The organism is Agromyces sp. Y782 (assembly GCF_059445405.1).
This window is the reverse complement of sequence record NZ_JCAIUG010000001.1, coordinates 225,780-455,494: the sequence shown is the minus strand read 5'-3', so window position 1 is coordinate 455,494 and position 229,715 is coordinate 225,780. Positions and strand designations below refer to the sequence as shown.

Below are 229,715 nucleotides of genomic sequence, written 5' to 3'. Positions count from 1 at the left end.
GCCTGCCACAGGGCGACCGCGATGAACGGGGCGACGGCCGCACCGAGGATCGACGACACGTTGTACGAGATACCGGAACCGGTGTAGCGCACGTTCGTCGGGAACAGTTCGGGCAGGAGCGCCCCCATCGGTCCGAAGGTCATGCCCATGAGCGAGAAGCCCACGACGAGCCAGGCCATGACGCCCCAGAACCCCGCGCCGAGGAGCGGAACCCAGAGGAGCCCGAACACGATGATGCCGAGCGTGACCCAGATGAGCGTCTTGCGACGGCCCCACTTGTCGGCCCACGGCCCTGAGAGCAGCGTGAAGACACCGAAGAACAGCACACCGCCGATGAGCATCAGCACGAAGGTGTTGTACGAGTAGCCGAGGCCGGGCAGTGCGCCATCGACCGGTTCGACCGCTGCGCGGCCGTAGCTCAGTGAGAACGTGGTCATCAGATAGAAGAGCACGTACGTCGCCAACATGAAGAAGGTTCCGAGAATGAGCTGGCACCAGTGGTCCTTGAAGACGGTCGCAAGGGGGAGCTTTTTGAGCTTGCCGGCCTTCGAGGCATTCGAGAACGCTGCGGACTCGACGAGCCGCAGCCGCACCCAGAGGCCGACGATGACCATCACGACCGAGAACAGGAACGGGATGCGCCAGCCCCAGTCGAGGAAGGCCTGCGAGGGCATCGTCGGGTCATCCGACGGCAGCACCGCGGCGATGACGAGGAACAAGCCGTTCGCGATGATGAAACCGATCGGCGCGCCGAGCTGCGGGAAGGTGCCGTACCAGGCGCGCTTGCCCTTCGGTGCGTTCTCGGTCGCCACGAGGGCGGCGCCCGACCACTCGCCGCCGAGGGCGAAGCCCTGGGCGATGCGGAGGATCACGAGCAGGAGCGGCGCGAGCCAGCCCACCATCGCGTACGTCGGCAGCAGGCCGATGAGGAAGGTCGCGACGCCCATGGTGAGGAGCGCGCCGACGAGGGTCGCCTTACGGCCGTGCTTGTCGCCGAGGTGCCCGAAGATGACCGCGCCGAGCGGCCGGGCGACCATCGCGGCGCCGAAGACGGCGAACGACGCGAGCAGCGCCGTCGTGGCGTCGCCGGTCGGGAAGAAGAGGTGCGGGAAGACGAGCACCGCGGCCGTCGCGTAGACGTAGAAGTCGTAGAACTCGATCGTCGTGCCGATGAGGCTCGCGAGCACGACTCGGCTGCGCGGATTTGCGGGGGTTGCGGGGGTTGCGGGGGTTGCGGGTGCGGCAGCGGCCGCGGCGGATGTGGACATCGCTTGCGAGGACTCCAAGGAGGTGGGCGTAGCGCCGGTCTCCGGGCGTGTCGGTCTGGCGTCGGGCGGAGTCGGTGAGTGGAACCGTCGCTTGTGGCAACCGCACTAGCCTACGCCTCGTTCGTTGAGGATCCCCCAGCGGGGGCGTCATCGTGCGCCGAGCGACGGGATCGAAGCGTCGAACGGGCCGCGCAGCTCGAGACGGGATGCATCGAATGGCGGATGCCGCGGCATCCGCCCCTCATTAGGCTGGCCCCATGGATACCCTGATCAGCATTCTGCATGTCGCCGGTGCCGTCTTCATCATCGGCCCGATGGCAATCCTTCCTATGACCGCGATGCGGGCTGTGCGCGCCGGAAATGGGGCGCAGGTCGCGGTCCTCGCGAAATCCACGACGATCTTCTCGTGGCTCTCGCTCCTCGTGTTCGTGTTCGGGTTCGGTGCGATGAGCATGGCACCCGCGGAGTTCGACCTCTCGATCACGACGCCCTGGATCCTCTGGTCGATCATCCTCTACGTCATCGCCTTCGCCCTGACGCTCTTCGTCGTCGTGCCCTCGATGAAGAAGGCCGCCGAAGCGCTCGGAGGGAGCGCGGCCGGTGACGGTACCGCGCCGAAGGCCGGCTATCCCGCGATCGCTGCGGGCAGCGGCGTCGCCTCGCTGCTGCTTCTCGCGGTCGTCGTGCTCATGGTCTGGAAGCCCTAAGCGCTCCGCACCCGCGCTCACAGCTCGCTCCGGGGGTGCAATTCCGGCGCCGGATGGCCTTTCAGGGCCCGAATCTGACGGGAATGCACCCCCGGAGCGATGGCAGGGTGAGCGAGGGGAACTAGCCGAGGGAGCGCAGCGCGCGGACGGTCAAAATGGCGGCTTCGGCGGCCTCGCGGCCCTTGTCTTCCTTCGAGCCGGGCAGGCCCGCCCGATCGAGCCCCTGCTGCTCGTCGTCGAGGGTGAGCAGGCCGAACCCGACGGGCTTGCCGGTGTCGAGTGCGACCCGCGTGAGCCCGTCGGTCGCCGCCGCCGAGACGTACTCGAAGTGCGGCGTGCCGCCGCGGATGATCACTCCGAGGGCGACGACCGCGTCGGCGCCCGCCTCGAGCGCCGCCTTCGCGACGACCGGCAGTTCGAAGCTGCCCGGCACGCGAATGAGCGAGAATTCGGCACCGGATGCCTCGAGCGTGCGGGTCGCCCCGGCGATCAGGCCGTTCGTGATCTCCTCGTGCCAGCTGCCGGCAACGATGGTGATCGTCAGGCCGCGGCCGTCGGCGTTCGCCGAGGCATCGCTGCCAGTGGGGGATCCTGTTCCGCTCATGATGGGTGTCCTTCCAGGAGGGTCTCGGCAGCGCCGTCGGTCAATTGCTGGTCGTCGATGGTGTGCCCCATGCGGTGTCGCTTCGTGTCGAGGTAGCCGGTGTTGCCGACGCCGACGCCGACGACGAGGGGCAGCCGCTCACTCACGGCGATGCCGTGCGCCTCGAGCTGTCGAACCTTCTCAGGGTTGTTCGTGAGCAGCCGCACCCGGTCGATGCCGAGGTCGGTGAGGATCGCGGTCGCGGCGCTGTAGTCGCGGGCGTCGATCGGCAGCCCGAGTGCGAGGTTCGCGTCGAGGGTGTCGAGGCCGTCCTCCTGCAGCCGGTAGGCGCGCAGCTTGTTGATGAGCCCGATGCCGCGCCCTTCGTGGCCGCGCAGGTAGATGACGACGCCACCGTCCTGCTGGATCGTCTCGAGCGCCGCGTCGAGTTGCGGCCCGCACTCGCATTTGAGCGAACCGAACGCCTCGCCCGTGAGGCACTCCGAGTGCACCCGAACGATGGCGCCGCCCGGCACGGAGGCCGGATCGCCAGCGATGATCGCCACGTGGTCGGCGCCGGTCGCACGGTCTCGATAGGCGCGAACGCGGAACTGCCCGTGCTCCGTCGGCAGGGCGGTCTCGACCTCGAAGTCGACGGAGGAGGATTCGGGCACGGAGGCCGCGGGCAGCGTCGCCGCGAGATCGTAGCCGGGGTGGTGCCGCTCGAGCCAGTCGATGAGCGCCGCGACGGTGGTGACCGGCAGACCTTCGCGCTCGCCGAGATCGATGAGTCCCGGTAGCCGCATCATCTCGCCGTCGTCGGCGACGATCTCGCCGATGACACCGACGGGCGTGAGACCCGCGAGACGCATGAGGTCGACGGCCGCCTCGGTATGACCGGCACGCTCGCGCACACCGCCGTCGACCGCCCGCAGCGGGATGACGTGCCCCGGCCGGATCAGCCGGTCGGGCGTGGATGCGGGGTCGGCGAGCACGCGCAGCGTGTGCGCCCGGTCGGAGGCCGAGATACCGGTGGAGGAGCGGTCGGCGGCGTCGACGGTGATCGTGTACGCGGTGCCGCGCGCATCTTCGCTGCGCTCGGTCATGAGCGGCAGCGCGAGCCGGTCGGCGAGTTCGTTGGGCATCGGCGCGCAGAGGTAGCCGCTCGTATGGCGCACCATCCACGCGATCCACTCCTGCGTCGCGAACTCGGCCGCCATGATCGCGTCGCCTTCGTTCTCACGCGCTTCGTCGTCGGCGACGATCACGGGCTTGCCGGCGCGGAGCGCGTCGAGCACCTCGGGAATCGTGGCGAGGCTCATGCGGCACCCCCTGTCGACTGCGCACCGAGCCCGAGCCCGAGCCCGGGCGCCGAGAGCGGCGCTGCCTGGAACCCGATGACCGAGGAGCGCGGCTGTACCTCGTCGGCTCGCGATCGAGCGTCGAATCGCAGCATCCGCTCGACCTGCCTGGCGAGGATGTCGGTCTCGATGTTCACGCGATCGCCGACGACGCGGCTGCCGAGTGTCGTCGCCGTGAGCGTCTCGGGGATGAGCGACACCTCGAACCAGGAACCGTCGGGCTCGTCGCCGACGGCGCTGACCGTGAGTGAGACGCCGTCGATCGCGATCGATCCCTTGTCGACGACGAGCGGCGCGTGCGCGAGATCGAGCGAGAAGCGGATGACCCGCCACGCCTCGCCCGGTCGCACCTCGAGCACTTCGGCGGTGCCGTCGATGTGGCCCTGCACGATGTGGCCGCCGATGCGATCACCGACGCGGGCAGCGCGCTCGAGGTTCACCGCGAGCCCGTCTTCGGCGTCGGCGAGCGTCGACATCACGAGGGTCTGCGCCATCACATCCGCGGTGAATCCCTCGGTGTCGAAGTCGACGACCGTGAGGCACACGCCCGATACGGCGATCGAGTCGCCGTGCTTCGCGCCTTCTACGGCGAGCGGGCCGCGCACCGTGAGGCGCGCGGCGTCGGCCGTGCGCTCGATGCGCGTGATGGTGCCGAGTTCCTCGATGATTCCGGTGAACATGTCAGTTCCCTTCCGTAGGTATGGGGCGCGCGACGAGCAGGAGGTCGTCGCCGAGCCGTTCGATGGCGGCGAAGTCGAAGCGGAGCGCGGCGTCGATCGACGCGACGCCGAGCTCGCCGAGGGCGAGGCGCGGGCCGCCGATGAGTGCAGGCGCGAGGTAGACGAGCAGTTCGTCGACGAGCCCGGCGGCGATGAACGCGCTCGCGAGCGTCGGGCCGCCTTCGATGAAGAGCGAGCGGATGCCGCGGCGCGCGAGCTCCGCGAGGTCGGCGGGCAGGTCGGTGCCCTCGAAGAACAGGGGCGCTTGCGGGTGGCGGGTGATCGCGGCATCCGACGGCACTTCGCGCCGGCCGAAGACGACGGGCACCGGCTGCGCCTCGAAGAACCGGCCGCCAGGATCCCGCGCGGTGAGCGAGGGGTCGTCGGCGAGCACGGTGCCCGTGCCGACCGCGATCGCGTCGGCGGCGGCGCGCCGTCGGTGCACGTCGGCTCGCGCCTGGGGGCCGGTGATCCACTGGCTGGTGCCGTCAGCGGCGGCGGCGCGGCCGTCGAGGCTCGACGCCCACTTCACAGTGACGTGCGGGCGGTGGTGACGGGCGGCGAAGAGCCAGTCGTCGAGCATCGCCTCGACCTCGTCGACGAGCACGCCCGAGTCAACCTCGACCCCGGCCGAGCGCAGACGTTCGGCGCCGCCGGAGGAGTGGTCGCCCGGGTCCGCGACGGCATAGACGACGCGGGCGACGCCCGCTTCGATGAGCGCCACGGCGCAGGGGCCAGTGTGTCCCGTGTGGTTGCAGGGCTCGAGAGTGACGACCGCCGTGGCCCCCCGGGCTGCTCCGGGTGCGAGTTTCGAGAGGGCGTCGACCTCGGCGTGCGCCGTGCCGACTCCGCGATGCCATCCTTCGGCGATGACATCCCCGCCGGGAGAGAGGATGACGCAGCCGACGCGCGGGTTCACCCCGCGAGCCGGGCCGAGGGCGGCGAGTTCGAGCGCGCGACGCATCGCCGCAACATCCACTGCCGTAGGTTCGCCTGCACTCATCCGTGATCCTGTCTCAAGGCTCCGGGGTGCTGGGCGTTGCCGACCGTGTCGTCGACTTCGTGCGCCGACGGGGCACAGCTCCGCCGACACGTGCGCCTCCCATCCGGACTTTCACCGTCGGTACCGGAATTCCACCGGTTCGACCGCGGGTGCGGGGCCTCTCGGCCTCGCGCTCGCAGTTCGCGGACTGTCACCGCCGGTTCGGACTTACACCGACCCCGGAGCACGTTTCTGTCATCGATTCTAGATCAACGCTTGCGGCGCCCAGCTATTCCCCGTCACTCGGAGTCTCGACGAGCGCACGCGCGGTGCCCTCGTCGACGATGAGGTCGGTGATGAGCCCGGCGGCGAGTGCGCCGCGCAGGCTCGGGAGCTTCGCGCGCCCCGAGACGACGCAGATTCGGCGGGGCGCCCGCCGCAGCACCGCGAAGTCGGGGCCCGTCGCACGTTCGTTCAGGGCGATGCCGTCGGTCGAGCCGTCGGCGCGATAGAAGACGGTCGCGACGTCGCCGACCGCACCGTCGCGGGAGAGCGATTGGTAGTCGGCGCGCTCGAGATAGCCGCCCTGGTAGACGTGGCTCGGCACCTCGGCGAAGGGGGATCCGACGCCGAAGAGCGCGACGTCCATGCGTTCCTGCAGCTCGAGGAGGCGACGTGTGCTGCGCTCACGCCAGAAGGCGCGGCGGGTCTCGGGGTCGTCGAAGAAGGCGGGCACGGGGAACTGCTGCACCCGTGCACCGAACGCGTCGCCGAAGCGGCGCAGCAGTTCGCTCGCGTAGACGATGCCCGTCGTACGGCCGTTGCCGGCGCCGTTCAGCTGCACGACTTCGGAGTTGTGCACGGCCTTCGGCACGAGGTGGCGGCTCATCGCGCTCATCGTCGAGCCCCATGCGATGCCGATGGTCTGGTTCGAGTCGACGAACCGGCCGAGAATTCGTGCAGCCGAGAGTGCGACGCGGTCGAGCCGATCGACGTCGCTCGCATGGTCGGGCACGGGGATCACATGCGCGCCGACCTCGAATCGCTCGAGGATCTCCTGCTCGATGTGGCTCGGCAGATCGAGCGGTGAGTGGATGGAGATCTCGACCAGGCCGCTGGCGCGCGCATGGCTGAGCAGGCGCGATACCGATGATCTCGACGTGTGCAGCTCGTGTGCGATGGCATCCATCGTGAGGTCCTGCATGTAGTAGAGGTGCGCCGCCCGAAGCGCGTCGCGCGTCTTGCCCGGCACCGATTCGGTGCCCTCGACGTCGGGGGTGGTGTGCTGCTCGCTCATCCCTCTCATCCTTGCACGTTTGTTCACTCGGCTTGCAAATGCGTTCCGACGTGTTCACGATGTATTCATCCACACCAGGCATGCTCGTGCAAGCCGCCGTTCCACACCCGAGGAGGACAACTTGTCTCCGCAGCAGACGACCCCGACCCAGCCCCGCCCGTACTCGAGCGGCGAGCGAACGGATGTCGCGGCCATCCGCACCCGGCCGCGGGCCTCCGTGCTCGTGATCGGCGCCGGCATCAACGGCATCGCGACGTTCCGCGACCTCGCCCTGCAGGGTGTCGACGTCGTGCTCGTCGAACGGGGCGACTTCGTCTCGGGGGCATCCGCTGCGTCGTCGCACATGATCCACGGAGGCATCCGCTACCTCGAGAACGGCGAGTTCCGGCTCGTGCAGGAGTCGGTGACCGAGCGCAACGCGCTCATTCGCATCGCGCCGCACTACGTGAAGCCGCTCGAGACGACCGTGCCCATTTTCTCGACCTTCTCGGGCATCCTCTCGGCGCCGCTGCGTTTCCTCACGCACAAGGCCGGCAAGCCCACCGAGCGCGGCGCTGCGCTCATCAAGACGGGCCTCGTGATCTACGACTCCTTCTCGCGGGGCGGTGGCCAGGTGCCACGGCACCGCTTCCACGGGCGCAAGCGCTCGCTCGCCGAGCTGCCCGCCCTGAACCCTGACCTCAAGTACACCGCGACCTACTACGACGCGAGCATGCACGACCCCGAGCGGCTCGCGCTCGACGTGCTGTTCGACGGCGTCGCGGCGGGCGTGCACGCCCGCGCCGCGAACTACCTCGAAGCCGTCGGTATGGGCGAGCGGGGCGTGCGCCTCCGCGACACGCTCACCGGCGCGGAGTTCGACGTCGCCGCCGACGTCGTCGTGAACACCTCGGGCCCCTGGACCGACCTCACCAACGAGGAGCTCGGACGCCCGACCGCGTTCATGGGCGGCACCAAGGGTTCGCACATCGTGCTCGACAACGATGAGCTGCTCGCGGCGACCGGCGGCCGTGAGATCTTCTTCGAGCACGAAGACGGTCGCATCGTGCTGATCTATCCGCTGAAGGGCAAGGTCATGGTCGGCACGACCGATCTCGAACACGACATGCGAGAGCCCGCCGTGTGCACCGAGGCCGAGGTCGACTACTTCTTCGAACTCATCGCGCACGTTTTCCCAGCGGTGCACGTCGACCGCTCGCAGATCGTCTTCCGCTTCGCGGGCGTGCGCCCGCTGCCGCGTCACGACGATGAGGCGCCGGGCTTCGTCTCCCGCGACTACCGCATCGAGCGAGCGGATGTCCCGGAGCGCCGCGGCACGACCCTGCTGAGCCTCGTCGGCGGAAAGTGGACGACCTTCCGCGCTCTCGCCGAACACCTCTCGAACGAGGTGCTCCAATTGCTCGGCCATGAACGCACTCGCTCGACCGCCGGCCTCGCGATCGGCGGCGGCGCCGGGTATCCGACGACCGACGACGCCCGTCGCGTCTGGGCGGTCACCCACGGCGACGAGGTCGGGCGCCTCCGCGCCGAGGAGCTGCTCGAGCGCTACGGCACCCGCGCAGAGGCCTTCATCGCTTCGATCGAGGGCGAGCAGGACGAACCCCTCGAGCACCACTCGGGCTACAGCCGGCGCGAGATCGCCTGGCTCGCCGGCACCGAGCGGGTCGTTCACCTCGCCGACGTCGTGCTGCGCCGCACGAGCATCGCCTTCACCGGCGGGCTGACGGCACCGCTGCTCGAGGAACTCGCCGAAATCGTCGGCACCGAGCTCGGCTGGGACTTCGAGCGTCGCGCCGTCGAGACGGCCGGCACGCAGGAGCTGCTCGCCGAGCGCCACGGGGTCGAGCTCGAGGCATCCGTACTCCGTTGATCGAGGAGCGAGCGCCGCGAGCGTCTGCCCGTTGATCGAGTAGCGAACACGGCGAACGTCTCGAGATCCCGTTGCAAAGGCTCGCGCCTTTCTCGTCGCGCTCGATCGCCGGCGCCGCAATCTGCACGGATGTGCACCGGAATCGGCACGTTCAGGGCCGAATCGCCAGATAGCTTCGACGGAGCCTCCGGATGCCGGTCGTCTCGGAGGCCGGCACCACACCCCAAGAAAGAAGGTCAATGTGGACAATCTCGGAATCGTCTTCCTGTCCGAACTCGTCGGCACGGCGATGCTCGTGCTCCTCGGCTGCGGCGTCGTCGCGAACGTCATCCTCGCGAAGACGAAGGGCTTCGGCGGCGGCACACTCATGATCAACATCGGCTGGGGTCTCGCGGTCTTCGCCGGCGTCATCGTGTCGTACGCCTCGGGTGCCCACCTCAACCCCGCCGTCACGGTCGGTCTCGTCGCCAATGGCGCGACCGAGTTCGGATCCGGCGTTCCGGTGAACCCCTTGTCCGTGGCCACCTACATCACCGCACAGATGATCGGCGCGATCATCGGAGCGGTCTTCGTCTGGCTCGCATACAAGCAGCACTTCGACGCCGAACCCGAGGCAGGCAACAAGCTCGGCGTCTTCTCGACCGGCCCCGCCATCCGCTCGTACGGCTGGAACCTCGTCACCGAATTCATCGGCACCTTCGTACTCGTCTTCGTCGTGATCGGCTTCGGCGGCGGTCGCCAGGGCGACGGCGGGCTCGCGGCGCTCGGTGCGCTGCCCGTCGCACTGATCGTGATCGTCATCGGCACGTCGCTCGGTGGCCCGACCGGCTACGCGATCAACCCGGCACGTGACCTCGGCCCGCGCATCGCGCACGCCCTGCTGCCGATCAGGGGCAAGGGCGGCAGCGACTGGTCGTACTCGTGGGTGCCGGTCGTCGGCCCTTTGCTCGGCGGCCTGGTCGCCGGCTGGGCGGCGATCCCGCTGCTACCGCTCATCGGCTGAGCTGCGGCATCCGCTTCCCCTTCACCGTTCACCCCGCTTCACTGACAGCAACGGAGTTCTCAGATGGCTGACTACATTCTCGCGATCGATCAGGGCACGACCTCGTCGCGCGCGATCATCTTCGACAAGGCCGGGTCGATCGTCTCGACCGGGCAGCTCGAGCACGAGCAGATCTTCCCGAGGGCAGGCTGGGTCGAGCACGACCCCGCCGAGATCTGGCGCAATACGGGCGAGGTGATCGGCAAAGCCCTCGGCAAGGCCAACCTGACCCGTCACGACATCGCGGCGGTGGGCATCACGAACCAGCGCGAGACCGCCGTCGTGTGGGACAAGAACACCGGCGAGCCGGTTTACAACGCGATCGTCTGGCAAGATACGCGTACGCAGGCGATCGTCGACCGGCTCGCGGCCGACGGCGGGGTCGAGCGCTTCAAGGCGAAGGTGGGATTGCCGCTGGCGACGTACTTCTCGGGTACGAAGATCGTGTGGATTCTCGAGAACGTGCCGGGTGCGCGTGAGAAGGCCGAAGCCGGTGACCTGCTGTTCGGTACGACCGACTCCTGGGTGCTCTGGAACCTGACCGGCGGCGTCGAGGGGGGTGTGCACGCGACGGATGTCACGAACGCGAGCCGCACGATGTTCATGGATCTCGAGACCCTCGCGTGGGATGACGAGATCCTCGCCGCCTTCGGTGTGCCCCGCTCGATGCTGCCCGAGATCAAGTCGTCCTCCGAGGTTTACGGCATGGCCAATGAGCACTCGTTGCTGCGCGAGACGCCGATCGCCGGCATCCTCGGCGACCAGCAGGCTGCGACGTTCGGTCAGGCCGCGTTCGAGACGGGCGAGGCGAAGAACACCTACGGCACCGGCAACTTCCTGATCTTCAACACCGGCGAAGAGATCGTCCACTCCAAGAACGGGCTGCTGACGACCGTCGGTTACAAGCTCGGCGACCAGCCGGTGCACTACGCGCTCGAGGGTTCGATCGCCGTCACCGGTTCGCTCATCCAGTGGCTGCGCGACAACCTCGGCCTCATCTCCTCTGCCGCCGAGATCGAAGAGCTCGCGAAGTCGGTCGACGACAACGGCGGTGCGTACTTCGTGCCGGCATTCTCAGGCCTGTTCGCACCGTACTGGCGCCCCGACGCCCGCGGCGCACTCCTCGGCCTGACCCGCTTCGTGAACAAGGGCCACATCGCCCGTGCTGCACTCGAGGCGATCGCGTTCCAGACGCGGGACGTCATCGAGGCCGTGAACGCCGATGCCGGCGTCGACCTCACCGAGCTCCGCGTCGACGGCGGTGCGACCGCGAACGACACGCTGCTCCAGTTCCAGGCCGACATCCTCGGCGTGCCGGTCGTTCGTCCGGTCGTGGCCGAGACGACGGCCCTCGGCGCCGCCTACGCTGCGGGCCTCGCGGTCGGCTTCTGGTCGAGCCTCGACGAGCTTCGCGCCAACTGGCAGGAGGATAAGCGCTGGACTCCGTCGATGGATGACGCGGAGCGTGCCCGCCTCGACCGCAACTGGAAGAAGGCCGTCTCGAAGACCCTCGACTGGGTCGACGCCGACGTCGTCTGACTTCTGGTCAGGCCCGATCCGGGGGCAGTCTCAGTACCGCGATGAGGCCGCCCCCGGCCCTCGGTCGGAGCTCGAGCGAACCTCCGTGCGCCGCCGCGACGGCGCGCACGATCGACAAGCCGAGCCCGAAGCCCGCCCGGTCGGCGCGACGAGAGTCCTCACCGCGGAAGAAGGGCTCGCCGAGCGCCGCCACCTCCCCATCATCGAGCTCGCGCCCGGTGCTCTCGACGACGACACCGCTCCCGTCTGCATCCGGCCGCACCTGCACGAGCCCCCGCTCGTCGTTGTAGCGCACGGCGTTGTCGAGGATGTTCCGCACTGCGAGACGCACGAGCTCCTGGTCGCCGATGGCCGTCCAATCGAGCGGCGCATCCAGTTCGACGTGCACACCGCGAGCGGCCGCCTCGGATGCCAGCACGGCCGTCTCGGACGACACCAGTGCCGCGACGTCGAGGTGATCGTGCTCGGCCGCCCGCAGCCGCCCTCTCGCGAGCAGCAGCAGTGCTGCGATGAGCCGCTCGCTGTGGGCGTTGGCCGACAACGCTCGCCGCACCGCCGGCTGGAGCTCCGTGGGCACGCGCCCCTGCTCGAGCGGGATCTCCAACGCCGCCCGCGTCACCGTGAGAGGGGTGCGGAGTTCATGCGACGCATTCTGGATGAACCGGTCCTGGGCTTCGAACGCCGTGTGCAGCCGGTCGAGCATGCCGTCGATCGTGTCGCCGAGCTCCTTGATCTCGTCATCGGGCCCGGTGAGGTCGAGTCGGCGATCCAGATCGTCGGTGGTGATGCGCCGCGTCAGCGCTGTGACCTCTGAAATGCGGCTGAGCGAGCGCCGCGCGAGCCATCCGGCGAGCAGAGTGGCGATCACGGCGAAGACGGCGAGCACGGCAAGCGATCCGATGAGCAGACTGCCGAGCACCTCCTCCGACAGGGCGACCGAGAACCGGTCGAGCGTCGCCTCGAGCCTCTCGGGCGAGATCGACTCTCCGCCTTCGGTCACCATGTCCCGTGAACCTGTGAACGGACCCTCGCCGTCCTCGAGCACGACGCAGTTGCCCTGGGTTCCGGTGCCGCCCGCGGCATCCGTCGTCTGCACGCTCGTGCACATCGCGCCCGTCGATGCAGAGTCGAAGAAGCCCTGTACGAGCAGGAACTGTACGGTGAGCAGTACGACGCCGCCCGCCACGAAGATCGACGCGATCGTGAGCGTGAGCCGGGTGCGAAAACTCCACCGCCGTGGCGAGGCGCGGCCGGTCCTCGACGGGCGAATGCCGACGGTGGGGTCCTGACGGGACATGTTCACTCGATCCGATAGCCCAGACCGGGCACGTTGTCGATCAGCCACGGGTGGCCGAGCTTCTTGCGCAAGGTGTGCACCGCGAGCCGCACGGTCGCCGCGGTGTGATCGCCGCGTTCGTCCCAGGCGAGATCGAGCAGCCGACTCGCCGTGAGGTAGCCTCCGTCGGCGACGAGCAGCGCCTCGAGCACGGCGAGCTCCCGACGGGTCAGCCGGATCGGCCGGCCCTCGCGTTCGGCGAGTCGACGCACCGGGTCAAGTCGCACGCCGCCGCGCTCGAGCAGCACGTCGGCTGCGGCATCCGCTCGCCGTCGACCGAGGGCGCGGATGCGCGCGAGCAGCTCGACGTAGGCGAACGGCTTCGCCAGATAGTCGTCGGCTCCGAGATCGAGGCCCCGTACGCGATCGGAGACGGCGCCGGCGGCGGTGAGCATCAGAATGCGTGCCGGATGCCGCTGCGCGACGAGTGTGCGGCAGACCGCGTCACCCGACAGCACCGGCAGGTCGCGGTCGAGGAGCACGACATCGAAGTCGCCGTCGGCGAGCCGGCGGAGCGCTTCTGCGCCGTCGGGTGCGACGCCGACTCCGAAGCCGTCGAGCCGGAGACCCTCGGCGAGCGTCGCCGCGAGTTCGGCCTCGTCCTCGACGATCAGCACGCGCATCGATTCTCCCGCCTCGATTCCGTTCCTCGTGTCGATTCTGGACCCCGGGGCGTTTGTCGAGCGTTTGCCGGGCCATGACGGAGAGCGAACACCTTCGAGCCTAGAACTGGTTGTAGTCCACCGATGAGGAGACCGCCATGTACCGAACAACACACCGACCGGCGTTCACGAGACTCGCCGCGGTCGCCGTCGCCGCGAGCTTCCTGCTCACGGCGTGCGCGGGCGGTTCGCCCGAACCCGAAGCGACCCCCGGCGTCGACGCCGCGACGGAGCGCTTCGTCGCGTGCCTCCAGGCGGGCGGCCTCGACGCGCGCACCGATGAACACGACGGGCGAGTGCTCGTCAAGGTGCCGATCGAGGTCGACGCCGAGGGAAAGCTCGAGGCGCAGGGGGCACCGCCGAAAGGCGGGTCGGGATCGTCGTCGCTGATCGTCATCGACGACGCCGTCTACCAGGGTGTCGACTCGGCGGAGGGCTTCCCCGAGGAGTACGGCATCGCGCCCGTCTACGCCGATTGCGAGGCCGAGGTGCCCGAGTTCGAGCAGCCCACCTCCGACATGGGACCAGGCGGGCCCGAGGCGGACCCCGAGGTGCTCGCCGCCCAGACCGAACTGCAACTCGCCTTCTCGGCATGCGCCCGCGAGAACGGCGTCGCGGACTTCCCCGACCCCGCCGACGGTGCGATGGTCATTCCGGCGAGTCTCGACGCAGCGACCCTCCGCGAGCTGCTCACGACGTGCTCGACGGAACTCGCCGACGGCGATGCGCCGCTCGCGATCAGGCTCGAGGCTGGTGCGCAGGAAGACCTCGGGGCTGTGTTCGAAGAGTTCCCCGAGCTCACCGACAACGGCCTCAGCATGTCGATGCAAGCGAGCGAGTGATGAACACGTCGAAGCGCCGCCGCACGGTCACGGCCGCCGCGAGCGCCTCCGTACTGGCGCTCGCCGGGGCCGGTCTCGTCGGCTGGATGTGGTCCGCGGACCCCGGTGGGTCGCCGCCATCGGCAACGAGTGATCTCATCACTCGACCTGCCGAACGCGTCTCGCTCACGAGCGGGCTGCTGCTGTCGGGAGTGCTGAGCTACGGCGACGCCGTCGAACTCGAGGGCACCGGGGCCGGCGTCGTGACCGCCCTGCCGGCTGCCGGCGAGGTGATCGCCATCGGGCAGCGTCTCTACGAGGCGAGCGGCGCGCCGGTGGTGCTGTTTCGCGGTGAGCGACCGTTCTGGCGGCCGCTGCAACTCGGCATGACCGACGGCGCCGATGTGCGCCAACTCGAGCAGAACCTCGCCGACCTCGGCTTCGCCGCAGGCATCGACCTCGACATCGACGAGGAGTTCACCGCGAACACGGCTGCAGCAGTGAAGGCATGGCAGGCCGCACTCGGCGTCGAGAAAACCGGCGAAGTCGCCCAGGGTGCGATCGTCGCGGCCGACGCACCGTCGATCCGCGTCGACTCGCTCGTGAAGCGGCTCGCCGAAGGCGACGGGGGCGTCGTGCTCGAGTACACCGCGACGACGCTCCGCGGCTACGCCGACCTCACCGACGCGCAGGAGCGTGAGATCGCGGCCGGCACGCCGGTGATGCTCACCCTCAAAGACGGCGCGGAAGTGGCCGGCACCGTGCAGTCGATCGAGCCCGCGGTGCCCGCGACCGACGAGCAGTCCGAGGACGAGCCTGCGCGTGCGGTCGTCGACGCCGAGTCGCAGGAGCCGCTCACCTCGGTCGGCCCATCGAGCGTGCGGATGAAACTCGGCGAGGAGACCGTCGATGACGCCCTCGTCGTGCCGGTGACGGCGTTGCTCGCCGCAGGTGACGACGGCTACGCGCTCGACGTGGTGCGCGGCGGCGAGACCGTGCGCATCCCGGTGGAGATCGGCCTCATCGCCGACGCCCGGGTGCAGATCGTCTCGAGCGGCGGCGACGACCTGGACCCGCTCGAGGCCGGCGAGGAAGTCGTGGTCGGCACATGAGCGCCGCGGTGATCGAGCTGCGCTCGGTGAGCAAGACGTACCCGGGGCATCCGCCCGTCGAAGTGCTGCACGAGGTGTCGATGCAGGTGCACCCGGCGGAGCTCACAGCCGTCGTCGGTGCATCGGGTTCGGGCAAGACCACGATGCTCTCGATCATGGGCACGCTCGATCGGCCGAGCTCGGGGGAGGTCGTCGTCGCCGGCATCGCGACGGGGCAACTCGACGAATCGGCGCGAGCAGCACTGCGCGCCGAGCGGTTCGGATTCGTGTTCCAGCAGTTCTTCCTGCTGCCTGCGGTCAACGCGCTCGACAACGTGGCGACCGGCCTCCTGTATGCCGGGGGCGGCATCGTCGAGCGGCGAAGCCGGGCGAGGGATGCCCTCGAGCGCGTGGGACTCGGCCACCGGTTGCGTCACAGGCCCGGCGAACTCTCCGGTGGGGAACAACAGCGCGTCGCGATCGCCCGGGCACTCGTCGGCGGGCCCGATGTGCTCTTCGCCGATGAACCGACCGGCGCGCTCGACTCCACCACGGGAGCGGGCATCGTCGAACTTCTCCGCGAAGCGGCAGCAGACGGCGCCGCCGTCGTCGTGATCACGCACGACGAATCGATCGCCCGGTCTCTCGACCACCGAGTCGGGCTCCACGACGGGCGCATCGTGACAACCGAGGCCCTCCGATGACGCGCGCGACCAAGCCACGGCGGCTGAGCGCCCTCGAACTCCTGCGCACCGCGGTCGCCGGGCCTCGCAGCCGCCCGTTGCGCACCGCCCTGTCGGCCCTCGGCATTGCGATCGGCATCGCCTCGCTCACTGCGATCACGGGCATCGCGGCATCCGACCGAGCGCAGCTGCTCGCGGAACTCGACCGTCAGGGCGCCAATCTCCTCGTGATCCAGCCCGATACGGATCCCGCGGGGGACCCCGTCGCGATCCCGTCGACGGCCGCCGAGATGGTCGACCGGGTCGACGGTGTCGACGCCGTCGGAGTCATCGAGAAGGTAGCGGATGCCGCTGCCGTGTATCGCACCTCGATCGTGCCGGCCGCACAGACCGGCGGACTCGGCGTGCGCGCCGTGAACCTCGACCTGCTCGACGCGCTCGGCGGGCGGGTTGCCGACGGCGTCTGGTTCGACGCGGCGAGCGCCTCGCTGCCGACGACGGTGCTCGGCGCGACCGCGGCGGCCCGCCTCGGTGTGGAGGAGTTCGGCCAACGCGTATGGATCGGTGGCGAGTGGCACGTCGTCATCGGCGTGCTCGAGCCGGTCGGACTCGCGAGTGAACTCGACTCGATGGCCTTCGTCGGCCAGGAGTGGGCGGCGCAGCGATGGCCACAGCCCTCGATCGATCCGGCCGCCCTCATCGACGCAGAGCAGGCCTCGCGGATCGAGAGCGTCTTCGTACGGAGCCTGCCGGGCGAAGTCGAGTCCGTTCGCCCCTCGCTCGCCCGTACGGCGAACCCCTACTCGCCGTACCTCAGCGTCTCGAGCCTCTCCGAGCTGGTCGGTGCTCGAGCGAGTGCCGACGCGACGCTCTCGTCGCTTGCGGTCGGCCTCGCAGCGATCGCCCTCCTCGTCGGCGGCATCGGCATCGCCAACACGATGGTCGTGGCAGCGCTCGAACGGCGTGGCGAGATCGGGCTCCGCCGTGCCCTCGGCGCCCGACCGGGTCAGATCGCGAGCCAGTTCCTCACCGAGGCGGCGATCCTCGCGCTGCTCGGCGGGCTCGCCGGTGCCGCGATCGGCGGGCTCGCGGTGGTCGGCTACGCGGCGACGAAGCAGAGCGTCGTCGTGCTGCCGATCGAGGTGCTCGTCGGCGGACCTGCCGCGGCACTCATCGTCGGCGTCGTCGCCGGACTCTACCCGGCGTTGCGAGCGGCCAGGCTTTCGCCGACGGAAGCGCTCCGAGCGGTCTGACCGGCTGAATGACGACCGGAGGATGTCGATCGGGTGATGACGCGATACCGCGTCATACAACCGGCTGCAGGTTACGGTGGGAGGACGGGTCGGGCGCATGGGGGTGCGCCCGGCCCATTCCCCCGTGTTCGGGCAGCGATGGCACCCGTTCGCAGAGCGGCATCGCCGCTCGCGCGAAACGGGCCTGCGTGCGCCTCAGTCGAGCAGGCGCGGAGCAAGCAGGGCCGGCAGTTCGGCGAGCGAGGCGATCTCGAGCACCGCGGATGCCGCGGCATCCGTCGTCGGAATCGCGGCTGCCGCCTCGATGCCGTGCCGATTCAGCCACACGCCGATGAGCCCCGCTTCGCTCGCGCCCACGGCATCAGTGACGAGCCGGTCGCCGACGTATGCCGCGCGACCGACGGGTGCCTCGGCAGCGAAGCGCTCGAGCGCGATGCGGAAGATCTCGGCATCGGGCTTCGTCACGCCGACGTCGCCTGACGCGATGACGTGCTCGAATCGGTTGCGGATGCCGAGTCGTTCGAGCTTGGCGAGCTGGAAGTCGAGCTCGCCGTTCGTGATCACGCCGAATCGCACCCGGGGAACAACCGCGGCGATCGCATCGAGTGCCGGAAGTGCGTCGTCGTGCAGCGCCCAGGACTCGCGATAACGCTCGAAGTACCGGTCGAACCAGGCGCCCGCCGCGAGCTCGTCGAGTTCGTCGCCGTGCGCGATCGCGAAGTCGCGGGCTCGAGCGCGACGTTGTCCCTCGAACGTCAGCCGGCCCGCGAGGTAGGAGTGGTAGTGCTGCTCTTCGAGCTCATGCCAGAAGGTCGAAGCCGCGGCCAGGTCGCCGTCGTATGCCCGCTCCCGCATGTGCAGTGCGATGCCGGTGCTGACCGCCTCACGGTGCGCCATGAGGGTGTCGTCGAGGTCGAAGAGCACGACCGGCGACCCGGCGCGGGGCTCGGATCGCTCGATCACGTGCCACTCCGGAGGATCGGCTCCCAGCTCGCGAACGCGTCGGAGTCGACGACGGCTCTGCGTTCGGCATGCCAGGCCGGCAGGATTCGGCCGTCACGCCCGGGCACGGTGGCGATTCTCGGGGTCGTGCGCCGAAAGCCCGAGGCACGCGCGACGTGAGCCGAGGCCAGATTGCCTTCGTTCGCACGCCAGAGCACCGACTCGGCGCCGAGCGATGCGGTCGCGAGCGTCCACTCGCAGACCGCGGCCACCGCTTCGGCCATGAGAGCGGTACCACGGTGCTCGGCGCCGAGCCAGAAGCCGATCTCGTTGCCGCGACGCAACCCGACGATTCCGAGAATCGGCTCGGTGACGCCACGCCGAAGCGCCCACGTGAGCTCATCGCCCGAAGCCCAGGCCTCGGGTACATACTCCACGAGAAATGCCCTGGCGTGGTCGGTCGTGTACGGCCACGGGGTCGTGAGATACCGGAGGAACAACGGATCGGTGCAGTACCGCGCCACGAGTTCGATGTCGCCCTCGGCCGGGAGGTCGAGCACGAGTCGCTCGGTACTGAGCACGACGGGCAGCATGTTCAGCGCACGCGCCGGAGGAACCCGACGCGGTCGTACACCGTCGCGAGAGTGGTCTCGGCGACCTCGCTCGCTCGGTCGGCGTTGACGGCGAGCAGGCGGTCGAGCTCGGCGGGATCGTCGAGCAGCTCGAGAACGCGGGAGCGGATCGGCTCGAACTCGCCCACGACGACCTCGGCGAGCGCCTTCTTGAAGTCGCCGTACCCGCGACCGGCGAACTCCTGCTCGATGTCGCCGATCGTGCGGCCCGAGAGCACGGAGAAGATCGTGAGGAGGTTCGAGACGCCCGGCTTGTGCTCACGGTCGAAGCGCACTTCGCCATCGGTATCGGTCACGGCGCGCATGATCTTCTTCGCAGTGGCGGAAGGCTCGTCGAGCAGCCAGAGGATGCCGGCCGGCGTCTCACCCGATTTCGACATCTTCGACGTCGGATTCTGCAGGTCGTAGATGCGCGCCGTCTCGCGCTGGATGACGGGCTCGGGCAAGACGAAGGTGTCGGCGCCGAAGCGCGTGTTGAACCGCGCAGCGAGATCGCGCGTGAGCTCCACATGCTGCTTCTGGTCGTCACCAACGGGCACGATCTCGGTCTGGTAGAGCAGGATGTCGGCGGCCATGAGCACGGGGTAGGCGAAGAGGCCGACGCTCGTGGCATCCGCCCCCTGCCGCTGCGACTTGTCTTTGAACTGCGTCATGCGTCCGGCTTCGCCGAAGCCGGTGATCGTGTTGAGCACCCAGGCGAGCTGGGCATGCGCGGGCACGTGCGACTGCACGTAGAGCGTCGAGCTCGAGGGGTCGATGCCCGCTGCGATGTACTGCGCGGCCGTGCGCCGGGTCTTCTCACGGAGTTCGGCGGGGTCTTGAGCCACGGTGATGGCGTGCATGTCGACGACGGAGAAGAAGGCGTCGTGCGTCGACTGGAGCTCTTTCCACTGCAACAGGGCGCCGATGTAGTTGCCGGCGTGCAGCGAGTCGGCGGAGGGTTGCATGCCCGAGTAGAGGCGGGGTTTGGCAGTCATGGGGTTCCTTCGAGAGTGCGGCCGCGGTGCGGCAGGTCAGATGGCGTAGTCGACGACCACGGGGGCGTGGTCGGACCATCGCTTGTCCCAGGCGTCGGCACGATCGATGACGTACGAGACCGCGGTCTCGGCGAGCGCCGGGGTCGCGAGCTGGTAGTCGATACGCCAGCCCGTGTCGGTGTCGAAGGCCTTGCCGCGCTGCGACCACCAGGTGTAGGGGCCGTCGACCTCGCCGGCGAATCGGCGGCCGAGGTCGACCCAGCCGAGCCCGGCGCCCGCGTTGTATGACTCGTCGTCTTCGGCGCCGACGAAACGGTCGAAGTAGGCGCGCTCTTCGGGCAGGAAGCCTGCGTGCTTGACGTTGCCCTTCCAGTTCTTGATGTCGAGGGTGCGGTGCCCGACATTCAGGTCGCCCACGATCACGGCGAGCGCCGAGTGCTCGGCGAGCCGCGGCATCCGCTCGACCATCGCGTCGAGGAATTTGTACTTCTCGACCTGTTTCGGGGTGTCGACCACACCGGAGTGCACGTAGGCCGAGACCACGGTGACGATGCGGTCACCGACCTCGTAGTCGGCCTCGAGCCAGCGGCCGGCGCTGTCGAAATCGGTCGCGCCGAGTTCGACGCGATGGATGCTCGCCCGGTTGCGGCTCGCGATCGCGACACCGGCACGGCCCTTGGCGGTCGCGGGGTCGTGCAGGATGTCCCACTCTTCGCCGAGGAGCCCCTGCAGATCTTCGGTCGAGGCGCGAACTTCTTGCATCGCGAGGATGTCGACGTCGCGCGCGGCGAGCCACTCGCCCATGCCCTTTCGGAACGCGGCACGCACTCCGTTGACGTTGACGTTGGCGAGACGGAGGGGCTTCGCAGAAGGCATGGATCGATCCTACGGGAGGCCTCCGACGTCGGATCGCGGGCCGATCGGTGCAGCGGATGCCTCGAGCTCGGAAAGCTCCTGCTCGGCATTCGCGAGACGACGTCGTGCGGAGAAACGCCCGATCCAGTTGGCGGTGTCGAGTTCCCGTTGCGCCTCGCGCACCCGCACTCGCGCGGCGGTGACGAGGGCCCGGTGCTCCTGTGCGAGCTGTTCCGCCGCGAGTTGCTCGGGTGTCACCTTGCGCAGGGACTCGTGCGCGTCGGAGGCCTCGACCGCGATCCAGCTCGCGGCGACGAGGATCACGATGCTCGTCAGCCTGAACCAGAGGAGAAGTCCGATGAACACCGTGAACGTGGCGAGGAGCGGGTTGGTCGTCACGCTCGAGACGAGCCAGCCGCCGAGGATCTGCAGCACCGACAGCGCGGCGGAGCCGAGCAGCGAACCGACCCACATGCGCCGCCACGGCATGGCCGCGCCCGAGAGGAAGCGGAACATGACCGCGAGGGCGAGCGTGTCGATCACGAAGACGACGACGATCGCGCCGAACTGCACGAAGAAGCCCGACCAACCGGCCTCGCTCGGCAGGCCCAGGAGGCCGAACAGCCAGCCGAACAACGACGTCGCCACCACTGAGAGCACCGCCGCGAGCATGAGGATCGCGCCGAAGGCGAACCCCGCGAGGAAATCGCGGGCCTTCAGCAGCGCGTAGGCGCGGGTGTCCTTCGGTAGCCCGAAGATGCTGCGCACAGCCATGCGCGCGTAGGTGATCCACCCGATGGCCGTCCAGATCAGGCCCGCGAGGGCGACCGCGCCCGTCCAGCCGAAGAGGCTCGTGCTCGAGGAGGCGATCTTGGTGAGTTCGTCGGGGTGGATGACGCCCTCGTCACCGATGAGTCCGGGGGCATACGTGTTCAACAGGCTCACGAAGGCGTCGAGTGTCTCCTTGCTTCCCGTCAGCCAGATGCCGGCGACGGCGAAGACGACGTACGTCGCCGCGAAGATCGCGAAGAGCGCCTGGTAGCTCATGCCCGACGAGAGGATGAAGCCGTTTCGGCTGAGGAAGTGGCGCCAGACCCGAACCGGGAAGAGCTCCATCGTCTTCTGGGTGATCGTGCTGACCTTGCTGATCGGCTCTTCGAGGCGCTCGCGGATCGGCTGGCTGAACTCGTCGAACCGTTCCTTCGCCGATCGAGACGTGCCGTTCAGATCGAGCGGATCCTCTGCGAGAGGCGCCTCACGCCCGCCGTCGTCGTTGCGTCCGCCGCGCAGGCGGTCGGTGGCATCACGCTCGCTCACGCTCCAACCCTAGCGACGGGCATCCGGATTCCAGTGCCAGCACTGACCGCGTCTCAGCGCTCGCCCCGTGGGCGAGCCCGTTCGCGTGCCGCAGACTCGAGCCAAGCAAGATGACAAGCCCGGCAAAGCCTGCGAAAGCCGGACCAACCAGCGCACCACCCGCACCCGGGCATTTCGCCGATCGGCGACATCATCCCGAGCGGCGCTGGACACGAGGAGCGGGCCGGGTGCATCAGCACCGGCCCGTTTCGTCGTCTCTGCGTCGGACTACGGCTTGCCGCGCATGATGGCCTGCTTGACCTCTGCGATCGCCTTCGTCACCTCGATGCCGCGAGGGCATGCCTCGGTGCAGTTGAAGGTCGTGCGGCAGCGCCACACGCCCTCTTTGTCGTTGAGGATATCGAGGCGGGTCTGGGAGCCTTCATCGCGCGAGTCGAAGATGAAGCGGTGTGCGTTCACGATCGCAGCGGGGCCGAAGTACTGGCCGTCGGTCCAGAAGACGGGGCACGACGAGGTGCACGCCGCACAGAGGATGCACTTCGTGGTGTCGTCGAAGATGGCTCTCTCGGCGACCGATTGCACGCGCTCCTTGCCCGCTACGGGTGCTGGGCCCGCGATCAGGAACGGCGCCACCTCACGGTAGCTCGCGAAGAACGGCTCCATGTCGACGATGAGGTCCTTCTCCAGCGGCAGGCCCTTGATGGCCTCGACGTAGATGGGCTTGGAGATGTCGAGGTCTTTGATGAGCGTCTTGCACGCGAGTCGGTTGCGGCCGTTGATGCGCATCGCGTCGGAGCCGCAGATGCCGTGCGCGCAGGAGCGGCGGAATGTCAGCGAGCCGTCTTGCTCCCACTTGATCTTGTGGAGGGCGTCGAGCACGCGGTCGGTCGCGAACATCTCGACGTCGAAGTCCTGCCAGCGCGGTTCGGTGTCGACCTCGGGGTCGAAGCGTCGGATCAGGAAGGTGACGGTGAACGACTGGATCGCATCCGCCGGCGGCTTCTCGAGCGTTGCAGTGCTCATCAGTACTTCCTCTCCATGGGCTGGTAACGGGTGATCGTGACCGGTTTCCAGTCGAGCCGGATGTGGTCGGCCGCGTCGGACGAATGCGCGTCGCCCGACAGGTACGCCATCGTGTGCTGCATGTAGTTCTCGTCGTCGCGCTTCGGGAAGTCGTCGCGCATGTGGCCGCCGCGGCTCTCTTTGCGGTTGCGCGCGGAGTAGACGACGACTTCGGCCAGGTCGAGCAGGAAGCCGAGTTCGACGGCCTCGAGCAGGTCGGTGTTGAAGCGCCGGCCCTTGTCGTGCACCGCGACGTTCTTGTACCGCTCGCGGAGCGCGGCGATGACCGTCGTCACGTGCTCGAGCGACTCGTCGGTGCGGAACACCTGGGCGTTCTTGTCCATCTCGTCTTGCAGATCTTTGCGGATCGCGGCGATGCGCTCGGTGCCATTCGAGTCGCGGAGCTGTTCGAGCATGCCGCGCACCGCGGCGGCCGGGTCATCCGGGAGCGGGGTGAAGTCGACGTTCGCCACGTAGGCGACGGCGTTGTTGCCTGCCCTCTTTCCGAACACGTTGATGTCGAGCAGGGAGTTCGTACCGAGGCGGTTCGAACCGTGCACCGAGACGCACGCGCACTCGCCGGCGGCGTAGAGCCCCGGCACAACGGTGTCGTTGTCGGAGAGCACCTCTGCGGCCACGTTCGTCGGGATGCCGCCCATCGCGTAGTGCGCGGTCGGCATCACGGGCACGGGCTCGTACACGGGGTCGACGCCGAGGTACGTACGGGCGAACTCGGTGATGTCGGGCAGCTTCGTCTCGAGCACCTCTGCACCGAGGTGGGTGCAGTCGAGCAGTACATAGTCCTTGTGGGGGCCGGCGCCGCGCCCCTCTGCGACCTCCTGCACCATGCAGCGCGCGACGATGTCACGGGGTGCGAGGTCTTTGATGGTCGGGGCGTAGCGCTCCATGAAGCGCTCACCGCTCGCGTTGCGGAGGATTGCACCCTCACCGCGGGCACCCTCGGTGAGCAGGATTCCGAGACCGGCGAGGCCGGTCGGGTGGAATTGGAAGAACTCCATGTCTTCGAGCGGCAGGCCCTTGCGCCAGATGATGCCGACGCCGTCGCCCGTGAGGGTGTGGGCGTTCGACGTGGTCTTGTAGATCTTGCCGAACCCGCCGGTCGCGAAGATCACGGCCTTGGCCTGGAAGACGTGCAGCTCACCCGAGGCGAGGTCGTAGGCGACCACGCCCGACGGCTGCTTCGTCTTCGATCCATCGGGCCCGTCGACCTCGGTCATGACGAGGTCGAGCACGTAGTACTCGTTGAAGAAGTTGATGCCCAGCCGCACGCAGTTCTGGAAGAGCGTCTGCAGGATCATGTGACCCGTGCGGTCTGCCGCGTAACAGGCGCGACGCACGGGCGCTTTGCCGTGATCGCGAGTGTGGCCGCCGAAGCGTCGCTGGTCGATCTTGCCCTCGGGCGTGCGGTTGAACGGCAAGCCCATGTTCTCGAGGTCGATGACCGCGTCGATCGCCTCTTTCGCGAGGATCTCGGCCGCGTCTTGGTCGACGAGGTAGTCGCCGCCCTTGACGGTGTCGAAGGTGTGCCACTCCCAGTTGTCTTCTTCAACGTTCGCGAGCGCCGCGGCCATGCCGCCCTGCGCAGCGCCCGTGTGCGAACGGGTGGGGTAGAGCTTGGAGATGACCGCGGTCTTGGCGCCCGGGCCGGCCTCGATCGCCGCACGCATGCCGGCGCCGCCGGCGCCCACGATGACGATGTCGAACTGGTGGTAGTGGACGCCGTCGATGACCTGGGTCTCGGCGTCGGCGTTCTGGGTGTTCACGGATCTCCTATGCAGCGCAGAACGAGGGAAGCAGGTCGGCGGGCGCGCCCACCGGGCACGGCTCGAAGGTGAAGACGACGAGGGTGCCGAGGATGATGAGCACGGCGGCGGCAGCGAACAGGGCGCCCTTCAGCACCTTCTGCACGGTGCCCGGGCTCGTGTAGTCGTTGACGATCGTTCGCATGCCGTTGGCGCCGTGGATGAGCGCGAGCCAGAGCATCAGCACGTCCCACCACTGCCAGAACGGGTCTGCCCACTTGCCGCCGACGAAGCCGAAGTCGATGGCCTTCACGCCGTCGCCGACCATGAGGTTCACGAAGAGGTGGCCGAAGATGAGCACGATCAGCACGACGCCCGACGCGCGCATGTAGATCCAGCCCCACTTCTCCAGGTTGACGCCGCGGCGGCGCGGGCGATCGGAGAATTCCATGGCAGTCATGTCCGCGGCTCCCTAGTGGCTGAAGACGTTGATGAGGTGGCGCGGCGCGAAAGCCAGCATCGTCACGACCCAGAGGGCGATGACGACGTAGAACAGCAGCTTCTGATGCCGGGTCGCCCACGACCAGAAGTCGACGAGGATGATGCGCAGGCCGTTGAAGGCGTGGAAGACGATCGCGCCGACGAGGGCGACCTCGCCGAGGCCCATGATGGGCGTCTGGTAGGTGCCGATGACCGCGTTGTAGGCCTCGGGGCTCACTCGCACGAGCGCCGTGTCGAGCACGTGCACGAGGAGGAAGAAGAAGATCGCGACACCGGTGATGCGGTGCAGCACCCACGACCACATGCCCTCGTTTCCGCGGTACAGGGTGCCTCCGGGCCTCTGTCTCGCGGGCTTCGCGGGTGCGGTCAGGGTTCCCGCCGAAGTCTCTGGCATGAACAACCCTCCTTGGCTGTGTGCATCGCCCCGAACGCGGGCGGATTCGGGCACACGACCCGGTTCGAGTGTAGACCCGCACCCAGTCGAGCCGCCGCCAAGGCGCGCCTAACTCTCTCGACATCGAGATAACGGATGCCGCGGCACTCGTCTCTCCTGGCTGTCACGCACTCCGGTTACGCTGTGCTGATGGACGCAACCCCCATCGACGGCTTCTACAGCGTCATCCCCGCCGGCGGTGTCGGATCGCGGCTCTGGCCGCTCTCCCGCGCCGACGCGCCGAAGTTCCTGCACGATCTCACCGGCTCGGGCCAGACGCTCCTCAAAGACACCTGGGATCGCCTCGCCCCGCTCTCCGGCGCCGACCGCATCATGGTCGTGACGGGTCGCGCGCATCGCGCCGCGGTCGAAGCTCAGCTGCCGGGCCTCGCCGACCACAATGTGGTGCTCGAGAGCGAGCCCCGGGACTCCACGGCCGCGATCGGGCTCGCCGCAGCGATCCTCGAGCGCCGCGAGCCCGGCGTCATCGTCGGCTCCTTCGCGGCCGACCATGTGATCTCGGGTACCGCGCTCTACCGCGCGGCCGTCGTCGACGCTGTCGCTGCCGCTCGGGCCGGGTACATCGCGACGATCGGCATCACGCCGACCGAGCCGGCGGTCGGCTTCGGTTACATCGAATGCGGGGCGTCCATCGAGGTCGAGGGCGCCGCTCATGTCGAAGCGGTCGCGAGCTTCGTCGAGAAGCCCGACCTCGCAACGGCCAAGCGCTACCTGGCGGGCGGCAAGCACCTTTGGAACGCGGGCATGTTCATCGCCCGGGCCGACGCGCTCCTCGCCGAGATCGCGCACAACAAGCCCGAGCTGCACGCGGGTCTCGTCGAACTCGCGGCGGCGTGGGACGACTCCGACACGCGCGGCCCCGCCGTCGATCGCATCTGGCCGCGGCTCGAGAAGATCGCGATCGACTACTCGGTCGCAGAGCCGGCCGCTGCCGCGGGTCGCCTCGCGGTCATCCGCGGTCACTTCGCGTGGGACGACGTGGGCGACTTCGCCTCGCTCGCCAAGCTCAACACCGCGGGCCGCTCCGGCGAGCTCGCGATCCTCGGCGAGAACGCCCGCGTGCTCTCCGACGCGTCCAGCGGCATCGTCATCAGCCGCTCGAAGCGGGTCATCAGCTTGATCGGCGTGCACGATATCGTCGTCGTTGACACGCCGGATGCGCTCCTCGTCACCACGAGCGAGCACGCGCAGCGAGTCAAAGCGGTCGTCGATGCCCTTCGGCTCGGCGGTTCGAGCGACGTGCTCTAGCGAGCGCGAGAGAGCGGGGTTCCGGATGTCTCTGGGTCGAAGCATCATCGCGGGTGCGACGTTGGTCGCGGCATCCGTCGCCCTCGTCTCGTGCGCTCCTGCGCCCGACGGCGGTGAGGGCGGCGAGGCGAGTGAATCGTGCGTGCGGATGGTCACGAACTCGGGCGGCCTCGAAGACCGCTCCTTCAACCAGTCGAGCTGGGAGGGGCTGCAGGCGGCCGAAGACGAGTACGACGTCGCCGCCGAGGCGATCGTCTCCACGGGTGAGACCGACCTGGCGCCGAATGTGCAGCAGGCGGTCGACTCGGGCTGCGAGCTCATCGTCACCGTCGGATGGGAACTGGCCGAGTCGACGCTCGACCAGGCGGGCAAGAACCCCGACCTCGCGTTCGCGATCGTCGATGAGACGGTCGACGCCGAGAACGTGAAGCCGGTCGTCTTCGACACCGCGCAAGCGGCGTATCTCGCCGGCTATCTCGCAGCGGGCGTCTCGAAGACGGGCGTCGTCGCGACGTTCGGCGGCGGCAACCAGCCGCCGGTCACCCTCTTCATGGACGGCTTCGTCGACGGCGTCGCGAAGTACAACGAGGTGCACGGCGCACAGGTGCGCGCGCTCGGCTGGGACAAGGATGCGCAAGACGGCGCGTTCACGGGAGACTTCGAAGACGTCAACAAGGGCAAGACCCTGACCGAGAGTTTCATCGACCAGGGCGCCGACGTGATCCTGCCGGTCGCAGGCCAGGTCGGCGAAGGCGCGGCGGCCGCGGCACTCGAACGCGGCGGCGTCTCGATCATCTGGGTCGACAGCGACGGCTACGAATCGCTCGGGGCCGAGCTGCGCCCGGTAATCCTCACGAGCGTGCTGAAGAACACTCAGGATGCGATGGTCCAGATCGTCGGCGCGGTGCTCGATGGGGCGTTCGACAATGAGCCGTTCATCGGCACGCTCGAGAACGGCGGGGTCGAGATCGCGCCGTACCACGATCTCGCCACCCTCGTGCCGCCGGCGCTCGACGGCGAGATCGAGGGGCTGCGTCAGGCGATCATTGCCGGCGAGATCATCGTGGAGTCGCCGAGCGCTCCTGAACGTCGCTGATCACTCCCGTTCTCGGGGGTCTCCGTACTGCTCATATGAGCAGAACATCGCGTCTTGATAACCATTGGATGTCGTGACCCCTCGGGCCGTGGCGCTCGCCGCAACATTCGGTAACGTGACTGCACGAGCCTCGGAACGGTCGGGGCGACAGTCTTTGGAGGACACAGTGAAGGTCACGACCAAGAAGGCCGCGCTCGGCGGCCTCGCGTTGTTCGGTGCAGCCGTACTGCTCGCCGGTTGCGCATCCGCACCCGAAGAAACGGACGGCGGTGGCGAAGCCATCGACTTCCAGCCCTGCATGGTGTCCGACTCGGGCGGTTTCGACGACAAGTCCTTCAACCAGCTCGGCTTCGAGGGCGCCACGAAGGCGGCCGACGAGCTCGGCGTCGAACTCAAGAGCGTCCAGTCCGACTCCGAAACCGACTACGCGCCCAACCTGACGAACCTCGTAGACCAGGGCTGCGACCTCATCGTCACGGTCGGGTTCGCGCTCTCGGCGGCCACCGTGGAGTCCGCTCTGGCCAACCCCGACATCGAGTACGTCATCATCGACGACGCGGCCGACAACGACTTCGATGGCGAGGTCGACGCGCCGAACATCAAGCCGATCCTCTTCGACACCGCCCAGGCCGCCTTCCTCGGCGGCTACGCGGCGGCCGACTACACCACGACCAACGTCGTCGGCACCTTCGGCGGCCAGAACTTCCCGACCGTCTCGATCTTCATGGACGGCTTCAAGCAGGGCGTCGACTACTACAACGAGCAGAAGAACAAGGGCGTCACAGTGCTCGGCTGGGACGGCACCGACGGCCTCTTCACCGGTGGCTTCGAAGCCAACGACATCGCGCGCCAGACCGCGCAGGGCCTCCTCGACCAGAACGTCGACGTGCTGCTGCCCGTCGGTGGCCCGATCTACCAGTCGGCTGCTGCGGCGATCCGCGACTCCGGGGCCGACGTCGCGCTCATGGGCGTCGACGCAGACTTCACCGAGACCGACCCGTCGGTCGCAGACCTCGTGCTGACCTCGATCCTCAAGGGCATCGACGTCGGTACCTACGAGGCCGTGCTCGCTGCAGGCAACGGTGAATTCGATCCCACGGCGTTCATCGGCACCCTCGAGAACGAGGGCGTCGGCCTCGCGCCGTTCCACGACTTCGAGTCGAAGGTCTCGCCGACGCTCCAGGGTGAGCTCGACGACCTGAAGGCTGCGATCATCGCGGGCGACGTGACGGTCAACTCCTACCTCGTCGGCTGAGTCGAGAGCGGCACGCATCGGGGAGGTCGGCTTGCCGGCCTCCCCGATCCTCGTTCGATTCCGCGCGTTCGCGCACGTCTCGCAACATCTGAGCGGTCCCGATTCGGGTCCCACAACATCCGTGCAGCATCTCCGACAGATGCGGCACCGTCACTAGGATCGGGAGCATGAAGCTCGAACTTCGCGGCATCACGAAGCGATTCGGCAGCTTGGTCGCCAACGACCACATCGACCTCACCGTGGAGGCCGGAGAAATCCATGCGCTCCTCGGCGAGAACGGCGCAGGCAAGTCGACGCTCATGAACGTGCTCTACGGCCTGTATCAAGCAGACGAGGGCGAGGTGCTCCTCAACGACGAGGTCGCACATTTCGCCGGTCCGGGCGACGCGATGGCAGCCGGCATCGGCATGGTCCACCAGCACTTCATGCTCATCCCGGTCTTCACCGTGGCCGAGAACGTGATGCTCGGCCACGAGTCGACGAAGGCGGGTGGCATCCTCGACTTGGCCACTGCGCGCGCCAAGGTCAACGAGCTCTCCGCACGCTTCGGCTTCCATGTCGACCCCGACGCCCTCGTCGAAGACCTCCCGGTCGGCGTGCAGCAACGCATCGAGATCATCAAGGCTCTCTCACGAGACGCGAAGCTGCTCGTGTTCGATGAGCCGACGGCGGTGCTCACGCCGCAAGAGACCGACGAGTTGATGGGCATCATGCGCCAGCTCAAAGAGGCTGGCACCTCGATCGTCTTCATCACGCACAAGCTGCGAGAGGTGCGTGAGGTCGCCGATCGGATCACCGTCATCCGGCTGGGCAAGGTCGTCGGCGAAGCGTCGCCCACGGCGACGAACGCTGAGCTCGCGTCGCTCATGGTCGGCCGTGCAGTCGAGTTGACGGTGCACAAAGAGGAACCGAAACTCGGCGATTCGGCGCTCGTCATCGAGGGACTCACCGTGATCGACCCGATCGGGCAACTCGTCGTCAACGACGTGAGCTTCACGGTACGGCGGGGCGAGATCCTCGCCGTCGCGGGCGTACAGGGCAACGGGCAGACCGAACTCACCGAGGCGCTCCTCGGGCTGCAACCGCGCGTGCAGGGGTCGATCACGCTCGACGGCATCGACCTTACGGGCGCCGGCGTGCGCAAGATCCTCGAATCAGGCGTCGGCTTCGTGCCCGAAGATCGCAACGAAGACGGACTCGTCGGCGAGTTCACGATCGCCGAGAACCTCATGCTCGACCGCAGCGAGAGCCCGCCTTTCGTGCGGGCCGGCAACTTGCAGCGGAGTGCGCTCGCCGAGTTCGCGCGCGAGAAGATCCAAGAGTTCGACATTCGGGCGCAGGGCATCGACGAGCTCGTGCAGCAGCTCTCCGGTGGAAACCAGCAGAAGGTCGTGCTCGCCCGAGAGCTCAGCCGTGAGCTTCGGCTGCTCGTCGCCGCGCAGCCGACGCGCGGCGTCGACGTGGGCTCGATCGAGTTCATCCACAAGCGCATCGTCGCTGCCCGCGACGCCGGCGTGCCCGTCGTCGTCGTCTCGACCGAGCTCGATGAGGTCGGGGCACTTGCCGATCGAATCATGGTCATGTACCGCGGACGCATCGTCGGCATCGTCCCGGGAGACACGCCTCGTGACGTGCTCGGACTGATGATGGCCGGCGAACATCCCGCAGAAGGAGCCGCCGCGTGAGCGATCCCCACCCGCCCCGGGCCGACGGCGTCGGCGCGAGCTCGCTCGACGCCGACGCCGACGCCGCGCTCGAGGAGCCTGGCGCCATCGAACCCGAGGCTGCCGCCGTCCGGGTTCCCGACGGCGGCGACGTGCCGCCGCCCTCGAAGTGGCACAAGATGCTGAACCAGATCGCGACGGGCAACGCCATCATCTCGGTGCTCGCGGTGGTTCTCGCGCTCGTCGTCGGGGCGATCATGATCGCGTTCACCGACGAGCGAGTCCAAGAGACGGCCGGCTACTTCTTCTCGCGCCCGAGCGATCTTTTCCTCGCCGTGTGGCAGTCGGTATCGGGGGCCTACTCCGCGCTCTTCCAGGGCTCGATCTACAACTTCCGCCGAGACACGTTCATCGACGGCATCCGCCCGCTCACCGAGACACTGACGTTCGCGACGCCGCTCATCGCCGGTGGCCTCGGCGTGGCCCTCGCGTTCCGCGTCGGCATGTTCAACATCGGTGGTCGCGGCCAGATGCTCATCGCGGCATCCGTTGCCGGCTGGATCGGCTTCGGCTTCGACCTGCCGTGGGGCGTGCACATGCTGGTCGCCCTCGTCGGCGGGCTCGTCGGCGGCGCACTCTGGGCGGGCATCGCCGGATTCCTGAAAGCCCGCACCGGTGCGCACGAGGTGATCGTCACGATCATGCTCAACTACGTCGCGTTCTACCTCGTGTCGTGGATGCTGCGCACTCCTGGTCTGCTCCAGGCGCCCGGCTCGTCGAATCCGAAGACCCCGGGCATGAAAGAGACCGCGATCTTCCCTGCGATCCCCGGGTTCAACCTGCACTTCGGATTCGTTCTCGCGATCATCGCGACGATCGTGGTGTGGTGGATCCTCAGCCGGTCGAGCCTCGGCTTCAAGTTCCGCGCCGTCGGCCTCAACCCGAACGCCGCACGCGTCGCCGGCATCAACGTGAAGGGCATGTACGTCTACGCGATGCTCATCAGCGGCGCGTTGCTGGGACTGGCTGGTGTGAGCCAGGTGCTCGGCACCGTCACGACCGGCTTCACCGCCGGCATCGACGCGGGCATCGGCTTCGACGCGATCACGGTCGCGCTGCTCGGGCGTTCCACCCCGTGGGGTACGTTCGTCGCCGGAATCCTCTTCGGCGCGTTCAAGGCCGGAGGGTTCTCGATGCAGGCCGCCGAAGGCGTTCCGATCGAGATCGTGCTCGTCGTGCAGTCGCTCATCGTGCTCTTCATCGCCGCGCCGCCGCTGGTCCGCACGATCTTCGGCCTGCCCGACCCCGACGCCAAGCCGAGACGATCCCGCAAGAACCGCACGAAGGGGGAGGTGAAGGCGAAGTGAGCCGAACCGTGGAACATCAGCGCGTCGCGCCTCAGCCGGAATCGCTCGACACGACGGTCGTGATGAGCTGGAAGGCACCCATCGCCTTCGGCATCTTCACGCTCGTCGCCCTCGCCCTCGCGGTGTTCGCGCCGCGAGAGGGGGTCACGACCTACCGGTGGTCGCGTGAAGCCGACACCATCCAAGTGCCCGACCTCGTCGTGCCGGCGATGGCGACGATCTGGACGGTCGTCGCCCTGCTCGCCGTGGCGACGTTGTACTCGGCGCTGCTCGTGCGATCGAAGCGCCGAGTGCCGCTCTGGCTCATCGTCGTGTTCGCGATCCTGTTCATGTTCGCCTTCCTCACCTGGGCCGGCGCCGGAGCATCGCTGCCCATGATCGGCCTCCTGTTCGGTTCGCTGAGCCTCGCGGTGCCGCTCATCTTCGGTTCGCTCGCGGGCGTGATCGGCGAACGCGCCGGCGTCGTGAACATCGCCATCGAGGGGCAGCTGCTGGCCGGCGCTTTCACCGCGGCGGTCGTCGCCTCGATCGTTTCGTCGAGCACCGGCCAGGGCTGGCTCGGGCTCACCGCCGGAGTGATCGCGGCGATGGTCGCGGGAATGCTGGTCGGCATGGTGCTCGCCGCATTCTCGATCAAGTACTTCGTCGACCAGGTCATCGTCGGTGTCGTGCTCAACGTTCTCGTCGTCGGCCTCACGAGCTTCTTTTTCTCGCAAGTGCTCGCCCCGAACTCGGCTCTGCTCAACAGCACCGCCCAGCGCTTCGAGCGACTGCCGATCCCCGTGCTCAGCGAGATCCCGATCATCGGGCCGGTGCTGTTCCGGCAGACCCTCATCGTGTACCTCATGTACGTCGCCGTCGCGCTCGTCTACGTCGGGCTCTTCCACACGAAATGGGGTCTGCGTGTCCGCGCGGTCGGAGAGCACCCGCAGGCGGCCGACACGGTGGGCATCAAGGTCAATCGCACCCGCTTCTGGAATGTCGCGCTCGCCGGCGCGCTCGCCGGCCTCGGCGGGACGTTCTTCACGATCGGGTCCGGCATCGCGTTCAACAAGGAGATGACCGCCGGAGCCGGATTCATTGCCCTCGCCGCCGTCATCTTCGGCAACTGGGATCCGATTCGGGCGACGCTTGCCGCCCTCTTGTTCGGCTTCGCATCGAACCTGCAGAACACCCTCTCGGTCATCGGCTCGCCGGTTCCGAGCGAGTTCATGCTCATGTTGCCGTACGTCGTGACGATCTTCGCCGTTGCCGGGTTCGTCGGAAAGTCCCGCGCACCCGCTGCAGACGGCAAGCCGTACATCAAGTCCTGACCGATCCGATCGCGACGCGATCCGATCCACCTCGAACCGAACGATCCTGAACGGGGGAGCACCATGACCGCAACGGATGCGATCGACTGGAACGAGCTCCGCGGGCGTGCCCGCGAGGCGATGGCGAAGGCGTACGCGCCGTACTCGGGATTTCCGGTCGGCGCTGCCGCGATCGTCGACGACGGCCGCATCGTGAGCGGATGCAACGTCGAGAACGCCTCCTACGGCGTCACTCTCTGCGCCGAGTGCTCGCTCGTCTCGGCGCTCGTCATGTCGGGCGGCGGAAAGCTCGTCGCGTTCGCCTGCGTCGACGGGCACGGCGGCGTGCTGATGCCGTGCGGGCGTTGCCGGCAGCTGCTCTACGAGCACTCCGCCGAAGGCATGCTGCTCGACACGGTCTCGGGCATCAAGACGATCGACGAGGTGCTGCCCGACGCGTTCGGCCCGCGGCAACTCGCCGAATTCAAGGGAACACACGCATGAGCGCGGTCGAACCGTTCGATGCCGTCGACCTGATTCGCGCCAAGCGCGACGGCCACGAACTCGAGACCCCCGAGATCGACTGGCTCATCGACGCGTACACGAGGGGCTACGTCGCAGACGAGCAGATGTCGGCGATGACCATGGCGATCTTCCTGAACGGCATGACTCGCCGCGAGATCCGTGACCTGACGATGGCCATGATCGCCAGCGGTGAGCGCATGGACTTCTCGGGGCTCGGTAAGCCCACGAGCGACAAGCACTCCACCGGGGGCGTCGGCGACAAGATCACTCTGCCGCTCATGCCGCTCGTCGCGACGTTCGGCGTCGCGGTGCCGCAGCTCTCGGGTCGCGGGCTCGGTCACACCGGCGGCACGCTCGACAAGCTCGAGTCGATTCCCGGCTGGCGGGCCGAGATCACGAATGACGAGATGTTCGCACAATTGCGCGACGTCGGCGGCGTGATCTGCGCGGCGGGTGCGGGCCTCGCCCCAGCCGACAAGAAGCTCTACGCGTTGCGTGACATCACGGGCACGGTCGAGGCGATTCCGCTCATCGCCTCCTCGATCATGTCGAAGAAGATCGCCGAGGGCACGGGCGCACTCGTGCTCGACGTGAAGTTCGGTTCGGGTGCGTTCCTCACCGACATCGACCGTTCGCGCGAGCTCGCCCGCACGATGGTCGAACTCGGCGAAGACGCGGGTGTCGCGACCTCCGCCCTGATCACGAACATGAACGTGCCGCTCGGCCTCACGATCGGCAACGCCAACGAGGTGCGCGAATCGGTCGAGGTGCTCGCCGGTGGCGGACCAGCGGATGTCCGTACGCTCACCGTCGCCCTCGCACGCGAGATGCTCGCGCTCGCCGGGCGGCCCGACGTCGATGTCGAGGCGGCGCTCGACGACGGCCGTGCGATGGACACGTGGCGCCGCGCCATCCGGGCCCAGGGCGGCGACCCCGACGCCGCGCTTCCTGTGGCGCGCGAGCAGCACGTCGTGACGGCCGAGCGTGACGGTGTGCTCGTCGCGCAGCAGGCGCTGCCGTTCGGCATCGCTGCGTGGCGTCTCGGCGCCGGCCGGGCTCGCAAGCAGGACCCCGTGCAGCATGCCGCCGGTATCGAACTGCACGCCAAGCCCGGCGACGCCGTGCGAAAGGGCGAGCCGCTCTTCACGCTGCACGCCGACGAGCCGGCTCGCTTCGCGCGGGCGCTCGCGGCCGTCGAGGGGGCGTGGCGCATCGGCGATGCCGGCGACCCCATCGACGACGGCGGCCCGCTCATCGCCGACCGCATCGGTCGCTGATCGCTCGTCCCGCACGATCCTTCGTCGCCGCGAGTCGCTCTTCTCCTCACGCCTCACGCTCCGCACTTCGCGTCCCGACGTTCCGCGTCTCTCGACCGTCTTCACCGTCTTGCTTCGAGAATGCCGAGACTTCGCGGGCGGCCTGTCGCTATCGTTGACTCGTGAACACGATTCCGACGGAGTACCGCCTCGAAGGCGACGGCACGAACATCCAGTCCCTGCCGAAGATCTCGCTGCACGATCATCTCGATGGCGGAGTGCGCCCGCAGACCCTCATCGAACTCGCCGACGAGATCGGGCTCGACACGCCGGCCGCCGACGCTGAGGCGCTCGGTCGATGGTTCACCGATCAGTCGAACTCGGGTTCGCTCGTCGAATACCTGAAGACGTTCGACCTCACGACGGCCGTCATGCAGACGCGGGCGGGCCTCAGCCGCGTCGCGCGCGAGTTCGTGCAAGATCTCGCGGCCGACGGCGTGATCTACGGCGAGATCCGCTGGGCGCCTGAGCAGCACCTGACGCGCGGCCTCAGTCTCGACGAGACCGTCGAGGCCGTGCAGGCGGGCATCGAGCAGGGCATCGACGACGCCCGGAGCCAGGGCCACGGCATTCTCGCCGGCCAGCTCGTCACCGCCATGCGGCACGCCGAGCGCGGCCTCGAGATCGCCGAGCTCGCCGTGCGTCACCGCGACCGGGGCGTGGTGGGCTTCGACATCGCCGGCGCCGAGGCGGGGTTCCTGCCGAGTCGCCACCGCACGGCGTTCGACTACCTCGCGAGCCAGTACCTGCCGGTCACCGTGCACGCCGGCGAGGCCGATGGGCTCGAGTCCATTCGCAGCGCGCTGTTCGACGGTCGTGCCCTGCGTCTCGGCCACGGTGTGCGCATCGCCGAAGACCTCCTCATCGATCGTCAAGACGACGAGAACACCTACGTGTCGCTCGGTCCGATCGCCCAGTGGGTGCGAGACCGTGAGATCGCGCTCGAGCTGAGCCCGTCGTCGAACCTGCAGACCGGCGCGATCGCCGCGTGGGGCGACGAACTCATCGACCACCCGTTCGACCTGCTGTACCAGCTGGGCTTCCGTGTGACGGTCAACACCGACAACCGCCTGCAGTCGGGCACGAGCCTCACTCGTGAGCTCTCGCTCCTCAGCGATGCCTTCGGCTACGACCTCGACGACTTCGAGACGTTCCAGTTGAACGCGGCGGCATCGGCATTCCTGCCGCTCGACGATCGCGAGCAGCTCATCGAACAGATTCAAGACGGCTTCGACGAAGCCTGACGCGCGTTTGCCCCGATCCACCGCGCGCCCGCCTGCATCACCCTGAACGGACCCACATGACCCTCCCGCCGCTTCCCGACGACGCGATCGTGCTCGGTGCGCACGTCGACGACTGGCGCGCCGCGGTCCGCGAGGCGGGCCGCGCACTCGTGCGCTCCGGGTCGACCCGTTCGGAGTACGCCGAGCGCATGATCGCGGTGATCGAGGAGTTCGGCGCCTACGTGGTCATCGCCCCGGGCCTTGCGCTCGCGCATGCGCGACCCGGCTCCGATGTGCGCCGCGAGGGGCTCGCAGTCGTGACGCTCGCCGAGCCGGTGCCGTTCGGTCACCCGCACAACGATCCGGTGCGAGTGGTCGTCGGACTCGCAGTGTCGAACGCCGAAGAGCACGTGGCATCCGTCGCCAAGCTCGCCAACGCATTCAACGACAGTGGCATCGTCGGGCGCATCGCGAGGGCGACCACGGCCGACGAGGTGCGTGCGCTGCTCGGCTACGCCGGCGAGGCGGGCGCATGAAGATCATCGCTGTCTGCGGGCTGGGCATCGGCACCTCCGCGATCCTGAAGGTCAACGCCGAGCGCGCACTCGACCGCCTGGGGCTCTCGGCCGATGTCGATGCGAGCGACCTCGCTGGCATCGCGGCAGCGGCTGCGGATGCACAGGTGATCCTGACCTCGACCGAGCTGGCCGGGGCGGTGCGCACCGCGATCGGTCGCAGCTTCGCCGAGATCATCGAGGTCTCGAATTACTTCGACGTCGACGAGATCGGCGCGAAGCTCGCGACCTCCCTCGGCTGACGGCCCAGGCGTGCCTACGCCACCAGCTCCCGCATACCGTTTTCAAGCGCTGCGACAGCGGCGGATGCCGCGGCGCGACGCTCGGCTACCGATCCGGTCTCGCTGACGGCGTCGATGTAGACCTTGAGCTTCGGCTCGGTTCCGCTCGGGCGCACCATCACTCGGGCGCCGCCGTCGAGCACGATGCGCAGCACGTCTGAGGGCGGCAGCTCGCCGAATCCGTCGGCGAGGTCTTCGATGCGTTCGACCCGGATGCCGCCGACGGAGGCGGGCGGCTTGGCCCGCAGCCGAGACATGATCTCGCCGATGTGGGCGAGTTCGGTGACCCGGATCGAGATCTGGGCCGAGTCGTGGCATCCGAACCGCTCGACGAACGCGTCGAGATGATCGGCGACCGTGCGGCCCTCGGCTTTGAGTGCCGCCGCGAGGGAGAGGAAGGCGATGCCGGCCGAGATGCCGTCTTTGTCGCGCACCGTGCCGGGATTCACGAGGTAGCCGAGTGCCTCTTCGAATCCGAAGACGAGGGCGGGCGCCCGGGAGATCCACTTGAATCCCGTGAGCGTCGCCTCGAAGTCGAGGTCGTATGCGCGGGCGATGGCCTCGAGGCCGGGGGAGGAGACTATCGAGCAGGCGAGGGCACCGTTCGGGCCCGAGTCGCCCGAGACGTCGGCGGCGCGTTCGGCGGCCTGCCAGCCGAGGATGAGCCCGACCTCGTTGCCCGTGAGGCGCCGGTAGCCCGCCTCGACGGAGCCGTCGGGAATCGCGAGGGCGAGACGGTCGGCATCGGGGTCGTTGGCGACGACGAGCTCGGCCCCGACCTCGCGGGCGCGCGCGAAGGACAGGTCCATTGCGCCGGGTTCCTCGGGGTTCGGGAACGCCACAGTCGGGAAGGCGGGGTCGGGTGCGATCTGCTCTTCGACGAGTGCGGGCGCATCGAAGCCGGCGGCCTCGAGCACGCTCGACATGGTCTGCCAGCCGACGCCGTGCATGGCCGTGTAGACGACTCGCGGTTGCGCCGTCGGCGTGGCTGCGACCGCGGCCGTCTGCCGCACGTACTCATCGATCACCGACTCTGCGGCGGTCTCGACGACGCCGCGGGGCAGCTCGAGCACGTTGACCGTGTCGGCGACCCCGAGGATGTGCCGGGCGATTTCGGCGTCGGCGGGCGGCACGATCTGCGAGCCCCGATCTTCGCCACCGAGGTATACCTTGTAGCCGTTGTCGTTCGGCGGGTTGTGCGAGGCCGTCACCATCACGCCGGCTGAAACATCGAGGTGACGTACCGCGAAGGCGAGCACCGGGGTCGGCAGCAGACGCGGCATGAGTATGGCGCGTACGCCGGCGCCCGCGATGATCTCGGCCGTGTCGCGCGCGAACACGGCGGAGTTCTTCCGACCGTCGTAACCGATGACGACCGACGGCGTCTGGCCGAGCTCGGCATGATCGATCACGTACGCCGCGAGCCCTGCAGCCGCCTGGGAGACGAGCACGCGGTTCATGCGGTTCGGGCCCGCGGCGATCTCACCGCGCAATCCGGCCGTGCCGAATGCGAGCCGCTCGTCGAAGCGATCGGCGAGGTCCGCGGATGCCGCGGGGTCGCCGCCCCGCACCGCGTCGATGATCGCGGCGAGCTCGGCCCGCGTCTCGGGGTCCGGATCTTGACGGAGCCACGCTTCGGCACGGGTGATCCGCTGCTGGTCGGCGTCGGTCTGCGACATCCGTTGCTCCTTAGTGAGTCGCTCGCTCGCTCAGTCTGTCGAGGCGAGCTGTTGGTGCTCCCTTCGACAGGCTCAGGGAACGAGTTGCCTAGAGTTCGGCGACGATCTTGGCGAGCAGGCTGGAGATCACCGGTTCGGCCGAGCGGCCGGCTTCGAGGACCTCTTCATGGCTCAGCGGCGACTGCTGGATGCCGGCGGCGAGGTTGGTGATGAGCGACATGCCGAGCACCTCCATACCCGACTGGCGGGCGGCGATCGCCTCGAGCGCCGTCGACATGCCGACGATGTGGCCGCCGATGATCTTCGCCATCTGCACTTCGGCCGGTGTCTCGTAATGCGGCCCGCGGAACTGGCAGTACACGCCCTCGTCGAGTTCGGGCGAGACGGTGCGCGCGAGGTCGCGGAGCCGCTTCGAGTAGAGGTCGGTGAGGTCGACGAAGGTCGCGCCCTCGAGCGGCGAGTCGGCCGTGAGGTTGATGTGGTCGCTGATCAGCACAGGGGTGCCGGGCGTCCAATGCTCGGTGATGCCGCCGGCGCCGTTCGTGAGGATCATCGTCTTCGCGCCGGTCGCAGCGGCCGTGCGCACCGAGTGCACGACGCGGCGCACCCCGTGGTCTTCGTAGTAGTGGGTGCGGGCGCCGATGACGAGGGCGCGCTTGCCGCTCGGCAGCAGCACCGAGCGCAGCGTGCCGACGTGCCCTTCGAGCGCGGGCTTGGAGAACCCGGGCACCTCGGTTGCGGCGATCGTGTGCGTCGTCTCGCCGATGAGCTCGGCGGCCCGGCCCCAACCGCTGCCGAGGGTGAGGGCGATGTCGTGGCGTTCGACGCCCGTGAGCTCCGCGATGCGGTCGGCCGCGAGGGCGGCGATCGCGAAGGGGTCGGCAGTCGGGTCGTCGAGCGGGTTGGCGGCGTGCATCATCCCACTCTAAATGAGCCACGGATGCCGCGGCATCCGCTGCTCGTTTGCTGGCCGGGCGGCCGCAGCTGACAGAATGTGAGCATGGCCTACGAGTTCGAGCGCACGCAACGCATTGCCATCCTCGGAGGAGGACCCGGGGGATATGAGGCGGCCCTCGCGGGCGCACAGCTCGGGGCGGAGGTCACCCTCATCGAGCGGGCCGGCGTCGGCGGCTCCGCCGTGCTCACCGATGTCGTGCCGTCGAAGTCGCTCATCGCCACTGCAGAGGCGTCGAACGCCGTGAAAGAGGCGGCCGACCTCGGCGTGCAGTTCTATGCGAAGGGGTCCTCCGACAAGGCGGTCAAACCCGAGGTGGCGATCAACCTCGCGGCCGTCAACAAGCGGCTGCTCGGTCTCGCCGCCCAGCAGTCCGAAGACATGCGCGGCAACCTCATCGAGGCCGGTGTGAAGCTCGTTCAGGGCGAGGGTCGCCTCGACGGGCCGAACGCGGTCATCGTCTCGACGGCGAAGGGCGGCACCGATTTCGACCGCATCGAGTCTGACACGCTCGTCATCTCGGTCGGCGCTTCACCCCGCGTGCTGCCGACGGCGGTGCCCGACGGCGAGCGGATCCTCACGTGGACGCAGCTCTACCACCTGCAGCAGGTTCCCGAGCACCTCATCGTCGTCGGCTCGGGCGTCACGGGCGCGGAGTTCGCTTCCGCGTACCTGGCGCTCGGCGCGAAGGTGACGCTCATCTCGAGCCGCGACCAGGTGCTGCCGGGCGAAGATGCCGACGCGGCATCCGTCATCGAGAAGGTCTTCAAGCGCAACGGCATGAAGGTCATGAACAAGTCGCGTGCCGAGTCGGTGGTGCGTGACGGCGACAGCGTCGTGGCGACCCTGACCGACGGGCGCGAAGTGCGGGGCAGTCACTGCCTGATGGCGGTCGGCTCGGTACCGAACACGACCGATATCGGGCTCGAAGAGGCCGGCGTGCAGTTGTCCGAGAGTGGTCACATCCGCGTCAACCGGGTGGCCCGCACCTCCATGCCCAACATCTACGCCGCGGGCGACTGCACGACGTTCCTGCCGCTCGCCTCGGTCGCCTCGATGCAGGGTCGCACGGCGGTGTTCCACGCCATGGGCGACATCGTGAACCCGCCCGAGCTGCGCAACATCACCTCGAACATCTTCACGCAGCCTGAGATCGCCACGGTCGGCTGGACTGAGAAGGAGATCGAAGAGGGCGTCGTACCCGGAGTGGTCTACAAGCTGCCGCTCTCGTCGAACCCGCGCGCCAAGATGATGGGCATCCGCGACGGCTTCGTGAAGCTCTTCGCCTCGAGCGGGTCGGGCGCCATCATCGGCGGCGTCATCGTCGCGCCGAAGGCCTCGGAGCTCGTGTTCCCGATGGCGCTCGCCGTGGAGCACCGGCTCACGGTCGACCAGTTCGCCGAGGCGTTCCCGGTCTACCCGTCGCTCAGCGGTTCGCTGACGGATGCGGCGAGGGCGATGCACATCGTACGCTGAGGTGACTCGGTGCCGCGGTGGCGGCGCCGACCCCAGGGGTGGCGATGAAGCTGGGCAACCATGACCGGTCGCGTCGTACGCGCGGTGACGATCCTGATCGCAGCAGGTCTGCTACTGACGGGGTGCGTCGTGGCGCCACTCGATCCCACTCCGTTGCCGACCGCGACAGCCGAGCCCGCACCCTCGTTCGCGCCGAGGTGAGCGCATGTACGAGTCGTGGACGGACACGTACTGAAGTACGCGAACGCGAACGCGGTCTCGGTCAACCAATGGGGCGGTCCGAGCAACCCAACGGTCGAAAGTGTGATCTCTGCGCCGTGGAATTTCGGGATCGGTCACGTCTGATCCCGCGTGTCGCTCGCTGAAGTTCCGAAGAGTGCTCAGGCGGCCGCGGGGGGGTCGATGATCGCGAGCAGCAGGTGACCGCTCGAGACGGTGGCTCCGGCCTCGGCGTTCACGAGGCCGACGACACCGTCTTTGTGGGCGAGGATCGGCTGCTCCATCTTCATGGCCTCGAGCACGAGCACGAGGTCGCCCTTGACGACGTGGTCGCCTTCGACGACCGCGACCTTCACGATGGTCGCCTGCATCGGCGCCTTCACGGCGTCGCCGGTCGCGGTGGCGACCGAGTGGGCGGCGGTGCGGCGGCGAGGCGCGGGGCCGGCGGTGCGCGAAGCGGATGTCCCGCCTGCGAGTCGCTTCGGCAGGGTGACCTCGACCCGGCGACCCGCGACCTCGACGATGACGCTCGTGCGTGCGTCGGGGCCGCTCGTCTCGGCGAGTTCGCCCGACCATGGCTCCAGCTGGTTGTCGTACTCGGTCTCGATCCAGCGCGTGTGGATCGAGAACGGCTCGTCGCCCTCGGGCGCGAACGCCGGGTCGTTCACGATGTCGCGGTGGAAGGGCAGCACGGTCGGCAGCCCGGCGACCTCGAACTCGTCGAGGGCGCGGCGGGCCCGCTCGAGCGCATCGCGGCGGCTCGAGCCCGTGACGATGAGCTTGGCCAATAGGGAATCGAACGCACCCGAGATCTCGTCGCCGGTCGTCACGCCCGAGTCGACGCGCACGCCGGGGCCGCCCGGGAAGCGCAGCACGTGCACCGGGCCCGGGGCGGGCAGGAAGCCGCGACCAGGGTCTTCGCCGTTGATGCGGAACTCGATCGAGTGACCGGTCGTGACGGGGTCGGCGTAGTCGAGCACACCGCCCTCAGCGAGGCGGAACTGTTCGCGGACGAGGTCGATGCCGGTGACCTCTTCGGAGACCGGGTGCTCGACCTGGAGGCGGGTGTTCACCTCGAGGAACGAGACCGTGCCGTCTTGGCCGATGAGGAACTCGCAGGTGCCTGCGCCCACGTAGCCCACCTCGCGGAGGATCGCCTTCGAGGACTCGTAGAGCAGCGTGGTCTGGGCCTCGGTGAGGAAGGGCGCCGGTGCCTCTTCGACGAGCTTCTGGTGGCGACGCTGCAGCGAGCAGTCGCGGGTCGAGACGACCACGACGTTGCCGTGTGCGTCGGCGAGGCACTGGGTCTCGACGTGGCGCGGCTTGTCGAGGTACTTCTCGACGAAGCACTCGCCGCGGCCGAACGCCGCGACGGCTTCGCGGGTGGCCGACTCGAAGAGCTCGGGCACCTCTTCGCGGGTGCGGGCGACCTTGAGGCCGCGCCCGCCGCCGCCGAACGCGGCCTTGATCGCGACGGGCAGGCCGTGCACGTCGACGAAGTCCAGCACCTCGGAGGCATCCGCCACCGGGTTCAGGGTGCCGGGCGCGAGCGGCGCACCGACCTTTTCGGCCACGTGCCGTGCGGAGACCTTGTCGCCGAGGCGTTCGATCGCCTCGGGCGACGGCCCGATCCAGACGATGCCGGCGTCGATGACGGCGCGGGCGAAGTCGGGGTTCTCGGCCAGGAAGCCGTAGCCGGGGTGCACGGCGTCGGCACCTGAACGGCGGGCGACCGAGAGGATCTTCTCGATCACGAGGTAGGTGTCGGCGCTCGTGCTGCCGTCGAGTGCGTAGGCCTCGTCGGCGAGTTTCACGTGTCGCGCGTCGCGGTCTTGATCGGCGTAGACGGCGACGGAGCGGAGGCCGGCGTCACGGGCGGCCCGGATGACGCGGACGGCGATCTCGCCACGGTTGGCGATGAGGACCTTGGTGATTCGCGGCATAATGCTCAAGCCTATTGCGCGGGGCGGGTCGCCCTTTGGGTGCCTTCCACAAAAAGAGCGGATGTCTCTTGCGGACCTCGACAATCGCGTCTGAACGTCAACCTGTCGCGCCCGTGCGGTTCCAGAGCGAAGGCCAGGCGACGCCGAGTTCCCGCACGAGGTCGCGCAGCGTCGACAGGGAGAGGCCGACGACGGTCGACGGGTCGCCTTCGACGCGCCGGATGAATGGGCCGCCGAGACTGTCGATCGTGAACGCGCCGGCCACGAGCAACGGCTCGCCCGAGGCGATATACGCGTCGATCTCGGCCTCGTCGAGCGCCGCGAAGCGCACCGTCGCGACATCCGCTCGCCCGACCGCACCGTGCACCCGGCCGCCGCGGTGGTCGATCAGCCAATGCCCCGACCACAGCTCGCCGTGTCCGCCGTTCTGGGCGAGCCAGCGCTGCTTCGCCACCTCGGGCCGATGCGGCTTGCCGTGGATGGCGCCGCCGGTGAGGAACGCCGAGTCGCCGCCGAGGATGAGCCCGTCGATCGGCACGCCGTCGGGCTCGGCGCCGACGAGCGCCTCGGCCTTCGCTCGAGCCAGGAGCTGCACCATCTCGCGCGCTGCCAACGGCCCCGCCTCGGCTTCGCGCGCGGCGACGACGGCCTCCTCGTCGACGCCGGGCGGCGCCGCGATCGGCTCGATGCCGGCGGCACGGAGGGTCTGCAACCTGGCGGGCGAGGTCGAGGCGAGGTAGAGGCGCATGTGTCCATCCTGCCTCGGGGCGCCGGCGCTGTGGAATGCTCGTTGCATGGCAGAGAACCGACGTCCCCGTCGTCCAGGCGCGCGCAGGCAGACGCGGTCGCCCCGCCCGGCGCCGAAACCGCCCGCCACCGACGGCCCGGTGATCGAGGTCGAGATCGAGCGGGTCGCGCACGGGGGAGTGTTCGTCGCCCACCACGAGGGTCGCGTGGTGTTCGTCGCCGATGCGATTCCCGGTGAGCGCGTCGCGGCACGGGTCAGCGACCAGGGGCGTGAGCGGTTCTGGCGCGCCGAGACCGTGTCGGTGCTCGATGCGTCGCCCGATCGTCGCGAGCACGTCTGGGCCGAGGCATCCGTCGACCGCGCGCCCGAGCTGCGGGCAGGGGGCGCCGAGTTCGGCCACATCCTGATGCCGCGGCAGCGTGCGCTGAAGGGCGAGGTGCTGCGCGAGGCGCTCTCGCGAATGGCGGGCGTCGACACCGACGTCGAGGTTCGACCCGTCGACCCGCTGCTCGCGCCAGGGGCCTCTGTCGAGACCGGAACGGGCTGGCGCACCAGGATGCGCCTCCACGTCGGCCCAGACGGTCGTGTGGGGCCGTACGCCGCCCGAAGCCACTCGGTCGTGCCCGTGGCATCCGTGCCCCTCGCAGTACCCGAGCTCGAGGCGCTGGCGCCGCTCGACGACCGATTCCCGGGTGCGAGCGCGATCGACCTCGTCGCGCCGAGCGCCGGCGACCCGGCGATCGTCCTGGTCGAGGGCGAGCGGATGTCTCGTGGCCCGCGCACCACGATCGAGGAGCGTGTGGGCGATCGCGCCTTCCAGCTCGATCGCGACGGCTTCTGGCAGGTGCACCGAGGTGCCGCGGCGACCCTCACTCGCGCGGTGCAGGAACTCATCGACGGTGACCTGTTCGACCCGCGTGCGGCCAACCACGACCTCTACGGCGGTGTCGGGCTGCTCGCGGCCGCCGTCGGCGACCGTTTCGGTGAGACGGTGCGCATCACGACCGTCGAGTCCGATGCGCGCGCGACCGAGCACGCCGGGGCGAACCTCGCCGAGTGGATCGGTGCCCGCGCGGTGACCGCGCGCGTCGACCGCTACCTCGACGAGCTCGCGGCGAGCTCCGGCGCAACCGAACGCGGGCGCTTGCGCGACGCCACGATCGTGCTCGACCCGCCGCGCTCCGGCGCGGGCCGCGCAGTCGTCGAGCGGCTCGCCGAACTTCGCCCGCGCCAACTCGTCTACGTGGCATGCGACCCGGTGGCCTTCGCCCGCGACGTCGGACTCTTCCGCGGGCTGGGCTACGAACTCGACGAGCTGCGCGCGTACGACCTGTTCCCGAATACCCACCATGTCGAAGCGGTCGCACGGCTCCGCGCTATCGTGTGAACGTGGAACAGGGGAAGTCGTGACCGCAGCAACGGCCGGAACAACAGGGGCTGCGGCGACCGTCGCGATCGTCGACGACCATGAGGCCGTTCGGCTCGGCCTTCGGGCCGCGTGCCGTGACGCCGGATACGACGTCGTGATCGATGCGGCGAGCGTGCCCGAACTGCTCGCCGGACTCGCGGGTCGAGGCTGCGACGTCGTGGTCCTCGATCTCTCGCTCGGCGACGGGTCATCGGTGACCGAGAACGTGCGTGCCGTTCTGGCGACCGGCAGTGCGGTGCTCGTGCACAGCATCGCCGACCGGGTCGCTGCGGTGCGGGAGTCGCTCGCCGCGGGCGCTGCCGGCGTGATTCCGAAAGCCTCTCCGATGTCGGCCGTGATCGGTGCGATCGCCACGGTCGCCCGCGGCGAGGTGCTCAACAACGTCGAGTGGGCCAGCGCGATCGAGGCCGACCGCGACTTCGCGAAGGCGCAGCTCGGGCGCCGTGAGCACGACGTGCTGCATCTCTACGCGTCCGGTCTGCCGTTGAAGCTCGTTGCAGCGCAGCTCGGCATCGCGCACTCTACGGCGCGCGAGTACCTCGACCGGATCCGCGCGAAGTACATCGAAGTCGGCCGCCCTGCCCCGACCAAGGTCGACCTGCTCCGCCGGGCTGTGGAGGACGGAATCCTCCCCGGGCTCGACGATGGCGGAGATGCCCGCCGTTGATTGGCGGGTGACGCGCCTCGCGCGTCGCCGGTCCACGGTGACCCGCGCACAGGTCGAAACGGTCGCCGGTCGCGCCCTCGGACTCTTCGGGCTCGTATTCGGAGCGCAGACGGTGCCCGTGGCCCTCGAGCAGGCCGCCGCGCTCATCGATGGTGCGGGTGCTGCCCTCATGGCCGTGATGTATGGTGCGATCGTCGCGCTCACCGTCGCAACGGTGACGAAGGTCGCGGTGCGCGCCGCCTGTCTCGGCTTCGCAGCCCTGTACGCGCTGGCGCTCGCGGTGTGGCCGTTCCTTGTCGCCGATCCTGCGGCACTCGACGGCAGCGCCCCCTGGCTCTACTACCTCTGCACGGTCGCGACGACGGCCGCGGTGATCGGGGTACTGCCGATCTGGGCCGCTGCCTACACGCTCGTCATCCCGGCCGTGTACGGCGTCATCCGGCTGTCACCGGCCGGCGGTGACGCCGGTCCGCTGCTGGCGGTGCTCGACGCGCTCTACGCGGTCGTGCTGGGTGTCGTCGTGCTCGTGATCATCACGATGCTGCGTCAGGCCGCCGAATCGGTCGACTCCGCGCAAGAGGCGGCACTGCAACGGTACGACGTCGCCGCCCGGCAGCACGCCAACGAGATCGAGCGCGTGAAGATCGACGCCCTGGTGCACGACAGTGTGTTGACGACGCTGCTCTCCGCCGCGGTGGCCACATCGCCCGAGCAGCAGTTGCTCGCGGCCCGGATGGCACGTGACGCCGTGCACCGCCTCGACGAAGCGGGCGCAACCGGCCCGCGTGCGCTCGACCGCGTCGGACTGCCGGTGCTGGTGCGTCGGCTGCGCGCCGCGCTCACCACGTTCAACACGCCGTTCACCGTGCGAGTCGTCAACGCTGGTGGGGTCGAACTGCCGGTGGAGGCGATGGAGGCGCTGTACGCGGCGGCGGTGCAGGCGATGGTCAACAGTCTGCAGCACGCCGACGAGCCCGGACTCTCGACGAGACGCGAGTTGCGCATCCGCGGGGTGCGGGCCGGCGGTTGCGTCATCGAGATCGCCGACAACGGGCGGGGGTTCGAGATCGATCGAGTGCCCGCGGAGCGGCTCGGCTTGCGCGTGTCGATCGAGGAACGCATGGTGAACGCCGGGGGCGCCGCCGAGATCGAATCGCAGATCGGACACGGCACGACCGTGACGATCGCCTGGCCGGTCGGGGCACGGGGCGGCTCATGATCTCCATTCCCCGCTGGCTCCTCCTCGTGCTCGGGGCGCTGTTCTCCACCTATCACGTCGTGCTCGGCATCTATTCGCTCGATGTGCCCGCGTCACCGTGGCCGGCGATCGGGGCGCTCCTGCTGTATTCGACGGCCACCGCCCTGAGCCTGTGGCCGACGAGGCGCGTGCGGATGCCCGACTGGCTCGCGGCCTTCTGCCTCGCGGTCTCGATCGTGCTGCCGCTGCTCGTGACGAGTCAACTCGATCCCGACGCCGAGAACGGCTACGCCACCTGGTACGTCGCCGCGGTCGGCACGCTCATGACGATCACCGCTGCCCGCCGCCAGCAGACTGCAGCATGGCTCGGCGTCATCGTTCTCGCCGTGCAGACCGTGGTGTGGGCGGGGCCGCTGGCACTCGGCAGCCTGGGCGTGATCGGCAGCGTCGTGTGGGTCGGCATCGCGCACATGCTGACCAAGGCGTTGACGGTGGCGGCACGGGAGACGAGGCGGTATGCGCAGGCCGAACGCGAGGCGGCGGCGTGGCAGGCCGCACAAGACGCGCACCTGTTCGAGGGGCGCATGCGACTCGCGCACACCAACCGACTCGCGGCGCCGATGCTGCGGCGCATCGCCGACCGCAATGGTCGGCTGACCGAGGCGCAGCGTGCCGAGTGCCGCATGCTCGAGGCGGCGATCCGCGATGAGATCCGCGGCCGGATGCTGCTCACCGATGCCGTTCGCGTCGAAGTGCAACGCGCTCGCTCTCGGGGCATCACCGTCACGTTGCTCGACGAGGGCGGCATCGACGACCTCGACGAAGCGATGCGCGATCGCGTGCTGTCCCGCTTGGCCGAAGCGGTTGCCGGTTCGAGGGCCGACCGCATCATCGCCCGTACCGCAGCGGAGGGATCACCCGTGGCGGTCACCGTCGTGGGCCTACGCGAGGCCGAAGGCGGCGACTCGGACTCGGATTCGGACTCGGACTCGGACGAGGCCGAGGTCGAGCTGTGGCTGGAGATCCCGCGGCATTCGTGAACGCTTCGCCCGCGGCATCCGTGGTTCGGCGCGAATGCGCCCAGACGAGGAATTTGCCCGGACAAGAAGGTGGGGGACCGATCTGAGATCGGCCCCCCATCAAGCCCGAGTCACGGCGACAACCCGAATATCGCCCTGACTCGCCCCCAACTGTCATCGGTTACCCGACCGATGACGATGGCGACTCCTATGGAGCCTGCACGATCAATACTGGTACACGGGTGGGCGGGGGCAAAGTCGTCATTTCGGGGGACACGATGAGGACACGGCGTTCAGCGAGATGCGCGCACCCAACGGCCGGCGCCGACGTCGAGCGGTCGGCGCATGGCCCCGCCGCTGCGCACCCAGGCGCTGCGCCCGTCGTCGGCGACGGATGCCGCGGATGACGCCTCCCCGTCGAGTGCGGCGAGGAGCACGGCGGTGACGGCCGCGGCGTCGCCCGGGGTGACGTCGTGGCTCGTGAATCGCAGCGCGGGGGCGCGGTCGTCGATGTCGTCGTCCATGTCGCTCCCTAGAGGGGGATGTTCCCGTGCTTCTTCGAGGGCAGGCTGGCACGCTTGGTTCGGAGCGCACGGAGCGCCTTCACGACCGAGACCCGGGTGGCCGCCGGCTCGATGACACCGTCGAGCTCGCCGCGCTCGGCGGCGAGGAAGGGTGAGGCCACGTTGTAGGTGTACTCGTTCGCGAGTTTCGTGCGCACGGCCGCGACGTCTTCACCGGCACTCTCCGCCGCCTTGATCTCAGCGCGGTAGAGGATGTTGACGGCGCCCTGCCCGCCCATGACGGCGATCTCGGCGGTCGGCCAGGCGAGGTTGATATCGGCACCGAGCTGCTTGGAGCCCATGACGATGTAGGCGCCGCCGTAGGCCTTTCGGGTGATGACGGTGATGAGCGGCACCGTCGCCTCGGCGTAGGCGTAGAGCAGCTTCGCCCCGCGGCGGATGACTCCGGTCCACTCCTGCTCGGTGCCGGGGAGGTAGCCCGGCACATCGACGAGCGTGAGGATCGGGATTGAGAACGCGTCGCAGAAACGCACGAAGCGGGAGGCCTTCTCGCCGGCGGCGATGTTCAGGGTGCCGGCCATCTGGCTCGGCTGGTTCGCGATGATGCCGACCGAGCGGCCCTCGACCCGGGCGAAGCCGATCAGGATGTTCGGAGCGAACAGCGGCTGCACCTCGAGGAAGTCCCCGTGGTCGACGATGCCGTCGATGACCGCGTGCATGTCATAGGGCTGGTTGGGCGAGTCGGGGATGACGGTGTTCAGCCGACGGTCTTGGTCGGTGATCTCGAGTTCGGCTTCGGCGTCGTAGACGGGGGCATCCGTCATATTGTTGTCGGGCAGGAACGAGATGAGCGTGCGCGCGTAATCGAGCGCATCGGATTCGTCGCTCGCGAGGTAGTGCGCGACGCCCGACACCGCGTTGTGCGTGAGCGCGCCGCCGAGCTCCTCCATGCCGACGTCTTCGCCCGTGACGGTCTTGATCACGTCGGGGCCGGTGACGAACATCTGGCTCGTCTTGTCGACCATGATGACGAAGTCGGTGAGGGCGGGGGAGTAGACCGCGCCGCCCGCCGCTGGGCCGCACACGATCGAGATCTGCGGGATGACGCCGGATGCTTGCGTGTTGCGGCGGAAGATCTCGCCGTACTTGCCGAGCGCGACGACGCCCTCTTGGATGCGCGCGCCGCCCGAATCGAGGATGCCGATGATGGGCACACCGGTCTTCAGGGCGAGCTCCATGACCTTGATGATCTTCTCACCAGCGACCTCACCGAGGGAGCCGCCGAAGATGGTGAAGTCCTGCGAGTACACCGCGACCTGCCGGCCGTGGATGGTGCCGGTGCCCGTGACGACGGCGTCGCCGTAGGGGCGCTTGGCCTCCATGCCGAACGAGTGCGTGCGGTGCCGTACGAACTCGTCGAGCTCGACGAACGAACCGGGATCGAGCAGCTCGGAGATGCGCTCGCGCGCCGTCATCTTGCCCTTGGCGTGCTGCTTCTCGATGGCAGCTTCACCCGAGGCCGTCACAGCCTCGTGGTAGCGCAGCTTGAGGTCGGCGAGCTTGCCGGCGGTCGTGGAGAGGTCGGGGCCGTCAGTCGCTTCGGTCACGCCGTTCACTCTACCGGCGAACATCCGGCCGACTTCCTTGACGGAATCCTACAAATACCGCCCCGACGCTGGTGGCTATCGCCAGCCGCCAGTCCCCGCCCAGCCGCCCCTCCCGGCCGAGTTGCCGCGATATGGCGATATTCGGGCAACTCGGCGGTGGGTAGGGTGATGCCATGGATTGGGAGCGATCGCGCGCGGCGGTGTCACGGTTCGAGTTCCTCGCCGAGGCGGGGTCGACCAATGATGAGTTGCGCGAGGCTGCGAGCGGGGCGCATGCCGCGCAGTGGGGTCACGGCGCAGTGCTCGTCACCGACAACCAGACGCGCGGCCGAGGCCGCCTCGGGCGTGTGTGGCTCGCGCCGACGGGGAAGACGCTGGCGATCTCGGTGCTGCTTCGGCCCGAGCTCGAGGGCGGCGCGCCATTCCCGGCCGATGCCTACGGCTGGATCCCGCTCATCGCGGGGGCGGCGATGACCGAAGCGGTGCGCCGGGCCGTGCCCGTCTCGCTCCCTGAGCCCGGTTCGCTCCCTGAGCCCGTCGAAGGGAGCGCTCCCGCGTCACCCGCTCGCTTCGACAAGCACAGCGAGCACGCAGCCGAAGGCCGCACTGGAGGTGTCGAGGTCGAGCTCAAATGGCCCAACGACGTTCTCGTCTCGGGCTACAAGATCTGCGGCATCCTCTCGGAACTGCTGCCCCCTTCGACGGTCTCAGGAACCGCGGGAGCCGTGATCGTCGGCGCCGGCCTCAACCTGACGCTCGACGAGCACGACCTGCCGACGCTCACCTCGACGTCCCTGTTGCTCGTCACCGGTGAGCAGCCCGATGCCGACGCCGTATTGGCCGATTACCTGGCGACGTTGCTCGAGATGTTCGCCGCATTCGCCGCCTCGGGAGCGGATGCCTCGGCGAGCGGCATCGCCGGCAGGGTCAGCGCCCTCTGCGGCACGCTCGGCACCGAAGTCCGGGTCGAACTTCCCGGCGGCCGCGAGCTGCTCGGCCGCGCCGAGCGCCTCGACGACGACGGCCGACTCGTCGTGATCGACCGTGAGAACGGCGAGCCGTGGTCTGTCGCCGCCGGAGACGTGACCCACCTGCGGTATTAATGGCGTATGAGGCAAGCCGCGACACCCGACGCCGCTGCTGCCGCGCCGGCGCAGCCGCCCGAGCGCGTCGTCGCACGGGTGCGGCGACACGCACGGGTGTTGACGATTCCCGCGATACTTCTCGTCGCGGTCGCCGGTGCCACCGCCTTCGGTCTCAGCCTCGCCCCCGAGCTCTGGCAGGATCTCGCGATCGTGGGCGGGGCGGTACTCGTCGTGTTGCTCGGCTCGTTCCTGCCGTACATCGGCTGGCTGACGAGACGCACGACGATCACCACCCGGCGCATCATCGTGCGCAGCGGCATCTTCGTGCGCGTGCGACAGGAGTTGCTGCACAGCAGGGGATACGACGTGTCGGTGCGCCGCAACTGGGTGCAGAGCGCGTTCGGCTCGGGCGACGTGCGCATCAACACGGGTCATGAGCAGCCCTTCGTCCTGAAAGATCTGCCGAAACCCGAGCTCGTGCTCGGCGCGCTGCAGGAACTCATGGGCGAGGAACACTCCCGGATCGCCGACCGACGGCGTGCCGAACAGTCGACGATCGACGGCGATACGGTCGCCTGGGGCGGCCGCTGACGACGCTCGTTGTCGCGGGCCGTCGAACGCGATGCAGCAGGACCTCTCCAAAGGACGTAACGTTGACAGGTGGTCTCGTGCGCCCCCGAGTGCGAGCCACACGATGAAGGGTTCCTCTTGGCCGACGAATGCAAACACGGTTTCGATGACGGCCTCTGCGCCATCTGCTTCCCGCCGCCGGAGCCGGAGCCCAAGCCTGCGCCCGCGCCGGTGGCTCGATCCGCACGCTCCTCGACGACCAGGAACGGCCGCCCGCCGGCTCGCGTACCCGGCGCCTCGCGCCCCGCGATCGCCTCCGACGCGCCGCGCCTCGACCTGAAGGCGATGCGCATCTACCACGTGACGCACATCGACAATCTCCCGCCGATCCTCGACGCGGGGGCACTGCTGGCGGATGCCGCAGGCGCGGTGCCGGTCATCGACCTCGCCGCGCCCGATGCTCGTGAGTACCGACGCGGCGCGGCGATCGGCGACACCGACACGGTGGTCGCCGACTACGTTCCGTTCCTGCTCACGACCGATGCTCACGTGTGGAACGCGGTGCGAACCGCCACTCCAGACCCGCGGCTTCGCGCAGAGGCCGTGAAGCGCGCTCCCGCAGACTTCGTCATCTTCGTGAGCTCACTGGCGAGCGTGCAGGCCGGCAACGCAGACGTGCCCGGTGCGATCGTCGTGAGCGAAGCGGATGCCGCGGTTGCAGGTGCGGCCGTCGCATCCGAGTGGTCCGACGTGCAGCGCCTCCTGCAACGACTGCACCGCGACGAAGAGGGTGCCGGTCTCGACGGCGCCGAACTGCTCGTGCGCGAGTGCCTGCCGCTCGACAGTGTCGCGCTCATCGCAGTGGCCAACGACCCGGTGCGCGACCGGGTGCGTGCAGCGCTCGCCGGCGCAGGCGTGCGCGCGCGGGTCGCGGTGTATCCGCCGTGGTTCCAGCCGACCGTCGAGGCGGCGGAGTAGCAGAAACGGTGCACGCTGCCGGTCGAAGCGGGGTCGGCTTCCTTCCACGTGCTCAGGGAGCGGCTGCACTGTCGGGCTCCTCGAAGAGTGTGCGCTGCGCCTCCTCGACGCGGGCGAGGTTCGAGAGTCCGTCGGAGCGGTGGTGTCCGAACACCCAGTAGCGGTAGAGCACGAACCGGAACGCGGTGCCGAGCGCGAGGCCGACGACGTTCGTAGCGATGTTGTCTGCCACGAGACTCGTGTAGCCGAGCCAATAGTGACTGACCCAGAGGCATCCGAGCGCGATGGCCATGCCGCCGAGGGAGACGATGACGTACTCGGCGAACTCGCGAACGTAGTTGCGGCGGCGGTGGTTGCGGAACGTCCAGTAGCGGTTGCCCAGCCAGTTGAAGATGATGGCGACGCTCGTGGAGATCGTCTTCGCGCCGATCGCCGATTGCGCCCAGTGGTCGTCACCGAAGACGCCGAGGCGCAGCAGGTTGAAGAGTGTGACGTCGATCACGAGGCCGATCAGCCCGACGACGCCGAACTTCACCGCATAGGCGAGCAGGCCGTTCCAGAGGCGTGCGAGGGCGCTCGCGAGGCGGGTGGACACCGGCACATCCTATGCCGTCGGCCGCGGCCTAGACTGAACAGGGCGCCCGCGCGGGCGCCGTTGACGGCGGCGAACGGAGTGCAAGGCGTGCGAGTCGGAGTGATCGGTGGGGGGCAGCTGGCCCGGATGATGATTCCCGCGGCGATCGAGCTCGGCGTCGATATTCGGGTGTTCGCCGAGGCCGACGGCATGTCCGCGGCGATCGCGGCCGATCGCGTCGGCGACTACACCGATGCCGCAGCAGTGCTCGCGTTCGCGCGCGACGTCGACGTCGTGACGTTCGACCACGAACACGTGCCGCAAGACGTGCTGCACGCCCTCGTCGACGCGGGGGTGCCGGTGCATCCCGGCCCCGATGCGCTGCGCTTCGCTCAAGACAAGCTGCTCATGCGCGAGCGCCTGTCCGAACTCGGTCTGCCGGTGCCCGACTGGGCCCGTGTCGAGACCGTCGCCGAGCTCGACGACTTCATCGCAGCCCATGACGGCATCGCCGTGGTGAAGACCCCCCGCGGCGGATACGACGGCAAGGGCGTGCGTGTCGTGCGCAGCGCAGCCGAGGTCGCCGAGTGGTTCGTCACGATCGCCGAAGACGGGCGCGACGGGGCGCTCCTCGTCGAGGAACTCGTCGACTTCCGCCGCGAGCTCGCGCAGCTCGTGGCCCGCCGACCCTCCGGCGACGTCGCGGCGTGGCCGCTCGTCGAGACCCTGCAGGTGGGCGGCGTCTGCAGCGAGGTCATCGCGCCTGCGCCCCACTCGGCCGGCAGGCTCGCGGATGTCGCGGCCGACGTCGCGATCACGATCGCCGAAGGGCTCGGGGTCACGGGCGTGCTGGCAGTGGAGCTCTTCGAGACCACCGACGACCGTATTCTCGTCAACGAGCTCGCGATGCGCCCCCACAACAGCGGGCACTGGTCGATGGACGGCTCAACCACCGGGCAGTTCGAGCAGCATCTGCGGGCCGTGCTCGATCTGCCGCTCGGCGCCACCGGCAGCCACGACGAGTGGTCGGTCATGGTGAACGTGCTCGGCGGCCCGGCCGAGGGGTCGCTCGCCGACCGGTACCCCGAGGCGCTCGCCGGGCATCCGACCGTGAAGATCCACAACTACGGCAAGGCGCCGCGGCCGGGCCGCAAGATCGGTCACGTCACGGCGATCGGCGACGATCTCGACGAGGTCGTCTACGAGGCGCGGGCGGCCGCAGCGATCTTCCAGGACTGACAACGAGTACGGGGCGTGCCCTGCGGTCATCTCCCAGCACCCGCCCGTACACTCGATCAAGTGACTGAGACGAACACGCCCGCCCCGCTCGTCGGCGTCGTGATGGGATCCGACTCCGACTGGAACGTGATGCGCGAGGCATCCGCCCTGCTCGACGAGTTCGGCGTCGCGCACGAGGTCGAGGTCGTCTCCGCGCACCGTACGCCCGAGAAGATGATCGCCTATGGCAAGCAGGCGGCTGCTCGCGGCCTCAAGGTCATCATCGCCGGTGCCGGGGGAGCGGCTCACCTGCCCGGCATGCTCGCCTCGGTCACCACATTGCCCGTCGTCGGAGTGCCGGTGCCGCTCTCGCGACTCGACGGTCTCGACTCGCTGCTCTCCATCGTGCAGATGCCCGCCGGTGTGCCGGTCGCGACCGTCTCCATCGGGGGCGCGAAGAACGCTGGCCTCATCGCGGTGAAGATCCTCGCGACCGCCGACCCCGCTCTCTCGACCGCACTCGCCGACTACGCCACCGACCTCGCAGCGCTCGTCGAGGAGAAGAACGAACGGCTCAAGCAGAACCGATGACGCTCGCCGCCAGCCCGATCCGCTACCCGGACATCGCCTCGCGCACGGTCATGACCCGCCGCGCGTGGTGGCTCGTCGTGCTCAATTTCCTGATCCCCGGCGCGCCGCAGGTGCTCGCCGGCAGCCGCCGGCTCGGCCGGTTCGGGCTCGGTACCACGCTGACGCTCTGGACCCTCGCGATCGTGGCGCTCGTCGTGTGGTTGATCTGGCCAGCGACGCTGTACACGATCTTCTCGATGTCGATCACACTCTGGGTCGTCGCCGCGGTGCTCGCCTTCTACGCGGTGCTCTGGGTGATCTTGACCTTCGATACGCTGCGGCTCGTACGGCTCGTGAAGACCGCGCCGTCGGCGCGCGCCTGGGTGGCCGCGTTCTCGGTGCTCCTCATGGCGGGCGTCTCGGGCACAGCCGCCTATGGTGCCTATTTCGCGACGACGGCGAGCGGATTCATCTCCTCGGTCTTCGTGGCCGGCCCGTCGAAGGAACCCGTCGACGGCAAGTACAACTTCCTCCTGCTCGGTGGCGACGCCGGGCCCGACCGTGACGGGCTCCGGCCCGACAGCATCACCGTCGTCAGCGTCGACGCCGAGACCGGTCAGGCCGTGACGATCGGCCTGCCGCGCAACATGGTGGACGTGCCGTTCCCCGAGGGCAGCCCGCTCGCCGAGCTCTACCCAGAGGGGTACGGTTCGATCGACGGCTGCGAGGTCGACGTCTGCATGCTGAACTCGATCTACACCGAGGTCGAGCTCGTGAGCCCCGAGATGTACCCCGACGCAGTCGCACAGGGCAGCGAGCCCGGCATCGAGGCGATGCGCGATGCCGCCGAGGCGATCACCGGGCTCGAGATCCAGTACTACGCGCTCATCGACATGGCCGGGTTCCAGCAGATGATCGACGCCCTCGGCGGCGTCACGGTGAACGTGCCTGAAGACGTGCCGATCCACGCCGACGAGACGTTCACGACCGTCGCCGAGTGGATTCCGGCGGGGGAGCAGCACCTCGACGGCTACCATGCACTCTGGTACGCACGTTCTCGCCACGGCACGAGCGACTACGACCGGATGGCACGCCAGCGGCAGATCCAAGAGGCCGTGCTCGCCCAGTTCAATCCCGCGAACGTGCTGTCGAAGTTCCAGGAGATCGCGGCGGCGGGCTCGCAGGTCGTGAAGACGGATGTCCCGCAGGGCAGCCTGGGCTACTTCGTCAACCTCGCGGGCAAGGCGAAGCAGCTGCCGATCATCGATGTCGAACTCGTGCCCGCGAACGACGTGGACCCCGAAGAGCCCGACTACGAGTACATCCGGCAGCTCGTGCAGCAGGCGGTACATCCCCCGACGGCCGAGCCGCCCGAGGGGTAGCCTCTTCGGCTACAGGTCGGCGTGCAGCTGCCAGACACGTTCGGCCGAGTCCCGCCAGCTGAACGCTCGGCTGCGGTCGCTCCCAGCGATGGCCAGGCGTTCGGCGAGGGCCGGATCGGTGACGACCGAGGTGATGGCGGCTGCGAGCCGGTCGCCGTACCCGTCGCCGACGCCGACCGGCACGGCGAGTCCCGCGCCTGCCGAGACTTCGAGGTACGCCGGAGCATCCGAGTGGATGACCGGGGTCGCGAGACTGAACGCCTCGATCAGTGCAGTGCCGGAGCCGTCATCGTGACTCGGCGCGATGAAGGCGGTTGCGCCGGCGAGCACGATGGCGAGGTCGCCGGCATCGAGTTCGTCGAGCTGCGTGATGCGTGCCGGCGAGATGCCCTCCTCCTCGGCGACGGCGATCAGATGCTGGTCACCCCAGCTCTCCGGCCCGAGCACGACGATCGGAATCTGGGGCACGCCGCGTCGCCCGAGCGCGGCGAGCACATCGACGAGGCCCTTGCGCGGCTCGAGCGTGCCGGGCACGACGATGTACTCGGACGGAAGTCCCATCCGTGCCGCGCGAACGGGGGCGTCGGCGCCGATCGTCAGGCCGGTGCGTGGTGCCGTGCCGATGACCCGGATGCGGTCGCCGAAATCGGCGATCTCACCGAGCCGCTCGGCGAGTGCGTGCGTGGGCACGACGACCGCGTCGGCGTGACGGCGGGCACGCTTGAGCATGCCCTTCTGCCAGGTCACGGAGGTCGCGCTGAGGGCCTCGGGGTGCGTCCACGGGAGCACGTCATGAACGGTGACGACCACTTGACCGCCGTCGCGATGGTCGTGCTTGCGCAGTGGCGCGAACAGGCTCGGAGCGTGAATCATGCCCGGCCCGGGCGATGTCGTCAGCCCGAGCTGCCAGGCGCCCGCGAGTTCACGCCGAGCGAGGGTCGTCTTGTACAGTCCGGCGAGGCCGGGGATCTCGGAAAGCACGCGGTCGTAGTCGTCGGGCGGCGATGACGAGATGATGCCCTCGACCGTGCAGTCGCGCGGCGTCGCCGCGACGATCGCGCGCGCGAGGTCGTGGGTGTACCTGCCGAGCGCGCCGGGTACCGGTGCGACGATCTGGTCGACGATGACGCGGAGGGTGGTCGTCACGAATCTCCTCTTCGGCTCTGCTGATGGTGGGACTCGCAGATCACCTTCGGTTCGGGTGCGGTGGTTGTCGGCGCAGTCACTAGGCTGCCTCAGCCGCGGGTGAGATACCTCTTGAGACCGGTGGGAATCGGACCTCGGATGCGGAAGAAGCCGTGCACGGCACCCACGATGATCGCGACCGTGTGCTTCGTACGTTTCGGCCCACTGATGATCGCATCGAAGCTCGGCCCGATCTGACGCTTGATGACGGAGAGCGACCAGCGGCGGCGCTTCAAGAAGTTGCGATACACGAGGTCGATGTTGTTTCGAGTGATGTAGTACTGGCGGAACGGCGAGTGGTACTGGTACTCGAAATCGCCGCTGCGATTCCTCACCTGAACACCGAATGGGCGGAATGGGACCATCTCGCCGAGGGCATGCTTGATGTCGGTATCGGCCGCGACAGCGATGCGGAACCCGTGATCACGAGCCCGAAGGCAATACTCCGTGTCGACGCAATCGATGACCAGGCGCTCATCGAACAGGCCGGCGTGCTCGAGGCATCGCCGAGAGATGACGAAGCCCGATTGGATCGCTTCCGGTACGAGTCCGAGGCCTTCAGGCGAATACCAGGTCGGGATCGACGGTTCCCCGTTCACGCGATCGGTGCACACGATGCCGAGATTGGTGACGGAGTTGGCCCGAGCGAACGTATCGAGACATGCCGTGACGTAACCGTCGGGCAGCTCAGTGTCTTGATCGGTGTTGACGACGTAGTCGGCGCCATCGGCGAGTGCTGCGCTCACGCCGACGTTGAGCGCACGGGCGATGCCACTGTTCTGCTCGAGGCGGATGACACGGATCGATGCGTTGGCGAGACGGGCCAGGACCTCGTCGGCCGCGATACCCGTGCCATCGTCGACGACGATCACCTCGTCGACCTGGCGTGCCAGCGCGCGCATATGCGCTTCAACATCGGAATCAGGATGATACGTCGGCACCACGGCGATGACATACGGCCGCGCGGCTGCCTCGGCGGTGATCGAGCCGGTGTACTCACGCTTTAGGGCGGCTCTCGACTGGGGCATTAGGCTAGTTTAGGTCCGGCGCCGAAAGGAAGAGTTCACGTGAGTGCTGCCCTGAACCCGAGTTGGTCGGAAGGCCGGCCCGAATCTCTCCTCACGCCGGAAGAGCGGGAGGCTGAGGGGCGTCTCGAGTTGCTCGATCGGGTCATCGGACTCGAGCAGCAATTGAAGGAACTGCAGGCCGCGAATCTTCTCGTTCCCGCCGAGACGGTTGCTGTCGAGCGGAATCTCGCGAGTATGCGCTCTTCCCTGACGTGGCGTGCGGGCCGCGTAGTGACGCTGCCGGTGCGCGCTGCCCGCTATGTCAAGCGGCGGGTGCTTGGATGAGCGTCGATGCGGCACTTGCAGCCCGTGTGGAAGCTTGGATCGATTCCGCCGGCCACACGCCCGATGAGGTGGCTCGCACCGTGGCAGCGGTGCTCTCCGCCGGGTTCGCGCGTGAGAACGTCCGACTCGTCGTTGATCCTGTCGCGCATGAGGACACCGCCGAGCTCTTGACGCAGGCGAGTGCGATCGAGGTTGCGATCATCGCAGCCGATGCGGAGACGCTCAACCTGCGTCTCACCGAGACCCGAGCGGAGTTCGTCTTCGTCGTGCGGTGGGGCGCGGTGGTCAGGGACGTGGTTGCCAAAGTCGTCGGGTTCTTCGACCGGTTCCCAGAGACCGATGTCGTGTACGGCGACTCGGTGACCAATGCCGATCTCCCCCTTCTCCGACCCCAGTTTTCGCCTATTCGTCTGCGGAGCAACGACTATCTCGGTCCGGTCGTCGTCGCTCGCGTGCGCCTTCTTCAGGCGCTGAACGGATTCCGGCCGGAAGCGCGAAGGGCCCAGGTACTTGATGTCGCCCTGCGCGCGCATCGTGGCGGGCGGGTCATGTCGTTGCTTCCCGATGTGCTCGCGATCGAGGACATCGCACCCGACGATTTTGCCGGAACATCGGCTGCGCAGAGCGATGTCGTCCTCGCGCACCTCGCCAGCTCTGGTGTCTCGGCCCGGGTGGAGGAGATCGAGCCCTTCGTCCGCCGCGTGCACTATGACATCGTCGATGAGCCGCTCGTCTCGATTGTCATCCCGACGCGCGGGAGTGCCGTCGAGATCGCCGGTGACGAACGGGTGCTCGTCGTCGAAGCTGTTCGAGGTATCGTCGCTCGCTCGACGTACACCAACCTCGAGTTCGTCGTGGTCGCCGACGCAGAGACGCCCCCGACGGTGATCGCGGAACTCGAAGAGCTGTGTGGTGACGCGCTTCGGCTCGTGGCGTGGAACGCTCCGTTCAATTTCAGCGCGAAGATGAATCGAGGCGCGGCTGCTGCGAGCGGCGACTATCTTCTGCTGTTGAATGATGATGTCGAGGTCGTGACCGACGACTGGATCGAGACGTTGCTCGGTCTCGCGCAGCAAGAGGGCGTCGGTATCGTCGGCGCGAAGCTCTACTTTGAAGACAGCACCGTACAGCACGCCGGCCAGATCTATACCGGCGGCATCGCCGGCCACGCGGCCTTCGGATGGACCGGTGGGCGAGATGACTCGATCAAGTCCATGCTCGTCGACCATGAAGTCTCCGGAGTCACCGCCGCATGCGCGATGATCAGCCGTGACCTCTACTTGGAGGTCGGGGGCTTTACCCTTGCGTTGCCGGGCAACTACAACGATGTCGACCTCAATATGAAGGTTCGCGCGACGGGACGGACGGCGGTGTTCTCTCCATGGGCGCGGCTCTATCACTTCGAGTCGAAGTCGCGGGATCCGAGGATCCTCCACTCGGACCTGCAAACCCTGCAGGGCCGCTGGTCCCGTCGCATGCAGGTCGAGCTGTACTCCCGCATGCTCTGATCACACCGAGTGGCGTAGTCCCCTCAGACGGGGTCGATCGCACCTTGGTCTGCCGCGTCGGCAAGTGCCTCTCGCCAGTCTCGGATAACCGGCAGGCCGACTCGTGCCCAAGCGTCGTGGCCGAGCACAGAGTATGACGGCCGAGGCGCGGGAAGTGCGAATGCCGCACTGTTCGTGCGCGTGATCCGATCCGGGTCGATTCCACGCTCTTCGAGCACTGCTCGCGCCAAGTCGTACCACGTGGCTTGGCCTGAACTCGTGCCGTGGTAGATGCCCGCTGGCGCCTCGGCGTCGAGCAGGAGCACGATCTGCGCGGCCAGATCGGAAGTCCACGTCGGCTGGCCGACTTGGTCGTCGACGACCGCCCAGGTGTCTTTCGCAGCTGCGAGCTTCAGCATGGTCTTCGCGAAGTTGGGTCCGTGTGCGCCGTAGAGCCACGCAGTGCGCACGATGAAAGCGCCGTCAGGGTGCAATGCGAGCGCGAGCTCCTCGCCTGCGGCCTTGGTGCGACCGTAGGCGGAGATCGGATCTCGTGTGCCTGTCTCGAGGTAGGGTGACGTCGCGCTTCCATTGAAGACGTAGTCGGTGGAGATCGAGACGAATCGGGCACCGGTATCCGCTGCGGCAGCCGCGAGGATGGCCACGCCGCTCGCGTTGATTGCATAGGCAGCGATCTCGTCCGACTCGGCGGCGTCGACTTTCGTGTACGCGGCGCAGTTGATGACGACATTGTGTCCGCTGATCGCGGATCGCACTGCCGCGGCATCTGTCACGTCCAGATCGGAGCGCGAGAGGGCGGTGACCTGACGTCCGGAGAGAGTGGTCTGCAGGTCGCGCCCAAGCATACCGGCGGCGCCCGTGATCAGATAACGCATGGCGCTACTGCCCCTGGGCCTGATAACGGGCCTCAGTCGCGTCCTTCTGCGGCGCCCACCACGTTTCATGGTCGCGGTACCAGTCGATCGTGTCCTTGAGGCCCGCCTCGAAGTCGGAGTACTCCGGGCTCCAGCCCAGCTCGGAGCGCAGGCGGGTGGAGTCGATCGCGTATCGCAGATCGTGGCCGGGGCGGTCGACGACGTGGTCGTAGGCGTCGGCCGCATGCCCGAGCTGGGTGAGGATGAGCTCTACGACCTCTTTGTTGTTCTTCTCGCCGTCAGCGCCGATGAGGTAAGTCTCGCCGATCACGCCCTTCTCGAGGATCGTCAGCACGGCCGAGGAATGGTCGTTCGCGTGGATCCAGTCGCGCACGTTCTCGCCCGCGCCGTACAGCTTCGGGCGTTCGTCGCGGAGGACGTTCGTGATCTGGCGGGGGATGAACTTCTCGACGTGCTGGTACGGGCCGTAGTTGTTCGAACAGTTCGAGATCGTTGCCTGCAACCCGAACGATCGTACCCAGGCGCGAACGAGCAGGTCGCTGCCGGCTTTCGTCGAGGAGTACGGACTCGAGGGGTTGTACGGGGTCTGCTCGGTGAACTTGGCGGGATCGTCGAGCTCGAGGTCGCCGTAGACCTCATCCGTCGAGATGTGGTGGAAGCGGATCGAGTGCTTCCGAGCTGCCTCGAGAAGGGTGTAGGTGCCGATGATGTTCGTCTCGAGGAAGGGGCGCGGGTCATCGAGAGAGTTGTCGTTGTGGCTCTCCGCTGCGTAGTGGACCACCGCGTCGTGCACTGCGAAAAGCGTGTCGACGAGTGCCGCGTCGGCGATATCGCCCTGTACGAATCGGAACCGATCTTCAGGCAGTCCGTCGAGCGACGCGAGATTGCCCGCGTACGTGAGCTTGTCGAGCACGGTCACCGTGTGATCGGTGTTCGCGAGCAGGTAGTGGACGAAGTTCGAGCCGATGAAGCCGGCGCCGCCGGTCACGAGGATTCTCATGGGTTTGGATATCTCCTGACGATGAGTGAGGCCGACCGAGTCTATCCGGACGAAGCTGTGCACGGCCGGCGAGGTCGGGGCCCCAACACTTAGGCTGTTCCGAAACACGACCATGAACGAGGATGCCCATGACGATGCTCGACGGTGAAGCCGCCCATCGATCCGCTGCGACGCCGACGCCCGCGTGGCTCAGCCCGGCCTCGTACTGGCAGCCGGCGCACATCGTGACATCCGCTTGGCTCGAGCACGCACCCTTCGCATTCTGGCTCGTCGACGTCATCCGACCGAATCGCATCGTCGAGCTCGGCACGCATTTCGGATTCTCCTTCTTCGTATTCGCCGAGGCGGTACGCAGGCTCGGGCTCGACACCGAGATACTCGCGCTCGACACGTGGCGCGGCGATGATCACGCCGGGTTCTACGGCGACGAGGTCTACGCCTCTCTCAAGAGCATCGCCGAAGCCGAGTACGGTGATTCAGCGCGTCTGCTGCGCGGGTACTTTTCGGAATCACGCGCTCAGGTCGCCGATGACTCGGTCGACCTCCTCCACATCGACGGTCGACACGGTTACGAGGACGTGAAGGAGGATTTCGAGTCCTGGGCGGGAACCGTACGGAGCGGGGGTATCGTGCTCTTCCACGACATCGCGGAGCATGATCGCGAGTTCGGTGTGTGGAGGCTCTGGGGCGAACTCTCCTCGACCCATCCGTCGTTCGCATTCACACATGAACACGGCCTCGGCGTGCTCGCGATCGGTTCGAACGCCCACCGGGCATTGCAGCCCCTTTTCGAGGCCGATGCCGACGAGACGGCACGTATCCGCGCGACGTACGAGCGTCTCGGTGCGCGGGTGACACGGCAGGCGGAGTTCGAGGCGATGCCCGCGGAGATCAGTTCGCTGCACGACGTGGTCAGATCGCTCGAGGAGGAGATCTCGCGCCTCACGTCGGCCGTCGAGCAACGGGATCAGGCGATAGAGGAGTACCGCGGGAGCACCAGCTGGCGACTCACTCAGCCCCTCCGCGCCCTTGGCGGTGTCCTGGGGCGACGGTCGCGCTGACGGGTCGAGAGGTCGAGATGACTCCCGCTCGGCGACGGTCGAGTAGGCTTGTGTCCCGTGCAGATCCGCGAACTCAGCATTCCCGACAGCTACGAGATCACGCCCACTCAGTTCCCTGATGACCGTGGTGTGTTCTTCGAGTGGTATCGCTTCGATCGACTCGCCGAGACGATCGGTCACCCGCTCGACCTTGCGCAGGGTAACAGCTCTGTGTCGAACCGAGGAGTCGTACGCGGCATCCACTTTGCTGATGTCCCGCCGAGCCAGGCGAAGTACGTCACCGCCAACCGGGGTGCCGTACTGGACTTCGTGATCGATATCCGCGTCGGTTCGCCGACGTTCGGCGAATGGGACTCGGTACTGCTCGATGACGTCGACCGACGGGCGATCTATATCGCTGAAGGTCTCGGGCACTGCTTCGTCTCGCTTACCGATGACGCGACCGTGAGCTACCTCGTCACTTCGACCTTCAACGCTGAGCGTGAGCACGGGATCGATCCGACCGATCCCGATGTTGGGCTCGTGTTCCCCGAAGCAGCCGGTGACTTGCTGCTGTCACCGAAAGACACCGCGGCGCCGGGTCTGCAGGAGGCTGCCGCATCGGGTCTGTTGCCGACGTGGGAAGCGGCCCGTGAGTACTACGCCTCACTGAACGCAAAGGACTGATATGCGCGGCATCATTCTCGCCGGCGGCTCCGGTACTCGACTGTGGCCGATCACCAAGGGCATCTCGAAGCAACTGATGCCGATCTATGACAAGCCGATGATCTACTACCCGCTGTCGACTCTGATGATGGCCGGGATCAACGAGATATTGATCATCACCACACCCGAGTACAACACGCAGTTCCGTGCCCTGCTCGGGGATGGTTCCGACCTCGGAATCACCATCGAGTACGCCGTGCAACCGAACCCCGACGGGCTCGCTCAGGCCTTCATCATCGGTGAGGAGTTCATCGGTGACGATTCGGTGGCGCTCGTCCTCGGTGACAACATCTTCCACGGAACCGGACTCGGCTCCGCACTGCGCGGAAACGCGAACATCGACGGCGCCGTGATCTTCGCGTATCAGGTGAGCAACCCGACCGCATATGGCGTGGTCGAGTTCGCGGCCGACAACACCGCCATTTCCATCGAGGAGAAGCCGGCAGCGCCGAGGAGTAATTTCGCGGTTCCCGGACTGTACTTCTACGACAACTCCGTCATCGAGATTGCGAAGACGATCGAGCCGAGCGACCGCGGCGAATTAGAGATCAGCACGGTCAACGACCGGTACCTGCAACAGGGCAAGCTGCGCGTGCAGGTCCTGGATCGTGGCACGGCCTGGCTCGACACCGGCACATTCGAGTCCATGATGCAGGCGTCGGAGTACGTTCGTGTGATCGAAGACCGGCAAGGCTTCAAGATCGGCTGCATCGAGGAGATCGCCTGGCGAGCCGGGTGGATCGATGACGACCAGCTCGATGCGCTCGCCGCGCCGCTGGTGAAGAGCGGCTACGGCGCCTATCTGCGGCGGCTTGTCGCCCGTTGAGACTCGCGGGAGCGACGTTCCTCGATACTCGACCTCATCCGGAGGCCGGTCAACAGTAGAATCCTCAGCGGGAGGAGCAGCCGATGGGCGTACTTCTTCTCGACGAATCGGGCGGCGCTCCTGTGATGGGCGCGGATCATCGCCGCCGATGACGACCCGGTAGTCGAATGCCCGCCGGTGTGCGTGACTTCTGCCGACGGTTCGAAGCGATTGCGCCATCCGTGCTTCGCGAATCGGTGGCCGAGATCGACGTCCTCGAAGTACATGAAGAAGTCCTCGTCGAACCCCGAGATCTCCTCGAAGGCGCTGCGCCGAACGAGGACGCACGAGCCGGACAGCCATCCGGCATCCCGGGCCTCGTCCATCCCCTCGGACGTGTGGTACCGCCGCGTCCAGGGGTTGGCCGGCCAGATGTTGGCGAGGAGGGCGTGGCCGACCCCCGTGCGGAGACTCGGGACCGCTCGGGCCGACGGATAGACCGAGCCATCGTCGTTGCGGATCAGGGGGCCGACGGACGCGACGTCATTGTTGGCCAGGCCGACGTCGAGCATGGTATCGATCGCCCCGGCATGGAAGACCACGTCGGGGTTGGTGATCATGATCCACTCTACCGATGGTGGGAGCTTCGGCACGAGGGCGTTGATTGCGCCCCCGTAGCCCGGGTTCGACGGCAGCGGGGTGTAGCCGCCGCCGGCGCTGAGAACGGCGTCCTCGGTACCGACTGCCGACGGGAGGTTGTCAGCGACCGCCAGCAGAGTCGGATGCGTCGTCGCGTGCCGGACGCTGTCCAGCATCGTGGCGATCTCGCCGGCGGAGCCGTAGCTGACCGAGAGCACGGCGATGATCGGCTTGGAGGCCGACGTCAAGTTCATCGGGTCGCGGCCGGCGTGACCGAACCGCGCGCGTCGAACTGGACGACCCCCGCGCCCATCGGGTCGTCCTCGAAGTCGAGGAAGCCGGCAGCGTCGAGGAGGGCGAGGGGCTCGCCTCCCTCGGTCGTGGCCCCGGCGCTGATGATCAGTCGTTTCGTTCCGAAATTCGTGGCCGGGACATCGAACCGCACGTCATAGTCACCGGGCACGTTGGGCAGCGCGATACCTAGCCCCTCTGTATTCAGTCGGTAGACGGCTTGACCGAGCGGCGTCTGCAGCGTGAAGCCGGTAATCCAGTCCAGGGGCGTGTTCACCCGAGCATGCACAGTGACAGCGATGTCAGTTCCCCGGGGGAGCGGGGCGCCCCCGAGCGCGGCCCCGTCGGATCGCGTCGTCGAGACGGCGATGATCTCCACGGCGGGATGCGAGGACTCCTCCTCGGTCTCCGCCGCGAGGCGGTCGCGCTCGTACCCCTCTCGCAGGATACGAATCCCAGCACCGACGTCGCCGTCGTGCACGACGACGCCACTGTCGAGTACGACCGTCCGGGTGCAGACATCGGCCACCTGCTCGGCGGAGTGGCTGACGAGGACGATGGTGCGCCCCTCTTTCTGGAACTGCCGGATCTTGTTCATGCACTTCAGTTGGAAGGGCTCGTCGCCGACAGCGAGCACCTCGTCGACGAGCAGCAGGTCGGGGTCTGAGTGCACGGCCACTGCGAACGCGAGCCGCACGTACATCCCCGACGAGTAGAACTTGACCTGCGAGTCGATGAACTCGCCGATGCCGGCGAACTCCACGATCTCGTCGAACACGGCATCGGTCTGCGCGGTTGTCATCCCGAGGATCGCCGCGTTGAGGTAGACATTGTCGCGCCCGGAGAGATCCGGGTGGAATCCTGCCCCGAGCTCGAGGAGCGCAGCGACGCGCCCGCGCCGGAAAACGGCGCCGGATGACGCTTCGATGATGCCGCCTATGACCTTCAGCAGCGTGCTCTTGCCCGACCCGTTGTGTCCGATCAGTCCAACGGTCTCGCCGAGCGCGATTTCGAGAGTGACATCGTCGAGTGCGAGGAACTCGGTGCGCGACTTCGACCGCGACCCCCAATACAGGACGCGGTCCTTGAGCGACTTGTCCTTGTGCAGGACGAAGCGTTTCGAGACGTTCTCAGCGCGGACGAGCGGCTGGGCGGTGGTTGTTGTCATAGCTCCTGCGCGAAGTTGGCCTGGAGGCGAGAGAAGATCCGCTGAGCGATCCAGAGCAGTATCAGGCAGATACCCGTCGCGACTAGCATGCGCAGCGCGAGGTCGTCGGGCCAGTACTGAGCGGTGTCGGTCGTGCCGGCCATCCACATCGCCTTCTGCATGCCGAGAACGGCAAGCGTGACCGGGTTGGCGAGATACACCTGCTCCCAAATAGTGCCGCCGATCGCGGTGTGGACGAATCCCACGGAATACACGATGGGCGAAGCCCAGAACAGCACGAGCAGCAGGATCTCGACGAGGTGCTGCACATCGCGAAGGTACACGTTGAGCGCGGACAGAACGAGGGCGAGCGCAGTGGCGAACACGAGGATCAGTGCGACCGAGAGTGGGAGATAGGCCAGGTCGGCGTGGATCGGTGGTCGACCGAGTGCCAGGGTCGCGACGATCAGGATGCCGAACTGCACCGCGAAGTTGAACAGCGATGCGCCGACGGCGGCGAGCGGGAAGATCTCGCGCGGGAGGTAGACCTTTTTGACCAGCCCTGAGTTGTTGACCACTGAGTTGGTCCCGGCGGTGATGATCTCGGAGTACAGCGCCCACGCGGTGAGGCCCGTGAAGACGAAAATGGCGAAATCGGGAATCGAACGTGCAGCACCGAGGAACTGGCCGATGGCGACGTAGTAGATGAGAAGTTGAGCGAGTGGACGCATCAGCGACCAGATAATGCCCAAGCTGCTGTTCTTGTACTTCGCCCGGATCTCACGACTGATGAGACGGCCGAGCAGCTCACGTCGCCCGAAAACCTCGATGAACGAGGACCACGTGCCCCGAGCGAACGAGGCGTCCCGCCCAAGTCGCTGCAGAGGCTCTGGCACCGTTCGTACGGAGCCGGCCGTGCTCTCTTCGCTCATCTGTCCTTCGCATTCAGTCAGTTGGGATCTCAACGATCCTACCCAGTCATCCCTGATGAGGTGCCGCGCGGGACTCAATGCTCCCCGGGCGTAGCATGCGAGGAGTGTCGCTCGCGGCGATTCATGCGTTCGTGTCCTATTCTGAACGTGCTTCGCGGGGGCTGCGCGGCACTTCTTGGGAGGCGGGGGCCGTTGACGTTCAGGACCAGATTCGCGTGGGCGTTCTTCATCGCGCTGGCTGTTATCGGTGGGGCGATGGTGCCGGTGGCCGTCTCACCCGAACCTGCCGCAGCCGTGACCGGTGCGGAGTTCGACCCCGGGTACATCATCAGTGACGCCAACTTCTACAACGGCGCTGCGATGTCGGAGGCGGAGATCCAGCGCTTCTTGGAGCAGGCGGTCGGAACCTGCGCCAATTCGAACTGTCTTCCTCGGTACACCGAGAACACCCCGACGAGGACCTGGAGCTTCGGCACCTGTGCGACCTATCACGGAGCGGCTGGAGAGTCTGCGGCACGAATCATCTTCAAGGTGCAGCAGGCGTGCGGCCTGAGTGCCAAGGTGATTCTGGTGACGCTTCAGAAGGAGCAGGGTCTGGTTACAGATTCCGCGCCCTCCGATGGGGTGATGCGAAAGGCTATGGGGTACGGATGTCCCGATACATCCTCCTGTGATTCCACCTACTACGGCTTCTTCAACCAGGTGTTTGCCGCCGGACGTCAGCTGACCTGGTACAACAACCCCGGAGGTTCGTTCACCTCGATTCGCATCGGCGCGGTGAACGCTCTGCGCTACCACCCGAACGCCGCGTGCGGTACGAAGGATGTGCGAGTGCAGAACAACGCGACGGCTGCGCTCTATTACTACACCCCGTACACTCCGAATGCAGCAGCGCTCAACAATCTCTACGGTACCGGTGATGCATGCAGTGCCTACGGCAACCGAAATTTCTGGCGCATGTACAACGACTGGTTCGGCTCGCCGACCGACACGGCTCGCAACAACCCCATCGGGAACGTCGAACTCGTTGAGCCGCAGCCGGGCGTGTTCCGAGTGGCCGGCTGGGCGATGGACCCCGATACATCGGGATCCCTGTCGATCCACGTGTACGTCGGATCGGTCAGCTCGGCGCACCCGGCGAACCTCCCGCGTGACGACGTTGCCGCAGCGTACGGCAACGGCAGGCTGCACGGCTTCGACGTGTCCGTCCCGGCGCAGGGCGAGGCTGGGACGCCGATCTGCGTGTACGCGATCAACGCGGGGCCGGGCGGCAACGTCCTCCTCGGCTGCTTCCCCCGCACTGCGAAGAGCGGATCGCCGGTGGGCGCCCTGACCGATGTCAAGACGACGGCCTCGGGCATCCAGGCGATCGGATGGTCGCTCGACCCCGACACTGTCCAACCGTCGACGATCCACATCTACGTCGACTCGGTCAGCGCCGCCTACACCGCGAACGCGACGTCCACAGCCATCCCCAGTCAGTACAGCGAGTATGGGACCAAGCACGGCTTCAGCCAGGCGGTCCCGGCGGCTCCGGGAGCGCACACCGTCTGCGTCTACGGCATCAACTCCGGACCTGGCGGGCACGTCCAATTGGGCTGCAAGCAGGTAGTGGTCCCCGACTCGTCCGGACTGAGTGAGAGGGGCCGTCCGCCCGTCGGCAACCTCGAGGTGGTCAAGGGCGGCATCGGCCAGGTTGAGGTGTCCGGCTGGGCCATCGACCCCGACACGGCCACATCCATTCAGGTGCACGTCTACGTCGATTCCTTCAGTGTGGCCGTCGTTGCGAACGGCGAGCGTCCAGACCTGGCGGCCAACTATCCCGCGAACGGGACGAAGCACGGATTCGGGACGGTCATGGCGGCGTCGCCGGGAACGCATTCCGTGTGCGCCTACGGCATCAACACGGCGGCCGGCGGGAATTCCCTTCTCGGCTGTCGGAGTGTCCAGGTCACGGCTGCCATTACCGAGAAGGGCCGCGTTCCCTTCGGCTACCTCGAGGGCGTGAGCGTGGACGCGACCGGAGTGACGGCATCCGGTTGGGCCATCGACCCCGACACCGCCTCCTCCATCCAGGTGCACGTCTACGTCGACTCGTTCAGTGTCGCGACCGCCGCGTCGCTCGACCGGGGGGACGTCGGGGCGGCCTACCCCGGCTACGGATCCGCGCACGGATACTCCCAGAAGGTTCCTGCAACCCCCGGGCCCCACAGCGTGTGCGCATACGGCATCAACACGGGACCCGGAGGTCCAGCGCTCCTCGGCTGTACGACGGTAACCGTGCCGGGGACCTACACCAACGATCTCGGACGTGCTCCGTTCGGCAGCCTGGAAGCCGCGATCGCCAACCCCGGAGCGATCGACGTCGGCGGATGGGCCATCGACCCGGATACGTCGGCGCCGATCGCGGTCCACGTCTACGTCGACTCGTTCAGCGTCGGTATCACCGCGAACCTCGCTCGAACCGACGTCGGCAACGTCTATCCGGCGTACGGGCCGACCCACGGCTTCTGGACGACGGTGACGGCGACATCTGGAACGCACGACGTGTGCGCGTACGCGATCAACAACGGTGCAGGCGGGAACGCCCTCTTGGGTTGTACGACGGTCACGGTTCCCTGACCGGTTTCGCCCTCGCACTGCCGGCCAGGTGCGACCCGCCGTGGCGCGGAAACGTCCAGGATTCGTTCGTGTCGATGTGGTGGAGACCGTCGTTCGGGGCGCCACAACGACGGTGTCACCTCGGAAGGGTCGACTGGTCGCCTCGCCGCTACCAGTCAGAACTGGACTCGCACGCGTCGCGTCCAGAAATGCGGCATGATGTTGAGGCACCCAAGCCTTTTGCTCGATCGCAGGATTGTGTGCGATCGAAACGAATGGACATATGACGAACCCAGGGTCACCACAGTCGCCGAACCGGCTTTGGCCACGCTCGACAAGTCTGCTCCTTCTCCTCGTGGGCATCGTGCTCAGCGCGACGGCGTTTGCCGTTGTCGTGAATATCCCCGACCTCACCTGGCACCCCGCCCGAGACGCCGAGCTCAGGGTCACGTACGACACCTACCGAGACACGGGAACTCTCCTGATCAAGCCGACGGGCTCAGGCTCATACGGCGTTCAGGCGTCGGCTCCCGGGCCCTTGACGTCAGCGACCTGGGACGACGACCCCGGCTCGTACATCATCGCTAGCCTCATGAGCCACATCAGCAGATCGGATTCGCCCTACCCAGGGTTGGCACTTGCGCAGGCGCTTCTGGTGGCTCTTCCCCTGCTGTGGCTGCCCACTGCCGTCGCTCGGACTCTCAAGAGAGCCAGAGCGGGCTATGCGCTCATTCTCCTCCCTGTTGTGGTGTGGGTTCTCAACCACGGCACTGTGCTGCTGGGAACCGAGTACGGGCTGGCCGATGCGAATAGCACTCTCCGCGTCTATGCACTGTATGGCATCGCTGCGTCCTTCGCTTTCCTCTCGTTGTCGTTCCTCCTTCTTATCAGCACCTATCGACTTCGGACGAGTGTGCTGATCGGCGCGACTCTGGCCGTTGGTGCTCTCGCAGGCTTCGGGAACCTCTCGCGGTCGCTTTCCGGTATTGGGGTCGCGGCATCCGTCGGCGTTCTGTGGTGGATTCACACGAGAGGCCGATGGCGTTGGGCGGCGGCAGCCCTAGGAAGCATCGTTGCCATCACGCTGGCTGTGACCGTACAGAACGGCGTGATGAGCATAATCAACACGGCGCGGGTGGAAACGACGGGCCAGTCGATGGAGGAAGTCCCGGACGCGCACACCGCATGGCACTCCCTGTACTTGGGTCTATCGTATCCTCAACCGATTACCGGCGTGGAGTCCAAGTTCGGTGTCACCTGGTCCGATGAGTTCGCGTGGGCGAAGGCGCGTGAAGTGGACCCGGATGTTCTCGTCGCCAGCGACCAGTACGACGAGATCCTCAAAGGCCTTTACCTGGAGCGGGTCTCGACCGATCCTGTAGGCGTGCTGAAGCTCTACTTGCTCAAGGGTATCTTCGTGGCGAAACACTTCGGCGCCATGATCGCGTTCATCCTGGCTGGTTTCATCGTCGGGTTCCTTCGAAATGCCCGGATGCGAAGACCGCTGGGAATAGTCTTGGCGATCAGCTTGCCAACGCTGATGCTCGGGCTCGCGCCGCCCGTGCTGGTAATGCCGCTGCTCTATTATTTCTCTGAGCTGTCCGCCGTACTCGGACTTCTGACCGCCGTTTCACTCGGTGTCATCGCTTGGGCGCTGACATCGCTGCCGTCCCGGGTGCGTGCACGAGAGCGGGGGCGTCTGTGCCAGCGGCTCACCGCCAATTCGGTTGCGGTCGCCGTGCCAGCAGGAGTGAGTGTGATATTGCCGTGCCGGGACGATGAGGACACGATCGTCTCCACCGTCGACCGTATGGCTGAGCAGTTGTCACCGAACGACGAACTCATCGTCATTCATTCGATGGGGCCAGGTCCGGATCGCGCTTTATCGTTGTCGGCGGATTGGTCGCATGAATGCCGCCTCATCGAACGGCGGAGTTCATTGCCCGGCCTCGGAGACGCGCTACGAACCGGTGTGCTTGCCAGCTCGGGACGCAAGGTTCTGATCGTCGGAGAGGATCTTCCCCCCGAGGTATCCGACATAGGAGAGCTTGTGGATCGGCCCGACATCCTCGTGGCCGTGGTGTCGGAGTCCAGCGTGCGATCGAACGATCAGCCGAACTGGCGACGTACACCTCACACCAGAGTCTCGGCGTTCATCGGGGAGGCGATGCTCGAATCCCGCGGTGCCGACGGATATCGCACAATCCTGGTGGACGGAGATTGGGCTCGCGCATTCGCTGCGCTGTCGAGGGAGAGTGGGCCCCGGTGGATAGATGAACTCGCCCTTGCGGCTCAACTCCAGGGGGCAGGCGTTTTCGAGGAGCGATCAGGGACGCACACCGGCCAGGATGCGTACGCACCGTGGTTTCGTTTCCGAGAGGGTTGGCGGTCGTTCGCAGGATCCTTCAGATTGGCGGTTCATAAGGACGACTACGTCGATGAGTCTTGGGCTCCCGCCACGACCAGTAGCGTGCCGCCGGAGCACTGATCGGTCACGTGAGCGTCATCGATGTCAGCGTGGGGCTGGCGTATTGCCGTTCCCGAGCTTGGCAGCGACGACGTCACCAGAGGCGTCCGGGGAAGCTGCCAGATGGAGGAAGGCGCTTCGGATGTCCTGCAGAGTCCGTGCGATGCCATCAGCGAGATTCGTAGCGGTGCGCCGGTCGAGTTCCGGCCAGTACAGGGACCGGAGACGGAGGTCGGTGCTCTGCAGTGCAGAGTGAGGCGACGAACCCATGATGATGTCCGGTCGTCGGCCGGCTACGCGTCCGAATTCGCTGAGAAGGGCACCGATGCTCACAGAGCGACCTGACGCGATCACCTTCACGTGAAACGGAGTGCGAGTCATGCTCCGCAGGTACAGGCCGCCAGCGATGATCCGATCGGCGCCGTCATCGACGTACAGATAGTCGCGCAGTGTGTCCAAGGGGACAAAAACGGACAGCGGTTTCCGTGTGAAGCTCGACAGGCACAGATGAGATATGAGTCCCTGTGGTTTTGTCAAGCTCTGACCCGGTCCGTACAGATTAGACACTCGACCGACGAGACACTGAACGCCGGTGGATTCGGAGAATCCCCGCGCTATCCCTTCGATCGCGAGCTTCGAACGCCCGTAGTTTCCGAGAGCGGACGTCTCCGAGAGTTCGTCGAATGGCGCGCCATGGGATCCGCCATAGACCCCACCCGCAGATGATGCGACGAACAGGCTGCCTCGCTCCAGCACATTCGCAGGGAGCAATCGGACAAGATCGAGAAAGGACTGGAAGATCTTCACCTCTGCGACAAACTTCTCCGCCGTCGAACCGGTCACTCCGGCCCCGGCGCACCAGTACAGCTGCCACTGGCTGCCTGAGACCGTTTCCACGAAACTGCCGAGACCAACGATGAGATCGGCAATGCACTCGGATGTGTCCCACCTGATGCGGGGACCATCGAACACGGATTCCCCGGATGCGCGGAGTCGGCGCGTGACACCCGAACCCAGTAGGCCGCCGGCGCCGATCACCCAGCTGACGGTGGTCATCAAGTCTGACGGCCGCGCCCCAGCGGACCATCACCGGGATCGCTCGCGATCAGGTACGGGGGCTTGCCCATCGCCATGTTGACCGCCAATCCAAGGTATTCGGCGACCATTCCCACAGAAAAGAGCACGGCGCCCGATACCAGCAGGAGTACGGTCATAGTCGAAGTCCATCCGACAGGCAGATCGACGCCTAACAATCGTTGGACGATGAACACGATCGCCAGGATCATGCCGACTCCTGCGAAAACAGCTCCCGTCGCCGCAACAATCCGCAGTGGCCGAGTGCCGCTGGAGAGAACCAATCGCCAGAAGTGGCTGATGAGTTTTCGCAGAGAGTATCCAGACACTCGCTGGCCCTCGTCACGGAACTCGACGTCGGCGGTCGCGGTGCGAGAGGCGACCCAACCGAGTGCAACGTCGAGATAGACGCCTGACCCGGAATATGCCGCCACGCTCCTTCCGACCTCTCCGAGCACAAGTCGGAAACTCTGGAAGTCAGTCGTGGCCTGACCGGGTGCCAGACGCGAGGTGATCGTCTTGGCTGCTCGGGAAGCTGCGTTGCGCGCCGCACCATGGGGTGGCGCGTTGGTCGGTTTAGCGTACACCACTGGCGATGAGTTCAAGAGGGCGGAATCGATCAGTAGACCGATGGCTGCGGGATCGTGTTGGCCGTCCTCGTCGAGGGTGGCGATCCATTCGGATCCGCTCGAAGCCATTCCCGCAAGAGTGGCCGAGTGCTGGCCGAAGTTGCGGCTCAACCAGACTCCACGGACGAAGTCGTACTGGCGTGCCAGTTCGCGGATGACCTGCGCCGATCCGTCAGGGCCGTTGTCGAAGACGAGGAGAACTTCCGTAACCCGCCATTCTGCGCCGCCAGCGGATGTGGAGGTGTCTGTGAAGAGCGCTATTTCAGCCACGAGATCGGCCAGTGTCATCTCTCCCTTGTAAACCGGGATCACCACGGAGACGAGGTGCGGTTCGTAGGGGGCGTCTGTGTGCATGTGCGCTTTCTGGTCGAGCAGCGAGCAGATCTCGCCTGACTAGACTATCGATTCAGAGACAGCGAGACTATTGCTGCAGAAACTGTAGGGAGCGTCGATGATTCGCCTGATGTCGAGGTTGATCGCCGACCAACGAATCCGCTTCCTGATGGTCGGCGCCACCAATACCGTTGTGGGGTATGTCATCTTCGCGGCGCTCGCTCACTGGGTGTTCGCAGACGTCCCACTCGGCTATTTGATCAGCCTGGCCATCTCCTACGCGTTGGCCATCGGGCTCGCATTCATCCTGTATCGGCGGTTCGTCTTCGCCGTCAAAGGACGAGTGTTCGGTGACCTGGTCAGGTTCGTCAGCGTCTACATCGTCGCGATCGGGGCGAATGCGCTGACGCTACCGCTGCTCGTGGAGGTGGTTGGGGTCCCTCCTCTGCTCGCTCAGGCGATTATTCTCGTCGTCACCACCGTGCTGAGTTTCGTGGGTCACAAGAACTTCTCATTCCGTCGCCGCCCGGACTACGGCGACTCCGCGAGAGAAGCTTCGTAGACACCGCACCGGCTGGTGTCCGTCGTTCCAGCCCAGCACGAAGCACACGCGTCAGGAGGCCCAGTCGACGACGTCGGTGAGGTGGGATCCGCCACCCTCGAGCGCCTTCACGTCGTGGTCGACCATGAGCTCAGCGAGTTGGGGAGCAGTGACGGAGGGAGTCCAGCCGAGTTCGCGCTGGGCGAGGCCGTAGTCGCCCACAAGGGCGTCCACCTCCGTCGGCCGGATGTAGCGCTCGTCGAAACGCACGTACTTCTCCCATTCGAGCCCGACCCGGGAGAACGCGAAGGAGAGGAAATCGCGCACGGTGTACGCCGCGTTGGTGGCGACGACGTAATCCTGCGGGGTGTCGTGCTGGAGCATCCTCCACATCGCCTCGACGTACTCCGGCGCGTAGCCCCAGTCGCGTACGGCATCGAGGTTGCCCATGTAAAGCTCGCTCTGCTCTCCGGCGGCGATCCGTGCAGCCGCGCGCGTGATCTTCCGAGTCACGAAGGTCTCACCGCGGCGCGGCGACTCGTGGTTGAAGAGGATGCCGTTCACGGCGAACAGCCCGAAGGCCTCCCGGTAGTTCTTGGTCATCCAGTAGGAGTAGACCTTTGCGGCGCCGTAAGGGGAACGCGGATAGAACGGCGTCGACTCGTTCTGCGGCGGCGGGGTGGCACCGAACATCTCCGAGCTGCTCGCCTGGTAGTACCGGCTCTCCAGCCCTGCGAGCCGCATCGCCTCCAGGAGGCGGGTCGTCCCGAGGCCCGTGGTGTCGCCCGTGTACTCAGGCTCGTCGAAGCTGACCCGCACGTGAGACTGCGCCGCGAGGTTGTAGATCTCCTGGGGGCGGATGCTGTCCATCAGCGTCACCAGGCGCGAACCGTCGGTCAGGTCGCCGTAGTGGAGCGTGAGGCGGTGGCCGGGCGCGTGCGGGTCCTCGAAGAGGTGATCGAGGCGGACCGTGTTGAAGGTCGAGGCGCGACGGATGAGGCCGTGCACCTCGTAGCCCTTCGACAGCAGCAGTTCGGCCAGGTAGCTGCCGTCCTGCCCGGTGATTCCGGTGATGAATGCTCTCTTGGGTTCCATGTCAGATCGAATGGCTTTCTGTCCGGGGCTGTCGCCCACCGCAGGCGACATAGCGCGCGCTGAGCGACCACCGTCATAGGTTGTCGAAGACCTCTGCGAGGATACCGATCTCGTCGTCGATGGGGAAGTGGTGATTTCCGACAAACAGGCCGTCGTCGTGGATGCGATCGGCCGCCGGGAGTGCGTCCGGCACGATCGCGTCGAGGTGGCGCATGACGGGATTGCGGGTGAAGTTGCCCGCGACGATCGGCCTGCTCTCGATCCCGGCCGTGGTCAGCGCCTGGACGACATCCGAGCGGCGACCGGACAGCGTACCCTCGAGCACGAGGGCGAACCCGAACCAGCTGCTCGCGCCGTTCTCCTGTTGGATGCGCACATTCTCCCTGCCGGCGAACGCCTCCGTGAAGCGAGCCGCGTTGCGGCGCCGCTCCTCGACGATGCCCGGCAGCTTGCGGATCTGCTGGCGCCCGATGGCACCCGACATCTCGAGCGGCCGCACGTTGTATCCGGGCAGCACGAACCGGAAGAGGTCGTCGAAGCTGTCGCCGGTCTTCGCGTGGACGAGGTTGTCGAACGGGAGTTCGCGGGTCCACCCATGCGCACGCAGCGAGACGGCGGCCTGGTGCACGTAGTCGTCATCCGTCGTGATCAGCCCGCCCTCCATGGTGGAGATGTGATGTGAGAAGAACGAACTGAACGTGCCGGCGATGCCGAAAGTACCCGCCTGCTTGCCATCGATGGATGCACCCAGGGACTCGCAGTTGTCCTCGATCAGAATCAGCCCGTGCTGCGCGCACAGCGCGCTCAGGCCGATCAGGTCCGCCGGGTTGCCGAGCAGGTTGACGGCGAGCACGGCCTTGGTCGCCGGCGTGATCGCGGCTTCGACGGCCGCGAGGTCGATGTTGAGCGTGTCAAGGTCGACGTCCACGAAGCGCAGCCGGAGGCCCAACTGGCGGACGGGGTAGTACGTGGTCGCCCAGGAGACGGCGGGGACGATGACCTCGTCGCCTGGATTCAGGTCGATGTGCGGAGCCGTCACGAGCGCGGTGATGGCGATGAGATTGGCGCTGCTCCCCGAGTTGACCATCACCGCGTGCCGGCTGCCGACCGAGGCCGCGAACTCGTCCTCGAAGGCCTTGACCTCGGGCCCCATCGTGAATCGGCCGCTCTCGACGACGCGCTGGATGGCGTCGTACTCCTGGGAGTCCCACGTCGTCGTCGCCAGGGGGAAGCGGATGGATGACATCGTTCAGCCTGCGTTTCCGGTAGTTGCGAGCGTATTCAGGTACGCGTCGTAGGACGCCGTCATGCCGTCCTCGAGGGACGTGCTCGCGGTCCAGCCGAACTGCGCCGCGACAGACGAGTCCATGAGCTTCTGGTGCATGCCGGCCGGCTTCGAGGGGTCCGTCACCAGCTCGCACTCGTAGTCGACCGCTGCGAGCGCTGCGCGGTAGTAGTCGAGGATGCTGTGGTCCTCGCCCTTGCCGACGTTCATCAGGGTGGGCCAGTCCGCCAGCCGGTCGAGGTTCTCCACCAGCCATCCGGCCAGGTCGCCGACGTAGGTGAATTCGCGCCGTGCTGTTCCGTCTCCCCAGACATCGATGGACGAGGCGCCGCTGGTCTTGGCCGCATGAGCCTTGGCGATGCTTGCCGCGACGAGGTGACCCTTCCCGAGGTCGAAGTCGTCGTTGGGGCCGTAGAGGTTCGACGGGATGATCACGCGATAGGCGTGTCCGAACTGGCCGGCCACGTACTCGCAGAATCGCGCGGCGGCGATCTTGGAAATGGCGTAGCCCTCGTTCGTCGGCTCGAGAGGGGCAGCCAAGACGTCGGATTCGACCAGCGGCTGGCGGTAGTCCTTCGGGTACATGCACGAGCTGCCGAAGTAGACGAACCGCTCGACCGATGACTCGAGCGAGGCGCTCAGCACGTTCGAATCCAGGCGGAGGTTGTCCATCAGGAACCCGGCCGGGTCGGCGATGTTCGCCGCGATACCGCCGACACGAGCGGCCGCATGGATGACCGCGTCTGGCCGGACGTCCGCCATGATGCGGCGCACCGCGTCGGCCTCCCTGAGGTCGCCGTCGGCGCGGGTGACCGGTATCAGTTCGGCCGGCCGGCCGGTTCTGGTCCAGGCATCGGCTATGGACCGGGCGAGCATGCCATTGCCGCCGGTGAGAAGTACGCGCATTCCGTCGAGAATAGTCGATGAGTCAACGGCGCGGGGCAGGCGGCCTCCCGGCGCTCACGCCGCAACGGCCTGTAGTGTGTGGATCTGCACATCGCGAGACGCATCGGCCTCCCAATGCGTCCGTTCCATGTCCCAGATCCCCGTGAGGATACCCACACCACGATGACCGACGGACCAGAGCAGGACCATACCGCCGGCGATGCTGGCAGAGGGGGCCACCTCAGGACGCACGCCAAGGGCCTGTCGGCGATCGCGATAGCGACGATCGTCGGAGTGCTCGCCTCGTTCGTCTTCCAGATCGCCAGCGCGAGGTACCTCGCGCCTGCGGACTTCGGCCTGCTCGCCGCCTTCTTCGTCGTCGTCAACGTGGCGGCCATCGGGAGCTCCTCGCTGCAGAACCTGGTGACGGTGCACACGGCCTCCGCCCTGACGGCGGACGGCGCTCAGAAGCGACGGCATCGGTGGCCCGTCGACGCGCTCGTCCTCGGCGGGTTCGGCCTCGTCGTCGTCGCGGTGTTGTCGCCGGTGCTGGCGCGATCGCTCGACACGCAGGTCTGGGTCATCCTCGCGGCGGCGGCGTGCATCCCGCTGAGCTTCCTCTTCGCGCAGTACCTCGGGCTGCTCCAGGGATCGGGACGGGTGGCTTCTGCCGTGTGGTGGTCGACACAGTCCCTGGTCATCCGAGTCGCCATGACCATCCTCGTCGTCCTCATCGGACTGGGGTTGTCCGGTGTCATCGGGGCCGTTGTCGCGGCGACGCTGGTCGCCCTGATCGGGGCATGGTGGGCGGCCAGGAGCATCCCCCGACCGGTCCAGGGCGCTTTCTCGGTCGCCGGCCTGACCATTATCGTCCTGACCGTCTCGTTCGCCTGGCTGACCAGTTCCGACGTCCTACTCCTGAGAGCCGGCGCGTCCCAGACGCTCGCCGGCCAGTATGCCGCCGTGGCGGTGCTGGTGAAGGCGGCGTTCCTCCTCCCGTCCACCCTCTCGCTCTACCTGCTGCCGCGCTTCGTCCGCAACCGCGACAACCCGCGCCTGATGCGACTCGGCGTCCTCGCGACGGCGGGCCTGGCAGCGGTGACCGGCGTCGCCCTCGTGTTCTTCTTCCTGTTGTTCGGACCGTTGGTCATCTCCCTGCTCTACGGGTCTGCGTACGATCAGGCGGCCGAGCTCCTGATACCCGTCTCGCTCGCCTACCTGCCGTGGATCGTCGCACAGGGCATGCTCATCCGCATGACGGCGTCCGCTTCCAAGGTGGCCGCGACGGTGTTGGTACTATCGGTTGCCGGTCAGTGGATCGCGTTCACGTCGGTGATTCCCGATGTCGGAGCGCTACTGGTCTGGCAGGCGGTGATCGGCTCGATCGTCCTGATCGCCTTCATCGCGGTCGAGTTCGCTCACGCACGGGCAGCTTCACAGGGAGAGAATAGATGAGTCGTGTTGGTGCCGACGGTGTCTGTGGCTACGTCATGGGCGGGCTGGGCAACCAGCTCTTCATCCTCGCGGCGGCATGGGAGCAGGCGAATCGGCTCGGCTGTCCGCTGTATCTCGACGTCTCGCACTTCTCCGTGCAGGGGACGCACGGCCTCGGCCTGCAGGCCATCGAGCATCCCGGTCACGTCCTGATTCCGCCGGAGAGCTCCTGGCGCGCCGTCCGGCTGAACGCGGAGCGTGTGTTGCCCGTGCCGAAGCGACCGTGGGGGCGCACGTTCTTCGAGCGCGACGGCGATGCCTACCAGCCCGCCATCCACGCGATCCGCCCCGGCACCACGCTCTTCGGCTACTTCCAGTCGCCGAAGTACTTCGAGAGCATCGAGTCCGACATCCTGTCTAGGATGCTGGCTGTCTATGAGTCGACCCGCGAGACCGAGGTGATCAAGGAGATGGCGCGGCGCGACGTGATCACGCTGCACCTCCGCCGGGGCGACTATCTCAACGTCTCGCCCGACCGGCAGTTCGTCGCGACGGTGGCCTATGCTCAGCGCGCCATCCGTCAGCTGCGCAGGCAGGGCGTCGACCTGCCCGTGCGCGTGTTTTCCGATTCGGTCGACCTCGTCAAGACCGAGCTGTCCGGCACTGACGGCGAATTCGAGTTCGTGGAGGACGACGTCCTCGGGACCTGGGCGACCCTCAAGGCCATGGCCCTCGGCAAGGCGATGATCATGAGCAATTCGAGCTTCAGCTGGTGGGCGGCCGCCCTCATGCAGTACCAGGACGGACGCGACGTGCCCGTCGTCGTGCCGCGCCCCTGGAATCAGACCGGTACGGCCAAGTCCGACCTGCTCAAGCCGGAGTGGATCGCGCTGGACGCCCGCTAGGGCGACGACGTCAGTCGGCTCGGCTCACCGCGATGCCGCGGGCGAAGAGGTCGTCCACAATGATGTCGGAGGGAGACGCCCCGGCATCCGGGTCCGCGACGCGGTGTGACTCGTAGCCGGACAGGAACTCCTGCAGGACGCTGAGGTCCCAGCCCGATAAGACGACATTGGTGCCGATGCCCTCGGCGCTCTCCGTGGTCTTCCGGTGGACGAGAGTCGGCGTTCCGACGACCGCGGACTCCTGCTGGATTCCGCCGGAATCCGTCACGATCAATGCGGCTGAGCGGAGCGCGGCCACGAAACGGCCGTGCTCCAGTTTCGGCATGACGACGAACTTCTCGAGCCCGAGCTCCTCGATGGCCTGGACGACGGCGTCCTGCGAATAAGAATCCACAATGACGCGCAGCTCGACCGGGCTGTGTGCGTCGAGCGTCTCAAGTGTCTCCCGCACGAGGGCACGGTTCGAGATGAACTCGAAACGGTGCAGAAGGACTAGGCCGTATGGCGCCTCGGTCTCCTGATCCCCCGCCCGCGTGTCGAGGACCGCGTCCTTGGCCGTGTTCCCGTGCGTGTTAACCACGTTCTTCCGGCCCGCTAGATTATGCGCTGCCTCCGCTGACGGCACGTAGTGGATGTCGGCCAGCCGGCCGACGATGCGACGATCGAGTTCCTCCGGGAAAGGGTGGCGCCAGTTGCCGGACCGGAGGCCCGCCTCCACGTGGGCGACCGGTACCTTGAGTCGATGTCCGATCAGCGTTCCCAGGACCGTGGTGACGGTGTCGCCGTGGACGATGACCGCCGAGCCCTTGGGCAGGTCCTTGCGGATGCCGCGGATGTTGGCCAGGCCCCAGCGGAACACGGTCATGACCCAGCCCACCATCTGGAGAGGCGAGGTCAGCGGTTCTCCCTTGTTCCCGTTCGCGATGATCCGGTCGGGTGCGGGAAGACCGAGCTGGGGGATGACCTTCCGCAGGGACTCGGTGTGCTGCTGCGTGATCCACTGCTGGTAGGGCACCCCGCGGTCGCCGAGGCGCCGGGCGACCGGGGCGATTTTGATCGCCTCCGCCGTGGTTCCGTAGATGAAGATGATCATGCGGTCTCCTGTTCGCTGCCATCGGGCTGGGATGACGAACCATGGCGGGTGAACTTTGCTCGATGCACGACAATCCCGCGTACCAACCCCGCCCAGAACGGTACGACGAACACGGGCAGATAGCGCGCATAGGCGAGCAGGCTCCGCCCCGGGCATCGGTTCACCGCCGCCGGGATTAGGGGGAGCAGGGCGAGCGCGACGATGATGCCGAGAACCCAGAGCACCCCGGTACCGTGCCCGCCGAGCGCGAGCGTCGCCACGGTCACCACCGCGACAGGCGGGAGCAGCGCGAGTCCGATGAGCATCGCGGAACGAGCGATGCTCGTACCTGCGTAGCTGTCCACGAAGAGCGTCCCTCGCAGGAAGGAGTGCGAGGCGAATCCGCGGACCGTCGTGCGGGGTCGGTACGTTGCCGAGAAGCCCGGGTCGATTCTGATCGGGTGAGCTTCGGCGATCCAGCGCAGCACCGTGGTGTCGTCTGACATCAGGGAGGCGTCGCCGGACGGCCAGGATGCGCGAAAGGCCTCGCGCAGCACGCGGGTCGGCGCGAGGAACATCGTCGTCCCCTTCGGCACGGAATCGAACGTCTCATTCGTGATGTCCATGGGGCGCGGAGCGCGCAGATAGCTCCCCCAGAAGATGTGGGTGGGGACGTCCCAGAACAGTCCGACGAGCGGGGCGCCCGGGGCCATTCGCACGTGCGCATTCCACGGCCGGGGCACATCGGCTCCGGCCAGGCTGTCGAAGACGTGGGACAGGGCGGACGGATCGACGAGCACGCGCGAATCGAGGAGCAGGGTCAGCTCCGCGGTCGCTCGGTCGATTCCCTCCCACCGGGCCAGGAATCGTCCACGGTTGGGCTGCTGCACCAGTTCCACGGCCCCGGGGAAGTTGACGGCCGAGCGCTGCACCACATCTGCGGTGTCATCCGTGGAGCCATCATCGACGATGATCACCTGGACCGTGACCCGCGCGTCTTCGATGGCCGCGGCCAAGGCGGCGAGGGTGCTCGGAAGCCACGGTGCCGAGTTGTACGAGGGGATGACGACACTCAGCGCGGGCCGGTTGTCATCGCCGTTCGCAGGGCTCACCGGCCGGCCACGCGTGCCGCGACGGAGCACCCGGCCGCCGCGCGAATCTGGCTGTCGGGTCGCGGCCGATAGCATATGTGGTTGTGGGAGATCACCCGTCCAGCTTAACCGCGTCGCGCGGGCGCTCGGTCGCAGCTCCCCTGACCATGCACAGTGCGGCGAATGGATGAACGAGGCGTGACAACGACGATGACGAGGACCGGCTCGCGACTCCGTGTGGTGGCGGCGATCCTCGCCCCGCTCGCTCTCCTGGGCGCCCTGCTGAGTTGGGCCATCGCCTCGCCGCCCGGCTCCAGTCCCGATGAGGACTACCACATGGCGAGCATCTGGTGCGCAGGCAGTCCGAGCGCCGGGGTCTGCGAGGAGACCGGATCGGAGTCGAAGCGCACACTGCCGACCGATCTGGTTAACGCGGCCGCCTGCTTCCGGTTCTACTCCGAGCAGGCCGCGTCGTGCGCACTCGGTGAGGGGATGGAGACCACCGACCGCGGCAATTGGAACGGCCATGCGTACCCGCCGGTCTTCTTTCAGGCCATGCACCCCTTCGTGGGTGATGACCTGTCCACGTCGATCGTTGCCATGCGTGTCGTCAACTCAACGCTCTTCGTCGCCGTGCTGACGGGGCTGTTCCTGCTCCTCCCACGACGGCAGCGACATATCCTCGGATGGGGCACGGCGATCTCGCTCGTTCCCCTTGGCATGTTTCTCATCGCCAGCGTCAATCCGAGCGGGTGGTCGGTGCTCTCCGCCGCCGGCCTCTGGCTGGCAATCTGGGGCTTCTTCGAGCAGACCGGCGCGAAGAAGTGGATGCTCGCGGGCATGAGCGCCGCCCTCGTCGTGATCGGAGCGGGCGCGCGCAGCGATTCGGCGATCTACGCTGTGGTCGCGATGGCGGCGGGAACAGTGCTCGCCTTCCGCGCGGACCGTCGTTTTGCGCTCTACTCCCTCCTCCCCGTCGCATTATCCGTGCTCTCGGTCGTGCTGTTCTTCAGTACTGGCCAATCGGCGATCGTCTCGTCCGACGCCGTGGATGGCGAGTATCCGTTGAGCACCCTCGCGTTCATGGATGCCAAACTCTTGCCTCAGCTGTGGGCGGGCGTCTTCGGGTTGTGGGGCCTGGGCTGGCTCGACACCTTCATGCCCGGAATTGTCTGGATCACCACACTCGGCCTGTTCTGCGCCGTGGTCTTCTGGGGATTGCGCACCGGCGGGATCCGGAAGTGGCTCAGCCTCGGCGGCGTGGCATTCAGCCTCATCGTGGTGCCGATGTACATCCTCCTGCACGACAACGTTGTCATCGGCGAGTACGTCCAGCCGCGTTACATCTACCCATTGATCATCATTTTCGGCGGTGTTGCACTCGCCGGGATGCGCCGTCCGAACCTTGGCCTATCGCGATTCCAGATCGCGATCGTCGCACTGGGGCTCTCGGTCGCGAACTCGGTGGCCCTGCATGTCAACATCCGTCGCTACGTAACCGGCCTTGATGTGCAGGGTTTCAATCTCGACCTTCAGCGCGAGTGGTGGTGGGGCGGACCGATCACCCCGATGATGGTGTGGTTCGCCGGCAGCGTCGCGTTCACCGTGGCGACAGCCGCCCTCGCCTTTCTGGTGTGGCGGCGAATCGACGGGCAGCAGCTCGGTCTCGACGAAGGTCAGCCGCTCGATTTCGAGAACCGTGAGACCGTCCGTCGCGACAGCGGTCAAGCCGTCGCGTCGCCGTCCTCCGGAGCGTCGGTGGACTGACGGCGGTCCGTCGGCTGTTCACGCTGGGACACGAGCTCGAGTTCGAGTAGCGCGACGCGTTCCGCGAGGACGCGAGTCTCGGATTCGAGGTCGGTCAGTTCGGCACTGTGCTGGATGCACACCATGACGAGCACGGCGATGCTGACGAAGAACACCAGGTTGGACGGAAGCATGACTCCGAGCGCCTGTGACGCCCATACCAGCATGTTGGGGAAAATGCCGGCGACGACTGCCAATGCGGTGGCCAGGAGCCACCAGACGGCGTGTCGCTCCCGCAGGCGACGCCTGCGCAAGAGTTCGATGACGACGACGAACGTGGCGAGCGCGGCGACCACGCCGAGCGCGTACGCGGTGGGGTTCATGCTGTCGTGCTCCTGGCAGCCACCGGCGGCGCCGGTCGTATGTACGCGAAGCTCAGCGCCACGAAGGCGCGGAGGAGGTACGCGGCCGCCTTGAATGGGTTGTGCGATGGGCGGCCGCCGGACCGCGGACGCATCGCGACCGGGACCTGGCGGATGATGCAGCCGGCGCGGGCCGCGATAACGAGGGCTTCGATCGTGTCGCCCAGATACTCGGCCGGATAGTTCTGAGAGAACAACTTCACCGCGCGTGGTCCACACGCCTTGAATCCGGATGTCGTGTCGGTGAGCTTCTGCCGCGCTGTCCGGCTCAGCACCTTGGCAGTCACCCCCATGGCCATCCGCCGTAACAGGCTCGCATCGTACTGGCCGACTCCGGCGAAGCGCGCGCCGATCACGATGTCGGCTTCCGGCAGTATCTCCAACAGCTGGGGCACCGATCGCGGGTCGTGCTGGCCGTCGGCGTCGATTTGGACGACCACGTCGTAGCCGTTCTCCACCGCGTACTTGAAACCGAGGCGCATAGCGCCGCCGACGCCCAGATTGAACGGCAGCTGCGCGACCATGGCTCCGGCCGCACGCGCCCGTTCCGTCGTCCGGTCGCTCGAGCCGTCGTTGACGACGAGGCAGTCGACCCCGGGAAGAGCCATCTCGATCTCGCGGATGACCTCGGCGATCGACTCTTCCTCGTTGTAGGCGGGCAGCACGATGAGTACGTGATCGAGCGAGGATTGCACGCCCCGAGCGTAACATCACCCGGTCGTCGCGCCCGGAAGCTGCGGACATGCATCCGGCGGCCGCTAAACTCGTCTCCGCGAGCGCCCGATCGAATCTTCGGTGCAAGCGCCAGATTGGAAGCAATGAACCTCCTCGACCGCGCCTCTCGGTTTCTCTCCCGGCCCCTCGCGGCCTTCTTCGCGATCTGGCTCGGCCTGTTCTTCGCCGCCACGGCGTGGGCGTTCGCCACCCCACTGTCCGGCAGTCCCGACGAGCCGGCGCACATCGTGAAAGCAGCGTCCGTCGTCCGCGGCCAGTTCCTCGGAGATCCGACGGATCAGGGCGCTGTGCGCATGGTGACCGTTCCGGAGAGCATCGCGCTTTCCTATGCATGGCCGTGCTTCGCCTTCCACCCGGAGGTGCCGGCGAGTTGTATGACCAGCGATTACGTCGGCACGGGGAAGTCCGTCGAGGCGCCGACATCCGCTGGTCTCTACAACCCCGCCTATTACCTCCTGGTGGGGTGGCCCTCTTTGCTCGTTCCCGACAATGGTGCAGTGGCCGTCTACGGGATGCGGCTGGTCAGCGCGCTCATGACCACCGGATTCCTCGCGGTCGGCATCCTCGCGCTGACGCGTCTTCGCGCCTCGAAATTCGTCGCGCTCGGCGCCGCGGCCGCGGTCACGCCTATGGTGCTCTTCCTCACAGCAGCCGTCAACCCGAACGCCCTTGAGGTCGCCGCGGCACTCGCGCTCATCAGCAGCCTCTTCCACCTGTTATCGCCTGCGCCCTTGGCGCGCCGCTGGCCGTGGCTGCTCGCCGTGGGTGTAGCGGGTGCTCTCCTTCCGCAGGCACGGGGGCTCTCGCCGCTCTGGGTCGTCCTGATCTCCGCCATCGTGCTGACGGTCGTACCCTGGGCGACGATCATCCGCGAGATGCGACGCCCCGCAGGGGCCGTAACGGTCGCCGTCATCGCGCTCGCCAGCGTGTGCGGCGTCGGGTGGACACTGTTGACCGGTTCCCTCGGCAGCCTCGGGTCGTTCCCCGGTGCCGACAACACCCCGGTCCGAGCATTTGTGAACATGCTCTCCGACTACATCTTCAGCGAAGGCATCATCGGGAACTTCGGCTGGCTCGACACGCCGGCGCCGGGCTTCGTCTACCTGACTTGGTCGTTCCTGATCGGTGCCGTCATCGTCACCGGCTTCAGCTCGGCACACGGACGCGCCCTGGCCGGGCAACTTGTGGCGGCGGCCGGCGTGATCCTATTGCCGGCCATCGTGCAGGCGGCCTCGATCTCCACGAGCGGCTACATCTGGCAGGGTCGATACGCCCTCGCTGCCTACGTGTGCCTCATCGCCACGGTCGTCGCCGTCACTCGGATCCCGGCGCTGGACGGCGCGCTGCGGAACTGGGCGAACCGGGCGGTGTGGATCGTCGGCTCAGCCGTCGTGATCGGCCACGTCTGGTCGCTCGTCGAAACGTTGCGGCGCAACCAGGGCGGCGTTTCGGTGATCGACTTGCTCCTGCGGCCCGAATGGACGCCACCCGGCGGAGTCGTCATCTGGATCATCCTCGAGGCGATCGGCGTCGCCTTCGCCGCGTTCGTGCTGATCCGCGCGACGGAACGCCCGGGTTCGCCCTACCGGCCGGTGCCGTCGGCCGCGACGAACGGCGGATAGCTCGGCTCGCTCGGGCTCGCCTGGATGTCGAGTTGGAGCGCACTGATGAGCATCTGGGTGCCCAGCATGAGCGGCAGTGCCGCAAGCATGACAGTCGCCGCCGTTGCAATCACGGAACCGGCGATCTGGAAGCACACCCAGACTGCGACGGCCAACCCGAAGAGGAACATGGCGAGACCGAGGAAGAGCAGCAGGGCGATCGGGGAGAACGACCAGAGCACGTAGCGGTACCAGATACGCCGCCAGAAGCCGCGGACCAACAGGTCGAGCAGTTCCGGCACGACCTTGCGCAGCCTGATGCTCGACACCTCGTCGCCGTACACGGCGGGGACGGGGACGTCGACGGCCGACACTTGAAGGATGTTGAGGTGCACGAGCAGATCGTTCTCGAAGCTGTACCGCTGCGAGACGTGCGAGAGCGGCATGCGCTTGAGGACCTCGGTGCGCACCGCCGTGTAGCCGTTCTGAGGATCGAAGAGGTGCCAATATCCCGACGAGAGCTTCGTCATGAATGAGAGCATGATGTTCCCGAACACCCGATATTTGGGCATGCCGTGGAAGGACTCCGGTGCGAAGAATCGATTGGCTTTCGCGAAGCCGTAGCCGTTGTCGGTGACCTCGTCGAGGAGGGGTGGCAAGAAGTCGGGGTCCATCTGCGCGTCGCCGGCCATGACGACGTTCACATCCGCTCCCGCTTCCATCGCCGCCCGGTGACCAGTGATGATCGCAGCGCCGACGCCGCCGTTCACCTCATGGCGGATGAGCGTGACGCGGGAGTCGTCGGTCTCTCGCACGACCTCGCTCGTATTGTCGGGGCTCTTGTCGTCGACGATGACGATCATGTCGACGTAGTCGGGCATCGTCTCGATGACCCGTCCGATCAGGAGCGCCTCATTGTATGCGGGGACGATGGCTGCGATGCGCGCGTTCTTGTACACGGTCAGTCTTCCGATCGAGTGGGTTGTGCGACCTTCGGCTCGGCGAAGACCCAGTAGCGGTAAATGAAGTAGTTCCAGACCGTCGTCACGATCGTCGCTGCGACCTTGCCGATGCCCCACCCGGCATCGGTGAGGTCGACGAGTGCGACGATGCCCGCCGTCGCCGCTGTATTGAAGACGACGAGCGTGGTGTAGCGCAGGAGCGACCGACCATGCGGTGTGTCGGATTCGAAGGAGAAGATGCGTTGCACGGTGTACGTGAAGGCGAAGCTCAGGACGAACGCGGTGCCCGCGGCGATCCAGGTGGGCCAGTCGAACACCTGGCGGAACAGCGCGAGCAACGCGAAGTCGACTACGAATGCCGCCCCGCCGGCGATGAGATATCGGACCGCACTGCTTTCGAATATGCCGGGCATTCGGCGGCGGGACGGTTGCCGCTTCGCGTCCGTCACACCGCGGCCTTCTGGGCAATGACGTGGTCGACGACGACATGCGGCGGCAGGATGGACGCGCGCTCGTCCGCAGCGTCCGCACGTCCGTCGATCACGTCCATGAATCGTGCGAATTGGGCCGTGAGCGGCTCCTGCGACGTCGCGATCTCCGGAATCTCGATGATCGTCTGCTGACGGTAGCTCGGGCCGTCACCGACCGAGTTCTCCGAAACGTGCCGGTAGATCGTCACATCCCGGCGCAGCAGGTCGACCTCGATCAAGCGGTCGAGCTCTGCGATCGAAAGTGTGCGGATCTTGTGCTGTCCGACGCGGCTGGCGGAGATGCGTGCGATGGCGCCACGCTCGAAGCTCATGAGCGTCTCGGCCACGTCCTCGGCCCCTCCCGCGCTTCCCGGGTGGAAGAAACCGAGCTGGGAGGCGACGTCTGTCGGGGCTGATCCGATGATGTTGATGGCAAGGTCCACGTCGTGGACGAGAAGGTCCCAGGCGACACCGGTGCGGATGCGTGGTGCGTACGGCGAGTGCCTAGTCGCAGTGACGTGGATCGGCTCGTTCAAAGCAGCCTTCGCGGTGATGACGGCGGGATTGAACCTCTCGAGGAGACCGCACATCATGGGGATGTCTCTGGCATCGGCGAGGGCGAGGATCTCTTTCGTCCTGAGCAGGTCATCAGCGACCGGCTTCTCGATGAGGAGGGGACGGTTCTGCCCGAGCACCTGCATCGCGAGGGGGAAATGCGCCTCAGTCGCCGCAGCGACCACCACGGCGTCGATCTCCGCGAGGTCGGGCAGTTCCGGCACCCAAGTCGCGCCAAACCGAGCTGCCAGGGCCGATCCGACGTCTTTGCGTGGGTCGACGAGCACGCTCAACGTCGCGACGCCGGACTGGGCGATCACTCGAGCGTGATGTGAGCCCATGTTTCCCGCACCGACGAGCACGATTCGTTTGGGTGCGGTCATCTCATGCCCCCGCGATGCTGCGCACGGCGCCGATGATCTCGTCGAGGTCGCCTTCGCTGAGTCCGGCATGAACCGGCAGCGACACGACCTCAGAGACGATCTGCTGCGCGACGGGGACATCGCTGACGCGCACATTAGGGTGCGCTCGATAGGCGTCGTAATCGAAAACCAGCTTCGGGTAGTAGACGCCGGAACCGATGCCGAGTTCACCGAGGCGCGTGACGAACTCGTCGCGAACGACGGGGGAGTCGGCGGTGATCCTGACCGTGAACTGGTGCCAGACGTGCTCACGGCCGGGGAGTACCTGGGGGACCACGACGCCGTCCACGCCGGATAAGCCGTCGATGAGGCGACGTGCATGGTGTTGGCGGCGGGCGACTGTCTGGTCATAGCGAGCGAGCTGGGGTATCCCGAGCGCCGCCTGGAGATCGGTGAGACGGTAGTTGTTCCCCGCCATCTCGTAGACGTATCGCGCGCGCATGCCCTGGTTGCGGAGGAGGCGGAGACGGTCGGCGAGTCCATCGTCGTCGGTGGTGATGATCCCTCCTTCTCCGGTGGTCATGTTCTTCGTGGCGTACAGGGAGAACGTGCCCAATCCAAAGGTTCCCGCGAACCGGCCGTTGTACGTGGCACCCTGAGATTGAGCGGCATCCTCGAGGAGGCGCAGTCCTCGCTCCCGGGTCAGCTGGACCAACGAGTCCATGTCGGCCATCTGGCCGTAGAGGTGAACGGGGAGGATCACCTTGGTGCGATCCGTCACCTGCGCGGCGACCGAGGCGGGGTCCACGTTGAAGTCCTCGGCGCGGATGTCGGCGAAGACGGCGGTGGCACCGGCTTCGAGGATCGCGTTCAGGGTGGCGACGAAGGTGAACGGCGAGGTGATGACCTCATCGCCCGGCTCCAGGTCGAGGACCTGCATCGCTGCGACCAAGGCGGTCGTGCCGTTGTTGACGGCGATGGCGTGCTTCGAGCCGAATGCGCTGGCGAAGCCCTCTTCGAGTTGCGCGACCTTGGGGCCTTGGGCGATCGCACCCGAGCGCAGGACCTCGAGGACGAGCGCCTCCTCTTCGGCGCCGAACTGCACGGTCGTAATGGGAATCATGTGGCCTCGTGGGATAGGTTTCTGTGGTGCCGTACACATGGCACATTCGACTAATCTACCCGCAAGCATCCTCCGAGGTAGTCCCGCCAGCGACATCGAGGACCGATTGAATAACATCCATCCCACCGCCATCATTGCAGGCGACGTGGTTCTCGGAGCGGGCAACACCGTCGGGCCGAACGTCGTCATCCACGGACCGGCCCAGATCGGCGACGAGAACTGGATCGGGGCCGGAGTGGTGATCGGTGCCCCACCCGAGGTCCGATCCTTCGTCCATCCTCGTGACGATGCCGACCCTTCCGGTCGTGGTGTCACGATCGGCGATCGCAATGTGATCCGCGAGTACGCGCAGATCCACCAGGGCTGGAAGTCGACGACGGTCGTCGGCGACGACGCCTTCGTCATGAACCAGGTGTACGTAGCGCATGACTGCACGCTCGGCGACGGTGTCACCCTCGCGTCGAGCGTTCTCCTCGCCGGCCACGTCAGCATCGGGTCCGGAGCGAACCTCGGTCTCGGTACGAGCGTCCACCAAGGGCGGTACATCGGGGCTGGGGCGATGCTCGGGATGAGCTCCGTCGTCACGCACGACATCCCGCCGTTCGCCAAGGCCTACGGGAGCCCGGCCAGGGTCGTGGGCGCGAACGTCGTGGGCATGCGGCGCGGGGGGATTTCCGAGGACGCGGTTGCGGGCCTCGCAGCGCTCTATGAGTCCGACGAAGACCCCGACGGCCTGGCCCGGTTCTCGCAAGCCGACGGCCTCGAGGCGGCCGTGGTCGCGTGGCGGGATCGGCACGCACCGGTGGAATCAACCGGTGCCTGACACCGTCGGCGTCTCCGTCGCCCTGTGTACATTCAACGGATCCCGCTTCATCCGCGAGCAGATCCGGTCGATCCTTGCCCAGAGCGTCCTTCCCGACGAGATCGTCGTATCTGACGACGGCTCGGTCGACGACACGATCGAGATCATCGTCGATGAGCACGCGCAGCGCTCCCGTGAAGTGGCGACGCCCGTTCGGCTCGACATCCAGCGGAACGACGCACCTCTCGGAGTGACAGCGAACTTCGCCTCAGCGATGAAACGCTGCTCGGGGGACCTCATCGCGCTCTGCGATCAGGACGACGTCTGGCACGTCGACCGGCTGGAGAGGGGCGTCGCCCAGTTCTCGGCGCGTCCCGAGGTGCTGCTGGTGCACTCGGATGCGCGGATGGTCGACCAGGACGGGTTCCCTCTTGGTGTGGGCCTCTTCTCGACCCTCGGCCTGAGCGCTGGAGAACGGGATGCTGTGTCCTCAGGCCGCGGCTTCGAGGCGCTCATGCGAAGGAACTTCGTGACCGGTGCCACGACGGTGGTGCGTCGGGAACTGGTCGATCGCGCGTTTCCGTTCCCGACATCCTGGGTGCACGACGAGTGGCTGGCCGTCGTGGCCGCGGCGACGGGGACGTTTGTCCTGTTGGACGAACAGCTCATCGACTACCGCCAGCACGGCGGAAATCAGATCGGGGCGTCCAGCCTGACGGCATCCGGTCGGCGAGCGCGGCTCACGACGCCGAGAACGGCGCGCAATGCCCGCCTGCTCGACCGGGCCATCGACCTCGAGGCGCGCCTGCCGGAGCTGTCACCGCGTCCGTCCGCCCATTCCATCGCCCTGGCCGTTGACAAGGCGGTGCACGAGCGAGTCCGGGATGCCCTGCCCGCACACCGCCTGCGCCGGATCGCTCCGGTCTGGCGGGAGTGGCGCACGGGGCGCTACCGGTCGTGCGGCCTCGGCCTGCAGGACGTCCTGCGCGACCTGGTCCAGCCTGTATGAGGCGACTCTCCGGATTCACTCTCGTGCTCATGGCGACCGCCGTCGCCGGAGTCAGCGGCTACCTCATCACCTGGCTCGTACCCCGTTCCATTGGGTTCGCGGCTTACGCGGACTTCGCCGTCTTCTGGTCCCTGCTCTTCCTCATCGTGAGTGCGTTGTCGGGGATACAGCAGGAGGTCACCCGGGCGACGAGCGCGCCGATCGAGTCGGATGTCTCCCGGCCGTACCAGGCTACGATCCTCGCGAGCGTCGGCGCCATCGGCGTGTTCGCCGTCGTCGCGCTCTCGTCGCCGTTGTGGGGCTCAGCTTTCAACCGCTCTGCCGGCGCTCTGGTCTGGCCGTTGTCGATCGGCGCGGCGACCAGCGTGCTGGTCGCCGTCCTGACGGGCACCGTCTACGGCTCGAGGCGGTGGGTAATCGTCTTCATCGTCGTGCTCGTCGAGGCCGTGGTCCGGCTGGTCGGGATCGCCGTCGGCCTCGTCTGGACCTCGTCGATCGTCGACCTTGCGTGGCTTGTCGCCATACCGTTCACGGTGGCGTTCCTCGTGGCGCTGCCGATCGCCGTGCGAACCAGTACGGCTCCGGTGCGGTTCGACGTCGGCTATCGGAGGTTGTCATGGAACGTCGCGCGCACGATCGCGGCCGCAGCCTCGATGGGCCTTCTCGTGAGTGGGTTCCCGTTCGTCCTGGCGGCGACGTCGCGAGGGGTATCCGACGACGAGCTCGGGCTCCTCGTCCTCGTCGCGACGCTCGTGCGCGCGCCGTTGATCGTGACGGCGATTTCGCTCCAGAGTTACCTGATCGTCTTCTTCCGAGACCGCATGGTGACCTTCGCGCGATCGCTTCTCCGGGTGGAGGCGCTCGTGCTCGTCACGAGCATCGTGGTCGGCGCCGCCGGTTGGCTCCTGGGGCCGGGGGTCTTCGCGTTCCTGTTCCCCGATGAGCCCGTGCCGTCGGGGTGGCTCGTCGGGGTGCTCGTGCTGTCGTCCGGCCTCGTCGCAGCCCTCTGCGTGAGTGCCCCCGCCATCCTGTCGTTGTCGAAGCATGCGGTCTACACCGCCGGCTGGCTGGTCGCGGCGTTCAGCACGATCGGATGCCTCCTGCTGCCGATCGGATTTCTCGATCGCACGGTCCTGGCGCTTCTCGTTGGCCCGCTGGCCGGGCTCCTCGTCCACGGCTGCTATCTCGTGGCCATCCGCCCGGTGCGCAGGAGCCTGCCGGATACCGCCGGCTGAATTCCGGATCCCCGCCAAGCCCGGCTATCCTCGAGTGGGCGATCGACGTCCGCAGGCGGATAGGGAGATGCAGTGCCACGGACCGGGATCGATGACTCGCCCGAGCGCCGTCGCACCCTGTTCCGCCGGTTGAGGATCGCGTACCGACGCCGGATCGCCCCCGGGCCCGACGGACTGCCCCGGGTGCAGGTCGCGCTGGCCTTCCCCGCGCTGCTCGTGCTCCTCAGCATCGTGCTGGTGGTCCTCGGGATCAACGGCTCGTCGTCCGGAGTCTTCTACAAGGACATCGCCTACGGCTCCGATCCGGCCCTGATCGCGGGAGAGCCGCAGTTCACGAGATCCGACGAGTGGAACGTGCAAACGGTCTGGGCGATCGCACAGATCGAGCAGGGGCTTCCCCTCGAGAATCAGACCTTTCCAGGCGGCATGGACGCGACCGTGCCGCAGGATCTCCCGCGAGTCGACTGGTCGGTGATCTTCCGGCCGCATCTCTGGGGCTTCCTATTCCTCGACGCGGGTCACGCGATCGCCTTCAAATGGTGGCTCCCGGGAATCGCCCTCGCCGCAGCAGCGTACGTGTTCCTCGTCACGGTCATGCCGCGTCGTCCCGGCGTCTCGGCCATGCTCGCGGTCGGGTTCTTCTACAGCCCGTTGTTCCAGTGGTGGTACCTCGCCACGACGCTCTGGCCTGCCGCGTGGGCACTGGCGACGATGACGGCGCTCATCTGGGCGTTTCAGAGCCGTTCCCGGGTCTCGCGCTGGATCTGGGCGGCAATCATCGCGTATCTCACCGTCGTCATGGCCATGGGGATCTACGTGCCGTTCATCGTCCCCGCCGTGATCGTGACCGCCTTCTTCGCCGTCGGGCTCGTCATCGGCCAGGCGCGTAGGAGGGTGGCCTTCCGGCAGATCGCCGCAAAGCTCGCGCCGGTGGTGGTCGGCGGCGTCGTGGCATCGGCGATCACAATCGTCTGGCTCTACGAGAAGCGCTCCACCATCGACGCCTTCCTGGGCACCGCCTACCCCGGAGCCCGGACCACACCGACCGGCGGCAGCGACGCGCTCACGTTCGCATCCGCCGTCGGGTCATCGTTCACGCAGGCCCTCAACGCGGCGCTACCCGGTCTCCTCGGGGCGAACTCGTCCGAAGCATCGACATTCTTCTACGTCGGCATCTTCCTGCTGCCCGTCATCGTGTGGATCATCGCGAGGCAGGCGCGGGCACACCGACGGCTGCCGTGGGAGCTCATCGGACTATCGGCCGCCGTCGTCCTGCTCCTCGCCTACCTGTACATCCCGGGCTGGGATGCGCTGGCCAGGCTTTTCCTGCTCGATAAGACGATCGCGGCCCGGGTTCGTCTCGGTCTGGGGATCGCCTCGCTCGGCATGCTTGCTTACACGATCCGTTACCTGGACGCCCGTCGAGTGAAGGTGGGTGTCTGGCTATCGGCGATCCCGGCTGCGCTCTTCTTCCTGTCGCAACTGGCGATCGGCCTCGTGGCTTGGCGCCAGCTCCCCTACATGCTCGATCCGGTTCGGCTGTGGTGGCTGTGGGCACTCCTCTCGGCCGCTGTCATCTTCCTGGTACCGCGGCGCCGCATCCGCCTCGCCGCGACCGTGTACCTCGTGGTCACAGTTGCCGGATCGGGTCTGAGCAATCCGCTCTACATCGGCGTGCTCGACCTACGCACGACCAGCCTGTCGCAGGAGATCCAGCGGATCGACGACGCCGACTCGAAGACTTGGGTCGGGGTCGGGAACCGCCTCACCACGGCGATGCTCCTCGAGTCGGGAGTCGAGGCGTATAACGGCTTCCAAGGGGCGCCGTCGCGTGGGATTTGGGGCGTGATCGATCCGACTGCGCAATACGAGTATCACTGGAATCGTCTGGCCGGCGTGAACTGGGTGGCTGCAGCCGGGGAGCCGGTGGTGACGAACCCAGTCGCCGACCAGATCGAGGTGACCTTCGACGCCTGCTCCGACTTCGCGCAGGAGAACGTGGGGTATGTGCTCTCGAGTGACAAGCGCCTCGACACGACTTGCCTCTCGGAGATGGACTCGTTCGAGTTGCCGAGGTCGACCCAGACCATCTACGACGTTGTACCGCGGGCTTAGCGGCCCGGATGCGCCTCAGGTGCGATGGTCATCCCGAGTGCGTGCTTCACGAGCACCGCTGGCGCGCCGGACGAGCCCGACCGGGCCGCACCGGGCAACTGGGTGAGTGCGTTGATCCTGGATGAGAGGTGCGTCCGCGCCGCGCGCTCGGCCCGCTTCCAGCCGCGCGCCCGGAACTCGGCGGCGAGACTGCGGAAGAAGCGCTGCTCCTCGACGAACCGGCTGCCGTCGATCGCCCGCCTGGACGACACGCTGGAGGCGTGGCGACGATACTCGAACGCGACGGCGTCGTCCAGCACGAGGGTTCCGCCGCGGTACAGCAGGTCGATGGCGAGCGCGAGGTCCTGGACAATCCGGTAGCCAGGTCGGAAGCCGACGGCCTGCACCTCGGTACGGCGCCAGGCGATCGCCGGGAAGTTCATCCAGTTACCACGAGTGAGGCTCGTGGCGAGCTCCTGGCCGCCGAGTTCCGCCGTACCAGTCACCCTCGGCCGGTAGAGCGCCTTGACACGATCGACGAGTGGGACGGCCACGCCTCCGGCCTCGTCGATCACTTGTGTTCCCGGGTGGATGAGCGCGGCCCGCGGATGACGGGCGGCCAGCTGGGCGACGCGTTCCACGTAATTCGGGAGAAGCACGTCGTCGCATCCGAAGATCGTGAGCCACTCGTTCTCCGACCGGTCGATGGCCGACTGGAACGTAGCGTTGATCCCTTGGTTCTCAGAATTGCGGTGGTACTGGATGCGAGGGTCGCCGATATGGAGCAATCGCCGTCCCGGTTCCTCATCGGGATTGTGGTCGTCGATGACGAACAGCCGCCAGTCCGGATCCGACTGGGCCAGCACACTCTCGACCGCCGCCAGGAAATGGTCGGTGCGCCCGTAGAAGGGCATCATGATGTCGAGTGTCACGCGGCTCCGCTCCTGGTCCGGCTGGGCGATGGGTGGTGGTCCATCGTCACCATCCTTGCATCCGGTTCCGGCGGCACGCTACCGCGGTGCAGCTGGTGCGATGGCCGCCGCGCGCCCTCCATTAGGATGACGGGGACTGTGCCTTCTCCTCATTAGGAACCCATGACCTCCCCAGCTGAAATCGAACTCTCCATCGTGATGCCGTGCCTTAATGAGGCAGAGACGCTCGCCGTCTGCATCGATAAGGCACAGGGATACCTCCAGCGCTCCGGCGTCGTGGGCGAAGTTCTCATCGCTGACAACGGTTCAACCGACGGCTCGCAGCAGATCGCGGTCGACCACGGCGCTCGCGTCGTGAATGTGGAGCAGAAGGGCTACGGCAACGCCCTCATGGGCGGCATCGTCGCCGCACGTGGCAGCTACGTCATCATGGGTGACGCCGATGACAGCTACGACTTCAGCAAGCTCAGCCCGTTCGTCGAGCGGCTGCGGGCCGGCGATGAACTCGTGATGGGCAACCGGTTCAAGGGCGGTGTCGCTCCCGGTGCCATGCCGCCGTTGCACAAGTATCTCGGCAATCCGGTGCTCTCCACGATCGGGCGGGTGCTGTTCCGCTCTGAGATCCGCGACTTCCACTGCGGGCTCCGCGGCTTCAATCGCGAATCGATCCTCGGGCTCGGGCTCATCACGACCGGCATGGAGTTCGCGAGCGAGGTCGTTGTGAAGTCGACCCTGAATGGGCTCAGGATCAGTGAGGTGCCCACCACGCTCGACAAGGACGGCCGCAGCCGCCCTCCGCACCTGCGGAGTTGGCGAGACGGATGGCGCCATCTCAGGTTCCTCATGCTGTTCAGCCCGCGGTGGCTCTTCTTCATCCCGGGCCTTGTTGCATTCTTTATCGGGCTCATCGGCACCGTCGCGCTCGCGTTCGGGCCGATGGTGCTCGGCTCCGTCGGCTTCGACGTGTCGAGCCAGGTATACCTCGGCGCGCTCACCGTCATCGGCTGGCAGGCCGTGTTGTTCGCAGTGCTGACGAAGTTGTACGCACGTCACGAGGGTTTCTATCTGCCACGCACCAAGACGTTCGAGCGGTTCGCTGAGCGTGCAACGCTCGAGAGTGGCGCGCTGATCGGGCTCGGGCTCGTGCTCGTGGGCATCATCGTCGGCATCGTTCAGTTCACTGCATGGGGCAACACCGGGTTCGGCGAGCAGGACCCCGTGGACACGATGCGGCTTGCAGTGCCGGCGGCCCTCGCGCTCATGCTCGGTGCCCAGACGTTCATGGCGAGCCTGTTCCTCGGCATTCTCTCGATCGACGTGCGACGCGCTTGAGCCGGATCCGCCCGGCTCCGCCGAGCAGCCACCCCCATATGAGGCCTAGTCGAGCTTCTCGTGGGCAAGCGCGCCGCTCGGCGGCCGCCCCGCCGCCAGCGCATCCCGCCAGCTCATGTCCCGCGCCGCTTTCACAGCGCAGACCACGAGCAGCATCCAGCCGCCCTCGACGAGCGCGAAGCTCTCGGCGAACGAGGTCACCGCGATCGCGACGAGCATGAGCGCCGGCCAGACGTAGACGACGCTCCGGCGGGTCGAGGCGAGCAGCCATGCCCGCACGAGCGCGACGCCGAGGAGCGCGATGAAGAGCAGCGCCCCGATGACTCCGACTTGGAAGTACACATCGATGTAGGCGTTGAGCGCCGACGATTGCGCCCGTCCGGTGGCCTGTTCGATCCACGTGTAGGGAGGCGAGTCCGGCCAGGAACCGACCCAACCCCAGCCCTGCAGGGCGTTGAGGTTCAGGTAGCGGGAGAGCTCCCGCCATACATCGAGACGCACGTCGAACTCGCCGCGCGCGTCGAGCAACTCGATGATGCGGATGCGGAAGATCCACGCCGTCACCAGCGCCACCACGCCGGTGACGAGCAGGGTGATCTGCCACCGCCACCTCGTCGGCGCCGAGGCGCGCCGGAGCCCGTACAGGGCGGCGAGAGCCAGCAGGGCTGCACCGAGCGCGAACCAGGTCGTCGGCGAACCCGAGAAAATGAGGCACACCGCCGCGAGCGACAGCGAGGCGATCGCACGCCCGCGCAGCACGATCTTCGTGCGCCACTCCACGACGAAGGTGAGCAGCGCGATGAGCGCGACGAAACCGAGCAGGTTGCGCGACCCGAAGATGCCCTGGATCGGGCCGAACGACGCGATGTGGCCCTGGATGCCGAGCACCTTGATCGGCAGGTCGATGATGATGCCCGACACCACCTCGAGGGCGAGCGACACCCCCAGCAGCACGCGCATGACGTCACCGAAGGCGCGCACGATCTGGATCGTGTCGCGCATGAGTGCGATGTAGACGCCGACGAACGCGAAGGCGATCAGGTAGGCGACGCGGGCGATCGAGTCGAGCGCGGGCAGATTGCTCCAGATCATGGATGCCGCGCACCAGCCGATGAAGACGAGGATCGTGAGCGGGAGGATGCCGTACCACTCGACCGCTCGCCAGCGCGCGACGAATGACGCGGCGCAGAGGATCAGCAGCCCGGCAAGCGCCGTCAGGAGCCCGGGGGTGCCGATGAGGCTGCGCACGGCGTGCGTCGACAAGGCGAGGCCGACTGCGAGCAGCGTGAGGGCCTGTGCGAAACGCGCCGAGCCGGTGAACTCGCGCACGGCGACAGCAGCTCGGGCAGCCCGGTCGCTCCGTTCACGGCCGCCGCCTGGCGCGCTCATCGGCGGTCGCCGGCCTCACGGCGGGAGAGCGACCGCCTCATCGAGCGACCTCGGACGGCGGCATCCGGGATGCCGGAACAGGAAGGGGTTCGGCCGGGAGGGGCTCATGTTCCCACTGTCGGCGTTTGGTCGACCAGGCGATCGCGATGAGCAGTACCCAGCCGCTCTCGATGAGGATTCGACTCTCTGCGAGGCTCTGGCCGATGAGGGCGACCAGCACGAGCAGCGGCACGAGGGCGGCGGCCGAGTGGGGAAGCAATCGCCCCGCGGCATCCATCGGCCGATCGACGGCGAGGAACCATGAGCGCCACAGGGCACCGATGACGATGGATGCGAATGCGAGCAGGCCGATGATGCCGAGTTGCATCCACACGTCGAGCCAGGCATTGTGCGCCTGCAGATAGGTGACGCCGTTCCGGACGGCGAGGCCTTCGAACGGTTCGACCCACGGCACCCAGTAGCCGACCCACCCCCAACCGAACCACGGGCGCTCGTTCGCGAGGCCGATGACCGCGTTCCAGATGTCGAACCTGCCGGTGAGGTCTTCGCTCTTGCCGAAGAACTCGAGCAGTCGACCCCAGAACACGATGAGCAGGCCGACGGATGCCGCGACTGCGCCCCCGGCCGCCCAGTAGACGCCTGTTCGGCGATCGGGGCCGACTCGCCGGGCCCACAGGGCGAACGCCAGTGCGACGACGACGACGAGCACGCCGACGAGCAATACGGTCGCCGAACGGGTGAGGAGCAAGATCGCGCTGGCGACGACGAGCCAGCAGATACCCGAAGCGCGCCGAACGCTGCCGGCGGCGAGCATCGCCCCGAACACGATGAGGCCGAGGAGCGCAATCATGCCGAGGAGGTTGCGGTTCGCAACGATGCCCTCGATCGGTCCGCCCGAGAAGAGCAGGCCGCGCGACCAGTAGAACGCCATCGGGATCTTGTCGCCGGCTTCACCGGTGAAGTCGGGGAAGTTCGGCAGCAGTGGCCCGCCGACGAAGATCGCGACCCAGAGCTCGAACGCCAGCGAGAGGGCGAGCACCCACTTGAGCGCCCCGCCGAGACTGCGCACGAACTGCGTCCAGTTCAGGCACAGCACGAGCGCGACGGCGGTGACGGTCGTCGCAAGGGTGATGCCCACCCCGAGCGCCGACGCGCCCGGGTAGAAGGACCAGGCGATCGACAGTGCTGCCAGCAGCAGGAACACGAGCGTCGACTTCGGCACCCGGCGCCAGATCCACGCAGGGCGCACCCGCACGATGAGCGCGACCGCGCCGATGAGCACGAGGGTGGCCACGACGCCGAAGCCCCACCACCCGAGGAGGTTGCGCCAGAACTGGCCGGCGAGCAACGTGAACAGCGCGAATGTCGCGAACGCACCGATCCAGCGTCGTCGGGCCGTGTTCATGGGGTACAGGCTATCGCGGGGATGGTTGCGAACAGATTTGGATGCCGCGAGGGAACGATCCCGCCGGGGCATCCGTCAATCTGCGCCGGTGAACTCAGACGAACGCGGCCTTGCCGGTGATCTTGCGGCCGACGATGAGGGTGTTCATCTCACGAGTGCCCTCGTAGGAATAGAGCGCCTCGGCGTCGGCGAAGAAGCGGGCGACGTCGTACTCGAGGGTGATGCCGTTGCCGCCGACGACCTCGCGTGCCCATGCGACGGTCTCGCGCATGCGTGCCGTCGTATACGCCTTGGCGAGCGCCGAGTGCTCGTCGCGCTGCTCGCCGCGGTCGAGCATCTCGGAGACACGGACGACCATGCCGAGCGAGGCGGTGATGTTGCCGAGGCACTTGACGAGCAGGTCTTGGATCAGCTGGTGCGAGCCGATGGTCTTGCCGAACTGCACGCGTTCGCCGGCGTACTTCACGGCGGCCTCGTACGCGCCGACGGCCGTGCCGACCGCGGCCCACGCGACCTCGGCGCGGGTGAGGCGCAAGACACTCGCGGTGTCGCGGAACGAGTTCGCGTTCGCGAGCCGCAGCGACTCGGGCACGACGACGTTCACGAGCGTGATGTCGGCGTTCTGCACGGCGCGGAGGCTGATCTTGCCCTCGATCTTGGTAGCGGTGTACCCGGGCGTCGAGGTCGGCACGATGAAGCCCTTGACCTGGTCGTCGGCGACGTCTTTCGCCCAGATGATCGTGATGTCCGAGAAGGTGGCGTTGCCGATCCAGCGCTTGGAGCCGTTGAGCACCCAGGTGTCGCCCTCGCGCCGCGCGGTCGTGCGCAGGCCCTGCGCAGAGTCGGAACCCGAGAGTGGCTCGGTGAGTCCGAAGGCGCCGATGACCTCGCCGCTCGCGAGCTTCGGGATCCACTCGTCGCGTTGCTCCTTCGACCCGCAGACGCTGATGGTGCCCGTCGCGAGACCGTTCTGCACGCCGACGAAGGTCGCGACCGATGGGTCGACGCGTGCGAGCTCGAATGCGACGAAGCCGCGGAAGACGGCGGAGTTCTCGAACGGCTTCGTCTCCTCCCAGTTGTAGGAGAGCGTGCCGAGGTCGGCGAGCGGCTTCACGATCTGCATGGGGAACTCGGCGCGGTCCCAGTAGCCGCCGATGATGGGCTTCACGTCGGCCTCGAGCCAGGCGCGGAGGTTGCCGAGCGCCTCCTTCTCCTGGTCGCTGAGGAGGGACTCGTAGGCGTAGAAATCGCTCGCGAGAGGCTCGAAAGTCATGACAGCTCCAATACATCGTCGGATGTCTCGAGCCTATGCTGCGCTGTCGACAGGCCCGCGGCGTTGGTAGTTTTGACCCAAACGACCGAGAGGAACTCCCGAGCATGTTTGTGGCGATCGGCAACACCCCGCGGGACTACGCATGGGGCTCGACGACGGCGATCGCGGGCTTCCGTGGCACCGAGCCTTCGGGCGGGCCCGAGGCCGAGCTCTGGCTCGGGGCGCACCCGGGCTCGCCGTCGAGGGTGCTCGACGCGGCGCCTGGAGGTCATGAGGACCTCGCCGCATGGATCGCCGCCGACCCCGAGACGGCCCTCGGTGCGCGGCTCGCGAGGCAGGGGGCGCGGCTGCCGTTCCTCTTGAAGCTCCTCGCCGCGGCCGAGCCGCTGTCATTGCAGGCGCACCCGACCCCCGAGCAGGCCCGCGCCGGCTTCGCGCTCGAAGAGGCCGACGGCGTGCCGATCACGGCCTACGACCGCAACTACAAAGACGAGTTCCACAAGCCAGAGCTCATCGTCGCGGTGAGTGACACGTTCGACGCCCTCTCGGGGTTCCGCCCGCTGGGCGAAGTGCACGGCATCCTCGAAGTGCTGCGGGCAGCGGATGCCGCGGCGCCCGCGCCCGAACCGGGCGCACTCGACCTGCTCGAAGCTCATCTGGCCGGCGGGCACCCGCTGCGAGACACGGTCGAGTGGCTGCTGCGCGACGGGCGCGGCGGCGACACGGGCGAGGCGTCGTGGGTGATCGAACGGGTCACGGCGCTCGCCGCGTCCGAGCTTGCGCTCAGTTCTCCGTATGCGCTCTCGTTCGCGACGGTCGGCGCGCTCGCCGAAGCGTACCCGGGCGACCCCGGCGTCGTCATCTCGTTGCTGCTGAACCGCGTGCGGCTGGTGCGGGGTGAGGCGCTGTACCTGGCGGCGGGCAACATCCACGCCTACCTCGACGGGCTCGGCATCGAGCTCATGGCAGCGAGTGACAACGTGCTGCGCGGCGGACTCACGCCGAAGCACATCGACGTGACCGAGCTGATCGACGTGCTCGACTTCACGCCCATCGCACCTCCGCGGCTCGCGCCCGTCGAGGTGTCGCCCGGGGTTGTCGAGTTCCGGCCCGAGGTGCCCGATTTCGTGCTCTACCGGGTCGAGCCGGGCGCGGATGTCGCACGGGTGACGATCGACGGCCCGGCGATCGCCCTCGTCGAGGGCGAGGGCGTGGTACTTCGCGGCACGACCGGTGCCACGGCCCGACTCGCTCGCGGCGAATCGGTCTACGTCACGCCCGATGAGCGCGACCTCGAGGTCACCGGCCCCGGCATCGCCTGGATCGCGACGACGGGCTCGCCCGCGGCATCCGAGGCCTAAGAGGCGACGCGCACGCCGAAGAGCCGGCGGTAGGCCGTCGGCGTCGTCTGCAGCACCTTCACGAAGTGGTGGCGCATGACGGCGGCGGCGCCGAAGCCGGTGTCGCGCGCGATCTCCTCGAGGGTGAACGAGGTCTCTTCGAGCAACTGCTGGGCGCGCAGCAGCCGCTGACGGTTGAGCCATGCGTTGGGCGTGGTGCCGGTCTCGGCACGGAACCGGCGCGCGAAGGTACGCGGTGACATGAGCGCCTTGCGGGCGAGCAGGTCGACGGTCAGGTCTTCGTCGAGGTGCTCGACCATCCACTCGGTGATCTTGGCGAACGAATCGGTGCGGCACTCGGCGACCGGCGTCTGGATGAACTGCGACTGCCCCCCGTCGCGTTGCGGCGGCACGACCATGCGCCGGGCGATCATGTTGGCCGCGCTCGCGCCGAGCTCGGTACGCACGATGTGCAGGGCGGCGTCGATTCCGGCCGCCGTGCCGGCACCGGTGACGACCTTGTCGTCTTGCACGAAGAGCACATCGGCGTCGACCTCGGTGCGGGGGAACATCGCAGCCATCTGGTCGGTGTACATCCAGTGGGTGGTGGCGCGTCGGCCGTCGAGCACGCCGGCACGGCCGAGGGTGAACGCGCCCGAGCAGACCGAGAGCACCCAGGCGCCCCGCTCGACGGCGTCGCGCAGCAGTTCGGAGATGCGCTCGTCGACCGGAGCGTCGATGAGCGCGGCCGGCACGGCGATGAGGTCGGCATGCCGGGCGAAGTCGAGGCCTTCGTGCACGACGACGTCGAATCCGAGCTTCGTCGGGATGGGGCCGGGGTCTGCGGCCACGACATGGAAGTCGAAGGTCGGCCCGGCGGTATCGCTGCGATCGATGCCGAACACCTCGCAGATCACGCCGAACTCGAACGGGGCCATCTGCGGGATGGCGATGCAGGCGATGGTCTGAAGCAACGGATGCCTCCGGGTTGGCAGAAATCGAACGTTTGATGGCTACTCTGCCACTGTCGGCAGGATCTCGCAAGACATACATTTACTGCCATGACCACGATCATCCTCCTCCTTCTTGCGGGACTCGCCATCTGGGGTGTTCTCGCCACCGTGCTCCGACTCGACACCGATGGCTACGGTCGCCCCGAGATCCGCGACCGCACCCGCCACATCGAACACCAGCCGACGCGCCAGGCCTGACCCACAGGCCTGACCCGCCGGGCCTGGCCCGCCGGATACGATCGTTCCGGCGCGGAGGTTCCGTCGCCGGAAGGCGGGAACATGAGCTGGCTGGTCACCGGGGGCGCGGGATATATCGGAGCGCACGTCGTGCGCGCATTCGAGGCCCAGGGCATCGGAGCCGTCGTGTTCGACGACCTCTCGTCGGGAAAGCACGAGTTCATCCCGGCCGACACCCCGTTCGTGCACGGCAGCATCCTCGACGGCGGCGCGGTGGAGCGTGCGATCGACCGCTACAACGTGCAGGGCGTCGTGCACCTCGCAGGATTCAAGTACGCCGGCGTCTCGGTCGATCGCCCGCTGCACACCTACCAGCAGAACGTCGTCGGCACCGCGACACTGCTCGGCGCGATGGAGTCCAAGGGCATCGACCGCATCGTCTTCTCGTCGAGTGCTGCCGTCTACGGCACCCCCGACGTCGACCTCGTGACCGAGACGACCCCGAAGCAGCCGCAGTCTCCATACGGTGAGTCGAAACTCATCGGCGAATGGCTGCTCGCCGACCAGGCCAAGGCCCGCGGTCTCGCGCACACGAGTCTGCGCTACTTCAACGTCGTCGGCTCGGGCGCACCCGAGGTCTTCGACGTGAGCCCGCACAATCTCTTCCCGCTCGTGTTCGATGCCCTGCTCGACGGCCGCACCCCGCGCATCAACGGAGACGACTACCCGACTCCCGACGGCACGTGCGTGCGCGACTACATCCACGTCGCCGATCTCGCCGAAGCCCATGTCGTGGCCGCCCGTCGACTCGACGCGGGGGAGCCGCTCGAGACCGTCTACAACCTCGGCTCCGGCGACGGAGTGTCGGTCGGCGAGATCATGCGGGCGGTCGCAGAGGTGACGGGCATCGACTTCACGCCCGAGGTCGCGCCACGCCGTGCGGGCGACCCCGCCCGAATCGTCGCATCGGGTGAACTCGCCGCTCGCGACCTCGATTGGCGCATGCGCCACACGCTCGCCGAGATGGTCGAGAGTGCGTGGCAGGCCCGCCGCGCGGCATCCGATTCATAACGTATGACCAACACCCGGCGTGTCGAGCGAGCGATGAAGGCTCGACGGCTGCATGAGGGTTTACCCTCTGCGACTTGACTCTCGCGAATTACACCGGTGTAATTGGTCCTGACACACCTTCTGGGTGGTCGGTACAACTGGGTGGGAGACGATATGGGCAATCCTGAATATCGTTCTGGAGTACCTGACGATTGGTTCGTCGATCCGGTCAGGCTGGGCGTTCCGGGGGTTCGTTCGGTCACAGACGATGACAATCAGCTGGCATGGCAGAGCGACGCGCTGTGCGCGCAAACCGATCCTGAGGCGTTCTTCCCTGAAAAGGGCGGATCGACGAGGGACGCGAAGAAGATCTGCACCGGATGCGAGGTACGAAACCAGTGCCTCGAGTACGCGCTCGGCAACGACGAGCGGTTCGGCATCTGGGGCGGGCTCTCTGAGCGAGAGCGTCGCAAACTCCGTAAGAGAGCGGTCTGAGTCGCGGAGTCTGCTTCGGCAGGCTCCGCGCTCGTGGCGTCTCCAGACGGCGCCGGCGCGTCTCGGTGCTTCGAGACGGCGCGCGTCCCCCTCTCTCAACCCGCTCGACATTCGGTTCGCGTTTTCAAGGCACGCCCGGTGCGGTGACGGATGCCGCGGCGCGAGCCGCTTAGGCTGACCTCGATGTTCCCCAGAGTCACCGCCGTCCTCGTCGCACATCTCGGCGGCGACCACCTCGCACGCACGCTCGAAGCGATTCGATCCCAGCGCCGCACGCCCGACGCATTCGTCGTCGTGCTCACCGAGGCGGATGCCGAGGCGCGTGAACTCGTCGACGCGGCGTCGCCCACCCACGTCATCGAGTTCTCACAGCACCTCTCATTCGGTGAGGCGGTCCGCGCCGCCGAACGGGTGCTGGAGGCGCCGACATCGGATGCCGATGCGCTCTGGCTCCTCGCCGAGGACACGGCGCCCGCGCCAGACGCGCTCGAACGGCTCGTCGCCACCCTCGAGACGGCGAAGTCCGTCGCGATCGCGGGGCCGAAGCTGCGCGAATGGGACGATCCGGATCGCATCGCGACATTCGGTCGTACGATCACGCGGTTCGGGCGAAGCGTATCGCTCGTCTCCGACGAGCTCGACCAGGGGCAGCACGACGGCCTCAGCGACGTGCTCGGGCTCGACCCGGCGGCGCTCCTCGTACGTCACTCGGTCTGGCGTTCGCTCGACGGCTTCGATCCGGCGCTGCCGACCGTCGACGATGCGCTCGACTTCTCGATCCGCGCACGACTGGCCGGACATCGTGTCTCGGTGGTTCCCGAAGCACTCGTGCTGTTCGCAGGCGACGGCGTCGCTGGGCCGCCCGCCGACCCGCGCGCCCGTGCGACCCGGCGACGCACCCGGGCCGCACGAGCGGCAGCCCTGCATCGTCGACTCGTGTACGCGCCCGCGGCGGCGGTGCCGCTGCACTGGCTGAGCTTCCTGCCGATGGCGATCATCCGCTCGATCAGGCTGCTCCTCGTGAAGTCGCCCGGCGCGATTCCGGGGGAGTTCTCGGCGGCGCTCGGCACGATGTTCTCCGGCATGCGCGTGGCACGCGCCCGTCGCCGGCTCAAGGCGGCACGCACCGTCGGCTGGTCGGCGATCGCCCCCTTGCGCATGCAGCCCGACGAGGTGCGGCGGCGGCGCCAGCATGCCGCCGAGGCGCGACGAGCGCGTGCGCGCGGACGAAAGCACGAACTGCAGTTCCTCGGCACGGGCGGCGGCTGGGTGCTGCTGGCGTCGGTCGCGGCATCCGTCGCCCTGTTCACCTGGTTGCTCGGTGCGCGCGGTCTCAGCGGCGGCGGAATCCTCCCGCTGTCGAGCGGTCTCGGCGAGCTGTGGCGCAATGCGGCCTACGGATGGCGCGACATCGGCGCCGGCTTCGTCGGCGCCGCCGACCCCTTCGCGGGCGTGCTCGCCGTGCTGGGTTCGCTCGCGTTCTGGGCGCCATCGTTCGGGCTCGTGCTGCTCTGGCTGCTCGCCGTGCCTGCCGCGACCCTCGGCGCGTGGTTCGCCGCATCGAGGCTGACCGAACGCGGCTCGGTGCGTGCCGTCGCCGCGCTCGTGTGGGGACTCGCCCCGCCGCTGCTCGTCGCGCTCGGCGACGGCCGTCCGGGTGCGGTGCTCGCGCACGTGCTGCTGGGCTGGCTCGCGTTCGCCGTGTTCGGCGCGGCCACGTCGTGGGCGGCGGCCGCCACGGCCTCCCTCCTGTTCGCCGCAGTGGTCGCGGCCGCGCCGAGTCTCGCACCGGCACTGCTCGTCGCATGGCTCGTGAGCCTCGCGGTGAGCGGGCGTGCCGCGGTACGGCTCGCGGCACTCCCGCTGCCGGCCGCCGTACTCGCCGCGCCGCTCGTCATCGCGCAGCTCGGGCGAGGAACGCCGCTCGCCCTGCTCGCCGATCCTGGTGTGCCGGTCGGCAGCACGGCGCCCTCCGTGTGGCAGCTCGCGCTCGGCTTCCCCGGTGAGCCGTGGGGCGGTTGGGGTGGGTTCCTCGGCGACGCGGCATCCGTCGACCCGAAGCTGCTCGTCACGCTCCTCGTGCTCCCGCTGCTCGTCGCCGCGCTGGCAGCAGTGCTCGCGCCCGGCATCCGCGGCGCCGTGCTCAGCCTCGGAACCGCTCTCCTGGGGTTCGCGACCGCCGTCGTCGCCGCTCATCTCGCGCTTGCGGTCGCCGGCCCCGAAGCCGTGCAGCTCTGGACCGGAGCCGGCCTCAGCCTCTCCTGGCTCGGGTTCATCCTGGCGGCCGTCATCGCCCTCAGCGCCGTGCGCCGCGGCGGGGCGCTGCTCGGTTGGCTCGTCGCCGCGTGCGCCATCGTCGCGGTGCTGCCGGCGGGACTCGGCATCGCCACGGCGTCGACGGCGATCGAGCCTGCCGCCGAGCGCACGCTGCCTGCATTCGTCGGAGCCGAGGCCGAGAGCGACCCTCGCGTCACCACCTTGCGCATCCAGCCCGAAGACGACGGCAGCATCAGGGCGACGCTCGAACACGGCGCGGGTACGACGCTCGACGAGCAGTCGACGCTCGAACAGACTCGTGAGGGGATGAGCGAAAAGGAGCGTGAGCTGGCGACGATCGCGGGCAACCTCGCCTCCCGCAGCGGGTTCGACTCCGATGCCGCGATCCGCGAGTTCGGGGTGTCGTTCGTGCTACTGACCCCGCCAGTCGGCGACGACCGCGACGCCGAAGCGACCGCCGACAGGGCGCGCACCGCCCTCGACGGCAACGCGGCGCTGGTCGCGGTGGGGGAGACCGACTTCGGCACGCTCTGGCGATTCAGCGCGGCAGAGCCGGATGCCCCGGCGGCCCAGATTCCGCCCGGTGCGGGCGGCGCGCTCGCCGGCGTGATCACCGCGGTGCAACTCATCGTGCTCGGCGCGACCCTGCTGCTGTCGATTCCGACCGGCGTCGGCCGTGAAGCAGACCGGAGGCCCGTGCGCCGACGCAGGCGGAAACCGCGATCGGCGGCGCCGGACGGGGCGGATGTGGCGGATGGACCGGACGACTCCGAAGGCGCGGACGCGGAGGCCGCTGCGGCCGCCGGCGATGCGGATGACGGCGTCGGCGCTGCGGAGGAAGCCGATTCCGACAACGCGGAACAGGGCGAGGCGGCCGACGTCCCGGCGGAATCCGCGCCGACGGAATCGCTCGTACCGACCGACGAGCCAACCGAAGCTGTGGTCTCCACCGCGCCCGCCGATTCGGCGGAATCGGGCGACTCGGGCGACTCCGACGAACCCACTGAATCCACCGAGCCGAAGGGGGACGACGATGCCCGTTAGTCGCACCATCGCCCGCATCGGCGGCCGAGCCGTTGCATTCGTCGCGGCCGCAGCGATCGCCGCGGCCGCACTCGCCGCCGCAGCCGTGGTGCCGTGGCCCGACCACAGGATCGATCCGCCGTCGCTCATCGTGCAGCCCGCAGAGAGCCGGCAGCAGCGGGTCTGCCCGGGCCCGTTGCTCACCCTCGCCGACGACGCGGCCGCCGCGACGACCGCATCGTCGATCGGCTCGGCCGAGCTGACCTCGGGCGCCGACCCCGAAGACGCCGAGATCACCGAGACCCCGCTCGCCGCGCCGGGCAACCCGCGGGCCGCCCGGGACGGCACGCCGGTGGAGATCGCCGTCGAACCGGGAACCGTCGACGCCGGCATGCTGGCGGGGGCCCAATCGCAGTCCGCCGGCACTGAGACCGTCGCCGGGTTCGCGGCGGCCGCATGCGCCGAGGCGAGCGCCGAGTCATGGCTCGTCGCCGGGGCCACGACGCTCGGACGGACGAGCCTCGTGTCGCTGGCCAATCCAACCGACGTCGCCGCGACCGTGGATGTGCGAGTGATCGGTGAGACCGGTGCCGTCGAAGCAGGCTCGGCGCTCGGCATCATCGTTCCCGCAGGCACCCAGCGTGTGGTCTCACTCGCCGGGATCGCGCCCAACCTGACCTCGCCGGTCGTGCATGTCACGACCACGGGCGGCATGATCGCCGCGGCCCTCGAACAATCCGCCGTCGACGGCCTGGCGCCGGCGGGCGTCGAGTTCACGGGCTCCGTCGCGACGCCGGCGAACAGCCAGGTCATCCCCGGCTTCGTCGTGGCAGAAGCCGGCGGCGTCGATCCGGCGGACGATCACGCGGAAGGCGACGACCACCCCGCCGTGCGGCTCCTCGCCACCGGTGACGAACCCGCCGACGTGTCGATCGGCATCATGCCCGAGTCCGGCGCCGTCGGCTCCACGATCGAGGTGACGCTGCAGCCAGGTCGCTCGCTCGATGTGCCGCTCGGCGTACTCGACTCGGGGTCGTACACGATCAGGCTCGACGCCGACGGGCCGATCGTGGCTGCAGCACGCGCGACGACCGGCAGCCCGGCCGCAGTGACCCTGCCGGACGAGACGGATGCCCCGGCATCGGTCGACCTCGCCTGGACCGTCGCGACGACGCCGCTCCTGGAGGACGCGGTCATCGCGGTGCCCGAGGGGCCGGCGCCGACGCTGCACTTGGCCAACGCGAGCGGCAAGGTCTCCGAGGTGCAGTACACGATCGACGGGGAGACCCTGGCGGTCACGATCGACCAGGGGTCGGCGGCATCCGTCGACGTCGAAGCCGGTGCGATCGTCACACTGACCGGTGTGCAGGGCGTGCACGCCTCGGTGTCGTTCTTGGGCGAAGGGGAACTCGCCTCGTTCGGTGTGCAGCCGCCTGGGCCGTTGGACTCGCCGATCCGCGTGTTCCCCCGGTAGGAAGCGCTCGCTGAGCTTGTCGAAGTTCGCTGAGCAGTCGGAGCGGGTCCCCCTCGACGGGCTCAGGGAGCGAAGTCTTCAGAGGTGCCGGTAACGACCCGGAGCAAGCTCCCACGGGTCTTTGCCGAGCAGATCGGCGATCGCACGGAAGACGCAACTCTCGATGAGGAGCTTCTCCTCGCGCTCCTCACCCTCTTGGAGGCGCAGGAAACGCACGATCGGCAGCCGGTAGAACACGATGCGGCGTTCGTCGTGGAAGACCTTCCACCGATCGACGTGATCTTCGTGGATCGCCTCAGCGGGGCCCTGCGCCACCTCGAAGACGACGCCCTCGAGCTCGGGCCAGAGGCCGCGCAGATACGCTGCAGTCGTGCCGACGGTGAGCTCGAACTCATCGAGCCGGTTGTGCAGCATCGGCAGGTGCGGTCCGGTGACGGCCGACCGGAGCCCGCGCCCATGTCGATCTCGAGCGAGCCGTCGGGGTGAGCGCGGCTCGGAGGCGACACGACGGGATCGGGGCATACCCTCCATCGTACTGAGTCGTTGGCAGCGATCGGCCGTGGCGCTCGCTACTCTGGTGGAGCCATGAGACGTTGTTCGCGCACCGCATGCGCCGCAGAAGCGGTCGCCACGATGACCTTCGACTACGCCGATTCCATGGCCGTACTCGGCCCGCTCGCCCTTACCAGAGAGCCGCACGGTTACGACCTCTGCGCGCGTCACACCGCACGCACCTCGGCGCCTGTGGGATGGCAGATCGTGCGGCACGTCAGCCTCGGTGAGGTAGGTTTCAAGGCATGAATCCCGCTGCATCATCCGACGCTCGCGCGCGTCTCGACGCGATCGTGAAGGCCTACGACGTTCGCGGAATCGTCGGCGACGGGCTCACCGAAGAGACCGTCGAGGCGCTCGCTGCTGCTTTCGTCGACGAGGTCGGCGCAGGCGGCGGCCGAGTCGTCGTCGGCCACGACATGCGAGACTCCTCGCCGGGGTTCGCTGAAGCCTTCGCTCGCGGCGCGGTCGCCCGCGGCGCCGACGTCGTCTCGATCGGGCTGTGCTCGACCGACGAGAGCTACTTCGCGTCGGGCTCGCTCGATGCGCCGGCCGCGATGTTCACGGCGAGCCACAACCCCGCCGCATACAACGGCATCAAATTCTCACGGGCGGGTGCCCAGGGTATTTCGCTCGACACGGGTCTCGCGGCCATCCGCGACCGTGCGGCCGACTACCTCGAGCAGGGCGTCTCCTCGGTCGAGTCGCCCGGCTCGGCCACGACCGTCGACGTGCTCGCCGACTACGCGGCGTACCTGCGCTCGCTCGTCAACCTCAGCGGCATCCGGCCGTTGAAGATCGTCGTCGACGCCGGCAACGGCATGGGCGGGCTCACCGTGCCCGCCGTGCTCGGCACAGCTGCCGGGCTCCCCGAGCTGCCCCTCGAGATCGTGCCGCTCTTCTTCGAACTCGACGGCACCTTCCCGAACCACGAGGCGAACCCGCTCGAGCCGGCCAACCTCGTCGACCTGCAGCGCGCCGTCGTCGAGCACGGCGCCGACCTCGGCCTCGCCTTCGACGGCGACGCCGACCGCTGCTTCGTCGTCGACGAGCAGGGCGGTGCCGTGAACCCGTCGGCGGTGGCAGCGATCGTCGCGCTCCGCGAGATCACACGCGCGCGCGCCGCAGGCGAGACGGATGTCGCGGTCATCCACAACCTCATCACCTCCCAGTTCGTGCCCGAGGTGATCGAGCAGGCCGGGGGGATTCCGGTGCGCACCCGCGTCGGGCATTCGCTCATCAAAGACCAGATGAGGCTGACCGGCGCCGTGTTCGGCGGCGAGCACTCGGCGCACTACTATTTCCGCGATTTCTGGGGCGCCGACAACGGCATGCTGGCGGCGATGCACGTGCTCGCCGAGTTCGGTTCGCAGCAGGCACCGCTCTCCGAGATGTCGACGCGCTTCACGCCCTACTCACTGTCGGGCGAGATCAACTCGGTCGTCGACGACGTACCCTCCGCCTATACGCGCATCGTCGAGGCGTTCACCGGTCGGGCCGAGTTCGACGAGCTCGACGGGCTCACCGTCACCGGCACGACGGGCGGCGACGAGTCGTTCTGGTGGTTCAACGTGCGGCCGTCGAACACCGAGCCATTGCTGCGCCTGAACGTCGAGGGTGCGGATGCCGCGACGATGGAGTCCATCCGCGACGAGGTGCTCGCGCTCATTCGCGACGTCTGACCGGGTGCTCGCTTCGACAGGCTCAGTGAGCGAACCCCGGGCGAACTGGCAGAATGGGCTCATGACGACGCTGCCCGCGACCACCGCCCTCCCGTTCAAGGTCGCCGACCTCTCACTCGCCGAAGCCGGGCGCCATCAGATTCGACTCGCCGAGAACGAGATGCCCGGCCTGATGGCCCTTCGAACCGAGTTCGGCGCGTCGAAGCCGCTCGCCGGTGCCCGTATCGCCGGCAGCCTGCACATGACGGTGCAGACCGCGGTGCTGATCGAGACCCTCGTCGCGCTCGGCGCGCACGTGCGCTGGGCGAGCTGCAACATCTTCTCAACGCAAGACGAGGCCGCCGCGGCGGTCGTCGTCGGCCCCGACGGCACTGTCGACGCGCCCGCGGGCGTGCCCGTCTACGCCTGGAAGGGCGAGTCGCTCGAGGAGTACTGGTGGTGCTCCGACCGCATCTTCGACTGGTCGGCGGAAGCCGCGGCATCCGGTGCGGACTGGATCGGCCCGAACATGATCCTCGACGACGGCGGCGACGCGACGATGCTCGTGCACCACGGCCGTGATTTCGAGGCCGCAGGCGTCGTGCCTGCGGCGGCGGATGACGCGAGTCACGAGTTCCGTGTCGTGCTCGACACGCTGCGCCGCTCGCTCGAGCTCAGCACGGACCGCTGGACCCGCATCGCGGCAGAGCTCCAGGGCGTCACCGAAGAGACCACGACCGGCGTGCATCGCCTCTACGAACTGCACGCGAAGGGGGAGCTGCTCTTCCCGGCGATCAACGTCAACGACTCCGTCACGAAGTCGAAGTTCGACAACAAGTACGGCATCCGTCACTCGCTGCCCGACGGGCTGAATCGAGCCACCGACGTGCTCATGGGCGGCAAGGTCGCGTTCGTCGTCGGCTACGGCGACGTGGGCAAGGGCGCCGCAGAGGCGCTGCGCGGCCAGGGCGCCCGGGTCATCGTCGCCGAGGTCGACCCGATCTGCGCGCTGCAGGCCGCGATGGACGGCTACCAGGTCGCCCGCCTCGCCGACGTCATCGGCGAGGTCGACATCTTCGTCACCTGCACCGGCAACAAAGACGTGATCCGGGTCGAGCACATGCTCGGCATGAAGCACCTCGCGATCGTCGCGAACGTCGGACACTTCGACAACGAGATCGACATGGCCGGCCTCGAGTCGCTCACCGGCGCCGAGCGCATCGAGATCAAGCCGCAGGTGCACGAGTGGCGGCTGCCGAGCGGGCGTTCGATTCTCGTGCTCTCCGAGGGGCGGCTCATGAACCTCGGCAATGCGACGGGGCATCCCTCGTTCGTCATGTCGAACTCGTTCACCAACCAGGTGCTCGCTCAGATCGAGCTCTGGGCTCGCCCCGAGCAGTACCCCGTGGGTGTGTACGTGCTGCCGAAGCACCTCGACGAGAAGGTCGCGCGACTGCACCTCGACTCGCTCGGCGTGGAGCTCACCGAGCTCTCGCCTGAGCAGGCCGCGTACATCGGCGTGCCCGTCGAGGGTCCGTACAAAGTCGACCAGTACCGCTACTGAGCCCCCACCCGCTGGTCGAGTGGCGACGAAGGAGCGTATCGAGACCTGGTACCCGGCACGCCTACTCGACCGACGAGGTGCGAGCCACCCGCTGGTCGAGTAGCGACGAAGGAGCGTATCGAGACCTGGTACCCGGCCCGCCTCCTCGGCCGACGACCTCGTCAGCGCTCGGGAAACCCGGGCGGGGTCGCCGTGAGCACGGGGGCGAGCGACGCCATGCGCGCATCCTCGAGCGCGATGGCCGTCGCGTCGCGCTCGCGCCGGAGGGCGGCGACGCCCGCGAGGAACAGCTCGGGCGCGGCATCCGGCACGGGGGAGACCAACGGAGCGACCTCGATCGCGAGGGATGCCGCGACGCGCGCGCGGCTCTCGGGAACGAGGTGCCCGGCGTTCGTGAAGAACGCGGCGACGCGGCGCGCGAGCGGGTCTGGCAGGCGCCCGACGTCGGCGATCGCCGCCCAGCCGACGAGCTCGGCGGGCACGCCGAAGGCGGTCGAGGGGAGCTTCGGCACCCGCTCGACCTGCGCATGGGTGCCGGCCAGCAGGTCGCCGAGCCGCTTCGATGAAGAGTTCAGGAATCCGACGAGCACCGCAAGGCCGCCGAATGTCATATAGATCTCGACCACACCGGTGAGGGCGCGGATGAACGCGTGCCGGAACCCGATCGACCCGCCGTCGTCGCGCACCACTCGAAGGCCCAGCGCGAGCTTGCCGAGAGAGCGGCCCCGTGTCGCGGTCTCGACAGCGGTCGGCACGATGACGATGCAGATCACGATGCCCGCGATCAGGATGGCTTGGAACCCGGTCTCATCGATACCGAGCCCCGCCAGTGCGAGCAGCAGGCCGAGGAAGAGCAACACAGAGACGAGCACATCGATCGCCGCTCCGCCGGCACGGATCAGCGCGCTCGCGGGGCGCACATCGAGTGCGACGGCCTCACCCGTGAGCACGCCCTCGTCGTCGAATCGGGCGACGCGGTGTGCGACGGCGGGGGCTTGGGGCATGGGTAGTATTCAAGCAGATGGACCTCGACGCACTCGCCTCCGCTCGTCACGACGACTGGCAGCGCCTCGACGCGCTCGCACGCCGCAGCCGCCTCGCCGGCCCCGAGACCGATGAGGTCATCGAACGCTATCAGGGCGCGGCATCCGACCTCTCGCTCGTACAGACGACGGCCGGCTCGACGGCGCTCGGCGACCGATTGTCGGTCTCGCTCGCGCGGGCCCGCCTGGCGTTCACCGGCGCACCCGAGAACCCCCTGCGCCAGTTCACGCGCTTCGTCGTCGTGAGCCTGCCTGCAGCCCTGTACCGGTTGCGCTGGCTGACCCTGGCCGTGGCACTCGTGACGGTCGCCGTCGCGGCCCTCTACGCCTGGTGGATCGGCGCAGACCCGCGCGTGCTGGCGTCCCTCGGCAGTGAGTCCGAATTCCGTCAGCTCGCCGAAGAGGGGTTCGTCGCCTACTACTCCGAGAATCCGGCTGCGTCGTTCGCCGGCGCCGTGTGGACGAACAACGCATGGATCGCCGCGCAATGCGTCGCCTTTGGCATCCTCGGTGTCTGGGTGCCGTGGGTCGTGCTGCAGAACGCGCAGAACCTCGGCATCACTGCGGCGATCATGTTCGCCTACGACGAGGCAGATACCTTCTTCCTCTACATCGCACCGCACGGGCTGCTCGAGCTCACGTGCGTCTTCGTCGCAGCAGCGGCCGGGCTCCGCATCTTCTGGGCCTGGGTCGCGCCCGGGGCGCGCCCGCGTGGCGTTGCACTCGCCGAAGATGCGCGGTCGTTGTTCAGCGTCGCGATCGGGCTCGTGTTCTTCCTCTTCGTCTCTGGGCTCATCGAGGGGTTCGTGACTCCCGCCCCGTGGCCGTGGCCGGTGAAGATCGGCATCGGGGTGGCGGCCCTCGGCGGCTTCCTCGCGTACATGCTGGTGCTCGGACGGCGTGCCTGGCTCGCGGGCGAGACCGGTGATCTCGTCGAGTTCGACGCGGGCGCGCGGCGCATCGTCGCCGGCTGATCGAGCGGATGCCGCGGCATCCGCTTCGTCGCGCCCTGCAGGCTGCCTGCCCACCTGTGCACGTGAACCGGCGGTGGCGTCGTGCGCGCGGTCGTGGTCGTGGTTGTCGTGACGAGTCGCTTGAGATGACGAATGGCGGATGCCCCGTGGGACATCCGCCATCGCGAGTGCGGACTATGCGCGGGCTGCGCGCGGACTACGCCGTTAGTCGCTTCGTTCGGTCGAAGACGACCTTGTAGATCGCGCCGGCGATGATCGCGCCGAGGATCGGTGCGACGATCGAGACCCACAGCTGGTTCCAGGCGATGCCGCCGCCGTAGAGTGCGGTGGCGATCGAACGCGCCGGGTTGAATGAGGCGTTCGAGACGGGGATCGCGACGAGGGCGAGCAGCGTCAGAGTGAGCCCGATCGCGAGCGGCGCGAAGCCGGCGGCGGCGCGCGCTCCGGTGACGCCGAGGATCACGAAGAGGAAGACGGCCGTGGCGATCGTCTCGATGAGGAAGACCGACCACAGACCGTAGCCGCCGGGCGAGAGCTCGTCGTAGCCGGTCGATGCGCCGGTGAAGACGATGATGTCGAACTTCGGGCCCGCCGACAGGATCGCGAGCAGCAGGCTCGACGCGAGGATGCCGCCGACGATCTGCACTGCGATGTACGGTCCGACCTCGCGCCACGAGAATCGGCCGGCTACCGCGAGGCCGATACTCACCGCGGGGTTGAAGTGCCCGCCCGAGAACGGACCGAACGCGTACGCGCCGACGACCACCGTGAGGCCGAGGGCGAGGGAGACACCGAGGAATCCGATGTTCAGGCCCCCGTCGCCGCCCGCGAATCCCGCGGCGAAGATCACCGCGCCGACCACGCCGAAGACGAGGATGAAGGTGCCGAGGAGTTCGGCCGTGAGCTTCTGCGCGGTCGAAGGGGCTTCGACGACAACTGCGGTGTCAGACACGGGGATTCCTTTCCTGGAACGAGAACGCATGGTGGCGCGACCCCCTGGCCGCACCTGATGCGAAGATAGCGACCCCGACCGTCGCCGTCGGTGAACCGGGCGCGAATGTTGGGAATCAGCTGAGCGTGGGGAAAACATCGCGACGCGCGACGAAACGCGGCGGCATTCGGTGACGCGCGACGTCACCCAGGCCTCAGAGCCGCCCTGACGCCTTCAGATCGAGGTAGAGGTCGGCAAGGGCCGGCGGCAGCTCATGCGGGGCAGCTGCGATGGTGAGCGCGCCGAGTCGGCGGATGGCGGCGCCCACGCGCTCGCCGTCGAGGAGGCCGCGTTCGGCCGCCGCGGCGACATATACCTGCTCGAGGTCGTCGCGTGTGCGGCTCGCGTCGATGAGGGCAGGGTCGGCGACGGATGCCACGACCACCGTGTGCCGCCCGGTCAACTGCGGCAACACCGAGAGCAGCCCGCGGGCGCTGCCCGGTGAGTCCGCCGCGGTGAGCAGCACGACGAGGGCGTGCTGGCTCGTGATGCGTCGCACCTGACCCGGGACGGAAGCCCAGTCGGCCTCGATCAGCTCGGCGTCGATGCCGGCCATCGTGTCGACCATTCGGGCGAGCAGCTCTGGTCCGCTCGCCCCGTGCACGCGTCCGCGAAGCCGGCGGTCCCATGCGAGGAAGTCGACCCGGTCGCCGGCGTGCGAGGCGAGGGCGGCGAGCAGCAGCGACGCCTCGAACGCGGTGTCGAGTCGCGGCTCGTCGGCGATGCGTGCCGCGGCGGTGCGCGAGGTGTCGGCGACGATGACGATGCGGCGGTCGCGCTCGGGTCGCCAGGTGCGGACCATGAGCCGCATGTTGCCCGGCACCTCGGGGTCGGCGTGCCTGGCGGTCGCGCGCCAGTCGATCGAGCGCACGTCGTCGCCGCGCACGTACTCGCGGATCGAGTCGAACTCGGTGCCCTGCCCGCGGATGAGGAGTGGCGTGCGCCCGTCGAGTTCGCGCAGGCGAGTGAGCCGCGATGGCAGGTGCACGCGCGAATGGAACGGCGGCAGTACCCGCACACGCCCCGGAGCGGCGAGCGTGGCCTGCCGTGACCACAGGCCGAGGGGACCGGCCGAGCGGATCGTGACCTGCTCGGTGCGCCGGTCGCCGCGACGCCACGGCGTGAGTTCGAGGGAGACGCTCCGACGTTCGCCTGGCGGCACTCGCAGTGGCGCACGATTGGAGCCGGTGACCCCGGCCGATGGCTCCCATCCGTCGCGCACCGTCGCCCGGAGCATCCGTTGCCCCAGATTCTCGACGCTGAGCGACGCGGTGATCCGCTCGCCCAGCCGCACCCGATCGGGCAGATCACGGTGCAGCGCCACCCGTCGAGGCGATGCAGCGAGCGACAGGTCGAGCACGCCGGCGCCGATGACGAGTGCGAGCCAACCGAGCAGCGCGATCCACGCCTCGGGCGCGCCGACGACACCCGCGACGACGACGGGCACGACGCCGAGCGCCACGAGCAGGGCGAACCGACCGGTCAGTGTCATATCAGATCCGTGTCATATCAGAGCGGCACCTGCACTTGTTGCACGATCGATGCCAGCACGGCGTCGACCGAGACGCCCTCGAGCTCCGCCTCGGGCCGCAGTTGCACGCGATGACGCCACACGGGCAGCAGCATCGCCTGCACGTGGTCGGGCGTGAGTGACTCGTAGCCGGTGAGCCACGCCCACGCCTTCGAGGCGGCGAGCAGGCCCGTCGTGCCTCGCGGGCTCACACCGAGCCGCATCGACGGGCTTCGGCGAGTGGCTCGCGCCAGGTCGACGAGGTAACCGAGCACGTCGTCTTCGACGCGAACAGCGGATGCCGCGGCGCGAGCCGCCGCGAGTTCGGCCGCGCCCAGCACCGGGGTGACGCCCGCCGCGGCGAGGTCATGCGGATCGAAGCCGTCGGCGTGGCGGCGCAGGAGCGACAGCTCGTCGACTCGTTCGGGCACGTCGAGCACGAGCTTCAGCAGGAACCGGTCGAGCTGCGCCTCGGGCAGCGAGTAGGTGCCTTCGTACTCGATCGGGTTCTGGGTCGCGGCGACCATGAACGGGTCGGGGAGAGGCCGGGTCACGCCATCGGCGGAGACCTGGCGCTCCTCCATCGCCTCGAGCAGGGCCGACTGGGTCTTCGGCGGCGTGCGGTTGATCTCGTCGGCGAGCAGGATGTTCGTGAACACGGGCCCCTCGCGGAACGCGAACTCTCCGGAGCGGGGGTCGTATGCGAGTGAGCCGGTGACGTCGCCCGGCATGAGGTCGGGGGTGAACTGCAGGCGTCTCGTGTCGAGTTGCAGGGTGCGGCTCAGGGTGCGCACGAGCAACGTCTTGGCGACGCCCGGCACGCCCTCGAGCAGCACGTGGCCGCGCGTGAGCAGGGCGATGATGAGGCCCGTGACTGCGCCGTCTTGGCCGACGACGGCCTTGCCGACCTCGGTGCGCACGCGGTTGAGCGCGGCACGGAGTTCCTCGTCGGTCGCTGCGCCGGTCGAAGCGAAGATGGGGTCGGTCATGGGAGCCTTCCTGTGGGGTCGGTTGTCTGAGCATCGCTCGCTGAGCTTGTTTCGCGCGCTGAGCTTGCGTCGTTCACTGAGCTTGTCGAAGCGTGCGCGCCCCCTTCGACGGGCTCAGGGCGCGAAGCATGCGGGTCGAGGGAGCGGTGCACGTCGGACTCCAGCCGGGCGAGTTCGCCGGCGAGGTCGACGAGCTCGCGGTCGTGCATCGGATCGGCATCGACGAGCAGTCGCCGCACGGACGCCTCGTCACGGCCGGTCGCCCGCGCCGCGGCATCCGTCACCTGGGCGACGTCGGCCGAGCGCGGAAGCCGGAGCGCACGCCCGATGCGCCGGATCGTGCCGATTCGCAACTGGTCGAGCGCGTGGATGCGTGCACCGGTGCGTGCGTAGAGACGCGCCCGACCGGCGCTCGTCTCGCCCGCGGGCACGTGCACGGGAAGGTTCTCGACGACGAGCGGGCCGAAGCGGCGACCGCGCCAGATGCCGGCGACGATCACCACGACGATGGCGAGCACCATGATGGGACTCACCCATCCGGGCGTCAGTTCACCGATCGTGGGGGCGTCGGCCGCATCGGCGTCACCGGGGCCGGGCAGATACCAGACGAGGTCATCGGATGCCCCGGCGAGCCCGATCGCGAGTGCCGCGTTGCCCGCCTGGGCGATCGTCTCGTTCGCGAAGACCGTTGTGGCGCCGACGATCGCGATCTCGCCGCCGCTCGGCCCGGGACCGGTTGCGACGGCGAAACCGAACTCGCCGTCGCGGAAGCAGCCCTTCCACCCGGCGTCGGCCGCTTCATCGTCGATCGTGAGCAGCCGTTGCCCGTCTGAAAGCGACTCGGCGCGCGCGGCAGGGCCGAGATCGCAGTCGACGTCGTCGATGGGACCGCTCGCCGCACCGGCGAGGCGCACACCCGGTGCGAGCGCCTCGAGCGCCGTGAACCCGGGCTCGACGACGACGAGACGGTCGGCCGCCTCGGCGAGTTCGGCAAGTCGTCGATCGTCGAGGATGCCGTATTCGTCGTACAACATCACCGTCGCACCGGCGGTGGCTGCGTCGAGGGCGGGCTCGAGCGACCGCGCCTCGAGCACCGTGACGCCGTGGCCGCGCAATACCTGGACGAGCGCCTTAGCGCCCGCCGGGGCCGGGTTGTCGGCGGCGAGCGGCGAGCCAGGCTGGCGGGCACCGCCCTGGATCGCAATCACGAGCAGCGCGCCGAGCACGAGCACGGCGGCGATCACGATCCAGGCCCGACGATGCCGCACGAAGGCACGAACCGTGGGGGTCACGGCGGGCGCCGTGCTCGTCGGCACTGTGCTTGTTGGCGCAGACGTGGGCTCAGACGGGGGCACAGGCGCGTCAGCGACGGAGGCCCTCATCGAGAGACCCCGGCGGCTTCGCGGTCACCGGTGCCGGTCTCTGTGCCGTCGTCGGTGCCGGATGCCACGTGGTCGGTGCTGCCCGCCGGACGGGCGACCGAGATGCCTCGCTCGAGCGCGCTCAGCCGCTCGTAGTTTTCGGCCGAGCCGGCGCGACCGAGATAGCGCACGCCATCGAAGTCTGCGGCGGCTGCACGCAGCTGCGTTCCGAACTCGGGGAAGGGGCGGGCCGCGGCATCCACGAACCCTCTCGCCGTCGTGCCGGGATGCACCGTGACGACCTCGCGCTCGACGAGACCCCGCACGAGCGCGCGGAATCGCTCTTCGATGGCGAGGGGCCAGTCGCCTGTCGAGGCCGCTGCGGCGGCCGCCCGCCGCAACGTCTCGAGGTCGCGCAGATCGTGGTCGTCGAAGAGCGGCACCTCGCTGCGGCGCCGACGTCGCAGCCGCGGCAGCCCGAACACGAGGATGCCGACCACCACCACCGCGATCACCAGCACCACGATCAGCAGCGTGAGGATCGGCGCGGGCAACCCGGTGGCGCCGTCGAAGAGCCCGAGGAACCAGTCGCGGATCGTCTGCATCAAGAGATCGAAGGGACTCGGCTTCGCCGCTTGGTACTCGGGCTTGGCGAGTTCGTCTTCGAGCCACCGGCGCGCCTCGGGCGCGTCGGGGTCGAGGGGCGTGCCGCGAAACCGGGTCAAGACCACGTCGGAGCGGGTGCGGTGCCCGCTGGCGCCGTCGGCGCAGGCGCGCGATAGGGATCGGTCACGGGCGACCCGGCGTCACGCTGTTCGACGTACCGCACGAGTTCGAGGTCGAGGGCTTCTGTGCGCATGCGCAGGTCGATGTAGATGACGGCGACGAGCGAGGCCTGCACGACCGCGGTGATGGCGCCGATCAACAGCGAGAGGATGACGGTCACGACCGTCGTCACGATCGTGATCGCGACGGCTGCGCCGCTGCCGGTCGGATCGATCACTGCGGCGAGGATCGTGCCGACGAGCGACACCGGCTGCACGACGACTTGGGAGGCGAGGTTCAGGATGAACCCGACGAGCAGCAGTGTGCCGAAGGTGCGCCAGAAGTAGCCGTCGGTCAGGCGCCAGGAACGACGCATGGCGGTGCCGATGCCGGCGCCCTCGAGCACGATGACGCTCGGCACCAGCGAGAGCTTCGTGCCGAGCCAAGCGGCGAGGACGACGAGGCCGAGTGCGGCGAACAGCACGACGAGGATCGCCATGATCAGGGTGAACGGGTCGGTGAGCGCCGCGACCACGATGACCACGACGAACACTGCGACCACGAGGAGAACCGCGCCCGTCACGATCGCCGTCCAGCCGAGCAACGGCCAGATGCGCTTCGCCGCCCGCTTCCAGAGTGCACCGAAGCCGAGTCGTTCGCCGAGCGTGCCGCTGGCGACCTCGACGACCATCACGCCCTGTAGGAAGGCGCTCGCGATGAGCGACAGCACGACCGGCACGAGCATCAGCAGGATGAAGCCGCCTACGGCGCCCGAGAGTACGGCGTCGACGTCTTCGGACGACGCCCCCTCGATGCGGGTGAATCCGAGCACCGCGAACGGCAGTACGACCGCGAGCGTCGCGACGACCGAGACCAGCTGAACGACGAGACCCGTGCCGAACGTCGCGGCCGGGTTGCGTCGCAGCACTCGGAACGGCGCCCAGAGCAGGGTGCCGAAACCGAGCGGGCGCAGGGGGAGGAGCCCGGGTTTCGGTGGCGGCGTCCAGCCGAGCGGGGCTCCGTACGGCGCTTGCGGCGAGGGCGGCGCGCCTGGATATGGTCCGGCGGATGCCGCGGGCGGCTGTGGCGGCGGGAACGCGGGCCCTTGCCCGTACGACGGGTTCTGGGCATTTGGCACCGGGGGCTGCGCGGAAGCGCCGCCGGGCGCCTGCCAGTCGTGGTCTGACACCAAGTGCGGCTCCTTCCGGCGGATTCCCCAATGCTCGCACATTCCACGGGCGCGGCGATGACTCTCCACAGGGCTTCGGATACCCTCCCAGCCGCGACCGACTACGCTTGACGCACTGGTTTCGGCCGTGACCCGGCGGTGCTGACAGGAATGAACGGATGACTCCACGCGTACTCGTCGTCGACGACGACACGGCCCTCGCCGAGATGATCGGCATCGTGCTGCGCACCGAGGGCTTCGAGCCCTTCTTCTGCGCCGACGGCACGGGCGCGCTTGCCGCGTTCCGCGAGACGAAGCCCGACCTCGTGCTGCTCGACCTCATGCTGCCGGGCATCGACGGCATCGAGGTGTGCGGGCGCATCCGCGCCGAGTCGGGCACACCCATCATCATGCTGACCGCGAAGACCGACACCGCCGATGTGGTGAAGGGACTCGAGTCGGGCGCCGACGATTACATGGTCAAGCCCTTCAACCCGAAAGAACTCGTCGCCCGCATCCGCACGCGCCTGCGCCCTTCGCCCGAACCGGCGGCCGCGACGCTCCGCATCGGCGATCTCACGATCGATGCGGCCGGGCATGAGGTGCGCCGCGGCGAGACCCGTATCAATCTCACGCCGTTGGAGTTCGACCTGCTCCTCACGCTCGCCTCGAAGCCGCAGCAGGTGTTCACCCGCGAAATGCTGCTCGAGCAGGTGTGGGGTTACCACTACAAAGCCGACACACGCCTCGTGAACGTGCACGTGCAGCGCCTTCGCGCGAAGGTCGAGCATGACCCCGACAACCCGCGCATCGTGATGACCGTGCGCGGCGTCGGCTATCGAGCCGGCGCGACCACCTAGGCGAGCGGATGTCGCAGGCAGAGGCCCCGGCGCTCCTCAGCGCCGGCTCGTGGCGTGACGCGGGGCGTCGCGTCGCAGCTCTGCCCCGCCAGGTGACCGAGCTCTGGCGTCGCTCGCTGCAGTTCCGCACGGTCATCATCACGCTCGCCCTCTCGTCGCTCGCGATCTTCGTGATCGGCATCTACATCTCGTTCAGCATCGCCTCGAACCTCTTCCAGACGCAGCTCGACGTGGCAACCGGCGACGCGAACAACGCGACGGTCGCGGCCCAGCAGATCCTCGAAGGATCGGAAGCCACCGATCTGGATCCGGCAACGTTGCAGGCCGTGATGGGAGACGTCGTACGCACGGTGAGGAGCGTCTCGGGCAGCGCGTCGATCGCCTACTTCCGTCATCCAGACGAGGTGCCGAATTCGAGCGCCCCGCCCACCCGAATCGCGCCGAGGCTCGCGGGCGTCATCACACCCGAGTTGCGCGAACGGGTGCAGGGCGATGAAGGCGGTCAGTACTGGCAGTCGGTTGCGCTCGAGGGCGACGACGGCGCCGACGATCCTGGCGTCGTCGTCGGCAGTACGATCGTGGTGCCCGCCGCCGGAGCGTACGAGCTCTACATCGGGTACAACTTCGCCGCAGCACAAGAGACGCTCGCGTTCATGCAGCTCGTCGGCCTCATCGGCGCCGCAGCGCTGCTCCTGCTCCTCAGCGTGATCACCCTGCTCGTCGTGCGCTGGGTGATCGAGCCGATCCGTTCGACGGCGGCGACGAGCCGGCGCCTCGCGGCCGGCGATCTCGGTGTGCGCATGCCCGAGAAGGGCGAAGACGAGTTGGCGACGCTCGCGGCCTCGTTCAACGGTATGGCCGACAGCCTGCAGGCCCGCATTCGCGAGCTTGCGGAACTCTCCGTGATGCAGCAGCGATTCGTCTCGGATGTCTCTCACGAGCTGCGCACGCCGCTCACGACGATCCGGCTCGCGGGCGACGTGCTCTACGGTCAGCGCGACGATTTTCCCGGCCCGACCTCGCGCACCGTCGAGCTGCTGCACACGCAGACCGAACGGTTCGAGACGCTCCTCGCCGACCTGCTCGAGATCAGTCGCTACGACGCGGGTTCGGTCGAACTCGAGACCGAGCCGACGAACCTCGTGCATCTCTCGGGCGACGCGATCGAGTCGATGCACGAACTCGCGTCCAGTCGCGGCAGCGAGCTGCGGCTGGACGCCCCCGGCGGCCATCTCGATGCCCGCGTCGACCCGCGCCGCATCCGCCGTATCGTGCGCAACCTCCTCGGCAACGCCATCGAGCACGGCGAGGGGCGGCCGATCGTCGTCGCCGTTGACAGCAACGAGTCGGCGATCGCCCTCTCGGTGCGCGATTACGGTCACGGCATGACCGCCGATGATGCCGCGCGGGTGTTCGACCGGTTCTGGCGGGCCGACCCGAGTCGCACTCGCACGATCGGCGGCACCGGTCTCGGGCTCGCCATCGCCCTCGAAGACGCCGTCGCTCATGGCGGCTCACTCGAAGTCTGGTCGAAGCGCGGCTCGGGCACCGTGTTCCGGCTGACGCTGCCTCGCACGGCCGACGCTGATCTCGAGGCCGTCGACTCCCCGCTGCCGCTCGAACCCGATGACATCGATGCGACGGGGCCGCCGGCAACCGGTGTCGTACGTGCCGTCGCCCCCGATGCCGCGGTCGAGACCGAGACGGATGTCGCAGAGCAGGAGGTGCGCGATGCATAGACACGTGTTCGCGGTACCCGCGACCCTCCTCGCCGTGGCGGTGCTGCTCGCCGGGTGCGTCTCGATTCCGAGTTCCGGCGGCGTGAATGCGGGCGATCCGGCACCCGTCGAGGAGTCGCTCGAGCTCGACACGATTGCACTGCCGCCGACGAAGGATGCGACGCAGCAGCAGATCCTCGATGGGTTCCTTGCGGCTGCGGCGAGCCCCACCAACAACTACCAGGTGGCGCGTCAGTTCCTCACGACCGCCTTCGCGGACGAATGGCGGGCCGCCGGGGCCACGATCGACGTCCTCGCCGATCGTGAATTCGTGGTCACCGGCGAGACGTCGATTGTCGTTGAAGCCACTCCCGCGGCATCGCTCTCCGCGTCCGGGCAGTACGTCGTGTCGGAGTCGACGTCGCCGATTCCGCTGCCGTACAACTTCGAACAGATCGACGGGCAGTGGCGAATCTCGTCGGCACCGCAGGGCCTGCTTCTCGACGAGACGACCTTCACCCAGGTCTTCGGCGACTACGCGCTCTACTTCTTCGACCCGCAGTACGACTACCTCGTGCCCGACGTGCGGTGGTTCGCGGGGCGCGATTCGGCGCAGACGAGCATCGTGCGCGCGCTGCTTGCCGGGCCGTCCGACTGGCTCGAGCCGGGCGTCGTCTCGGCGTTCCCTGAAGGGGTGCGGCTCGATCCGGCGTCGGTACCGGTCAGCGGGCGCGTGGCGAGCGTCGACCTCGCCGGAGCGACGTTCGACGACCTCGTCACCGTGCAACGCATGCGCCTGCAACTCGAAGCGAGCCTCGACGGTGTGCGGAACGTCGACTCTGTCACTCTCTCGCTGAACGGCGCCGAACAAGACGTGCCAAAGCTCTCACCCGCTCCGATCACGAACCCATCGGTGGCCACTCGGCCGGCGGTCTCCGACGGCACGACGTTCGGCCATCTCGCGACGTCGGGGGAGGGTATCGAACAGATTCCGGGCATCTCACCGCAGGTCGACCTGCTTCTGCCCACCGGAGTCTCGCTCGGCGTCGGCGGCGAGGCGGCCGCAGTGCGCAACGCCGAGGGCGTCTGGATCGTGCGCGCAGACGAGGAGCCTGTGCGCCTCGATCCGCGTGAGGGGCTCGTGGTGCCCTCGATCGACGGCGAAGGCATCGTCTGGTCGGTGCCGACGGCATCCCCCGACCAGCTCATCTGGTACCCAGCGGACGGGCCGAGCGATGGCGTGCAGATGCCGGTGCCGTGGAGCGGTTCCTCGATCGCCGCGATCGAGGTGTCGCGCGACTCCACCCGGCTCATCGCGCTCCTCGGCGACGGGGCGAGTACGCACTTCGTGGCCGTCGCGATCCAGCGCGACGCCTCGGGCACGCCGATCGCGCTCGGCCCGGTCCTCGGCCTTGCGGATGTCGAGGGCACCCCTCTCGACGTCGCCTGGCTCGACGACCGCACGGTCGCCTCCCTCACGGAACTGCCGGGCGGTGGCACACAGATAGTGATCCAAGAGCTCGGAGGCTTCGCAGCGATCAGCGAGGGGCCCGAGGGTGGTCGCTCGATCGTCGGCGGCAACAGCGAATCCGAGCTGCGAGTGCTGACCACCGATGATGTGCTCGTTGCGCGCAGCGGCGTCGGCTGGCAGCCGAGGGCGACCGGCATCCGCCTCGTCGCACCGCAGCAGCCCGATTGAGCCGACCCGTCCTCCACAGCGACCGTACGCACGATCATCGCCCGAACTCCCGGGCGGCCTCTGCCACCGTCAGTCGGCACCTGTCAGTGTGGCGCGATGCACGATGAGCCCGCGCCGCACCTCGCCGGGTCGCGCATCGGCGGGCTCGTGGAGGCCGCGGTGCGCGACGCGATCGCGGTGCTGCTCCCGGTGACGTGCTCGGGCTGCGGCGCGCCCGACCGCAGCGTGTGCGCCGTGTGCGCCCTCGCGCTCGCGCCTGCGCCTCGGCCCATCGAGCGAGACGCGCTGAGAGCGTGGGCGGGTCTCGAGTACGAGGGAGTCGCTGCCGCAGTGCTCGGGGCGTTCAAAGACGGTGCGCGAACGGATGCCGCGTGGGCGCTCGCCCCCGCCCTGCGCGGCGCGATCCTCGCCGCCCTCGCCAACGTTCCCGCCGGCTCGCCGGTCGAGGTGTGCACGATCCCGTCGACGCCTGCTGCGCGCCGAGCGCGCGGGTACGCGCCCGTCGACGTGCTCCTCGGGCGATGCGGCATCCGCTCGTCGCGTGTACTGAAGCTCGCCCGGGAACGCGCCGATCAGGCCGGCCTCGACGCCGAGTCCCGGCGCCGGAATGCGGCGGGCGGGCTCGTGGCCCGCGGTCGCCGACCCTCGATCCTCGCCGCGGCGACGGACGTTGACGGCGCCGAGGCCGACCTCGCCGGACGCCGATTCCTGCTCGTCGACGACATCGTCACGACCGGTTCCACCCTCGCCGAAGCGGTGCGCGCGCTCGCCGCGGCGGGAGGCGAGACCGTCGCGATCGCGGTGCTCGCCGAGACGCCGCGGAGGTTCCCGCGGCGTGGAGGATTCTCACGGGAAACACGCCGTGACATTGCCGCACAAGGGGGCTACGGTGGCAGGACAGGCGTGGTCGATCCACCCTTCAGAACCGGGTGACACGTCGGTGAACGGAGGTCGTCATGGAACTGAACATCGTCGGACGAAACCTGGGGATCACGGACCGATTCCGCGCCTATGCGGCGGAGAAGGCCGAGAAGGTGACGCACCTGGCCGAGCGCGCGATCTCACTTGAGGTCAAGCTCAGCCGTCACAACGAGAAGAACGGCAACCCGGGCCCCGACCGCGTCGAGCTCACTCTGATCGGCAAAGGGCCAGTGGTCCGGGCCGAGGCAGATGGCTCCGACAAGTACGCGGCGTTCGACGTCGCACTCGGGCGGTTGCTCGAGCGCATCCGGCGGGCGAAGGATCGCCGCAAAGTGCACCGCGGCGGGTCCCGACGGCCGACCTCGCTTCGTGAAGCCACCGATCTCGGATTCTCCGACGTCGGCGTGCAGGCTGCGGCTTCGGAAGTGCTCGAACAGGTTCGTACGGGCAGCATTCCCGTCATCGACGAGAACGAGCCGCATGTCGAGGAAGACGAGGTGTACTGCCCCGTCGTGATCCGTCGCAAGGTATTCGCCTCCACGCCGATGACCGTCGACGACGCGCTCTACTTCATGGAGCTCGTCGGTCACGACTTCTACCTGTTCGTCGATGCGGAATCGGGGCGTCCCAGCGTCGTCTACCGTCGCAAGGGATGGGATTACGGACTCATCGGGCTCGACGAACGCGCCGAGGAGCGGGCGCCGTCGAGCTCGCAGATCGAATTGGAGCGCGCGAGCGCGTGACATCCGCTCGCTGAGCGGTCTTGCTCGCTGAGCTTGCCGAAGCGAGCCGGCCGGCGCGGTCGCGATCACTTCGACGAGATCGGTGAACGTGGCGGGCGGGGCTTCGGCAGCTCAGTGAGCCCCGGCCCGTTCACCGCTAGCATGGCTATGATGGCCGTCTGCACGGCGGCAACGGGCGTGCCCGGGGCTCATCCCGAGGCCCTGCGCCCAACAACAACAGGAGAACATTCGTGGCTTCGATTCTGGAAAGGGTCCTCCGCGTCGGTGAGGGCCGCACCCTCAAGCGGCTGGAGAACTACGCAGCGGCGATCAACGCCCTCGAAGACGGATTCCAGGCGCTCAGTGACGACGAGTTGCGGAGCGAGACGGTCGAGCTCCGCGAGCGCTACTCGAACGGCGAGTCGCTCGACGATCTGCTGCCCGAGGCGTTCGCAGCGGTGCGCGAAGCGAGTCGGCGCACCCTCGGCCTCCGCCACTTCGATGTGCAGCTCATGGGCGGGGCGGCCCTGCACCTCGGCAACATCGCCGAGATGAAGACCGGTGAGGGCAAGACCCTCGTCGCGACCACCGCCGCCTACCTCAACGCGCTCACCAGCCGCGGCGTGCACATCGTCACGGTCAACGACTTCCTCGCGAGCTATCAGTCCGAACTCATGGGCCGTGTGTTCCGCGCCCTCGGCATGACCACCGGGTGCATCGTGGCCGGCCAGAACCCGCAGGTGCGCCGCGAGCAGTACGCGGCCGACATCACCTACGGCACGAACAACGAGTTCGGCTTCGACTACCTGCGCGACAACATGGCCTGGCAGTCGAGCGACATGGTGCAGCGCGGCCACTACTTCGCGATCGTCGACGAGGTCGACTCGATCCTCATCGACGAGGCGCGCACGCCGCTCATCATCTCGGGCCCTGCGTCGGGTGAGGCGAACCGGTGGTTCACCGAGTTCGCGAATCTCGCGAAGCGACTCGTGGCGGGTGAAGACTACGAGGTCGACGAGAAGAAGCGCACCGTCGGCGTGCTCGAGCCCGGCATCGAGAAGGTCGAAGACTATCTCGGCATCGACAACCTCTACGAGTCGGCGAACACGCCCCTGATCTCGTTCCTGAACAACTCCATCAAGGCAAACGCCCTGTTCAAGCGCGACAAGGACTACGTCGTGATGAACGGCGAGGTGTTGATCGTCGACGAGCACACCGGCCGAATCCTCGTCGGCCGTCGCTACAACGAAGGCATCCACCAGGCGATCGAGGCGAAAGAGGGAGTGCAGGTCAAGGCCGAGAACCAGACCCTCGCCACTGTCACGCTGCAGAACTACTTCCGCCTCTACGGCAAGCTTTCGGGCATGACCGGTACCGCCGAGACCGAGGCATCCGAGTTCATGGCGACCTACAAGCTCGGCGTCGTGCCGATCCCCACCAACAAGCCGATGGTGCGTCTCGACCAGCCGGACCTCGTCTATAAGAACGAGGAGGCGAAATTCGCGCAGGTCGTCGAGGACATCGTCGAACGCCACAAGCAGGGCCAGCCCGTGCTCGTCGGCACGACGAGCGTCGAGAAGAGCGAATACCTCTCCCGACTCCTCGCCAAGAAGGGCGTGCGGCACGAGGTGCTGAACGCGAAGAACCACGCGCGCGAGGCCGCGATCGTCGCGCAGGCGGGCCGGCACAGCGCCGTCACGGTTGCGACGAACATGGCCGGTCGCGGCACCGACGTCATGCTGGGCGGCAACGCCGAGTTCATCGCCGTGCAGCTCATGCACGAGCGCGGCCTCAGCCCGGTCGACACTCCCGAAGAATACGAAGCCGCTTGGGACGAGGTCTTCGAGAAGGTCAAGGGCGAGGTCGCCGTCGAAGCCGAGAAGGTGCTCAGCGCCGGCGGGCTCTACGTGCTCGGCACCGAGCGTCACGAATCGCGCCGCATCGACAATCAGCTGCGCGGTCGCTCCGGTCGTCAGGGCGACCCGGGCGAGAGCCGTTTCTACCTCTCGCTCACCGACGATCTCATGCGACTCTTCAACGCCGGTGCCGCCGAGAGCCTCATGTCGCGCGGAGTGCCCGACGATGTCGCCATCGAGTCGAAGGTGGTCTCGCGCGCCATCCGATCCGCACAATCGCAAGTCGAAGCCCGGAACGCCGAGATTCGCAAGAACGTGCTGAAGTACGACGATGTGCTGAACCGTCAACGCGAGGCCATCTACAGCGACCGCCGTCACATCCTCGAGGGCGACGACCTGCACGAGCGTACGCAGCGGTTCCTCGAAGACGTCATCGACGAGGTGCTCGACACCCACACTGCCGAAGGCAACCCCGACGAGTGGGACTTCGACGCGCTTTGGACTGAACTCAAGACGCTCTATCCGATCGGCATCACGATCGACGAGGTCGTCGCCGAGGCGGGAGAGAAGGGTCGCGTGAACCGCGACTTCATCCGCCGAGAGATCCTCTCCGACGCGAAGATGGCCTACTCCCGACGCGAGCAGCAGCTCGGCTCGCCCGCGATGCGCGAACTCGAGCGTCGTGTCGTGCTCTCGGTCATCGACCGCCGCTGGCGCGACCACCTCTACGAGATGGACTACTTGAAAGACGGCATCGGCCTGCGCGCCATGGCCCAGCGCGACCCCCTGGTCGAGTATCAGCGCGAGGGTTATGCCATGTTCCAGCAGATGATGGGCTCGATCCGCGAAGAGACGGTCGGCTTCCTCTTCAACCTCGAAGTCGAGGTCGCGCCGCAGGCAGGCGCTGGAGCCAAGATCGAAGCAAAGGGCCTCGGACGCCAGGGCGCAACCGACGACAAGCTCAGCTATTCGGCACCGAGCGACGCCGGCGGCGTCGAGGTGCGCAACGAGCGCGGACAAGTGCAGCAGGCGGCGACGCAGCGAGCACGCCGGGCCGTCGCCGAGAGCCAGGCGCCGGCTGCCGAAGAGACACGCGGCGCATTCGGTCAGCGAACGGGCGGCGAAGTGGCGCCGCAGAATCGTGCAGAGCGGCGGGCTCAAGACCGCAAGGGTCGCTAGCCCACTGCTGAACCCCGGTCTGGTGCGTTGTCCGGCCGGGGTTTCGCACGAAGCAGGGTGCGCCGTGGCGCGTCAGCGTGATCCGCTACCAGTTGCTCTGCGTGCGTGAACTCAGGCGTGCGCGTGCTCGGCCGGGCGTGTGCTCAGGCGCGTGTGCTCGGGCGTCTCGGCTCAGAGCACGCCGATGGCGCTCGCACGCCAACGCTGGTCGAAGCCCTCGATGCGGATCGCGACCGCCCGGGACCTCGCCTTCTGGTGCACCATGACGACCGCCTCGACCACGCCGTCGGCGGGCTCGCACATGAGTACGCGGCCGACGGTGAACGCGGGCCGCTGCGGTGATTGCCCCTTGACCCTGCGTGCGCGCGCCGCGAGCACGACCCGCTTGGAGAGATTGCGGTAGACATCGTCGTTGACCCACCTCGCAAGCTGTTCGAGGTCGCGAGCACCGCCGAGCGCTTCGATGACGCAGTGGGTCAGGTTGCGCAGCAGCGGCTCGGGATCGGGTAGCTCGGTGCGGCGGGCCGGCTGGCGGGCGAAGTACTCATCTTCATCGTCGAGGAATTGTGCTGCGGATCCTCGATTCACGGCCGTTCGGGTGGCGATCGCGTCGCGTGCGGTCATCTGTACTCCAAGGGGGAGGATGGCTCGCCGGACGTGCCGTCGGGCGACGGGTACACCCCCTTGTGGGGGACATCGGGGTGTTCCCTGAGTGAACCGTATGCAGGCGGCGAAACCGTGTCAAGAGTTTTCCTCGCCTGTGGAAAACGTTTCCGTCATGGTGCGACGCACGGTAGCGTCTCTGCATGCGCTGGGACCTGTTGTTCGACGACCTCGAGTCGCAGATCGACCAAGACCAGCGCGACGAGGAGCGCTCGCTCGCCATCGAAGAGGAGCGGCTGCGACTCGGCCGGCTGACGCTTCGCGATCGGCTGGCCGCGATCGCCCGATCAGAGTCCGATGAACCCGGAGCGTTCGTCCGGATCGAGCTGCATGGTGGTCGCACCGTCGCGTTGCAGCCGCAGATGTTCGGCCGTGATTGGGTGAGCGGGCGATCGATCGAGTCCGGACAGGCGGGCGCCCAATGCGTTGTGCCGATCGCCGCGATCGCCGCGGTGCTGCCCACCCGCGAACAACTGGAGCCGAGCCTCGAGTCGGTGCCCGAGGCATCCGCTCGCCTCGCAGAACGCATCGGGATGCCCTTCGTGCTGCGCGACCTGTGCCGTCGCCGCACAGCGGTGCGCGTGAGCACGCTCGACGGTCAGGCGCATGGCACGATCGACCGGGTCGCGCGCGACCATATCGACCTCGCGTTGCACGAACCCGGCGCTCCGCGACGCGAGCACGAGGTGCACGGTTATCGCATCGTTCCGCTCGCCCGCGTGCTGCTCATCGACTTCCGCTGAGGGGGTCGGGGGTAGAGGATCGCGGTTGGGACGCTCAGTCGACGGGTCGAACACGCCCGGTGCGCGCGCCGGAGAGCTCGGCGATGTTCGCGAACTCGCCCTGATTCCACGCCGAGTGCCGGCGCGTCTCTTCATATTGGAGTTCGATCCAGACCTCGAGTTGCACGCGTTCGATGCGCCATGGACCGGCTGTGCCGATGCGAATCGCCGGCAGTTCCCCGGAGCGGACCAGGTCGTCGACGGCCGCCACATCGACCGCGAGGATCTCGGCGGCGTCTGCGAGCGTGAGGAAGCGGCCGATCTCGTCGCCCGCACCTGGAGAGGTCATGTCTTGATTATCGACCGGAAGCGGGTCGGCCGGGGCGGCTGTGGATAACTTCCGACCAATCTCGCGGGTTCGGGCGACGATAGACCCCGGCGCGACTCGCGCAGAGCGGAAGGAAGCACACGATGGCACGTCGTCAGGAACGCGGGGAGCGGGGAGCGCTGCGTCTCGACCCGCGCCTCATCATCGGGATCGTGCTCATCGCGGGTTCCACCCTCGGGGTCTCCGCCCTCGTGACCGGTCTCGACGACGGCGTCGACGTCTACGTCGCCCGCGACACGATGACTCCCGGCACGCGCATCCACGCCGATGACCTCACCACCGAGTCCGTGCGGCTCGGCGCGGCCACCGCCAGGTACCTCGAAGCCGGCGACATTCCCGCCGATGGGCTCGTCGTGTCGCGCACCGTGACCGCCGGCGAGCTCGTACCCGAGTCCTCGGTCGATGATGCCGACCGCACGGGGCTCGCCACCGTCGTCGTGCCGAGCCGTGGCGCGCTTCCCGCAGGAATCGCCGCCGGTGCACGAGTCGACCTCTGGACCGCGAAGCAGGTCGACGGCGGCGGGTTCGCGCCGCCGGCCGTACTCGTCTCGGGCGCAGAGATCGCCGGTGTCATCGAGAGCGAGGGCATGGTTTCGTCGGGCGGCGTCTCGGTGGAGCTCCTGATTCCCAGAGAGAAGGTTGCGGCGCTGCTCGAGGCACTCGCCGCGAGCGACGCGATCGATCTCGTGCCCGCCCGTTCGGCAGGCGAGTGAGATGGCGCGCCTCGCGCTCGCCCTCGACGGTACGACGGAAGACCGCATCCTCGCCGATGTCGTCGAGCACGGCCACACGATCGTCGCCCGGCTCGTCGGATGGCGCGACCTCGTCGACAGTCTCGACCTGCTGGCACCCGAAGTCGTGCTCGTCGGCGCAGGCAGGGGCACGCTGAGCGAAGAACTGCTGACCGCGTGCGACGAGCGCGGCATCCGTCTGGTCGCACTGGCCAGCAGCGACGCCGAGCGCGCGGAGGCCGCACGACTGGGATTGCACGAGGTGATCGACAGCGCCGCGCCCTGGCCCGAGATCGAAATGATCGTGAGCGGGGGAGTGCCCGTGCCGTCGCGCGTCGGCGATCCCCGGTCGAAGAGCGACCGTACGGCTTCCGTCATCGCAGTCTGGGGCCCCGGCGGCGCGCCCGGGCGCAGCACGATCGCGGTGAATCTCGCGGCCGAGATCGCTGCTGCGGGGCACACCGTCGCGCTCGTCGACGCCGACCCCTATGGCGGTGCGATCGCACCATCGCTCGGGTTACTCGACGAGGCCCCAGGGTTCGCCTCAGCGTGCCGACTCGCCGGTGCTGATGCGCTCGACCGTGCCGAGCTCGAGCGCATCGCCCAGCGCTACTCGGTACCGCGCGCGGCGTTCAACGTCTTCACCGGCCTCGTCGGTCCGAGCCGCTGGCCCGAACTCTCGCGCGAGCGGGTGACCGCGGCCATCGGTGCGATGCGCATGTGGGTCGAGTACGTCGTCGTCGACACCGGGTTCAGTCTCGAGCACGACGAAGAACTGACGAGCGACCAGTTCGCTCCGCGGCGCAACGCCGCGACATTCGCCGCGCTCGCCACCGCCGACCGAGTCGTCGCCGTCGGCTTGGCCGACCCGGTCGGACTCTCGCGCCTGCTCCGCGGTCATGGTGAACTCATCGACCTCGTCGACCCCGAGCGCATCGACGTGGTCGTGAATCGGGTGCGCTCGAGCGCGCTCGGTATCGACGCGCATGCGCAGGTGCGCCAGACGCTGCGCCGCTTCGGTGGGCTCTCCGATGCGACACTGCTGCCGCATGATGCCAAGGCGACGGATGCCGCGATCCTCACCGCTCGAACGCTGCGTGATGCGGCACCGCGCTCGCCGTTGCGCGCCTCCATCCGCGAGTACGCGCTCGAGAGCATCTTGCCGGTGCCGCAGGCGCGCCGACGGGGCTTCGCGATTCCGGCGTTCCGGCGGGCTGCAGCAAGCTGACCCGAGTGCGGGCATTACGCTGGTGCTGTGTCGACCCTCAGTGATCTCGTCCTCGCCCAGGGCCGCAGCAGTCAGCCCGATGTCGATTGGCTGCACATGCTCGTCGGTGACCTGCAGTTGCTCGCCGACCTCGCATTCGCCGATATCGTGCTGTGGGTGCCATCCGGCGACGACGGTTTCGTCGCAGTCGCGCACGCTCGCCCGTCGAGTGCGGCGACCCTCTTCTACCGCGACTTCGTCGGCCAGCAGATCAAGCCGCAGTGGCGTGAACTCGTCGGCCAAGCGTATTCGAGCGCGCGCATCGTCGACTCGTCGGCCCCCGACTGGTACGAAGAGATGCCCACTCGCGTGCGCGCCGTGCCGGTGATGCGGCGCCTGACGACCGCCGGCACTGCCGTCGCACCCAATCCGGTAGCCGTGATCACGCGGCACACGAACCTCGGCGCCACACGTACGCCGAGCCGGCAGGAGCTCACGTTCAACGAGTGCGCCGAAGAGCTCTTCCAGATGATCGCGTCGGGCGACTTCCCCGACCTGGGCGCGCCCACAGGGCCTCGCCGAGGCGCGCCTCGCGCCTCAGACGGCCTCATCCGGCTCCACGTCGATGGCATCACGACCTTTGCGAGCCCGAACGCGCTCTCCGCCTTCAACCGCATGGGCTTCGATGACGAGCTCGAGGGCGAGTCGCTCGCCGAGGTGACCACGCGGCTCCTCTCCGGCAAGCTCGTCGTCGACGAATCGCTGCCGCTCGTCGTCACCGGCCGGGCACCGTGGCGCACCGATGTCGAATCGCGGGGTGTCACCGTGTCGTTGCGTGCCATCCCGATCCGCCACCACGGTGAGCGCATCGGTGCCATCGTGCTGAGCCGTGACGTCACAGAGCTCCGCCACCAGGAGCAGGAGCTCATCACCAAAGACGCGACGATCCGCGAGATCCATCATCGAGTGAAGAACAACCTGCAGACGGTCGCGTCGCTGCTGCGCATCCAGGCCCGTCGCACGCACTCCGACGAGGCGCGCGAGGCGCTCACCCAGGCCATGCGCCGTGTCGGTGCGATCGCAGTGGTGCACGACACCCTTTCAGAGGGACTCACGCAGAACGTCGACTTCGATGCCGTCTTCGACCGTGCCCTGCTGCTCGTCGCCGAAGTCGCCTCGGCGCACAACACGACGGCGCATCCGAAGCGCTCAGGGTCGTTCGGCGTACTGCCGAGCGAGTACGCCACGCCGCTCGCGCTCGCACTCACGGAGCTCGTCACCAACGCGGTCGAGCACGGCCTCGCCGGTCAGGAGGGCGACGTCGAGATCACGGCCGATCGATCGCCGACGACGCTCACCGTGCAGGTGCGCGACACCGGGTCGGGGCTGCCCGAAGGCAAGGTCGGCGAGGGCCTCGGCACGCAGATCGTGCGCACCCTCATTCAGGGCGAGCTGGGAGGCACGATCGACTGGCACACCGTGGTCGGTCGCGGCACCGAAGTGACGATCGACGTGCCGTTGCGCTGGATCGCGGCGGTGTAGGGGGAACGATCGGCGCGGGGGCGGTTGCCGGAGTTCGGGTGCCGGCAGGCGTCGTGGTGCGTGGTTGTGAGCGAGCAACCCAGTAGGTGGTTGCGGACGAGCGTCGCGTTGTCGGGTCTGCCGCGTACGCTTCGCGGCGCTCACGCGCCGCGAGAGCTACGGCTGTCGCCATTCTCGACCTGGCGTGTCGCTGATGCGCGCCACGCCTGGCCGAGAGCTCATGATGCGCGGCGTGCGCGCGCAGCGCGGCGCTTCAGGGCGCGGCGCTCGTCTTCGCTGAGGCCTCCCCAGACGCCCGAGTCCTGACCGGTCTCGAGTGCGTACTGCAGGCAGATCTCCGTGACCGTGCATCGGCCGCAGACGGCCTTCGCCTTTTCGATCTGGTCGACGGCGGGACCCGTGTTGCCGACCGGGAAGAAGAGTTCCGGGTCTGCTGTGAGGCAGGCGGCCTTGTCGCGCCAATCCATGGAGATGCTCCTTGCGGGGTGTACTTCGATTGCAGACGCGCACGATTGCGCTTGCCGAATCCGGCTGCTGCTGGGGGAAAGCCGAATCTCGGGAAGTAGGATCAGTGACTGATCGGCTCACGTCCCTGTGAGCATCAATTCGGCCTCATAAAGGGTCGCATAGCGGAGAGATCGAATCAATAGCTGTGTATGGGATAACCCTGTGAATCGGCGCGACGACGGCGGGCAGAACGTGCTACACGACGGTGCGGCATCCGCTGCTCGACCCCGAGGCGGAGTGCGAGGCGCACTTGCAGTGGTGAGCATCATGCTGTTCCTCGAGGCGTTCGCGATGACCGCACTCGTGATCTGGCTCGCCATCGACCTGCTCGCGTTGCAGCCGTCGTCGTACGCGACGGCGATCGCATTGCTCGTGCTGGTGGCGATCGGGGCGATCTGGGTCGTGGCCGTCGCCTTCGCCTCACTCCGGCGCGCGCCGTGGTCGCGCGCAGCGGCGATCGTCTGGCAGATCCTGCAGGTTTCGGTCGCGGTCGGCGCGTTCCAGGGCTTCTTCGCGCGACCGGATCTCGGGTGGGCGCTGCTGGTTCCGGCGATCACGGTGATCGGCCTGCTGCTGTGGGCGCCCGTGCGTCTCGCCTACGCCCGCTCCGAGGATCACCCGGCGGATCGCCCTGAGGAGTGAATCGCGCTCAGGAGCGAATCACGCTCAGGAGCGAATCGCGCTCAGGAGCGAATCGCGCTCAGGAGTGAATCGCGCTCAGCCGTCGAGGCCGAGCTCACGGCGCAATCGGGCGACGTGCCCCGTCGCCTTGACGTTGTAGAACGCTCGCTCGATGCGGCCGTCTTCGCCGATGACGAACGTCGACCTGATGGAGCCGACAATGATCTTGCCGTAGAGCGATTTCTCACCCCACACGCCGTAGGCCTGCTGCACGGCGAGGTCGGCATCGGAGAGCAGGGTGTAGGTGAGGCGGTCGCGCTCGGCGAACGCGGCCAGCTTGGCGACCTCGTCTTTCGAGACGCCGAGCACCCGGATGCCGGCGCTCGCGAAGGAGTTCAGGTTGTCGCGGAAGTCGCACGCCTCGGTGGTGCAACCGGGGGTCATCGCCTCGGGGTAGAAGTACAGGACCACCTTCGTGCCGCGCAGGGCTGAGAGGGTGACCGGTTCGCCGTTCTGGTCGAGCAGGGTGAAATCTGGAGCGGGGTCGCCGGGGGCGAGTCGAGCATCGGTCATGCCTCCATGTTAAGCAGATCCACGGATGCCGCGAGCCCCGCAGTGCCTCAGGAGGCGGTGCCGCCCGCGAACGTGGTGAGCAGTCGCTGCAGCGATTCGAGACGTGCCGGGCCGGTCTCGCCGAGTTCGCCGGCCTCGACCGCCTCGATGATCGCGCAGTCGGGCGCATCGGGCAGATGCGTGCACCCGCGTGGGCAGCGCTCGGCGATGCGGTCGAGGTCGGTGAAGGCGCGCAGGATGTTCGCGCGGTCGACGTGGCCGAGCCCGAACGACCGCACCCCCGGAGTGTCGATGACCCAGCCGGATTCTCCGGTCGTCTCGAGCTCGTCGGCGCCCGGGATGTCGGAAGGCACGAGCCGGAGCCATACCGTCGACGACGAGGTATGGCGGCCCCGGCCGGTGACGACGTTGACCCGCCCGATGGCCCGCTGGGCGCTCGGAACGAGCGCGTTCACCAGTGTCGACTTGCCGACGCCGGAGTGGCCGACGAACACCGTGCGATGGCCGATGAGGGCACGCGCGATGTCGCCGAGCGGCATCTGGTCTTCGCCGCTCAGGAAGACCGGCAGGTCGAGACCGGCGAAGTTCCGCAGGAACTCCTCGGGATCGGCGAGGTCGGTCTTCGTGACGACGAGCAGCGGCCGGATGCCGGCATCGAACGCCGCCACGAGGTAGCGATCGAGCAGTCGGATTCGCGGTTCCGGGTTCGCCGCGGCGACGACGATGAGCATCTGGTCGGCGTTGGCGACGATGACCCGCTCGACCTCGTCGGTGTCGTCGGCACTGCGGCGGAGCAGTGTCGTGCGCTCACCGACGCGCACGATGCGCGACAGCGTGCCGGGTTCGCCCGACGTGTCGCCGACGAGATCGACGTGATCGCCGGTGACGACCGACTTGCGACGCAGTTCGCTCGCCCGCGCCGCGGTGATCACACGTTCGGTGGGGCCGTTCTCGTCGATGAGCACGCTGTAGCGACCGCGGTCGACTCCGATCACCATGCCGTTCACGGCGTCGGCATGTTCGGGGCGCTGCTTGGTGCGGGGGCGGCTGCCGCGGCGGCTGGGCCGCACGCGCACGTCGGACTCGTCGAACTCGGGCTCGTCGTCCTCGTCGTCGTCGGTGCTCCACCAGGTCATGCCAGCATCTGCTCCCAGAGCTCGGTGAACTGCGGGAGGGTCTTGCCGGTCGACGCGATGTCGTCGACGACGACGCCCGGCACTGCGAGACCGATGATCGCGCCGCTCGTCGCCATCCGGTGATCGGCGTAGGCGCGCCACGGTCCGCCATGCAGCGGCGCGGGCTCGATGCGCAATCCGTCGTCGAGCTCGGTCACTCGCCCGCCGAGCCCGTTGATCTCCGCAGCGAGCGCGGCGAGTCGGTCGGTTTCGTGGTGGCGGATGTGGCCGATGCCGAGGATCGTCGAGGGTTCGTCGGCAAGAGCGGCGAGCGCGACCAGGTTCGGAGCGAGCTCGCCCGCCGCCGACAGGTCGAGCTCGACGCCGCGGATGCCGCGGCGACCATCGCTGCCGAGTGGCGGGGCGTGCACGGTGAGCCGGTCGCCGGCGCGTTCGACCCGTGCTCCGAAAAGCGGCAGGAGCCCGGCGAGCTCGTCGCCGACTTGCGTCGTCTCGGCGGGCCAGCCCGTGATCGTGACCGAGCCTCCGGCGACGAGCGCGGCGACGAGGAACGGTGCGGCGTTCGACAGATCGGGCTCGATGTCGACATCGATCGCGCCGATGGCGCCCGGGGCGACGAGCCAGCGGCCGGGCTCGGGGCTCAGCACGTCGACTCCGCGCGCACGCAGCGTCTCGATGGTCATCTCGATGTGCGGCATGCTCGGTAGCCGATCGCCCGTGTGAGTGAGATCGAGCCCGTGCTCGAAGCGCGCAGCCGAGAGCAGGAGGCCCGACACGAACTGGCTCGAGGCGCTCGCGTCGATGGCCAGGAAGCCTCCTTCGACACGTCCGGTGCCGTGCACCGTGAAGGGCAGCGCACCGCGCCTGTCGTCATCGAGGTCGACGCCGAGGGCCTGCAAGGCGTGGATCGATGCTCCCATCGGCCGTCGTCGGGCTCCCTCGTCGCCGTCGAACGTCGTCGGGCCGAGCGCGAGTGCCGCGACCGGCGGCAGGAACCGCATGACCGTTCCGGCGAGACCGCAGTCGATGGTCGTCGAACCGAGCAGTTCGGTCGCGGGAGTGACCCGCAGATCGTCGCCGAAGCCGCCGCTGCCCGCGACCCGTTCGAATCCGGTGCCGAGCGCGCGCAGGCCCTCGATCATGAGCTCGCTGTCACGAGACCAGAGCGGCGCACGAAGGGTGGAAGGTCCGTCGGCCAGCGCGGCCAGCACGAGCTCGCGATTGGTGAGCGATTTGGACCCCGGCAGGGCCAGCGCTGAAGAGAGCGGAGCGATGGCGAGCGGCGCGCGCCACCCGTCATCCGTCTCGGTTTGCCTCGCTTCGCCGTACGGATCGAACTCGGGTGCGGAATACCTCGAAATCTGCATCGGTTACCAACAGTAGCGTCAGGAAATGCTGAAGGAGTTGGTGCGCGTGTCGTTGGGAGTGCTCGAACGCAAGACGGTCGTTGCGGTTGACGATCTAGGATGGCCGGTGATGACTGCCGACGAGATCGACGCAACGCCGACCGACCCCGAGACCGCGGAGGCCGCCCGGCCGCCCGGTGAACTCTTCGAGGAACAGGCGCTGCCGTTCATCGACCAGTTGTATGCCGCGGCGCTTCGCATGACGAAGAATCCGGCCGACGCGCAAGACCTCGTGCAAGAGACGTTCGTGAAGGCGTTCGCAGCATTCGGGCAGTTCACGCAGGGTACGAACCTCAAGGCGTGGCTGTACCGCATCCTGACGAACACCTTCATCAACAGCTATCGCAAGAAGCAGCGGGAGCCGTACCAGGGCACGATCGACGACCTCGAAGACTGGCAGCTCGGCGGCGCCGAATCGACGACCGCTCGCGCGAGCCGCTCTGCCGAGGCCGAGGCGATCGATCACCTGCCCGACAGTGCGGTGAAAGACGCGCTGCAGGCGCTGCCGGAGGACTTCCGTCTCGCCGTGTACTTCGCCGACGTCGAGGGGTTCTCCTACCAAGAGATCGCCGACATGATGAACACCCCCATCGGGACCGTGATGAGCCGTCTGCACCGTGGCAGGCGCCTGCTCCGCGAGTCCCTCGCCGACTACGCCCGCGAACAGGGTTTCGCTGCGGGCGAGTCGGCGTCACCCACCAGGAGGCGGAGCATGCCCAGAGGGCAGAGCCTGCCGAGGAGCTCACGATGACTGATTGCGGTTGCGAAAAGGCCCGGGCCGAACTCGAAGAGTATCTGCACCATGAATTGCGTGGAGCGGATGCCACCGACATCCGTGAACACGTCGAGAACTGCGCTGACTGCCAGGCCGAACTGCGCGTCGGCGTGGCGATCACCGAGGTCGTGCAACGGGCATGCCGCGAGAGCGCACCGGCTGAGCTGCGCGTGCTCGTGCTGGAGCGTCTCCGGCTGTTCCAGTCCTCGCACGAGCCGGTCGTCTGACGATCGTCGGTCCGTCCGTATCGGGCGTCCACTCAATCGTTCGTTGGATGCGCGTGATGCAGGTCGGTCCGTAACGTAGACGGTGTGATCGAGCATTCCGCCCAGCCTTCGAAGCGACGCGTGCCGACGTGGCTGCGTGTCCTCATTCCCACGACCCTCATCCTCGTCTGGCTCGCGCTGTTCGGTGCCGGCGGCGCCGCCTTCGGCGGGCTGAGCGACGTCTCGACGAACGACCAGGCGCAGTTCCTACCCTCGTCGGCCGAGGCCACCGAGGTCACCGAGTTGCAAGAGGGGTTCCGCGACACGGAAGAGGTACCGGCGATCGTCGTGGTCGCGGGCGATCAGGAACTCGACGAGGCGCAGCTCTCGGCGATCGACGAGCTCCGCGACGAGCTGCTCGCGGTCGAAGGCGTGAACGCCGAAGGTGCCTCGCCGGTGCTGCCGTCGGACGACGGCGACGCGGCCCAGATGGTCATCCCGATCGAGCAGGTCGACGGCGGTGCGAAGCCCGCCGAGATCGTCGCAGAGCTGCGCACGGTGCTCGACGAGCATGCCATCGACGGCACGACGGCTGCCGTCACGGGGCCCGCAGGATTCAGCGCCGATATCGTCGGCGCGTTCAGCGGCATCGACGGGCTGCTCCTGGCCGTCGCCCTCGCTGCGGTGTTCGTCATCCTCCTCGTCGTCTACCGCTCGCCGCTGCTGCCGGTCATCGTGCTCTTCACGAGTCTCACCGCGCTGTGCGCGTCGGTGTTCACGGTCGTCGCACTCGCACGAGCCGACATCATTCTCCTGTCGGGGCAGACGCAGGGAATCCTGTTCATCCTCGTGATCGGCGCCGCCACCGACTATGCGCTGCTCTACATCTCCCGGTACCGGGAGACCCTCACCAGATACGAACGCAAGTGGGATGCCACGTGGGCGGCGCTGAAGGGCTCGTGGGAGCCGATCGTGGCCTCGGGCGGCACGGTGATCGTCGGCCTCCTCATCCTGCTGGTGAGCGAGCTCACCTCGAACAAGATCCTCGGGCCGGTGGCGGCGATCGGCATCGTATTCGCGCTCCTCGCAGCGCTGACCCTGTTGCCGTCGCTACTGCTCTGGGCGGGTCGGGCGGCGTTCTGGCCTCGCCGAGTCGCCCGCATCGGTGATGAAGTCGAGGCGCACGCCCGGCACGCGGCCGGCGTGCACGATGCCTCGGCACCTGACGAGGCCGACCTGCCGGATCGCGGCATCTGGGCGGGCGTCGGCCGGCTCGTCTCGAAGCGCCCCCGCACCGTGTGGATCGTCTCGGTGCTTGCGCTCGGCGCGATGTCGCTCGGCCTCGCGCAACTCGATGCAGACGGTGTCGCCTCGAGTGAGTTCGTCCTCGGTGAGTCACAGGCTCGCGACGGCCAGGCGCTACTGGGCGAGCACTTTCCCGCGGGATCGGGCACGCCGGCGATCGTGATCGGCCCGCACGACGAACTGCAGCAGATGACGGATGTCTCGCTCGACTCCTCCGGCGTGGACTCCGTCGCCGTGCTGAGCGCCGACTCGCCTGCCGGCACGGCGCCCGTCACGAGCGACGGCATCCAGGCGTTGGGCCCGCCCGGGACTCCCGCGCCTGCCCCGACGGTCGTCGACGGCGAAGTGCAGTTGCAGGTGACGCTCACCGACCCGTCGGACTCGCTCGAGGCCGAGGCGACCGTCGAGCAGCTCCGCGAGAACCTCGACGAGGTCGATACCGAGGTGCTCGTCGGCGGGCAGACCGCGGTCGCGCTCGACACGAACGCGGCGGCGATCGCCGACCGCACCCTCGTCATCCCGCTCGTGCTCGCCGCGATCCTCGTGATCCTCATGTTGCTGCTGCGATCGATCGTCGCACCGCTCATCCTGATCGGCAGTGTCGTGCTCTCGTTCACGGCGGCACTCGGGGTGTCGGCGCTCGTGTTCGAGCACGTCTTCCAATTCCCGGGCGCTGACCCGTCGGTGCCGCTCTTCGGATTCGTGTTCCTCGTCGCTCTCGGTGTCGACTACAACATCTTCCTGATGACGCGGGTGCGGGAGGAGTCGATACGGTTCGGTACGCGAGCGGGCATCGTGCGAGGCGTTCGGCTGACGGGCGGAGTGATCACCTCGGCCGGCCTCGTGCTCGCGGCGACGTTCGCAGCGCTGGGGGTGCTGCCGATCCTCTTCCTCGCGCAGATCTCGTTCATCGTCGCGTTCGGGGTGCTGCTCGACACGTTCCTCGTGCGCACCCTGCTCGTGCCCGCGCTCGCGTACGACATCGGACGCGCCATCTGGTGGCCGAGCAAGCTGGCACGCGGCATGCGCTGAGACCCAGCGCCGATCACGAATCGAGCGGATGCCCCGGGGCATCCGCTCGCTTCGTTCGTGTCGTGTCGGCTAGATCGTCGTCGCGCGCCGCACGAGCTCGGCCTGCTCGGTGGCGTGCCGCTTCGCGGAGCCGGTCGCGGGCGACGCTGCTGCTGCGCGGGCGACGACCGAGACGGTGCGCGACCCGAGCTTGTTCGTCTCGATGATGAAGTACGGCCACGCGCCCTGGTTCTCGGGCTCGTCTTGCGCCCACATGAGCTCGGCGTTCGGGTACGAGTCGGCGACGGTCTTCAGCTCACCGGCCGGCAGCGGGTAGAGCTGCTCGAGACGCACGAGCGCGACCTCGGTGTTCTGCTGCTTGTCGAGCTCGGTGATCAGGTCGTAATAGATTTTGCCCGAGACGAACACGACGCGCTTGACCGCGGCCTTGTCGGTGATGCGTGCATCGTCGATGACCGGCTCGAACTTGCCCTGCGTGAAGTCGGCGACCTCGCTCGTCGCGCCGCGCAGGCGGAGCATCGCCTTCGGAGTGAACACCACGAGCGGCCGGCGGGGGCGGACGTAGGCCTGACGGCGCAGCAGATGGAAGTACGAGGCCGGCGTCGAGGGCCGAGCGACCGTCATGTTGTTCTCGGCGCAGAGCTGCAGGTAGCGCTCGATGCGGGCGCTCGAGTGGTCGGGCCCTTGACCTTCGTAGCCGTGGGGGAGGAGGAGCACGACGCTCGAACGCTGGCCCCACTTCTGCTCTGCCGAGGAGATGAACTCGTCGATGATGGTCTGCGCGCCGTTGGCGAAGTCGCCGAACTGCGCCTCCCACAGCACGAGCGCGTCGGCCCGTTCGACGGAGTAGCCGTATTCGAAGCCCATCGTCGCGTACTCGGAGAGCAGAGCGTCGTAGATCCAGAAGTGCGCCTGGTTGTCGGAGAGATTCTGCAGTGGGAGCCACTCCTGGCCGTTCGCACGATCGTGCAGCACCGCATGCCGCTGCACGAAGGTGCCACGGCGGGCGTCTTGGCCGGAGAGGCGCACCGGGGTGCCCTCGAGGAGGAGCGAGCCGAGCGCGAGCAGTTCGCCGAAGCCCCAGTCGATCTTGCCGTTGCGGCTCATGTCGAGGCGCTTCGTGAGCAGTTGCTGGATCTTCGGATGCACGGTGAAGCCCGAGGGCTTGTTGTTGAACGCATCGCCGATGGCGTGCACGACCTCGGTCGAGACGCCGGTGGTCTCGAGTTCGCCGCTGACCGGCTCGACCGGCTTGGCGGTCTCGGTGGCACCGATGATCGGGATCGCCCCGGTCTGCGCGGCGTGCGTTTCGGCGAAGGCACGCTCCAACCGGTCTTGGAAGTCGCGGTGGGCGTCTTCGTATTCGGCCTCGGTGATGTCGCCGCGGCCGACGAGCGCTTCGGTGTAGAGCTTGCGCACCGAGCGCTTCGCCTCGATGAGGTTGTACATGAGGGGCTGGGTCATCGAGGGGTCGTCTCCCTCGTTGTGGCCGCGACGGCGGAAGCAGACGAGGTCGATGACGACATCGCGCTTGAACTCCTGCCGGTAGCGGAAGGCGAGCTCGGCGACACGCACGACGGACTCGGGGTCATCGCCGTTGACGTGGAAGATCGGGGCCTGGATGGTCTTCGCGACATCCGTCGAGTAGATCGACGAGCGTGCATCGCCCGGCACCGTGGTGAAGCCGACCTGATTGTTCACGACGACGTGGATCGTGCCGCCGGTGCGGAACCCGCGCAGCTGCGACATCTGCATCGTCTCGAGCACGACGCCCTGGCCGGCCATGGCCGCGTCGCCGTGCACGAGGATGGGCAGCGTCGAGAACGTGCCGATGGGCCTTCTGTCTTGCTTGGCCCGCACGATGCCCTCGAGCACGCCGTCGACGGCTTCGAGGTGCGAGGGGTTCGCCGCGAGGGAGACCGGGATCTGGTGGCCGTCGTCGGCGGTGAAGGTGCCCTGCGTGCCGAGGTGGTACTTCACATCACCGGAGCCGGAGAAGCCCTTCGAGTGCTGGGTGCCCTCGAACTCGCGGAACACCTGGCCGTAGGTCTTGCCGGCGATGTTCGTGAGCACGTTGAGGCGCCCGCGGTGCGCCATGCCGATGGCGACCTCGTCGAGGCCCTCTTTCGCAGCGCCCTGCAGGATCTCGTCGAGGAGCGGGATCACGGACTCGCCGCCCTCGAGGCTGAACCGCTTCTGGCCGACGTACTTCGTCTGCAGGAACGTCTCGAAGGCTTCGGCCTCGTTGAGCTTGCCCATGATGCGCATCTGCTCGTCGTGGGTCGGCTTCTCGTAGCTGCGCTCGACCTGGTCTTGGATCCATTTGCGCTGCACGGGGTCTTGGATGTGCATGTACTCGATGCCGATCGTGCGGCAGTACGAGTCGCGCAGCACGCCGAGGATGTCGCGCAGCAGTGCCGTGCGCTTCTCGCCGAAGCCGCCGGTGACGAACTCGCGGTCGAGGTCCCAGAAGGTGAGGCCGTGGCTGGCGATGTCGAGGTCGGGGTGCGAACGCTGCACGTACTCGAGCGGGTCGATGTCGGCCATGAGATGACCGCGCACGCGGAACGCGTTGATGAGCTCCTGCACGCGGGCCGTCTTGTCGATCGCGCTCGCGATGTCGACCGAGATGTCGGGCGCCCAACGGATCGGCTCGTAGGGCAGGCGAAGTGCCGAGAAGAGTCCCTCGTAGAAGCCGCGCTGGCCGATGAGGAGCTCGTGCACCTTCTTCAGGAACTCGCCGGAACCCGCGCCCTGGATGACGCGGTGATCGTACGTCGAGGTGAGCGTGATCGTCTTGCCGATCGCGAGGTGGGCGAGCGTCTTCTCGCTCGAGCCCTGGAACTCGGCCGGGTACTCGAGTGCGCCCGCGCCGATGATGCAGCCCTGGCCCTTCATGAGCCTCGGCACCGAGTGCACCGTGCCGATGCCGCCCGGGTTGGTGAGCGAGATGGTCGCGCCCGAGAAGTCGTCGGCCTTCAGTTTGTTCTGGCGGGCACGCTGCACGAGGTCTTCGTAGGCGGCGAGATATTCGTTGAACGTCAGCGTCTCGGCGCGCTTGATCGCCGGCACGAGCAACGCCCGGGAGCCGTCGGGCTTCGGAATGTCGATCGCGATACCGAGTCCGATGTGGGCGGGCTTGACGAGACTCGGCTTGCCATCGATCTCGGAGTAGAAGACGTTCTGGCTCGGGAACTCCTTGAGCGCCTGGATGAGCGCCCAGCCGATGAGGTGCGTGAACGAGATCTTGCCGCCGCGCGAGCGCCGAAGGTGGTTGTTGATCACGATGCGGTTGTCGATCATGAGCTTCGCGGGGATGGTGCGCACGCTCGTGGCTGTCGGCACGGTGAGCGAGGCGTCCATGTTCGCGGCGAGGGCCTTCGACATGCCCTTGAGCGGCAGCACCTCGTCTTCGTGGGGTGCCTCGGCGATGATCGGCTGCGGGCTCGTGACCGGCACATCGGCGGGAACGGGCTGGGTACGCGGGGCGACAGAGGTCGTGCGCGCCGCGGGGGTCTGCCCGATGACCGGCACGGGGGCCGTGGCCGGGGGCGGCTCGACCGCAGGCGTCGCGGGCGCTGCGCGCTCAGCGACGGCTGGCGCCACAGGGGGAGCGGAGGGCGATGCGGAGGTCGCAAGGGGGGCGGCGGGCGGTGCGGATGCCGCGGCATCCGTCGCAGGGGCGGCGGCCGACGGCTCGGCGGCGCCGGTTTTCACCTGGCGGTAGTGCTCGAGCACCGGCCACCAGGTCTTGTCGACCGACTCTGGATCGACGAGGAACTTCTCGTACATCTCGTCGACGAGCCACTCGTTGGCTCCGTATTCGCCCGACGTCGTCTCGTCTGATCCTGACCCGGTCAATTGGCTCGACACAGCCTCTCGCCCACTCTCTCCGTTGATGCTGGAATACCTGCAGCGGCGATCGCGCCACGAGCACGCGGGCCGTGCCGGATCACCTACACAAGCCTAAACCCCCGCGCATGACCGAGAGCACCTGCCCTCGGGGTGTGGCGGCGGTAGCGTGGCGGCATGGAGTTCTACCGGACGACACCCAGCCACGACCTCACCTATTCGGACGTGTTCCTCGTGCCGAGCCGCTCCGGCGTGACGAGCCGCCTCGACGTGTCGCTCGCGCCCGACGACGGCTCGGGGGCATCCGTGCCGATCGTCTCGGCGAACATGAACTCGATCACCGGGCCGCGGCTCGCGGCCACGCTCGCTCGCCGTGGCGGCCTCGGCGTGCTGCCGCAAGACCTGCACCTGCAGGATCTCGACGAGGCGATCCGTTGGGTGAAGGACCAGTCGCCCCGCTTCGACACGCCGCATGACCTCAGCCCGGATGCCACTGCCGCCGATGCCCTCGCCACGTTGCCGCCCGTTGCCGGCCACGGCATCGTGCTGCACGATTCCCGTGGCGTGTACATCGGATGCATCCCGGCCGACCGGCTCGCGACCGCGCTGCCCGACGCCCGTCTCGGCGACCTCGTGCACGGCGGGCTCGCCTCGCTCGACGCCGATGACGTGTCGACCCCGCGCCGGGCGTTCGATCTGATGGTCGACGCCGGACTCGACTTCGCTCCCGTGCTCGAGCACGGACAGGTGGTCGGCACGCTGAGCCGGCGGAGCGCGCTGCGCGGCACGATCTACCAGCCCAACGTCGACGCCGACGGGCGGCTTCGCGTGGCCGCCGCGGTCGGCATCAACGGCGACGTCGCCGCGAAGGCCACCGCGCTCGTCGCGGCGGGCGTCGACATGCTCGTCATCGACACGGCGCACGGGCACCAGGAGGGCATGATCCGCGCTGTGTCGATCGTGCGGAACCTCGGCCTCGACGTGCCGATCGTCGCCGGCAACATCGTGACCGCCGACGCGGTCGCCGACCTCGTCGATGCGGGCGCGGATGTGCTGAAGGTCGGCGTCGGGCCAGGGGCCATGTGCACGACCCGGATGATGACCGCCGTCGGACGGCCCCAGTTCTCGGCGGTGCTCGAGACGGCGGAGGCCGCGCGCGAGCTCGGCGCGAAAGTCTGGGCCGACGGCGGCGTGCGTTATCCGCGCGATGTCGCGCTCGCGTTGGCGGCTGGTGCGGCGTCGGTCATGATCGGCTCGTGGTTCGCGGGCACGATCGAGGCGCCGGGCACGCTGCGGCGCGATGCGTCCGGGCGCCTCTTCAAAGAGAGCTGGGGCATGGCATCGACGAAGGCCGTGCGGGAGCGGTTCGATCGGCTGTCGCCGTACGAGCTCGCCCGGAAGGAGCTCTTCGCCGAGGGGATCTCCTCGTCGGCGATCTACCTCGACCCGTTGCGGCCGTCGATCGAGGACCTGCTCGACATGATCACCTCGGGCGTGCGCAGCTCGTTCACGTACGCCGGCGCCCGCACCATCGAAGAGTTCCGCGACCGGGCGCTCGTCGGCATCCAGTCCGCCGCAGGGTACGAGGAGGGCAAGGCGCTGCCGGTCAGTTGGTGAGCCGATGAGCCACTGCGCTGGTGACGCCTGGGTTACGGCTCGGTGCTCGCACGGGACTCGCCGATATACTGGGCGGACAATGGACGATCCTCCCTCTGCGAATACGCCCGGCCATAGACCCTCGCCCGTGACTGCTCGGGGAGGCGGCGATGTCTGAGTGGATACTCCTCGGCATCGGACTCCTCCTCACGATCGGCACGGGCTTGTTCGTTGCCAGTGAGTTCGCGCTCGTCAATCTCGATCGGGCCGACCTCGAAGCACGGCGCGCACGAGGTGAGACGAAGCTCAGCCTCACGATATCGGCGCTGAAGATCACGTCGACGCACCTCTCGAGCGCCCAGCTGGGCATCACACTGACGACCCTCCTCACCGGCTACACGATGGAACCCGCGATCTCCTCGCTGCTCGCCGGCCCGCTCGAGGCAGCCGGACTGCCCGAGGCGCTCCTGCGTCCGGTCGGGGCGACGACGGCGATCGTCGTCGCGACGCTCCTGTCGATGGTGATCGGCGAGCTCGTGCCCAAGAACTTCGCGCTCGCGCTCCCGAGGCAGACAGCCGTCATCGTGATGCCCTTCCAGACCGCGTTCTCATGGGTGTTCCGGCCGGCGGTCTCGCTCTTGAACGGCAGCGCGAATGGAATCCTCCGCGCTTTCGGCATCGAGCCCAAGGAGGAGCTCTCGGGCGCTCGTTCAGCCGAAGAGCTCTCCTCGCTCGTGCGCCGCTCCGCGAGCGCCGGGCTGCTGGAACAGGACACCGCGACCCTTCTCGGCCGCACCCTGCGCTTCGCCGACCACGATGCGTCCGACGTCATGACCCCGCGCCCGGCAGTCGCCGCCGTGCAGCGCCAGCAGCCGGCAGAGGCCGTGCTCGAGCTCGCGCGTCAGACGGGCTACTCCAGGTTCCCGGTCTACGACGAGAACCTCGATGACGTCGTCGGTCTCGTGCACGTGAAGCAGGCGGTGGCGGTGCCGCGCGAGAAGCGGCGAGACGTGCCCGCTTCGGCGTTGCAGTCCGAAGCCCTCAGAGTGCCGGAGACGATGAAACTCGATGCGCTCCTCGGCGAGCTCCGCGGCCGCGGTTACCAGATGGCCGTCGTCGTCGACGAGTACGGCGGCACCGCGGGCGTCGCCACCCTCGAAGACCTCGTCGAGGAACTCGTCGGCGAGGTGGCGGACGAGCACGATCGCACGCGTGCGGGCATCGTGCACCGCGGCGATGTCATCAGCTTCCCCGGAATACTGCGTCCCGACGAACTGCTCGAACGCACCGGCATCCGCGTGCCCGAGAACGGCGACTACGAGACCGTGGCCGGATTCGTCATGGCCGAGCTCGGGCGACTGCCCGCGGTCGGCGACGAAGTGCTCATCGACGATGGCACCCTCGCCGTGCAGCGACTCGATGGCCGGCGCATCGACCGCGTGCGATTCGTGCCGACCCCGCTGTCCGAATCCGACGGAACAGAAGGTGGTGACCGATGAACGACTGGGCCGGACTCGCATGGCTCGTGGTGCTGCTCATCGCCAACGCCTTCTTCGTCGGAGCGGAGTTCGCAGTCATCTCAGCCAGGCGGTCGCAGATCGAGCCGCTCGCCGAGCAGGGGAAGCGCAGTGCGAAGACCGCGCTGTGGGCGATGGAGCACGCAACGCTGATGCTCGCGATGAGCCAGCTCGGCATCACGATCTGCTCGCTGCTGATCTTGAACGTCTCCGAACCCGCGATCCATCACCTGCTCGAGGTACCGTTGCACCTCACCGGCTGGTCGGTCGAGGTCATCTCGACGATCGCATTCATCGTGACCCTCGTGCTCGTCTCCTACCTGCACGTCGTCTTCGGCGAGATGGTGCCGAAGAACCTCTCGTTCTCGATCCCCGACCGCGCCGTGCTGCTGCTCGCGCCGCCGCTCGTCTTCCTCGCCCGCATCTTCCGACCGATCATCGTGGCACTGAACGCCACAGCCAACGGCGTGCTGCGGCTCTTCGGCGTCGAGCCGAAGAACGAGGCGAACTCCACGTTCACACTCGAGGAGGTGCAGACGATCGTCGACCAGTCACGTCGCGAGGGCGTGCTCGACGACGCGAGCGGCACCCTCACCGCCGCCTTCGAATTCACGACGAAGCGAGTGCAGGATGTCGCGGTGCCGCTCAGCGGTCTCGTGAGCCTGCCACCCGCGGCCACGCCGGCCGACGTTGAACGGGCCGTGGCCAGGCATGGGTTCTCGCGTTATCCGATCCTCGACCAGGCGGGCCAGCCCGACGGATACGTGCACCTGAAAGACGTCATCGATCTCGACGACGGCGAGTTCGACGACCCGATCCCGGCGAAGCGGGTGCGCCGACTCGTCTCGATCTTCGCCGGCACCGACCTCGAAGACGCACTCGCGACGATGCGCCGACTCGGCACCCACGTGGCGCGGGCGTTCGACGAAGACGGCACCACGACGGGCGTCATCTTCCTCGAGGACATCATCGAGGAGCTCGTCGGCGAGGTGCAGGACGCGACCCGACGCGGGTGAGGCGTCGGGCGCGGCTCGTGCCGCGCTTCTCGCTAGGCGAGAGTTCGCAGCCAGGACTCGAGCGTCGCGGCATCCGTGAACACATGCCCGTCGCCGCCGATGGCTTTGGCGCCCTCGACGTTCTCGGCCTTGTTGTCGATGAAGACGAAGTCGGATGCCGCGATGCCGAGTTCGTCGATCACGTGCTCGTAGATCGCCGCGTCGGGCTTGGCGATCTTCAGCTCGCCACTGACGAAGACCTGTTCGAAGAGCTCGGCGAAGGAGCCGTGGCGGAGCCATCCAGAGAAGTCGGCACCGGCGTTGGAGAGCAGTGCGAGGCGAGTGCCGCCCGCGGCGAGAGCGTGCAGCACGCCGAGGGTGCCAGGGTCGAGCGAGAGCCAGCCGCGGTGGTCGATCGCCCAGAGCTCGTGCACGTCGATCGCGTTCCACTCGACGCCGAGCTCGGCGGCCACCGCCTGCCAGTACTCGGCGATCGACGTGGTGCCGCGATCGAGGCCCGCTCGGTGGGCCCAATATGCGGTCCAGAACGGCTCGGGGTCGGCGCGCACGCCGGCCCGGTCGATGAGCGCGGCACGGTCGGCGTCGCTCGGCTCGCGCGAGATGACCTCCCCGTAGTCGAAGACGACGACACGGGGAGCGAGGCTGATCGGTGCGGGGACTGTCGGAGGCATCCCACTCAACCTATCGTTGGAGCATGGACAGGCCGTGGCAGGAATGGACCCTCGACGATGCGGCCGAGTGGATCGCCGCACCCCGCGCCGCCGACGACAAGTACTCGCGCGGCGTGCTCGGCGTCGTCGCCGGATCACCGGAGTACCCAGGAGCGGCCGTGCTCGCCGTCGAGGCCGCTCACCGGGCGGGCGTCGGCATGGTGCGCTACACCGGGCCCCGCGCCGTGCGCACGGCCGTGCTCGCGCGCAGGCCCGAGACCGTGACGACGCCCGGACGAGTGCAGGCGTGGCTCATCGGTTCGGGCATCGACGCGGGGCGCCGATCGTTCATGCTGCTGGGCGACCTGCAGGGCGCCCTCGCCTCACGACTGCCGGTCGTGCTCGATGCCGGCGCTCTCGACCTCGTCGGCACGCATTCGGCCCCGACGGTGATCACGCCCCACGCACGCGAACTCGCCGCGCTGCTCGCCGCGCGAGAGATCGAGACGAGCGTCGCCGAGGTGCGCGAGGCGCCTGCGGAGTGGGCGGTGCGCGCAGCGCGCGAGCTCGGCGTGGCCGTATTGCTGAAGGGCGCGGTCACTCACATCTGCGATCCCGACGGCGACCGGTACACCGTCACCGCCCCCACCCACTGGCTGGCGTCGGCGGGCACGGGCGATGTGCTCGGGGGCATCCTCGGCGCCCTCGTCGCCACGCATCACGAGCGTCTCGCCGACGACGCCGAGGCGCTCACCGCGCTCGCCGCGACGGCGTCGTGGGTTCACGGCGAAGCAGCGCGACGCGCGAGTGCCGAGGTCGCCGGCGGCCCCGTCACCGCCCTCGACGTCGCGCACGCGGTGCCCGGCGTGGTCGGCACGCTGCTCTCGCGCTGACGCTCAGGCGCCGCGGAAGCGGGTGAGGAACTCGCGGGTGCGCTCCTCGCGCGGCGACTCGAAGAACTTCGTCGCCGGTGCGTCCTCGATGATGCGCCCGGCGTCGAGGAACACGACCCGATCGGCCACGTCTCGCGCGAACGCCATCTCGTGCGTCGCCATCACGATCGTCGTGCCGCCGTCTGCCAGCGTGCGAACGAGTGCGAGCACCTCGCCGACGAGCTCGGGATCGAGGGCGCTCGTCACCTCGTCGAGGAGGAGCAGCTCGGGCTCCGTCGCGATCGCACGCACGATCGCGGCGCGCTGCTGCTGCCCGCCCGACAGACGATCGGGGAAGGTGCGCGCGAAGTCGGCCAGCCCGATCGAGGCGAGCAGCTCGATTCCGCGCTGCTCGGCCTCGGCTCGCGGCGTGCGATGCACGAGGCGTGAGGCCATCGTGACGTTGTCGAGCACGCTGAGGTGCGGGAAGAGGTTGTAGTGCTGGAACACCACGCCGATGCGGGCGCGCACCCGGTCGGCATCGACACGGGGGTCGCTGACGTCTTCGCCGGCGAGGAGGATCACGCCGTCGTCGATCGGTTCGAGCAGGTTGACGGTGCGCAGGAGCGTCGACTTGCCCGATCCGCTGGCACCCACGAGTGCGACGACCTCGTGCGCCGCGACCTCGAGATCGATGCCGTCGAGCACGAGATGATCGCCGAAAGCGCGACGGATGCCGCGCAGGCTCAATACGGGCCCGCCATCGCCCCGCTGAACGCCCGCGCTCATACGATGCTCCCGACCTGCTCGCGTGCGCGCATGCGAGCCGACAGCCAATCGGTGAGCCGGATCATCGGCCACGCGAGTGCCACGAAGAGCAGGCCGGCGACGACGTAGGGGGTGAAGTTGAAGAAGTGCGCGGTCTCGATCTGTGCGGCCCGCACGGCGTCGATCGCTCCGAGCACCGAGATGAGTCCCACGTCTTTCTGCATGGCGACGAAGTCGTTCATGAGCGCGGGCGTCACCTTGCGGAACGCCTGCGGCAGCACGACACGACGCATGGTCTGCCCATGGCTGAGCCCGAGTGAGCGGGCAGCGAGCCGCTGCGAGGGATGCACCGCCTCGATGCCGGCCCGGAACACCTCGGAGACGTACGCGGAGTACGTGAGGATGAGCGCGATCGTGCCCCAGAAGGCGACCGGCATGCGGGGGAAGAAATCGAGTCCGGGCACCCCGAACCCGACGAGGTAGAGCACGATGATGAGCGGCACGCCGCGGAAGATGTCGGTGTAGCCGGCCGCGAGGGCGCGGAGCGGGAAGAACACCGGGCCGCGAAGCGTGCGGAGCGTCGCCAGGAGCAGGGCGACGATCACGACGCCGACGCTCGCGGCGACGAGCACCTGGATGTTCAGCCAGAGGCCCGCGAGGATGCGGGGGAGCGAGGCGATCGCGACCGCGGGGTCGAAGAACGTCTGCTGGACCTGCGCCCACCCCGGCGAGCCGATGAGGGCCCACGCGAGCAGGGCCGCGAACACAAGGGTCGACAGCACGCTCGCGAGCACCGAGAGACCCGTCTGCCGCTTGCGGAACGCGCGACGCTCGAGTTCGATGGCGCTCGGCTGCCACGCCGGCGATGTGCCGCGGGCGTCGGTCGTGTCGGTCACGAACCCACGCTAGCGGCGGTCGAGGGATGCCGCGGCATCCGATGCCGTGAACGCCGTCGCGGCCGCGAACGCCACCGTCACTCGAGCACGGGCGCGGTGCTCTCGCCGCCCAGCCACTCCGCGGCGAGCTCGTCGAGCGTGCCGTCTTCGCGGAGCGCGTCGACGGCCGCCGTGACGTCGGCAGTCAGCGGTGAGCCCTTCGCGAGCACGAGCCCGAACTCGTCGCCGTCGCCGGCGGTCGTCGGCACCTGCCCGATGATCGTGCCGCCGTCGAGCTCGACACCCGTGAGGTAGAACGCGGTCGGCAGGTCGACGACGATCGCGTCGACCGTGCCGTTCTGCAGCGCGAGTTTCGCGTCGTCGTTGGTGTTGAAGACCTGCGCGCCCGCGGTGGGCGCGATGACCTGCTCGACGGCGTCGAAGCTCGTCGTGCCCGTCTGCGCGCCGATGAGGAGGCCTTTCAGGTCGGCGATCGACGAGGCCGAAGCCGCGGGCGAGGAGTCGACGGTGATGACGACCTGCGTGGTCTCGTAGTACGGCGAGGAGAAGTCGACGTTCTGCGCGCGCTCTTCGGTGATCGAGAACTGCTGCAGGTTGACGTCGAATTCTTTCGGGCCGGGTGCGATGGCCTGCTCGAACGTCGAGCGCACCCAGACCACGTCGTCGGCGTCGAACCCGAGCTCGTCGGCGACGGCGTAGGCGACGGCCGCCTCGAAGCCCTCGCCGGACTCGGGGGCGTCGTCGATGACCCACGGGAAGTACGCGGGCTCGCCCGTGCCGATCGTGAGCTTGCCGTCGGTGACGTAGTCGCCGCCGGTCGTTCCGCCGTCACCCGCACCGCTGGAGCATGCCGCGAGCGCGAGCGTCGCGGATGCCGCGATGAAGAGCGCGGCGAGAGAGCGTCGAGTCATGGGGCCTCCGTACGGGTGTACTCCCCAGCATCGCGGATCCCACCGTCATCCGTCGATCGCGTGGCGGAATGTGACGCCGCTAGGCTTTTGCCATGACGGATGGGGCCGAGCGCGCGACATCCGCCCGCCCGCTTCGCCGCTTCCTCGGTACGCGCGCGGCGCTCTGGGCCGGTTTCGCTCTCGTGCACCTCGTGCTCATCTGGCTCAACCTGACGGCCTCCGGCTACCCCCTCGGCGACGTGACCGCGGTCTATCGGGTTTGGGCGGAGAATGCCGCGCACGGCTGGGTGCGCATGGGCATCGACACGCCATGGGTGTATCCGATTCTCGCCTTCGTGCCGATGGCGGCCGCGCTCGCTCTCGGCTCGGCGTTCTACGCGCAGACCTGGCTCGCGATCGTCACCGTGCTCGACGCGATCGCGTTCGGGGTGCTCATCGGCCGCGCCCGACTCTCGCGCCCCCGCCGGCTCGCGGCGTGGTGGTGGCTCGGATTCCTCGCGCTGCTCGGTCCCATCGCGTTCGGTCGCGTCGACGCGATCACGGTGCCGCTGGCGATCATGGGCCTCATCTGGGCCGCGGGGCGTCCGCGCGTGGCGGCAGTGCTGCTCACGATCGGCGCCTGGGTGAAAGTGTGGCCGGCTGCACTCGTCGCCGCGCTCGTGATCGCCGCCCGAAGGCGGCTCGAGGTCGGCGCGTCGGCGTTCGCGCTGAGCGTCGGCATCCTCGGGGTCAGTCTCCTCGCCGGTGCGGGCTCGAACGCCGTCGGTTTCATCGCCGAGCAAGCCGGACGCGGGCTCCAGATCGAGGCGCCGCTCGCGGTCGGCTGGCTCTGGCAGATCGTCGCGGGGTCGAAGGCGGTGACGATCGAGTACGACCGCGAGATCCTCACCTTCCAGATCCATGGGCCGGGGGCGGATGTCGCGGCGGCCCTCACCACCCCGATCATGGCGATCGGGGTGCTCGCCGTCGTGCTCATCGGCGTTCGGGCCGTTCGTCGCGGCGCCGCCTTCGGACGACTGCTGCCGCCGCTCGCGCTGAGTTTCGTGGTCGTGCTCATGCTTGCGAACAAGGTCGGGTCGCCCCAGTTCGTGACGTGGCTCGCAGCGCCCGTCATCCTGGGGCTGGTGTACCGGCCGGCGCGCTTCGCCGTGCCCGCATTGCTCGCCGCGGCGATCGCGCTGTTCACGCACATCATCTACCCCTACTGGTACGGGTGGCTCCTGGTCGCGAACCCGGCGTTCGTGTTTCTGCTGACGGCCAAGTCGGTGCTGCTCGTGGTGCTGCTCGTGTGGGGCATCCGTGCCCTCTGGCGGGTCGGTGCCCCTCGCTCGGTGCCCGGCGCGGTCGACGCGGGCGTGACCGGGAGAATGAGTCTCGACGAGTGATCATCTGCATCTGAAGGAGACGAACATGCTGGTTGCATTCTCAGTGGCGCCGAGTGGCACGGGTCGTGCCGACGGATCCGTTCACGACGCCGTTGCGGCGGCGGTGAAGATCGTTCGCGATTCGGGGCTTCCGAACCGGACCACCTCGATGTTCACCGAGCTCGAAGGCGAATGGGACGAGGTCTTCGACGTCGTCCGCCGTGCGACGGAGGCCGTCGGCGAGTACGGGTCGAGGGTGTCGCTCGTGCTGAAGGCGGATATCCGCCCGGGCTACACGGGCGAACTCGACGCGAAGATCGAGCGGCTCGAAACCGCGATCGACGAATCGGGCGAGGGCATCGCATAACGCGAACGCGCTGGGCGCCGACTGTCGAATCGATTCGATTCGTGCGAGAATCGCCGGGTGACCCTCTCATCCGACGGGCCGACGACGTTGTCGCCGGCCCGTATTCGTTTTGCGCTGCTCGCCCTCGCCCTCGGCGGCTTCGGCATCGGCTCGACCGAGTTCGTCGCCATGGGCCTGCTGCCGAGCATCGCGCACGACCTGTTGCCCGAGCTCTACGCGCACTCGCCTGCGAACGCGAACGCGAATGCAGGCTGGATGATCTCCGCGTACGCCCTCGGCGTCGTCGTCGGTGCGCCCACGATCGCCGCCGCTGCAGCGCGCTGGCCGCGCAAGCGACTGCTGCTCGCCCTGCTCACCGCCTTCACCCTCGGCACGGTCGCCTCAGCAGTGCTGCCGACGTTCGAGCTCGTGCTCGTCGCACGCTTCGTCGCCGCCCTGCCGCACGGCGCGTACTTCGGCATCGCCTCCCTCGTCGCCGCGAGCCTCATGGGTCCGGGCAAACGCGCGAGGGGCGTCGCGTTCGTGCTGTCGGGACTCACGATCGCCAACGTGATCGGGGTGCCGGCGATCACCTGGCTCGGGCAGGCAGCAGGGTGGCGCATCGCATACCTCACGGTCGCGGCGATCTTCGCCCTCACCTTCGTCGCGGTGCTCGTCGCGATGCCATGGCAGGCCGGCGACCCGCACGCGACGATGAAGCGTGAACTCCGTGCGTTCACGCGAGCCCAAGTGTGGTTCGCCCTCGGCATCGGCGCCGTCGGCTTCGGCGGACTCTTCGCCGTCTACAGCTACGTCGCGCCGCTCGCCACCGACGTCGCCGGGCTTCCGGAGCAGCTCGTGCCCGTCGTGCTCATCGCCTTCGGTGTGGGAATGACGATCGGCAACATCGCAGGCGGTCGCCTCGCCGACTGGAGCGTGCGCCGCTCGATGTACCTGTTCTTCGCCATCCTCGCGGGCGCGCTCGTACTGCTCGGGTTCACCGCCAGCAGCCCGATCGGCCTGTTCGCCGGTGTGCTGCTCGTCGGCGGTGCATCCGCTGGGCTGTCACCGATCATCCAGGCGAGGCTCATGGATGTCGCCCGCGACAGCCAATCGATCGCCGCCGCCCTGAACCATTCGGCGCTGAACATCGGCAACAGTCTCGGCGCCATGCTCGGCGGCGTCGCGATCGCCGGCGGGCTGGGCTACGTCGCCCCGATCTGGATCGGTCTCGTGCTCACGATCGCCGGCGCCCTGCTCGCAGCGGTGTCCTTCGCGCTCGACCGCGCCCGCGGACGACGAGGCGTGTTCCTTCCGTACGCGACCGGTTCGATCGAGGCTGTCGAACTCTAGAGTGCGTCGACGGGCATCGGATGCCGCGGCATCCGACCGATCGAGAGGCTGCCGATGTCAGTCGGACTGCAGCAGGATGCCGTCGAGGATCGCGCGCTTGCGCAGCGCCACCTTCGTTCCGACGTCGTAACCCGTCGCCCGGTACTTCTCGCGGATGCGCTTGAGATAGCTCTTCGCGGTCTCTTCGGAGATGCCGAGCTGGAAGGCCACGGCCTTCACGGGCTGGCCGGCGCCGTAGAGCGCCATCACCCGGCGTTCTTGCGCTGAGAGCTTCGGTGCGGTGCCCGCTTCGGTGAGGGCGAGTTCGAGTTCAGGGGTGAGGTACGACTCGCCGATGCGTGCAGCTCGGATCGCCTCGATGATCGTCTCGACCGGTTCGGACTTGACGAGGTAGCCGAGTGCTCCCGAGCTGAGCGCCTCGCGCACGACGGCAGGCTCGGAGTACGTGCTCATGAGCATCGTCTGCACCCCGGCGGACTTCAGCATCGAGAGCTTCAGCGAGATCGGAATGTTGTCGCGAAGATCGAGATCGAGCAGCACGACGTCGACGGGGAAGTCGGGATGGGCGAGCAGCTCGGACCACGACGGGACCGCGGCGACGAGCTCGATATCGGATGCCGCGCCGCGCAACCATTCGGAGAGCGCTCCGAGGAGCATGCGGTGATCGTCGACGATCGCCAGGCGGATCGGTGGTGCGGTGTCGACCATTCAGCTTCCCCTCGAACGGGTCGCCCCACGGGCGACCGGAACTCCTGCTGGCACGATCGGGTCGACCCGGCAGTCGACGTCGATGCGGAAGGTCTCGGGTGCCGCAACGACATCGTGTGTACCGACACTACCGAGTGCGTCCCAAGTTGCGGGATCGACGCGTCGCCGGTTGACACCGGCGACCTCGATCGAGAGGCGCAGATCAGGCGCGTCGGGGTCTGCAGCGAGGCCCGGAGTCTCGACCGGCTCGCGGCACGAGACGTGGGCAGCGACGTCGCCGGCACCCTTCGGCTGCTCGCCGACGAGCAACCACAGTGCGAGGAGCAGTCCGTCTCGTTGGTCTTGCGTGAGCAGGCCGGCCAGCCCGTCGGGATCATCGAGCGTGACCCGGTTGCTGAGGTACGCGGACTCGGTGACGGCGTGCCGCAGCCAGGTGTCGTTACGACCTTCGATGAGCCGCACCCGCAGTCGCGCCGCGAGGTCGCCCGCGCGTTCAGCGGACTCGGACGGCAGCGGAATGGCGATGCGCCCCGAGCTGACGTCGTCGAGCAGCGTCTCGGCGTCGAAGTCGAGTTGGGCGAGCTCTTCCGAGGCGCGCATGCCCACCGCGGTCCGCGGGGTGGCGACGGTGCTCTGCACGAGTGAGAGATCGAGTTCGCGGCGTACGAGCCGGCGGAAACCGTTGATCGCCAACGCCGCGATGACGACCGGCAGAACTGCGGATGCCGCGACGACGAGTGCCGTGACGGTAAAGGCGCCGGCCGACTCGAGCTGCAGCAGCGCCGCCGCGGCCAGAACGACGCCGATCGCGCCGGCGACGAGCACCGGGACCTTCGTACCCTTGATGGCCGCCACCGGCATGAGCACGGCACCTGCCGCTGCCGCCGCCGTCGGGGTCACGCCGAGGTGCAGCAGACCTTGGGTGGCGCTCAGGTCGAGCCACACAGGAGCGATGAGCGCGATGAGGAGGGTGACGTAGAGCCAGTCGGGAAGCGGAGCATTGCGCGACACCACCCGTGACAGCACGCCGATGCCGACGACGATGCCCACCGCGAGCCATGCCTGCCACGGTCCTGGGCCGGGCGGGAAGAGGGGCGCCAAGGTCACCGCGTGCGTGAGGTGCCCGCCGATGACGAATGCGGAGGCGATCGTGATGCCGGTGGCCAGCCGACGGCCGCCATGGCTCTCGCGCACATCGCCCGCGGCCCGCGCGGAGCGGGTCGGTCGCCGGAACGGTCGGGTGGAGGTGGATGCACCGATCTGCGGCTCGCTCATGGCTTCGGCACCTCGAGCATGACCGTCGTGCCCGACCCGGGTGAGGAGAAGATGCGGGCGCGACCGCCGACGGTGCCCAGCCGGCCGACGACCGATTCGGCGTAGCCGAGCCGTGCACCGTCGATGGCATCTGGTTCGAAACCGGTGCCGGCGTCGGTCACCATCGCACGCACCGTGCGATCGTCGTCGCTCACCGTGACATCGGCTTCGGTGACGCCGGAGTGACGACGCACGTTCTCGAGGCACTCGCCGAGGGCCCCGAGCAGCGCGTCGAGCGTATCGCGCGGGAGGACGAGCCGGCCGGCTCCGTGCCAGTTCACGTCGAGGCCCATGCGGGCGAAGCGCTGGCGCACGGACTCGAACGTCATGCCGAGCGTGTCGTCGTCGGATTCGGGCGAGAAGATCGCGTTCGACCCGGCGTCGATGCGTGCGCCCAGCCGCAACTGCTTCAGCAGCCTGGCGTCGTCGCCGGATTGCTGGCGCAACGCACTTGCGCCGACGCCGACGCCCGAGTGGGCCAGCAGGCTGAGCGTCGCGAGCACGGTGTCGTGGAGCACTCGTGCATCTTGACGCTGCCGCGATTCGAGTTCGCTCGCCAGCCGCTCGGCTTCGTGCGCGCGGCCGACCTCGTTGATGCGTTCGGACGCGGACGCGATGGCACGGTCGAGCCAGATGCCGATCGAGGCATTCGCGGCCCAGCCCATGAACGTGCCGATCGCCACGGTCGCCACTTGGTGCCCCGTGATCGCGACGACGCCGACGGCGATCAGGGTTGCCGCGGCGAGACCGAGCACGAGGTACGGTCCATTTGGCCGCACGATGAGCGGAATGGCCAACGAGGCGGCGGTGATGCTGGCCGTGATGGCCATCGCGGCGACGGACATGGGATCGAGCACGGGGGCGACGCCGAGCAGGGTGATCAGGGCGATCGAGCACGCCGCAGCGGCCAAAGCGGGGGCGAGTGCGCCGCGCACGGCGTGCAGGGCGATGAAGACGGCCGAGCCGAGGCTCAGGAGCGCTGCCACCGTCAACTCGTTGCCCGAAGTCGCTCCGGGAACGAGGAGGCAGGCGAGCGCGCCGATCGCTCCGCTCAGCCCGGAGACCTGCGCGAGCCGCCGCAGCAGCCGGTCGCGTTCTTTGTGGATGCGCTTCATTGCCACCCCCTCGGCATGGCCGGCGGCCGTTGAAACGGGCACCGTCACTCTCGAAGAGTAGCGGAGTCGAGCCGTGAGGCGTGAGTGGCGCCGTGAAGGATGGCGAGCTTATGAGGAGAGCAGTGCGCTGAGCGCACCCCCGATCGCCTCGTCTTCGATGAGGAAGGCGTCGTGTCCGTACTCGGACGAGACGAGCACCGGGGCATCCCCATGGATGCTGTGTCGCAGTCCGGCCGCGACCTCCAATTGCCCGGCCAGCGGGAAATAGCGGTCGCTGTCGATGCCGAGCACGAGGCTGCGCGCCTCGACCTGTGCGAGTGCGGCGGCGGACCCGCCGCGGCCTCGGCCGATATCGTGCGAGTTCATCGATTGCGTGAGCACGATGTAGCTGTTCGCGTCGAAGCGGCGGGTGAACTTGTTGCCGTGGAAGTCGAGGTAGGACTCGACGGCGAAGCGACCCTCACCACTCAATGGGTCGATGTCGGACTGCCAGCTGCGCTCGAACCGCTGGTTGAGTTCGGCTGCGGTGCGGTAGTTGAGCATCGCCATGCGACGGGCGAGCGCGAGCCCTCGCGTCGGGCCGTCGCCGTCGGGGGCGTCGTAGAACTCGCCGCCGCGGAACGCCGGGTCGGTGCGGATCGCTTCGATCTGCACCGAGTTCAACGCGATCTGATCGGCGGATGTCGCAGCCGGCGCGGCGAGCACGGCGATTCGCTCGACCGAGTCGGGTGCCATGATCGCCCACTCGAGCACATGCATCCCGCCCATGGAGCCGCCGACGACGGCCGCGAAGCGCTCGATGCCCAGTTCGCGCGCGAACGCGATCTGCGCCCGCACCTGGTCGCGGATCGTGAGGAACGGGAACCGGGTGCCCCACTCGGCCCGATCGGGCGCGAGCGACGCCGGGCCCGTCGAGCCCTGGCATCCGCCGAGCACGTTCGGGGCGACCACGAACCAACGGTCGGTATCGATCGCGAGCCCTGGACCGACGACTCCTGGCCACCAGCCCGCGCTGGGGTGCGCCGGCCCGGCCGAGCCGATCACGTGACTGTCGCCCGTCAGCGCGTGCAGCACGAGGATCGCGTTGTCGTGTGCGGGGGAGAGGGTGCCCCACTGCTCGTAGGCGATTCGGGCGGCCGGCAGCGTGCGGCCGGAGTCGAGTGCGACATCGCCGATGTTCACGAACCGTCGGTCGCCGACGGGGTCGCCCTCACGCCAAGCGCCGGTCGTGGGCGCCCGGCCGGCGAGCGACGCCGCCCGCGCCTCGGTGACGATGCTCGCGGGCACCGCGTCAGCCCTCGTCTGCCAGTCCATGCTTCGATTCTTGCCGAGGCGGGCGGCCCGGCGTGCTTTGTTACGCCGGTCTCGAAGGTCGAAGGTCGAAGGTCGAAGGTCGAATTTCGTCGAGAGGTCGCAGATGGTGACGGAGACGACGCCGTGGTCGCCATCTGCGACCTCTCGGTGATCGGAGCGTGCCAAGACGACGGATGCCGCGAGCCCGTGAGCTCGCGGCATCCGTCGTTCGTGTCGCGGTACTCAGACGCGGGAGGCCTCGGTGGCGGCACGCGCGGCCTCGAAGCCCGCCTCGAGGTCGGCCTTCAGGTCGTCGATGTTCTCGATGCCGACCGACAGGCGCACGAGGCCCGGCGTCACGCCGCTCGTGAGCTGCTGCTCGGGCGTGAGCTGCGAGTGCGTCGTCGACGCGGGGTGGATGACGAGCGAGCGCACATCGCCGATGTTGGCGAGGTGGCTGAACAGCGAAAGGTTGTCGACGAGCGCCCGGCCGGCATCCACGCCGCCCTTGAGCTCGAACGAGAGCACGGCGCCGACACCCTTCGGAGCGTAGGTATTGGCCGCCGCGTACCAGGGGCTCGACGGCAACCCCGAGTAGTTCACGCTCGCGACGTCGGCGTGGTTGTCGAGCCACTCGGCGACTTCCTGCGCGTTCTGCACGTGGCGCTCGATGCGCAGCGACAGCGTTTCGATGCCCTGGATGAGCTGCCACGCGCTCGCCGGCGCGATCGCGGCACCGAGGTCGCGCAGCAGCTGCACGCGCGCCTTGATGATGTAGGCCAGGCCGTCGCCGACCGCCGCGGTGTAGCTCGCACCGTGGTACGACGGGTCGGGCTCGGTCAGTCCCGGGAACTTCTCGACGTTCTTCGACCACTCGAACGTGCCGCCGTCGACGATGACGCCACCGATGACCGTGCCGTGGCCGCCGAGGAACTTGGTGGCCGAGTGCACGATGATGTCGGCGCCGTGCTCGAACGGCCGGATCAGGTACGGCGTCGCGATCGTGTTGTCGACGACGAGCGGCACGCCCGCTTCGTGCGCGACGTCTGAGACCTGGCGGATGTCGAGGATGTTGATCTTCGGGTTGCCGATCGTCTCGGCGAAGAAGAGCTTCGTGTTCGGTCGTACGGCCCGGCGCCACTCATCGGGGTCGTCTTGGTTCTCGACGAACGTCGTCTCGATGCCGAGCTTGGCGAGCGTGTACTTGAAGAGGTTGTAGGTGCCGCCGTAGATCGACGACGACGAGACGATGTGGTCGCCCGCCTGGGCGATGTTCAGCACGGCGAACGTCGACGCCGACTGGCCCGACGCCACGAGGAGCGCGCCGGTGCCGCCCTCGAGCGCGGCGAGGCGCTCTTCGACCACGGCCTGCGTGGGGTTCTGGATGCGGGTGTAGATGTTGCCGAACTCCGCCAGGGCGAACAGGTTCTGCGCGTGCTCGGCACTGTTGAACACGTATGAGGTGGTTTGGTAGATCGGCGTTGCACGCGCGTTGGTCACGGGGTCGGGTGCCGCGCCCGAGTGCACCTGCTTGGTCTCGAAACGCCAGTCGGCGGTGTCGCTCATGGAAGTCTCCTCAGTCGTCTCGCGCGGGTCCGCCGCGGCTTCGAGCCCACGTTAGGCGGGCACGGCTCGCCGGGCAACGGATGGCGCAACACGGCGTCACGCGTGGTATACGCCTACTTGTGGTCGGGGTCGGGCGGCAGCACGATCGTGCCCGTCGCGGTCGACGGCTCGGGCCGGAACAACCAGCGGGCGCGCGGTTCGACGAGCGGCCGGAAGATCCGGCGCACGGGTTTCAGCGACAGCACGATCGAGATGCCGACGCAGAAGACCATCATCGCCGGCAGCACCCAGAACGGCTGGTCGCCGGCGAGCATGCCGCTCTCGCGGAACGGGAACAGCACGAAGGTGTGCAGCAAGTAGATGTACATGGTGGCCGTGCCGAACGGCGTGAACCAGTGCGTGCCACGCGGCATCAGCACGAGGAACGCGACGGCGAGCGCCATCGCGAAGAGCAGCAACCCGAGCCGGATGGCGCCGGACCACGGTTCGTCGTACCCGATCGCCTGGTACGACTCGTCGTAGAGCATGAAGCGGCGCAGCTTCAGGTCTCGCCACGTCTCGATCGCTACGGGCATCACGGCGAGCGTCGCGCCGAAGAGCAGGATCGCACCGGCACGCCAGCGCCACGCCACCGCCGAACGGAGCTCCAGCCAGCGCCCGGTCAGCTGCCACTGGCGCAGCTTCCAGCCGAAGACGAAGAACGGGAGCATGCCGAGGGTGCGCGACAGGGCGAGCGTGGCATCGATCGTCTCGGTGTACCCGGCGCCGATCGAGATCGCGATCGCGATCAGCAGCGGGTAGCGCAGGAGTACGAGGTAGGGCAGCACGATGCGCCAGACCGCGAGGGCGATCAGGAACCAGAGCGTCCACGACGCCGTCGTGTAGTCGAGCGAGAACTCGCCGCCGAGAGTCCAGCGGATCACCGTCCAGATCGTCTCGAAGATGAAGAACGGGAAGACGATGTCGGTGAGGATGTGGCGCAGTGCCCGTGCGTTCGGCGGGCCCGACTTCGCGAAGTATCCGCTCACCGTCACGAAGACGGCCACATGGAACGAGTAGATGAACAGGTACACGCTGTAGGCGCTGTCGGACTCGCCGATGAGCGGCAGGATGCCGTGGCCGATGACCACGAGGGTGATCGCGATCCACCGGGCGTTGTCCCAGAGCGGGACACGCTTGCGTCGGTGCGGGGTCGCCTGCGGCCTCGTGTGCATCAGTCCATTGTCGATCAGCTCGCCGGGCTTGTCGAAGCGAGGTAGGGCGGGGTGTCCCTTCGACGGGCTCAAGGAACGCGGGCGGGCACAGCTGAAGGAACGCGAGCGGGCACGGCAGAATGGGCGCATGAGTGAACTGCGGGTCGTCGTCACGGGAGCGAGTTCGGGCATCGGGGAGGCGACGGTGCGCGCGTTCCGCGCCGCCGGGTGGGGCGTCGTCGGTGTCGCCCGCCGGGAAGACCGGCTGCGGGCGCTCGAAGCCGAGACCGGGGCATCCGTCGTCGTGGCCGACCTCACGAAGCAAGCGGACGTCGACCGCCTCCGCGACCGCCTCGCCGCGACCGGCCCGGTGCACGCCCTCGTCAACAACGCGGGCGGCGCCAAGGGGCTCGACTCCGTTGAGGCCTCCGAGATCGACGACTGGGCCTGGATGTTCGAGGTCAACGTGCTCGCCCTGAAACGGGTGACGAGCGCACTGCTTCCGCTGCTGCGGAAGGGCGCCATCGAGCGCGGCGTCGCCGACATCGTCAACGTCACCTCGATCGCCGGACACACCGCCTACGTCGGCGGCGGCGGGTACAACGCCGCGAAGTTCGCCGCGCACGCGCTCACCGAGGTGCTGCGGCTCGAACTGAACGGCGAGCCGCTGCGGGTCATCGAGGTCGCTCCCGGCATGGTGAGGACCGACGAGTTCGCGCTCGTGCGCTTCGGCGGCGATCGCGCGAGGGCCGATGCCGTCTACGACGACGTTCCCGAACCACTCGTCGCCGACGACATCGCCGCGGTCATCGCCGACGCCGTGATGAAACCGCGACACGTCGACCTCGACCTCATCATCGTGAAACCTGTTGCGCAGGCGGCGCCGTACCGGCTCACGAAGGGTCCACTGGTCGTGCGCGGAGAATCGTCATGACGCCCAAGCCGGAGCCGCCCGCCCCGCGCCGACTCGCGTGGGAGCGTCGCACCACGGTGCTGCTCGTCGTGCTCGGCGTGCTCTTCATCGTCGCGTACTCGGTCTACGTGCTGACGCCCTGGATCCCTCGGGGCCCCGATGCGCTGCTGTTCTGGATGCTCCTCGTCACGTGGATCGTATTCGTCGGTGACATCGTCGTGCGCGTCGTGTTGACACCGCGCGGCGGGCGCTGGGCATTCCTGCGGACTCACCCGATCGATGTCCTTTCAGCCATCGTCCCCGTGTTCCGGGCGTTCCGCGTGCTCACCCTCCTGCGCCAGGTGCCGTACCTGCAGCGTCGCAGCGGAGCCGCGGTGCGTACCAACATCATCATCTACGCCGCCAGCTACGCCGTCGTGTTCGTGTACTTCATCGCCCTCGCGACCTTGCAGGCCGAGCGGAACGCGCCCGGCGCGACGATCACGACGTTCGGCGATGCGATCTGGTGGGCCGTCGTCACCGTCGCCACGGTCGGCTACGGCGACATGTACCCGATCACCACCGAAGGCCGGTTCTACGCCGTGTTCCTCATGGCGGGCGGCGTCGCGATCGTCGGCACCGCATCGGCGACGATCATCTCGCTCATCAACGAGCGTGTCGGGCAGGCTCGCGAGGCGCACCACCACGATGACGAGCCCCCGGCCGAAGGCGAGGCCTGAGGCGAGCGGATGCCGCGGCATCCGCTCGCCCTTCGGCACGGCTGCGCGGCGGATACGCTGAAGGCATGACCTTCGATGCCAATGACGCCGCGCACGGAATCGACGCTGTGCAACGTGAGATCCTCACCTGGGACGAGTTCGGCGACGCAGCGCGATCGCTCGCCGGCGACGTGCTGCGCTCGGGCTTCCAACCCGACGTCGTGATCGCGATCGCACGGGGCGGACTGCTGCTCGCGGGGGCGATCTCGTACGCGCTCGGCACGAAGGCGTGCGGCTCGATCAACGTCGAGTTCTACACCGGTATCGACGAGCGCCTGCCCGAGCCGGTGCTGCACCCGCCGATGCTCGATGCGCCCGCCCTCGGCGGCAAGCGGGTGCTGCTCGTCGATGACGTCTCCGACTCGGGCCGTACGCTCGCCAAGGTGCTCGGCCTGCTCAGCGACGAAGGCGCCGATGTGCGCACCGCGACGCTCTACACGAAGTCGCACACCGTGCTCGCACCCGATTTCGACTACCGCCGCACCGACGGCTGGATCGTCTTCCCGTGGTCGGCTCTGCCGCCCGTCGAGGCCCGGGTCGGGGCGGCGTGACCGCCCATTCGACCCCGGCGCCACGACCGAACCGCGACATGGCCGGTGCCTGACATGGCGATGGCGCTCGACGAACTCGCCTCGACCGGGCTCATCGACCCCGAGTGGGCCACCGCCCTCGCACCGGTGGCGCCGAAGATCGCCGAGCTCGGCGACTTCCTGCGCGCCGAGACCGCGGCCGGCCGCGGCTACCTGCCGGCGGGCGACCGGGTGCTGCGCGCATTCGGCGCACCGCTCGCCGACGTGCGGGTGCTCATCGTCGGTCAGGACCCGTACCCCACGCCGGGGCATCCGATCGGGCTCTCGTTCGCCGTCGACCCGCACGTTCGGCCGGTGCCGCGCAGCCTCCAGAACATCTACCGCGAGCTCGCCGACGACCTCGGTGTCGCGCCGCCGCCGCACGGCGACCTCACCCACTGGAGCGCGAACGGCGTGATGCTGCTCAACCGAGTGCTCACCGTGCGCCCCGGCGCCCCGGCCTCGCATCGCGGCAAGGGGTGGGAAGCGGTCACCGAACATGCGATCCGCACGCTCGTGGCGCGGGGCACGCCGCTTGTGGCGATCCTCTGGGGGCGGGACGCGCAGAACCTCAAGCCGCTGCTCGGTGACACGCCGGTGATCGAATCGGTGCACCCGAGTCCGCTCTCGGCCTCGCGCGGATTCTTCGGTTCCAAACCGTTCAGCCGGGCGAACGCGCTGCTCGAGGCGCAAGGCTCCGCGCCCGTCGACTGGAGCCTGCCCGCCTGAACAGGCGCCCGCGCAGGCGTTCGGCCGCGTAACTCGACGGCAACACGGCGAGAGTATTCTTGGCGGCATGCTCGAAGAGGAATACCAGGAGCGTCGCGTACTGCCGCCCCACCTTCGCACCCCGCCGCCGACCGAGGCGCCCTTCGAGCACACGCTCCGCGACGCGCGGGCCGCCGACCTGCCGGCGGTGCGCGAGATCTACAACTACTACGTCGCCAATTCGACCGTGACCTTCGACGAAGACGCCATGACGCTGAAGGAGTGGAAGGCGAAGTTCGCCTACCTGTCGAAGCTGGGCATGCCGTTCCTCGTCGCCGAGTCGCCCAGCGGCCAGCTGCTCGGCTACGCCCTCGTCTCGCCGTGGAGGCAGAAACGCGCGTACCGCTACACGGTCGAGAACTCGATCTACCTCGGCCCCGCTGCATCCGGCAAGGGGCTCGGCCGAGTGCTGCTCGCCGCCCTCATCGAGCGTTCGAAGGAGGCCGGTCTCAAAGAGATGATCGCCGTCATCGCCGATCAGGGCGCCGAGGCGTCGATCGCCCTGCACGAGAAGTTCGGCTTCGACGAGATCGGGCGCATGGGCCGCGTCGGCTTCAAGTTCGAGCGCTGGCTCGGCACCGTGCTGATGCAGAAGACATTGAAATAGGCGTCGGATGGCGCGCGGCGCATCGTCGTAGGCTCGAGGAATGACGGCGCTGCACGATCACACGGCTCTCGAACTCCACCAGTTGTTGCAACGAGGTGAGATCTCGCCCGTCGAACTCGCCGAGCACTACCTCGGCCGCATCGAGCGGCTGAACCCCGAGGTGGGCGCGTTCGCGACCGTGACGCCCGAGGCAGCACTCGAGCGGGCGCGACGGGTCGAAGCCGAGGTGCCGAAGGCCGCGCCGCTCTGGGGGCTGCCGCTCGCCGACAAGGACCTGCACCTGCGGGCGGGGGTGCCCGCGCGGTTCGGGTCGCGGGTCTTCGCCGACTTCGTGCCCGACATCTCCGATGAGCTCGTTCAGGCCGTCGATGCGGCCGGTGCCGTGAGTCTCGGCAAGTCCCAGACGCCCGAGTTCGGGCTGCCCTCGTACACCGAGGGCGTCGGCACGGCGCCGGCACGCAACCCATGGCGGCTCTCGCTCGGCGCGGGGGGCTCGAGCGGGGGAGCGGCGGCGGCCGTGGCATCCGGAATGCTGCCGTTCGCGCCGGGCTCCGACGGCGGCGGGTCGATCCGCATCCCCGCGGCATCCTGCGGTCTCGTCGGGGTGAAGCCGTCGCGTGGGCGGGTTCCGGCTGGGTCTGGGCTCACGAGTCTCGCGGGGCTCGGCGTGGCCGGCCCGATCGCGCGCACCGTCGCCGACGCCGCCCTCCTCCTCGACGGCCTGATCGCCCCGACCGGGTATCCCGCGGCGCATCGCTACGCGGTGCGGGCGCCCGGCGACGACGGGCCGTACCTCGGCGCCGCGATCCGTGGCGAGGGGCGCTTCCAAATCGGAGTGATGACCGATTCGCCATGGGATGAGTCGTACGAGATCGGCCTGGCACCGGAAGCCCGGGCGGCATTGGAACTCGGCATCGAGGTGCTCGACGGCCTCGGCCACGGCGTCGAGGCGATGGCGCCGGCTCCCGAGCCCGAGTATGCGGAAGCGTTCCGCACGATCTGGCAGGCGGGTGCCGCCACGATTCCCGTCGACGGCGATCCAGAGGCGCTCCTCGAACCGCTGACGCGCTGGCTGCTGCTGCGTGGCCGCGCAGTACCGGCGCGTCGACTCGCCGAGGCGCTTGCGTGGCTGACCAGGTTCGAAGAGCGCGTCATCCGACGGTTCTCGTCGTTCGACGCGGTGCTCACCCCGGCGCTCGCCATGACGCCCAGGCCGGTCGGTTGGTACGACCCCGATGACGGCGAACTCAATTTCGCGCAGCAGGTGCAGTTCACCCCGTTCACCTCCTTCGTGAACGTCGCCGGACTCCCGGCGATCACGGTGCCCGTGTCGGAGACCGAGACCGGGGTGCCGATGGGAGTGCAACTGATCGGCCGCCCGGGCGGCGAGGCGACGCTGTTCGCGCTCGCCGCACAGCTCGAGCGACGGGTACGACGCACGGAGCGGTACCCGTCGATCTGGTGAACTTTCGGATGTGACTCCGCCGAGTATGCGACAGAGGTTGACGTACTTAGGTAAGCCTCACCTATAGTGGGAATCATGCTCGGTCACGACCTCACCCTCTCGTACAACGGTGCCCCAGTCGTGCACGGTGCGGAGATCCACCTCGAACCGGGCAAGGTCACCGCGCTCGTCGGCCCGAACGGCAGCGGCAAGTCGACGCTCCTGCGAGCGCTCGCCCGCCTGCACCAGCCCGATGCCGGCCGGGTGCTGCTCGCCGCCGACAACGGCCACACGATCAGCGCGGGCGCGCTCGACGCCGAACCCGCCGACCTTCTGGAGCACGGCGTCGATGCCGCCACGTTGAACGGTCGCGACTTCGCGCGCCGAGTGACGATGCTCGCCCAGAGCCGCCCCACACCGGGCGGCATCACCGTGCGCGAGCTCGTGGAGTTCGGGCGTCACCCGCACCGCGGCCGCTGGATCGCCGGAGACGCCGGGGGCGGCGAGATCGTCGCCCGGGCCATGAAACTCACGGGCGTCACCGCATTCGCCGACCAGCCCGTCGACCAGCTCTCGGGCGGGCAGATGCAGCGTGTCTGGCTCGCCTCCTGCCTCGCGCAAGACACCGGCGTGCTCCTGCTCGACGAGCCGACCACCTACCTCGACCTGCGCTACCAGGTCGAACTCCTCGACCTCATCCGCGAACTCGCCGACGAGCACGGCGTGACCATCGGCGTCGTGCTCCACGACCTCGACCAGGCTGCTGCCGTCGCCGACCGCGTCGTGCTGCTCGAATCCGGTCGCATCCGTGCTGTCGGCACGCCCGCACAGGTGCTCGTCTCCGACGTGCTCAGCTCGGCCTACGGCATCCGCGTCGACGTCGAGGTCGACGACCGGGGCTGCATCACAACGTGCCCCATCGGCCGGTACAACACCCGTCAACGCGTCGAACGACTCGCCGTCGCCTAGCGCCGGCTCGACCCCTCCACCCCCGCGCGTGGGAGCCTCATGCCCGCGCGCCCATCGAAGGACACCATGAGAAGAGCTGCCGTGAATCGGCCGACCATCGCCCTGACCGCCATTGCCGCGGCATCCGTGCTGCTGCTCACCGGCTGCGGCACCACCGAGAACGCCGGTGAGGCGAGCGGCGAGGCCGCGATCGTCATCACCGATGACCGCGGCGAGAACATCGAACTGGCGGCACCGGCCGAGAAGATCGTCGCGCTCGAGTGGAACACCGCGGAGAACCTCGTCGCGCTCGGCGTCATGCCCGTCGGCGTCGCCGATGTCGAGGGCTATGGCGACTGGGTCAAGTCGGAGCCCCTCGATGAGGGCGTGACGGATGTCGGAATGCGCGGCGAGCCCTCGGTCGACGCCATCGCGGGCCTCGCGCCCGACCTCGTGCTGACCACCAGCGACCTGTCGGAGTCGGTCATCGCCCAGATCGAGGAGTTCGCGCCCGTACTCGTGGTGCGCGGCGCCGACGCCTCGAACCCCATCGGGCAGATGGAGAAGAACCTCGAACGCATCGCCATCGCCACCGGTCAGGAGGCCGAGGGTGAAGAGGTGCTCGCCGGCTTCCAGGAGAAGCTCGCAGAGGGCACGGCGGCGCTCGCCGACGCCGGTCTCGCCGGCGCCCCGTTCATGATGAGCGATGCCTGGCCCAGCGGCGGTCAGGTCTCGATCCGCCCGTTCGCCGAGGGGGCGCTGCTCACCGCCGTCGCCGAGGAACTCGGTCTCGAGAACGCCTGGACCGGCGAGGGTGACGCCGACTACGGCCTCGGTACCACCGACGTCGAGGGCCTGACCGGCGTCGGCGACGTGGAGTTCCTCTACATCGCCAACGGAGACATCGACCCGTACCAGAATGAGCTCGTCGGCAACGCAGTGTGGCAGTCGCTGCCCTTCGTGCAGAGCGGCAAGGTGCACCGCCTGCCCGACGGCGTCTGGATGTTCGGCGGCCCCTCGTCGATGAACGACTACATCGATGCCGTCGTCGCCACTCTTGCCGGCTGACGAGGCCGCAGCGCTGAATCCCGCGCCGGGCGGGGCCGCACGGCCCCGCCTCGGCGCGGTGCTCCTGCTCGCACTCGGCCTCGTCATCGCGACGCTGCTCGCGGCGGTGCATGTCACGCAGGGCTCCGCGAGCGTCGGGCTGCCTGAGCTGCTCGGACTGCTCGGAGGCGGTTCCGACGATCAGTCGGCAGCCGTGCTCGTCGCCTCGCGGATGCCTCGGCTCGCCGCCGGCGTACTGGTGGGCGTCGCGCTCGGTGTCGCGGGGCTCGTGATGCAGAGCGTCTCGCGCAATGTGCTCGCCTCGCCCGATACCCTCGCGGTGAACGCCGGATCGTATCTCGCCGTCGTCGCGGTGGCAGCGTTCGGCATCGTGGTGCCGGTTGTCGGCGGCGGGGTCGTCGCCTTCATCGGCGGTCTCGCGGCGGCCGGTCTCGTGCTCGCGCTCTCGGCTGGCGGTGGGCGCGGCGGGGGCACGGTGCGCCTCGTCCTCGCCGGATCGGCCATCGCGCTGGCGCTCATGGCGCTCACCACGATGCTGATCCTGCTCTACCCCGAACGCACCGAGGGGCTCTACTCCTGGGGCAACGGCAACCTCGCCCAGACGAGCATGGGGCCGATGCTGCAACTCGGACCCGTCGTGCTGCTGGCCGTCGCCGCCCTCTTTCTGTTCGCCCGCCAGTTCGACCTCATCGCCCTCGGCGATGACACCGCCACGGTGCTCGGCGTTCGGGTGCGTCGCACGCGGCTCATCGGCATCCTGATCGCGGTGCTGCTCTCGGCCGCCGCCGTCACCGTCGCGGGGCCGATCGGCTTCGTGGGTCTCGCGGCACCCGCGATCGTTCGGCTCATCGCCGTGCGGGTGCCCGGCATGCAACGGCACGTGCTGCTCATCCCCGCTGCCGCCCTGATGGGCGTCATCGTCGTGCTCGGTGCAGATGTGCTGCTGCGACTCGCATTCGGCGGCCAGGCCGCAGTGGAGGTTCCGACGGGCGTCGTCACCACGATCTTCGGCGCGGTCTTCCTCATCGCGCTCGCGATGCGGGCTCGGGCATCGTCGGACAGCGGCACCGGCTTCGTGATCGGCGCCGGACTCTCGCGGCGTGGTCGAGGGCTCGTGATCGCGGCATCCGCAGTGCTGCTCCTCGCGCTCGCCTTCGTATCGCTCCTGCTCGGTGACGCGAAGCTCCTCGGCGGCGACGTGCTCAACTGGATCACCGGCCAAGCCGGGCCGCTCGTCGAGTTCGTGATGAACACCCGCGCTCCCCGCGTCGCCGCGGCGATCCTCGCCGGCGCCGCGCTCGCGCTCGCGGGTACGGTCGTGCAGGCCGTCTCGCGAAACCCGCTCGCCGAACCCGCGATCCTCGGCGTCACCGGGGGAGCGGGCGTCGGCGCAGTGGTCGTGATCACCTTCTGGCCGTTCGCGACGTTCCTCGGAGTGACGGTCGGCGGCCTCGCCGGGGCGGCGCTCGCCGCCCTCATCGTCTTCGGACTCGCGATGCGTGGCGGCCTCGCATCGACGCGGCTCATCCTGATCGGGCTGGGCGTCTCCGCAGCCGCGGGCGCCGTCACCTCGATGCTCATCATCGCGACCGACCCGTACAACGGGGCCAAGGCACTGACCTGGTTGTCGGGCTCGACGTACGGGCGAACGTTCCCGCAGTTGATTCCGCTCGCGCTCGTGATCCTCGCTTCGGTGCCGCTGCTCGCCTCGGCCCGCCGTGAGCTCGACCTGCTGGCCTTCGACGACGACACGCCGCGCGTTCTCGGCGTGCGGCTCGGTTCTGCACGCCTCGGTCTGCTCGCGGTCAGCGTCGTACTTGCGGCGACGGCGGTCGCGGCGGTCGGCGTCATCGGCTTCGTCGGGCTCGTCGCGCCGCACGCGGCGCGGGCGCTCGTGGGCTCGCGTCACGCCCTCGTGCTGCCCCTCGCGGCACTGCTCGGCGCGCTGCTCGTGTGCGTCGCCGATACTCTCGGCCGCACGCTCATCGCCCCCGCCCAACTGCCCGCCGGCCTGCTGACGGCGATCGTCGGCGCCCCCTACTTCGTCTGGCTGCTGTGGCGTTCGCGCCGCACCGCCTGATCCGTTCCCACCAGAGAGAGACGTTCCATGGCCAAGCCCGGATACCGCGTGTTCGACACGAAAGTCGGTGAGATCAGGCGGATGTCGCCGCACTTCGTGCGTGTGACGTTCCGCTCCGACGACCTCCGGGAGGTCGGTTGGGACGGCCCCGATCAACGCATCAAGGTCGTGCTGCCCCTCGTGGCGAGCGGATTCGATGAGGTGCCGATCGAGGCCGACTGGTACGCCGCGTGGCGGGCGTTGCCCGAGGAGCGGCGCAACCCGATCCGCACGTACACGATCCGCGCGGCCCGTCCCGAAGCGGGCGAACTCGACGTCGACTTCGTCGCCCACGGTGACAGCGGTCCGGCATCCCGTTGGATCGCGGGCGCGCAACCCGGCGACCGCATGCTCATCGTTGCGCCCGACGCCACGAGCGACGAGGAGTCGGGTGGTTGGGAGTGGCACCCGGGCGCCGCCCGCACGTTGCTCATCGTCGGCGACGAGACCGCCGTTCCTGCGGTCGGCACGATTCTCGAGCAACTGCCGGCCGATGCGCGCGGGGCGGTCTTCCTCGAGGTGCCCGAGGCCGGCGACGCGCTGGAGCTCCGGGCTCCGGCCGGCGTCGAGGTGAACTGGCTCCCGCGCGGCGAGGCGAGCGTCGGGTTCGGCGCTCGCCTCGTGCAGGCGGTCACGGAATGGGCCGACGCGTGGGTGGCTGCCGACCCCGCGGCGGCGGCCGTACCCGCCGCCGCGCCTGCCGCGATTCGGGAATTGCCATCGCTCGGCGAGGAGGACCTCTTGTGGGAGGTGCCGGAAGCGGCCGACGACGGCGGACTCTACGCCTGGCTCGCTGGCGAGGCCTCGGCGATCACCACCCTTCGGCGGCATCTCGTCAAGGGACTCGGTGTCGACCGACGCCGCGTCGCCTTCATGGGGTATTGGAAGCTCGGCCGCGCCGAGGGGTAGGCAGGTAGCCGCCCGCCTCGAGCCCGGCTTCGATCTCGAACCGGTTCTTCAGTGGGTCTCGCCCGGCGATGAAGTAGAGCAGCGGAAAGAGCATGCCGTACTTCAGCCACTGCTCCTTGTGCACCGCCTCATGCCCGAGCACGCGGTCGCCGGCGTTGCGGTTGGTGAGATAGCAGCCGCCGACACACGAACCGCCGCGGCGGAAGGTCCACTTCGGCATGCCGGTGAAGACGATGAGTCCCTTGCGTCGCTCGATCGGCCCCGTGCTCCAGATGAAGCCCCAGGTGAAGCCGACGGCGGTCGCCCACCAGTAGCCGAGGCGGCTGATCGGGGAGCTCGTGAGGCTGATGCGGAGGGTGGGCTCGCTCACGCGACCGCCGCCGGTGCGTCGGTCGACTCCGCGGCATCCGCAGCCGCCGGCCTCCCGAGCGCTTCGAGCAATCGCAACCAGACCTCACTCATCGTCGGAAAAGCCGGCACCGCGTGCCAGAGCCGGTCGATCGGCACCTCGCCGACGATCGCGATGGTCGCCGACTGCAGCAGCTCGGCGACGTCTTGACCGACGAAGGTCGCGCCGACCACCGTGTTGCGCTGGGCGTCGACGACGAGTCGTGCCTGGCCTTGGTAGTCGTCGGCGAGGATGCCGGCACCGCTGACGGAGGCGAACGAGACGTCGGCGACGCGCACACGCAGGCCCTGGCGCTCGGCGGCGGCGAGCGTGAACCCGACCGAGACGCACTCGGGTTCCGCGAACACGACCTGCGGCACGGCGGAGTGGTCTGCGGTCGCGACGTGCGCGCCCCATGGCCCGGTCTGCTGCTCCCGCGCGAGCGCGCGCGCCGCGATGAGGTCGCCGGCTGCGCGCGCCTGGTACTTGCCCTGATGGGTCAGCAGAGCCCGATGATTGATGTCGCCCACGGCGTAGAGCCATGGTGCATCGTCGTTACCGGTCGCGCCGCCCGCGAGCATCGTGTCGTCGACGGCGACCCAGGCGCCGGGTTCGAGGCCGACGGTCTCGAGGCCGAGCTGCTCGGTGCGCGGCTTGCGACCGGTGGCGACGAGCACTTCGTCGGCCGTCACGACGGCGCCGTCGACGAGGGTGATGACGACCTCACCGGAGTCGTTGCGCTCGACCCGCGAGGGCTGCACACCGAGGCGAACGGATGCCCCGAGCCCGCGCAGACCTTCGGCGACGGCCTCCCCGGCGAACGGTTCCATGCCGCCGAGCAGGCCGCTGCGGGCGAGCACGGTGACCTCGGTGCCGAATCCCGCATATGCGGTCGCCATCTCGACCGCGACGACGCCGCCGCCGATGATCGCGAGTCGTGCGGGCGGATCGGTGACGCTCGTGGCCTCGCGGCTCGTCCAGGCGAGCGCTTCGGCCAGACCTTCGATCGGTGGCACGACGGGGTCCGATCCCGTCGCCACGATGACCGCGTGCCGGGCGAGGAGCGTGATGCGGGTGCCGTCGGGGCGCTCCACGACGACGCGACGTTCGCCGTCGAGGCGGCCGTGGCCGCGCTCGAGGCCGATGTCGACGCTCGCCAGCCAGTCGGCACCGCCCTGGTCGCTCCAATCGGAGACCCAGTAGTCGCGTCGGGCGAGCACCGCCGACACATCGAGGCGCCCGGTCACCGCCTCCCTGGCGCCGCCGACACGTTGTGCGGCGCGCAGCGCGGCGGCGCTTCGGAGCAGCGTCTTCGAGGGAACGCACGCCCAGTACGAGCATTCGCCGCCCACGAGTTCTCGTTCGACGAGCACGACCTCGAGCCCCGCAGCTCGAGCTCGATCCGCCGCGTTCTCTCCGACCGGCCCTCCGCCGATGACGATGACGTCGACTTCGCGTTCCATCCCGTTCCCCTCCGGCGTGCCGGCGCTCGCCGGCGGCCTGGCTCAAGCCTAGGCAGAACGGCGCCCCGGGTCATCCGGAATCAGCGTTGTTCGGCCGTTCCGCCGGAAGTCAGTGCGCCCACGAGACGCAGGATCGTCGGCAGGTCGTCGTCAGCTGCCTGCGGGGAGGCCGGCGCGAAGCCGGCGATCGCGGCGCCCGCGAGCGGGAAACGGGCGACGACGGCACGCACGAGCGCCACGAGCTCGGTGGCGCCGATGCCGAACGGCATCGGGTAGGAGAGCCCGGCGAGCGCCGAGGGATCGAGCACGTCGAGATCGATGTGCACGAAGACGTTCGACGCCCCGGTCGCTTCGAGCGCGGAGATCACGACCGTGGGGTCGGAAAGATCTTCCACGGTGAGCGTCGACACCCCGTGTGCGTCGATGAAGCGGCGCTCTTCGTCGTCGATCGCACGGACGCCGCCGAGTACGAGCCGCTCGGGAGCGACACGAGTGTCAGGACCCAACGCGAGCCCCTCGGCGCCCTCACCGACGATGGCTCGCAGGGTCATGCCGCCGAACCCACCGGACGGCGAGGACTCGGGGGTGTTCAGGTCGGGATGCGCGTCGAGCCAAAGCACCGCGAGGTCGCCCCCGGTGCGCATGGAAGCGTGGCCGACCGACGCGAGGGAGGCGCCGCAGTCGCCGCCGATCGTGAGCGCCCAGTCGGGCACCCGGCGGAGGGCCTCGGCTGTGCGTTCCCGCACGCGCACGAGGGTGCTGTAGCGCAGCACGCCCGTGCCGAGGGCCTCGCCGGCCTCAACGGGGACTTCGACGACGGTCGTCGACGAAGACGGCAGGTCGCCGAGGACGGCTTCGGCGCCGTCTGCATGGCTCATGGCACGGGAGGAGACAGACCCCTGCCAGAGGGGAACGACGACGAAGGTAGCGGGCATGCTGTCAAGTATCTCGCGCTGAACGGAGATCTGCGCCCGCCGTCGCCCGTCGAGCGCCACCGACATGCGAACGGCCGTGCCACGCGATCCTTCGCGCGGCACGGCCGTCGTGGAGCCGATCAGGTCGTGGGATTCGACCGGTCGGCGTCGCTCATTCAGCCGCCGATCGCGCCCTGGGAGCCGCCGGCCTTCAGAGCCGCGAGTCGCGCGTCGACCTCGGTGAGTTCGCCGAGGTCGTCGAGTTCGTTGAACTGCGCGTCGAGGCTCGACGCGGCGAGCTCGGCCTGGCCGCGAACCACGGCTTCCTCGCGGCGGATCTTGTCTTCGAAGCGACCGATGTCGCTCGTCGGGTCGAGGATGTCGATCGACTTGACGGCATCGTGCACCTGCTTCTGCGCCTGGGCCGTCTTCGCGCGCGCTACGAGCTCGGAGCGCTTGTTCTGCAGCTGGACGAGCTTTTCCTTCATGCCGTTGAGGCCCGACTTCAGCTTGTCGACGACCTCGGTCTGCGCGGCGATCTGCGGCTCGGCCGCCTTCGCCTCGTTTTCGGAGGAGATCTGGCGGCTGAGAGCGACCTTCGCGAGGTTGTCGAACTTGTCGGCACCCGAGGCGTCGCCGGCAGTGCGCAGCTCATCGGCCTTGCGACTCGCGGCGACGGCCTTCTCGCCCCATTCACGGGCCGCCTCGACGTCTTCGCGGTGATCGTCTTCGAGCAGGCGCAGGTTGCCGATCGTCTCGGCGATGGCGGCCTCAGCGTCGGCGATCGCGTTTGTGAAGTCGCGCACCATCTGGTCGAGCATCAACTGCGGGTCTTCCGCCTGGTCGATGAGGTTGTTGACGTTGGCTCGCACGAGTTGCGAGATCCGTCCGAAGATGGACTGCTTTGCCATGGTCGTTCCTTTCGTGGTTGATCGAAGTTCGGTCGTGACGGTCGTGGTCGGTCGGAACTCAGTGTTCGCTCTGGCGCGGTTCGCTCTGGCGCGTCAGGGGGCTCAGAATCGGCCTCCGCTTCCGCGCCGCGACCGGGTCGCGGAGCCGCCGAAACTGCCCGCCGAGCGGCCGCTGCTCCGGCCTCCGCCGAAGCCGCCCGAGGAGCGGCCTCCGCCTCCGAAGCCGCCTCCTCGGCCTCGGCCGCCGCCGCCGCCGAGGACCGAATTGATGAGGATGCCGCCGAGCACCGCGCCGAAGATGTCGCCGCCCGAACTGCCGCCACCGGTGTTCCCCCCGTAGCCGCTCATGCCGCCCGCGCCGCCGCCGAACCCGCTGACGTCGCGTTGCGCGTACGACATGGCCTCGGACGCGAGGCGTTCGGCCCGTTGCGCAGAGGTGAGGGCGGCGGCGGGGTCCGTCGCCGCGACTCCTTCGGCCTCGACGAGCAGTCGACCCGCCTCGGCGAGCCGCGTGCGCGCCTCGGCGCCGATCGCGCCGCGCCGCGCGACGAGGTAGTCCTCGGTCGCCTGCACCTGGGATCGCGCGGTCGTGAGGGCCCGGGCGAGTTGGGCTTGGGCTCGGGCGGCCTGCTCGGCGGCGTCGCGAACGCTCTGGATGGTCGCGTCGATCTCACCGTCGGCCTGCTCGAACCGTGCCTGCAACGCGATGGGGTCGCGCCCGGGTGCAGTGATCGCGGCCCGGATCGCGGCGGCCTCGGCGGCGACCCGCTCGGCGACGGCCGTCGCCGACTCGTTCGCGAGTCCGCGTGCCGTTGCAACGTCGCGGTCGAGCTCGTCGACGCCCGACGCCACCGTGCTGTCTGCGGTCGCAAGGTCTGCCGCGAGACGTTCGACGGCGACCGTCAGCAGCTTGGTCTGGTCGACGGCCTCTTCGGCGGCTCGGATGCTGACGGCAGCCTGCGCGGCGTTGCCTGCTGCGAGATCCGCGCTCGCGGCCGCGAGCGCCTCGCGAGCGAACCCGATGCGCGATTGCGCCTGCGTGAGATTGTCGGTCACGGGCGCGGTGGCGGATGCCGCGTACTGCGCGATGAGTGCGGCGAGCCGCTGCCCGGCCGGTGCAATCGCGGCCTCGGCTTCGGTCGCGGCGGCCACCGCCCGCTCGAGTGCCGCGGGCGCGTCCCGCTCGAGCGCGCGCAATTCGTCGAACTGCTCGGCCTGCTCGTCGAGGAGCGCGTCGGCTTCGTCGGCCAGCTTGATGATGCCGCCGTACCATTCGCGACGCTGCTCGTCGGTGTCGGGGGTCGCGTCGTCGAGTTGCTGCTGCAGGGCGAACGCCTCGGCGAGCTTGGCCTTCGCGTTGACGAGGGCGGCCTTGAACGACTCGGTCGCCGCCTCGCCGTAGGAGGCGACGGCGAAGCCGAGTTCCTCTTCGCTCGTCTTCACCGCGTCGTCGGCCTGCACGAGGGCGCTGCCGGCCTGACGGCGCAGCTCGTCGATCGAGGGGAGCGGCACTTTGCCGGCGCCCCCGCCCGCTGCACGCTTCTTCTTGCGCCGCGCGAGCACGATCGCGATGATCGCGACGATGACCGCGGCGATGACGATGAACCAGACGAGTCCCCAGCCCCATCCGCCTCCGCCGGAATCGCCGGCGATGGCGTCGGCGCCCGCGATCGCCGCACCCGCCCAGTCGCCGGCGCGGAGCTCCGGCTCGATGACGTCGAGACTGATGCGGTCGAGTTCGTCGTCGGAGAGTGCGGCGTCGCCGGCCGCCGAGAGGTAGTAGGCGCCGCCGTCGACGGCGACCGCGAGCAGGTAGTCTTCGGCGCCGAGGTTGTTGGCGATGGCGGTTTCGTCGGCCCACGCCGCAGCGGTCGCGGGGTTCGTGAAGGTGCTGACGTAGGCGACGAAGAGCTGCCGACCGCTGCGGTCGGCAGCGGAGTCGAGCGCGGCCACGACCTCGTCGGTATCGCCGCCGAGGGCGTCGACGGTGTCGACCACGGGAGAGCCCGCTTCGAATGCGACGGGGTCTTCAGCCCACGCGATGCCGGTCGCGCCTGCTCCGATCACCGCCCCGGCGACGATCGCGAGAGCCGCGGACCACTTGCGTACTGCGCGCATGCACCAGTGCCTTTCCCCCGCCCGAGCGGACGATCCGAGTCTATGGGGCGGCTGCGTGCCTCGTCCACGTCGTCGCGCGCAGAACCGTGTGCAGGTGATGCCGAGCGAGGTCGCGAGATCCCTCGCGGGAGGCAGGTATTCGCCGGGCGCCAGAGTGCCGGGCGACGCCGGGTGCGAGGCGGCTGCCCTCACTCGACGGTGAACGTCGATGACGGCGAGACCAGGCTGCCGATCGAACTCTGCGCCGGGTCTGAGAAACCGACGACGGCGCTCAGCCCGTACTCGCCGGGCGGCAGCGCAGCGGCCGACACGGAATCGTCGTCGGGGGAGCAGCGCCGGGTGTCGAACGAGCCGACGAGCTCGATCGAGGCGCCGGGGGCGAGTGCGATCGGCCGACTCGCCGGATCGGCGTCGCGCGAGTGCCAAACCGTGATGCCCGACTCCGCGACGGCGAGGGCCGGGGCGAGCCGCAGCTCACCGGTCACCGGGTCGGTGCCCGTGTTCGTCACGGTGACGATCGCGTCGACGGATGCCCCGGCCGCGACGACCTCGGAGACGGTGACAGTGATGGCGAGCGGGGTCGCCGCGGCATCCGACGGCGAAGCGACCGGCGTCCCGCACCGGTTCAGCGACTCGGGCGAGGCGAACCCCAGCCCGAGGGCGTCGCCCGCCGCCGACTCCTCGAGCGACTCCGGTGCGGTGGCGGCCGCGGGAGCCTCGACCCCGGCCGAGTCGCCGGCCGTCGTCGAGACGCCGAAACCGCCGCTGAGCACGATGCCGCCGAGGCCGAGCACGATGACGCCGGATGCCGCGGCACCGACGATCGCCGTGCGCCGCGAGCGCCGCCGGGCACGGCTGGTCGAAACGACGGCGTCGGCGTCGATGGGCCGCGGCGCCGCGGCATCCGCTGCCGCCCTCAGCTCTGCGTCGACGCGCTCGCCGAGCTCGTCGCGTTCAGGTGCCGACATGGCTGCCTCCCGTTCGTGCGGAGCGTTCGCCCGCCGGATCGATCGCGGAGGAGAGCGCCCGCAGCCCGTCGCTGAGGTATCGCTTGACCGCACCCGAGCTGATGCCGAGCACGGTGGCGATGGCGTCGACCGTGAGGTCGTCGTAGTAGCGCAGCACGATGCACGCCGCCTGACGCGGTGCCAACTGCCGCACCCGCGCTGCGAGGTCGAGGCGTTCATCGCTCGCCGCGGCGGTGGACTCCACCGAGGTCGGAGCAAGCGCGAGGTGCCGCACCCGCCGCCACGTGCCGTTGCGTCGCGATCGGTCGATGACCGCATTCAGGATCGCTCGGCGCACGTACGCCTCGGCGCGGGGCAGCGTGAGGCTCATGCGGGGCCGCCCGAAGGTGCGCACGAGCGCATCCTGCACGAGGTCGGCGGCATCGTCGACGCTGCCCGTGAGCAGGTAGGCGTATCGACTCAGCGCATCGCCGCGCTCACGCACGAGCGCGACGGCGACCGCGTCCCACGACCCGTTCACGCACGCTCCTCCCGACGGCGGAGATTCCCCCGTCATCTTTTCAGACGACGGGGCGGCCGGTTTCGTTGGGGCCGAGACGAGATGAGCCCGCAGGGGTGTGGAAGAGCAATCGCCCTTCTGCGTCGTCGTCGCCGGCCGCTTCGGCGGCGCCGGCGACGATGTCCGGATCGCTCGCGCGATCCATCAGGCCCGCGTCGACCCCGTCGAGCATCGCGCCGCGCGCCAGGAGCCACGCCACGATGGCGGCAGCGACGACCACGAGTGTCACCGCGCCCGCGGCGAGCACCGTCAACCGCGTGCGCAGCGTCATCGCGGCGCTCTGAGCACGTAGCCGACGCCGCGAACGGTGTGGATGGCGCACGGACCGCCGTGGATGTCGAGCTTGCGTCGCAGGTGACCTGCCGTGCGCCGTGAGTATGCGCGTATGCCCATCATGCTGACGAAGCTCTGAGTGAGAGAAGAACGAGGAAAGCCGCTCGAATCGAGCGGCTTTCGTTCCAAGCTGCGTCTCGTGAATTCTCTGAGAACTCGAGACCATCCAAAGTGCCCCCGGAGGGATTCGAACCCCCGACCTACGGTACCGGAAACCGGCGCTCTATCCCCTGAGCTACGGAGGCGCACAGCTAGAGACATTACCACTTCGCGCACCCCGTCCCGACCTGTCGGCGGGCACTCTGCGGGGTCAGGAGAGGCTGAGCCGGGCGACCGTGCCGAGCAGGTCGTCGCGCACCTTCGCCGTCAGGAACGCACGCGCGCCGTGCAGCACGGGGTCGTGGTCGATGCGGGTCGCGACGACCTCGGGGTACCAGCGACTGAGGCGACGGATGCCGCGCTCCACCGCCATTGCGAGCGGTTGCCCACCGACGATCGCGGTGGGCCCGGCGAGCACGAGCCGGCCAGGATCGAGTGTCGCGAGCAGCGGCAGTGAGATGTGGGCGACGCGCTCGCCGAGTTCATCGATGATCGCATCGCGGGCGTCACTCGCCGCGATGGCCTCGAGCGCCGAGCGATGGTCGGACGACTCGAGGCCATGAGCGGCGGCGATGCGGCGAACGGCCGCGGCGCCCGCGAGGTCTTGACTCGTGACGGCGTGCGAGTCGAGTGCAGCTGCGGCAGCGGAGAGCGGCAGGAAGCCGACCTCGCCCGCTCCGCCGAAGCTGCCGCGGTGCAGGTCGCCGGCCACGTCGAACGAGGCGCCGACGCCGTTGCCGAGCCAGAGCAGCGCGAAGACGTCTCGACCTTCGCCCGCCCCTGCATCACGTTCGGCGATCGCGGCGAGGTTCACGTCGTTCTCGATGTAGGCCGCGACTCCGAGCTCGGCCTCGACCGTGCGGCGCAGCCCGGTGGCGGGCCAACCGGGCAGCGTTTCGCTGAAGAGCGTGCCCTCTTCGCCCGGGTCGACGTAGCCGGCGGTGCCGATGCAGACCGAGTGCACGACGGCCGGGTCGGTGCCCGCGGCTGCGCTCGCGTCGCGGATCGCGGCGCCGACCTCGCGCACGGCATCGCGGTTCGTCGCGTCGTGCGACAGCTCGGTGCGCACCACCGGGTGCTCGCCGCCGGCCGCGTCGACCACCGACGCCCGGAGTTCTCCGGCCTCGATCGCGATCGCGACGCCGAGCGGACGGTCGGTGCGGGCGGCGTACAGCGTGGCACTGCGACCGGGGTTGCCGGCGACCTGGCCGCGTTCCTCGACGACCCCCGCGGCGATCAGCCGGGTCATCATCATCGACGCCGTGGGCTTGGAGACCCCGACGAGTTCACAGATGCGATTGCGGGTGAGTGGGCCGTGATCGAGCAGGGCAGAGAGGCCGACGCGGTCGTTGACAGCGCCGAGCCACGACGGTGTGCCCTGTGCCGATCTCATCGCGAGAGGCGCCGCCGTCAGGCGGCGGGAAGGTTCCCGAGCACCGCGGTGACGAGTTGGGCCGCATCACCGGGTTCGAAGAGGTCGGCGGACTCGATGACGATCCAGTACGGGCCGGTGAAGATCTGCGCCTGACCGCTGCCTGCGGTCTGACCGAAGTACCCCTCGACCTCGGGCGGCGTGCCGTAGGTGGGCACGGGGTTCGAGCCCATCGCGGCATCGTTCTTGTGGGCGACGAGTGTGGCCGACGGGGGGGTCGCGACCCCGATCTCGATGAGCGCGCCGCTCGTCTGGTTCAGCCAGCCGCACGCGGTGCCGGCTTCGTCGACCACGGCGACGACACCGGCGCCGGAGGGTGCGAAGTCGGGGGCGGCGCCGTAGTTCGGGTTGAACTCGTACACCTGATCAGGGGTGAGCAACGCATCGCACGCGATCTCGAAGGGCACCAGCGGCTCGGCGGTCTCGGTCGGCTCGGCGGTGGCGACCGGCGTATCCGACGCCGCAGGAGGCGGGGCGGTTTCGCTGGCTTCGGGGGATTCGCCGGTGCATCCGCTCAGCAGCATCACGGATGCCGCGGCAAGGAGCGCGATGGCGGTGGGGCGGGTGCGGGGCAGGTGCAGCGAGCGCGACATGAGACGAACCTTATCAATGGCGACGGGTAGGATTTGCGGGTGACTCCCGCCGATCTTTCCCATGCCCTCCACGACCTCGTTCTCGCCCTGATCGAGCGACGTCGTGCGGCAGGCGACGAGGTGACGCTCGAGCTCGGCCTCGGCGACGTCGCGCTCGAGCGGCCGAAGAACCGCGAGCACGGCGACTGGGCCTCGAACATCGCGATGCGGGTGGCGAAGCCGCTCGGCACAAACCCGCGCCAGATCGCCACCGAGCTCGCCGCGGGCCTCGCCGCGATCGAGGGAGTCGCGAGCGCCGAGGTCGCGGGCCCGGGATTCATCAACATCCGGCTCGACGCCGCGGCCGCCGGTGCGCTCGCGAAGACGATCGTCGACGCCGGCCCCGCATTCGGGCACAGCGATTCGCTCGCTGGCAGCGTCATCAACCTCGAGTTCGTCTCGGCGAACCCGGTCGGCCCATTGCACATCGGTCACACCCGCTGGGCGGCGCTCGGCGACGCGATCGGCCGTGTGCTGCGTGCTGCGGGTGCCGAGGTCGCCAACGAGTACTACATCAACGACGCAGGCAAACAGATGGAGAACTTCGGTCTCTCGATACTCGCGGCAGCCAAGGGCGAGCCGACGCCCGAGGGCGGCTACCCCGGCAGCTACATCACCGATCTCGCAAAGCGCGTGCTCGAGCGCGAGCCCAAGCTGCTCGAGCTCGATGACGCAGTCGCCCTGCACGCGGCCACCGAGATCGCATACGAGCTGCAGCTCGGCGAGATCCGCGCCTCGCTCGAGCGCTTCAACGTGCACTTCGACGTGTGGACGAGTGAACGTCGACTGCAGACGAAGGGTGACGACGGCCTTTCCGACATCGACACCGCCGTCGAGCGGCTTCGCGCCCAGGGCCACGTCTTCGACGAAGATGACGCTGTTTGGGTGCGCACGACCGACTTCGGCGACGACAAAGACCGCGTGATCCGTCGCAGCAACGGCGTCTACACGTACTTCGCCGCCGATGCCGCGTACTACCTCGACAAGGGCGACCGCGGCTTCAACCACAAGATCTACCTGCTCGGCGCCGACCACCACGGCTACGTGCACCGCCTCAAGGCGCTCGCCGGCGCCGCGGGAGACGACCCCGAGCGCGACATCGAGGTGCTCATCGGCCAGCTCGTGTCGATCAACGGTGCGCGGCTCTCCAAGCGTGCGGGCAACATCATCGAGCACGACGACCTCCAGGCCTGGCTCGGCACCGACCCGCTGCGTTACACGCTGGCGCGTTTTCCCGCCGACTCGCCGCTGACGATCGACCCCGAGATCCTGCAGCGCCGCACGAACGACAACCCCGTCTTCTACGTGCAGTACGCGCATGCCCGCACGTGCGCGGTCGACCGCAACGCGGCATCCATCGGTCTCGACCGTTCGTCGTTCGCGCCCGAGCTGCTGACCCATGAGACGGAGTCGGCACTGCTCGGCGCCCTCCAGGACTTCCCGCGCGTCGTGGCGCAGGCGGCCGAGTTGCGTGAGCCGCACCGCGTCGCGCGCTACATCGAAGAGCTCGCGGGCCTCTACCACCGCTGGTACGACAACTGCCGGGTGCTGCCGCTCGGCGAAGAACCGATCGGCGAGCTGCACCACACGAGGCTCTGGCTGAACGATGCGACGGGTCAGGTTCTCCGCAACGGGCTCGATCTGCTCGGAGTGTCGGCGCCCGAACGCATGTGACCGACCACCCCGAACCGGAGGCGCAGATGGCCAGCAACGGCGACGACCGCGATTGGAGCGGTGCCGCGACGCTCGGAGGGCCCGTCACGCGCACCCGACGCCCGCTCGGTCGTACGGCCCGCGCATGGATCGTCGTGGTCGCGGTGCTGGTGGTACTCATCGCGGTGTTCCTCATCGCCGACGTCATCGCCCGGAGCCTCGCCGAGCAGCGGGTCGCCGAAGAGATCGAGTCGAATCTGCCCGACGGCGTCGAGGGCGACGTCGACGTGACGATCGGCGGGTTCTCGGTCATCGCCCAATACCTGACGGGCACGATGGAGCGCGTCGAGCTCGAGGCGCCGCAACTGGACGTCGACGGCGCGCCCATCGACGTCTCGGTCCTCGCCGAGGGACTGCCGCTGGACTTCGAGTCGCCGGTGCGACACCTGACGGCGACGATCAGCGCCGATCAGGAGTCGGTCAACCGGCTGGTCTCCGTCGCCGGCATCCAAGCCGGGTTCACCCTCGGCGACGGCACCGTCGGATATGAGGGCGAGCTCGAGCTCTTCGGGGTGCCGATCAGCTACCAGATCACGGCGACGCCGATCGCGGCCGGCGACTCGGTGCTCCTCAAACCTGCGGGGGTCGAGGTCGGTGCCGGAGGCGCGTCGATCGATGTCTCGGGCGTGATCGATCGCCTGCTCGGCGGCGACCCACTCGAGGTGTGCGTCGCCGACCGGCTGCCGGCCGGTGTGCAACTGGAGTCGATCACGGTGACGCCGGGTACCGCGGTCATCGGGCTCCAGGCCGACGGGCTCACCCTCGACGCCGAGAGCCTCGAGCAGACCGGCAGCTGCGGCTAGCACCGGCGTCTCCGATTCGGCCCGGCATACGAGCCTCGGTAGACTCGCGATACGCCGACCCACAAGGTCGGCGCGCACTGCAGGCTTCAGGAACCGATCCGGGTTCGCTCGCCGCGAGCGGTCCGTGCCGTCGTCTCCGTCCCGTGAGGTTTCCCCGTGGTATCCACCGCACCCGTTCCCGGCTGGCTCAGTGTGCCCGCCGACGCCAATGCGCTCGCGCCGCTGGTCTGGCCGTCGAACGCCGTTCGCGACGAGGGCGGCGGGCTCGTCATCGCCGGCCGCGATGCCGCGTCGCTCGCCGCCGAGTTCGGCACGCCGCTCTACGTCGTCGACGAAGCCGACGCGAGGGCTCGCGCAGCGCGCATCAGACGGGCCTTCGACGACGCCGCGGCATCCATCGGCACGACTGTGACGGTCTATTACGCAGGCAAGGCGTTCCTCTCGGGTGCGATCGTGCGCTGGGTCACCGACGAGGGCCTCGCGGTCGATGTGTGCAGCGGCGGCGAACTCGCGGTCGCACTCGCCGCAGGCGCCGACCCGGCACGTCTTGGCTTCCACGGCAACAACAAGTCGATCGCCGAGATCGAACGCGCGGTCACGGCGGGCGTCGGTGCGATCGTCATCGACAGCGAGATCGAGATCGAACGGGTCGCGGATGCCGCGGCTCGCGCCGGCCGGGTGCAGCGGGTGCGGCTCCGCGTCAACAGCGGGGTGCACGCCTCGACGCACGAGTTCCTCGCAACGGCACACGAAGACCAGAAGTTCGGCGTCTCCCTCGACCGTGCGGCCGAGCTCGGCGCTCGCATCCGCTCGCACGCCTCGCTCGACTTCCTCGGGCTGCACTGCCACATCGGTTCGCAGATCTTCGATTCGGCGGGCTTCGCCGAGTCGGCTGAGCGCCTGCTCGCCGCGCACGCCGAGCTCTCTCGGGTCGCACCGGTGCCCGAGCTGAACCTCGGCGGCGGGTTCGGCATCGCCTACACTTCCGTCGATGAGCCGGCGCCGATCGAGGAGATCGCCGTGGGCATCGTGCGCGCGGTCGCGAACGGATGCCGCGAGCACGACGTGCCCGTGCCGAAGCTCGCCTTCGAGCCCGGCCGCTCGATCATCGGCCCCGCCGGCGTCACGATCTACACCGTTGGCACCGTCAAGCCCGTGCCGATCGAGGGCGGCGTGCGCCAGTACGTGTCGGTCGACGGCGGCATGAGCGACAACGTCCGCACTGCGCTCTACGGTGCCGACTACTCGGCGCGCATCGCTTCACGAGTCTCCGACGCGGCACCCGCACTCGTGCGCGTCGCGGGAAAGCATTGCGAGTCGGGCGACATCGTCGTCGACGCCGAATACCTGCCCGGTGACGTCGCCCCGGGCGACCTGCTCGCCGTGCCGGCGACCGGCGCATACTGCTGGTCGCTCGCCTCCAACTACAACCACGTGCCCCGGCCGCCGGTCATCGCCGTGCGTGATGGGCTCGCGCGGGTCATCGTGCACGGTGAGACCGAAGAGCAGCTGCTCGCCCGTGACGCGGGGCTCGATGCATCCGACGACCGGCCCTTCGACGGCCGTGCCCTCGACGACCGCACCACCGAAGGGAACCCGGCATGATCGAGTACCGCTCCATCCGAGTGGGCCTGCTCGGCGCTGGCTCGGTCGGTTCGCAAGTGGCGCGCCTGCTGCTCGAGCACTCCGATGAGCTCGCCCAGCGCATCGGCGCCCGCATCGAGCTCGTTGGCATCGCCGTGCGCGACGTCGACGCCGAGCGCGACGCCGAACTGCCGCGCGAGCTGCTCACGACCGACGCCGATGCACTCATCCTCGGTTCCGACATCGTCATCGAGCTCATGGGTGGCATCGAGCCGGCCCGCACATTCGTGCTGCAGGCGATCGCCTCGGGCGCCGACGTCGTGACCGGCAACAAGGCGCTGCTGGCCAATCACGGCCCAGAGCTCTTCGCCGCCGCCGAGCAGGTGGGTGCGCAGCTCTCGTACGAAGCGGCCGTCGCCGGGGCCATCCCGATCATCCGGCCGCTTCGCGACAGCCTCGCCGGCGACCGCGTCGAGCGCATCCTCGGCATCGTGAACGGCACGACGAACTTCATCCTCGATCGCATGGACCAAACCGGTGCCTCGCTCGAAGACGCGCTCGCGACTGCGACCGAGCTCGGCTACGCCGAAGCCGATCCGACCGCCGACATCGGCGGCTACGACGCTGCGCAGAAGGCTTCGATCCTCGCGAGCCTCGCCTTCCACACGAGCGTGCCCGTCGAGGCCGTGCACCGCGAGGGCATCACGGGCATCTCAGCCGAGCAGGTCGACTCCGCGCGCCGGGCCGGCTACGTCGTGAAGCTCCTCGCGATCTGCGAGCGCCTCACCGACGCCGAGACGGGCGAAGAGGGCGTCTCCGCCCGGGTGTACCCGGCCCTCGTGCCGCGCAGCCATCCGCTCGCGGCGGTGCACGGGGCGAACAACGCCGTGTTCGTCGAGGCATCCGCTGCCGGGCCGCTCATGTTCTACGGTGCCGGCGCTGGGGGAGTGCAGACGGCCTCCGCCGTGCTCGGCGACCTCGTCGCCATCGCCCGCCGGCACGTGATCGGCGGCCCCGGTACCGCCGAATCGACGCACGCCGAACTGCCGGTGCTCGACATCGGGCGCATCACGACCCGCTACGCCATCACGCTCGAGGTCGCCGACGAGCCGGGCGTGCTCGAGCAGATCGCGCGCACCTTCGCCGAGCACGGCGTCTCCGTCGAGCAGTTGCAACAGACCGTCAGCGAGGGCTCCGAGCGAGCTACGCTGGTCATCGGGACGCACGAGGCGAAGGAGTCCGCGCTCGCCGAAACCGTCGTCGCCCTCGCCCAGAGCCCCGTCGTCGCATCCGTCGCGTCCGTCCTCCGAGTCGAAGGAACGTAAGTGAACAACCCCATCTCCCCGAAGGCCGATTCGCGCCAGTGGCGCGGAGTCATCCGCGAATACGCCGACCGGCTCGACGTCACCGACTCCACCCCGGTCGTCACTCTCGGCGAAGGCGGCACGCCGCTGCTTCCCGCGCCGGCACTCTCGGCCCGCACGGGCGCTGACGTCTGGGTGAAGTTCGAGGGGATGAACCCCACGGGCTCGTTCAAAGACCGCGGCATGACGATGGCGGTCACGAAGGCCGTCGAGCGCGGCGCGAAGGTCGTCATCTGTGCATCGACCGGCAACACCTCGGCATCGGCCGCCGCCTACGCCACGCATGCCGGCATCACGGCCGCGGTACTCGTGCCAGAAGGCAAGATCGCGATGGGCAAGCTGAGCCAGGCGATCGCGCACAACGCCCGGCTCATCCAAGTGCAGGGCAACTTCGACGAGTGCCTCGACATCGCACGCGATCTCGCCGACAACTACCCGGTGCACCTCGTCAACTCGGTCAACAACGACCGCATCGAGGGGCAGAAGACCGCGGCATTCGAGGTCGTCGAGGTGCTCGGCGACGCGCCCGACTTCCACTTCATCCCCGTCGGCAACGCCGGCAACTACACCGCATACACGCGCGGCTACCGCGAAGACATCGCCGCAGGCAATGCGACCCGACTGCCGCGCATGTTCGGGTTCCAGGCCTCGGGTTCGGCGCCCATCGTGCGCGGCGAGCCCGTGAAAGACCCCGACACCATCGCGAGCGCGATCCGCATCGGCAACCCCGCCTCGTGGGAGCTCGCCCTGCAGGCGCGCGACGAGTCCGACGGATACTTCGGCGCGATCGACGACGACAAGATCCTCGAGGCCCAGCGCATCCTCTCCGCCGAGGTCGGCATCTTCGTCGAGCCCGCATCGGCGATCTCGGTCGCCGGGCTCCTCGAGCGCTCGGCCGCCGGCGTCGTGCCCGCGGGCGCGCGCGTCGTGCTCACGGTCACCGGGCACGGCCTGAAAGACCCCCAGTGGGCACTTCGTACGGCCGACGGCTCAGACGTGCAGCCCGTCATCGTGCCGGTCGACACCGTGCAGATCGCCTCGGTGCTCGGACTCTCGTCATGACGAGCGCCGCCGTCGCGACGGACGTCGGCGTCTCGCCGTCGCTCGCCGGTCGCCGCGTGCTCGTGAAGGTGCCGGCGACGTCGGCCAACCTCGGCCCCGGCTTCGACACGCTGGGGCTGGCGCTCGCGCGCTACGACGATCTCGAGGTGTCGGTGCCGACCGAGTCGACGGGGCACGACGGCCCGCGGCTCGAGATCGAGGTGCACGGCGTCGGCGAGGGAGAGGTGCCGCTCGATGCGTCGCACCTCGTCGTGCGCGCCATCGCCCACGCCTTCTCGCGCGCCGGGGTTGCGCTGCCGCCGCTGAAGCTCGTGGCGCACAACAGCATCCCGCACGGCCGCGGCCTCGGTTCGTCCGGCGCCGCGATCGTCGCGGGGGTCATCGCGGCCAAGGGACTGCTCGAGGGGGTCGTCGATTTCACGGCGGACGAACTGCTCGACCTCGCCACCGAGCTCGAAGGGCATCCCGACAACGTGGCGCCGGCGCTGTTCGGCGGGCTGACGATCGCCTGGGTCACGCCCGATGGACCGCGCCACAAGAAGCTCATCGTGCATCGCGGCGTTTCGCCGCTCGTGCTCGTGCCCGAACACGAGATGTCGACGGCACTCGCACGCTCGCTGCAGCCCGAGTCGGTGCCCCACGAAGACGCGGTCTTCAACGTTTCGCGGTCGGCGCTGCTCATCGCGGCGCTCATCCAGAGCCCCGAGCTGCTCTTTCAGGCCACCGAAGACAAGCTGCACCAGCACTACCGCGCGAAGGCGATGCCCGAGACCGATCGACTCATCAGGGTGCTGCGCGAGGCGGGGCATCCTGCCGTCGTCTCGGGCGCGGGCCCGTCGATCCTCGTGCTCGCGAGCGATCCGAGCGAGCGTGCCGCGGCGATCGCGCTGGTCGAGGCGTCCGCCGACACTGCCTGGCAGGCGCTGCCGCTCGCCGTGGACTTCAAGGGTGCGACGGTTCTCAACGCGTAGCGTTCACGACCGCCGCGAACGGCGGCAGCCCCAAGGTGACGCCGCCCGGAAGACCTGAGAGCGCACGACGGCGGCCCCCACGGGGCGCAGCAATTCAGGTCGGGAGGTGTGTCGCAGCGCCGACACACCGGGTCAGCGCCGCCCCGCGCCGCTCCCGACCTGAATTGCGCAGGGAGAGCAGCGCGGCATCCGCTTTCCACAGCTGCGTCGTGTGTCGGAATCACCGGTTCGGTGATGGTAGACTGAACACGCACCCGGCAGGCGACGCATTGTTCGCGTCACCGCTCGCTCGTGCAATTCCCGGCAAATTATTGCTTTCGCTCTCGCGCACGTCTGCGCCTTCGTGCGCACCGACATCGCTCGTGCAAGCGACCAGCTCTCCTGTATCCGCAACTCCTGCGTCAGGGGAAAGGAACATACCCAGTGACCAACGGAATCGACCACGCCGACCGCGTGGCCAACACCGCCCGCCTGTCCGCGCTGAAGGTCGCCGAGCTCCAAGAGCTCGCCGCGTCCCTCGGCCTCGCCGGCGGTTCGAAGCGCCGAAAGGGTGAGCTCGTCGAGCTGATCCAGGCCCATCAAGAGGCATCGCTCGGCCAAGGAGCTTCCCTCGGCCAAGAAGCATCGCTCGGCGACACCTCGTCCGACGAACCTACGGCCGTGCCTGAGGCGACCCCTCGCATCGAGCTCGACCTGCCCGAGGCACCCGCGGCCCCGGTGACGCGCCCCGAGCGCGACGCTGCTGCAGCCGACGAGATCGCGGCACCGGATGTCGCGGCCGACGCGGCCTCGACCGCCCCGGTCGTCGCGGCCCCCGCCCGGCAGCGACGCCAGCCCCGTCGGGCCACGAGCGCGACCACTGCGGCGGTGCAGCACGTGAACAACGGCGACACCGGCGCCGGCCTCGTGCCCGAGACCGACGACGCTCGCGAAGCAGCTCGCGCCGCGGTGCGAGAAGAACTCGCCGCCGCGACCGGCGAGGGTGCCCGCGGCGCCCAGTCGGGCGACGGCGATGGTGATGCCACCGCTACCGAAGAGCCCCGCCAGGGGCGCAGCCGGAACCGCGGCCGACGTGGCGGCGAGCGTGCCGACCGCGGCGACGACGCCCAGAAGGGCGAGCAGAAGCAAGGCGAGCAGAAGCAGGGCGAGCGCCAGTCGGGCCGTCAGAACGGCGAGCGTTCGAACGGCGACCGCCAGAACGGCGAGCAGCAGGGCCGCAAAGGCGAGGAGCAGGGCGCAAAGTCCGGCGAGCCGCGCCAGGGCGGCGATGACGACAAGGCCAAGCAGCAGAACGAGGGCGGCCGAGGTCGCGACAACCAGACTCGCGACAACCAGGCGCGCGACGCGCAGGCCCAGCTCGACGGCGAGGGCGGGCGTCGCAACCGGTACCGCGATCGCAAGCGCCGCGGCCAGGGCGCCGGTGACGAGCTCGAGCCCGAGATCCTCGACGACGACGTGCTGATCCCCATCGCGGGCATCCTCGATGTGCTCGACAACTACGCGTTCGTGCGCACCACGGGCTACCTGCCCGGCCCGAGCGACGTCTACGTCTCGCTCGGCCAGGTGAAGAAGTACAACCTGCGCAAGGGCGACGCGGTCGTCGGTGCCATCAAGCAGCCGCGCGACAGCGACTCGAACAGCCGCCAGAAGTACAACGCGCTCGTGAAGGTCGATTCGATCAACGGCCAGACCGCCGATGAAGCTGCTGCGCGCGTCGAGTTCCACGACCTCACGCCGTTGTACCCACAAGACCGTCTGCGGCTCGAGACCGAGCCCACCAAGCTCACGCAGCGCATCATCGACCTCGTCGCCCCGATCGGCAAGGGTCAGCGCGGTCTCATCGTCGCTCCGCCGAAGGCCGGCAAGACGATCGTGCTGCAGCAGATCGCGAACGCCATCTCGATCAACAACCCCGAGGTCCACCTCATGGTCGTGCTCGTCGACGAGCGCCCCGAAGAGGTCACCGACATGCAGCGCACGGTGAAGGGCGAGGTCATCGCCTCGACCTTCGACCGCCCGGCCGAAGACCACACGACGGTCGCCGAACTCGCCATCGAGCGCGCGAAGCGTCTCGTCGAACTCGGCCACGACGTCGTCGTGCTGCTCGACTCGATCACTCGACTCGGTCGTGCGTACAACCTCGCCGCACCGGCATCCGGTCGCATTCTCTCCGGCGGCGTCGACGCCTCGGCGCTCTACCCGCCGAAGCGATTCTTCGGCGCGGCGCGCAACATCGAGAACGGCGGTTCGCTCACCATTCTCGCGACCGCGCTCGTGGAGACCGGCTCGAAGATGGACGAGGTGATCTTCGAGGAGTTCAAGGGCACCGGCAACTCCGAACTGCGCCTGTCGCGTCAGCTCGCCGACAAGCGGATCTTCCCCGCGGTCGACGTCAACGCGTCATCCACGCGCCGCGAAGAGATGCTCCTCTCGCCCGACGAGGTGAAGATCACCTGGAAGCTGCGTCGTGCCCTCGCGGGTCTCGAGCAGCAGCAGGCCCTCGAAGCCGTGCTCGGTCGGTTGAAAGAGACGCAGTCGAACGTCGAGTTCCTCATGCTCATGCAGAAGTCGATGCCGGTCGCTCCCGGACACGGCAACGCGCACGGGCACGAGACCGACCACCGCTGAGGCTTCCGTGTTCGAGTCCGTCCAGAGCCTGCTCGCCGAGCATGCGCAGCTCCAAGAGGAGCTCGCCGACCCGGCGCTCCATGCCGACGCTGCGCGCGCGAAGAAGGTCAACCGGCGTTACGCCGAGCTGAGCCGCATCGTCGCCGCGCACTCGGCGTGGCTCGAGGCTCAAGACGACCTCGCCGCGGCGCGTGAGCTCGCGAAAGAAGACGAGGCGTTCGCCGAAGAGGTGCCCGCGCTCGAAGAGGGGCTCGCCACTGCGCAAGAGCGCCTCCGGCGGCTCCTGATCCCGCGCGACCCCGACGACGGCCGTGACGTGATCATGGAGATCAAGGGTGGCGAGGGGGGCGCCGAGAGCGCCCTCTTCGCGGCCGACCTGCTACGCATGTACATCCAGTACGCGCAGTCCAAGGGCTGGAAGGTCGAGCTGCTCGACCAGAACGAGTCCGATCTCGGCGGCTACAAAGACGTGCAGGTGGCGATCAAGTCGAACGCGACCGATCCGTCGCAGGGCGTCTGGGCGCACCTCAAGTACGAGGGCGGCGTGCATCGCGTGCAGCGCGTGCCGGTCACCGAGACGCAGGGGCGCATCCACACCTCCACGACGGGCGTGCTCGTCTTCCCCGAGGTCGACGAGCCCGAAGAGGTCGACATCAACCAGAACGACCTGAAGATCGACGTCTACCGTTCATCGGGCCCGGGCGGTCAGTCGGTCAACACGACCGACTCGGCGGTGCGCATCACCCACCTTCCGACCGGAATCGTCGTCTCGATGCAGAACGAGAAGTCGCAGCTGCAGAACCGCGAAGCGGCGATGCGCGTGCTTCGTGCGCGAATCCTCGCCCGCCAGCAAGAGGAGATCGCGGCCGCGGCATCCGATGCCCGCAAATCGCAGATCCGCTCCATGGACCGGTCGGAGCGCATCCGCACCTACAACTTCCCCGAGAATCGCATCGCCGATCACCGCACCGGGTACAAGGCGTACAACCTCGACCACGTCATGAACGGCGCGCTCGACCCGATCATCGAGTCTGCCATCCAGGCGGACGAAGAGGCGCGACTGGCCCACCTGGGCGACCAGTAAGCGGCGACGCACAGCGAGCGGATGCCTCGGACCACTCGTGTCCGGGGCATCTGCTGTTCGAACCCGAGCAGCGCCGGTCGGCGGTTTCTCAGGTCGAATGCATGGGTGAACGGGAGTGTTCTGCCAAGCAGCAGACCGGCGTCAGATGTGCCAGTCGTGGATGCCGCGTGCGGCGTCGGCGGTCTCGTGCGTCAGCGGCTTGAACGTCGCCGGGATGCCGACGACGAGCGAATGCGCCGGTGCATCCTTCGTGACGACCGCGTTCGCTCCGATCGTGCTCCAGGCGCCGATTGTGATGTCGCCGAGCACTTTCGCGCCGGCGCCGACGGTCACGCCGTCGTCGAGGGTTGGATGCCGCTTCGTCCCGCGTCGGGCGCCGCGTGCCGATTTTCCGCCCAATGTGACCCCGTGATAGAGCATCACGTCATCGCCGACGACCGCGGTCTCGCCGATGACGATGCCCATGCCGTGATCGATGAAGAAACGCCGCCCGATGGTTGCGCCGGGGTGGATCTCGACTCCGGTCAGAAATCTGAGCAGTTGCGAGAGCAACCGTGCCGGAAGCCTGATGCCGGCGCGCCAGAGGGCATGACTGAGGCGGTAGCCCCAGATCGCGTGCAGCCCTGAATACGCGAGGAACACCTCGGCGTTGCCGCGGGAGGCCGGATCATGGGCGCGCGCGGTCGCGATGTCTTCGCGGAGTGATCGAAAGATGCTCACGCCCATAGTCAATCAGGCGCCGCGTCGATCAGCCCGCGCGACGTTCAGTTGCCGCCCGGCCCGGCCGCCGGGTCGATCGAGCCGGCGGCCTGCTGCCGGCTCGCCCGCTCAGTCGCGGAGATCTTCGTAGAGCACCGTCGAGACGTAGCGCTCACCGAAGTCGGGTACGACCACGACGATGGTCTTGCCGTCGTTCTCGGGGCGTCGTGCGACCTCGAGTGCCGCCCAGACCGCCGCGCCCGACGAGATGCCGCCGAGGATCGCCTCGTCGGTCGCGAGCTGTCGTGCCGTCGCGATGGCGTCGCTCGTGGCGACATCGATGACCTCGTCGTAGACCTCGCGGTCGAGCACGTCGGGCACGAAGTTCGCGCCGAGGCCCTGGATCTTGTGCGGGCCGGGCGTGCCCTTCGTGAGGATGGGGGAGTCGGCCGGCTCGACGGCGATGACCTGCACGCCGGGCTTCTGCTCTTTGAGGAAGCGGCCGGCGCCCGTGATGGTGCCGCCCGTGCCGATGCCGGACACGAGAATGTCGACGCCGCCGTCGGTGTCGGCCCAGATCTCGGGGCCGGTCGTCGCGTAGTGGATCGCGGGGTTCGCCTCGTTCTCGAACTGGCGGGCGAGGATCGCGCCCGGGGTCGCTTCGACGATCTCGTCGGCCTTGGCGACGGCGCCCTTCATGCCCTCAGCGCCGGGGGTGAGCACGATCTCGGCGCCGTAGGCGCGCAGCAGAACACGACGTTCGATGCTCATCGTCTCGGGCATGGCGAGCACGACGCGGTAACCGCGGGCCGCGCCGACGAGGGCGAGCGCGATACCGGTGTTGCCGCTCGTCGCCTCGACGATGGTGCCGCCGGGAGCGAGGTCGCCGGACTCCTCGGCGGCGTCGACGATGGCCACGCCGATGCGGTCCTTCACACTCGCCGCAGGGTTGTAGAACTCGAGCTTGGCCAGCACCGTGGCGCCCGCGCCCTCGGTGAGCCGGTTCAGGCGCACGAGCGGGGTACGACCGACGACCTCAGTGATGTTCTCGTAGATCTGCGCCATGAGGATGCCTCTCGGATTCGGGATTGAACGACGGCTCCAGCCTAGGGTTCGGCCGGGGTGGAGGCGAGTGCGTTACATTCCTTTGCGTGGATACGACGACCCCCGGCGCGCGAGCGCGATCCTTGCGCGAGGTCCGAGATGAGACGGTGGCGGCGCTCGCGTCGGTGGGAGTGCGCGACGCCGAGGTCGATGCCGAGCTGCTGATCGGGCACGTGCTCGGTCTCTCGCGCGGCGGCGTGCAGGCGCGAATGGTCGTGGGCGCAGAGATGAGCGAGTCGGATGCCGCGGCGCTGGCCGACCTCGTCGTGCGTCGTGCACGCCGTGAACCGCTGCAGCACGTCACGGGTCGTGCCGCATTCCGCGGTCTCGAGCTCGAGGTCGGCCCCGGCGTGTTCGTGCCGAGGCCCGAGACCGAGCAGGTCGCTCAGCTGGCGATCGACGCGCTCATCGCGGCGGCGGAGTCCGAACCGATCGGCATCGACCTCGGCACCGGCAGCGGTGCCATCGCGCTCGCCCTCGCGACGGAAGTTCCGCATGCGCGGGTATGGGCGGTCGAGAACTCGCCCGAGGCGTTCGTCTGGACGAGGCGCAACGTCGAAGCAGTCGGCGCTCCGAACCTCGAGCTCGTCTTCGGCGACCTCGCGGATGTGCTGCACGAACTCGACGGCCGCGTGGCCGTCGTCGTCTCGAATCCGCCGTATGTTCCGCTGAGCGAGGTGCCGCGCGATCCCGAGGTGCGGCTCTACGACCCCGAACGCGCCCTCTACGGCGGCGCCGACGGCCTCGATGTCGTGCGGGTGCTCTCGCAGCGCGCACTCCTGCTGCTGCGGCCCGGAGGGGTGCTCGTGATCGAGCACGGTGAGACGCAGTCGGCCGAGATCGCCGCGATCCTGGCAGCCGACGGATGGCGGGCGATCGCGCACCACCGCGATCTCACGACCCGAGACCGGGCGACCACCGCCGTTCGCTGAGCATCGAGCTGTCCGGACTACTTGGCGCGCTCGGCCTTCTCGCGGGCGTTCTTCTCGCGTTCGTGCGCGTTCTTCTCACGTTCGAGTGCGTGCTTGATCGCCTCGCGTTCGCGCTTCTGCGCCTCGCGGAGGGCCTTCTCCGCATCGCGCCGTGCCCTGGCGGCGTCGCGCACGCGCGGGTCGCGAGGGAGCGCGAGCGATGCCGGAAGCGGTTCTTCGGGGCGGGCGACGGCACCCGCCTCCATACGTGCGACGTGGTACTCGATGCCGTCGAGGATTCGCTCCAGCCCGAAGGAGAAGTCTTCGTCGGTGTTTCCGGGGTCTGCTCCGGGTTCGGCGACGTAGCCACCCGCGATGAGGAGCGGGTTCAGATAGGGGAATCGCTCGGGCGTCACGAGTTCGGTGAGGGCCTCGAAGAAGTTCGCACCACTGACATCCGCCGGGTCGGCGGCGGCGGCTGCCCGACCGAGGTCTCGCTCCTGCGCGCCCGTGGCTCGTGCATAGCTCGTGAGCAGGAGCAGCGTCGACATCTTCTCACCGTCGCTCAGGGGGAGGGTTCGGACTTCGCGCAGGAACCAGTCGACGATGAGCAGGCTGTTCGGCGTGATCGGAGCGCCTGAGACCGGGATGTCGACGATCCACGGGTGCTCACGGTAGGCGGCACGCATCGCAAGCACCCAGGCGGTGATGCCGTCGCGCCACCCGCGCTCGAGCGTCTCGTCTGGTACCGGAGGAACGACGGCACCCTCCTGCATGAGCAGGATCAGGTCGTCTTTGCTCGTGACATAGCGGTAGAGCGACATCGTCGTGAAGCCGAGCGACGCCGCGACTCGGCTCATCGAGACGGCGGAGAGGCCCTCGGCGTCGGCGATCTCGATGGCTGCATCGACGATGCGCTCGATCGAGAGTTCGCGCTTGGGGCCGCGCTGGGGGTTCGCCGCGACACCCCAGGCGAGCGCCACCGCCCGAGGGAGTTCGGGATCGCTTCGCTCAGGGCTCACTGGGGTTCCGTTCTCGAGATGGTGTTGACGACAGTCTAGAACTGTGTATATGTTAAACAACAGTGCATCACATAAACAGTTTGCGCCGTACTCATATTCACAGGTGCAAGCGACTACGGAATGGAGAACGCCATGACCCTCGCGATCGACGCACGTGGGCTGCGTAAGCGCTTCGGCAAGACCGACGTGCTCGCGGGACTCGACCTCAGCGTGCCCACTGGCACGGTGTTCGCCCTGCTCGGCCCGAACGGCGCCGGCAAGACGACGACCATCAACATCCTCACGACGCTCGTGAAGCCCGATGCCGGCATCGCACGGGTCGGCGGTATCGACGTCGCGACGGCGCCGACCGAAGTGAAGGAGCGCATCGCCCTCACGGGCCAGTCCGCGGCGGTCGACGAGGTGCTGACCGGCACGGAGAACCTCGTGATGATGGGCCGGCTCTCGGGCTTGGGACGTCAGCAGGCACGCGATCGGGCGGCGCAGCTGCTCGAGCGCTTCGAGTTGACGGATGCCTCGCGCCGACGTGTCGGCACGTACTCCGGCGGCATGCGCCGCCGCCTCGACCTCGCGCTCAGCCTCGTCGTCGACGTGCCGATCCTGTTCCTCGACGAGCCGACCACGGGACTCGACACCAGGAGTCGTCAGGAGCTCTGGAACGTCATCCGCGCGCTCGCCGACGCGGGAACGACAGTCTTCCTCACTACCCAGTACCTCGAGGAGGCCGACCGGCTCGCCGACCGCATCGCCGTGCTCGACCGTGGCCGCGTCGCCGCCGAGGGCACCGCCGACGAACTGAAGGCCCGTATCGGCGGCGACGTCGTCGAGCTCCGCGGAGCCGACGGCACCCTGCTCGTCGAACTGCCGACCGATGGCAGTGTGCACGGCCTCCGCTCGGCCATCGACGAGCTCGACCGTTCTCCGGCGGCCGCGGTCGACGGTGCACAGGTCTCCATCCGCCGTCCGAGTCTCGACGACGTGTTCCTCGCGATCACCGCCGGCGCTGCGGCATCCGCCCCCGAACTCATCGAATCGAAGTGACCGCCATGACGACCAACACTCTTCCCGCCCGCACCGACCGCTCCGACCGTGTCGCCGGTGCGCCGGCTCGCGCGCCGCTCGGCGCGTTCACCGCTGAATCGACGTTCATCGCCCGCAGCTTCCGCCATTCCGTGCGCGACATCGAGGCCATGATCATGGCGATCATGCTGCCGACGATGCTGATGCTGATGTTCACCTTCATCTTCGGCAACGCCATCGACCCCTCGGGCGGCTACGTCGACTACGTCGTGCCTGGCATCATCCTGCTGTGCGCCGGCTTCGGTGCCTCGTCGACCGCGATCTCGGTCTCGCGAGACATGACCACCGGCATCATCGATCGGTTCCGCACGATGCCGCTGCGCAGCGGCGCGGTGCTCACCGGTCACGTGGTCGCGAGCCTCGTGCGCAACCTCGTGGCAACCGGTGTCGTCATCGTCGTCGCCCTCCTCGTGGGATTCCGCCCAGTGGCGACGCCGCTCGAGTGGCTCGCCGCATTCGGCCTGGTGGCGCTCTACATCCTTGCGATCACCTACCTCTTCGCGGCGATCGGACTCGCGGCATCGAGCCCCGAGGCGGCGAGCGGGTTCGGCTTCATCCTGCTGTTCCTGCCGTACCTTTCGAGCGCCTTCGTGCCGGTCGAGACGATGCCCGAGTGGCTGCAATGGATCGCCGAGTACCAGCCGATCACCCCGATCATCGAGACCATCCGCGGATTCCTGATGGACACGCCGGTCGGCGACACCGTCTGGTGGGCGCTCGGCTGGTGCGTCGGCATCCTCCTCGTGTCGGTCGTCTGGGGCGGTTGGCTGTTCCGCCGCAAGGCGGGCCGTCGCTGACGAGGGTGCTGAACAGGATGCCGCGGTGCCGGAGCACACCGCGGCATCCGCTGTTCGCCGACGTCGCGCCCGACCCGCTGGTCTAGAATCGGCAGGTCATGACTGCCATCTACGACTGCTCGGTCGACTCAGAGCTCCTCACCGGTATGCGTCTTGCTCGCGGCGCCATCGGACGCGGCGAACTCGTCGTCCTCCCGACCGACACGGTCTACGGCGTGGCCGCCGACGCGTTCGACGCGAAGGCCGTCGCCCGCTTGCTCGAAGCCAAGGGTCGCGCGCGCACCTCACCGCCGCCCGTGCTGATCTCGGGCATCCCGACGCTCGACGCGCTCGCGAGCGAGGTACCAGAGGCCGTGCGAGCGCTCGTCGACGAATTCTGGCCGGGCGGGCTCACCGTCATCCTGCACGCGCAACCGTCGCTGCAATGGGATCTCGGCGAGACCCGCGGCACCGTGGCCCTCCGCATGCCCGCGAACCCGGTCGCCCTCGAACTGCTCGCCGAGACGGGGCCGCTCGCAGTCTCATCCGCGAATCTGTCTGGCCGGCCATCGGCGACGACGGCAGCGGATGCCGCGGAGATGCTGGGCGATGCGGTCACCGTGTACCTCGACGGCGGCGCCGCCGGGCAGTCGTACGAACCCGTCGGCGAACGCGCGGGCGATACCTCGTCGACGATCGTCGACGCGACGGGGCTGACCCGCGAGGGCGGGCGCCTCCGCATCGCACGTGCGGGAGTGATCACCCGCGAACGCATCGCCGCAGTCGTGGGGGAGGAGCTGCTCGAGCCCGAGCCCGAGCCCGAGCCAGGGCCGGAGCCAGAGCCAGGGCCGGAGCCCGGACTCGAGTCCGAGTCGGCAGTGGACCTCGACCTCGGCGTCGCCGAACCTGCTTCCGGCGGTGGCCCGACCGACGTTGCCACGGCATCAGCCGACGAAACGGACACCGCCGCCTCATGACCCTGTTCCTCGCACTCGCCCTGCTGACGGCGCTCGTCACCTTCGGCGGCTCCATCCTCGTCTGGAAGCTGAGCCTGAAGTACCGGCTCTACCCGAAGATCCGCGAGCGCGATGTGCACACGCGGCCCACCCCGCGTCTCGGCGGCGTCGCGATGTTCGTCGGCATCGTCGTCGCGATCTGCGCCGCGGCCTTCATCTCGACGCTCGGCTCCGCGCGGTTCTCGGTGATCTCGATCGTCTTCCAGAACCCGGGCCAGATCATCGCGATCCTCGGCGCCGCATTGCTCATCGTGCTGATCGGAGTCGCCGACGACATCTGGGACCTCGACTGGACCACCAAACTCGCCGGACAGTTCATCGCCGCGGGCCTGATCGCGTGGCAGGGCGTGACCATCTACTCGCTGCCGATCGGCGGCATCACCGTCGGATCGTCGTGGATGAGTGCCGTGCTCACCGTGTTCGTCATCGTGCTCGTGATGAACGCCGTGAACTTCATCGACGGTCTCGATGGTCTCGTCGCCGGCGTCACGCTCATCGCGAACGGCGTGTTCTTCCTCTACACCTACCTGCTGGTGCAGCAGACGTCGCCGCTGAACTACTTCAACCTCGCGTCGCTCATCGCGATCGTGCTCGTCGGCGCGTGCGCGGGGTTCCTGCCGCTGAACTGGCACCCCGCCAAGCTCTTCATGGGCGATGCCGGGGCGCTGCTCATCGGCCTGCTCATGGCCACCTCCGCGATCGCGGTCACCGGGCAGCTCAACCCGACCGGGGTCGGCTTCGACCAGCTGTTCGCGGCGTTCATCCCGATCCTGCTGCCGTTCGCGGTGCTCGTCATCCCACTCCTCGACTTCGCACTCGCCGTCGTGCGCCGGCTCCGCGCGGGCAAGTCGCCGTTCGCCGCCGACCGCAAGCACCTGCACCACCGACTGCTCGACATGGGGCACTCACACTTGAACGCGGTGCTGATCTTCTACGGATGGACAGCGGTCGCCTCGATCGGTTGCCTGCTGACCTATGTCTTCCCCGTCTACTTCGGCATCGATTCGGCATGGGCACTCGCGCTGATCGGCATCGGATTCCTCGTGTGCGCGGCGATCACGCTCGCCCCGCTCGGCCGTCGCAAGCGGCTGACGGTGGCCGCTGAGGCCGAGATTCCCGAGACGGATGACGCGGCGCTCGGTGCCGACGAGCTCGAGGGCGCCGAGGCATCCGCGAGCCCGGTGCTCGTTCAGGGCCGCCCGGTAGAATCGGGCGACCCCGAACTGGAGCACGATGAGCGACGCACGAGCTGAACCCGACCGCACCCCGACCTCGAACCCCGTGCTGCGCAAGGCGCTCGCGTGGGGGGCACTGCTCGCCGGGGTGATCCTCGTGGTCAGCGCCGTGCTCGGTCTCGTGTTCGCCGGCGTGCCGGGCCTTCTCGGCGCGCTGATCGGCACGCTCATGGCCGTCATCTTCATGGGCATCACGGCGGCGAGCATCCTCGCCGCCAACCGATTCGCCTCGAGCGATCTCTTCGTGGGCGCGTTCTTCGGCATCGTGCTCGGCGGATGGATTCTGAAGTTCATCGTCTTCATCGTGCTCGTCGTGGTGCTCCGCGAGGCGGCCTGGCTGAACACCACGGTGCTCTTCCTCAGCCTCGTCGCGGGCGTCATCGCCTCGCTCGTCGTCGACGTGCTGGTCGTCACGAAGTCGCGGTTGCCGTACGTGAGCGACGTCGAGTTGCCGAAGGCGCCGAGCGATGACTGAGTCGCCCTCGGCGATTCGGCCGCAGCCCGAAGTATTGCTAGAGTAATGGGGATCCCCCCACGGTTCTGCCCTGCTCACGCACGGGTCGACCGCGGTCCATGTTCGTCGCCGCGAGAGCCGAGCTCCACGCCCCGAAACAGGAGAAAGCGCTGTTAGCTAACGCTCTGAACCTGCTGGTTCCGATGTCAACCGATGATGGTGGCTTCCACGGGCCGTCGATCGACGAATTCTTCCCCGGAGCGCTGTTCTTCGAAGGCACCCCCTTCGAGATCAACCGCATCATGCTCGTCCGCTTCGTCGCGGTCGCAGCCCTGCTCCTCGTGTTCTGGCTCGGCACCCGGCGCATGCGCGTCGTGCCCGGCCGGTTCCAGAGCCTCGTCGAGATGGGTCTCGATGTCGTGCGGGTGAACATCGCCGACGACCTGCTCGGCAAGAAAGACGGCAAGCGGTTCTTGCCGATCCTCACGACGATGTTCTTCATGGTGCTCTTCATGAACCTGACGGGTGTGATCCCGTTCCTGAACATCGCCGGCACATCGGTCATCGGCGTGCCGCTCGTGCTCGCGATTGTCGCCTACGTGACCTTCATCTACGCGGGCGTCAAGAAGAGCCCCAAGAACTTCTTCAAGAACTCCCTCTTCCCCTCCGGTGTTCCGTGGCCCGTCTACATCATCGTCACGCCGATCGAGCTCATCTCGACATTCGTGATCCGCCCGATCACCCTCACGCTCCGACTCATGATGAACATGATCGTCGGGCACCTCCTGCTCGTGCTCTTCTTCGCCGCGACCCAGTTCTTCGTCGTGCAGATGAGCGGATGGTGGACTCTCCTCGGTGTCGGAACGCTGGCCTTCGGCTTCGCCTTCACGCTGTTCGAGATCCTCGTCGCCGTCCTGCAGGCCTACGTCTTCGCACTCCTCACCGCGGTCTACATCCAGCTCGCGGTGGCGGAAGAGCACTGAACCCGGGCATCCGCCCAGAACATTCCCTAGGAAAGGAAACCCAACGTGGACGCAACCACCGTTCTCGCTGAGATCAACGGCAACATCGCGACGGTCGGCTACGGCCTCGCGGCAATCGGCCCGGCCATCGGCGTCGGCATCGTCGTCGGCAAGACGATCGAGGGCGTCGCTCGCCAGCCCGAGCTCGCCGGCCGCCTCCAGGTGCTGATGTGGATCGGTATCGCCTTCACCGAGGCGCTCGCCTTCATCGGCATCGCGACCTACTTCATCTTCGTCTGATCCACTCGCCCCAACTGAGGAGGCCAACGTGCTTCATGCAGTACTGAGCGCTGCAACCGAGGGTGGCGAGACCCACAGCCCGGTCGTTCCGGAGTTGTACGACATCATCTGGTCGTCGGTCTGCTTCGTCATCATCCTCATCTTCTTCTGGAAGTACGTGCTGCCGCGCGTGCAGAAGCTGCTCGACGAGCGCGGCGAGGCGATCGAGGGCAACATTGCGAAGGCCGACGAGGCGCAGCGCAAGGCCGAGGCGGCTCTCGAGGAGTACACCGCCCAGCTCGCCGACGCGCGCACCGAGGCCGGTCGCATCCGTGAGACCGCTCGCGACGACGGCAAGAAGATCGTCGCCGAGGCGAAAGACACCGCGACCGTCGAGGCCGCACGCGTCACCGCGAGCGCACAGGCGCAGATCGAGGCCGAGCGCCAGTCGGCTCTCGTCTCGCTGCGCTCCGAGGTGGGCACGCTCGCCATCGACCTCGCATCGGGTGTCATCGGGGAGTCGCTCTCCGACGACGCGAAGGCGACTGCGGTCGTCGACCGGTTCCTCGCCGACCTGGAGGCCTCAGAGGCCGCCGCCGGAGGGAAGAAGTAGTCCATGGGTAGCGCTACAAGAGGAGCTCTCGACGCATCGCGGGCTGCGCTGGCCGAGCTCGGTCGCGCAGAGCTCCCGGTCGCCGAGGCGCTTCTCGCCGCAGGCCGGGTGATCGGGGAGTCCGCGCATCTGCGCACGGCACTCATCGACCCCGAGGCCGACGCTGCACAGAAGCGTGCGCTCGTCGAGACGATCTTCGGCTCTCGCATCCCGGCCGAGGCCGCTTCGCTCCTGGTGAGCGCGGCGTCGCACCGATGGTCCTCCGGAGACGACTTCCTCGCCGGCATCGAAGAGCTCGGAATCCGCGTCGCCGCGGATTCGGCTCCCGACGGCGTCGAGATCGACGCCGAGCTGTTCGCGTTCGAACGTGCCGTCGCCACCGATGCAGAACTCGAGCTCGCGCTCGGTTCGAAGCTCGGCGATCCCGCGTCCAAGACGAAGATCGTCGATCGCCTCCTCATCGGCAAGGCATCGCCGCAGATGGTCGCGATCGTGGCGCATCTCGTGCAGCAGCCCCGCGGCCGCCGCATCGGCGAACTGCTCCGCCACGGCGCATCCGTCGTCGCCGACCAGCGCGGTTTCGACATCGCGACGGTCACGACCGCGGTCCAGCTCAGCGCCGCCCAGCTGGGCCGGCTCGAGCAGGGCCTCGCCGTTCAGTCGGGCCGCCGTGTCCGCTTCGACATCATCGTCGATCCCGCCGTGCTCGGCGGGGTCCGCGTGCAGATCGGCGACGACGTCATCGACGGCAGCGTCGCCTCCCGCCTCAGTTCGCTGCGGCAGAAGCTTGCCGGCTGACGCCGGTTGATACGACCGGCGTCCGCGCCGCGACACACCAGTAGCTGTACAACCGGTACAGAAAAGGGAAAAGACAATGGCAGAACTCACCATCAGCCCCGAAGAGATCCGTTCGGCTCTCTCGGAGTTCGTCTCGTCGTACGAACCCGGCCAGACGCAGAAGACCGAGGTCGGGTACGTGACCGACGCAGCCGACGGCATCGCGCACGTCGAGGGCCTGCCCTCGGTGATGGCGAATGAGCTCATCCGCTTCGCCGACGGCACGCTCGGCCTCGCGCAGAACCTCGACGAAGACGAGATCGGCGTCGTCGTGCTCGGCGAGTTCACCGGCATCGAAGAGGGCATGGAGGTGACCCGCACGGGCGAGGTCCTCTCCGTCCCCGTCGGCGAGGGGTACCTCGGCCGTGTCGTCGACCCGCTCGGCAACCCGATCGACGGTCTCGGCGAGATCACCGGCATCGAGGGCCGTCGTGCCCTCGAGCTGCAGGCGCCGGGCGTCATGCAGCGCAAGTCGGTGCACGAGCCGCTGCAGACTGGCATCAAGGCCATCGACGCCATGATCCCCGTGGGCCGCGGCCAGCGTCAGCTCATCATCGGCGACCGCCAGACCGGCAAGACGGCCATCGCGATCGACACGATCATCAACCAGAAGGCCAACTGGGAGTCGGGCGACGTCAACAAGCAGGTGCGCTGCATCTATGTCGCGATCGGCCAGAAGGGCTCGACGATCGCGGGCGTGAAGGGCGCACTCGAAGACGCCGGCGCCATGGAGTACACGACGATCGTCGCCGCTCCCGCTTCGGACCCGGCCGGCTTCAAGTACCTCGCGCCGTACACCGGCTCGGCCATCGGCCAGCACTGGATGTACGACTCCAAGCACGTGCTCATCATCTTCGACGACCTGTCGAAGCAGGCCGAGGCCTACCGCGCCGTATCCCTGCTTCTGCGCCGCCCGCCGGGACGCGAGGCATACCCCGGTGACGTCTTCTACCTGCACTCGCGTCTGCTCGAGCGTTGCGCGAAGCTCTCCGACGAGCTCGGCGCCGGTTCGATGACTGGTCTGCCGATCATCGAGACCAAGGCGAACGACGTCTCGGCGTACATTCCCACCAACGTGATCTCGATCACCGACGGCCAGATCTTCCTGCAGTCCGACCTGTTCAACTCGAACCAGCGCCCGGCGGTCGACGTCGGCATCTCGGTCTCCCGAGTCGGCGGCGACGCCCAGGTCAAGTCGATCAAGACGGTCTCGGGCACGCTGAAGCTCGAGCTCGCGCAGTACCGCTCGCTCGAGGCGTTCGCGATGTTCGCGTCCGACCTCGACGCGGCCAGCCGCCGTCAGCTCGCCCGCGGCGCCCGCCTCACCGAGCTCCTCAAGCAGCCCCAGTACTCGCCGATGTCGGTCGAGAAGCAGGTCGTCTCGATCTGGGCCGGTACCAAGGGCAAGCTCGACGAGGTTCCGGTGGAAGACATCCTGCGTTTCGAAAGCGAGCTGCACGACTACCTCGCCCGGAACAGCGAGGTGCTGAACTCGCTGCGCGAGACGAACAAGCTCTCCGACGAGATCGTCGCCGAGCTCGAGGCATCCGTCGACGCATTCAAGCTCGAGTTCCAGACGGGCGAGGGCAAGCCGCTCGCCTCGGTGGGCTCGGAGCAGTTCGAGGCGATCGCTGAAGAAGACGTCGTCCAGGAGAAGATCGTCAAGGGTCGCCGTTAGTCATTCCTCGTTCCCTGAGGCTCTCGAAGGGAACGGACCTCACGGGGTCGCCTCGAGAGCCTCAGCACCAGGAAGTCAGGACACAGGAGAAACATGGGATCGCAGCTTCGGGTCTACCGGCAGAAGATCAAGTCTGCTCAGACGACCAAGAAGATCACGCGGGCGATGGAGCTGATCTCGGCCTCGCGGATCCAGAAGGCGCAGGCGCGGGTCGCGGCGTCCGAGCCGTACTCGACGGCGATCACCCGAGCGGTGTCGGCGGTCGCGAGCTACTCGAACGTCGCACACGTGCTGACGACGGAGCCCGAGCGCATCGACCGTGCGGCAGTCGTGATCTTCACGTCAGACCGTGGTCTCGCCGGCGCCTTCAACTCGCAAGTGCTGCGTGAGGCCGAAGAACTCACCGAGCTGCTGAAGAGCCAGGGCAAAGACGTCGAGTACTTCCTCGTCGGCCGCAAGTCCGTCGGGTACTTCAAGTTCCGGCGACGCTCGTTCGAGCGGAGCTGGGTCGGCGGCACCGACAGCCCTGACTTCGATACCGCGAGAGAGATCGGCGATGCCGTGCTCGAGGCGTTCCTGCGGGACTCCTCCGATGGCGGTGTCGATGAGATCCACATCGTGTACAACCGGTTCGTGAGCCGCATCACCCAGGTTCCGGTCGTCACCCGGCTGCTTCCCCTCGAGGTCGTCGAGAGCGAAGAGGTCCCCGACGCCAAGCACGAGGTGTTCCCGCTGTACGAATTCGAGCCCGACCCTGAGACGGTGCTCGACGGCCTGCTCCCGGTCTACATCGAGAGCCGCATCTACAACGCCATGCTGCAGTCGTCGGCAGCGAAGCACGCCGCGACGCAGAAGGCGATGAAGTCGGCATCCGACAACGCCGACAAGCTCATCACGGACTACACGCGCCTCGCGAACAACGCGCGTCAGTCCGAGATCACCCAGCAGATTTCCGAGATCGTGGGCGGCGCTGACGCACTGTCGTCCGCCAAGTAGCCCCTTACGAAGAGAGAGAACACATGACTGACACCGCTACCGCCGCGGCCGCGGCCGCGCCAGTGGCCGGCGCCGTCGGCCGCGTCGCCCGGGTCACGGGCCCCGTCGTCGACATCGAGTTCCCGCACGACTCGATCCCGGCGATCTACAATGCGCTGAAGACCGAGATCACGATCGGCGACACCACGACGGTGCTGACCCTCGAGGTCGCACAGCACCTCGGCGACGACGTGGTTCGCGCCATCGCGCTGAAGCCCACCGACGGTGTGGTGCGCGGCCAAGAGGTGTCCGACACCGGCGCGCCGATCTCGGTTCCGGTCGGCGACGTCACGAAGGGCAAGGTCTTCAACGTCACCGGCGAGATCCTCAACGGTGCGCCCGGCGAGCAGATCGAGATCACCGAGCGCTGGCCGATCCACCGCAAGCCCCCGGCGTTCGACCAGCTCGAGTCCAAGACCCAGCTGTTCGAGACCGGCATCAAGGTCATCGACCTGCTCACGCCCTACGTACTGGGCGGCAAGATCGGCCTCTTCGGCGGTGCGGGTGTCGGCAAGACGGTCCTCATCCAAGAGATGATCCAGCGCGTCGCGCAGAACCACGGCGGTGTGTCCGTGTTCGCCGGTGTCGGCGAGCGCACCCGTGAGGGCAACGACCTCATCCATGAGATGGAAGAGGCGGGCGTCTTCGACAAGACCGCTCTCGTGTTCGGCCAGATGGACGAGCCGCCCGGAACGCGTCTGCGCGTGGCGCTGTCTGCCCTGACCATGGCGGAGTACTTCCGCGATGTGCAGAAGCAAGACGTGCTGCTCTTCATCGACAACATCTTCCGTTTCACCCAGGCAGGTTCCGAGGTCTCGACGCTGCTCGGCCGCATGCCGTCGGCCGTGGGCTACCAGCCGAACCTCGCCGATGAGATGGGTGTGCTCCAAGAGCGCATCACGTCGACCCGTGGTCACTCGATCACCTCGCTGCAGGCGATCTACGTTCCCGCCGACGACTACACCGACCCGGCCCCGGCCACGACCTTCGCCCACCTCGACGCGACGACCGAGTTGTCGCGTGAGATCGCATCGAAGGGTCTCTACCCGGCGGTCGACCCGCTGACGTCGACCTCGCGAATCCTCGACCCCCGTTACCTGGGTGAAGACCACTACCGCGTGGCCACGACGGTCAAGCAGATCCTCCAGAAGAACAAGGAACTGCAGGAGATCATCGCCATCCTCGGTGTCGACGAGCTCTCCGAGGAAGACAAGATCACGGTGTCGCGCGCACGCCGCATCCAGCAGTTCCTCTCGCAGAACACCTACATGGCGAAGAAGTTCACCAACGTCGAAGGCTCGACGGTGCCGCTCAAGGACACGATCGAGTCGTTCGACGCGATCGCCAAGGGCGAGTTCGACCACGTCGCCGAGCAGGCCTTCTTCAACGTCGGCGGCATCTCCGACGTCGAAGAGAAGTGGGCTCAGATTCAGAAGGAGAACGGCTGAACATGGCCGCCCTCAACGTGAGCGTCGTCTCGGCCGACCAGCAGGTCTGGTCGGGCGAGGCGACCATGGTGGTGGCGCGCACCGTCGAAGGCGAGATCGGCATTCTGCCCGGTCACGAGCCGATGCTCGCGATCCTCGCCGGCGGCGAGGTGCGCGTCACTCTGCCCGGCGGCGAGAAGATCACCGCCAGTGCTGAAGACGGATTCCTCTCGGTACAGGCGAACGCCGTGCAGATCGTCGCTTCACGGGCAGAACTCACTTAGGAGCCGCGCGCATGCAGGGGGAGCCGTCGATCGAGCGCCAATTCGGGGACCTGAGTGTCACCCAACTCATCGTGATGGCCGGATTGCCGGGCGCGGGAAAGTCGACGATCGGTGAGATCATCGGTGCCCGCCTCGGCGCCACCGTCGTGTCGGTCGATCCCATCGAGTCGGCCATTTTGCGTGCCGGCATCGATGCGGATCAGCCGACGGGTCTCGCCGCGTACCTCGTTGCCGAGGAGATCGCCGAGAAGGAGCTCGACTCCGGCCGCACGGTCATCGTCGATGCGGTGAACGCGGCCGAGGCTGCACGCTTGCAGTGGCGCGACCTCGCCGAGCGCGCAGACGTGCGACTGCGGGTGATCGAGGTCGTGTGCTCCGATGAATCACTGCACCGCGACCGTCTCGAGAAGCGCGAGCGCAAGCTCCCGCACCTCGAGGAGACCACCTGGCGGGCCGTCGAGCAGAGCCTCGAGGGTTATGCCGCGTGGACGGGGCCGTCGTCGGCGCTGCCACGCGTGACGATCGACAGCATCGAATCGCTCGGATCGAACGTCGACGCAGCGCTCGCCTTCATCGGTTCGTAGTGCGGCTTCTTCTTCCGCCGTCCGAGACCAAACGCGACGGCGGCACCGACGTTCCGCTTGATCTGGATCGTCTCTCGTTCGGAGCGCTCGCTCCGATGCGTGCCGTATCGGCTGCTGCCGTCGTCGAGCTCGCGGGCGACCCGGCCGCGACGATGCGGGCGCTCAAACTCGGACCACGGCTCGCGCACGAAGTCGATCGCAACCGGTCGCTGCTCGATTCACCGACGATGCCGGCGATCGATCGGTACACGGGCGTGTTGTTCGACGCGCTCGACGCCTCCACTCTCGATGCGCGGGCCAGGTCGTTCGCCGCGGATCATCTGGTCGTGCATTCGGCGCTCTTCGGACTGATCGGCGCCTTGGATGCGATTCCGGCGTACCGGCTCTCGCACGATTCGCGTGTGCCGGACGTGCGGCTCAAGTCGCTGTGGCGGGCGCCCATCCGCGAGCTGCTCGAGCGCGAGCCGGGAATGATCCTCGACCTGCGATCGGAGGCGTACGCCGAACTCGGACCGGCGCCCGTTCGCCATGGTTCGGTCTTCGTGCGGGTCGTCACGGTCGATGATGGCGGACGACGTCGTGCCCTGAACCACTTCAACAAGCACGCGAAGGGGCGCTTCACTCGCGCCGTGCTCACCTCGCGTCCGCAGCTCACGTCGATCGCCGAGTTGATCGACTGGGCGCACGGGGCCGGGTTCTCGGTGGCGCTCGCTCCAGAACGTGATGCCGGCGCGCAAGAGCTCGAGCTCGTCGCCTGACTCGTCGAGAGCATCTTGCTTCGTGCCTGATGCGCCACCGACCGCGGTGGGGAGGTCTCAGCGACGGACCCTGCTCACGCCGCTGTCGCTTGCGTTGCTCGATGGCAACCGGCGAGATGGTCGTCGACCATGCCCGCCGCCTGCATGAGCGCGTACATGGTGGTGGGGCCGACGAAACGGAACCCGCGACGGCGCAGCTCTTTGCTCATGGCCACGGACTCGGGAGTCGTGGCCGGCACTTCAGCGAACGAGGTCGGCGCAGTGGCACGAGGCGCTGGAGCGAAGCCCCACAACAGCTCGTCGATCGGCACGTCGAGTTCGAGCGTGGCGCGCGCGTTCTGGATCGTCGCCTCGATTTTGCCCCGATGTCGGATGATTCGCTCGTCGTCGAGGAGCCGCGCGACGTCGTCGTCGCCCATCGCAGCGACCTGCACTGCGTCGAAGCCGTGGAACACCTCGCGGAACGCGGGACGACGACGCAGAATCGTGATCCAGGAGAGACCGGCCTGGAACCCCTCGAGGCAGACCTTCTCGAAGAGTCGCACGGGATCGTGCTGTGGTGTGCCCCACTCCTCATCGTGATACCGGCGGTACTCGGGGTCGCTCGCACCCCAGCCGCATCGGGCGAGTCCGTCGTCGCCGACGATGATCTCGGCCCGGGGAATGACGCTCACGCGGCGAACCCGATCTGCTCGTGGCCGAGCAGCCAGAGCTTCGTCGGCACTCCTTCACCACCCGAGTACCCGGTGATGCGCCCGTCGGACGCGAGCACTCGATGGCAGCCGACGATGATGGGAACCGGGTTGGCTCCGACGGCGCCGCCGATGGCACGCGCCGCGCCGGGGCGACCAACCGCGGCGGCGAGGGCGCCGTACGAAGTGGCCTCGCCCCATTGGAGTCGTTCGAGTGCGCCCCAGACGGCTTGTTGGAACGGTGTGCCGCGCAGACGCACCGGAATATCGAAGTCGAGGCGTCGGCCGGCGAAGTATTCGGCGAGTTGATCGCGCGCTTGCTCGAGCACGGCGTTCGGGCGCTCGGCGAGAGCGTCGTGGGGGAGCACGCCGCCGCTCTCGATGGAGAGACTTGTGACGGCCTCGTCGTCGGCGACGAGTTCTATGCGCCCGATCGGGCTGCTGAGGCGGATGAGGAACACGTTGGTCATACTTCGAGAGTAGTCGTGGCGTCCGACAGCGGCTCGCGGGAATCGGACATGGCGGAGAGTCGGCGTCACCCCGGTCCTGTGGAGGAGGAGTGAGTGCGATCGAGCGCTGCTCCGATGGCGACTCTTCCTCGACAGGTGCGGAACCTCGGCGACCGTCCACGGATCGCCACCGGAGCCTCATCGACAACGAATGCGGCGTCACGCTCATCGCATGACGACCATCATCCGCGCCGAAGCGGCGCACGACTTCCTCGCCCTCGTTCCGTCGCTCGCCGGGTTCCGGCCCGAGCGCTCCCTCGTGTGCGTCGCGTTCGCCGGCAATCGCTCGGTCGGTGTACTGCGCTATGACCTGCCACGGCGCGCCCGTGACCGTGCGCCGCTCGTCGCGGCGGTCGTCGGCACCCTGTGCCGCATGAGCGGTGTCGATGCGATCGTGCCGATCGTCTACACCGACGCGCGCTTCGACGCCCGGCGAGGGTTGCCCGAGCGAGCACTCCTCGGCATGATCGCCAAGCGCGCCGAGCAGGCCGGGTACGGCATTCGCGATGCGCTGTGCAGGGCGGCGGATGCATGGGGGTCGCTGTTCGACGACGAGACACCCGCGACGGGGCATCCGCTCGCATTGATCGACGAGAGTCCCGTGACGCGACTGACCCCACCGGAGACGAAGGTGCTGGCCTCGGCAGGCGAGTCCGGGGAACTGCCCGAAGCAGATCCGACCGCGGCAGCGGCGCTCGCCTCCGCACTCGGCGAGTTCGCAGGCGAGGCGCGAGCTGACGCGCTCGTCCGCCTCGGTCGCAACAGCGATCCCGTCACGCTCGTCGAGTCACTCGTGGCTCGAGACTCCTCCCAGCCCGCGATCCGCCTCGCCTGGTTCCTGCATCTCGTCTCCCTGCCCGCCCTCCGCGACGCGATGATGCTGCAGTTCGCGTTCGGCGGGGTGGTCGGCGAGGCCGCGTACGACGACGCGATGGCGACGGCCGACCGCGCCGAAGCGCGCGATCAGAGCGTCGAGAGCCTCGTGCTTCGAGAGATGGCCGACGGCGTCACCGGCGAGATCAGCGAGATGCTCTCCCGGCTCCTGCTCGGACAGTCGAGCCTCCGTCCGGATCCGCGGCGCGTCGAGCGAGCGCTCGCGGTGCTGCGTCCGTTGATCGCGAACGCTCCGGCGAGCCACCGTATCGCGCCGCTCTGCATCGCAGCCTGGCTCGCCTGGTCGCTCGGTCGCGGCTCGGCGGCCGGGGCGTTCATCGATCGTGCGCTCGAGTTGGAACCGGGCCACTCGATGGCGGGCTTGCTCGCTGCCTACATCGGCAGCGGCGCGTTGCCGGAATGGGCGTTCAGCGCCCGATGAACCCGTCGACCGGCAGGCGGGGCCTCGGCTGCGGAATCCTCTCGATGACGCGGACGAGGTGCGAGCCATCCTCAACGGCTCGTGCCTCGCGCTCCACGGTGCCAGAATGTTCGGCATGGTTGCAGGAGGGGTCTCGAGTTCGGCGAACGCCGGCGCACCCGCGTGGGACGTCATCGTCGGTGACCGGTTCATCGCCGCTCTCGCCGCGCCCGCCCCCGAACGAGTGCTGATCGCGCTCGCCGAAGTGGCGAGCGAACTCGAACTCCAGCTCGAGGTACTCGTCGGCCTGATCCCATCGGGCCGAATCGACCCGATCGAGTCGTTCGGCGTCGTCTGGTGGGATGCGGGTGCGACCACGAGCGTCACGGCGGTGGTGCGCGGCGATGCGGTCGTCGACCTCGCCTCCCCGGGCGGCAGTCGGCGCTTCGATGCGCGCGGCATCCGGCCGTGGCATCTCGCCGAATTCGATGACGTCGTCGCACTTCGCATCACCGATGCCGGTTCGGCACTCGATCATGTCGGTGTCGGCACCGACCCTGTCGTGCATGCGCGGGCGAGCCTCAGGGCGTCGGCGATCGAGTGGTCGTGGCCGGCGTCACAGCACGAAGCCACGGATGCCGCAGAGCGCACGTGGCTCGACGCGGACACGATCCTCGCGCCGCGCCGCGCCGAGTCGGGCCGGCACGAGGCGGTGGCCGATACGGTGCTCACGCCGCGCCTGAGTCGCACGGCGCAGACCGGCGCGTCCGGAATCGCGCTGCAGCAGGGCGGAATCGTCGCGCCACCCGGCCGCACAGCAGACGAGCCCTCGGAACCCTCGGCGCCCTCGGAACCCTCGGCGCCCTCGGAACCGAGCGTGCCGCCCGAGGTGGTGACCGCCCCCCGCTTCCGAATCGGCCATGGGACGCCGTCGATGGTGATTGCTCCGGTGCTGATCGGGCGGCGACCACTGCCACCGCGCATCCCGGCCTCGGGCGCACCGCCCGAGCTGCTCACGGTCGAGTCGCCCGGCGGAGTCGTGTCGGGCACCCATCTCGAACTGCGCATCGTCGGCACGCGCCTCGTCGCCACCGATCTGCGATCCACGAACGGAACGATTCTCCGCACGCCGTCGGGTAGCCGCCGGCTGCGTGCCGGAGAATCGATCGTGGTGGTTCCGGGCACCATCCTCGACCTCGGAGACGGTACGATCATCGAGATCCTCTCCGCCCAGGGCTCTCCCAGCGTATGACCCGAACAGACAGCAGGCTTCACAGGTGACGCAGATCGGCAATGGCAACGCCCGTCATCGAATCTCGCTGCCCGACGGCACCGAGATCACCCTCGCATGGGCCGCCGTCACCGACACCGGCCTGCGACGAGAGGTCAATGAAGACAGCTTCATCGCGCAAGCGCCGATCTTCGCCGTGGCCGACGGCATGGGCGGCCACGCGGCCGGCGATTTCGCGAGCGCAGCGGTGGTCACCCGCCTCGCCGAGCACGGCGGCAAGACGCGCGTCGGCACACCCGAGATCGACCAGGCGCTCCGGCTCGCTGTGCAAGACATGGGGCGCGGCGCCGGCGTCACCGACGAGGGAAGCGGCACCACGGTCACGGGCGCTGCCCTCGGGACGATCTCCGACGAACCCGCCTGGATCGTGTTCAACATCGGCGACTCCCGCGTCTACCGACTGGTCGGAGGCGTGCTCGAGCAGCTCACGGTGGATCACTCGATCGTGCAGGAGCTCGTCGACGCTGGACAGATCACCCGTGAAGAGGCCGATACGCATCCGCACTCCAATGTGATCACTCGCGCTGTCGGATTCCACGAAGCGCCGATCCCCGACTATCGTGCGATCGCCGTCGAACCAGGCATGCGCCTGTTGATCTGCTCCGACGGCCTCACGAAAGAGCTCACCTCGTACGGCATCCGCCACTTCCTCGTTGCCAATCCCAAACCCGAAAAGGCCGCCAGGCAGCTGCTCGAAGCCGCGCTCGGCAACGGGGGCCGCGACAATGTGACCGCCATCATCGTCGACGTGCTGAAGGTCGTGCGGCCGCCGGGGGTGCAACGCCCCGTCGACGGCGAAGCCGAGTACGCCTGACGGATGCCTCGGGCCGGCAGCGGCCTTGTGCAGAGCCGCTGCCGCGGCATCCGTGACCGCAATACAATGGTGGCACCGGGCGCCGCCGGCAACCGGGGCGGCGATCCATCGACCCGAGCAGGCAGGCAGGAGGATCGTGTCGCGTCGATTGCCGTCCACCGCGCCGAATCTGCCCGGGTTCGCGTTCATCCGCGTACTCGGCTCCGGCGGGTTCGCCGATGTGTTCCTCTACGAACAGAACATGCCGAGGCGCCTGGTCGCGGTGAAGGTGCTCCTCGCGGAGGTCGTGAACGACGAACTGCGCCAGATGTTCCAAGCCGAGGCGAACCTCATGGCCCAACTCTCCTCGCATCCGTCGATTCTCACGGTGTATCAGGCGAGCGTGGCGGCCGACGGTCGTCCATACCTCGTGATGGAGTACTGCTCGGCGTCGCTCGGACAGCGTTACCGGTCGGTGCAACTGCCGATCGCCGAGGTGCTCGCGGTCGGCGTCCGCATCGCCAGTGCCGTCGAGACCGCCCACCGGCAGGGTGTGCTGCACCGCGATATCAAGCCCTCCAACATCCTCACGACGGCGTTCGGCCATCCGGTGCTCTCCGACTTCGGCATCGCGGCGACGCTCGGCCAGGCGGAGGCCAGTGACGCCGTCGGCCTGTCGATTCCCTGGTCCGCGCCCGAAGTGCTCCATGACGAGGTCTCGGGCACGGTGGCGAGCGAGGTGTGGTCGCTCGGGGCGACCGTGTACTCGCTGCTCGCAGGGCGCAGCCCGTTCGAGGTCCCTGACGGTGACAACGGCTCGGGTGCACTCATGACGCGCATCGACAAGGCGAAATTCGCGCCTACCGGCCGCGTCGATGTGCCGAAGAGCTTCGAGTCGGTGCTCGCCCGATCGATGTCGCGCAAGCCGTCTGGCCGCCAGTCGAGCGCCCTCGAGTTCATTCGCGATCTCCAATCCGTCGAGGAGGAACTCGGGCTCGCACAGACCCCGCTCGAAGTCGCGATGGACGATTGGGCGCTTGCGACGGCTGTCGACCTCGACGAACGAACCCGCATCAGCGGAAGCCACGGCATCGACGACAACGCCGGGCGACGACGGCGACGCTCCACCGACACCGCGCACGGCTCGCCGCAGCGCAGCGCGGATTCACGCCCGCACGAACCCAGCACCAGCCGTGCCCGCACCGCACCACCGACGACCCGCCGGCTGGCATGGGGCATCTCGATCGTCTCCGCACTCCTCATCGCGCTTGTCGGCGCGGGTGCGTACGCCGTGATCCAAGGGGCACGCTCGATTCCAGTGGTCGCCGACGTGCAGGGGGTTGCTGAAACCGACGCCGTGACGTTCTCATGGAACGACCCCGGCATCCAGAATGGTGACGCGTACATCGTCACCGTCGACGGCACGGCAACGCCCATGCAGCGCGAGCCACGTCTCACCGTGCCCGCGGCCGAAGGCGACCGGGTCTGTGCGAGCGTCACGGTCACCCGCGACGGCAAGTCGGGCCGGCCGAGTGCCGAACGCTGCGTCGAAGTCGTCGTCGTCGTCGGCGTCGACGAGGGGGCGTGATGGCACGTCTGCCACGCCTCGCACGTCCGCGGTCCGCGGTCATCACCGCGGTGACGACCACCGCGGTCGTCGCCCTCGTCGCGGGCGTCGCGATCGCCTCCGGCGGTTACGCGGCCCAGCGCGTCGATCTCGGTGACGCGGCGGTCTGGGTGGCGAGCGACCGCCTCCAATCCGTCGGGCGGGCCAACACCGCCGTGCTCGAACTGAACTCGGTGGTCGAAAACGGGGCCACGGGCGCCGAGATCGTGCAACGCGGATCCACGGTGCTCGTGCTCGATCCCGACCGGGCGACCGTGGGCATCATCGATGCGACCACCTCGAGCCTCACCAAGACGGTCGCCGTACCGCCCGACGACGTGTCGCTCGCCCTGGCCGGTGCACGGGTGATCCTCTCGGCCGGGGGCGACGTCTGGTCGGCGCCCGTCTCGGAGTTCGAGCAGTTCGACGCCGACGCCGAGCCGATGCTCACCTTCGGTGAAGGGTCGGTGACCTCGGTCGATGCCGAGGGAACCCTCTTCGCATACACGCCGTCGACAGGTGTGGTGGCGAGGGTCGATGCGGCCGAGGCCGAGACCGTTGCCGCCCGATGGCAGATCGAACCGATCGTCGGCGACCCCGATGTGCAGATCACCTCGGTCGGCGGCCGTTGGGCCGTACTCGATCTCGATGCCCGGCAGTTGCACCTCGACGGACGCACCGTCGATCTGACCGGCCTCATCGAGACCCGAGACGAGCCGGTGCTGCAGACGCCCTCGAGCAGCGGCGACGAAGTGGCGATCGCCACCCGGACCGGCCTCCTCACGGTCGGCCTCGACGGAGAGGCGCCCCGAGTACTGGTGGATGGTCGGTCGGGGTCGCCCGCGGCGCCCGTCGTGCACGACGGATGCCTCCATGCGGCGTGGGCCCTCGGCACCGCTTGGCGCTCGTGCGGTTCATCCGGCGATCGCATCATCGAGCTGCCGTCGGCACCGGCGACCGGTGACTACTCGTTCCTCGCCAATGGCAGCGCCCTCGCGCTCAACGATCGCCGCAGCGGCAAGACCTGGGCCGCGGGTGACGACTACGGGCTCATCGACAACTGGGACGAGCTGCTCGAGATCGAACGCGACGACGAGACCGTCGAGCAGAACGACCCCGACCAGCAGCCGACGGTCGAGAAGACCCCCGTGCCGCCCACGGTCGCCGATGACGAGTTCGGCGCGCGCCCTGGGCGCACGACAGTGCTGCCAGTGCTCCTGAACGACTACGACGCCAACGGCGACGTCCTGGTCGTCGACACGGTCGAGGGAGAGCTGCCCGCAGGTGCGAAGCTCGACCTCATCGCCGACAACCAGCAGCTGCAGCTCACGCTCGACGACGCGGCATCCGGAGTCATCGCGTTCGGCTATACGGCCGGTGACGGTCTGGGCGGCACGGCGCACGGATCCGTGCACGTGACGGTGCGCGACGCCGACGAGAACTCACCCCCGGTGCAGCAGCGTCCGACGCGAGCGCTGGTCGAGGCCGGCGGCCGAGTGACCACAGCGGTGCTCGGAGACTGGGTCGACCCCGACGGCGACCCGTTCTTCCTGCGGCAGGCTCTCGCCGACGCGCCGGATTCGCTCTCGTCGACGGCCGACGGCGTCGTCGTGTTCGATGAGATTGGCGGGGTGGGCGCCGAGCGTGCCGTCTCGCTCGTGGTCTCCGACGGACGCGACGAGTCAGTCGGCGCACTCAGCATCGGTGTGCGCGCGCAAGGCGCCGTTCCGCTCATCGCCGAACCGTTCGTCGCCCTCGCCACCGCGGGTCAGGAGATCCGCATCGAACCGTTGCGGCATGTGCGCGGCGGTTCGGGTGTCATCCGGTTGAGCGCAGTTCCGGCCAAGCCCGACGCGCAGATGCCCCCCGACTACGACGGCGGCACCTTCCGGTTCACCAGCGAGGCGGAGCGAACGCACTACCTCGACTACACCGTGACCGACGGCCTCGCAACGGTCACCGGGCGCGTGCGCGTCGACGTCTCCGCGCCGCCCGAACGCGACACGACCCCGATCACGGTGCCGCACATCGCGTTCCTCCGTGCGAAGCAACCGGTCGATGTCGACGTGCTCGCCACCGACATCGACCCGACCGGCGGTGTGCTCATCGTGACCGGACTGGGCGAGCCCGCCGCGGAGGCCGGAGTGCAGGTCGAGGTCGTCGAGCACCGGATCCTCCGGGTGACGCTGACGCGGCCGCTCGAAGCGGGTTCCACCGTCTTCGGTTATCGCGTCAGCAACGGCATGGCAGAAGCCGAGGGCGAAGTGACCCTCGTCGAGATGCCCGACCCCGAACGCACCCAGCCTCCGGTGGCGGTCCCCGACACGATCGCTGCCCGCACGGGCGACGTCGTCGACATCGGAGTGCTCGCCAACGACGAGCACCCCGACGCCTTGCCTCTCACCCTCGACCCAGCGCTCGAGACGGCACCCGACGCGGGCCTCCTCTTCGTGGACGGCGACCGACTGCGATACTTCGCCCCCGACGAGCCCGGCGAATTCACGGCCGCCTACCGCGTTACCGGACCCGACGGTCAGTTCGCCACGGCGACCGTGCAGATCTCGGTGCGCGCGGCGGATCCCGAGACGAACGCGGTGCCGGTGCCGGTGACGGTGACCTCCCGGGTGCTCGCGGGTGAGACCGTTCGCGTCCCGATCCCGCTCGGCGGCACCGACCCCGACGGTGACAGCGTGCAACTGCTCGGACAGGAGACCAACCCCGAGCGCGGCAACGTGAGCTCGCGGGGCGGCGACTGGCTCGAATATCAGGCGGGGGAGTACTCGGCAGGCACCGACGAGTTCCAGTACGCCGTCGTCGACGCACTCGGAGCGCGAGCCACCGGCACTGTGCGGGTGGGCATCGCACCGCGCCTCGATGGCGCTCGCACCCCCATCGCCGTCGGTGACGATGTGACCGTGCGACCCGACCGCACGATCTCGGTGCGCGTGTTGGAGAACGATTCCGACCCCGACGGCGGCACGCTCACGCTGCACAGTGTCGAGCCGACGACCGAAGGAGCGACGGCGACGATCGTCGACGACCGCATCGAGGTCGAGATCCCGCCGGGCGAGAACGACTACGGATTCGTCTACACGATCGAGAACGAGCATCTCGGCGAAGCCACGAGCTTCCTCAAGGTCGAGGCGCGCGAGGATGCGCCATTGTCCCGACCCGAGGCATCCGATACCGTGCTCACGCTCAGCGACATCCTCGGCGAAGACGTCATCGACGTGCCCGTGCTCCGCAATGCGTTCCTCGCCGACGGCGATGCATCCGAACTCACGGTCGGACTCGTCGACGACTACGACCGCGGCGCAGAGGTGCGTCGCGACGGCACGATCCGCGTGCAGGTCGAAGACCGCCGCCGCATCATCCCGTTCTCCGTCGCGCATCCCGAAGACCCGGATATCATCGCGTACGCGTTCATCTGGGTGCCCGGCCGCGACGATGCACTCCCGCAACTGCGTACCGACGCCCCGGTCGTGCGTGTCGTGAGCGGTGAGGAGGTCACCCTCGACCTCGAGGACTTCGTGATCGCTGCTTCGGGCCGACCGGTCAAACTCACGGATGCGGCGACCGTTCGGGCCTCGCACAGCGACGGGTCCGACCTCGTCCTCGACCAGCGCACACTGCGCTACCGCAGCGAAGAGGGGTACTTCGGACCGGCATCGCTCTCGTTCATCGTCACCGACGGCGAATCTGCGACGGATCCTTCAGCGCGCACGGGAACGATCGTGATTCCGATCACGGTGCTGCCGACCGACAATCAGCCGCCGGCGTTCACCGGCGGAGTCATCGACTTCGAGCCCGGTCAGTCGAAGACGATCGAGCTCGTGAAACTCACGAACTATCCCTACCCCGAAGCGGTCGACGAGCTCGTCTATCGCGTGCTCCCGCCACCGGTGGAGGGCTTCCGCTTCTCACTCGACGGCGACGAGCTCACGATCCGCGCAGAGTCGGCCACTCTCAAGGGCACCCGTGCGTCCGTCGCGGTCGGGGTGAGCGACGGCTCCGGCGATGGCAAGCCGGGGCGCATCGACTTGAGGGTCGTGCCGTCGACGAAGCCCATCGCCCAGCCCTCCGCGGACAGCGCGATCGCCGCCCGCGGAAAGACGACCTCGATCGACGTTCTCGCCAACGACAGGGCCACGAACCCGTTCCCCGATGTGCCGCTCAGGGTCGTCGGGGTGCGTGGGATCGATGCCGATGACCTGCCCGCGGGCGTTTCGATCGAGCCGAGTGAAGACCGCTCGACACTGAACGTGACCGTCGACTCCGACGCGGCACCAGTGAACTCGACCGTGCAGTACCAGGTCGCCGACGCCACCGACGATCCCAGCCGCTACGCCTGGGGAACGGCCACGATCTCCGTCCAGGACCGACCCGACCCCGTCACCGGTGCGCAGGTCACCGGGTTCGGCGACGGCACCCTCGGCGTCACGTTCGGCGCCGGTGCGTTCAACAACTCGCCGATCACGGGATACGAGATCGCGCTCGTCGACGCGGGCACTCGTGAGGTGCTGCGCACCTCGACCTGCGAGGCCACCACGTGCACGGTCGCGACGCTCGGCAACGGACAGGGCAACGCCGTCATCGTGCGTGTGCAGGCGCGAAACGCGATCGGACTCTCCGACCCGGTCGACGCACCCGGACCGATCTGGTCGGACGTCATCCCGCCGCCGCCCAGCGGACTGCGCGCGCTGCCGCGCGACGGCCGACTCCTGATCGAGTGGTCGCCCGTCGCGACCGGGTCGGGCAGTGCCGTCGAATCCTACGTGGTGACCGTCGCGGGCGTTTCGAACCAAGTGTCGGCCGGCACCGCCTGCACGGCGACGCTCTGCTCCGTCGAGTCGCAACCACTCGAGAACGGCAGTCAGGTGCCGATCGCCGTCAGTGCCCGCAACCAGGCGTATCCCGCGCTCGCCGTCTGGACCGAAGCAGGTGGCAGCGGCACCCCGTTCGGTGCTCCGGTCGCCGGGGCCATCTCGGTCAACGGCGATGCCGGAGCGGGCACGGTCACCGTCACGTGGGCGCCATTCGCCGGCAACGGCGACGCCATCGGCGGCTATTTCGTCGAGCGACTCGTCGACGGTGCGTCGAGCGTGCCGGGCGGCGCCCAGGCCTGTTCGGTGACGAGCCCGGCGCCCGGCAGTGTCGTCGCCCCGTCGAGCGGCGGCACGGTCGCCGATGTCGTGCCCGTCGGCCCCGAGACCACGAGCCTCCAGTTCACGGGCACCGCGGCCGAGTCCACGCGCTACTCGTTCCTCGTCTGGGGGTACAACCGGGCCGCGTGCGTGAACACCGAGGTCGCGGGCACCGTGGTGCGCCCGGCGCCGGGCAGCATTCAGGGCGTCGACAGCCGGATGGAGATGCGCACCGCCGATGTCTGGGACCGGTACATCAACGATGTCGCACCCGATGCGTGGCGGTACATCATCGTCGCCGTCGACGGCAACGGAGCGCAGATCCCCGGCACGCTGAAGCAGTTCAGCGGTTCAGGATGGGCGCGCGACCTCTTCGGGCGACCGTTCGGTGAGACGGTGCGCTTCCAGGTGCAGGCCTGCTCGCTGTGGGGCAGCTGCGGGCCCTGGTCGCAAGTTCTCCCCCCCGATGCCAGCCCATCGCTTACATTCGCGCTGCCGAGCCGGATCTGGGACAACGTGAAGACGTGGTCCTGGACGGCGGCACCTGCGAATTCCGGCCTGCCTGTCGCCTTCCGATGCGGCGTCGACGGCGATGGCAACGGCCACCGCGCGCAGACGGGGACGAGTTGCCAGATCCCCGACGCGAAGCCGGGCGATCGGGTCTGGTTGGATGTTGAGATCGCGGGCGTGAGTGTTCGCTACTGGAATCGCTGAGAAGGAGCCCACATGACCATGACCCCCGAGGAGGCGACGCGGTTCGCCGCGACGCTCGACCGACTCGTCGGCGCGGTCGAGGAAGTGCTGCTCGGCAAGAACCGGGTCATCCGCCTTGCGTTCACCGCATTTCTCAGCGAAGGACACTTGCTGCTCGACGACGTGCCCGGTACTGGCAAGACCTCGCTTGCGCGGGCGATGGCGCAATCCATCGACGGCACGAGCAACCGCGTGCAGTTCACACCCGACCTGCTCCCAGGCGACATCACCGGCGTGACTGTGTACGACCAGCGATCGGGGGTCTTCGAGTTCCACCCCGGGCCGATTTTCGCAAGCATCGTCCTCGCCGACGAGATCAACCGTGCGAGCCCCAAGACGCAATCGGCCCTCCTCGAGGTCATGGAGGAGGGTCAAGTGACCGTCGACGGGCAGACCCACCCTGTGGGGCATCCGTTCATGGTGATCGCGACGCAGAACCCTGTCGAACAGGCGGGAACCTATCGG

Annotated in this window: 206 protein-coding genes, 1 tRNA gene, 1 pseudogene and 1 riboswitch (2 of these 209 cut by a window edge); of the genes and pseudogenes, 118 read left to right on the top strand and 90 right to left on the bottom strand. The window is 68.3% G+C overall.

The features are described 5' to 3' along the window. Positions 1-1,268, bottom strand: the 5' portion of a protein-coding gene (locus tag AC1C2S_RS02100; RefSeq protein WP_495350885.1) for an MFS transporter. The gene continues 112 nt to the left of window position 1, outside the view; only the first 1,268 of its 1,380 coding nucleotides appear in the window; it begins with the start codon at positions 1,266-1,268; the stop codon falls past the left edge of the window. 257 nt (positions 1,269-1,525) lie between these two features. Between AC1C2S_RS02100 and AC1C2S_RS02095 the strand changes: the two genes are divergently transcribed. Beyond that, entirely contained in the window at positions 1,526-1,975 is a 450-nt protein-coding gene (locus AC1C2S_RS02095) for a DUF2269 family protein (protein ID WP_495350884.1), read from the top strand. Positions 1,976-2,096: 121 nt separating this feature from the next. Here the strand turns inward: AC1C2S_RS02095 and ribH are convergent, their stop codons facing one another. From ribH to AC1C2S_RS02070, 5 genes are all read right to left on the bottom strand, one after another. Continuing rightward, complete coding sequence (gene ribH / locus AC1C2S_RS02090) at positions 2,097-2,579, bottom strand: 6,7-dimethyl-8-ribityllumazine synthase (protein WP_495350883.1); 483 nt, start codon at positions 2,577-2,579, stop codon at positions 2,097-2,099. Next, the gene (gene ribA / locus AC1C2S_RS02085) at positions 2,576-3,880 is read right to left on the bottom strand and encodes a GTP cyclohydrolase II (RefSeq protein ID WP_495350882.1); all 1,305 of its coding nucleotides are present in this window, start codon (positions 3,878-3,880) and stop codon (positions 2,576-2,578) included. Before ribA ends, ribH begins: the two co-directional genes overlap by 4 nt. After that, positions 3,877-4,599, bottom strand: a complete 723-nt coding sequence (locus AC1C2S_RS02080) for a riboflavin synthase (protein ID WP_495350881.1) — start codon at positions 4,597-4,599, stop codon at positions 3,877-3,879. Before AC1C2S_RS02080 ends, ribA begins: the two co-directional genes overlap by 4 nt. Position 4,600: 1 nt before the next feature. Further along, positions 4,601-5,641: a bifunctional diaminohydroxyphosphoribosylaminopyrimidine deaminase/5-amino-6-(5-phosphoribosylamino)uracil reductase RibD gene (gene ribD, locus AC1C2S_RS02075; protein ID WP_495350880.1), complete on the bottom strand. Its 1,041-nt coding sequence runs from the start codon at positions 5,639-5,641 to the stop codon at positions 4,601-4,603. An 87-nt stretch (positions 5,642-5,728) separates the two neighbouring features. After that, positions 5,729-5,871: riboswitch (FMN riboswitch) on the bottom strand. 38 nt (positions 5,872-5,909) lie between these two features. Beyond that, on the bottom strand, positions 5,910-6,917 hold the full coding sequence (locus AC1C2S_RS02070) for a sugar-binding transcriptional regulator (protein ID WP_495350879.1): 1,008 nt from the start codon (positions 6,915-6,917) through the stop codon (positions 5,910-5,912). A gap of 121 nt (positions 6,918-7,038) precedes the next feature. Here AC1C2S_RS02070 and AC1C2S_RS02065 point away from each other — a divergent pair, with 121 nt between their 5' ends. From AC1C2S_RS02065 to glpK, 3 genes are all read left to right on the top strand, one after another. Continuing rightward, entirely contained in the window at positions 7,039-8,787 is a 1,749-nt protein-coding gene (locus AC1C2S_RS02065) for a glycerol-3-phosphate dehydrogenase/oxidase (RefSeq protein ID WP_495350878.1), read from the top strand. A 289-nt stretch (positions 8,788-9,076) separates the two neighbouring features. Then, positions 9,077-9,790, top strand: a complete 714-nt coding sequence (locus AC1C2S_RS02060) for an MIP/aquaporin family protein (RefSeq protein WP_495353176.1) — start codon at positions 9,077-9,079, stop codon at positions 9,788-9,790. Between the two features lie 63 nt (positions 9,791-9,853). Continuing rightward, entirely contained in the window at positions 9,854-11,368 is a 1,515-nt protein-coding gene (gene glpK, locus AC1C2S_RS02055; RefSeq protein ID WP_495350877.1) for a glycerol kinase GlpK, read from the top strand. A 7-nt stretch (positions 11,369-11,375) separates the two neighbouring features. Here glpK and AC1C2S_RS02050 read toward each other — a convergent pair whose 3' ends face one another. Together AC1C2S_RS02050 and AC1C2S_RS02045 are read right to left on the bottom strand one after the other, a co-directional pair. Continuing rightward, positions 11,376-12,665: a sensor histidine kinase gene (locus AC1C2S_RS02050; RefSeq protein WP_495350876.1), complete on the bottom strand. Its 1,290-nt coding sequence runs from the start codon at positions 12,663-12,665 to the stop codon at positions 11,376-11,378. 2 nt (positions 12,666-12,667) lie between these two features. After that, the gene (locus tag AC1C2S_RS02045; protein WP_495350875.1) at positions 12,668-13,327 is read right to left on the bottom strand and encodes a response regulator transcription factor; all 660 of its coding nucleotides are present in this window, start codon (positions 13,325-13,327) and stop codon (positions 12,668-12,670) included. 137 nt (positions 13,328-13,464) lie between these two features. On the opposite strand from AC1C2S_RS02045, the gene AC1C2S_RS02040 reads away from it, so the two are divergent. The 4 genes from AC1C2S_RS02040 to AC1C2S_RS02025 are packed head-to-tail and all read left to right on the top strand — an operon-like array spanning position 13,465 to position 17,214. Further along, the gene (locus AC1C2S_RS02040) at positions 13,465-14,208 is read left to right on the top strand and encodes a hypothetical protein (protein ID WP_495350874.1); all 744 of its coding nucleotides are present in this window, start codon (positions 13,465-13,467) and stop codon (positions 14,206-14,208) included. Next, positions 14,208-15,299 carry a peptidoglycan-binding protein gene (locus AC1C2S_RS02035; RefSeq protein WP_495350873.1) on the top strand — a complete coding sequence of 364 codons (1,092 nt, stop codon included), beginning with the start codon at positions 14,208-14,210 and terminating at the stop codon, positions 15,297-15,299. Before AC1C2S_RS02040 ends, AC1C2S_RS02035 begins: the two co-directional genes overlap by 1 nt. Next, the gene (locus AC1C2S_RS02030; protein ID WP_495350872.1) at positions 15,296-15,982 is read left to right on the top strand and encodes an ABC transporter ATP-binding protein; all 687 of its coding nucleotides are present in this window, start codon (positions 15,296-15,298) and stop codon (positions 15,980-15,982) included. The genes AC1C2S_RS02035 and AC1C2S_RS02030 overlap by 4 nt, the downstream gene beginning before the upstream one ends. After that, positions 15,979-17,214: an ABC transporter permease gene (locus tag AC1C2S_RS02025; protein ID WP_495350871.1), complete on the top strand. Its 1,236-nt coding sequence runs from the start codon at positions 15,979-15,981 to the stop codon at positions 17,212-17,214. The genes AC1C2S_RS02030 and AC1C2S_RS02025 overlap by 4 nt, the downstream gene beginning before the upstream one ends. 195 nt (positions 17,215-17,409) lie before the next feature. Here the strand turns inward: AC1C2S_RS02025 and AC1C2S_RS02020 are convergent, their stop codons facing one another. The 9 genes from AC1C2S_RS02020 to sdhC form a co-directional block, all read right to left on the bottom strand. Then, positions 17,410-18,177 (bottom strand): HAD family hydrolase, encoded by a 768-nt coding sequence (locus AC1C2S_RS02020; protein WP_495350870.1) that lies wholly within the window; start codon positions 18,175-18,177, stop codon positions 17,410-17,412. Next, positions 18,174-18,737 (bottom strand): GNAT family N-acetyltransferase, encoded by a 564-nt coding sequence (locus AC1C2S_RS02015; RefSeq protein WP_495350869.1) that lies wholly within the window; start codon positions 18,735-18,737, stop codon positions 18,174-18,176. Before AC1C2S_RS02015 ends, AC1C2S_RS02020 begins: the two co-directional genes overlap by 4 nt. Positions 18,738-18,751: 14 nt before the next feature. Beyond that, a complete protein-coding gene (gene trpS / locus AC1C2S_RS02010; protein WP_495350868.1) occupies positions 18,752-19,765 on the bottom strand; it encodes a tryptophan--tRNA ligase in 1,014 nt (337 codons plus the stop codon). A gap of 36 nt (positions 19,766-19,801) precedes the next feature. Next, the gene (locus AC1C2S_RS02005; protein ID WP_495350867.1) at positions 19,802-20,641 is read right to left on the bottom strand and encodes an exodeoxyribonuclease III; all 840 of its coding nucleotides are present in this window, start codon (positions 20,639-20,641) and stop codon (positions 19,802-19,804) included. Between the two features lie 9 nt (positions 20,642-20,650). Beyond that, positions 20,651-21,937 carry a YihY/virulence factor BrkB family protein gene (locus AC1C2S_RS02000; RefSeq protein ID WP_495350866.1) on the bottom strand — a complete coding sequence of 429 codons (1,287 nt, stop codon included), beginning with the start codon at positions 21,935-21,937 and terminating at the stop codon, positions 20,651-20,653. Between the two features lie 267 nt (positions 21,938-22,204). Then, positions 22,205-22,960 carry a succinate dehydrogenase iron-sulfur subunit gene (locus AC1C2S_RS01995; protein WP_495350865.1) on the bottom strand — a complete coding sequence of 252 codons (756 nt, stop codon included), beginning with the start codon at positions 22,958-22,960 and terminating at the stop codon, positions 22,205-22,207. Beyond that, on the bottom strand, positions 22,960-24,783 hold the full coding sequence (sdhA, locus tag AC1C2S_RS01990) for a succinate dehydrogenase flavoprotein subunit (protein ID WP_495350864.1): 1,824 nt from the start codon (positions 24,781-24,783) through the stop codon (positions 22,960-22,962). Before sdhA ends, AC1C2S_RS01995 begins: the two co-directional genes overlap by 1 nt. A 7-nt stretch (positions 24,784-24,790) precedes the next feature. Continuing rightward, positions 24,791-25,222 (bottom strand): succinate dehydrogenase hydrophobic membrane anchor subunit, encoded by a 432-nt coding sequence (locus AC1C2S_RS01985; protein ID WP_495350863.1) that lies wholly within the window; start codon positions 25,220-25,222, stop codon positions 24,791-24,793. A 12-nt stretch (positions 25,223-25,234) separates the two neighbouring features. Further along, on the bottom strand, positions 25,235-25,657 hold the full coding sequence (gene sdhC, locus AC1C2S_RS01980) for a succinate dehydrogenase, cytochrome b556 subunit (protein ID WP_495350862.1): 423 nt from the start codon (positions 25,655-25,657) through the stop codon (positions 25,235-25,237). Between the two features lie 189 nt (positions 25,658-25,846). Here sdhC and AC1C2S_RS01975 point away from each other — a divergent pair, with 189 nt between their 5' ends. The 11 genes from AC1C2S_RS01975 to AC1C2S_RS01925 all read left to right on the top strand — a co-directional run bounded on the left by AC1C2S_RS01975 (position 25,847) and on the right by AC1C2S_RS01925 (position 37,520). Beyond that, a complete protein-coding gene (locus AC1C2S_RS01975) occupies positions 25,847-26,965 on the top strand; it encodes a mannose-1-phosphate guanylyltransferase (protein ID WP_495350861.1) in 1,119 nt (372 codons plus the stop codon). Positions 26,966-26,990: 25 nt separating this feature from the next. Continuing rightward, positions 26,991-28,061: a BMP family lipoprotein gene (locus AC1C2S_RS01970; protein WP_495350860.1), complete on the top strand. Its 1,071-nt coding sequence runs from the start codon at positions 26,991-26,993 to the stop codon at positions 28,059-28,061. Positions 28,062-28,227: 166 nt separating this feature from the next. Continuing rightward, positions 28,228-29,316, top strand: a complete 1,089-nt coding sequence (locus AC1C2S_RS01965; protein ID WP_495350859.1) for a BMP family lipoprotein — start codon at positions 28,228-28,230, stop codon at positions 29,314-29,316. 167 nt (positions 29,317-29,483) lie between these two features. Beyond that, complete coding sequence (locus AC1C2S_RS01960) at positions 29,484-31,001, top strand: ABC transporter ATP-binding protein (protein ID WP_495350858.1); 1,518 nt, start codon at positions 29,484-29,486, stop codon at positions 30,999-31,001. After that, the gene (locus AC1C2S_RS01955; protein ID WP_495350857.1) at positions 30,998-32,347 is read left to right on the top strand and encodes an ABC transporter permease; all 1,350 of its coding nucleotides are present in this window, start codon (positions 30,998-31,000) and stop codon (positions 32,345-32,347) included. The genes AC1C2S_RS01960 and AC1C2S_RS01955 overlap by 4 nt, the downstream gene beginning before the upstream one ends. Then, complete coding sequence (locus AC1C2S_RS01950; RefSeq protein WP_495350856.1) at positions 32,344-33,660, top strand: ABC transporter permease; 1,317 nt, start codon at positions 32,344-32,346, stop codon at positions 33,658-33,660. The genes AC1C2S_RS01955 and AC1C2S_RS01950 overlap by 4 nt, the downstream gene beginning before the upstream one ends. Before the next feature lie 63 nt (positions 33,661-33,723). After that, positions 33,724-34,143, top strand: a complete 420-nt coding sequence (locus AC1C2S_RS01945) for a cytidine deaminase (RefSeq protein ID WP_495350855.1) — start codon at positions 33,724-33,726, stop codon at positions 34,141-34,143. Next, positions 34,140-35,441, top strand: a complete 1,302-nt coding sequence (locus AC1C2S_RS01940) for a thymidine phosphorylase (RefSeq protein ID WP_495350854.1) — start codon at positions 34,140-34,142, stop codon at positions 35,439-35,441. The genes AC1C2S_RS01945 and AC1C2S_RS01940 overlap by 4 nt, the downstream gene beginning before the upstream one ends. A gap of 161 nt (positions 35,442-35,602) precedes the next feature. Continuing rightward, a complete protein-coding gene (locus AC1C2S_RS01935; RefSeq protein ID WP_495350853.1) occupies positions 35,603-36,724 on the top strand; it encodes an adenosine deaminase in 1,122 nt (373 codons plus the stop codon). A 56-nt stretch (positions 36,725-36,780) separates the two neighbouring features. After that, entirely contained in the window at positions 36,781-37,239 is a 459-nt protein-coding gene (locus AC1C2S_RS01930; protein ID WP_495350852.1) for a PTS sugar transporter subunit IIA, read from the top strand. Then, on the top strand, positions 37,236-37,520 hold the full coding sequence (locus tag AC1C2S_RS01925; RefSeq protein ID WP_495350851.1) for a PTS sugar transporter subunit IIB: 285 nt from the start codon (positions 37,236-37,238) through the stop codon (positions 37,518-37,520). The genes AC1C2S_RS01930 and AC1C2S_RS01925 overlap by 4 nt, the downstream gene beginning before the upstream one ends. Before the next feature lie 14 nt (positions 37,521-37,534). Here the strand turns inward: AC1C2S_RS01925 and AC1C2S_RS01920 are convergent, their stop codons facing one another. After that, complete coding sequence (locus AC1C2S_RS01920) at positions 37,535-39,238, bottom strand: phospho-sugar mutase (RefSeq protein ID WP_495350850.1); 1,704 nt, start codon at positions 39,236-39,238, stop codon at positions 37,535-37,537. 88 nt (positions 39,239-39,326) lie between these two features. Continuing rightward, positions 39,327-40,154, bottom strand: a complete 828-nt coding sequence (locus tag AC1C2S_RS01915) for a purine-nucleoside phosphorylase (protein WP_495350849.1) — start codon at positions 40,152-40,154, stop codon at positions 39,327-39,329. Between the two features lie 84 nt (positions 40,155-40,238). On the opposite strand from AC1C2S_RS01915, the gene AC1C2S_RS01910 reads away from it, so the two are divergent. After that, complete coding sequence (locus AC1C2S_RS01910) at positions 40,239-41,669, top strand: NAD(P)H-quinone dehydrogenase (RefSeq protein WP_495350848.1); 1,431 nt, start codon at positions 40,239-40,241, stop codon at positions 41,667-41,669. A gap of 380 nt (positions 41,670-42,049) precedes the next feature. Here AC1C2S_RS01910 and AC1C2S_RS01905 read toward each other — a convergent pair whose 3' ends face one another. Further along, entirely contained in the window at positions 42,050-43,831 is a 1,782-nt protein-coding gene (locus tag AC1C2S_RS01905; protein ID WP_495350847.1) for an acetyl/propionyl/methylcrotonyl-CoA carboxylase subunit alpha, read from the bottom strand. A gap of 97 nt (positions 43,832-43,928) precedes the next feature. Beyond that, the gene (locus tag AC1C2S_RS01900; protein ID WP_495350846.1) at positions 43,929-44,579 is read right to left on the bottom strand and encodes a Maf family protein; all 651 of its coding nucleotides are present in this window, start codon (positions 44,577-44,579) and stop codon (positions 43,929-43,931) included. A gap of 46 nt (positions 44,580-44,625) precedes the next feature. On the opposite strand from AC1C2S_RS01900, the gene AC1C2S_RS01895 reads away from it, so the two are divergent. The 4 genes from AC1C2S_RS01895 to AC1C2S_RS01880 are packed head-to-tail and all read left to right on the top strand — an operon-like array spanning position 44,626 to position 48,913. Continuing rightward, positions 44,626-45,966, top strand: a complete 1,341-nt coding sequence (locus tag AC1C2S_RS01895) for a class I SAM-dependent RNA methyltransferase (RefSeq protein ID WP_495350845.1) — start codon at positions 44,626-44,628, stop codon at positions 45,964-45,966. 19 nt (positions 45,967-45,985) lie between these two features. Continuing rightward, positions 45,986-46,675, top strand: a complete 690-nt coding sequence (locus tag AC1C2S_RS01890) for a response regulator (protein ID WP_495350844.1) — start codon at positions 45,986-45,988, stop codon at positions 46,673-46,675. Then, complete coding sequence (locus AC1C2S_RS01885; protein WP_495350843.1) at positions 46,662-47,894, top strand: sensor histidine kinase; 1,233 nt, start codon at positions 46,662-46,664, stop codon at positions 47,892-47,894. The genes AC1C2S_RS01890 and AC1C2S_RS01885 overlap by 14 nt, the downstream gene beginning before the upstream one ends. Then, positions 47,891-48,913 carry a DUF8320 family protein gene (locus tag AC1C2S_RS01880; protein ID WP_495350842.1) on the top strand — a complete coding sequence of 341 codons (1,023 nt, stop codon included), beginning with the start codon at positions 47,891-47,893 and terminating at the stop codon, positions 48,911-48,913. The genes AC1C2S_RS01885 and AC1C2S_RS01880 overlap by 4 nt, the downstream gene beginning before the upstream one ends. Before the next feature lie 272 nt (positions 48,914-49,185). On the opposite strand, the gene AC1C2S_RS01875 is transcribed toward AC1C2S_RS01880, so the two are convergent. Further along, complete coding sequence (locus AC1C2S_RS01875; protein WP_495350841.1) at positions 49,186-49,416, bottom strand: acyl-CoA carboxylase epsilon subunit; 231 nt, start codon at positions 49,414-49,416, stop codon at positions 49,186-49,188. Positions 49,417-49,424: 8 nt separating this feature from the next. Next, positions 49,425-51,023, bottom strand: a complete 1,599-nt coding sequence (locus tag AC1C2S_RS01870; protein ID WP_495350840.1) for an acyl-CoA carboxylase subunit beta — start codon at positions 51,021-51,023, stop codon at positions 49,425-49,427. Positions 51,024-51,196: 173 nt separating this feature from the next. Here AC1C2S_RS01870 and AC1C2S_RS01865 point away from each other — a divergent pair, with 173 nt between their 5' ends. The 3 genes from AC1C2S_RS01865 to AC1C2S_RS01855 all read left to right on the top strand — a co-directional run bounded on the left by AC1C2S_RS01865 (position 51,197) and on the right by AC1C2S_RS01855 (position 53,656). Next, positions 51,197-52,126 carry a biotin--[acetyl-CoA-carboxylase] ligase gene (locus AC1C2S_RS01865; protein ID WP_495350839.1) on the top strand — a complete coding sequence of 310 codons (930 nt, stop codon included), beginning with the start codon at positions 51,197-51,199 and terminating at the stop codon, positions 52,124-52,126. Between the two features lie 6 nt (positions 52,127-52,132). Continuing rightward, entirely contained in the window at positions 52,133-52,699 is a 567-nt protein-coding gene (locus AC1C2S_RS01860) for a PH domain-containing protein (RefSeq protein WP_495350838.1), read from the top strand. Positions 52,700-52,909: 210 nt separating this feature from the next. After that, the gene (locus AC1C2S_RS01855) at positions 52,910-53,656 is read left to right on the top strand and encodes a DarT ssDNA thymidine ADP-ribosyltransferase family protein (protein ID WP_495350837.1); all 747 of its coding nucleotides are present in this window, start codon (positions 52,910-52,912) and stop codon (positions 53,654-53,656) included. 52 nt (positions 53,657-53,708) lie between these two features. Here AC1C2S_RS01855 and AC1C2S_RS01850 read toward each other — a convergent pair whose 3' ends face one another. After that, positions 53,709-54,251, bottom strand: coding sequence for a GtrA family protein (locus tag AC1C2S_RS01850; protein WP_495350836.1), 543 nt, complete (start codon positions 54,249-54,251; stop codon positions 53,709-53,711). A 99-nt stretch (positions 54,252-54,350) separates the two neighbouring features. Between AC1C2S_RS01850 and AC1C2S_RS01845 the strand changes: the two genes are divergently transcribed. The 3 genes from AC1C2S_RS01845 (at position 54,351) to AC1C2S_RS01835 (ending at position 57,400) form a co-directional block, all read left to right on the top strand. After that, a complete protein-coding gene (locus tag AC1C2S_RS01845; protein ID WP_495353175.1) occupies positions 54,351-55,469 on the top strand; it encodes a 5-(carboxyamino)imidazole ribonucleotide synthase in 1,119 nt (372 codons plus the stop codon). Between the two features lie 102 nt (positions 55,470-55,571). Beyond that, complete coding sequence (gene purE / locus AC1C2S_RS01840; protein WP_495353174.1) at positions 55,572-56,039, top strand: 5-(carboxyamino)imidazole ribonucleotide mutase; 468 nt, start codon at positions 55,572-55,574, stop codon at positions 56,037-56,039. After that, the gene (locus AC1C2S_RS01835; protein ID WP_495350835.1) at positions 56,036-57,400 is read left to right on the top strand and encodes an LCP family protein; all 1,365 of its coding nucleotides are present in this window, start codon (positions 56,036-56,038) and stop codon (positions 57,398-57,400) included. The genes purE and AC1C2S_RS01835 overlap by 4 nt, the downstream gene beginning before the upstream one ends. A 9-nt stretch (positions 57,401-57,409) precedes the next feature. Here the strand turns inward: AC1C2S_RS01835 and AC1C2S_RS01830 are convergent, their stop codons facing one another. Both AC1C2S_RS01830 and AC1C2S_RS01825 read right to left on the bottom strand, forming a co-directional pair. Then, the gene (locus tag AC1C2S_RS01830; RefSeq protein ID WP_495350834.1) at positions 57,410-58,546 is read right to left on the bottom strand and encodes a glycosyltransferase family 4 protein; all 1,137 of its coding nucleotides are present in this window, start codon (positions 58,544-58,546) and stop codon (positions 57,410-57,412) included. An 89-nt stretch (positions 58,547-58,635) separates the two neighbouring features. Next, complete coding sequence (locus tag AC1C2S_RS01825) at positions 58,636-59,613, bottom strand: glycosyltransferase family 2 protein (RefSeq protein WP_495350833.1); 978 nt, start codon at positions 59,611-59,613, stop codon at positions 58,636-58,638. Between the two features lie 39 nt (positions 59,614-59,652). Here AC1C2S_RS01825 and AC1C2S_RS01820 point away from each other — a divergent pair, with 39 nt between their 5' ends. Both AC1C2S_RS01820 and AC1C2S_RS01815 read left to right on the top strand, forming a co-directional pair. Continuing rightward, entirely contained in the window at positions 59,653-59,937 is a 285-nt protein-coding gene (locus AC1C2S_RS01820) for a hypothetical protein (protein ID WP_495350832.1), read from the top strand. A 359-nt stretch (positions 59,938-60,296) separates the two neighbouring features. Beyond that, on the top strand, positions 60,297-61,445 hold the full coding sequence (locus AC1C2S_RS01815; RefSeq protein WP_495350831.1) for a glycosyltransferase family 2 protein: 1,149 nt from the start codon (positions 60,297-60,299) through the stop codon (positions 61,443-61,445). Positions 61,446-61,468: 23 nt separating this feature from the next. Here the strand turns inward: AC1C2S_RS01815 and rfbD are convergent, their stop codons facing one another. Both rfbD and rfbB read right to left on the bottom strand, forming a co-directional pair. Then, on the bottom strand, positions 61,469-62,320 hold the full coding sequence (rfbD, locus tag AC1C2S_RS01810; RefSeq protein ID WP_495350830.1) for a dTDP-4-dehydrorhamnose reductase: 852 nt from the start codon (positions 62,318-62,320) through the stop codon (positions 61,469-61,471). A 4-nt stretch (positions 62,321-62,324) separates the two neighbouring features. Then, on the bottom strand, positions 62,325-63,320 hold the full coding sequence (rfbB, locus tag AC1C2S_RS01805; RefSeq protein ID WP_495350829.1) for a dTDP-glucose 4,6-dehydratase: 996 nt from the start codon (positions 63,318-63,320) through the stop codon (positions 62,325-62,327). A 128-nt stretch (positions 63,321-63,448) separates the two neighbouring features. Between rfbB and AC1C2S_RS01800 the strand changes: the two genes are divergently transcribed. From AC1C2S_RS01800 to rfbA, 3 genes are read left to right on the top strand one after another with little or no spacing between them, the layout of a single operon-like run. Next, entirely contained in the window at positions 63,449-64,381 is a 933-nt protein-coding gene (locus tag AC1C2S_RS01800) for a class I SAM-dependent methyltransferase (protein ID WP_495350828.1), read from the top strand. A gap of 57 nt (positions 64,382-64,438) precedes the next feature. Then, positions 64,439-65,047, top strand: coding sequence for a dTDP-4-dehydrorhamnose 3,5-epimerase family protein (locus tag AC1C2S_RS01795; RefSeq protein ID WP_495350827.1), 609 nt, complete (start codon positions 64,439-64,441; stop codon positions 65,045-65,047). A 1-nt stretch (position 65,048) separates the two neighbouring features. Then, complete coding sequence (gene rfbA / locus AC1C2S_RS01790; protein WP_495350826.1) at positions 65,049-65,912, top strand: glucose-1-phosphate thymidylyltransferase RfbA; 864 nt, start codon at positions 65,049-65,051, stop codon at positions 65,910-65,912. Here the strand turns inward: rfbA and AC1C2S_RS01785 are convergent. From AC1C2S_RS01785 to AC1C2S_RS01775, 3 genes are read right to left on the bottom strand one after another with little or no spacing between them, the layout of a single operon-like run. Then, the gene (locus AC1C2S_RS01785; protein WP_495350825.1) at positions 65,885-66,784 is read right to left on the bottom strand and encodes a glycosyltransferase family 2 protein; all 900 of its coding nucleotides are present in this window, start codon (positions 66,782-66,784) and stop codon (positions 65,885-65,887) included. The two genes, rfbA and AC1C2S_RS01785, sit on opposite strands and share 28 nt — an antisense overlap. Beyond that, positions 66,781-67,989, bottom strand: coding sequence for an ABC transporter ATP-binding protein (locus AC1C2S_RS01780; protein WP_495350824.1), 1,209 nt, complete (start codon positions 67,987-67,989; stop codon positions 66,781-66,783). Before AC1C2S_RS01780 ends, AC1C2S_RS01785 begins: the two co-directional genes overlap by 4 nt. Continuing rightward, entirely contained in the window at positions 67,986-68,900 is a 915-nt protein-coding gene (locus tag AC1C2S_RS01775) for an ABC transporter permease (protein ID WP_495350823.1), read from the bottom strand. Before AC1C2S_RS01775 ends, AC1C2S_RS01780 begins: the two co-directional genes overlap by 4 nt. 192 nt (positions 68,901-69,092) lie before the next feature. Here AC1C2S_RS01775 and AC1C2S_RS01770 point away from each other — a divergent pair, with 192 nt between their 5' ends. After that, positions 69,093-71,522 carry a hypothetical protein gene (locus AC1C2S_RS01770; RefSeq protein ID WP_495350822.1) on the top strand — a complete coding sequence of 810 codons (2,430 nt, stop codon included), beginning with the start codon at positions 69,093-69,095 and terminating at the stop codon, positions 71,520-71,522. Between the two features lie 334 nt (positions 71,523-71,856). Beyond that, positions 71,857-73,989 (top strand): glycosyltransferase, encoded by a 2,133-nt coding sequence (locus tag AC1C2S_RS01765; protein WP_495350821.1) that lies wholly within the window; start codon positions 71,857-71,859, stop codon positions 73,987-73,989. Between the two features lie 24 nt (positions 73,990-74,013). Here AC1C2S_RS01765 and AC1C2S_RS01760 read toward each other — a convergent pair whose 3' ends face one another. Both AC1C2S_RS01760 and AC1C2S_RS01755 read right to left on the bottom strand, forming a co-directional pair. Beyond that, entirely contained in the window at positions 74,014-75,024 is a 1,011-nt protein-coding gene (locus AC1C2S_RS01760) for an NAD-dependent epimerase/dehydratase family protein (protein ID WP_495350820.1), read from the bottom strand. After that, a complete protein-coding gene (locus AC1C2S_RS01755; protein ID WP_495350819.1) occupies positions 75,024-76,025 on the bottom strand; it encodes a glycosyltransferase in 1,002 nt (333 codons plus the stop codon). Before AC1C2S_RS01755 ends, AC1C2S_RS01760 begins: the two co-directional genes overlap by 1 nt. A gap of 97 nt (positions 76,026-76,122) precedes the next feature. Here AC1C2S_RS01755 and AC1C2S_RS01750 point away from each other — a divergent pair, with 97 nt between their 5' ends. Beyond that, entirely contained in the window at positions 76,123-76,566 is a 444-nt protein-coding gene (locus AC1C2S_RS01750) for a GtrA family protein (RefSeq protein WP_495350818.1), read from the top strand. Positions 76,567-76,617: 51 nt separating this feature from the next. On the opposite strand, the gene gmd is transcribed toward AC1C2S_RS01750, so the two are convergent. The 3 genes from gmd to AC1C2S_RS01735 form a co-directional block, all read right to left on the bottom strand. Continuing rightward, complete coding sequence (gmd, locus tag AC1C2S_RS01745; RefSeq protein ID WP_495350817.1) at positions 76,618-77,640, bottom strand: GDP-mannose 4,6-dehydratase; 1,023 nt, start codon at positions 77,638-77,640, stop codon at positions 76,618-76,620. Between the two features lie 73 nt (positions 77,641-77,713). Further along, entirely contained in the window at positions 77,714-78,886 is a 1,173-nt protein-coding gene (locus tag AC1C2S_RS01740; protein WP_495350816.1) for a DegT/DnrJ/EryC1/StrS family aminotransferase, read from the bottom strand. Between the two features lie 3 nt (positions 78,887-78,889). Continuing rightward, a complete protein-coding gene (locus tag AC1C2S_RS01735; protein ID WP_495350815.1) occupies positions 78,890-79,831 on the bottom strand; it encodes an NAD-dependent epimerase/dehydratase family protein in 942 nt (313 codons plus the stop codon). A 162-nt stretch (positions 79,832-79,993) separates the two neighbouring features. Here AC1C2S_RS01735 and AC1C2S_RS01730 point away from each other — a divergent pair, with 162 nt between their 5' ends. Both AC1C2S_RS01730 and AC1C2S_RS01725 read left to right on the top strand, forming a co-directional pair. Beyond that, the gene (locus tag AC1C2S_RS01730; protein ID WP_495350814.1) at positions 79,994-81,265 is read left to right on the top strand and encodes an oligosaccharide flippase family protein; all 1,272 of its coding nucleotides are present in this window, start codon (positions 79,994-79,996) and stop codon (positions 81,263-81,265) included. A 35-nt stretch (positions 81,266-81,300) separates the two neighbouring features. Beyond that, positions 81,301-82,149 carry an alpha-1,2-fucosyltransferase gene (locus tag AC1C2S_RS01725; RefSeq protein WP_495350813.1) on the top strand — a complete coding sequence of 283 codons (849 nt, stop codon included), beginning with the start codon at positions 81,301-81,303 and terminating at the stop codon, positions 82,147-82,149. A 10-nt stretch (positions 82,150-82,159) separates the two neighbouring features. Here AC1C2S_RS01725 and AC1C2S_RS01720 read toward each other — a convergent pair whose 3' ends face one another. Together AC1C2S_RS01720 and AC1C2S_RS01715 are read right to left on the bottom strand one after the other, a co-directional pair. After that, positions 82,160-83,242, bottom strand: a complete 1,083-nt coding sequence (locus tag AC1C2S_RS01720) for a UDP-N-acetylglucosamine 2-epimerase (RefSeq protein WP_495350812.1) — start codon at positions 83,240-83,242, stop codon at positions 82,160-82,162. Beyond that, complete coding sequence (locus AC1C2S_RS01715) at positions 83,239-84,333, bottom strand: glycosyltransferase family 2 protein (protein ID WP_495350811.1); 1,095 nt, start codon at positions 84,331-84,333, stop codon at positions 83,239-83,241. The genes AC1C2S_RS01720 and AC1C2S_RS01715 overlap by 4 nt, the downstream gene beginning before the upstream one ends. A gap of 219 nt (positions 84,334-84,552) precedes the next feature. Here AC1C2S_RS01715 and AC1C2S_RS01710 point away from each other — a divergent pair, with 219 nt between their 5' ends. Next, positions 84,553-86,079 (top strand): DUF2142 domain-containing protein, encoded by a 1,527-nt coding sequence (locus tag AC1C2S_RS01710; protein WP_495350810.1) that lies wholly within the window; start codon positions 84,553-84,555, stop codon positions 86,077-86,079. On the opposite strand, the gene AC1C2S_RS01705 is transcribed toward AC1C2S_RS01710, so the two are convergent. Then, entirely contained in the window at positions 86,037-86,441 is a 405-nt protein-coding gene (locus AC1C2S_RS01705; RefSeq protein ID WP_495350809.1) for a DUF2304 domain-containing protein, read from the bottom strand. The genes AC1C2S_RS01710 and AC1C2S_RS01705 overlap by 43 nt on opposite strands. After that, the gene (locus AC1C2S_RS01700) at positions 86,438-87,175 is read right to left on the bottom strand and encodes a glycosyltransferase family 2 protein (protein ID WP_495350808.1); all 738 of its coding nucleotides are present in this window, start codon (positions 87,173-87,175) and stop codon (positions 86,438-86,440) included. The genes AC1C2S_RS01705 and AC1C2S_RS01700 overlap by 4 nt, the downstream gene beginning before the upstream one ends. A 123-nt stretch (positions 87,176-87,298) precedes the next feature. Here AC1C2S_RS01700 and AC1C2S_RS01695 point away from each other — a divergent pair, with 123 nt between their 5' ends. Beyond that, positions 87,299-88,837, top strand: a complete 1,539-nt coding sequence (locus AC1C2S_RS01695; RefSeq protein ID WP_495350807.1) for a DUF2142 domain-containing protein — start codon at positions 87,299-87,301, stop codon at positions 88,835-88,837. On the opposite strand, the gene AC1C2S_RS01690 is transcribed toward AC1C2S_RS01695, so the two are convergent. From AC1C2S_RS01690 to AC1C2S_RS01675, 4 genes are read right to left on the bottom strand one after another with little or no spacing between them, the layout of a single operon-like run. After that, on the bottom strand, positions 88,798-89,775 hold the full coding sequence (locus AC1C2S_RS01690) for a glycosyltransferase family 2 protein (protein ID WP_495350806.1): 978 nt from the start codon (positions 89,773-89,775) through the stop codon (positions 88,798-88,800). The genes AC1C2S_RS01695 and AC1C2S_RS01690 overlap by 40 nt on opposite strands. A 2-nt stretch (positions 89,776-89,777) precedes the next feature. Continuing rightward, entirely contained in the window at positions 89,778-90,191 is a 414-nt protein-coding gene (locus tag AC1C2S_RS01685; protein WP_495350805.1) for a GtrA family protein, read from the bottom strand. 32 nt (positions 90,192-90,223) lie between these two features. Then, positions 90,224-91,186, bottom strand: a complete 963-nt coding sequence (locus AC1C2S_RS01680) for a Gfo/Idh/MocA family protein (protein WP_495350804.1) — start codon at positions 91,184-91,186, stop codon at positions 90,224-90,226. Between the two features lies 1 nt (position 91,187). Beyond that, positions 91,188-92,384, bottom strand: coding sequence for a DegT/DnrJ/EryC1/StrS family aminotransferase (locus AC1C2S_RS01675; RefSeq protein ID WP_495350803.1), 1,197 nt, complete (start codon positions 92,382-92,384; stop codon positions 91,188-91,190). 49 nt (positions 92,385-92,433) lie between these two features. Between AC1C2S_RS01675 and AC1C2S_RS01670 the strand changes: the two genes are divergently transcribed. The 4 genes from AC1C2S_RS01670 to AC1C2S_RS01655 all read left to right on the top strand — a co-directional run bounded on the left by AC1C2S_RS01670 (position 92,434) and on the right by AC1C2S_RS01655 (position 97,449). Next, a complete protein-coding gene (locus tag AC1C2S_RS01670; protein WP_495350802.1) occupies positions 92,434-93,111 on the top strand; it encodes an acyl-ACP--UDP-N- acetylglucosamine O-acyltransferase in 678 nt (225 codons plus the stop codon). Next, entirely contained in the window at positions 93,104-94,099 is a 996-nt protein-coding gene (locus AC1C2S_RS01665; RefSeq protein ID WP_495350801.1) for a glycosyltransferase family 2 protein, read from the top strand. Before AC1C2S_RS01670 ends, AC1C2S_RS01665 begins: the two co-directional genes overlap by 8 nt. A gap of 29 nt (positions 94,100-94,128) precedes the next feature. Next, on the top strand, positions 94,129-95,334 hold the full coding sequence (locus AC1C2S_RS01660) for a polysaccharide biosynthesis protein (RefSeq protein ID WP_495350800.1): 1,206 nt from the start codon (positions 94,129-94,131) through the stop codon (positions 95,332-95,334). Between the two features lie 72 nt (positions 95,335-95,406). Then, complete coding sequence (locus tag AC1C2S_RS01655) at positions 95,407-97,449, top strand: DUF7657 domain-containing protein (RefSeq protein WP_495350799.1); 2,043 nt, start codon at positions 95,407-95,409, stop codon at positions 97,447-97,449. Here the strand turns inward: AC1C2S_RS01655 and AC1C2S_RS01650 are convergent. Then, positions 97,446-98,360 carry a glycosyltransferase family 2 protein gene (locus AC1C2S_RS01650; RefSeq protein WP_495350798.1) on the bottom strand — a complete coding sequence of 305 codons (915 nt, stop codon included), beginning with the start codon at positions 98,358-98,360 and terminating at the stop codon, positions 97,446-97,448. The genes AC1C2S_RS01655 and AC1C2S_RS01650 overlap by 4 nt on opposite strands. A gap of 162 nt (positions 98,361-98,522) precedes the next feature. On the opposite strand from AC1C2S_RS01650, the gene AC1C2S_RS01645 reads away from it, so the two are divergent. Continuing rightward, positions 98,523-99,692 carry a glycosyltransferase family 2 protein gene (locus AC1C2S_RS01645; RefSeq protein WP_495350797.1) on the top strand — a complete coding sequence of 390 codons (1,170 nt, stop codon included), beginning with the start codon at positions 98,523-98,525 and terminating at the stop codon, positions 99,690-99,692. A gap of 45 nt (positions 99,693-99,737) precedes the next feature. Here the strand turns inward: AC1C2S_RS01645 and AC1C2S_RS01640 are convergent, their stop codons facing one another. From AC1C2S_RS01640 to AC1C2S_RS01630, 3 genes are all read right to left on the bottom strand, one after another. Beyond that, the gene (locus AC1C2S_RS01640) at positions 99,738-101,081 is read right to left on the bottom strand and encodes an O-antigen ligase family protein (protein ID WP_495350796.1); all 1,344 of its coding nucleotides are present in this window, start codon (positions 101,079-101,081) and stop codon (positions 99,738-99,740) included. Between the two features lie 37 nt (positions 101,082-101,118). Beyond that, entirely contained in the window at positions 101,119-102,486 is a 1,368-nt protein-coding gene (locus AC1C2S_RS01635) for an O-antigen ligase family protein (RefSeq protein WP_495350795.1), read from the bottom strand. A gap of 94 nt (positions 102,487-102,580) precedes the next feature. Then, entirely contained in the window at positions 102,581-103,759 is a 1,179-nt protein-coding gene (locus AC1C2S_RS01630) for an acyl-CoA dehydrogenase family protein (protein WP_495350794.1), read from the bottom strand. Positions 103,760-103,863: 104 nt separating this feature from the next. Here AC1C2S_RS01630 and manA point away from each other — a divergent pair, with 104 nt between their 5' ends. After that, the gene (manA, locus tag AC1C2S_RS01625) at positions 103,864-105,120 is read left to right on the top strand and encodes a mannose-6-phosphate isomerase, class I (protein ID WP_495350793.1); all 1,257 of its coding nucleotides are present in this window, start codon (positions 103,864-103,866) and stop codon (positions 105,118-105,120) included. Here manA and AC1C2S_RS01620 read toward each other — a convergent pair. Beyond that, the gene (locus tag AC1C2S_RS01620; RefSeq protein WP_495350792.1) at positions 105,117-106,073 is read right to left on the bottom strand and encodes a GlxA family transcriptional regulator; all 957 of its coding nucleotides are present in this window, start codon (positions 106,071-106,073) and stop codon (positions 105,117-105,119) included. The two genes, manA and AC1C2S_RS01620, sit on opposite strands and share 4 nt — an antisense overlap. 87 nt (positions 106,074-106,160) lie before the next feature. Here AC1C2S_RS01620 and AC1C2S_RS01615 point away from each other — a divergent pair, with 87 nt between their 5' ends. From AC1C2S_RS01615 to AC1C2S_RS01595, 5 genes are all read left to right on the top strand, one after another. Continuing rightward, positions 106,161-106,310 (top strand): hypothetical protein, encoded by a 150-nt coding sequence (locus AC1C2S_RS01615; protein WP_495350791.1) that lies wholly within the window; start codon positions 106,161-106,163, stop codon positions 106,308-106,310. Between the two features lie 81 nt (positions 106,311-106,391). Continuing rightward, entirely contained in the window at positions 106,392-107,360 is a 969-nt protein-coding gene (gene galE, locus AC1C2S_RS01610; RefSeq protein ID WP_495350790.1) for a UDP-glucose 4-epimerase GalE, read from the top strand. Positions 107,361-107,513: 153 nt separating this feature from the next. Then, positions 107,514-107,834, top strand: a complete 321-nt coding sequence (locus AC1C2S_RS01605) for a WhiB family transcriptional regulator (protein ID WP_495350789.1) — start codon at positions 107,514-107,516, stop codon at positions 107,832-107,834. Between the two features lie 183 nt (positions 107,835-108,017). Continuing rightward, the gene (locus AC1C2S_RS01600; RefSeq protein ID WP_495350788.1) at positions 108,018-111,155 is read left to right on the top strand and encodes a glycosyltransferase; all 3,138 of its coding nucleotides are present in this window, start codon (positions 108,018-108,020) and stop codon (positions 111,153-111,155) included. Further along, positions 111,145-112,608: a DUF5719 family protein gene (locus AC1C2S_RS01595; RefSeq protein WP_495350787.1), complete on the top strand. Its 1,464-nt coding sequence runs from the start codon at positions 111,145-111,147 to the stop codon at positions 112,606-112,608. Before AC1C2S_RS01600 ends, AC1C2S_RS01595 begins: the two co-directional genes overlap by 11 nt. Before the next feature lie 78 nt (positions 112,609-112,686). Here AC1C2S_RS01595 and AC1C2S_RS01590 read toward each other — a convergent pair whose 3' ends face one another. Continuing rightward, the gene (locus AC1C2S_RS01590) at positions 112,687-113,130 is read right to left on the bottom strand and encodes a hypothetical protein (RefSeq protein WP_495350786.1); all 444 of its coding nucleotides are present in this window, start codon (positions 113,128-113,130) and stop codon (positions 112,687-112,689) included. A gap of 63 nt (positions 113,131-113,193) precedes the next feature. On the opposite strand from AC1C2S_RS01590, the gene AC1C2S_RS01585 reads away from it, so the two are divergent. From AC1C2S_RS01585 to ahcY, 3 genes are all read left to right on the top strand, one after another. After that, positions 113,194-113,409, top strand: coding sequence for a DUF3499 family protein (locus AC1C2S_RS01585; RefSeq protein ID WP_495350785.1), 216 nt, complete (start codon positions 113,194-113,196; stop codon positions 113,407-113,409). Continuing rightward, on the top strand, positions 113,406-114,842 hold the full coding sequence (locus AC1C2S_RS01580) for a phosphomannomutase/phosphoglucomutase (protein ID WP_495350784.1): 1,437 nt from the start codon (positions 113,406-113,408) through the stop codon (positions 114,840-114,842). The genes AC1C2S_RS01585 and AC1C2S_RS01580 overlap by 4 nt, the downstream gene beginning before the upstream one ends. Positions 114,843-114,903: 61 nt before the next feature. After that, positions 114,904-116,385: an adenosylhomocysteinase gene (ahcY, locus tag AC1C2S_RS01575; RefSeq protein WP_495350783.1), complete on the top strand. Its 1,482-nt coding sequence runs from the start codon at positions 114,904-114,906 to the stop codon at positions 116,383-116,385. Positions 116,386-116,546: 161 nt separating this feature from the next. On the opposite strand, the gene AC1C2S_RS01570 is transcribed toward ahcY, so the two are convergent. Further along, the gene (locus AC1C2S_RS01570; protein ID WP_495350782.1) at positions 116,547-117,389 is read right to left on the bottom strand and encodes an RDD family protein; all 843 of its coding nucleotides are present in this window, start codon (positions 117,387-117,389) and stop codon (positions 116,547-116,549) included. A gap of 17 nt (positions 117,390-117,406) precedes the next feature. Between AC1C2S_RS01570 and AC1C2S_RS01565 the strand changes: the two genes are divergently transcribed. Beyond that, on the top strand, positions 117,407-118,402 hold the full coding sequence (locus AC1C2S_RS01565; protein ID WP_495350781.1) for a stage II sporulation protein M: 996 nt from the start codon (positions 117,407-117,409) through the stop codon (positions 118,400-118,402). 196 nt (positions 118,403-118,598) lie between these two features. Here the strand turns inward: AC1C2S_RS01565 and aqpZ are convergent, their stop codons facing one another. The 6 genes from aqpZ to AC1C2S_RS01535 form a co-directional block, all read right to left on the bottom strand. Next, entirely contained in the window at positions 118,599-119,354 is a 756-nt protein-coding gene (gene aqpZ / locus AC1C2S_RS01560) for an aquaporin Z (protein ID WP_495350780.1), read from the bottom strand. 193 nt (positions 119,355-119,547) lie between these two features. After that, on the bottom strand, positions 119,548-120,885 hold the full coding sequence (locus AC1C2S_RS01555; RefSeq protein ID WP_495350779.1) for a DUF58 domain-containing protein: 1,338 nt from the start codon (positions 120,883-120,885) through the stop codon (positions 119,548-119,550). Positions 120,886-120,902: 17 nt separating this feature from the next. Continuing rightward, positions 120,903-121,892 (bottom strand): AAA family ATPase, encoded by a 990-nt coding sequence (locus AC1C2S_RS01550; protein WP_495350778.1) that lies wholly within the window; start codon positions 121,890-121,892, stop codon positions 120,903-120,905. Next, positions 121,889-123,184 (bottom strand): DUF4350 domain-containing protein, encoded by a 1,296-nt coding sequence (locus tag AC1C2S_RS01545; RefSeq protein WP_495350777.1) that lies wholly within the window; start codon positions 123,182-123,184, stop codon positions 121,889-121,891. The genes AC1C2S_RS01550 and AC1C2S_RS01545 overlap by 4 nt, the downstream gene beginning before the upstream one ends. An 86-nt stretch (positions 123,185-123,270) precedes the next feature. Next, a complete protein-coding gene (locus tag AC1C2S_RS01540) occupies positions 123,271-123,978 on the bottom strand; it encodes a DUF4129 domain-containing protein (protein WP_495350776.1) in 708 nt (235 codons plus the stop codon). Next, positions 123,975-125,207: a DUF7847 domain-containing protein gene (locus AC1C2S_RS01535; protein WP_495350775.1), complete on the bottom strand. Its 1,233-nt coding sequence runs from the start codon at positions 125,205-125,207 to the stop codon at positions 123,975-123,977. Before AC1C2S_RS01535 ends, AC1C2S_RS01540 begins: the two co-directional genes overlap by 4 nt. 158 nt (positions 125,208-125,365) lie before the next feature. Between AC1C2S_RS01535 and mtrA the strand changes: the two genes are divergently transcribed. The 6 genes from mtrA to secA all read left to right on the top strand — a co-directional run bounded on the left by mtrA (position 125,366) and on the right by secA (position 134,141). After that, on the top strand, positions 125,366-126,046 hold the full coding sequence (gene mtrA / locus AC1C2S_RS01530) for an MtrAB system response regulator MtrA (protein ID WP_495350774.1): 681 nt from the start codon (positions 125,366-125,368) through the stop codon (positions 126,044-126,046). Positions 126,047-126,054: 8 nt separating this feature from the next. Next, positions 126,055-127,785 carry an MtrAB system histidine kinase MtrB gene (mtrB, locus tag AC1C2S_RS01525; protein ID WP_495350773.1) on the top strand — a complete coding sequence of 577 codons (1,731 nt, stop codon included), beginning with the start codon at positions 126,055-126,057 and terminating at the stop codon, positions 127,783-127,785. Further along, positions 127,778-129,463, top strand: a complete 1,686-nt coding sequence (locus tag AC1C2S_RS01520) for an LpqB family beta-propeller domain-containing protein (RefSeq protein ID WP_495350772.1) — start codon at positions 127,778-127,780, stop codon at positions 129,461-129,463. The genes mtrB and AC1C2S_RS01520 overlap by 8 nt, the downstream gene beginning before the upstream one ends. Positions 129,464-129,559: 96 nt before the next feature. Then, positions 129,560-130,396 carry a ComF family protein gene (locus AC1C2S_RS01515; RefSeq protein WP_495350771.1) on the top strand — a complete coding sequence of 279 codons (837 nt, stop codon included), beginning with the start codon at positions 129,560-129,562 and terminating at the stop codon, positions 130,394-130,396. A gap of 23 nt (positions 130,397-130,419) precedes the next feature. Continuing rightward, complete coding sequence (gene hpf / locus AC1C2S_RS01510) at positions 130,420-131,127, top strand: ribosome hibernation-promoting factor, HPF/YfiA family (RefSeq protein ID WP_495350770.1); 708 nt, start codon at positions 130,420-130,422, stop codon at positions 131,125-131,127. 230 nt (positions 131,128-131,357) lie between these two features. After that, entirely contained in the window at positions 131,358-134,141 is a 2,784-nt protein-coding gene (secA, locus tag AC1C2S_RS01505; RefSeq protein ID WP_495350769.1) for a preprotein translocase subunit SecA, read from the top strand. A gap of 171 nt (positions 134,142-134,312) precedes the next feature. Here secA and AC1C2S_RS01500 read toward each other — a convergent pair whose 3' ends face one another. Then, the gene (locus tag AC1C2S_RS01500; RefSeq protein ID WP_495350768.1) at positions 134,313-134,765 is read right to left on the bottom strand and encodes an Rv3235 family protein; all 453 of its coding nucleotides are present in this window, start codon (positions 134,763-134,765) and stop codon (positions 134,313-134,315) included. 182 nt (positions 134,766-134,947) lie between these two features. Here AC1C2S_RS01500 and AC1C2S_RS01495 point away from each other — a divergent pair, with 182 nt between their 5' ends. Continuing rightward, positions 134,948-135,547 carry a hypothetical protein gene (locus AC1C2S_RS01495; RefSeq protein WP_495350767.1) on the top strand — a complete coding sequence of 200 codons (600 nt, stop codon included), beginning with the start codon at positions 134,948-134,950 and terminating at the stop codon, positions 135,545-135,547. Positions 135,548-135,581: 34 nt separating this feature from the next. Here the strand turns inward: AC1C2S_RS01495 and AC1C2S_RS01490 are convergent, their stop codons facing one another. Then, complete coding sequence (locus AC1C2S_RS01490) at positions 135,582-135,875, bottom strand: helix-turn-helix domain-containing protein (protein ID WP_495350766.1); 294 nt, start codon at positions 135,873-135,875, stop codon at positions 135,582-135,584. A gap of 122 nt (positions 135,876-135,997) precedes the next feature. Between AC1C2S_RS01490 and AC1C2S_RS01485 the strand changes: the two genes are divergently transcribed. Genes AC1C2S_RS01485 through AC1C2S_RS01475 form a run of 3 tightly spaced genes read left to right on the top strand, consistent with a single transcriptional unit; the run spans position 135,998 to position 139,394 of the window. Next, positions 135,998-136,627: an SAF domain-containing protein gene (locus tag AC1C2S_RS01485; protein WP_495350765.1), complete on the top strand. Its 630-nt coding sequence runs from the start codon at positions 135,998-136,000 to the stop codon at positions 136,625-136,627. A gap of 1 nt (position 136,628) precedes the next feature. Beyond that, complete coding sequence (locus AC1C2S_RS01480; protein ID WP_495350764.1) at positions 136,629-137,873, top strand: CpaE/TadZ family protein; 1,245 nt, start codon at positions 136,629-136,631, stop codon at positions 137,871-137,873. A gap of 27 nt (positions 137,874-137,900) precedes the next feature. After that, a complete protein-coding gene (locus AC1C2S_RS01475) occupies positions 137,901-139,394 on the top strand; it encodes a sensor histidine kinase (protein ID WP_495350763.1) in 1,494 nt (497 codons plus the stop codon). A gap of 218 nt (positions 139,395-139,612) precedes the next feature. Here AC1C2S_RS01475 and AC1C2S_RS01470 read toward each other — a convergent pair whose 3' ends face one another. Then, on the bottom strand, positions 139,613-139,861 hold the full coding sequence (locus tag AC1C2S_RS01470) for a WhiB family transcriptional regulator (protein ID WP_022881603.1): 249 nt from the start codon (positions 139,859-139,861) through the stop codon (positions 139,613-139,615). Positions 139,862-140,063: 202 nt separating this feature from the next. Between AC1C2S_RS01470 and AC1C2S_RS01465 the strand changes: the two genes are divergently transcribed. Then, a complete protein-coding gene (locus AC1C2S_RS01465; protein WP_495350762.1) occupies positions 140,064-140,543 on the top strand; it encodes a hypothetical protein in 480 nt (159 codons plus the stop codon). Positions 140,544-140,618: 75 nt separating this feature from the next. Here the strand turns inward: AC1C2S_RS01465 and bcp are convergent, their stop codons facing one another. The 3 genes from bcp to aroA are packed head-to-tail and all read right to left on the bottom strand — an operon-like array spanning position 140,619 to position 143,598. Continuing rightward, positions 140,619-141,095, bottom strand: a complete 477-nt coding sequence (gene bcp, locus AC1C2S_RS01460; RefSeq protein ID WP_495350761.1) for a thioredoxin-dependent thiol peroxidase — start codon at positions 141,093-141,095, stop codon at positions 140,619-140,621. 47 nt (positions 141,096-141,142) lie between these two features. Beyond that, on the bottom strand, positions 141,143-142,231 hold the full coding sequence (rsgA, locus tag AC1C2S_RS01455; RefSeq protein ID WP_495350760.1) for a ribosome small subunit-dependent GTPase A: 1,089 nt from the start codon (positions 142,229-142,231) through the stop codon (positions 141,143-141,145). Further along, positions 142,228-143,598, bottom strand: coding sequence for a 3-phosphoshikimate 1-carboxyvinyltransferase (gene aroA, locus AC1C2S_RS01450; protein ID WP_495350759.1), 1,371 nt, complete (start codon positions 143,596-143,598; stop codon positions 142,228-142,230). Before aroA ends, rsgA begins: the two co-directional genes overlap by 4 nt. Positions 143,599-143,707: 109 nt before the next feature. Here aroA and AC1C2S_RS01445 point away from each other — a divergent pair, with 109 nt between their 5' ends. The 3 genes from AC1C2S_RS01445 to AC1C2S_RS01435 all read left to right on the top strand — a co-directional run bounded on the left by AC1C2S_RS01445 (position 143,708) and on the right by AC1C2S_RS01435 (position 146,955). After that, entirely contained in the window at positions 143,708-144,388 is a 681-nt protein-coding gene (locus AC1C2S_RS01445) for a sigma-70 family RNA polymerase sigma factor (RefSeq protein ID WP_495353173.1), read from the top strand. Further along, positions 144,385-144,639 carry a zf-HC2 domain-containing protein gene (locus AC1C2S_RS01440; protein WP_495350758.1) on the top strand — a complete coding sequence of 85 codons (255 nt, stop codon included), beginning with the start codon at positions 144,385-144,387 and terminating at the stop codon, positions 144,637-144,639. Before AC1C2S_RS01445 ends, AC1C2S_RS01440 begins: the two co-directional genes overlap by 4 nt. An 84-nt stretch (positions 144,640-144,723) precedes the next feature. Beyond that, entirely contained in the window at positions 144,724-146,955 is a 2,232-nt protein-coding gene (locus tag AC1C2S_RS01435; protein WP_495350757.1) for an MMPL family transporter, read from the top strand. 69 nt (positions 146,956-147,024) lie between these two features. On the opposite strand, the gene AC1C2S_RS01430 is transcribed toward AC1C2S_RS01435, so the two are convergent. Continuing rightward, positions 147,025-150,828: a multifunctional oxoglutarate decarboxylase/oxoglutarate dehydrogenase thiamine pyrophosphate-binding subunit/dihydrolipoyllysine-residue succinyltransferase subunit gene (locus AC1C2S_RS01430; protein WP_495350756.1), complete on the bottom strand. Its 3,804-nt coding sequence runs from the start codon at positions 150,826-150,828 to the stop codon at positions 147,025-147,027. Positions 150,829-150,984: 156 nt separating this feature from the next. Here AC1C2S_RS01430 and guaB1 point away from each other — a divergent pair, with 156 nt between their 5' ends. The 3 genes from guaB1 to AC1C2S_RS01415 all read left to right on the top strand — a co-directional run bounded on the left by guaB1 (position 150,985) and on the right by AC1C2S_RS01415 (position 154,936). Further along, positions 150,985-152,424 carry a GMP reductase gene (gene guaB1, locus AC1C2S_RS01425; protein WP_495350755.1) on the top strand — a complete coding sequence of 480 codons (1,440 nt, stop codon included), beginning with the start codon at positions 150,985-150,987 and terminating at the stop codon, positions 152,422-152,424. A 149-nt stretch (positions 152,425-152,573) separates the two neighbouring features. Further along, positions 152,574-153,902 carry a hemolysin family protein gene (locus tag AC1C2S_RS01420; protein ID WP_495350754.1) on the top strand — a complete coding sequence of 443 codons (1,329 nt, stop codon included), beginning with the start codon at positions 152,574-152,576 and terminating at the stop codon, positions 153,900-153,902. Beyond that, the gene (locus AC1C2S_RS01415) at positions 153,899-154,936 is read left to right on the top strand and encodes a hemolysin family protein (RefSeq protein WP_495350753.1); all 1,038 of its coding nucleotides are present in this window, start codon (positions 153,899-153,901) and stop codon (positions 154,934-154,936) included. The genes AC1C2S_RS01420 and AC1C2S_RS01415 overlap by 4 nt, the downstream gene beginning before the upstream one ends. Positions 154,937-154,968: 32 nt before the next feature. Here the strand turns inward: AC1C2S_RS01415 and AC1C2S_RS01410 are convergent, their stop codons facing one another. Then, positions 154,969-155,607 carry an HAD family hydrolase gene (locus AC1C2S_RS01410; RefSeq protein WP_495350752.1) on the bottom strand — a complete coding sequence of 213 codons (639 nt, stop codon included), beginning with the start codon at positions 155,605-155,607 and terminating at the stop codon, positions 154,969-154,971. 23 nt (positions 155,608-155,630) lie between these two features. On the opposite strand from AC1C2S_RS01410, the gene AC1C2S_RS01405 reads away from it, so the two are divergent. Further along, positions 155,631-156,479, top strand: a complete 849-nt coding sequence (locus tag AC1C2S_RS01405) for an ADP-dependent NAD(P)H-hydrate dehydratase (RefSeq protein WP_495350751.1) — start codon at positions 155,631-155,633, stop codon at positions 156,477-156,479. A 3-nt stretch (positions 156,480-156,482) separates the two neighbouring features. On the opposite strand, the gene AC1C2S_RS01400 is transcribed toward AC1C2S_RS01405, so the two are convergent. The 3 genes from AC1C2S_RS01400 to AC1C2S_RS01390 all read right to left on the bottom strand — a co-directional run bounded on the left by AC1C2S_RS01400 (position 156,483) and on the right by AC1C2S_RS01390 (position 159,033). After that, entirely contained in the window at positions 156,483-157,247 is a 765-nt protein-coding gene (locus AC1C2S_RS01400) for an amino acid ABC transporter ATP-binding protein (RefSeq protein WP_495350750.1), read from the bottom strand. Then, a complete protein-coding gene (locus AC1C2S_RS01395) occupies positions 157,244-158,122 on the bottom strand; it encodes an amino acid ABC transporter permease (RefSeq protein WP_495350749.1) in 879 nt (292 codons plus the stop codon). Before AC1C2S_RS01395 ends, AC1C2S_RS01400 begins: the two co-directional genes overlap by 4 nt. A 77-nt stretch (positions 158,123-158,199) precedes the next feature. Continuing rightward, the gene (locus AC1C2S_RS01390) at positions 158,200-159,033 is read right to left on the bottom strand and encodes an ABC transporter substrate-binding protein (RefSeq protein ID WP_495350748.1); all 834 of its coding nucleotides are present in this window, start codon (positions 159,031-159,033) and stop codon (positions 158,200-158,202) included. A gap of 92 nt (positions 159,034-159,125) precedes the next feature. On the opposite strand from AC1C2S_RS01390, the gene AC1C2S_RS01385 reads away from it, so the two are divergent. Genes AC1C2S_RS01385 through AC1C2S_RS01375 form a run of 3 tightly spaced genes read left to right on the top strand, consistent with a single transcriptional unit; the run spans position 159,126 to position 162,096 of the window. Further along, positions 159,126-160,418 (top strand): hypothetical protein, encoded by a 1,293-nt coding sequence (locus AC1C2S_RS01385; protein ID WP_495350747.1) that lies wholly within the window; start codon positions 159,126-159,128, stop codon positions 160,416-160,418. Positions 160,419-160,443: 25 nt separating this feature from the next. Then, complete coding sequence (locus AC1C2S_RS01380) at positions 160,444-160,764, top strand: thiamine-binding protein (protein ID WP_495350746.1); 321 nt, start codon at positions 160,444-160,446, stop codon at positions 160,762-160,764. Positions 160,765-160,821: 57 nt separating this feature from the next. Beyond that, positions 160,822-162,096: an MFS transporter gene (locus AC1C2S_RS01375; RefSeq protein WP_495350745.1), complete on the top strand. Its 1,275-nt coding sequence runs from the start codon at positions 160,822-160,824 to the stop codon at positions 162,094-162,096. 57 nt (positions 162,097-162,153) lie between these two features. On the opposite strand, the gene AC1C2S_RS01370 is transcribed toward AC1C2S_RS01375, so the two are convergent. From AC1C2S_RS01370 to AC1C2S_RS01345, 6 genes and pseudogenes are all read right to left on the bottom strand, one after another. Beyond that, complete coding sequence (locus AC1C2S_RS01370) at positions 162,154-162,804, bottom strand: response regulator (protein ID WP_495350744.1); 651 nt, start codon at positions 162,802-162,804, stop codon at positions 162,154-162,156. Beyond that, on the bottom strand, positions 162,805-164,079 hold the full coding sequence (locus tag AC1C2S_RS01365; protein WP_495350743.1) for a hypothetical protein: 1,275 nt from the start codon (positions 164,077-164,079) through the stop codon (positions 162,805-162,807). It lies immediately after the preceding gene. Then, the gene (locus tag AC1C2S_RS01360) at positions 164,076-165,233 is read right to left on the bottom strand and encodes a sensor histidine kinase (protein ID WP_495350742.1); all 1,158 of its coding nucleotides are present in this window, start codon (positions 165,231-165,233) and stop codon (positions 164,076-164,078) included. Before AC1C2S_RS01360 ends, AC1C2S_RS01365 begins: the two co-directional genes overlap by 4 nt. A gap of 108 nt (positions 165,234-165,341) precedes the next feature. Then, positions 165,342-166,547: a homoserine O-acetyltransferase MetX gene (gene metX / locus AC1C2S_RS01355; protein WP_495353172.1), complete on the bottom strand. Its 1,206-nt coding sequence runs from the start codon at positions 166,545-166,547 to the stop codon at positions 165,342-165,344. A 222-nt stretch (positions 166,548-166,769) separates the two neighbouring features. Then, positions 166,770-168,095, bottom strand: a pseudogene (locus tag AC1C2S_RS01350) (bifunctional o-acetylhomoserine/o-acetylserine sulfhydrylase); the annotation flags it as partial. A 110-nt stretch (positions 168,096-168,205) separates the two neighbouring features. Beyond that, positions 168,206-169,306, bottom strand: a complete 1,101-nt coding sequence (locus AC1C2S_RS01345; protein WP_495350741.1) for an acyltransferase family protein — start codon at positions 169,304-169,306, stop codon at positions 168,206-168,208. A gap of 127 nt (positions 169,307-169,433) precedes the next feature. Here AC1C2S_RS01345 and AC1C2S_RS01340 point away from each other — a divergent pair, with 127 nt between their 5' ends. The 10 genes from AC1C2S_RS01340 (at position 169,434) to AC1C2S_RS01295 (ending at position 179,388) form a co-directional block, all read left to right on the top strand. Next, entirely contained in the window at positions 169,434-170,219 is a 786-nt protein-coding gene (locus tag AC1C2S_RS01340) for an SDR family NAD(P)-dependent oxidoreductase (protein WP_495350740.1), read from the top strand. Beyond that, positions 170,216-170,917 carry a potassium channel family protein gene (locus tag AC1C2S_RS01335; RefSeq protein WP_495350739.1) on the top strand — a complete coding sequence of 234 codons (702 nt, stop codon included), beginning with the start codon at positions 170,216-170,218 and terminating at the stop codon, positions 170,915-170,917. The genes AC1C2S_RS01340 and AC1C2S_RS01335 overlap by 4 nt, the downstream gene beginning before the upstream one ends. A 65-nt stretch (positions 170,918-170,982) precedes the next feature. After that, positions 170,983-171,507 carry a phosphoribosyltransferase gene (locus AC1C2S_RS01330; RefSeq protein WP_495350738.1) on the top strand — a complete coding sequence of 175 codons (525 nt, stop codon included), beginning with the start codon at positions 170,983-170,985 and terminating at the stop codon, positions 171,505-171,507. A 54-nt stretch (positions 171,508-171,561) separates the two neighbouring features. Beyond that, complete coding sequence (locus tag AC1C2S_RS01325; RefSeq protein ID WP_495353171.1) at positions 171,562-172,254, top strand: uracil-DNA glycosylase; 693 nt, start codon at positions 171,562-171,564, stop codon at positions 172,252-172,254. Positions 172,255-172,321: 67 nt separating this feature from the next. After that, a complete protein-coding gene (locus tag AC1C2S_RS01320; protein WP_495350737.1) occupies positions 172,322-172,900 on the top strand; it encodes a GNAT family N-acetyltransferase in 579 nt (192 codons plus the stop codon). A gap of 40 nt (positions 172,901-172,940) precedes the next feature. Then, positions 172,941-174,365 carry an amidase gene (locus tag AC1C2S_RS01315; protein WP_495350736.1) on the top strand — a complete coding sequence of 475 codons (1,425 nt, stop codon included), beginning with the start codon at positions 172,941-172,943 and terminating at the stop codon, positions 174,363-174,365. Positions 174,366-174,440: 75 nt separating this feature from the next. Next, on the top strand, positions 174,441-175,313 hold the full coding sequence (locus AC1C2S_RS01310) for an ABC transporter ATP-binding protein (RefSeq protein ID WP_495350735.1): 873 nt from the start codon (positions 174,441-174,443) through the stop codon (positions 175,311-175,313). Positions 175,314-175,394: 81 nt separating this feature from the next. Then, the gene (locus tag AC1C2S_RS01305) at positions 175,395-176,360 is read left to right on the top strand and encodes an iron-siderophore ABC transporter substrate-binding protein (protein WP_495350734.1); all 966 of its coding nucleotides are present in this window, start codon (positions 175,395-175,397) and stop codon (positions 176,358-176,360) included. Beyond that, on the top strand, positions 176,332-178,440 hold the full coding sequence (locus tag AC1C2S_RS01300) for an iron ABC transporter permease (protein ID WP_495350733.1): 2,109 nt from the start codon (positions 176,332-176,334) through the stop codon (positions 178,438-178,440). The genes AC1C2S_RS01305 and AC1C2S_RS01300 overlap by 29 nt, the downstream gene beginning before the upstream one ends. A 27-nt stretch (positions 178,441-178,467) precedes the next feature. Further along, positions 178,468-179,388 (top strand): siderophore-interacting protein, encoded by a 921-nt coding sequence (locus AC1C2S_RS01295; RefSeq protein ID WP_495350732.1) that lies wholly within the window; start codon positions 178,468-178,470, stop codon positions 179,386-179,388. Here the strand turns inward: AC1C2S_RS01295 and AC1C2S_RS01290 are convergent. The 11 genes from AC1C2S_RS01290 to AC1C2S_RS01240 form a co-directional block, all read right to left on the bottom strand. After that, on the bottom strand, positions 179,351-179,758 hold the full coding sequence (locus AC1C2S_RS01290; protein WP_495350731.1) for a Fe-S oxidoreductase: 408 nt from the start codon (positions 179,756-179,758) through the stop codon (positions 179,351-179,353). The two genes, AC1C2S_RS01295 and AC1C2S_RS01290, sit on opposite strands and share 38 nt — an antisense overlap. Beyond that, complete coding sequence (locus AC1C2S_RS01285) at positions 179,755-181,239, bottom strand: dihydrolipoyl dehydrogenase family protein (protein WP_495350730.1); 1,485 nt, start codon at positions 181,237-181,239, stop codon at positions 179,755-179,757. The genes AC1C2S_RS01290 and AC1C2S_RS01285 overlap by 4 nt, the downstream gene beginning before the upstream one ends. An 80-nt stretch (positions 181,240-181,319) precedes the next feature. After that, positions 181,320-182,174: an arginase family protein gene (locus AC1C2S_RS01280; RefSeq protein ID WP_495350729.1), complete on the bottom strand. Its 855-nt coding sequence runs from the start codon at positions 182,172-182,174 to the stop codon at positions 181,320-181,322. Positions 182,175-182,329: 155 nt separating this feature from the next. Further along, the gene (locus AC1C2S_RS01275) at positions 182,330-183,064 is read right to left on the bottom strand and encodes a PspA/IM30 family protein (RefSeq protein WP_495350728.1); all 735 of its coding nucleotides are present in this window, start codon (positions 183,062-183,064) and stop codon (positions 182,330-182,332) included. Positions 183,065-183,166: 102 nt separating this feature from the next. Then, positions 183,167-185,182, bottom strand: a complete 2,016-nt coding sequence (locus AC1C2S_RS01270; protein ID WP_495350727.1) for a TPM domain-containing protein — start codon at positions 185,180-185,182, stop codon at positions 183,167-183,169. 188 nt (positions 185,183-185,370) lie between these two features. Next, positions 185,371-186,150 carry a hypothetical protein gene (locus AC1C2S_RS01265; RefSeq protein ID WP_495350726.1) on the bottom strand — a complete coding sequence of 260 codons (780 nt, stop codon included), beginning with the start codon at positions 186,148-186,150 and terminating at the stop codon, positions 185,371-185,373. Beyond that, on the bottom strand, positions 186,137-186,670 hold the full coding sequence (locus tag AC1C2S_RS01260; protein WP_495350725.1) for a sigma-70 family RNA polymerase sigma factor: 534 nt from the start codon (positions 186,668-186,670) through the stop codon (positions 186,137-186,139). The genes AC1C2S_RS01265 and AC1C2S_RS01260 overlap by 14 nt, the downstream gene beginning before the upstream one ends. A gap of 40 nt (positions 186,671-186,710) precedes the next feature. Then, positions 186,711-186,980, bottom strand: a complete 270-nt coding sequence (locus AC1C2S_RS01255; RefSeq protein WP_495350724.1) for a hypothetical protein — start codon at positions 186,978-186,980, stop codon at positions 186,711-186,713. A gap of 234 nt (positions 186,981-187,214) precedes the next feature. Continuing rightward, positions 187,215-187,287, bottom strand: a tRNA-Arg gene (locus tag AC1C2S_RS01250). A gap of 65 nt (positions 187,288-187,352) precedes the next feature. Continuing rightward, the gene (locus AC1C2S_RS01245; RefSeq protein WP_495350723.1) at positions 187,353-188,534 is read right to left on the bottom strand and encodes an ROK family protein; all 1,182 of its coding nucleotides are present in this window, start codon (positions 188,532-188,534) and stop codon (positions 187,353-187,355) included. 17 nt (positions 188,535-188,551) lie between these two features. After that, positions 188,552-189,166, bottom strand: coding sequence for an iron ABC transporter ATP-binding protein (locus AC1C2S_RS01240; RefSeq protein ID WP_495350722.1), 615 nt, complete (start codon positions 189,164-189,166; stop codon positions 188,552-188,554). A 39-nt stretch (positions 189,167-189,205) separates the two neighbouring features. On the opposite strand from AC1C2S_RS01240, the gene argS reads away from it, so the two are divergent. From argS to prfA, 8 genes are all read left to right on the top strand, one after another. Next, positions 189,206-190,879 (top strand): arginine--tRNA ligase, encoded by a 1,674-nt coding sequence (gene argS, locus AC1C2S_RS01235; protein WP_495350721.1) that lies wholly within the window; start codon positions 189,206-189,208, stop codon positions 190,877-190,879. A gap of 26 nt (positions 190,880-190,905) precedes the next feature. After that, positions 190,906-191,721, top strand: coding sequence for an LmeA family phospholipid-binding protein (locus AC1C2S_RS01230; protein ID WP_495350720.1), 816 nt, complete (start codon positions 190,906-190,908; stop codon positions 191,719-191,721). 156 nt (positions 191,722-191,877) lie between these two features. Next, positions 191,878-193,326, top strand: coding sequence for a diaminopimelate decarboxylase (lysA, locus tag AC1C2S_RS01225; protein WP_495350719.1), 1,449 nt, complete (start codon positions 191,878-191,880; stop codon positions 193,324-193,326). Continuing rightward, on the top strand, positions 193,323-194,630 hold the full coding sequence (locus AC1C2S_RS01220) for a homoserine dehydrogenase (protein WP_495350718.1): 1,308 nt from the start codon (positions 193,323-193,325) through the stop codon (positions 194,628-194,630). The genes lysA and AC1C2S_RS01220 overlap by 4 nt, the downstream gene beginning before the upstream one ends. Next, entirely contained in the window at positions 194,631-195,731 is a 1,101-nt protein-coding gene (gene thrC, locus AC1C2S_RS01215) for a threonine synthase (RefSeq protein ID WP_495350717.1), read from the top strand. It abuts the gene before it with no gap. After that, a complete protein-coding gene (thrB, locus tag AC1C2S_RS01210) occupies positions 195,728-196,702 on the top strand; it encodes a homoserine kinase (RefSeq protein ID WP_495350716.1) in 975 nt (324 codons plus the stop codon). The genes thrC and thrB overlap by 4 nt, the downstream gene beginning before the upstream one ends. Positions 196,703-197,125: 423 nt before the next feature. Next, positions 197,126-199,330, top strand: a complete 2,205-nt coding sequence (gene rho, locus AC1C2S_RS01205) for a transcription termination factor Rho (RefSeq protein WP_495350715.1) — start codon at positions 197,126-197,128, stop codon at positions 199,328-199,330. 7 nt (positions 199,331-199,337) lie between these two features. Then, entirely contained in the window at positions 199,338-200,414 is a 1,077-nt protein-coding gene (prfA, locus tag AC1C2S_RS01200; RefSeq protein WP_495350714.1) for a peptide chain release factor 1, read from the top strand. A 141-nt stretch (positions 200,415-200,555) separates the two neighbouring features. Here prfA and epsC read toward each other — a convergent pair whose 3' ends face one another. Further along, a complete protein-coding gene (gene epsC / locus AC1C2S_RS01195; RefSeq protein ID WP_495350713.1) occupies positions 200,556-201,134 on the bottom strand; it encodes a serine O-acetyltransferase EpsC in 579 nt (192 codons plus the stop codon). 108 nt (positions 201,135-201,242) lie between these two features. Further along, positions 201,243-202,178: a cysteine synthase A gene (cysK, locus tag AC1C2S_RS01190; RefSeq protein ID WP_495350712.1), complete on the bottom strand. Its 936-nt coding sequence runs from the start codon at positions 202,176-202,178 to the stop codon at positions 201,243-201,245. Between the two features lie 86 nt (positions 202,179-202,264). Here cysK and prmC point away from each other — a divergent pair, with 86 nt between their 5' ends. Further along, positions 202,265-203,149 (top strand): peptide chain release factor N(5)-glutamine methyltransferase, encoded by an 885-nt coding sequence (gene prmC, locus AC1C2S_RS01185; protein WP_495350711.1) that lies wholly within the window; start codon positions 202,265-202,267, stop codon positions 203,147-203,149. A gap of 17 nt (positions 203,150-203,166) precedes the next feature. On the opposite strand, the gene AC1C2S_RS01180 is transcribed toward prmC, so the two are convergent. Continuing rightward, positions 203,167-204,150, bottom strand: coding sequence for a TetR/AcrR family transcriptional regulator (locus tag AC1C2S_RS01180; protein ID WP_495350710.1), 984 nt, complete (start codon positions 204,148-204,150; stop codon positions 203,167-203,169). A gap of 132 nt (positions 204,151-204,282) precedes the next feature. Here AC1C2S_RS01180 and AC1C2S_RS01175 point away from each other — a divergent pair, with 132 nt between their 5' ends. From AC1C2S_RS01175 to AC1C2S_RS01105, 15 genes are all read left to right on the top strand, one after another. Beyond that, positions 204,283-205,191 carry an ATP-binding cassette domain-containing protein gene (locus tag AC1C2S_RS01175; protein ID WP_495350709.1) on the top strand — a complete coding sequence of 303 codons (909 nt, stop codon included), beginning with the start codon at positions 204,283-204,285 and terminating at the stop codon, positions 205,189-205,191. A gap of 5 nt (positions 205,192-205,196) precedes the next feature. Beyond that, a complete protein-coding gene (locus AC1C2S_RS01170) occupies positions 205,197-206,027 on the top strand; it encodes an ABC transporter permease (protein WP_495350708.1) in 831 nt (276 codons plus the stop codon). Positions 206,028-206,125: 98 nt separating this feature from the next. Continuing rightward, on the top strand, positions 206,126-206,983 hold the full coding sequence (locus AC1C2S_RS01165) for an L-threonylcarbamoyladenylate synthase (RefSeq protein ID WP_495350707.1): 858 nt from the start codon (positions 206,126-206,128) through the stop codon (positions 206,981-206,983). Continuing rightward, complete coding sequence (locus AC1C2S_RS01160) at positions 206,980-208,275, top strand: MraY family glycosyltransferase (RefSeq protein ID WP_495350706.1); 1,296 nt, start codon at positions 206,980-206,982, stop codon at positions 208,273-208,275. The genes AC1C2S_RS01165 and AC1C2S_RS01160 overlap by 4 nt, the downstream gene beginning before the upstream one ends. Then, the gene (locus AC1C2S_RS01155) at positions 208,256-208,732 is read left to right on the top strand and encodes a Cg1360 family ATP-synthase-associated protein (RefSeq protein ID WP_495350705.1); all 477 of its coding nucleotides are present in this window, start codon (positions 208,256-208,258) and stop codon (positions 208,730-208,732) included. The genes AC1C2S_RS01160 and AC1C2S_RS01155 overlap by 20 nt, the downstream gene beginning before the upstream one ends. A 182-nt stretch (positions 208,733-208,914) precedes the next feature. Further along, on the top strand, positions 208,915-209,694 hold the full coding sequence (gene atpB / locus AC1C2S_RS01150; RefSeq protein WP_495350704.1) for a F0F1 ATP synthase subunit A: 780 nt from the start codon (positions 208,915-208,917) through the stop codon (positions 209,692-209,694). A 45-nt stretch (positions 209,695-209,739) separates the two neighbouring features. Further along, positions 209,740-209,973 carry an ATP synthase F0 subunit C gene (gene atpE / locus AC1C2S_RS01145; protein WP_022888426.1) on the top strand — a complete coding sequence of 78 codons (234 nt, stop codon included), beginning with the start codon at positions 209,740-209,742 and terminating at the stop codon, positions 209,971-209,973. Positions 209,974-210,001: 28 nt separating this feature from the next. Then, positions 210,002-210,565 (top strand): F0F1 ATP synthase subunit B, encoded by a 564-nt coding sequence (locus AC1C2S_RS01140; protein WP_495350703.1) that lies wholly within the window; start codon positions 210,002-210,004, stop codon positions 210,563-210,565. Between the two features lie 3 nt (positions 210,566-210,568). Beyond that, positions 210,569-211,363, top strand: a complete 795-nt coding sequence (locus AC1C2S_RS01135) for a F0F1 ATP synthase subunit delta (protein ID WP_495350702.1) — start codon at positions 210,569-210,571, stop codon at positions 211,361-211,363. 76 nt (positions 211,364-211,439) lie between these two features. Beyond that, entirely contained in the window at positions 211,440-213,080 is a 1,641-nt protein-coding gene (atpA, locus tag AC1C2S_RS01130) for a F0F1 ATP synthase subunit alpha (protein WP_495350701.1), read from the top strand. A 93-nt stretch (positions 213,081-213,173) separates the two neighbouring features. Continuing rightward, a complete protein-coding gene (locus tag AC1C2S_RS01125) occupies positions 213,174-214,076 on the top strand; it encodes a F0F1 ATP synthase subunit gamma (protein WP_495350700.1) in 903 nt (300 codons plus the stop codon). A 23-nt stretch (positions 214,077-214,099) separates the two neighbouring features. Then, positions 214,100-215,563 carry a F0F1 ATP synthase subunit beta gene (gene atpD, locus AC1C2S_RS01120; protein ID WP_495350699.1) on the top strand — a complete coding sequence of 488 codons (1,464 nt, stop codon included), beginning with the start codon at positions 214,100-214,102 and terminating at the stop codon, positions 215,561-215,563. Positions 215,564-215,565: 2 nt separating this feature from the next. Continuing rightward, on the top strand, positions 215,566-215,826 hold the full coding sequence (locus tag AC1C2S_RS01115) for a F0F1 ATP synthase subunit epsilon (protein WP_495350698.1): 261 nt from the start codon (positions 215,566-215,568) through the stop codon (positions 215,824-215,826). An 11-nt stretch (positions 215,827-215,837) separates the two neighbouring features. Further along, positions 215,838-216,410 carry a P-loop nucleotide/nucleoside kinase family protein gene (locus tag AC1C2S_RS01110; protein WP_495350697.1) on the top strand — a complete coding sequence of 191 codons (573 nt, stop codon included), beginning with the start codon at positions 215,838-215,840 and terminating at the stop codon, positions 216,408-216,410. Further along, entirely contained in the window at positions 216,410-217,168 is a 759-nt protein-coding gene (locus AC1C2S_RS01105) for a YaaA family protein (RefSeq protein ID WP_495350696.1), read from the top strand. The genes AC1C2S_RS01110 and AC1C2S_RS01105 overlap by 1 nt, the downstream gene beginning before the upstream one ends. Positions 217,169-217,242: 74 nt before the next feature. On the opposite strand, the gene AC1C2S_RS01100 is transcribed toward AC1C2S_RS01105, so the two are convergent. Continuing rightward, positions 217,243-217,833, bottom strand: coding sequence for a DNA-3-methyladenine glycosylase I (locus AC1C2S_RS01100; protein ID WP_495353170.1), 591 nt, complete (start codon positions 217,831-217,833; stop codon positions 217,243-217,245). Between the two features lie 5 nt (positions 217,834-217,838). After that, on the bottom strand, positions 217,839-218,330 hold the full coding sequence (locus tag AC1C2S_RS01095) for a methylated-DNA--[protein]-cysteine S-methyltransferase (RefSeq protein WP_495350695.1): 492 nt from the start codon (positions 218,328-218,330) through the stop codon (positions 217,839-217,841). A gap of 211 nt (positions 218,331-218,541) precedes the next feature. On the opposite strand from AC1C2S_RS01095, the gene AC1C2S_RS01090 reads away from it, so the two are divergent. From AC1C2S_RS01090 to AC1C2S_RS01065, 6 genes are all read left to right on the top strand, one after another. Then, complete coding sequence (locus AC1C2S_RS01090) at positions 218,542-219,684, top strand: DUF4192 family protein (protein ID WP_495350694.1); 1,143 nt, start codon at positions 218,542-218,544, stop codon at positions 219,682-219,684. A gap of 115 nt (positions 219,685-219,799) precedes the next feature. After that, entirely contained in the window at positions 219,800-220,915 is a 1,116-nt protein-coding gene (locus AC1C2S_RS01085; protein ID WP_495350693.1) for an FHA domain-containing protein, read from the top strand. Between the two features lie 25 nt (positions 220,916-220,940). After that, entirely contained in the window at positions 220,941-221,768 is an 828-nt protein-coding gene (locus tag AC1C2S_RS01080) for a PP2C family protein-serine/threonine phosphatase (protein WP_495350692.1), read from the top strand. Positions 221,769-221,904: 136 nt separating this feature from the next. Next, positions 221,905-223,335, top strand: a complete 1,431-nt coding sequence (locus AC1C2S_RS01075; protein ID WP_495350691.1) for a serine/threonine-protein kinase — start codon at positions 221,905-221,907, stop codon at positions 223,333-223,335. Next, the gene (locus AC1C2S_RS01070) at positions 223,335-229,211 is read left to right on the top strand and encodes an Ig-like domain-containing protein (RefSeq protein WP_495350690.1); all 5,877 of its coding nucleotides are present in this window, start codon (positions 223,335-223,337) and stop codon (positions 229,209-229,211) included. The genes AC1C2S_RS01075 and AC1C2S_RS01070 overlap by 1 nt, the downstream gene beginning before the upstream one ends. 12 nt (positions 229,212-229,223) lie before the next feature. Then, positions 229,224-229,715 carry the 5' portion of an AAA family ATPase gene (locus AC1C2S_RS01065; protein WP_495350689.1) on the top strand. It continues 480 nt past the right edge of the window, so the window shows 492 of its 972 coding nt (coding positions 1-492); it begins with the start codon at positions 229,224-229,226; its stop codon lies beyond the right edge, outside the window.

Bases quoted from the DNA above. Each gene is read 5' to 3' on its own strand.
- AC1C2S_RS02095 (WP_495350884.1), top strand. From the start codon at position 1,526: ATGGATACCCTGATCAGCATTCTGCATGTCGCCGGTGCCGTCTTCATC.
- ribH (WP_495350883.1), bottom strand. From the start codon at position 2,579: ATGAGCGGAACAGGATCCCCCACTGGCAGCGATGCCTCGGCGAACGCC.
- ribA (WP_495350882.1), bottom strand. From the start codon at position 3,880: ATGAGCCTCGCCACGATTCCCGAGGTGCTCGACGCGCTCCGCGCCGGC.
- AC1C2S_RS02080 (WP_495350881.1), bottom strand. From the start codon at position 4,599: ATGTTCACCGGAATCATCGAGGAACTCGGCACCATCACGCGCATCGAG.
- ribD (WP_495350880.1), bottom strand. From the start codon at position 5,641: ATGAGTGCAGGCGAACCTACGGCAGTGGATGTTGCGGCGATGCGTCGC.
- AC1C2S_RS02070 (WP_495350879.1), bottom strand. From the start codon at position 6,917: ATGAGCGAGCAGCACACCACCCCCGACGTCGAGGGCACCGAATCGGTG.
- AC1C2S_RS02060 (WP_495353176.1), top strand. From the start codon at position 9,077: ATGCTCGTGCTCCTCGGCTGCGGCGTCGTCGCGAACGTCATCCTCGCG.
- glpK (WP_495350877.1), top strand. From the start codon at position 9,854: ATGGCTGACTACATTCTCGCGATCGATCAGGGCACGACCTCGTCGCGC.
- AC1C2S_RS02050 (WP_495350876.1), bottom strand. From the start codon at position 12,665: ATGTCCCGTCAGGACCCCACCGTCGGCATTCGCCCGTCGAGGACCGGC.
- AC1C2S_RS02045 (WP_495350875.1), bottom strand. From the start codon at position 13,327: ATGCGCGTGCTGATCGTCGAGGACGAGGCCGAACTCGCGGCGACGCTC.
- AC1C2S_RS02040 (WP_495350874.1), top strand. From the start codon at position 13,465: ATGTACCGAACAACACACCGACCGGCGTTCACGAGACTCGCCGCGGTC.
- AC1C2S_RS02035 (WP_495350873.1), top strand. From the start codon at position 14,208: ATGAACACGTCGAAGCGCCGCCGCACGGTCACGGCCGCCGCGAGCGCC.
- AC1C2S_RS02030 (WP_495350872.1), top strand. From the start codon at position 15,296: ATGAGCGCCGCGGTGATCGAGCTGCGCTCGGTGAGCAAGACGTACCCG.
- AC1C2S_RS02025 (WP_495350871.1), top strand. From the start codon at position 15,979: ATGACGCGCGCGACCAAGCCACGGCGGCTGAGCGCCCTCGAACTCCTG.
- trpS (WP_495350868.1), bottom strand. From the start codon at position 19,765: ATGACTGCCAAACCCCGCCTCTACTCGGGCATGCAACCCTCCGCCGAC.
- AC1C2S_RS02005 (WP_495350867.1), bottom strand. From the start codon at position 20,641: ATGCCTTCTGCGAAGCCCCTCCGTCTCGCCAACGTCAACGTCAACGGA.
- AC1C2S_RS01995 (WP_495350865.1), bottom strand. From the start codon at position 22,960: ATGAGCACTGCAACGCTCGAGAAGCCGCCGGCGGATGCGATCCAGTCG.
- AC1C2S_RS01985 (WP_495350863.1), bottom strand. From the start codon at position 25,222: ATGACTGCCATGGAATTCTCCGATCGCCCGCGCCGCCGCGGCGTCAAC.
- sdhC (WP_495350862.1), bottom strand. From the start codon at position 25,657: ATGCCAGAGACTTCGGCGGGAACCCTGACCGCACCCGCGAAGCCCGCG.
- AC1C2S_RS01975 (WP_495350861.1), top strand. From the start codon at position 25,847: ATGGACGCAACCCCCATCGACGGCTTCTACAGCGTCATCCCCGCCGGC.
- AC1C2S_RS01970 (WP_495350860.1), top strand. From the start codon at position 26,991: ATGTCTCTGGGTCGAAGCATCATCGCGGGTGCGACGTTGGTCGCGGCA.
- AC1C2S_RS01960 (WP_495350858.1), top strand. From the start codon at position 29,484: ATGAAGCTCGAACTTCGCGGCATCACGAAGCGATTCGGCAGCTTGGTC.
- AC1C2S_RS01945 (WP_495350855.1), top strand. From the start codon at position 33,724: ATGACCGCAACGGATGCGATCGACTGGAACGAGCTCCGCGGGCGTGCC.
- AC1C2S_RS01940 (WP_495350854.1), top strand. From the start codon at position 34,140: ATGAGCGCGGTCGAACCGTTCGATGCCGTCGACCTGATTCGCGCCAAG.
- AC1C2S_RS01930 (WP_495350852.1), top strand. From the start codon at position 36,781: ATGACCCTCCCGCCGCTTCCCGACGACGCGATCGTGCTCGGTGCGCAC.
- AC1C2S_RS01925 (WP_495350851.1), top strand. From the start codon at position 37,236: ATGAAGATCATCGCTGTCTGCGGGCTGGGCATCGGCACCTCCGCGATC.
- AC1C2S_RS01920 (WP_495350850.1), bottom strand. From the start codon at position 39,238: ATGTCGCAGACCGACGCCGACCAGCAGCGGATCACCCGTGCCGAAGCG.
- AC1C2S_RS01915 (WP_495350849.1), bottom strand. From the start codon at position 40,154: ATGCACGCCGCCAACCCGCTCGACGACCCGACTGCCGACCCCTTCGCG.
- AC1C2S_RS01910 (WP_495350848.1), top strand. From the start codon at position 40,239: ATGGCCTACGAGTTCGAGCGCACGCAACGCATTGCCATCCTCGGAGGA.
- AC1C2S_RS01905 (WP_495350847.1), bottom strand. From the start codon at position 43,831: ATGCCGCGAATCACCAAGGTCCTCATCGCCAACCGTGGCGAGATCGCC.
- AC1C2S_RS01900 (WP_495350846.1), bottom strand. From the start codon at position 44,579: ATGCGCCTCTACCTCGCCTCGACCTCGCCCGCCAGGTTGCAGACCCTC.
- AC1C2S_RS01895 (WP_495350845.1), top strand. From the start codon at position 44,626: ATGGCAGAGAACCGACGTCCCCGTCGTCCAGGCGCGCGCAGGCAGACG.
- AC1C2S_RS01885 (WP_495350843.1), top strand. From the start codon at position 46,662: ATGCCCGCCGTTGATTGGCGGGTGACGCGCCTCGCGCGTCGCCGGTCC.
- AC1C2S_RS01880 (WP_495350842.1), top strand. From the start codon at position 47,891: ATGATCTCCATTCCCCGCTGGCTCCTCCTCGTGCTCGGGGCGCTGTTC.
- AC1C2S_RS01875 (WP_495350841.1), bottom strand. From the start codon at position 49,416: ATGGACGACGACATCGACGACCGCGCCCCCGCGCTGCGATTCACGAGC.
- AC1C2S_RS01865 (WP_495350839.1), top strand. From the start codon at position 51,197: ATGGATTGGGAGCGATCGCGCGCGGCGGTGTCACGGTTCGAGTTCCTC.
- AC1C2S_RS01860 (WP_495350838.1), top strand. From the start codon at position 52,133: ATGAGGCAAGCCGCGACACCCGACGCCGCTGCTGCCGCGCCGGCGCAG.
- purE (WP_495353174.1), top strand. From the start codon at position 55,572: ATGGGATCCGACTCCGACTGGAACGTGATGCGCGAGGCATCCGCCCTG.
- AC1C2S_RS01835 (WP_495350835.1), top strand. From the start codon at position 56,036: ATGACGCTCGCCGCCAGCCCGATCCGCTACCCGGACATCGCCTCGCGC.
- AC1C2S_RS01825 (WP_495350833.1), bottom strand. From the start codon at position 59,613: ATGCCCCAGTCGAGAGCCGCCCTAAAGCGTGAGTACACCGGCTCGATC.
- rfbD (WP_495350830.1), bottom strand. From the start codon at position 62,320: ATGCGTTATCTGATCACGGGCGCCGCCGGTATGCTTGGGCGCGACCTG.
- rfbB (WP_495350829.1), bottom strand. From the start codon at position 63,320: ATGAGAATCCTCGTGACCGGCGGCGCCGGCTTCATCGGCTCGAACTTC.
- AC1C2S_RS01800 (WP_495350828.1), top strand. From the start codon at position 63,449: ATGACGATGCTCGACGGTGAAGCCGCCCATCGATCCGCTGCGACGCCG.
- rfbA (WP_495350826.1), top strand. From the start codon at position 65,049: ATGCGCGGCATCATTCTCGCCGGCGGCTCCGGTACTCGACTGTGGCCG.
- AC1C2S_RS01785 (WP_495350825.1), bottom strand. From the start codon at position 66,784: ATGAACTTGACGTCGGCCTCCAAGCCGATCATCGCCGTGCTCTCGGTC.
- AC1C2S_RS01780 (WP_495350824.1), bottom strand. From the start codon at position 67,989: ATGACAACAACCACCGCCCAGCCGCTCGTCCGCGCTGAGAACGTCTCG.
- AC1C2S_RS01775 (WP_495350823.1), bottom strand. From the start codon at position 68,900: ATGAGCGAAGAGAGCACGGCCGGCTCCGTACGAACGGTGCCAGAGCCT.
- AC1C2S_RS01760 (WP_495350820.1), bottom strand. From the start codon at position 75,024: ATGACCACCGTCAGCTGGGTGATCGGCGCCGGCGGCCTACTGGGTTCG.
- AC1C2S_RS01755 (WP_495350819.1), bottom strand. From the start codon at position 76,025: ATGCACACAGACGCCCCCTACGAACCGCACCTCGTCTCCGTGGTGATC.
- AC1C2S_RS01750 (WP_495350818.1), top strand. From the start codon at position 76,123: ATGATTCGCCTGATGTCGAGGTTGATCGCCGACCAACGAATCCGCTTC.
- gmd (WP_495350817.1), bottom strand. From the start codon at position 77,640: ATGGAACCCAAGAGAGCATTCATCACCGGAATCACCGGGCAGGACGGC.
- AC1C2S_RS01740 (WP_495350816.1), bottom strand. From the start codon at position 78,886: ATGTCATCCATCCGCTTCCCCCTGGCGACGACGACGTGGGACTCCCAG.
- AC1C2S_RS01735 (WP_495350815.1), bottom strand. From the start codon at position 79,831: ATGCGCGTACTTCTCACCGGCGGCAATGGCATGCTCGCCCGGTCCATA.
- AC1C2S_RS01730 (WP_495350814.1), top strand. From the start codon at position 79,994: ATGACCGACGGACCAGAGCAGGACCATACCGCCGGCGATGCTGGCAGA.
- AC1C2S_RS01725 (WP_495350813.1), top strand. From the start codon at position 81,301: ATGGGCGGGCTGGGCAACCAGCTCTTCATCCTCGCGGCGGCATGGGAG.
- AC1C2S_RS01720 (WP_495350812.1), bottom strand. From the start codon at position 83,242: ATGATCATCTTCATCTACGGAACCACGGCGGAGGCGATCAAAATCGCC.
- AC1C2S_RS01705 (WP_495350809.1), bottom strand. From the start codon at position 86,441: ATGAACCCCACCGCGTACGCGCTCGGCGTGGTCGCCGCGCTCGCCACG.
- AC1C2S_RS01695 (WP_495350807.1), top strand. From the start codon at position 87,299: ATGAACCTCCTCGACCGCGCCTCTCGGTTTCTCTCCCGGCCCCTCGCG.
- AC1C2S_RS01685 (WP_495350805.1), bottom strand. From the start codon at position 90,191: ATGCCCGGCATATTCGAAAGCAGTGCGGTCCGATATCTCATCGCCGGC.
- AC1C2S_RS01680 (WP_495350804.1), bottom strand. From the start codon at position 91,186: ATGACCGCACCCAAACGAATCGTGCTCGTCGGTGCGGGAAACATGGGC.
- AC1C2S_RS01675 (WP_495350803.1), bottom strand. From the start codon at position 92,384: ATGTCGCTGGCGGGACTACCTCGGAGGATGCTTGCGGGTAGATTAGTC.
- AC1C2S_RS01660 (WP_495350800.1), top strand. From the start codon at position 94,129: ATGGCGACCGCCGTCGCCGGAGTCAGCGGCTACCTCATCACCTGGCTC.
- AC1C2S_RS01645 (WP_495350797.1), top strand. From the start codon at position 98,523: ATGACCTCCCCAGCTGAAATCGAACTCTCCATCGTGATGCCGTGCCTT.
- AC1C2S_RS01640 (WP_495350796.1), bottom strand. From the start codon at position 101,081: ATGAGCGCGCCAGGCGGCGGCCGTGAACGGAGCGACCGGGCTGCCCGA.
- AC1C2S_RS01635 (WP_495350795.1), bottom strand. From the start codon at position 102,486: ATGAACACGGCCCGACGACGCTGGATCGGTGCGTTCGCGACATTCGCG.
- AC1C2S_RS01630 (WP_495350794.1), bottom strand. From the start codon at position 103,759: ATGACTTTCGAGCCTCTCGCGAGCGATTTCTACGCCTACGAGTCCCTC.
- manA (WP_495350793.1), top strand. From the start codon at position 103,864: ATGTTTGTGGCGATCGGCAACACCCCGCGGGACTACGCATGGGGCTCG.
- AC1C2S_RS01615 (WP_495350791.1), top strand. From the start codon at position 106,161: ATGACCACGATCATCCTCCTCCTTCTTGCGGGACTCGCCATCTGGGGT.
- galE (WP_495350790.1), top strand. From the start codon at position 106,392: ATGAGCTGGCTGGTCACCGGGGGCGCGGGATATATCGGAGCGCACGTC.
- AC1C2S_RS01605 (WP_495350789.1), top strand. From the start codon at position 107,514: ATGGGCAATCCTGAATATCGTTCTGGAGTACCTGACGATTGGTTCGTC.
- AC1C2S_RS01600 (WP_495350788.1), top strand. From the start codon at position 108,018: ATGTTCCCCAGAGTCACCGCCGTCCTCGTCGCACATCTCGGCGGCGAC.
- AC1C2S_RS01595 (WP_495350787.1), top strand. From the start codon at position 111,145: ATGCCCGTTAGTCGCACCATCGCCCGCATCGGCGGCCGAGCCGTTGCA.
- AC1C2S_RS01590 (WP_495350786.1), bottom strand. From the start codon at position 113,130: ATGCCCCGATCCCGTCGTGTCGCCTCCGAGCCGCGCTCACCCCGACGG.
- AC1C2S_RS01585 (WP_495350785.1), top strand. From the start codon at position 113,194: ATGAGACGTTGTTCGCGCACCGCATGCGCCGCAGAAGCGGTCGCCACG.
- AC1C2S_RS01580 (WP_495350784.1), top strand. From the start codon at position 113,406: ATGAATCCCGCTGCATCATCCGACGCTCGCGCGCGTCTCGACGCGATC.
- ahcY (WP_495350783.1), top strand. From the start codon at position 114,904: ATGACGACGCTGCCCGCGACCACCGCCCTCCCGTTCAAGGTCGCCGAC.
- AC1C2S_RS01570 (WP_495350782.1), bottom strand. From the start codon at position 117,389: ATGCCCCAAGCCCCCGCCGTCGCACACCGCGTCGCCCGATTCGACGAC.
- AC1C2S_RS01565 (WP_495350781.1), top strand. From the start codon at position 117,407: ATGGACCTCGACGCACTCGCCTCCGCTCGTCACGACGACTGGCAGCGC.
- AC1C2S_RS01555 (WP_495350779.1), bottom strand. From the start codon at position 120,885: ATGACACTGACCGGTCGGTTCGCCCTGCTCGTGGCGCTCGGCGTCGTG.
- AC1C2S_RS01550 (WP_495350778.1), bottom strand. From the start codon at position 121,892: ATGACCGACCCCATCTTCGCTTCGACCGGCGCAGCGACCGACGAGGAA.
- mtrA (WP_495350774.1), top strand. From the start codon at position 125,366: ATGACTCCACGCGTACTCGTCGTCGACGACGACACGGCCCTCGCCGAG.
- mtrB (WP_495350773.1), top strand. From the start codon at position 126,055: ATGTCGCAGGCAGAGGCCCCGGCGCTCCTCAGCGCCGGCTCGTGGCGT.
- AC1C2S_RS01520 (WP_495350772.1), top strand. From the start codon at position 127,778: ATGCATAGACACGTGTTCGCGGTACCCGCGACCCTCCTCGCCGTGGCG.
- AC1C2S_RS01515 (WP_495350771.1), top strand. From the start codon at position 129,560: ATGCACGATGAGCCCGCGCCGCACCTCGCCGGGTCGCGCATCGGCGGG.
- hpf (WP_495350770.1), top strand. From the start codon at position 130,420: ATGGAACTGAACATCGTCGGACGAAACCTGGGGATCACGGACCGATTC.
- AC1C2S_RS01500 (WP_495350768.1), bottom strand. From the start codon at position 134,765: ATGACCGCACGCGACGCGATCGCCACCCGAACGGCCGTGAATCGAGGA.
- AC1C2S_RS01495 (WP_495350767.1), top strand. From the start codon at position 134,948: ATGCGCTGGGACCTGTTGTTCGACGACCTCGAGTCGCAGATCGACCAA.
- AC1C2S_RS01490 (WP_495350766.1), bottom strand. From the start codon at position 135,875: ATGACCTCTCCAGGTGCGGGCGACGAGATCGGCCGCTTCCTCACGCTC.
- AC1C2S_RS01485 (WP_495350765.1), top strand. From the start codon at position 135,998: ATGGCACGTCGTCAGGAACGCGGGGAGCGGGGAGCGCTGCGTCTCGAC.
- AC1C2S_RS01480 (WP_495350764.1), top strand. From the start codon at position 136,629: ATGGCGCGCCTCGCGCTCGCCCTCGACGGTACGACGGAAGACCGCATC.
- AC1C2S_RS01470 (WP_022881603.1), bottom strand. From the start codon at position 139,861: ATGGATTGGCGCGACAAGGCCGCCTGCCTCACAGCAGACCCGGAACTC.
- bcp (WP_495350761.1), bottom strand. From the start codon at position 141,095: ATGACCGATGCTCGACTCGCCCCCGGCGACCCCGCTCCAGATTTCACC.
- rsgA (WP_495350760.1), bottom strand. From the start codon at position 142,231: ATGACCTGGTGGAGCACCGACGACGACGAGGACGACGAGCCCGAGTTC.
- aroA (WP_495350759.1), bottom strand. From the start codon at position 143,598: ATGCAGATTTCGAGGTATTCCGCACCCGAGTTCGATCCGTACGGCGAA.
- AC1C2S_RS01445 (WP_495353173.1), top strand. From the start codon at position 143,708: ATGACTGCCGACGAGATCGACGCAACGCCGACCGACCCCGAGACCGCG.
- AC1C2S_RS01440 (WP_495350758.1), top strand. From the start codon at position 144,385: ATGACTGATTGCGGTTGCGAAAAGGCCCGGGCCGAACTCGAAGAGTAT.
- guaB1 (WP_495350755.1), top strand. From the start codon at position 150,985: ATGGAGTTCTACCGGACGACACCCAGCCACGACCTCACCTATTCGGAC.
- AC1C2S_RS01420 (WP_495350754.1), top strand. From the start codon at position 152,574: ATGTCTGAGTGGATACTCCTCGGCATCGGACTCCTCCTCACGATCGGC.
- AC1C2S_RS01415 (WP_495350753.1), top strand. From the start codon at position 153,899: ATGAACGACTGGGCCGGACTCGCATGGCTCGTGGTGCTGCTCATCGCC.
- AC1C2S_RS01410 (WP_495350752.1), bottom strand. From the start codon at position 155,607: ATGCCTCCGACAGTCCCCGCACCGATCAGCCTCGCTCCCCGTGTCGTC.
- AC1C2S_RS01405 (WP_495350751.1), top strand. From the start codon at position 155,631: ATGGACAGGCCGTGGCAGGAATGGACCCTCGACGATGCGGCCGAGTGG.
- AC1C2S_RS01400 (WP_495350750.1), bottom strand. From the start codon at position 157,247: ATGAGCGCGGGCGTTCAGCGGGGCGATGGCGGGCCCGTATTGAGCCTG.
- AC1C2S_RS01390 (WP_495350748.1), bottom strand. From the start codon at position 159,033: ATGACTCGACGCTCTCTCGCCGCGCTCTTCATCGCGGCATCCGCGACG.
- AC1C2S_RS01385 (WP_495350747.1), top strand. From the start codon at position 159,126: ATGACGGATGGGGCCGAGCGCGCGACATCCGCCCGCCCGCTTCGCCGC.
- AC1C2S_RS01380 (WP_495350746.1), top strand. From the start codon at position 160,444: ATGCTGGTTGCATTCTCAGTGGCGCCGAGTGGCACGGGTCGTGCCGAC.
- AC1C2S_RS01370 (WP_495350744.1), bottom strand. From the start codon at position 162,804: ATGGTCGACACCGCACCACCGATCCGCCTGGCGATCGTCGACGATCAC.
- AC1C2S_RS01365 (WP_495350743.1), bottom strand. From the start codon at position 164,079: ATGAGCGAGCCGCAGATCGGTGCATCCACCTCCACCCGACCGTTCCGG.
- AC1C2S_RS01360 (WP_495350742.1), bottom strand. From the start codon at position 165,233: ATGAAGCGCATCCACAAAGAACGCGACCGGCTGCTGCGGCGGCTCGCG.
- metX (WP_495353172.1), bottom strand. From the start codon at position 166,547: ATGGACTGGCAGACGAGGGCTGACGCGGTGCCCGCGAGCATCGTCACC.
- AC1C2S_RS01345 (WP_495350741.1), bottom strand. From the start codon at position 169,306: ATGCACACGAGGCCGCAGGCGACCCCGCACCGACGCAAGCGTGTCCCG.
- AC1C2S_RS01340 (WP_495350740.1), top strand. From the start codon at position 169,434: ATGAGTGAACTGCGGGTCGTCGTCACGGGAGCGAGTTCGGGCATCGGG.
- AC1C2S_RS01335 (WP_495350739.1), top strand. From the start codon at position 170,216: ATGACGCCCAAGCCGGAGCCGCCCGCCCCGCGCCGACTCGCGTGGGAG.
- AC1C2S_RS01330 (WP_495350738.1), top strand. From the start codon at position 170,983: ATGACCTTCGATGCCAATGACGCCGCGCACGGAATCGACGCTGTGCAA.
- AC1C2S_RS01325 (WP_495353171.1), top strand. From the start codon at position 171,562: ATGGCGATGGCGCTCGACGAACTCGCCTCGACCGGGCTCATCGACCCC.
- AC1C2S_RS01320 (WP_495350737.1), top strand. From the start codon at position 172,322: ATGCTCGAAGAGGAATACCAGGAGCGTCGCGTACTGCCGCCCCACCTT.
- AC1C2S_RS01315 (WP_495350736.1), top strand. From the start codon at position 172,941: ATGACGGCGCTGCACGATCACACGGCTCTCGAACTCCACCAGTTGTTG.
- AC1C2S_RS01310 (WP_495350735.1), top strand. From the start codon at position 174,441: ATGCTCGGTCACGACCTCACCCTCTCGTACAACGGTGCCCCAGTCGTG.
- AC1C2S_RS01300 (WP_495350733.1), top strand. From the start codon at position 176,332: ATGCCGTCGTCGCCACTCTTGCCGGCTGACGAGGCCGCAGCGCTGAAT.
- AC1C2S_RS01295 (WP_495350732.1), top strand. From the start codon at position 178,468: ATGGCCAAGCCCGGATACCGCGTGTTCGACACGAAAGTCGGTGAGATC.
- AC1C2S_RS01285 (WP_495350730.1), bottom strand. From the start codon at position 181,239: ATGGAACGCGAAGTCGACGTCATCGTCATCGGCGGAGGGCCGGTCGGA.
- AC1C2S_RS01280 (WP_495350729.1), bottom strand. From the start codon at position 182,174: ATGCCCGCTACCTTCGTCGTCGTTCCCCTCTGGCAGGGGTCTGTCTCC.
- AC1C2S_RS01275 (WP_495350728.1), bottom strand. From the start codon at position 183,064: ATGGCAAAGCAGTCCATCTTCGGACGGATCTCGCAACTCGTGCGAGCC.
- AC1C2S_RS01270 (WP_495350727.1), bottom strand. From the start codon at position 185,182: ATGCGCGCAGTACGCAAGTGGTCCGCGGCTCTCGCGATCGTCGCCGGG.
- AC1C2S_RS01265 (WP_495350726.1), bottom strand. From the start codon at position 186,150: ATGTCGGCACCTGAACGCGACGAGCTCGGCGAGCGCGTCGACGCAGAG.
- AC1C2S_RS01255 (WP_495350724.1), bottom strand. From the start codon at position 186,980: ATGACGCTGCGCACGCGGTTGACGGTGCTCGCCGCGGGCGCGGTGACA.
- AC1C2S_RS01245 (WP_495350723.1), bottom strand. From the start codon at position 188,534: ATGAGATCGGCACAGGGCACACCGTCGTGGCTCGGCGCTGTCAACGAC.
- AC1C2S_RS01240 (WP_495350722.1), bottom strand. From the start codon at position 189,166: ATGTCGCGCTCGCTGCACCTGCCCCGCACCCGCCCCACCGCCATCGCG.
- AC1C2S_RS01230 (WP_495350720.1), top strand. From the start codon at position 190,906: ATGGCCAGCAACGGCGACGACCGCGATTGGAGCGGTGCCGCGACGCTC.
- AC1C2S_RS01220 (WP_495350718.1), top strand. From the start codon at position 193,323: ATGATCGAGTACCGCTCCATCCGAGTGGGCCTGCTCGGCGCTGGCTCG.
- thrB (WP_495350716.1), top strand. From the start codon at position 195,728: ATGACGAGCGCCGCCGTCGCGACGGACGTCGGCGTCTCGCCGTCGCTC.
- cysK (WP_495350712.1), bottom strand. From the start codon at position 202,178: ATGGCGCAGATCTACGAGAACATCACTGAGGTCGTCGGTCGTACCCCG.
- AC1C2S_RS01175 (WP_495350709.1), top strand. From the start codon at position 204,283: ATGACCCTCGCGATCGACGCACGTGGGCTGCGTAAGCGCTTCGGCAAG.
- AC1C2S_RS01170 (WP_495350708.1), top strand. From the start codon at position 205,197: ATGACGACCAACACTCTTCCCGCCCGCACCGACCGCTCCGACCGTGTC.
- AC1C2S_RS01165 (WP_495350707.1), top strand. From the start codon at position 206,126: ATGACTGCCATCTACGACTGCTCGGTCGACTCAGAGCTCCTCACCGGT.
- AC1C2S_RS01160 (WP_495350706.1), top strand. From the start codon at position 206,980: ATGACCCTGTTCCTCGCACTCGCCCTGCTGACGGCGCTCGTCACCTTC.
- AC1C2S_RS01155 (WP_495350705.1), top strand. From the start codon at position 208,256: ATGAGCGACGCACGAGCTGAACCCGACCGCACCCCGACCTCGAACCCC.
- atpB (WP_495350704.1), top strand. From the start codon at position 208,915: ATGTCAACCGATGATGGTGGCTTCCACGGGCCGTCGATCGACGAATTC.
- AC1C2S_RS01135 (WP_495350702.1), top strand. From the start codon at position 210,569: ATGGGTAGCGCTACAAGAGGAGCTCTCGACGCATCGCGGGCTGCGCTG.
- atpA (WP_495350701.1), top strand. From the start codon at position 211,440: ATGGCAGAACTCACCATCAGCCCCGAAGAGATCCGTTCGGCTCTCTCG.
- AC1C2S_RS01125 (WP_495350700.1), top strand. From the start codon at position 213,174: ATGGGATCGCAGCTTCGGGTCTACCGGCAGAAGATCAAGTCTGCTCAG.
- atpD (WP_495350699.1), top strand. From the start codon at position 214,100: ATGACTGACACCGCTACCGCCGCGGCCGCGGCCGCGCCAGTGGCCGGC.
- AC1C2S_RS01115 (WP_495350698.1), top strand. From the start codon at position 215,566: ATGGCCGCCCTCAACGTGAGCGTCGTCTCGGCCGACCAGCAGGTCTGG.
- AC1C2S_RS01110 (WP_495350697.1), top strand. From the start codon at position 215,838: ATGCAGGGGGAGCCGTCGATCGAGCGCCAATTCGGGGACCTGAGTGTC.
- AC1C2S_RS01095 (WP_495350695.1), bottom strand. From the start codon at position 218,330: ATGACCAACGTGTTCCTCATCCGCCTCAGCAGCCCGATCGGGCGCATA.
- AC1C2S_RS01090 (WP_495350694.1), top strand. From the start codon at position 218,542: ATGACGACCATCATCCGCGCCGAAGCGGCGCACGACTTCCTCGCCCTC.
- AC1C2S_RS01085 (WP_495350693.1), top strand. From the start codon at position 219,800: ATGGTTGCAGGAGGGGTCTCGAGTTCGGCGAACGCCGGCGCACCCGCG.
- AC1C2S_RS01070 (WP_495350690.1), top strand. From the start codon at position 223,335: ATGGCACGTCTGCCACGCCTCGCACGTCCGCGGTCCGCGGTCATCACC.